This window comes from Gemmobacter denitrificans (assembly GCF_036964905.1).
Taxonomy (GTDB): Bacteria; Pseudomonadota; Alphaproteobacteria; order Rhodobacterales; family Rhodobacteraceae; genus Gemmobacter; species Gemmobacter denitrificans.
The window spans coordinates 1-222586 of the sequence record NZ_JBALHR010000005.1 but is presented as its reverse complement, the minus strand read 5'-3'; the positions used below and the strand labels follow the sequence as shown (position 1 = coordinate 222586).

Genomic DNA, 222586 nt, shown 5'->3' with positions numbered 1-222586 from the left:
GCCCTTTGGGGACACCCCGAGGCGTTGTGCTTCCGCGACGACTGCAGTGATCGCGGCTTCCATGGCTTTCTGCGCATCCCCCCCTTCGGTGGAGATCCGAATTTCCCCTCGCCATTGGTGGCTGCATGACTGTTCGATCAGCACACGGCTGCCCAGTTTTGAATCGAAGAAGTGCACACCGTTGCGCCAATAGCGGCCATGGGCTCCAGCCTCATTCCCTACGCGCGAGATCAGATTGCGCATCAAGAGCGGTGGCAGGCTGTCAAACTGAAGACACCGCGTCGCGCTGCGGTCGATGGTGACTGTGGGTTGATCGACATCATCCGCCGGAAGAAAGTCTGGGGCGATGTAGAGCATGCCACTGGCAGCACGGATGGCGAAGCAAATGCCGGATGAGACCATGAATTCCAGGAACAGCTTCTGATCGGCCGGGGAGTAGCCAGCAGGACCCCAGACCACTGCATCAAGCAGGGCGGCGCCGAAGCGCCCAGCAGCCTGCGTCAGGATGGTGACGCAATTTTCTCGGTTGAAGATTGTATAGACCGCTTCGAGCACCCAGGCCTGATCGAGGATGATCTGGTTGTCGAAGCATCCCTCGCGCCAGAAGACCTCGCCCGCATTGCGTAGGAATTGCAGAAACAGGCGCGGGTCGCTGATATTGCCGATCCGGGCGCATTCAGCCTCAAAACGGGCTAGCGGCATCAGTCGATTCTGACGCTCGGTTGGAGGTCCTGTTGCAGCGGTGGCAGTCTGCGAAACGGTCCTTCCAACCGTCTCCGAGTCAAGTGTATTGTTCAAGCAGGCTTAGCGATAGGAACGTATGCCATGTTAAGAGGAAACCCAATTTGCCAGCGCCACTTAGGCGAAACATACGATTTGGCAATGGACGTGCGCGGGTCCGCCTATTTTTCCGACTGTGGTAATTTTCGACCTTATCTGAGCCGAGCATGGGCCCAGGGCCCGATCATCATGTGGCTTTGCATGAACCCATCGTCAGCGACCAACACGAGCGACGACGCCACCTCACGAAAATTGACGGCTCATTCCCGACGTCTGGGCTTTGGTAAACTCATGCTGCTGAATGTAATGGACTACCGAGCAACTGACCCAGGCCAGCTGCCGAACGGCGAAGAGCGCTCGCCGCACAACATCTGTCACATAGCAAGATGCGCGCGTCATGCTAATCGTGTTGTCTTTGCCTACGGTGGGTTGCGGAATAATCCGGCGTGGAGAAACTATGCTAACGAAGCCGTCGCAGCTTGCCAGCCTGCTGCCGTTTTCCGTGTCCAAATCAACAAAGATGGATCGCCAAGACACCCTCGTCGGTTTCCAGCCAACTTTGAGTTGGAGCAGCTTTAAAATCTTGATGACAGCAAAATGACGGCCCATAGCTGCCGTTCAACCTCAATTTTTATGTCGCAGTCGCGGCCCGTTTCCCGGACACTCGCCGTGACTGCGACATACTTGTTGGGCTGAACTCACAGAACCCGAATTGTGAAGCGCTACCGATCGACAGAACAGATACAAGCGGTAGACGCGATGCTTATAGTCATTGCGATCTCAAGACTCCGACTGTCCTTGGAAAGTCGCTACCAATCACCTCAGTAAATTTTACTTTGAGTCGGCTACTCCCCAAAAGACAAGACTCCTTCTAAAATATCAAACACCTCACCGAACCTCTGGAAATCATCTTGGTTTCCGTGTTTACAGAGCCAGTCACAAAGATTACGTTTCTCATCCTTGTTGATTTTCCACGTTTCTGGTACCATAGTACGCACTCCTCGCTCCAAGGCTTCATGCTCACCAATGATGTCTATGAATGCTGCCTTGTGAGCTATTGCTCGCTTAATCGTTGCTTCTGTGAACAGGTTCTCGATGCCCGAAGTGATCCTGCTCTCTTGTTTTGGGATGGTTCGGCGAAACAATTTCCCATTGTTGTCCGCAGGTTTGTCCGCGTCGCAATCATATAAAAGGACCCACTTCTGACGGAGTGTGGTACCCAGATGTGAACTATAGGTTTTCCAAATCATATTCAGGTGGGGCACACCAACTGCGTCAACCAATTCAAACCGATTTATTATTGCGTGCCTGCCCAACAGCTCAGCTGCTTTGTTCAAATAATCTATGTCAGTCATGCCTTCCACATACAGCATCGGTTTCTGGCTGGCCTCCACCTTGCTGCGAACCTCTTCTTCAAAGCGCGCGCTCTCTCTCATGCGCTCGTATGCGACTTCAAACTCAGAGAAACGTTCAACCTCAATCTCTTTACCACTTGGCAATTCAATGATTTGAAACCCATCAACCGCAAATGCTTTCTCCATGCCAATCAAAAACAACGGAGAATGTGTTGTGAGGATAAACTGCACTCTTGGAAATAGACCGATCAGATTTGGCAAGATATCGTGTTGAATGTCTGTATGTAGGTGAAGATCGATTTCATCGATTACCACTATACCCTCAATATCACTCAGCTGGTTCAGCGGCGCATGGCTTAGATCGAAATCCCTGATAATCGTCAAAAACAAATCCAGCAAGACTGCTTGCCCAGTTGAGAGCTGAAACAAATTTTGAGTGACCAATTGGTTATCAATTAAAATTCCAATTTGGCGATTATTTCTTGCGCCTACGCTCCAAGTCACAGTGCCTTGCTTCCCAAGTAGAGCAGTCAAGAAATGCGAGATGGAGTCTAGAATCCGAGAAGCACGCCCTTCTCGTGTCTCAATAACTTTTGGTACCCATGTATATCCGAAAGCTGCAGGCGGCTGCGATATACGGCTCTTTCTTTCAATCGCATAGCTATCGTATATGAGATCTAGTAGCCAACTCTGCAGATTGCGCATTGGTGCATAATTTACGACCGGTCGGTTCGAAAAGGTATCGAAATTCTTGAGAGACCCATAACTCACTTTATTGCGGAGATTGAGATCATTAAGCCAAGCCGGTTCCTCAAACCTGTTTGGAGGAAAGAACAAATGCGTAGCATTATTTAAGGCCTCTTTCAGCATTGCGGGACGCTGACGAAAGTTAGACGTATAATGCGACATCGAGCTGGGATCGACCTCGTCCCACTTTCCGTAGTTTGGAAAAGGTTCCGCATAGTCTTTTTTAGACTTTAAGAACTGAGCCTCCGAAACAAAATAATCATCGGAGAAGTATACTTCTCCGAGAGAAAACTCCGCACCATTTCGTACGTAAAAAGGGCTTCTAAGTTTGTATACTTTGCCAGCCTCAACATCGGAATCCTCAAACACTGCTCCATGCGCTGCAATCAATGCGCTAACAACGTGTGCGGTTGCAATGCTCTTTCCGGAACCATTCCGCCCCACAAAGACAATTGGCTTTGGAGTGCCATCATCATTGAAGCGGCATTCGACACTCGCTTCCTCGATGGGACCTGTATTCCTTAATTCGAGACGTTGTAGGTACATCCAAATCTCCCAGCAAGAAGGCACATTGCAGTAGATATCGCGCCGTGGTTTGCGATGGAAGAAGGGAGTTGGTTTCGGAGCCTACTGCTGTCTTCGTGGCCAAGGTCTGCTCTTTAGAGGTCTGGATCTCGTTCTTGCCGTTGCAGAGACGGTCCATTTGCCTCCCTTTCAGGACCGACAGGGCGAGGTAGCGCCCACTCACGCTGCCGGTCGAGCCAGACCATAAATTGAGAGTGCCAGAATGGCGCGAGGCGGGGTGGCCCCAGGTCTGCCCAAGCATGTTGCGAAGAACAGCCGAGGTGGTGCACAGAAGCAGTTCCTAAGCTGCCTTCTGCAAAACCGTTCTGCTGCAAGTTCTTGTGTCAAACTCTGCAAGTTTGCGTGTCACGCTACAAACAACAGCAATTGCAACTTATGCACAGAAGATTTCACCACATACCGCTTTACAGGCTTCCGAAGTCGTATCAACATCTAGTAAACGGATGGTATTGGTCCACTGTGTTTGGGCTGTACCCCCGCTGCTTGTGGATGTCAGGCCACTTTCGGCCAGATCAAGAGGCACTGTCATGGCGATCGCGCAAGAGTTCTGGATCGGCGACGACCATCACCCGATCGATCTGGTAGAGTCTCTCGCATCGGATCACCAGTGGGAATTCGATCGTGTCACGGATGACCAAATCGCCATGGCAGTCGAGGGGTTGTGGCGCAGTTATGCGATTACCCTGTCCTGGTCGCCACAGGATGAGACCCTGCGACTGATCTGTACATTTGAGATGGAGCCGCCGGAAATGCGGCAAGCGGCACTTTGCGATTTGCTGAACCGGGTAAACGATCAGGTCTGGTCAGGGGCGTTCAGCTTCTGGTCAGAACAAAAGCTGATGGTTTGGCGCTATGGCCTCATTCTGGCCGGGGGCGCGGTGGCCGGGGCAGGGCAGTTGAACCGCATGATTTCGGATGCGATCACCTGCTGTGAACGGTTCTATCCTGCCTTTCAATTGGTTGCATGGGCGGATCGCGATCCTGCCGAGGCGATGAAGGTCGCCATGTCCGAGGCTTGGGGTAGGGCGTAGACAGCCCCGCCCTTCTGGGACCCACTGCAGCGGTTGCTACATTTCGGGTTCCAGGAAGGTTGCCATGTGCCAAGGAGGGGCGGTTAGCAGGCTTGGGGTGAGGGTTGCCCCATGGCCGTGGCTTGGGCGCGGCGGGCCAGAACGGCGGCGCGGGCAAAGGTGCCGCGCTGCGCCCTCCAGAGCAGCCAGAGCACGCCAAGCGACAAAGCCACATTCGACACGGGCATTGCCAGCCAGACACCGTTGACCCCCAGAAACTGCGGCAGGAAAAACAGGAAGGGCAGTTGAATGCCCATATTGGCGAGGGTGATGCCAGTTGCCGTGCGCGCCTGACCCACCGATTGAAACCAGGTGGCTGCCAGAATGATGAAACCGTCCAGGACCATCGCCCAAAGCTGCAGTCGCAAACCCCAGGCAGTTTCGGCCACAAGTGCGCTATCGCCCGCGGCAAAGGCCCGGGCCACGGTGGTTGGGAAGGCCACAACCAGCGCCGTCATGGCCGCACCACCGCCCACGCCCGTCAGCAATGCCAATTTCAGCACCCGTGTCACAGTCACCCGGTCGCGCGCACCGTGAAAATAGCTGGCCAAGGGTTGCATCCCGCCTGCGACGCCCTCGGCGAAATAGTAAAAGAACGCCATGACATAGCCGGAAATCGCATAGGCCGCCAAAGTGACAGGCCCGCCATGTTTCAGGAACAGAACATTGTGCAGCACGAAGACAAAGCTGACATAGAGCGCCATGATCATGGATGAGGTGCCGGTTGCGCAGATGGCGCGCACCCGGGCCAGACCTTCGCGCAGGGTCGGCCTGATCAGCAAGCGTAATGCACCCAAGCGGGCCATCATGCCAAGACAGATCGCGATCACGACGGTTTCGGCCATCACAGTGGACAGGGCTGCCCCGGCGAGCCCGAGATCGAGGCGGATCACCAGAATCCAGTTGAACAGCCCGTTCAGCACTGCACCGGCCAGCATTGCCGCCGTCGCCATGCCCGGCGCGCCGAGATTGCGCAGGATCAGCGGCAGGGCCATGCCCGCGACAAGAACCGGGGCGAACCACCCCTGCACGGCCAGATAATCAAGCCCATGATCCAGCAGTGGCTGCCCTGTGCCCTGCGCGGTCAGGAAAGACGCGCTGCCAAGCAGGATCAGTGCCCCGCTGCCCGCACCAAGCCCAAGCATCAGCAGCAGGGTCATCGTCAGGGTGACAGCCTGCCGCGTTGTATCTTGTGCCCCCCGCGCCATCGACAATTCGGCGCCGCCGCCCATGCCGACCAGCATCGCCACGGCCCAAAGCGTACCGGCCAGCGGCCATGACAGGTTCAGCGCCGCCAGCCCGTCAGAGCCCATCGCATGGCCAATGAACATCCCGTCCACCACCGCATAAAGGCCGCTGACCATCAGCGCCGCGATCGAAGGAATTGTATAGGACCAGAAGGTCCGGGTCAGGGACTGCGTATTCATGTCGATCTCCACCCGTCAGGCGGAGTCGAGCCCCCGACAGGCTTTGCCCAGTAAGAGTTCAAACTGCCTGCGTTCCTCGTCGCTCAGCGCGGCGGCGAGGCTGGCGGCAGCCCTTGCGTGCACGGCGTTTTCCTCGGTCTCCAGTGCGATGGTCTTTGGCGTTGCACGCAAAAGACTGGCGCGGCGATCTTCCAGTGCCGGACCCCGTTCCAGGTATCCGCGCGCTTCAAGCTTCGCCGCCATCGCACTGGCAGAGGCCTTGCTGACCTTCATGCGTTCTGCCAGATCGGTCAGCCGCAATCCCTCGGGGTGCCGCGCCACGACATCGAGGTAATCATGTTCGACCGAGGTCAGTTCCATGCTGCCGCTTTTCTGGGCCTCAAGGCGCCAGAGATGCCACATATGCCATTGCAGGCGTCTGAGGCTGTCTTGCAGCGTGGAAACATCCGTTTGTTTGTTAGGCATGACTAACTTATTTCCGATACCCGGTCAAGCCCGCTGCAAAGCTGCGCGCAGGGCGGCTTTTGTCCTGTGTCGTCCTTGACGCAGATCGTTATGCGGCCCCGGCGCAGATTAAACAAGCAAACCATCCGGCCCGAGTCAGCGACAAGGGCGGATCCGGGCGGGCGCAAGGGTCTTTGCAGAGGGCCTAAGCTGAATCAGAAATGGCGAGGAAACAGACCGCGCACCCCGAGCATCATGATTTCCAGCGCATCTGGCACCGAATGTGCACCTTCGACCGACATCAGATCCAGCCAGATTCCGTCGGCCAGAACGCGGATCAACCGGGCGGCCTGTTCCGGGCTATGCGTATAGCCATAGGCCGCGTTCATCTGGGTGCAAAGCGCGACCAGCGTGTCATGAAACAACGCATCATTGGCGGCGCAGCGGGATTGATAGAGCGGGCGGCTCTGGATTTCCCCCCAATAGGCGCACCACGCCGCCAGCCGTTCCGGGGTGCAGAGCTTGTCGGTGAAATCGGCGCGAACCATGGCCAGAAGCCGGGCTTCGGGGGCATCGCCTGCGCTTTCCAGCGCCTCTTGCCAGTTGGACCGGTATTCCTCGGCCAGGAAATCCAGCGTTTCGGCCAGCAGATTTTCCTTGGACTGGAAGTGAAACAGCACAAGCCCGTGGCTGATGCCCGCACGCTTGGCCACATCCGTCAGGGTAAAGCGCGAAAAGCCGCGCTCGGCCAGAGCCTGAATCGTGGCTTCGATCACCTGGGTTCGCCGCGTATCGCGGCTGAGCGTGCGCGGGGTGGGGGATGCGACAGGCTCGGGGCTGTTCACCGGGTTCTCCATGGCTGGGGCCAGAACTTCATACCGCTTCCACCGCAGCCTACAATGAAAGAAATCTGATTGACAACTCAGTCAGTGGCGTGCCAGCCTTGGGCATCACAACAGTAGAGTTGATCCCATGACTGCCTTGCCCAAGCGCAATCTCGACAAATCCAACGCCCAGTTTCAGCGCGCTTTGAAGCGCCTGCCTTTGGGCGTGTCATCCACCTTCCGCTATTGGGGCGATGATCGGACCATCTATGTCCACCATGGCAAGGGCGGCCGGACATGGGATATCGACGGGAACAACTATGTCGATTACCGGTTGGGCTACGGTCCGGCGATCCTTGGGTATGCCGATGACCGGGTGGATGCCGCAGCCAGCAAAGGCATGGAGGTGGGCGGGGTTTTCGCGCTGTCCACTGAACGCGAACTGATCGTGGCCGACCGCATTTCAAGAATGGTTCCGGCAGCCGAACTGGTTCGGTTTTCCAATTCCGGCACCGAAGCTGTGATGGCGGCGCTGCGGCTGGCACGCGCCTATACCGGGCGTGAGCAGTACCTGCTGGTCGAAGGCGGCTATCACGGGCTGTTCGATGCGGCCATGTGGATGTCGAACATGGATGAATGGGATCTGGGCTCGAACCAGGACCCTGAGCTGGTGCCCTATGGCAAGGGCATCCCGCCGACGGTGAAGCAGTTGGCGCATATCACGCCGATGAACAATTACGAACGTCTGGAAGACATGTTCAAGAAACATGGCGACAAGCTGGCCGCCATGCTGATCGAACCGATTCAGGGCAATTGCTGTTCGATCATGGCCGAGGTCGAATATGTGCGTCTGGCGCGCGAGCTTTGCACCAAATATGGCGTGATGTTGATCATCGACGAGGTGAAATCCGGCTTCCGGGTTGGCAAATCCGGCATCCAGGGCCTCATGGGGGTGACGCCCGACATCACCACATTCGCCAAGGCGGTGGCCAATGGCTATCCGATATCGGTTGTGGCCGGGCGCGAAGAGGTGATGCGCCACTTCCGCTATGGCGGCGCTTCGCATGGCGGCACCTATACGGCGCATTCCGTCTCGCTCGCCGCTGCCGAAGAAACCCTGCGCATTCTGGATGAAACCGATGCGCTGGAGACGATCGCGAATTACGGCGAAAGCCTGAAGGCGGGGATTTCGAAGATCTTGGATGCCCGCAACATCGTGCATTCCTATACCGGCCATCCGTCGATGTTTGGCCTGTTCTTTGCCGAAACCCCGCCGAACAATTACCGCGCGTGGAAAACGTCGGATTACAGTTTCTACGACACGATGGCGCATTACCTGCATGATCTGAACATCATCGTGGAACCCGACAGCCGCGAACCCTGGTTCATTTGCGAAGCGCATGGCAAGGATCCGTCCTGCCTGACAGATACGCTCAATGCGGTGGAGCGTGCCGTCGATCTGGTGCTGGAACATGGGGTCATGACCGAATGACCCATGACGCGCTGATCATCGGCGCGGGGCATAACGGGCTGGTGACAGCCTGTTATCTGGCCCGGGCTGGGTTGAAGGTTCTGGTTGTCGAAAAGAACGACTGGATAGGCGGCGCTGCCGTTTCCCGCGAACTTTTCCCGGGGTTCACCTATTCCAACTGCTCATATGTCAGTAGCCTGTTCCGCCCCGAGATCATGCGCGATCTGGAACTGCCAAAACATGGCTTGCAGATCCTGCCCTATGAAGGGGGCGCGCTGTTCACTGAAACTGGCGGCTATCTGGGCATGTTCCGCGACCATGAGGCCAACCGGCGCGAATTTGCCCGCCATTCGCGCCGCGATGCCGAAGCCTATGACCGCTACACCCGTGACATCCTGCGCAACTGCCGTCTGATCCGCCCCATGCTGATGCGCACGCCGCCGGATCTGGCGTCGTTCCGGCCGCGCGACCTGATGGAACTGGCCTGGCTGGGCAAGCAGATCACCGGCCAGTCCGAGGCGCAGATCTATGACATGCTGCGCTTCTGGACCATGTCGATCGCGGATTTTCTGGACGAGTACTTCGAAAATCCCGCGATGAAGGCCTATCAGGCAGTCGGTTCCATCATCGGCACCGCGCTGGGGCCGATGTCGCCCGGCACCGCATATGTTTTGCTCCATCACGCCATGGGTGATGTGGATGGCAATGTCGGGTCATGGGGCTATTCGCGCGGGGGCATGGGTGGCATCACCAAGGCGCTGACCGCTTCCTTGCAGGCAGCCGGGGGCGAGATCATTACCGGATCGGGGGTTGAACAGGTGCTGGTCAGGAATGGCCGCGCGGTGGGCGTCGTGCTGGAGAACGGCCGCGAATATCGCGCTGCCCGGGTCGTGTCGAACATGGATGTCCGGCGGACCTTCCTGAAACACGTCGATCAGAAAGAGCTTCCGGGCGAGTTCCTGAAGCGGGTGCAGACCTTCAAGACCCGCGGGTCATCAGGCAAGCTGAACATCGCTCTGGATGGGCTGCCGGAATTCACCGCGCTGCCCAAGGGGGCGCCAAACATCAAGGGTGACCTGCACTTCACCGATACCATCGAGAAGATGGAGGCCGCCTATGACGACTGGAAGGCCGGTCATTACAGCCGCAATCCGTTTCAGGATGTGATGATCCCCACGCTGATCGACCCGACGATGACGCCGCCGGGCAAGCATTTCATGTCCTGCTTCGTGCAATATGCCCCGCCAAAGATCGAAGGGCGCGACTGGACCGATGCCGATCGCGATGGGTTCCGCGACGCCTGTCTGGACCAGATCGAAGCCTATGCGCCGGGGTTCAAATCGAAAGTCCTGCATGTGGAGGTGCGCACCCCGCGCGAACTGGAAGCCGAGGTCGGCTTGTCCGAGGGCAATATCTTTCAGGGTGAACTGACCTTCGATCAGATGTTCTTCAACCGCCCCGTGCCGGGATACGCCAATTACCGCAGCCCGATCCGCGATCTGTGGATCTGTGGCTCGTCCACCCATCCGGGGGGCGGGGTCATGGGGGCACCGGGCCGCAACGCGGCGGCAGAGATCCTGCGCGACATGAAACATCCCGCCAAAGACATGAGCGATGCCTATGCCATCATTTGACACAATCGTCATCGGGGCCGGGCCCAACGGGCTGGCGGCGGCACATCGGCTGGCGTCGCGCGGCGTTTCGGTGTTGCTTCTGGAGGCAGGCGATGCCCCGGGGGGCGGGGCAGGGCTGGCCCATCTGTCCTATAACCTTGATCCCCGTGTGGAAAAGGCGATGGACCTGGCCCGCCATGGCCTGACATGGGCCAGCCGCGATCTGGCGACCACGGTTGTGTCGCCGGACGGCCGACACCTGCGGCTGCAGGGGGATCGGGTGACCGGTGACCTGCCCGAGACGGATCGGGCCGCATGGACCGCCCTTCGCGCCCGGCTGTTGCGCTTTGCCGCTGTTCTGGCCCCGCTGAACCACATGGCTCCGCCACGTCTGGCCCGCAATGTCGGCAACCCGATGGTCAAGCTGGCCATGATCGGGCTGAAGGCCCGGATGATGGGGGGCGCCGAGTTTCGCGAACTTGGCCGCATCCTTTTGACCAATGTCCATGATGTTCTGGATGATGAACTGACCGATCCACGCCTGAAAGGTGCGCTGGCCTTTGAGGCGACCCTGGGGGGCTGGCTGGGGCCGCGATCGCCCAATTCGCTGCTGCCTTGGCTTGTGCGCCTGTCGGGGGAAACGGCGGGAGTGCAAGCTGCACACGGCCTGCCCAAGGGCGGCATGGGTGCCATCACCGAGGCCATGGTCAGGGCCGTGACGGCGGCTGGTGTGACGCTGCGCTGCAAGGCGCGGGTGGCGCGCATCCTTGTGGAAGGCGAAAAGGTGGTGGGCGTCGTCTTGCAAGGGGGCGAGGAACTCCGCGCTGCGCGGGTCGTGTCATCCCTTGCGCCCAGGACCACCCTGCTTTCGCTGATCGGTGCCCGCCATCTGGATGCGGGTCTGGTCACCCGGATGCGGCATCAAAAGGCGCGGGGAGGGGCTGCGAGGCTTCACCTGACCCTGCGCGGCATCCCCGATTTCATGGGGGCCAACCTGCAGGATCGACTGGTGATCGCCGGTTCGGAACATGATGTCGAACGCTCCTTCAACCCGGTGAAGTATGGCAAGGTTCCCTCCCATCCGGGGCTGGAAATCGTCATTCCCACCGCGCATGAACCGCGTGCCGATGGCAGGCACCACCTGTCGGTCATCGCCCAATTCGCCCCCCATGCCCCGGCAGATCGTGATGCCGCCCGCGCTGAAATGCTGGCTGCCTGCCTGGCGCAACTGGACCGTCATGCCCCGGGCCTGGCCGGGCTGGTGGAACGCGCCGACCTGCTGATGCCCTATGATATCGAAGACCGGTATGGCCTGCCGGGCGGGCAATGGCATGCAGGGGAACTTTCGGTCGAACAGATGCTGTTCCTGCGGCCCTTGCCGGGGATCGCGCAATACCGGGGGCCGCTGCCCGGTCTCTGGCTGGCCTCTGCCGGGTGCCATCCTGGCGGGGGTATTTCCGGCACCCCGGGATGGAACGCCGCCCTTGCGATGGAGGCCGCAGAATGACCCTGCACAGCACCTTGCGGCATTTCGAACAGCCGCTGATGAAGACCCCCTTCCACCCGCGGACCGAGGCGGCGAACAAGCTTTGGTCCTGGGGCAACTGGGGGGGGTACACGACAGTCCTGACCTATGACGACCTGTCGATGGAACATTCGGCCATCCGGAATACGGCGACGGTCTATGATCTTTGCCCGATGATCAAATACCGGATCGAGGGGCCGGACGCGACCGCATACCTGCAGCGGCTGACGCTGCGCAATGTGGCGAAACTGTCGGTCGGGTCTGTGCAATATACCGCATGGGTGAATGACGCGGGCCATCTTCTGGATGATGGCACCCTGTTCCGGCTGGCCCCGGACCGCTATCGCCTGTGCTGTCAGGAACGGCATCTGAACTGGCTGGAAGACAGCGCCTTCGGATTTGACGTGACCGTGACCGAAGAAACCGAACAGATCGCCGCCCTGTCGTTGCAAGGGCCGACTTCGGTCGAGGTGCTGCGTCTGGCCGGGTTCGATGTCAGTGCGTTGAAACCTTTCCGCATGGCCGAATACGGCTTTGGCGAAGGCCGTCTGATGGTGTCGCGCACCGGATTTACCGGCGATCTGGGCTATGAACTCTGGACAATCCCCGATCAGGCGCTTCGTCTGTGGGATATTCTGTTCGATGCGGGGCAGCTGCATGGCATCCGCCCTATCGGATCGGAAGCGCTGAACATGGCGCGGATCGAGGCGGGGTTGATCATCACCGGGCTGGATTTTGTGCCCGCCGATGCCTGCCTTCGTGAAGACCGCCTGCGCAGCCCGCTGGAAATGGGGCTGGGCTGGATGATCGACTGGGACAAGGGGCATTTCACCGGCAAGACGGCATTGATGGGCCAGCGGGATCAGGGCCCGAAATGGAGCTTTGTAGGGCTGGAGATCGACGGCAATATCTCGGCCGAAGGGGCGATCCTGTATCATGACCGGAAAACCGAGGTCGGCGTCATCACCGCCGCGATCTGGTCGCCCGCACTGAAGAAGAACATCGCCATGGCCCAGATCCTGACCCGCCATGTCACGGGCGGGAATATCTGGGCAGAAATCTATGCCTTGCGTGAACTGCACTATGAAAAACTGATGATGCAGGCCCGGGTGGTGGAACGCCCCTTCTTCAACCACCCCCGCCGCCGTGCCACACCACCGGGGAGGTTCTGACATGGGACATCAGGATTACCATCCGCTGTCGCCGCGATTGCCGCATTGCCCCGAAGGCCTGCCGCGCGCCGCCTATATGGACAAGGCCTGGTATGATCGTGAAATGGCAACGATCTTTGCGCGCCAATGGGTGATGGTGGGGCGTGCCGCAGATTTTGCGGCCGGAAAGATGCGCCGCGTCACATTGGGCGAGGCGCAGGTGATCGTGGTGCGCGACACTGCGGGTGCGCTGGCGGCCTGGCACAATTCCTGCCCGCATCGTGGATCGGAACTGTGCCGCCAGCCCGAAGAAGAGGTGGGCAAGCTGATCCGCTGCCCCTATCACGCCTTTGCCTTTGCCGCATCTGACGGGCGGCTGGTTTCCACCGCCCATGCCGTACCGACCGAGGACTTCGACAGATCGGCCCATGGCTTGCGGCCCGTGGCCACGCGGATCTGGAATGGCTTCCTGTTCCTGAACCTGTCGGCGGAACCGGGCGAAATCTGGTCCGATGTCGGGCTGAACACCATGGATTCATGGCCGATGGACAGCCTGATCACTGGCCATCATTGGGAACACGACATCGACTGCAATTGGAAGACCTTCTGGGAAAACTATTCGGAATGTCTGCATTGCCCCGGTATTCACCCTGAACTGTGCGATCTGGTGCCGCTGTATGGAAAGGGCGTCATGTCGCCCCCGGTACTGGCCGGCTGGAGCCCGGACGGACCCGAAGTGCCGCTGTTGAAGGAAGGGGCGACGACCTGGACAAAGGACGGAAAACCCTGCGGGCCGATTTTTTCCACACTGACGGAAGCGGATCGCAAGGTGGGTTACGCCTTTGCTTCGCTCTGGCCATCCGCCTATGTCGTGGCACATATCGATTATGTCCGTTCGGTGCGGATCGTGCCCCTCGGCCCGGAAAAGACCCGGCTGATCGCAGAATGGTATTTCGCGCCCGAAACGCTTGCCCAGCCGGATTTTGATCCCGCTGATGTGGCAGGGTTTGCCAAGATCGTCATGCGGCAGGATGGCGAGGCGTCAGAGATGAACCAGCGCGGCATGCGGTCGCCGGCCTTCAAGGCGGCGCGGCTGATGCCCGAGGAATATGACATCTTCCGGTTTCAGGAATGGATACGCGCCGAAATGGGGGGGACACCATGACCCGATTGCCCTATCCGACAGTTTCTGTGCCGAAAGACTGGGACCGGCGTGGCCTGCCCGGGTGGACCTATCATTCGCCTGCGCTGTTTGCGCTTGAACGCGACAAGGTCTTTCTGACCCATTGGCAGATTGTCGGCCATGACTGCGACATCCCCAACCCCGGCGATTGGCTGAGCTTTGATCTGCTGGGCGAACGCGCGGTGGTGATGCGCGGGCAGGATGGCGTCGTGCGGGCATTTCACAACCTGTGCCGTCATCGCGGTGCGCGGGTGGTGGCCGGATCGCAGGGGCATTGCCGGGGGTCCGTCGTCTGTCCTTTTCATGGCTGGGTCTACAACCTTGATGGCAGCCTGCGTGGTCCGTCGCAGCCCCGGTCCTTCGGGGATCTGAACCGCGAGGATTTCGGGCTGAAGCCGATCGAGATGGAGATGTTCCACGGCTTCATCTTCCTGCGCTTTGCACCGGGTCCGCAGCCGGGAATTGCCGAGCTTCTGGCCCCGTTGGACGCGGATTTTGCGGCCTATGATCTGAAATCCATCGTTCCGGTGACGATCCCCGACTGGTCGGTCGATCTGCCGGTCAACTGGAAATCCGTGCGCGATGTGGACAATGAAGGCTATCATGTTCCGCTGGCGCATCCCGGGCTGCAGGATCTTTACGGCCGCAGCTATGTCGATTGCTACATGGATGACGGGTTGTCGATGTCGGTCGGCTGGTTCGGCGATGTCCCCGGTCGGGGCTGGTCGGTCCGGCATTACACGAAGCTCTCTCCGCCGCGCCCGGACCTGCCGCAGCATTTGCAGCGCGCCTGGACCTATTACGGCATCTTTCCCGCGCAGGTCTTTGCGATCACACCCGATGGGCTGCAATTCTATCATGACATCCCGATATCCGAAGGTGTCACGCGGCTGACCGGCCGGGTGTACCGCTGGCCGAATGAAACCCGCGAAAGGCGGCTGGCCCGGTATCTGGCCTATCGGATAGACCGCGCCACCTCGGCCGAGGATCAACAACTGGCGATCTGGTCGAATGAATCGATGAAGTCGGATGCCTTCGAAGGGTTTCACCTGTCGGATCTCGAATATGGTGTCCGGCGGCACCATGACCGGTTGCGCGACCTGCTTCCCGTGATGCGTCTGGATACAGCGCCCGCCGAGGATCGCATCGCGCAGATCAACGCAGAAATGTCTTGTCTGACATAGGGTCAGGCGTAAGCTGACTGACAATCCAATCATAACAAACCGGGGAGACTGCCATGAGATTGAACCGTCGTCAGGCCCTGATCGGGGCAACTGCCACGCTGGCCACGCCATGGGTGCGCCCATCCTGGGCACAGGCCGGTCGGGTGAACGTCTACAACTGGGCCGATTACATCGGCGAGACGACGCTTGAGGATTTCACCTCTGAAACCGGGATCGAGGTGGTCTATGATCTCTATGCCAGCGCCGAGGAAATGCAGGCCAAGATGCTGGCCGGCTCCACGGGCTATGATCTGGTGCTGCATGCGGGGCAAAGCCTGTCGCGATCAGTGCAGGCGGGTGTGGTGCAGAAACTGGACCGCAGCAAACTGACAGGCTGGGCCAATCTTGATCCGGCCTTGTTGAAGATCGGCGAAATGTATGATCCCGGCTTTCAGCATGGTGTGCCCTATATGTGGGGCTCGGTCGGGGTGACCTACAATATCGACATGGTGAAGGAACGCATTCCCGATGCTGATTTTGAATCCCTCGATCTGTTGCTGAAACCCGAAAACGCGGCGCTGCTGGCCGATTGCGGGATATCGCTGCTGGATAGCCCGAGCGATATCGGATTCATGATCCTCAGCTATCTGGGCATCGATCCGAACACTGCAGGCCCCGCAGAATGGGCCAGGATGGTGGAGGCCGTCCGGCCGGTGCGCGACTATGTTTCGACCTTCGACAATTCCAATTATCTGACCACACTGCCGAATGGCGAGGCTTGTGCCGTCAACAACTGGTCGGGCGATTATGGCGTGGCCAAGGCGCGCGCCGCCGAAGGCGGGATCGACATGAATCTTGGCTATTTCATCCCCCGGACCGGGGCACCGCTGTGGTTCGACATGTGGGTGATGCCCGCCGATGCCGCCAATGTGGAGAATGGGCACAAGTTCCTGGATTACCTGCTGCGCCCCGAGGTGATCGCCGCCTGCACCAATTTTACAGGCTATGCCAATCTGAACAAGGCGGCGCTGCCCTTTGTCGATCCGGCCATCGCCGCCGACCCTGCAGTCTATCCGGATGAGGCAGCCAAAGCCCGGCTTTATGCGCCGCTGCCCCAGACCATTGAGCAGGAATCCGACATGACGCGGGCCTGGACCGAAATCAAGACGGGCGGCTGACGGATGGCGGTGGAAGAAACCGGTCCGTTTCTGCGGATCGAGGGGGTTTCGAAAAGATTTGGCACCTTTCAGGCCGTCAAGGATGTGAACCTGACTGTCGAAAAGGGAGAAATCTTTTCGCTGCTCGGCGGGTCCGGCTGTGGCAAGACCACGCTTTTGCGCATGCTGGCAGGATTCGAGGAACCCAGCGAGGGTCGCATCTTTCTGGATGGGCGCGATATGGCGGGGGTGCCGCCTTGGGAGCGCCCGGTCCATATGATGTTCCAGTCTTATGCCATCTTTCCGCATATGACAGTCGCGGCCAATGTGGGCTATGGGCTGAAGCATGAAAAGGGTCTGTCAAAAGCCGACCGCGCGGCCCGGGTGGCCGAAATGCTGGATCTGGTGCAGCTGACCCAATTTGCGCATCGCAAGCCGCACCAGATTTCCGGCGGTCAGCGGCAGCGTGTTGCGCTGGCCCGGGCGCTGGCGCGGCAGCCCAAGCTGCTGCTGCTGGATGAACCTCTGGCCGCGCTGGACAAGAAGCTGCGCGAACATACCCAGTTCGAGCTGATGTCGATCCAGCAGCGCACCGGGGTCACCTTCATCGTGGTCACCCATGACCAGGAAGAAGCCATGACCCTGTCAGATCGCATCGCGGTGATGGACAAGGGGCAGGTCAAACAGGTGGGCACCCCGACCGAGGTTTATGAATTCCCGGCATCAAGGTTTGTGGCGGGGTTCATCGGATCGGTGAACAGCTTTGAAGCAACCGTGGTCGCGCGCGAAGCTCCCTGGCTTCGGTTGCATGTTCCGGCCCTGGGGGGCGATGTTCTGGCCCGCGATTCTGCGGCAGCGACGCCCGGGCAACCCGTTTCGCTGGCCATCCGGCCAGAGAAGATGCGCATCGCCAAGGACAGGCCGGAAGGCCCGAATGCGGTGGCCGGGCATGTGAAGGATCTGGCCTATTTCGGCAAGGACAGCCTGTATCGCATCGCCTTGCCTCAGGCGCTGGTTCAGGCCCATGCGGTCAACGCGCGCCGCGGCGATGAGGGTGCCCGGGTGGCCGATTGGGATGACGAGGTCTGGGTTTCCTTCGACCCGTCTGCCGCCATTGTGCTGGTGGCCTGAGATGGACCCTGACATGAACACGGGCCGTTTTCAGCGCTGGTTCGATCTGAAGGGCTGGACGGCCCTTCTGATCGGCGCCCCCTATGGCTGGCTGGTGATCTGGTTCCTTCTGCCGTTTCTCATTGTCGTGGCGATGAGCGTGGCCACCAACACGCCGACCGCCCCGCCGTTTTCCTTTGGTGGGGATCACGCCTGGATCAACTGGAGCTCGTATCACCGGGTTCTGACGGACAGCCTTTATCTGCGCGCCTTTCTGACCTCGGTGGTCAATGCGGCCTTCGCGGCCTTCCTGTGTCTGCTGATCGGTTATCCGATGGCCCTTGGCCTGACCCGGGTGTCGAAAAGCTGGCGCAATATCCTGCTGATGCTGGTGATCCTGCCATTCTGGACCTCGTTCCTGCTGCGCGTCTATGCGTGGATGGGGCTGATGGGCAAGAACAGTTGGTTCAACGGGCTGTTGACCGACGCCTGGAACTTTCTGGTGCCGGTGGATTGGGCCATCCGTTTCGTGCCGATGATGAACACCAATTTCGCGGTGGTTCTGGTCATGGTCTATACCTATCTGCCCTTCATGATCCTGCCGCTCTATGCCAGTCTGGAACGGCTGGACCCGACGCTGGATGAGGCGGCGATGGATCTGGGCTCGCGCCCCTATCAGGTATTTCTCGATGTGACACTGCCACAATCGGTGCCCGGCATCGTTGCGGGGGGGATGCTGGTCTTCATTCCGGCAGCGGGTGAACTGGTGATCCCGTCGCTGGTGGGCAATGCGTCACAGCCGATGATCGGCAAGATCATCGCCGATGAATTCGGTCAGGCGCGCGATTGGCCGATGGCATCGGCCGTGGCGGTGGCTTTGCTGATCCTGATGGTGCTGCCAACCATGATCTACAGCCATTATCAGGCCCGGGCCGAGGGGACGAAATGAAGCGGCGCTCCACCTTCCTGATGACGATGCTTTGCTTCGGCTTTGCCTTCTTCTACATTCCGATCCTGTCGATGATCGTCTATTCCTTCAACAACTCGCGGCTGGCGACGGTCTGGGGCGGCTTTTCGACCAAGTGGTATGTGTCGCTTCTGTCGAATGACAAGGTGATCGACGCCCTGCTGCTGTCGCTGAAGATCGCGCTGATTTCCGCCACCTTCGCCACCATTCTGGGCACAATGGCGGGGATCACACTGGCAAGGTTTACCAAGTTCCGGGGGCGGACGCTGTTTTCGGGGCTGGTCACCGCGCCCCTCATCATGCCCGAGGTGATCACGGGTATTTCGATGCTGGTGTTCTTCATCCTGATGGCCGACTGGATCGGCTGGCCCGGGCAGCGCGGCTTTACCACCATCACACTGGCCCATATCACCTTTTCGATGGTTTTCGTGACAACGGTGGTGCAGGCCCGTGTGGTGCAGGCCGACCGCGCGATCGAAGAGGCGGCGATGGATCTGGGCAGCCGCCCATGGCAAGTGATGTTCGACATCACTCTGCCGGTGATTTCGCCCGCCATCCTGTCGGGCTGGCTGTTGGCCTTTACGATCAGTCTGGATGACGTGGTGATTTCGTCATTCGTCACGGGACCGGGCTATACCACCCTGCCGCTGCTGGTCTGGTCAAAGGTCAAGCTGGGTGTGACACCCGATATCAACGCATTGGCGACGCTGATGGTTCTGGTGGTGGGGATCGGGGTGATCGCTGCCGGGATCATCATGAACCGGGCCGAAAAACGGCGGCTGGCCGAAGAACGCCTGGCCTTTCAACGCAATGAATGATCCGGCGCAATATATCAACGCGCCGCTTGGCCAGCCCGGATCGGGCCGCGTGCGCTATGGCGCGGCGATGGCGCTGTATCGGGCGGGCCGGATGACTGCCGACATGCTGGAGGTGTACCGCGTCGCCTCGGCCCATGACGCGCGCGATCCGCTGGCGGTGTTGCGCGAACGCGGCTTGCCCTTGCCGGAGATATCCATGACCCAAAGCCCGGTGGCCCGGCTTTATGCTTCGGCCCGTGATTATCTGCTGACACTAGACCATCCCGGCTCGGCCGAAGTGCGGGCGGGCCTGTCGCCCGATCCCGGGGCCGAGCGGGCCATGCCAAGCCGACAGAACGCGGTGGTGGCCCATTGGCTGCAGCCCGCGCTTGCGCTGGTGGCAAAGGATCAGCCCGAACTGGCCGCCGCGCTGGGTGGCGCATCAGGGCATCTGGAATGGATCACCTATGACGCCTATCCGCGCGATCAGATCGGTGAGGCTTTCGCGATGGGCCATGCCTATGCGGCGATCCGGGGTGGCGATGCCCCCTTTGCGGCGACGGAATTCGAACTGGGCGTGTTTCTGATCGCGCCGGGGGTGCTGTATCGCGATCACCGGCATGCAGCGCCGGAACTCTATGCCCCGCTGACTGGACCCCATGGCTGGCGGTTTGGCGTGGATCGGCCGCTGATCGTGAAGCCCGCGCATCAGCCGGTCTGGAACCCGCCGCATCAGCCGCATCTGACCAAGGTAGGCTCGGTGCCGTTCCTGTGCCTGTTCGTCTGGACCAAGGATGTCAACGAAGAGGCGGTCGTCATCCCTGCAGCCGACTGGGCCGCGCTGGAGGCCATTACCCTTGCCTGACACACTGATCCACAATGCCCGCATCCGCACAATGGATCCGCCAGCGCCTTGGGCCGACTGGGTTCTGATCCGGGCGGGACGCATTGCCGCACTGGGGCAAGGCACCACGCCGGAGGCGGATCACAGGATCGATGCGGGCGGGCGACTGGTGCTGCCGGGGTTTCAGGATGCGCATGTTCACCTTCTGTCGGGCGGGATCGACATGGCCACGGCGGCCCATCTGTTCGATCTGGACAGCGAAGCCGCCTTGATCGCCACCTTGCGCGCCCATGCGGCGGCAAGACCTGACCTGCCGCTCGTCCTTGGGACGGGCTGGCAGCCAGGGGTATTTGGCGACCATAATCTGACGGCTGCCGTCATCGACCGGGCTGTCAGCGACCGTCCGGTGATGATCTATGACAGTTCCTTCCACAATGCCTGCCTGAACACGCGGGCCATCGAAATGGCCGGGGTTCAGACGATAGCTGATCCGCCCAATGGCCATATCCTGCGCGATGCGCAGGGCCGGGCGACGGGGATGCTTCATGAAGAGGTGATCCCTGTGGTCGCGGCGCGCTTGCCGGGCCTGACCGACGATCACCGGATGGCCGGACTGCGGGCCGGGCAGGCCCATGTCAATCAGCACGGGATCACGGGCGTCCTTGATGCCGCAATCCGTGACATGGAGGCCCGCATCTATGCCCGCGCGGCAGCCGAAGGGACGCTGACCCTGCGCGTTGCAGGCACGGCACAGGTGACCGAGGCCGATACAGCCGCAACTGCGCTTGAACGGCTTGTCGCGTTGCGCCGGGCGCATCCCGGCCCGGATTTCCACGTCCATTCCGCCAAGTTCTTCATGGATGGTGTGTTCGAAAACCGCACCGCCGCCAATCTTGCCCCCTATGCCGATGCGACGGGCGGCAATGCGCCCTGCATGTTCAGCCTGGAACAGACGATCGAGTTGATGACCGCGCTGGATGCAGCGCGTTTTGCCATTCATGTTCATGTCATCGGCGATGCCGCCGCCCGCCGCGCCATCGAAGGGCTGGAGGCGGCCCGCACTGCCAATGGCCCCTGGCCCGCGCAGCATCAGTTGGCGCATTTGCAACTGGTGGACCCGGCCGATCATGCCCGGCTGCAGGGTCTGGCCACGGCGAATATCCAACCGCTCTGGGCCCGGTTGGAGCCGCCCTATTCCGATCCATCGCTGTCGATGATCGGGCAAGCGCGTTGGGGCGATGTCTATGCCTTCCGCAAGATGCTGCAGGCGGGGGCGGATTGGTGCCTGTCATCGGACTGGCCGGTTTCAACCCTGAACCCCTTTGAAATCATCGAAACCGCGATCACCCGAACCAAGCGGCGGGATGACAACCCGCTGGACCCGTTCTGCCCCGATCAGGCCCTGACGCTGGAGGAATGTGTTCTGGGCTACACGGTCAACGCCGCCCGGGCCTGCTGGCGCGATCATCATACCGGCATGTTGCGGACCGGGTTTTCCGCTGATCTGATCGTGCTGGATCGGGATATCTTCGCCATCCCGCCGCAAGAGATTTCGCAAACCCGCGTGCTGGCCACCCTGTTCAAAGGGACCGAGGTCTGGCGCGCCCCTGACTGGTAACCGCCATGCTGCTTTATACCACCATCGGAACAGACAATATCGACCGCGCAACCGCCTTCTGGGGGCCAATCATGGCCAGTCTGGGCCATGACCCCATGACCGATCTGGGCGCAGGCTGGGCCGGTTGGGGCAAGGATTATGACGGAGGCTTCGGCTTTTACCTGTGTCCGCCCTTTGATGGCCAGCCCGCCAGTGCCGGAAATGGGGGCACCTTTGCTTTTCCCGCGCGCGATGCGGCCCATGTCCGTGAACTTTACGCGCTCGCATTGGCCAATGGCGGCAGGGATGAAGGCGCCCCCGGTACGCGCGACTACTATTCGCCCGACTTCTATGTCGCCTATGCGCGTTCGCCCGATGGGCACAAGCTGGCCTTCGTCTTTCATCACTATGATCCGGGTCAGGATCATGGCTGATGCACGGCCCGGCATCATGGATATCTGCCTGGGCTGCGATGATCTGGCGCGCAGTATCCGCTTTTATGATGCCGTCATGCCGGTGGTTGGCTTGTCGCGCCTGCCGGATGCGCCGAAGGGCTGGGCAGGATGGGGCCCTGCCAAAGGCACCGGGCTGTGGCTTTGCCCGCCCTTCAACGGCCAGCCCGCCAGCGCCGGCAATGGCACCATGGTCACGTTTCGCGCCGAAAGTGCCGCACAGGTGCGCGGGTTTCACGCCGCGGCTCTGGCCCATGCGGGCGCGGATGAAGGCGCCCCCGGCACAAGGCCCGGCTATGATCCCGCCTTTTATGTGGCCTATGTCCGCGACCCGAATGGCCACAAGCTTGCCTGCGCCTTTACCGCCTATGACGCGACGGAGGATCGATCATGAGCGAAGACCATTATCCCCCCAGGTTGATTGCCATGCTGGAGGCGATATGGGGCGAGGGCTTTCTGTCGCCCGGTGGCCCGGATGAAGTGGCGCGGGTTATCGGCGACCATGATCTGACCGGCGCATCGGTGCTGGATATCGGGTGTGGGGCGGGGGGCATCGATATCACGCTCGTTCGCAACCATGGTGCGGGCTATGTGACGGGCATCGATGTGGAAGATCCGGTCCTGACCCGCGCGCGCGCATTGGTGGCGCAGGAAGGGCTGGATGATCGGATCGGGCTGGTAAAGGTCGCCCCCGGTCCCTTGCCCTTTCCGCCCGGCAGCTTTGATGTGGTGTTTTCAAAGGACAGCATCGTTCACATCCCCGACAAACAGGCCCTGATGGCCGAGGTGTTCCGGGTCCTGAAGCCGGGGGGATGGTTTCTGGCGTCAGATTGGCTGATCGGCACCGAAGACATCAGCCCGCTGATGGCCGACTATATTGCCGCAGAAGGGCTGGATTTCGGCATGGCCACGCCCGCGCGCTACCTGCAGGCCATGGCGGCGGCGGGTTTCAGTGATGGCAGAACCACATCGCGCAACGGCTGGTATCGCCTGCGCGCCCGCGAAGAGCTGGAACGGCTGAAGGGCGCAGCCGGGGCCGAGGCGGCGCGGATCGTGGGGCAGGATTTCGTCGATCAGAATATCGGCATCTGGTCGCGGATGATCCCGGTGCTGGATACGGGCGAACATTGCCCAACCCATCTTGCTGCCCGCAAACCGGGCTGACGGGGGGCTGTTCAACGCCCGGTCAGCCAGTTGCCGAACCGCGCCAGCCGCGATGGAGGGATGCCCAGCCGCTCTTCTCGGCGGTCGGCCAGACGCAGCAGGGTATACATGGTATGCACGCCCAGCCAGCGCAGCGGCTCGGGTTCCCACTTGCGGGGCTGGCGGTTCACCCAGGGCAGCGCGGTCAGCGCCGTGTCGCGGCCAAGCGCCAGATCGGCCAGCGTGCGCCCGGCCAGGTTCGATGTGGAAACCCCGACCCCCACATAACCGCCTGCCCAGCCGATCCCCGTGGTTCGGTCCAGCCCCACCGTGGCGCACCAGTCGCGCGGCACGCCCAGCACCCCGCACCAGGCATGATCGATCCCGAAGGGGGCGGCATCGGGGAAATGGCGCTGCAGGATGGCCGTCAGCCGGGCGATGGTTTCCCGGTCGGGCGCGCCATCCTGATCGATCCGCGATCCGAAACGATAGGGTACGCCCCGCCCGCCCACGGCGATCCGCCCATCTGCCGTGCGCTGGCAATAACAATAGGCATTGTTGAAATCGCCCAGAATCTCGGCCCCCTGCCAGCCGATCCGATCCCAGACCTCGGGCGGCAGGGGCGGTGTCACGATCTGCGCCGAATTGAGCGGCAGCCATTCGCGCACAAGACCCGGCAGGGTGGCGGTATAGCCTTCGGTGGCACGCAGGACGATCGGCGCGCGCAGACAGCCTAGTGCGGTGGTCACGCTGCCGGGGGCCAAGGCCAGGGCAGCGCTGTCTTCATGGATCGTGACCCCGGCCCGTTCGACCGCCTCGGCCAGTCCGCGCACTAGTTTGGCAGGCTGTATGCGTGCCACGCCCTTGACCACCATGGCCCCCAAAGCGCCGGGAATGTTGATCCGCGCCCGCGTTTCGTCCTGCGTCAGTTCAAAGACCCGATCCTCTTCGCCCCAGGCGCGGCGATGGGCAACTTCATCCCGCATCCGCTGCATCTGGGCGCGGTTGGTGGCGACCATCACCTCTTCGGTCGGGTGGATATCGGCCTCGATCCCTTCGGCGCGGGCGACGCGGATCACTTCTGCCACCGTGTCATTCATGGCGGCGACCATGTTCAGCACGGCGTCACGCCCGCGATCGCGGGCATAGCGGTCATGGTGCCAGGCAAAGCCGCCGGTCAGCCAGCCGCCATTGCGCCCCGATGCGCCATAGCCTGCGAATTCCTTTTCAAGGATCACGACCTTCAGGTCGGGCCGCGCCTGTTTCAGATACCACGCGGTCCAGAGCCCGGTGAACCCCGCGCCGATGATGGCCACATCGGCCTGCACTTCGCCCCGCAAGGCCGGGCGGCGCGTTTGTGGCAGGCCGGTCGCAGCATACCAGAAGGAAACTTCTCCGATCCGGGTCATGGCCGTGTCCTTTCCCTTTGCCCTCTTTCGCCTTGCGGGGCCGCCTATCCGGGCAGGGAAGCAGGCGGCTTGAAGCTTGTAAAGCCGCACCCTAGGATTTCGGCATCGCGAGCCTATGTTTGCGCGACCCGAGGCCCGGTTTTCTGAACGATTGATCGCATGACCATGACCCGCCGCAACGCCCTTGCTACCCTGATGGCCAGCCTGTCCGGCCTGCTGGCCCGTCCCATCGCCGCAGGCACGGAAGGGCGGAAGATCATCGTTGTCGGGGCGGGGCTGGCCGGGCTGACTGCAGCGCGGGAGTTGGCCTCACGCGGCGCAGATGTGACCGTGATCGAGGCACGCGACCACATCGGTGGCCGGATCTGGACATCGCGCCTGTGGCCCGGCCTGCCGATGGACATGGGGGCGAGCTGGATTCACGGGCTTGACGGCAATCCGATGACACGCCTGGCCCGCGAGGCAGGCGCCACCCATGTCGAGACGAGCTTTGATCTGGCGCTGGCTCTGGATGAAAAGGGTGCCGAGATCGACATTTCAGAGGCCGAAGACCTGGCCGAAAAGGTGCTGCGCGCCGCCTCACGCGCCGCCGAGAAGGGCGACAGGGATATCCCGCTGAAGGCGGCTGTCGAGGCGACGAAGGGCTGGAAATCTGCGGATGCGCGGCAGCGTCGGCTGATCATGCACATGATCCATGCGCAGATCAGCAATGAACTGGGCAGTTCCTGGGCCGAAACCTCCACTTGGTATCATGATGGCGGCGAGGCTTATGATGGTGAGGATGCGATCTTCCCCGATGGGTACGACCAGATCATCGCCCATCTGGCGCGTGGGCTGACCATTCGTCAGTCCGCGCCGGTCCGAGCTGTTGCGCCCAAGGGGGCGGGGGTGGTGGTCACTCTGGCGGCTGGGGAACGTCTCACAGCCGATCATGTCGTGATCACCGTCCCGCTGGGGGTGCTGAAGGCCGGTCATATCGAATTTGCCGAACGCCTGTCGCGCAAGCGTCAGGCGGCGATTGACACGATCGGCATGGGCCTGCTGCACAAGACATGGCTTTTGTTCGACAAGGTGGCATGGCCCGATGATGTGGACTGGATCGAATGGGTCGGGCCGCGTCCCGGGTTCTGGTCGCAATGGGTCAGTCTGGCGCGGGTGAAACGGGCACCGGTGCTTCTGGCCTTTCATGGCGGTGATGAAGCGCGCATCATGGAGGCTCTGCCCGATGCGGCCATCATGGCAGAGGCCCATGCGGCCCTCAGGGCGATGTTCGGAAACCACTTTCCTGCCCCGAAATCGGCCCAGATCAGCCGGTGGGGCCAAGACCGCTTTGCGCTTGGGGCTTATTCCTTCGCAACACCCGGCACCACACCCAAAACCCGTGTCGCACTTGGTGGCGCCGATTGGGACGGAAGGCTGGTTTTCGCGGGTGAAGCCTGCGATCCGGATTATGCCGGTTCAGCCCATGCCGCCGTTCGGTCGGGATTGGCGGCTGCAAAGCGGTTGAAAGTCTGAAGTCCCGACTGGCGTCGGATGACTGACCTGCGTTTCCCTGCGCCTTCAAAGAGGGCGCGACCAGGCTTTCTTTCATTTCGGTGTGCGCTGCAAACTGGTTCTGAATTTCATGCCGCGCCGTCTTGCCATGATCTCAGGCATTGCCATGTGTCACATGGACAAGGCCCGGCCCGGTCGAATGTCAGGCTGCCGAAAGCTTGCCGAGGCCCGCCAGAAAAGCCGATTTCGACGCATGGTAAAGCCGGATCACCCCCGCCACATCAACAGTGGCTGCCGCCCCCGCGCCGCACGCGCGTTCCCCGTCCTGGCAGGTTTGCGCCATGTCCCGGAACCCCAGATTGAGCGAACTGCCTTTCAGAAAATGCAGATCGCGCCCAAGCTGTGCAGGATTGCTGGCCGCCAGTCTGGCGATCACCTCATCTGTTTCTTCCAGAAACAGCTCGATCACTTCGGAAAACCCGTCTTCGCCCACTTCGGCGCGCAGGTCTGCCACCCGATCCCAATCAATCATTCCGATACCACCCTTTCGGCTCCACACGGGACAACCTTTGCGTCTGCATATTTAACATCGGGTTAGGCCGATCAAATGGTTCGTCTGCAATTTTAGGCTTCACGCTCTCTTAAGGCGCGCCACGCCATTGTCTTGCGAAACCGGTCTACGGAGCGTGAACGTGTTGCAGTCCAACCCTGTCGAGACATCGGTCTCACCCCCCGCAGATCAGCCGCGGCGGGTGCTTGTCGTCGATGACAGCCGGGCGCAGCGCCGGATTTTGTGCCTGTCCTTGCAGCGCTGGGGGTATCATGTCACCGAAGCCGCCTCGGGCGAGGAGGCGTTGGAAAAATGCCAGGCCGAACAGTTTGACGTGGTGATTTCCGACTGGGTGATGCCCGGCATGACCGGGCTGGATTTCTGCAAGGCTTTCAGGGCGATGCCGCATGAAAGCTATGTCTATTTCATCCTTGTGACATCGAAATCCGAAAAGGGCGAGGTGGCTGACGGGCTGGATGGCGGGGCCGATGATTTCCTGACCAAGCCGGTCAGCGCGGATGAACTTCACGCCCGCTTGCGCGCAGGCGAACGCATCCTCGGCATGCAGCGCGAACTGGTGGAAAAGAACCGGCTGATCGGGTCCACCCTGGGCGAATTGCAGAAACTGTATGATTCGCTCGACCGAGACCTGATCGAAGCGCGCAAGCTGCAGCAGACGCTGGTGCGCGAACGCTATCGTGATTTCGGGCGCGGGTCTGCTTCGATCCTGCTCAAACCCTCGGGCCATGTCGGGGGCGATCTGGTCGGCTTCTTTGAAATCAACGCCAGACGGATCGCGATCTTTTCTGTCGATGTATCAGGGCACGGCGTGGCTTCGGCCATGATGACGGCGCGGCTGGCGGGGCTTTTGTCCGGCGGGTCGCCGGAGCAGAACATTGCCATGACCGTCGGGGCCTATGGCCAGCGCGACGCCTGGCCACCGGAAATGGTGGCGGTTCGCCTGAACCGGATGATGCTGGATGACATGCAGGTGGACCAGTATTTCACCATGGCCTATGCCGAGATCGATCTGGAAACCGGGCGGGTGCAACTGGTGCAGGCGGGGCATCCGCATCCGTTGGTGATGCGGCGCGACGGCAGCATCGAGATGATCGGCGAAGGCGGCATGCCGATCGGCCTGTTGCCTGATATCCGGTTCGACCGGATCGAGACACGCCTGTTCCCGGGTGATCGCCTGTTTCTTGTGTCAGATGGCGTGACCGAATGCCCGACGCCCGATCATCAGGAGCTTGGTGTCGATGGTCTGATCGCAATTCTGAAGGAAAACGATCATTTGGACAGTCAGGCCCTGCTGGAATCGCTGGTCTGGAACCTGAACGCCCATGCGGGTGGCGGCGACTTTCCGGATGATGTTTCGGGCGTGTTGTTCGATTATCGGGGCTGATGCAGGGCCCGCGCCAGAAAGGCCCGGTCGCCTTCGTTACCCAGCAGATCCAGCGCCTCGATCACCGGAAGCCAGACCGCGCTGTGGCCGGGTTCGGTCGGCCGGCAAATGGGGCGCACCGGATGGGCCAGATAGATGCTGCACACCTTTTCGGCCCAGAATTCATATTCCGGCATATAGCAGAACCGTCTGAAGGCCCCCAACCTGCGGGCGATGCGGATGTGCCAGCCGGTTTCCTCCATCACTTCGCGGTGCAGGGCAGCGATGGGATGTTCGCCCCGGTCGATTCCGCCACCTGGAAGCTGGAATTCAGGCTTCGGGCTTTCCTGAAACGTGGTCAGCACCTGATTGCCCTGCAACAGCACGGCATAGACCCCGGGGCGGCGGCGATAGTGCTGCCCCGACCGAACCGCTTCACCATATCGTCTGATCATCCCTTGGGTCCTGAACTTGCCGCGCCTATATGATCGCGGTATGCCAAGACCGGCACCTTCAGGAAACCCCCTTATGACCATCGGTTCGCAAATCGCCTGGGACGATACCGTCCTGCCGTTCCAACTTGACGCGTCGGATATCCGCGGGCGGATCGCCCGTCTGGATGGCGTGCTGGATCAGATGTTGAAACAGCATGCCTATCCGCCTCAGATCGAGGCCCTTGTCTGCGAGGCGGCCCTGCTGACTGCGCTGATCGGCCAGACGATCAAGCTGCGCTGGCGGCTGTCGCTGCAGATCCGGGGCACCGGGCCGGTGAAGATGGTGGCGACAGATTACTATGGCCCGACCGAGGATGGCCAACCCGCCCGCATCCGCGCCTATGCCCATTTCGAGGAAGATCAGCTGCATCAGGCCGAAAAGCCGTTTGATCTGCTGGGGCAGGGCTATTTCGTCATCGTCATCGATCAGGGGGCCGGCATGGTGCCCTATCAGGGCATCACGCCACTGACGGGGGGCTCGCTTGCTGCCTGCGCGCAGGTCTATTTTGCGCAATCGGAACAATTGCCCACCAACTTTGCGCTGTCCTATGGGCGGTCGCAGATGCCGGGCGGGCAGCCGCATTGGCGGGCAGGGGGCGTGATGATCCAGCATATGCCCAAAGCCTCGCCCTTTGCCGAAAGCGGTGGAACCGGCGAAGGCGGTCTGCTGGTCGCGTCGGATATCGTGCAGGGCGAAGATGGTGAAAACTGGAATCGCGTGAACATGCTGCTGGAAACGGTGGAGGAGATGGAGCTGATCGGCCCCAGCCTTGCGCCGACCGATCTGCTGGTGCGGCTGTTCCATGAGGAAGGGCCGCGGGTCTTTGATGCGCAGCCGGTGCGCTTTGGCTGTTCCTGTTCCGCCGAAAAGGTGCGGTCGTCGATGTCGATCTATTCGCAGAAAGACCTGCGCCACATGACGACCGAGGCCGGGATCGTGACGGCGGACTGCCAGTTCTGCGGCGCGCATTACGAATTTGATCCGCTGACATTGGGCTTTGATGCCCCGAAACCCCATGACGGGGCCTGATCTGCTGCGGCGCGCGCTGCTGCGCGACACGCCGCAATCGTCAGATTACGATCTGAACCCGGAGGTGGTTCTGCCGCCGGGGCGCGTCCTGCGCCCCGCTTCCGTTCTGGTGGCGGTCTGCGAAGGGAAAGGGGGGCCCTCGGTGTTGCTGACCAAACGCGCATCGGGGCTGAAACACCATCCGGGCCAGATCGCCTTTCCGGGCGGCAAGATCGACGCGGGCGACGGGTCGCCCGAAGCGGCTGCCCTGCGCGAGGCGCAGGAGGAAGTCGGGCTGAACCCGGCGCTGGTAACGCTGATCGGGCGGCTGCCCGCGCATGAAACCGTAACGGGCTATACTGTTACGCCTGTGCTGGGCCATATTGAAACCTGCTTTGATACCCGGGCCGAGGCTGGCGAGGTGGAAGAGGTGTTTCGCGTGCCGCTGGCCCATCTGGCGCAGCCGGTCAATTTCCGGGTGGAACGGCGCATGTGGCGTGGCCAGTGGCGGCGGTACTATGCCGTGCCCTATGGCCCCTATTACATCTGGGGTGCGACTGCGCGGATGTTGCGCGCGCTGGCAGAGCGGCTGGCATGAAGGTCGCGGGCAACTGGCTGACCGCCGAACCGACCCAGGCGCTGTGTGCGGCCTTGGAAGGCGCGGGCTTTCAGGCGCTGTTCGTAGGGGGCTGCGTGCGCAATGCGGCTTTGGGCTTGTCTGTCGGCGATATCGACCTTGCGACCGACGCCCGCCCCGAAACCGTGACGACGCTGGCCGAAGGCGCCGGGTTCAAGGTGGTGCCGACCGGAATCGACCATGGCACGGTTACGGTGGTGGCGGGCGGCATCCCGCATGAAGTGACAACCTTCCGCCGCGATGTGGAAACCGATGGCCGACGCGCTGTGGTCGCCTATTCCACCCGGATCGAAGAGGATGCGGCGCGGCGCGATTTCACCATGAACGCGCTTTATGCCCAACCTGATGGCTCGGTGATCGATCCGCTGGGCGGCTGGCCCGATTTGCAGGCCCGTCATCTGCGCTTTGTCGGCGAACCCGAGGCGCGCATCCGCGAAGATTACCTGCGTATTCTGCGGTTCTTCCGCTTTCACGCGATCTATGCAGATCCCGCGGCAGGCATGGATGCCGAAGGGTTGGCGGCTTGCGCGGCGCTGGCCGATGGAATTGACACCCTTTCGGCCGAACGGATCGGGGCCGAGATGCGCAAGCTGCTGGCCGCTGCCGACCCGGCCCCTGCCGTGGCTGCGATGGCGCGATCGGGTGTGCTGGCGCATGTGCTGCCGGGGGCGGATACACGCGCCCTGGCGCCGCTGATCCATCTGGAGAATGCCCGCGCGCCGCGCTGGCTGCGCCGTCTGGCGGTGCTGGGTGGTCAGGGCGTGGCCGAACGCTGGCGCCTGTCGCGGGCCGAGCAACGCGATCTGGCCCATTTGCAGGCGGCGCTGGCCACTTTGGAAAGCCCCGCTGTTCTGGGCTGGCGGATTGGGGAAACGCTGGCTGAGGATGCGCTGTTGGCGCGCGCGGCACTGCTGGAAACCCCCTTGCTGTCAGGTTGGCAGGCCGAGCTGGCGCGGGGCGTGCAATCGCGCTTTCCGGTGCGGCCCGCCGATCTGATGCCCGCCCTGCAAGGGGCCGAACTTGGCGCGCGGCTGAAGGCGCTGGAAGGGCAATGGCTGCAGTCAGACTTGCGCATGACCCGGGCAGAATTGCTGGGCTGAGGTTTCCCTTGGCCCGAAAATGGCCTATATGCGGACGGTTGACCCCGACCAAGGCAGTTTTCAGATGTTCCGGTTTTTCGAGGGTTTGGTTGACCCCTATCAGCCCTATGCCCGCAGTGATGCGCCACCGCGAAAGCTCTGGCCGTTTCTGGCCGGATATGTGCGGCCATTTCGCAGGGTCTTTGCCGCGACGGCCATCCTGTCGATCATCGCCGCATCGCTGGATGTTGCGCTGATCTGGTATGTCGGGCGGATGGTCGATCTGCTGGCACAGGGCGGGCCTGCACAGGTCTGGGCGGATTATGGGCTGGAGATTACGCTGGTCGGGCTTGGGGTGCTTTTGCTGCGCCCGCTGTTGCTGGTCAGCAATGTGGCCTTGCTGCACAACACGATCCTGCCGAATTTCGGCACGATGATCCGTTTTCGCGCCCATGATCATGTGATGCGCCAGCCGGTCGGCTGGTTTGAAAGCGATTTCGCCGGGCGTATTGCCAACCGGGTGATGCAGACGCCGCCCGCTGCGGGTGATGCGGTGTTCCAGACATTTGACGCCGTGGCCTTTGCCAGTGTCACCTTCATCGGGGCGGGCGTGATGCTGGCGGGGGCGGATGGGCGGCTTCTGGTGCCGCTTCTGGTCTGGTTTGCGCTTTATGCGGCACTGGTGCGCTGGACGCTGGGCCGGGCGGGGCCCGCGGCCAAGGCCAGTTCGGATGCGCGTTCTGCCGTTACCGGGCGGGTGGTGGATGCCTATAGCAACATCCACTCGGTGAAGCTGTTCGCCCATCACGACATGGAAATGCGCCATGCCCGCGACGCGATCGAACATGCCCGCACGACCTTTCAGCAGGAAATGCGGATCATCACCAAGATGGATCTGGCGCTGACCGGGCTGAATGGCGCGCTGATCGTTTCTGTCACCGGCTGGGCCTTGTTGCTGTGGTATCAGGGGCAGGCCAGCGTGGGAACAGTGGCGGCTGCGGCGACACTGGTCTTGCGCCTGAACAACATGACCTACTGGATCATGTGGGCGACCACTTCGCTGGTGCAGGCCCTTGGCGTGGTGCAAGAGGGGATGGAAACCATCACCCAACCCATCGGCCTGACCGATGCCCTGGGCGCACAGCAACTGCGGCTGACCAAGGGCGAGATCCGGCTGGAAGGCGTATCGCATCACTATGGGCGCGGATCGGGCGGGCTGCGCGATGTCAGCCTGACCATCCGTCCCGGTGAACGGATCGGGGTGGTTGGCAGGTCTGGTGCCGGCAAATCGACGCTGGTCAAGCTGATCCTGCGCTTCTACGACGCCGAGGCGGGCCGCGTGCTGATCGACGGGCAAGACATTGCCAAGGTGACGCAAGACAGCCTGCGCCGGGAAATCGGCATGGTGCAGCAGGATTCCAGCCTTTTGCACCGCAGTGTGCGCGAAAACATCCTGTATGGCCGCCCAGACGCAAGCGAGGCCGAAATGATCGCCGCGGCGCGCCGGGCCGAAGCGCATGATTTCATCCTGACGCTGGAAGACCCGGAAGGCCGCAAAGGCTATGACGCCCATGTCGGCGAACGCGGGGTGAAACTGTCGGGCGGTCAGCGCCAGCGGGTCGGGCTGGCGCGGGTGATCCTGAAGGATGCGCCCATCCTCATTCTGGATGAGGCGACCAGTGCGCTGGACAGCGAGGTCGAGGCCGCCATTCAGGATGCGCTTTATGGAGTGATGGAAGGCAAGACAGTGATCGCCATTGCGCACCGCCTGTCCACCATCGCGGCGATGGACCGGATCGTGGTGCTGGAGGATGGCGCGGTGGCCGAGACCGGCAGCCATGCCGAATTGCTGGCGCAGGGTGGGCTTTATGCCCGTTTCTGGGCGCGGCAATCGGGTGGCTTCATCGGGACAGAGGAGACGGAATGACCCCGCTGCGCCGCCTTGGCAATCTGATCGACGCATTCCGCCCTGCCGAGGGCGACCCGCCGCAAACGTTGGGGGCGTTTATCGGCTGGGCCTTGGCAGGGGCATGGCGGCCGCTGTCGATGGCGGCGGTGATCGGGGCGCTGGCGGGCACGATGGAAGTGGTGTCGGCGCTGCTTCTGGGCTGGCTGATCGATGCCGCGCTGGTGGCAGGGCCAGCCGGACTTTGGGCCGGGCACTGGATCCTGATCCTTGGCAGCGCGGCGTTCTTCCTGATGCTGCGGCCCCTGGCCTTTGGCATCTTCTCGGCTTCGAACTCCATCCTCGTCGGGCCGAATGTGCTGCCCCTGGTGCTCAGCCGCCTGCACCGCTGGACCATGGGCCAGCCGGTTACGTTTTTCGACAATGATTTCGCCGGGCGCATCGCGCAAAAGCAGATGCAGACCGCCCGCGCGATGACCGATGTGGCGACGGAAACGATCAATACGGTGTGTTTTTCGCTGGCCTCGGTGATCGGATCGGCGCTGTTCCTGCTGACAGTGGATTGGGGCATCGCGACCGCGTTGCTGTTGTGGATGGTGGCCTATCTAGCCACGATCCGGTTCTTCCTGCCGCGCATCAAGCGCAATTCATCTGCCCGGGCGGCGGCGCGGGCGATGGTCACCGGGCAGGTGGTGGACACGATCACCAATATCAAGACGGTGAAGCTGTTCGCCCATGCTGCGCATGAAGACCGCGTGGCGCTTGAAAGCATGGAGGGCTATCGCGCGGCAAGCCTGGATTTCGGGGTGATTTCCACCACCTTCCGGCTTGTGCTGACCGCATTGGCGGGGGTTTTGCCGGTGGTGTTGATCGGTGGCACGCTCTGGCTCTGGTCAAAGGGGGCTGCCAGCACGGGGGACATTGCCACTTCGGGCGCGGTGGCCATGCGGATCACGCAAATGACCGGCTGGGTCAGTTTCGCGCTGATGTCGCTCTATTCCAACGTGGGTGAAATCGAGGATGGCATGCGCACGCTGGCGCGGCCGCATGATCTGGCCGATGCGCCGGATGCGGTGGACCTGCCGCCCGCACAGGGCGCGGTGGTGTTCGAAGAGGCGGGCTTTGCCTATGGCCGTCGCAAGGGCGGGGTAGAGGGGGTCAGCCTGACCATCCGCCCGGGCGAGAAGATCGGCATCGTCGGTGCGTCCGGTGCGGGTAAATCGACGCTGGTTGCCCTGCTGCTGCGGCTTTACGATTGCGAGAAGGGCCGCGTGCTGGTCGATGGGCAGGATGTGCGGAGTGTGACGCAGGAATCCCTGCGCCGACAGATCGGAATGGTCACGCAGGAAACCGCAATGTTCAACCGTTCTGCGCGCGAGAACATCGCCTACGGCAGCCCTGATGCGTCTGAAGCGCAGATTATTGCGGCTGCACGCGCGGCAGAAGCGCATGACTTCATCCTCGGAATGGAAGATCACAAGGGCCGCAAGGGCTATGACGCGCATCTGGGCGAACGCGGGGTGAAACTGTCTGGCGGACAAAGGCAGCGCATCGCGTTGGCACGGGCCTTCCTGAAAGACGCGCCGATCCTTGTGCTGGATGAGGCAACCAGCGCACTGGACAGCGAGGTAGAGGCGCAGATCCAGCAGGCGCTGGATCGCGCCATGGCAGGCAAGACGGTGCTGGCGATTGCGCATCGCCTGTCCACCATCGCCGCCATGGACCGGATCATTGTGCTGGATCAGGGCCGGATTGCCGAACAGGGCAGTCATGCCGAACTTCTGGCGCGGGGGGGGCTTTACGCGCGCTACTGGAACAGGCAATCGGGGGGCTTCATCGTCACCGAAGAGGCAGCGGAATGAAACTGACCATCGCGCGGCTGGGCCATCATGGCGACGGCATTGCCGAAGGGCCGGATGGCCCCGTCTATGTGCCGGCAACCCTTCCGGGCGAAGAGGTCGAGGGTGATCTGACGCGCGATGTTCTGGGCGGGGTAAAGATCATCACGCCGTCGCCCGACCGGGTAAAACCGCCCTGTTCCCACGCCCGCAGTTGCGGGGGATGCCTGATGCAGCATGCGCGCGACGGGCTGGTGGCCGACTGGAAGCAGGGCATTGTGCGCGGCGCGCTGGCCGGGCAGGGGCTGGAGGCCCCTGTGCGCGGCATCGATACCTCGCCCCCACGATCGCGCCGCCGCGCCACGTTGTCGGGGCGCAAGACCAAGGGCGGCGCGCTGATCGGCTTTCATGCCCGGGGATCGGAAACCCTGATCGCTGTGCCGAATTGCCAGTTGCTGCATCCCGATCTGATGGCGGCGCTGCCGGGGCTGGAGGCGTTGGTCATCGCGGGCGGATCACGCACCACGGAACTGGCGCTGACCATCACCCGCACGCTGGCCGGGCCCGAAGTCGTCGTGCAGGGTGGCAAGCAACTGGATGGTGAGTTGCGGCTGACGCTGGCTCGGATCGCCGAGACGCATGGCCTGTCGCGCCTGACATGGGGCGATGAAGTGGCCGCGCTGCGCGCAAGCCCGATGCAGCAGATGGGGCGCGCCCGGGTGGCCCCACCGCCCGGAGCCTTTCTGCAGGCAACAGCGGAAGGCGAGGCGGCGCTTCTGGCTGCGGTGCGCGAGGCGGTGGGCAAGGCGGACCGGATCGTCGATCTGTTCGCAGGCTGCGGCACATTTACCTTGCCGCTGGCTGAACAGGCCGATGTTCTGGCGGTGGAGGGCGACGCCGCGATGATGGCTGCGCTGGACAAGGGCTGGCGACAGGCCGAAGGGCTGCACCGCGTGACCTGCCAGACCCGCGATCTGTTCCGCCGCCCGCTGGAACCCGATGAATTCAAAGGCATTACGGCGGTGGTCATCGATCCGCCCCGCGCAGGCGCCGAGGCGCAGGTGGCCACATTGGCGCGCAGTGCAGTGCCGGTGGTGGCGATGGTGTCCTGCAACCCGGTGACCTTTGCCCGCGACGCCAAGGTGCTGATCGCCGGGGGCTACCGGCTGGACTGGGTTCAGGTGATCGATCAGTTCCGCTGGTCGGCCCATGTCGAACTGGCGGCGCGGTTCTCGCGCTGATGCACAAGCGCCTGTGCGCAGGTCGAATGAATCCCACGCAAACGTCACTTTGCAGGTCGGCGGATTTTCGCTAAGGGGAAGAAAAACAGAGCAGGCTTTCTTCATGTTTCCGATCCGCATCCTTCTGATGCTTGTGGTTGCCTTTGGTCTTGCGGCCTGTGGCGGTGGCAGCAAGTTTCGCAAATACAACGGGCCGGAAGTGACCTCGATCCAGGTCCACAAGGGTGCGCGGAAGATGTATCTGCTGCATCACTCCAAGGTGCTTGAGGAGTATGACATCTCGCTCGGCTTTCAGCCGGTCGGGCACAAGCAGTTCGAAGGCGATGGCAAGACGCCGGAAGGCACCTATTTCATCAGCCATCACAATCCGAAAAGCCGGTATCACCTGTCGGTCGGCATTTCCTACCCCAATGCGGCAGATCAGGCCTATGCAGCAGCGATGGGCAAATCGCCGGGCGGGGATATCATGATCCATGGCCGGACCCGATATAAGGGCACCAATGAAGGTGACTGGACAGCGGGCTGCATTGCGGTGACGGATCGCGAGATGGAAGAGATCTATTCCATGCTGCGCCGCAATACCCCGATCCATATTCTGCCGTGACACAACAAAAAGGGGCCTTGCGGCCCCTTTTCCGGTCAGCAACGCGGCTGGGTCACTGGCCGACTATATTGTCCATTTCCGAGGTCACGGTACGGCCAAGGGCGATGACCGGCACGTTCGACAGCGGCGCGCGGCTGCGGTCGCCGGTGATCATGGTCCACCAGATCTTGCCGTTCTGTTCCTGATACCAGGCAAAGCCCATTTCATTGGCGGTGGGGTCCAGCAAGACGCCGCGCGTGGCGGTATCCTTGGCCCAGGCGCCGATGGTTTCGATTTCGGATTCGTAAGTTTCCGACACCAGCTCGCCCTGAACCCGGCCCGGATACCCGGCGCGTTGCGCCCGCAGCAGCGGCGATGACCCGTCAGAGCCGAAATGCCAAGGCCGCGCCTGTGCAGCCATATCCTGCGAATGCGCTGCAGCGGCTGCATTCAGCGCAGCATTGAACTGCATGGGTACCAGGCCTTTGGCTGCACGCAGCGCATTCACCGAATCCTGCACCCGGAATGGGATCTGGGAAGAAGCCTTGCCGTCGATCCGATAGACCACGGGCAGCAGACGGCCATCCGCGCCAACCTGTGGCACCCCTGGTCCCGAAGTCGAGCATCCCGCAAGGGCAGCCATCATGCACAGCGTCAGAATCGTGGCTTTTGCCATAGTTTCACACCAGATGTTCAATCGAACCGTCTTTATCCAATCCCGGCTGCGGGGGCAAACCCAACTCTGCGTGAAACCGCCGATTGACGACTGTTTGATTTGCGGGCAGCGTCCGATGTGGCTAGAAACCGCCCAGTCATTCGTCAATGGAGTTCAGCCGATGTCTGCTGACACACCCTTCAAGCCAACCCGCCGCGCCCTGCTCGGGGGGGCCGCAGTGGCATTCGGTGCTGCAGCCTTGCCCGCCTTGGCCGAAGAACCTGTGCGCAACAACGTGTCCAGTTTTCGCATGCTGGATTGGCAGCCCTATTTCACCACGCTCAACAAGGGGGCCATCCTCGTTGATACCCAGTCGCGCGTGCTGCATTTCTGGTCGGCTGACCAGTCGATCTACCGGCTGTACCCGACGTCGATTCCACTGTCGGAGGAACTGACGCGGCGCGGGCGGACCGAGATCATCAAGAAAGTGGTCGGGCCGGACTGGCGGCCCACCGCTTCGATGAAACAGCGCAATCCCGATTGGCCGGATTACATCCCGCCCGGGCCGGACAATCCGCTGGGCACCCGCGCCATGTGGCTGGGCTGGCCCGCCTACCGGATTCATGGCACACACGATACGCGAAAGATCGGCCGTAAATCATCAAATGGTTGTGTTGGCATGTATAACGAGCATGTCGAAGAGCTTTTCGAATTCGTTCAGATTGGTACGCAAGTGTTGCTAATTTGACGATATCGCCGCGGGCCGAAAGGCCCGCCATCTGCCCTGCATTGCGCAGGCCTTGTTTCGTGGGTACACAGCGCAATACGAGGTACAGTCTTGGGTGCACGGTCGCGCCTCTGCAAAAATCGCCGCCGTGCAATATCTGGAGGTTAACATGAAGAAACTCGCTCTCGCCGCCGTTCTGTCGGTTGCTGCTACCACTGCTTTCGCCGGCGGCGTCGCCGAGCCGGTCATGGAGCCGGAAGTTGTTGAAGCCGCGACCTCGTCGTCGGCTGGCGGCATCGTTGTTCCGCTGCTGCTCCTGCTGGTCGTGGCTGCTGCTGCTGCCAACTGATCGACACTGGCTGTCAAGGAAAGGGCGTCAGGGCAACCTGGCGCCTTTTTCTTTTAGGCTGGTGTTGTTGTCGCGATCCAGTGCCGGGGGCGCATATGCCCCCTGCCTGAACAATCAGACCCAACCGGCGAGGTTCTCGCGGATCACCGCGGTAAGCGCGGCAATATGGGCGGGTTCGGCATTCAGGCAGGGGATATAGGTAAAGACCTCGCCCCCGGCATGTTCAAAACTCTCGCGAATCTCGCCGTTGATTTCTTCCAGCGTTTCGATGCAATCGGCGCTGAAGGCGGGCGCGATGACGGCGATGCGCTTCTTGCCCTGTTTGGCCAGTTCGGCCACATGCTCCACCGTATAGGGGCGCAGCCATTCCTCGCGGCCAAAGACCGACTGGAAGGTGGTGATGATCTCGCCCTTTTCCCAACCCAGCCGTTCGCGCAGCAGGCGTGAGGTCTTCTGGCATTGGCAGTGGTAGGGGTCGCCTTCCATCAGATAGCGTTTCGGCATGCCGTGGTAGCTGGCCACCAGCACATCGGGCCGGTGATCCAGCGCGGCATAGGCCCGTTCCACCGATTGCGCCAAGGCCTCGATATAGGCGGGATGATCGAAATATTCCGGCAGGGTGCGGCTGGCGGGCTGGCGGCCCTGTTTCATCATGGCGCGGAAAAACTGGTCATTCGCCGTTGCGGTGGTGGCCCCTGCATATTGCGGATACAGCGGGCAGAACAGGATCTTCTCGCAGCCTGCCTCTACCATGGCCTGCACCTTGGACAGCGTGGAGGGATTGCCATAGCGCATGCAGAAATCGACCATGACCCGGTCGCCGTATTCAGCCGTCAACTCTGCCGCCACCGCCTGTGTCTGGTCGCGCGTGATGGTCATCAGCGGGCTTTCGTTCCGCTCCTTGTCCCAGATCAGCTTGTAATTGGCACCGCTGGTGAAGGGGCGTTTGGTCAGGATGATCAACTGCAACAGCGGCTGCCATTTCCAGGCCGGATAGTCGATCACCCGGCGATCTGACAGGAATTCATTCAGATAGCGCCGCATGGACCAGTAATCGGTCGCATCCGGTGTGCCCAGATTGGCCAGAAGGATGCCGATTCTGGCGGCCTTTACCGGCGGATGATCGGCGGGGGCATGGGCCAGCCTGCCGGTTCCGGGGCCGATCAGGCCGGTCACCGCATCGCGCAGCGCATCGAGCATGGGTCTCTCCTTTTGTCTTGCCGCCCAGATAGACCGGGAATGGGCAGGGTCAACTGCCGTGTTTCGTCGCAGCCTTCAGGGCATCTTCCAGCCGGGCCACGGCCGATCCGGGGCGCAAGGGCTTCTGCTGGCTGTCATGCGGGGCCCAGCCGGTCAGGCAGATCATTTCGAACGTGGCGGGGATGCGGCCATCGGGCAAACCGAAATGGGTGCCATATTCCATGGCTGCCATGGCGAACAGGGCCTTGGGGGCAAAGCGGCGTGGCCGGTCGTTCAGGGCACTGACTTCGCCCATCCCGCGCAGATCGGACACGAGATGGGGCAGATCGCGATAGCTGGCCTGCCGGGTAAAGGCATCGGCCACCGGCAGGTTCAGACCGGCGCGTTGCAACAGGCCACCCAGATCGCGGATTTCGGCCATCGGCAGGACCCGGGGTGACAGGCCGCCTGTCACCAGTGCCTCGGCCTGCGCGAGTGCGGAGCGCAATTCGTGCAGGGTCTGGCCGCCCAGCGCGAAGGCCAGCAACAGCCCGTCAGGGCGCAGAGCGCGGCGGCACTGCACCAATTGGCCAACCGGATCATTGGCCCAATGCAACGCCATGGCGTGAATCACCAGATCATGCGCTTCGGGGGCCAGATCCAGCACATCATCATCGGGCAGAAGCCGTGCCCCCGGCAGCACATCTGCCCAGATTTCCGGGAAAGGCGTGATGATCGCCGGGTTTGTAAACCGCCTGTTAACTGCGCTCAGTCTCTCCTGCACTTCGAAGACGCATTCGTCATGAAGAAACAGCGCGTCGCGGCGGGCGCGGCGGCGGTTGCGGATCAGGGCGGTGCGATCTGTCAGCGGCGGGGGGCTCATGCCGGTCTCCTTTGTGCCGAGACCATAGGAGGGTCGGATGAGAATGCAAGCCGCGCTGCAATTGGTTTATCCGCCGCAATGCCTGTCTTGCGATGCCTTCGTGACCACCGATTTCGGTCTCTGTTCCCGTTGCTGGCGTGAGACCCCGTTCATCACCGGTCTTGTCTGCGATTGCTGTGGCACCCCGCTGCCGGGCGATGAAGCCGCAGGGCCTGTGCAATGTGATGACTGTCTGACCATTGCCCGACCCTGGAGCCGGGGGCGGGCGGCAATGCTGTACAAGGATAATGCCCGCCGCATGGTAATGGCGCTGAAACATGGGGATCGGCTGGATCTGGCCAAACCGGCCGCAGGCTGGTTGAAGCGGGCCGCCGATCCCTTGCTGGCACCCGATACGCTGGTGGCACCGGTGCCCTTGCACTGGATGCGGCTGCTGAAACGCCGATACAATCAATCGGCGCTCCTGGCAGGGGCTTTGGCGCGGCTGGCTGGCCTGCCGCATTGCCCCGATCTTCTGATCCGCCGCCGCAATACCCGCAGTCAGGAAGGCCGCGACCGCGAGGGCCGTTTTGCCAATATCGACGGGGCGATCCGCATGAATGATCGGCGGCTGTGGCAGATCGAGGGGCGACCCGTGCTTCTGGTGGATGATGTCATGACTTCGGGGGCCACGTTGGCCGCCTGTGCCGAGGCCTGTCTGGCCGCAGGCGCGGCGCGGGTTGACGTGGTGGTCATGTGCCGCGTTGCGAAGGACAGCTAAATCCCTATAGTGCGCTGCAAAAGCAAAGGGGATGCCATGACCACCGTCGAAATCTACACCACGCCGACCTGCCCCTATTGTCTGGCCGCCAAGCGACTGCTGACCCGCAAGGGCGCGGCATTCACCGAAATCGACGTCAGCCGTGATCCGGCGCTGCGCGAGGCGATGACCCGCCGCGCCAATGGCCGCCGTACCGTGCCGCAGATTTTCATTGGCGGGCAGCATGTGGGCGGCAGTGACGATATTCACGCGCTGGACGAAGAGGGTCGGCTGGACCGCCTTCTGGCGGGCTGATCCATGTCCGGCACCTTGCGCTGCGCTCTTGTTCAATTGACCGTCGGCGATGATCCGGTCGCCAATCTGGCGGAAACGCAGGCCCATATCCGCGCTGCCGTGGCGGGTGGGGCGCAGTTTGTGTTGACACCCGAATGCACGAACGTGCTGACCTCCAGCCGTGAACATTTGCGCCAGACCCTGAGGTCTGAGGACGATGATCCCACGTTGGCTGCCTTGAAGGCCGAAGCGGCGGCGCAGGGCATCTGGCTGTTGATCGGATCGCTGGGGCTGCTGACGCAGGACGCGGACGGGCGCTTTGCCAACCGGTCCTTCCTGATCGGTCCGGATGGCGGCATTGCCGCGCGCTATGACAAGATTCACATGTTCGACGTGAATGTGTCGGAAACCGAAATCTACCGCGAAAGCGCGGCCTATCGCCCGGGCGCGCGTGCTGTGCTGGCGGATGCTCCCTTTGGCAAGATCGGCATGGCTGTCTGCTATGATCTGCGCTTTCCCCATCTGTTTCGTCGGCTGGCACAGGCGGGGGCGGATATCCTGACTGTGCCCGCCGCCTTCAACCACCTGACGGGACAAGCGCATTGGGAAACCCTGTTGCGGGCGCGGGCGATTGAAACCGGTTGCTTCGTGCTGGCCCCGGCACAGACCGGGTTTCACCCGGAACGGCAGGGCAAAGGCCGCCGCACCCACGGGCACAGCATTGCCGTTGCGCCCTGGGGCGAGGTGCTGGCCGATGCAGGGACCGAACCGGGTGTGACCTTGGTCGATCTGGATCTGGCCGAGGTGGCGCAGGCACGGGCGCGGGTGCCGTCGCTGTCACATGACCGCGCGTTTGAAGGCCCATGATGGCCGAAAAGACCGATGATCTGGCGATTGCCCTGTTTGGCGAGCTGTTCATGGCGGATCAGCTGGCCCGCAATCGCATCAGCAAGGTGCTGCCCAAGGGCATGGAAATTTCGCATTTCGGGGTCTTGAACCATCTGGCCCGACTGAACGAGGAACGCACTCCGGCGCAACTGGCGCGCAGCTTCCATGTGACGCGCGGGGCCATGACCAATACATTGACCAAGCTGGAATGGGCCGGGCATGTGCATATCCGCCCCGATTGGGATGATGCGCGGCGCAAGTTCGTGGCGATCAGCCCGGCTGGCCGATCAGCCCGCGATGCGGCCGTGCAGGCCATCGCGCCCCTGATTGGCGAGGTCGTGCAATCGCTGGGCGCGGATCGGGTGCGCGCGGTGTTGCCCGTGCTGCGCGAGATGCGCACCAAGCTGGAAGGCGAGGACTGACGCCCCCGCCTACAGCGGTGTTATTCAACGATCTGTGTCGTGCGCCGTGCCAGACCCAGCGACTGGCCAATGATCCCCAGAACCGTATCGGTCTTGTTGATCGAGCTTTCGGTCACCAGGACCAGATCGCGGTCTTCGATGCGGAATTCCCCCGCACTGAACAGGCCGTCGGCAGTTGTCAGATCGATGGCAAAGATGGTGCGTTCCTTGGTCGGCCCGGTGCCGTCGGCGCGCAGATGGCGGCTGTCGTAATCGCGCAAGACCAGCACGCCCTTGGGGTTGGCCCGGGCATCATTCAGCCCGCCTGCCAGAGAGGCCGCATCCAGTGCATTCAGGTTGTCTTGGGGAAAGCGGATCTGCGCTTCGGTCTTGGCAGCACCAAGGGCAAGGAAATAGCGATCATCTTCAGCCACGAACACCTTGTCGCCGCCGCGCAGGGTTGTGTCGAATTGTGGCGACGCCAGCAGCTTTTCTGCCGAAATCCCGTAGAGCTTGCCGCCCCGCATCAGCCGGACCTGCGGGTTCTTCAGCCCATCAGAGATGCCGCCCCCCAAAGCCAGCAATGCCAGCACCGTCATATCGCGGTCGGGCATCGGATAGTTGCCCGGCTTGGCCACACCGCTGACCAGATCGACCGAGCTTTGCCGCCCCGGCGTATGGCTCAGCTGGACCTGCGCAGTCGGGATGATGTCTGCAAATTCCTGCTGAATCGCATCTCGTGCGGCATCCGGCGTCATCTTGGCGATATGGACGCGGTCCACATAGGGCAGGAAGACCTCACCCGCAGAATTGACCCGGATCGCCTTGAGATCGACAACCTTCTGCCCGGACTGGGTGAGCAGCGAGCTTTCGCCATTGTCCCAGATGGCCAGATCCAGCGTATCGCCCGGCTCGACCAATTGTGAGGCGGGCCCACGTTCACGCGAAATCCAGCCCGCCACCGCCGGGCCGCCTTTGCGCGGCCATTGCTTCAGCCGTTGCAAGCTGTCGCGGGTGACAAATTCCACCGCGAAGCTGGCATTCTCTTCGTCGGCCCCTTTCAGAACCTGCGCTGCACTGGGCCCGCCGCCGGGAAGATCGCCGCAGGCGGACAACAGGGACAGGCCAGCTGTCAGCAGCAACAGCTTTCCGGTATTGAAAGGCATGAAATTACTCCGAAGGCGCACCACCTGGCAGGGTGGACGAAAGCAGTCGGGTCACGATACTTGGGGCGGAGTGCAGGTTCAACTGCCGAGTTGGGAATGAATGGGGCGCAAACCATGATCGGCGATCACTTGCCCGCCTGCGGGATCCTGGTCATGGGGGCCACCGGTCGGCTGGGGCGTCTGTTGCAGGCCGAGTGGGCAGGCATGGACGGGCGGGTTATCTGGCAGGGGCGGGCGGGTGCCCTGAGGGACGGCTGGATCAACTGGGCTCCGCTGGAAGGCCCGCTGTCCGCTGATCTGCCCGAACTGGTGGGTGGCACGGTGCTGTGCCTGTCTGGCGTGATCGCGGGGGATAGCACGGCACTGGCCGCCAATACGGCTTTGGCAGAGGCTGCCTGCGAAACCGCCGAACGTCTTGGCGCGCGGCGTGTGCTGCTGGCATCATCGGCGGCGGTTTACGGGCGTGGCCATGCTGACGGCAGCCCGCTGGACGAAGCGGCACCGCCGACCCCGGTATCGCCCTATGGCGAGGCCAAGGCGGACATGGAGCGCGCGCTTCTGGGTCGCCAAGGGGTAACGTCGCTGCGTATCGGCAATATTCTGGGGGCGGATGCGCTGGTCGGGGCGGCATTGCAGCGGGGGGGCACGGTGACGCTGGACCCTGTGGCGGGCCAGACCGGTGGGCCGGAGCGGTCTTACATCGGGCCGGGCGCGCTGGCGCGGGTTCTGGCTGCGCTTTGCACCTATCAGGGGAATTTGCCGCAGGTGCTGAACATTGCAGCCCCCGGAGCGGTGTCGATGGCAGAACTGCTGGATGCCGTGGGCCTGCCGTGGCGGTTCGGCGCTGCAAATCCCGCCGCTCTGCCCAGGGTGGAGCTTGCGACTGCCCGGCTTGAGGCCCTATTCCCCCGGCTTGCAGGCAGTGGCGATGTGGCTGAGATGGTCGCGGATTGGCGCTGTGCCGGAAAGGTTTGGCGATGACGCCGCAGAAACGTCTGTTCGATATTGCGCTGGCACTGCTGCTGATGGCCGTGCTGGCGCTGCCCTTTGCGCTGTTGCTTCTGGTTCTGCTGGTGAAGGACGGCAGGCCGCTGTTCTATGTGTCGGAACGGATGCGGGCGCCGGGTCGGCCCTTTGCGCTGTGGAAATTGCGCACGATGACGGTGGTTGTCTCTGACAGTGGTGTTTCGGGGGGGGACAAGGCAAGCCGGGTGACCCCGACAGGGCGGATGTTGCGTCGCGCAAGGCTGGACGAAATTCCGCAATTGTGGAACGTGCTGCGCGGCGACATGAGCTTTGTCGGTCCACGCCCTCCGCTGAGGATTTATGTCGAACGCTTTCCCGACCTTTATGCCCGCGTGCTGCAAAGCCGTCCCGGGATTACCGGACTGGCCTCGCTTCACTATCACCGGCACGAGGCGTGGATATTAGCGCAATGCCGGACAGCCGCAGAAACTGACGCTGCCTATAGTCGCCGCTGTGTGCCGGCCAAGGCCAAGCTGGACCTGATCTATCAGCAGAACCAGAGCCTGTGTCTGGACCTGAAGCTGATCGCCCAGACAGGTTTCGGTGTCTTGCTGCGCCCGTTTTTCAGAAAACGGGCGGAATGACGCCCTTCCCTGGGCGACTCAATTGCCGGGCCTTGTTGCACATGCGGGGATCGGATAGGTTTCGTGCTGTAGGATAGTTGGCTACAGCATGATTGCGTAAATTTGGCACAAACAAGGACGATTTTCCGATGAAAGCGGTTCGGCAAAGGTTGCATCGCGTTTTGTCTCGCTTGTCCCGTCGCGACAAGCAATTTGTCCTCCTCGGTATCGACGCGATACTGCCCCCCTTCGTGCTAAGCCTTGCGATTGCCGTAACGCATGGCAGTTTTGCCGTGTTCTTGCGCCAGCCCGAGGTGTTTTATGTGCTGGCGGTTGTGTCGGTATTGGGCGCATCGGTTTCGGCCTGGCTGGGCCTGCCGCGTATCCAGCTGAAATCCTATGATACTTCGGCCATTCTGCGCACCGCCAACTATGCCTCGATCGTGACATTGATCGCGGCATTGCTGATCCATTTCGTATTGCCGCGTTTTGGTGTCGCCGGGGTGCTGATCTATGGTCTGCTGCTGTTCTTCACGGCGGCAGGTCTGCGCATCGCCATGTTCCATGCCCTGCTTTGGGTGCTGCGTCAGGGGGCGCCGAAACACCGCGTGTTGATCTATGGCGCTGGTACGACCGGGGTGCAGTTGGCTGCGGCGCTGCGATCGCATGAGCGAATCACTCCGGTTGCCTTCATCGATGACAATGCTGCGCTGCAATCCACCATGGTGTCGGGGCTGCATGTTCTGCCGCCTTCCGACCTGCAGCATCTGGTGGCACAGCGCGATATCGACCGAATCATTCTGGCGATGCCCTCGGTTTCGGCCCCCAAGCTGGCCCAGCTGTCGCGCAAACTGACGGCCCTTGGTCTGAAGGTGCAGACCCTGCCCAGTTTTTCGCAATTGGTGGGGGAAGAGGAGCTGATTGACACCCTGACCCAGGTGCCAGCGGGGCAATTCCTTCAGCGCGATCATCTGCGTGATGCCCTGTCGCATGGGGAAGATGCCTATCGCGGCAAGACAGTGCTGGTTTCCGGTGCGGGGGGCTCTGTCGGTTCGGAATTGTGCCGTCAGCTGCTGGAAAGTGCCCCCGCCAAACTGGTGTTGTACGAGGTCAGCGAAGTTGCGCTTTACAATATCGAGCGGGAATTGCGTGACCTGAAGGCGGCGCAATGTGTCACCATCGTTCCGGTTCTGGGGTCGGTCACCGACTCGCGGCTGACCCGCAGCGTGATTGCCGATCACGGGGTCGAGGTGATCTTCCACGCCGCCGCCTACAAACATGTGCCGCTGGTCGAGATGAACCCGATTGCCGGGCTTGCCAACAATGTTCTGGGCACGCGCACGCTGGCCGATGCGGCCAATGATCTGGGTGTGCAGCGCTTTATCCTGATTTCAACCGACAAGGCCGTGCGTCCCACCAACGTGATGGGGGCATCGAAGCGGCTGGCTGAACTGGTTGTGCAGGACATGGCCAAGCGGTCGCGCGGCACGGTGTTCTCGATGGTGCGATTTGGCAATGTGCTGGGGTCATCGGGGTCGGTCATCCCGCTGTTCAAGGAACAGATAGCCCGGGGTGGGCCGGTGACGCTGACGCATGAAGATGTTACCCGCTATTTCATGACGATCTCTGAGGCCGCTAGTCTGGTCTTGCTGACCGGGTCTTTCCTTGATGCCGATCATGGGCAAGGTGGCGATGTTTTCGTGCTGGATATGGGCAAGCCGGTCCGTATCCGCGATGTCGCAGTGAAGATGATTCAGGCCGCCGGTTATTCTGTCTGTGACGAGACGAACCCCGATGGCGACATTGAAATCGTCGTCACGGGCCTGCGTCCGGGCGAAAAGCTGCATGAGGAATTGCTGATCGGCGCGGGTCTGCTGACCACGCCGCATCCGAAAATCCTGCGCGCGCGCGAAGAGGGCCTGACCGAACTGGAGATGGCCTCTGCCCTGCGTGCCCTGCGTTCGGCCGTTGCCGTGGGCGATCAGGATGCCGCACGCGCCGTGATCTCGACATGGGTGCATGGCTATCAACCGCCCCAACACGCGTTGCCGCCCTCGCGTCGCAACCCGAAGGCGACCGCCTGATTCACAGCGTGGACTGTTCAACGTGATTGTTGTGCGGGGCGCTTTCGCCTAGACTTGTGCCCGAAGAATAAATCGGATTGACCATGGCATGCCTTCCTGCGCCTCGAAGCGCCCTCTTGCTGACCACCACGGCGCTTGCGATGCTGTTGCCAGCTTCTGCGCATTCTGAAGATCGGGTCCCATCCCTTAACTTTTATGGCGCTCCCGGTCTGCTTGATATGCCTTCGGGCGAGGCCATGCCGGATGGCTATCTCAGCACATCCTCAGCGCATTTCGGACCGATCAGCCGCACAACACTCAGTTTTCAGATCACGCCACGCCTGTCTGGCAGTTTCCGGTTCTTGGGGATCCGCGATTGGAATGCGCAAAGCGCCTGTCAGCCTGATTGTGGCAATGGTACAGGGGTCAATCAATTTCCGACCTACTATGACAGGTCTTTCGATCTGCGCTACAAGCTTTTGGACGAAGGCCGCTATGTGCCTGATGTGACAGTGGGCTTTCAAGATTTTGTCGGTACAGGCATCCTGTCGGCAGAATATATAGCCGCGACCAAACACCTGACGCCTGATGTCAAGGTGACACTGGGCCTCGGCTGGGGGCGCCTTGGTTCCTATGGTAGCATCGGCTCGCCGCTTGGTGAGCGGGACCCGGTCGACGTCGGTGAGGGGGGTAAGTTCAACTTTGGTCAATGGTTCCGCGGTCCGATGGCCCCGTTTGGCGGCATTGAATGGCAGGTGAACGACAAGCTCAGCTTCAAGGCGGAGTATTCATCAGATGCCTATGATATCGAAGCCGCCGAGCGCGGTACATTTGACCGGCGAAGCCCTGTCAGCTTTGGGGTCGAATATCGGCCGAATGATTGGATGCGTGTTGGCGGATACTATGCCTATGGCAGCGAGGTGGGCTTTGCCGCGCATTTCCTGCTTGACCCTGACAAACGGCCGATTGGGTCCATTCAGGACAGCGCACCGCGCACAATCCAGGCCCGCCCGTCGCGCAGCTCCGGACCTGAGGCATGGTCTGGTGAGTGGGCCGGGGCAGAGAATGTGAATACCACTCTCATCGGCAACCTGAACCGGGTGTTGAAAGATGACGGCATCACGGTTGAAGCCCTTGGTCACACTGCAGGCACAGTTCAGGTGAGGATCAACAACCGCCGGAACGATGCTGAAGCGCAGGCCATTGGTCGGGTTGCTCGGGCTTTGGCCAATGCGTTGCCTGCTTCGGTGGAACGATTTGAAATCGTGCCGTTAGTGAATGGCAGTCCGGCTTCGAAAGTCACTATGCTTCGGACGGACTTGGAGCGATTGGAGCATAGCCCGGATGCGGCTCGTGCCATGCAAGCCGCGACGACGATCACACAGCCCGGCCCGGCCATGCCAGGGCTCAGCTATGAGCCCGAGCTGTACCCGAGTTTTTCCTGGGCCGTGACCCCCTATCAGCGTTTGCGCCTGTTCGATCAGCGCGAACCGCTCAAAGGCGATCTGGGGCTCAGGGTTTCGTTGCGCTATGATATTGCGCCGGGCTGGGTTTTGGCCGGTTCGGCGACCAAGAAGATTGTTGGCAATCTGGATGACCCACCGCCTGATGTTGCCACCGGGTTGCAGCCAGTGCGGTCGGATATCGACCTTTATGATGCCAATGGGGATCCGGCGCTCGAATCGCTCTATCTGGCCAAATACGCCTATCTCGGCGGAGACTTCCATGGTCGCGCCACGCTTGGTTATCTGGAGCGTATGTATGCCGGTGTTTCGACTGAAGTACTGTACCTGCCACAGGGCCGGAACTGGGCCATCGGCGCCGAACTGAACTACGTTGCGCAGCGCGACACTGATGGAAAGTTCGGATTTAGCGAATATGATTATCGTGTGCTGACGGGCCACGTCTCGGGATACTATAAGTTTGCGGACAAGTATCACGCCCAGATTGATGTCGGCCGGTATCTTGCCGGGGATATTGGCGCCACAATTTCACTGGATCGTGAATTTGCAAATGGATGGCGGGTCGGGGCATTCGCGACCAAGACAAATGTGTCTGAAGAAGATTTCGGATCAGGGTCGTTTGACAAGGGTATCCGTCTGGAAATCCCCTTCGCCTGGGGGCTTGGGCGGCCGACTCGAAAATCGGCCGAAGCTGTAATTCGCCCCTTTGGACGTGATGGTGGTCAGCGAATCGAAGTCGAGGGTCGGCTTTACGAAACGCTGCGCGACTATCGCGACAGCGGCATCAACGAACAATGGGGTAGGTTCTGGAAATGAAACCGGTTCTTTTGACCCTGGCCTGCGCCGCTGGGCTTGTGCTGTCTGCCTGTGGCAATGATCCGGAGGCTTTGGGCGGGTTGCGCTCGGCCCAAGCCTTTGGAAAGGCGCTTTGGCCAGGCAAAGCGGCGGGCGTCGCGCCTGCGCCCAGCCGGGCCGATCTGGAAGCGTTCAAGGCGCCGATTATCTTGGTTGAACAGGCTGGCACGGACGCGCGGCTTTACCTTGTTCCTGTGTCGAACGCCGGCGGGGTTGAGGTCTGGTCAACGTCGGACCAGCGCACCATGACCTTCCGCAATGGGGTTCTGGCTGAAACGCGCGGGATGGGGGCAGATCTGATGCAGTCCGCCACGCCCAACCTTGCGCAGCTGCGTGCCGGTGCCGGAAATCACGTCAGGACTTATGATATTCTGGACGGTGGCGATCAGATGGTTCGCAGCCGGTATGACTGCGCGCTGACGGTCGCTGGCGTCGAAACGATCACTGTGGTTGGACGGCAACATGCGACCCGTCATGTGATCGAGACATGCAGGGCAGAAAGCCATGAATTCACCAACGAATACTGGTTCGAAAGCTCAGGAAAACTCAGAAAATCCAAAGAGTTGGCAGGGCCGAGGGTCGGAGCGGTAACAGTTTCGCGCGTGATTGACAACTGAGGAAGATTAGGCGTTACTTTCCCGCAGTTGTATGCTATCCCGCATTCAATCAAGTTCCAAAGCCATGGAGATCATTATGAAAAAGTTCGCCGTTATCGCCGCTTTCGCCGCGATGTCGACCGCTGCCTTCGCTGGTGGCCCGACTGTCGTTGACACCACCGAGCCGACCACCCCGGTCGTTCTGGCCCCGGCTTCGTCGGGTTCGCTGGGCGGTGCTGGCGCTGTTGTTGCTGGTGTTGCTGCTGTTGCAGTTGTCGCTGCTGTTGCTGGCTCGTCGTCGGGCAGCCACTGATTTCAATCCGCTGCCCAAGGCAGCGGTTGAATGATAGAAGGGGTCTGCGTTGCAGGCCCCTTTTCTATTGGACTGTTTGCCATGTTTTCTTTGGTAGTGATACGCATGCGCCGCATACTGGCCCGGGCGTCGCGTGCCAATATCGGCATGATCGCGGCGGGCGTTGCGTTCTTCGGCTTTCTGTCGATCTTTCCCGCCCTTGGTTTTGTCATTTCGGTCTGGGGGTTCATGGCGGATCCGGGAATCATCCGGCAGGAAATGGCGCTACTGGCCGACTTTCTGCCGCGTGATGCATTTTCGATCCTGAACGGGCAGGTCGAATCTCTGCTGCAATCCGGAAAACGCGATCTGGGCTGGACGGCGCTGATCCCGCTGGCCTTTGCTTTCTGGTCGGCGCGGGCCGGGGTGGCGGGCATGATCTCGGGCCTTAACGCGATTCATCACCAACCCGAACACGGCGGGCTGCAGGGCGTGTTGCTGTCGCTGGTGCTGACCTTCCTGATGGTGGTGATCGCGCTGGCAGCCCTGCTGGCGGCTGTCGTGGTGCCTGTGCTGCTTGCGCTTTTGCCTTTGGGCGGGTTGACCGCATTGACGCTGGAACTGGCCAATACGTTGCTGTCGGTTGCGCTACTGGTGTTAGGGCTGGCGCTGACTTATCGTTTCGGGCCCAATCGTCCCGATCACCATCGCCCTGCACTGTTCACCCTCGGGCTTGTCGTGGCCCTCGTCCTGTGGTTTGCGGCCTCGCGCGGCTTTGTGATTTATCTGGCGAATTTCAACAACTACAATCAGGTTTACGGATCCTTGGGCGCCGTGGTGATCCTGCTGATGTGGCTGTACCTGTCGGCCTATGCCGTGCTTCTGGGCGCGGCAGTGGATGCAGAGCGGGCGGCTATCCCCGAAGAAGGACTGCCGCCCGAGCCGCCTAGTAATCCTTCTCTTTGAAGATGCCGATGCTGGTGCCACCATCATCTCCGACCGCGCCGCGCAAGGTCACGTCGTCGGTCACGTCCAGGTTCAGGCTGATCTTGGCCTTGCCGTTCTGATCCACCTCGACCTCGGTGTAAGTATTGGCCGAGATGTATTTGCCCGCTTTCAGCGATGCTTCGCCGTCTTCGTTGGTCGAGATGTCCAGATCGTCAAGGCCAAACCCCTTGCGCAGCTTGCTCATCACCCCTTCGCCGCCCTTGCCGGCCAGTGTGGCGACCGCGCCCGCCAGTTGGGCTGCCTGAAAGGCGGAAAGCGAGGTCAGGTCACGCCCGAACAGCAAGCGGGCCAGAACCTCTTCCTCGGGCAGTTCTGGTTGTGACACAAAGCTGACTTTTGGTTCGCTGACATTGCCTTCAATCAGCACCGAACTGGTGATGCCATCACTTTCATTCGAGGCGAGAACGCGCAGGAAGGGATCGAAATCTCCTTCCAGCTGCAACCGCGCATCGCTGATGACCAGCCGTTTTCCCAGAATGTCCAGCCGGCCACGCACCAGTTGGAACGCGCCCGAAGGAATGACATTGGCCGTGGTGCCCTGCACACGCAGATCACCGCCCAGTTCCATATCCAGCCCGCGCCCACGCACAAAGATGCGTTGCGGGGCGCTGATGGTCAGGTCAAGTGCGAAGGGGCGGGTGGATGTGCTGCCACCCTCACCCGTCGCGGTATCGATCAGCCCGGCCCGCAGTCGTGTGGCGCGAACATCGGCGGGTTCGGCACGATGGCGCAAATCATCAAGCCCCGACGCAGCCCCGAAGCTGGTGGAGGGCACCTGCAGTTCGGTCTCGTTCAACAGGATACTGCCGCTGATCCTGGCCCCTCCGGTCAACGGCCCGGCGATGCGAAGATCACCGTTCAGGCGCGTTTGATACAGGTCTGGATCGCGCAGCACGATCTGGCTCAGGCGGGCAAGAATATCGCCGGTGAAGGGCGGGGCCAGACCAAGCCCGCCGGTCACCGCCAAGGTGCCACCCGTTGAGATATTGCCAGTCAAATCCAGATTGGCCCGGCCTTTGGCCAGCGCGATTCCGCCCGCCAGGTTCTGCAGCACATAGGGCAGATCAGGGTCGCTGATGCGCAGCCCGTCCAGCGTGACCCGTCCGCCCAGCGAAGCCGGTGCCAGGGGGCCCCGCAAGGCCAGATCGAAGCGCAGCCCGCCGGTCACGGCGCGCGGGCTGATGAAGGCATTGGCCAGCGCGGCCTGCGCCCCGCCCTTGATTGCCAGATCGGCGCTGCCAAAGTTGGTCGCCAGCCGCCCTGCCACAGTGGCGGAGATGCCACCCGGACCATTGCCCGACAGGTTCAGCGCATAGCCGCGCCCGTCGTCCACCGCTGTGCCCTTGATGCTGAGCCTGCCCGGAAATTCGGGGATCAGCAGTGCAAGATTGGCCAGATCGGCGGTCAAATCCACCTTGCGATTGCTGCCCTCGATACTGCCCGAGGCCTTGGCCGAAAGCTGCGGATTGGCCAGCGTGGCACGGTTGATCCGGATCAGGCCACCCTTCAGCGCCAGATCGGCCTCCAGTTTCGTTGACCCCGCCAGAAGGCGGTCTGCCTCGGCACTTCCGATGGCAAGGCCGGTGCCAGTCGCCGTTGCTGTCAGACTGCCATTTTCCGGCGTGCCCCTGAACGCGGCCTGTGCCTGCAAGGCCCCGCGATAGCCGCCCCCAAGGGCGCGCAGATCGCGGAAAGCCAGATCGGCGGTCAGGTCATGGCCCTTGGGGTCGATCTTGCCGCGTGCTGTGACATCGAGGCTGGCGGCATTCACGATCAACTGGCGCAGATCGACCACGTCGCCGGCGATCCCCGCTTCGGCCTTGATGGCAGAGGCGCCCTTCAGCAACTGGTCGAGTTCTGCCACACCCATGGCAAGGCTGTTGCCCTGCATGTCCAGTGTCACCTGTCCGGCTGCAGGTGTGCCTGTCAGGTGCAGCGCCCCGTTCAATGCGCCCCGATACTGCGGGCCAAGCACCGACAGATCGGCAAAATCCACATTGGCGCGCAGATCGCTGCCGGTGCTGGCCAAAGTGCCCTTGGCCTGCGCCGCCAGACTTGCGGCCTGCAGGTCCAGCCGACGCAAGGTGGTGCCGGTCTCATCGCGCCGCAATCCGATATCTATGGTGGAGGCCCCCGCCAGCAGGTTGTCCAATTCCGGAATGCCGATCCGCAGGCCAGTGCCTGCAACCTGTCCTGCCAGATCGAATGATCCGGCCAGCAACGCCGCATCGCCTGCCAGATCGGCGGTCAGCCGACCGGCCAGAGGTTGGCCCGCGAGTTCGGCAAAGCGCGAAAGATCATCGGCCCGCGCACGGCCCTTGCCTGCCACGGTAATGGCTTTTTCAAGGCCCGAGATGGTCACGCCGCCGTCAAACCCGTAATCCGCGCCAGACAGGGTAAGGCGCGGCAGCGACAGAGCATCCGCCCCTTCCTGCCAGAAAAACTCCAGACTGCCGGACAGGGCATCGCCCAAGGCACGGGCCAGTGCCGCATCGCTGGGGGCTAGGGATTCGGTGATGAAATCCAGCTTGCCCTGCGCCTGAGGTTTTCCGCCGTTGCGGTGGATGGTGCCCCCACCTGTCAGCCGTGCGCTGCGCAGTGTCAGATCGGCACGCTCCAGCCCCGTGAGGGACACATCGGCCGTCCAGACTTCGCCTTGCGTGGCATCGAAGGCCAGGGCCAGATCGGCATGGCCAACAAGGGTGCGCTGGTCAGTGGTCAGTGGCAGCAGTACGGGTTTGCCATCCAGCCCAAGCTGGCCTTTCAGATCAAACCGTTCGGGCAGGCCATCGGGCGCCAATGCCAAAGACCCGGCAAGGGTAAGCGCGCGGGTGGACAGATCAAACCGGTCCAGCATCAGGCGGCCATCGGGGGCACTGCGCCCATCGGCCAGCAGTTTCACGGCGGGGCCGAAGAATTCGGCGTAATCGGGCAGGAACAAGGGGGCCAGATCGCCGCCCAGATCGGCGGCAAAACGGGTGCCCTGATTGTCTTCGCCCAGCGTCACCTGACCGGCCAGCCGTTCGCTGCCATCAGAGGCAAGCCGCAGGTCGGCAGTGTAATCCGAAAGCGGGCCTGCGCCCTTGACCGTCAGATCAACCGCAGGTGCCCCGGGCAGACCCATCAACGTGGCGGCGATGCCTTGCGCAGCTTCGCGCGCAGAAAGATCCAGTTCCAGAACGCGCGTGCTGTTGGAATATACGGCAGTCAGGGAAACCCGCCCGTCGGGGCCGCTATCTGTACGCTCCAGCTGCAGATCGGCCTTGCCTTCACCGCCCTCCAGCGCAACCGCGGCCTGCAGCCTTGCCTCGACCTGCTGGCCCAGGACGGTTTCGCCCAGCACGATCCGTTCCGCAGCGACCTGACCGATATTCACCGATACCGGCAATTCCGGCAGGGCAAAGCCCGAGGCCTCGGGCGCGGGCAGGCTGGTATCTTCGGGCGTGACCGGCAGGCGATCCAGCACGATTTCCGATGCCGACAGCGTATTCACCGAAACCCGACCAGCCAGAAGCGCACTGCGGTTCCAGTCCAGCACCACTTCGCGAAGGGTCAGCCAGATACCGGTATCGTCGGCGATGGTCAGTTCGGCAATGCGGGCCTGGGACGACAGAGCACCTTCAAAGCCCGTGATAGTGATCTTGCGCCCGGCACCTGACAGGTTGTCTTCCAGCAGGGCTGTCAGATACCCCCGATCATCCGCCTGCGCGGAAGGAGGCAATACAGTCAGGGGCAGGGCGCAAAGTGTGACGGCAAGAAAGCGGTTCATCATCAGAAAGCCTGTCCGATCCCGACATAAATCTGTACTCCGTCACCGGTGTCGACGCTGCCCTCGATCGGGGTCGCCACGTCAAGCCGGATGGGGCCAAAGCCTGTGTCATATCGCAGGCCCAGCCCGGCCCCGGCATGCCAGTCGCCGGTCCCGAAATCGGTAACGCCGACAAAGCCCGCATCGGCAAAGCCTACAACCCCGATCTTGGGGGTGATCCGGGCGCGCAATTCGGCAGAAAGCGCAGCAAAGGTCATGCCGCCAATTTCTTCGCTATAGACCGCACGGGTCAGCGGCACGCCAAGTGCCTGATAGGGTTGACCCCGGACTGTGCCGCCACCACCGGAATAGAACAGATAATCGCGCGGCGTGCCCAGAACCGACCCGCCCATGATCGCACCCAGTTGCGCGCGCCCGGCCAGCGTGACGGGGCGGGCCTCACCGAAGGTCTTGTAGATCCGGCCATCGGCCTTGATCCGCAGGCCGCTGTCTGTGGTCCCGAACCCCAGATAGGGCCGCGCTTCAGCATCGATGTAGAACCCTTTGCGCGCATCAAGCGCGGTGTCGCGCTTGTCCCATGTCACGCCCAACGGCAGGGCCAGATGCTTGTAGGTATAGGTGTCAAAGGCATCCTCGACCTCGGCATGGTTGTATTCCAGACCGGCCCGCGCTGTCAGTTCGTCCGAGATATACTGGCTGAATCCGATGCCGAACGAGTACAGGTCGGCGGTGAAATCCTCTTCATCCAGATGGGCAAAGCCGGTTTTCAGCGTCATGGTCGTGTCGGCGGTCAGGGTTGCGGGGCGCTCGACGCTGACACCCAGCATGTAATCCATGCCGCTGTTCTGCGCTCCGATATTGGCTACTTCGCCTTCGACCTTCAGCCGTTCACCGCCCCCCAGAAGGTTGCGGTGCAGCCAATAACCGGTCAGGTCCAGCCCTTCGAAACTGGCGACCTCGGCACCGATCGAATAGCGGCGGGTCTTTTCCTCGACCACGGTCGCGGTGATCCCCAGCAGATCGGGACGGGTGACAGTCTCATCTTCGACCATCGACACAGAGCGGAATACCCCGCTGCGCCGCAGACGCTCGGCGCTGCGTTTCAGTTCTTCGGGCGAATAAACCTCACCTTCCGGCAGGCCCGCGATCTTCAGGATGCGGCGTTCCTGCATGCGCTGATGGCCTTCGACCCGCAGCTTGCCAAAGCGCAGCTTCGGGCCCGGGTTCAGCGTCACATCGGCCGAAAGGGTGTGTGTCACGTGATCGGCAACCACGTCCTGGCCTGAAACGGCGGCCTTGGCGTGGCCCGCATCGCGCCAACCCGTCACGCCAGCCTGGACCGCCGCCCGCACCAGGCCGCTTTCTGCGGGTTCGCCGGGGGCAAAACCTTCGGGCAGTTTGGTGCCCGGTGCGACGGGGCGCAGGCGGGTTTGCGAAAAGGCAAAGACCGGCCCGGGATCGACATTGACCACAATGCGCCCGATCTGCGCGGGCGCGTCAAGGGGGGCGATGGAGGCAGCTTCGCGTCCGTCCACGCTGATGCGGATCACCGGCGCGTAATGCCCCTTGGCATAGAGCGTATTGACCAAGCGGCCATATTCGGCGCGGGCGGCGGCAAACACCTCCTCGGGTTCGGACTTGCCTTCGCTTTCGCCCGCCAGAAGCACGGAAGCGCCGCGCAGGTCTTTGGCTAGCGCAGCATTGTCGCCCGCCACGATGAATTCTACCGGCTCCAGCGCACCTGCAGGTTGCGCGATAAAGGTCGTTCCACAGAAAATGAGTGCGAGCCCAAGGCCCGCCGGTTGCCGAATGACTGACACGCAATTTCCCCCGAAGCAGCGTGACCGGAGTATTGCAGCTTGGGGGGGCAATCTCAATCCGCGACCGAATCGTCGCCGATCACTTATTGCCTCAATCGTATCAGCGGGCGGATTATTGCGCGGCGATTTCGCGCGTCGCGTTGGCCAGTAACCCTTCGCTGACCTGCGACAGCGCCAATGCTGCCGCGCCATGGGCCCAGAGCAGATCGCCCCAGGCGTGAATCTTCACCGGCGGCTTGGGCCGCCCGGTCGAAATGGCCAGTTGTTCCATCTCTGCCAGCGTTTCGGCAGCATAGAGATAGTCATAGCGCATCCGTTCGCCGGACAGGATGATGAGCGAGGGGTCGAACAGGTTCACCACATTGGAAAGGCCAACAGCCAGATACCGTCCGGCGCGCTTGAAGATCGACCGCGCGGCAGAATTGCCGGCCTTGGCGTGATCATACAGGCTTTCCAGCAATACATTGATCGACTGGCCTTCCTTGTGGGCCCAGTTCAGCGCGGTGGTGGCCTCGCGTGCCAACGCGTAATCGGCGACATAGGCTTCCAGACAGCCGCGCTGGCCGCAACGGCACAGGGCACCATCCAGCTGCACCTTGGTATGGCCCAGTTCCATCCCCAGCCCCTTGGCGCCACGATAGATGCGGTGATTGATGACGCAGCCCATGCCGACGCCATGTTCAATGGTGACGACGGCAAAATCGGCCAGCCCGCGCCCGGCGCCGAACCACAATTCGGCCAGCGTCACCAGATTGGCATCATTGTCGATATGCACCGGCACACCGAGCCGCGCTGCCGCCGCCGCCGCCAGTGGCACGCCACGTTCGGCCAGGACCGAAGACCATTGCACCATGCCGCGTTCGCAATCGACAAAGCCCGGCACGCCAAGACCGACCGCCGATAGCTGCGCCGGTTCGACCCCGGCTTTTGCACAAACCCGGGCTAGCAGCGTTTCCATGGAGACCAGCAGTTCCGGCAGCGCCATTGCGCCGGGGCGGCGGGGGATCACATCGCCTGCGATCAGCTTGCCCGCGAAATCAACGATCACGGCGGTATGTTCGCGATCCGACAGCTTCATCCCTGCAACCAGATGGGCACCTGCCCGCACCCGCAGCAAGACGGCAGGCCTGCCCCGGCCCTGATCGCCGTCGCGCGGAGCGGCCAGTTCCTCGATCAGCCCGGCCTCGATCAACTCTTGCGTGATGGTCGTGACCGAAGCTGGCGATACGGCCAGCTCCTTGGCCACCTGCACGCGCGGAATCAGCCCGGCGGCGCGTACCCGTTCAAAGACCTGCTGGCGCAGCGGGCGCGTCTGTTCCGACAGCGGTGCGATCAGCGGGCCACAGCCCAGCCTGTCCTCGCTGCCCAGATCCATCGGTGCCTGCCGGCTCATTTCTTTTGTCTCCGAATTAAAGTTGACGGGTTCCAGCCCGATCCTGCCCGGAAATTGCTGCGCAGCAGCGAAACCTTGCGAGATTTTTCAACTCGCATAGGTTCTACCATTACTTTTATTTTGACAACTGAAATTATTCACGCCATTTTCCTTGCGTGCCGACGAATCCGTCGGACCGGCCATTCGCTGGCCGCATCCATAGGGAGGATACACATGCGTAATGCTCTGATCGCTGCGGTCATCGCGGCTGCCGGTTTCAATTCGGCGGCGCTGGCTGAAGGCCTGACCATCGGCGTCAGCTGGTCGAACTTTCAGGAAGAGCGCTGGAAGACCGACGAAGCCGCCATCAAGGGCGCGCTGGAAGCGGCTGGCAACACCTATATCTCGGCCGACGCTCAGGCGTCGGAGGCCAAGCAGCTGACCGATATCGAAGCGCTGATCGCCCAGGGTGCCAATGCCCTGATCGTGCTGGCCTATAACAAGGACGCCATCGGCCCTGCCATCGAAAAAGCCGCTGCCGAAGGTATCCCGGTCGTGGCCTATGACCGTCTGATCGAAGACCCGCGCGCCTTCTACCTGACCTTCGACAACAAGGGCGTTGGCAAGATCATCGCCGAGTCGGTCGTGGCGGCTGCGCCGAAAGGCAACTTCGCCATCATCAAGGGCGATCCGGGCGACGCCAATGCCGGCTTCCTGCGTGAAGGCATGGAAGAAGTGCTGGCCCCGAAAGTTGCTGCCGGCGAAATCACCATCGTCGGTGAACAGTTCACCTCGGGCTGGAAGCCGGAAGGTGCGCAAGAGAACATGGAGCAGATCCTGACCGCCAGCAACAACGCGGTGGATGCGGTTCTGGCGCAGAATGACGGCATGGCCGGTGGTGCGATTGCCGCGCTGCAGGCCCAGGGCCTGGCGATCCCGGTTGGCGGTCAGGACGGCGACCTTGCCGCGCTGAACCGCGTGGCGCGTGGCACCCAGACCGTTTCGGTCTGGAAAGACAGCCGCCAACTGGGTGCAAAGGCCGCCGAAATCGCTTCGGCTCTGGCCGGTGGCACCGCTCTGGACGCGATCGAAGGTGCGACCAAGTTCTCGGGTGGCGAGAAGGGCGTTGAAATGAACGCGATCTTCCTGTCGCCGACCCCGATCACCAAGGAAACCCTGAACCTGGTGATCGACGCTGGCCACATCTCCAAAGAGCAGGCTTGCGAAGGCGCTGCCGACGACGTGGCTGCCTGCAAATAAGGCGCTGCGCCCGGCGATGGCCTGACCGCCATCGCCGGGTTTTTCATTCCATATGCACTGGCCCGGCGAGGATGGCCCCTTCGCCTGCCCGTCTGCACCTTTCACCCTGTAGTGCCGGACGCCCCCATGACCACATCGCAGAATTCCCATCAGGGCGCTGACCCATCGCTCAGCCCCTTTGCCCGTTTCATCAAAGCCACCGAGATCGACACCCGCCTGCTGGGCATGGTTGGCGCCATGCTTGTAATCTGGCTGGGCTTTCACCTGGTTGGTGCCTATGTCAATGGTCAGGGCGCGTTTCTGACGCCGCGCAACCTGTGGAACCTTTCGGTTCAGACAGCCTCGATCGGGATCATGGCCTGCGGGATGGTGCTGATCATCGTCACCCGCCATATCGACCTGTCGGTCGGGTCTGTTCTGGGCTTTACCGCCATGGTGATGGGCATCGCGCAGGCGCGCATTCTGCCTGACATCTTTGGTCTGGGCAGCCCGCTGATCTGGATTGTGACCTGTCTGATCGGTCTGGCGGTTGGAACGCTGATCGGGGCCTTCCATGGCTGGCTGGTCGCCTATCGCGGTATTCCGGCCTTCATCGTGACGCTGGGCGGCCTGCTGGTCTGGCGCGGCGGGTCCTTCCTGCTGGCCCGGGGCGAGACGATTTCTCCGCTGGATCCGACGTTCAACCTGATCGGCGGCGGCCCTTATGGATCTGTCGGTGCCACGGGAAGCTGGATTGTCGGTCTGCTGGCCTGCGCTTTCATCTTGTGGAAGATCGTGGCGGGTCGCAAGAACCGCGAACATCATGGTTTTGCGCAGCGCCCGGTCTGGGCCGAAGCCTTCCTGGCCGTGCTGGGGTGCGGTCTGGTGATCGGGGCCACACTGCTGGTGAATGCCTATCCCTGGCCCAAGGGCATCGTGGCGCAATATGCGACCGCGAATAACATCACAGTGCCGGAAACCGGTCTGTTCATCAGCCATGGCTGGGCCATTCCGGTGCTGATCCTGATTGCGGTCGGTATCGTGATGACGGTGGTTTCCACCCGCACCCGCTTTGGCCGCTATGTCTTTGCCATGGGGGGCAACCCTGATGCGGCCGAACTGTCGGGCATCAATACCAAGGTGATGACGGTCAAGATCTTTGCCCTGATGGGCTTCCTGACCGGCCTGTCGGCCATCGTCGCCTCGGCCCGTCTGAACAGCGCGACCAATGCCCTTGGCACGTTGGACGAACTTTACGTCATCGCGGCTGCGGTGATCGGCGGCACCTCGCTCGCCGGGGGCGTGGGTACGATCTATGGCGCCATCATCGGGGCCGTGGTCATGCAATCGCTGCAGACCGGCATGGTGCTGATCGGCTTTGATGCCGCGCTGCAGAACATCGTCGTGGGGTCGGTTCTCGTCTTCGCGGTCTGGGTTGACATCATCTATCGCAAGCGCGCGAAGTAAGGGGAGCGTGACCATGACCAAGAACCCCAATAGCGGCACCCCCCTGGTGGAGATGCGCGACATCTCGATTTCATTCGGCGGGATCAAGGCGGTCGATCATGTGTCGGTCGATCTGTATCCCGGCGAAGTGGTCGGCCTGCTGGGCCATAACGGCGCGGGCAAATCGACGCTGATCAAGTGCCTGTCAGGCGCCTATCAGATGGATGCGGGCGAAATCTTCATCAATGGATCGAAGGCCGAAATCCGCAGCCCCCGCGACGCGCGCAGCTATAACATCGAAACGATCTATCAGACGCTGGCGCTGGCAGACAATCTGGATGCGGCATCGAACCTGTTTCTGGGCCGTGAACTGGTGGGCCCCGGCGGTTTCCTGAACGACATCGCGATGGAGGCCGAAACCCGCAAGATCATGGGCCGCCTGAACCCCAACTTCCGCAAGTTCAACGTGCCGGTATCGGCGCTTTCGGGCGGGCAGCGGCAATCGGTGGCCATTGCGCGGGCGGTTTACTTCAACGCCAAGATCCTGATCATGGACGAACCGACCGCAGCACTTGGCCCGCATGAAACGCAGATGGTGGCCGAGCTGATCCAGGAGCTGAAAAAGCAGGGTCTGGGCATCTTCCTGATCGAGCATGACATCCATGCCGTGATGGACCTTTGCGATCGGGCGGTGGTGATGAAGAACGGCCAGCGTGTCGGGACGGTCAATGTGGGCGAGGTGACCGACGATGACATCCTGGGGATGATCATCATGGGCAAGAAACCCGCACAGGCCTATTGAGATGTATATCGGGCTGGATCTTGGGACATCCGGGCTTAAGGGTGTTCTGATTGACGAGTGTCAGGAGGTGGTGGCGGAAGCCACCGCCTCTTTGACCGTTTCGCGCCCGGCGGAAGGCCATAGCGAACAGGCCCCCGCCGATTGGATCGCGGCGGCAGAAACCGTGATGGACGGGCTGGCCCGCAAGGCCAGCCTTTCGGGGGTGGTGGGCATCGGTCTGTCGGGGCAGATGCACGGGGCCACCCTGCTGAATGCCGCGGATGAGGTGCTGCGCCCTTGCATCCTGTGGAACGATACCCGCGCCCATGCCGAAGCAGCGGTGTTGGACGGGGATCCTATGTTCCGCAGGATCAGCGGCAATATCGTCTTTCCCGGCTTCACCGCGCCCAAGCTGGATTGGGTCCGCGCGCATGAACCACGCATCTGGGAGCAGGTTGCCAGGGTTCTGTTGCCGAAGGACTATTTGCGCCTGTGGCTGACCGGCGACCATGTGGCCGAAATGTCCGACGCGGCGGGCACAAGCTGGCTCGATACCGGGCGGCGCGACTGGTCGGATGATCTGCTGGCCGCAACCGGGCTGAGCCGGGATCAGATGCCGCGACTTGTTGAAGGGGCTGAAGTTTCGGGCAAGCTGCGCGATGAACTTGCGGCCCGCTGGGGCCTGCCCAAAGCTGTGATCGTTGCGGGCGGCGGGGGCGACAACGCGGCCTCCGGTGTCGGGGTCGGCGTGGTAAGGGCGGGGGATGCCTTTGTCAGTCTTGGCACATCGGGCGTGCTATTCGCGGCCAATGACGGCTATCAGCCGACACCGGAAACTGCGGTTCACACATTCTGCCACGCCTTGCCGGGAACATGGCACCAGATGGGGGTCATTCTGGCGGCAACTGACGCGCTCAACTGGTATGGCCGGTTTGTCGGGCACGAGGCGGCCACCCTGACGGCCGAGCTGGGGGGGCTGCAATCGCCCGGCAAGGCGGTTTTCCTGCCCTATCTGGGCGGAGAGCGGACACCGCTGAACGATGCCGCCTTGCGTGGCGCGTTCACCGGGCTGGACCATGTGACCGATCGCGCCGCCGGAACGCGGGCCGTGCTGGAGGGCGTGACCTTTGCCTTCCGCGATTGCCGTGATGCGCTGGCCGCGACCGGTACGCGGCTGGACCGATTGATCGCCGTCGGCGGCGGGTCGCGGTCGGATTATTGGCTGGCCGCGATTGCTACGGCGCTGAACGTGCCTGTGATGCTGCCCAAGTCTGGCGATTTTGGCGGGGCCTTTGGCGCCGCGCGTCTGGCTATCATGGCAGCTACCGGGGCAGGGGCAGAGATTGCCAGCTTGCCGCCGATTTCCCGTGTGATCGAGCCTGTTACGGCTCTTGTCGATGCGTTTGACGCGGGCCATGCCCGGTTCCGCGCCGCCCAATCTGCTATCCGAGGACTGAAATGACCGAATTCTTCAAGGGTATCCCCCAGATCCGCCATGAGGGGCCCAGTAGCACCAACGAATTTGCCTTCCGCCATTACAACCCCGACGAGGTGGTCATGGGCAAGCGGATGGAGGATCACCTCCGCTTCGCCATTGCCTATTGGCACAGCTTTGCCTGGCCGGGCGGCGACCCCTTCGGCGGCCAGACCTTTGATCGCCCGTGGTTTGGCGACAGCATGGCTCTGGCCAAGCTGAAGGCCGATGTGGCGTTTGAGATGTTCGATATCCTTGGTGCGCCCTTCTACTGCTTCCACGATGCCGATGCGCGGCCCGAAGGCGCCACCTTCGCGGAAACCCTGCGCAACCTTGAGGAAATCGTCGATTACCTCGGTGAAAAACAGGCCGCCCACAAAACCCAGCTGCTCTGGGGCACCGCCAATATGTTCAGCCACAAGCGCTGGATGTCGGGCGCCGCCACCAACCCCGACCCGGACGTTTACGCCTATGCGGCGGCGAACGTGAAGGCGAACATGGATGCCACGCTGAAACTGGGCGGGCAGAACTATGTCCTCTGGGGCGGGCGCGAGGGCTATGAGACCCTTCTGAACACCGATCTGAAGGCCGAACGCGCCCATGCCGGCCGCTTCCTGCAACAGGTGGTCGAATACAAGCACAAGATCGGCTTCAAGGGCGCCATCCTGATCGAACCGAAGCCGCAAGAGCCCTCCAAGCACCAATATGATTACGATGTGGCCACGGTTTACGGCTTCCTCGTGCAATATGGTCTGGAAAAAGAGGTGCAGGTGAATATCGAACAAGGCCACGCCATCCTTGCGGGCCATTCCTTCGAGCATGAAATCGCCCTGGCTGCGAGCCTGGGTATCTTTGGTTCCATCGACATGAACCGCAACGATTACCAGTCCGGTTGGGATACTGACCAGTTCCCGAACAATCATGCGGAAAAGGCGCTGGCCTTCTATGAAATCCTGCGCGCGGGCGGTTACACCACCGGCGGCACCAACTTTGATGCCAAGGTGCGCCGTCAAAGTCTGGATCCCGAAGATCTGATCCTTGCCCATGTCGGCGGCATGGATACCTGCGCCCGCGCGCTGAAATGCGCCGCAGCCCTGCTGGAAAGCGGCGAGCTGGAGGCCGCGCGCGATGCGCGCTATGCGGGCTGGAATACCCCCGCCGCGCAGGCGATGCTTGCAGGCGGGCTTGAAGCCGCCGCTGCACGCGTGACTGCCGAAGGTCTCGAGCCGGAGCCGAAGTCAGGGCGGCAGGAGCGGCTGGAAAACCTGTGGAATCGCTTCCTTTGACAGGAAAAATGGGGCCGGATTCATCCGGCCCCCCTTGCCTTGGCGCGCAATTGGACGGAAACACTGCCGATAACAGATGATGCGCCACAGGTCATGGAGCACCCCCCCTATGGAATTGCGCAATACCGTCCATATCGCTGCCCAACCCGATCGGGTTTGGGATGCGCTGCAAGACCCGGCGCAGTTGCGCGCGGCGCTGCCCATGATCAAGATGCTGCATCAGCGCCCTGATGGACAGATCGACATGCAGGTTCTGGTCGAGCTTGGCTATCTGCGCCGCATCCTTGGCGCACATTTGTGGATCAGGAAGATAGAGCCGGGCCGTGTCCTGCAGATGGATGCCACCCTGACGCATCGCGCCAATGGCAAATGTGTCGTGACGCTTGATCCCGCAGATGGGGGAACGCAGCTCACCTATGACATTGAATCCAAAGTCAATCTGGCTGGCATGACCCTGGGCAGCTTTTTGGTCAACCGCAGTGCCCGCAAGATGGCCGAAGGTTTCTTTGACCGGCTTGGCAAGAACCTGACGGCACAAGGGTAAACCCGCCAGGCGCTTACCTTCTGGAAAGATTCGGACCGTAGTCTGACCGCAGTCACGAATGACCTGCTGTCGGAGAATCCGAACCCATGATCCGGGCTTGCTTTGCGCTTTTCCTGCTCGTTTGTTTGCCTGTCCCTGTTTTGGCTGCACGCTCGTCTCAACTCTGTGACCAGGCGGCAGCCCGTGCTGCCCGCGCCACCGGGGTACCGGCCCATGTGATGCAGGCTCTGACCCGAACCGAAACCGGCAGGGAGGACGGGGGCGTATTGAAGCCATGGCCTTGGGCTGTAAATCAGGCCGGACAGGGATACTGGTTCGATACGGCGGATGAGGCGGTTCAGTTTGTCGAAGCGCAGCTGGAATTCGGGTACAGCAATATTGATATCGGCTGCTTTCAGTTGAACCACCGCTGGCACGCGGACAGTTTCCCCTCGGTCACCGAGATGTTCGACCCAGAGGCAAACGCCCGCTATGCTGCGGCTTATCTGATGTCGAAGTATCAGGAAACGGGCGACTGGATCACCGCGGCCGCCGCTTATCATTCCGGAACGCCGGAATATGCGGAAAAATATGCCACCCGCTTTGCCGACATTTTGGGAAGCATGGAGGGAGCTCCACCACCAGATCAGGGCCTTTGGGCGGATGACAACAGCCAGCCAGCCGCGCGCGAAAACCGGTTCCCGCTGTTGGTCGCCGGGGCTGGTCGGGCCTCGTCAGGGTCGTTGATGCCCCTTGTTTCGGGTGGTGCATCGTTGTTCGGGCCGATGCCATGATGCCCCAAATGTCTGTCGCAGCCTTGTTCCGCCCGACCGTCCTTCTGGCCATGGCGCTGATGGCGGTCATCGCCATGATGATTCTGCCGGTGCCCAGCTGGCTGCTGGATGTCGGGCTTGCGGCCTCGTTCGCGCTGGCCATCCTGATGTTTACGGTCACGCTGTTTGTGGAGCGGCCGCTGGATTTTTCGGCCTTTCCGACGATCTTGCTGGCCTCGCTCATGCTGCGGCTGTCGCTGAACGTATCGTCCACCAAGCTCATCATTGGGCAGGGTCATACTGGCACCGATGCCGCAGGCCATGTGATCGAAGGATTTGCCAGCTTCATCATGGGCGGCAACCTTTTGCTGGGTCTGGTGATCTTTCTTGTGCTGCTGATCGTGAACTTCATGGTCATCACCAAGGGCGCGGGCCGTATGGCCGAGGTTGGCGCCCGGTTCGCGCTGGACGGCATGCCGGGCCGTCAGCTTGCCATTGACGCCGATATGGCTGCTGGCGCGATCGACCACACTGAGGCCAAGATGCGGCGCGAACGCGAATTGGCTGAAACCAACTTTTTCGGCTCGCTCGACGGGGCGTCGAAGTTCGTCAAGGGTGATGCGGTGGCGGGGTTGCTTATCACCTTGCTGAACATCGTCATGGGCCTGATCATGGGGATCGTTGTCCAGGGGATGCCCGCAGGTCTTGCCTTCGAGACCTACGCCATTCTGACGGTAGGCGATGGTCTTGTCAGCCAGATCCCGGCCGTGATCATTTCGGTGGCCGCAGCGATCCTGCTGGCGCGGGGCGGGGCCAAGGGCGCCGTTGACGTATCGTTCTTTCGGCAGTTGGGCCAATACCCGGCTGCGCTTGGGACGGTTGCGCTTTTGCTCGGGCTTTTCGCGCTGGTGCCGGGTCTGCCTTTTATTCCTTTTATGGTGACTGCGGGCCTGTTGGGATGGGCGGCATGGCATCAGGCCAAAGCCCCGTCGGGTAGCGAAGCACAAGCCGAACAGCCGCAGGAAGAACCCGCAAAGCCGAAATCCATGGGCGATGTGCTGGACTTTGATGACATCCACATCGAATTCGCGCCAAATCTGGTGGCCATGGTGCTTGATCCTGCCACCGGTCTGGATGCGCGTATCCAGAACATGCGCACCTATATTGCAACCAGCTATGGTCTGATCCTGCCAGAGATCCGCCTGACTGACGATGCCAGCCTGCCATCTGGAAGCTATCGCATCCGATTGCAGGGGGTTGAACGGGTGCGTGATCGCCTGATGCCCGACCGGGTTCTGGTGCTGCTGACAGAAGGGATTCCGGCACCGGCTGGGGTGGATGTGCGCGAGCCGGTCTATGGTGCCCCAGCGCGCTGGATTTCGCAGGATGATCAGGAAGATGCGGCGATCGCGGGCCTGACCGTCGTTTCACCGCCCGAGGTTCTGGCGACCCATCTTCTGGAAATCCTCAAGGCCAATCTGGCGCGGTTGCTGACGCTCAAGGGGCTGCGCCGGTTGCTGGATGAATTCACCAATGTTTCGGACAGAACCCGGGCCGAAGCCAACAAACGCCTGATCGATGAACTGATCCCTGATCGCGTGCCGGTCGATCTGTTGCTGAATGTGATGCGCCTCTTGCTGGAGGAACGGGTCTCGATCCGCAATCTGCCCTTGATCCTGGAAGCCATTTCAGAAGCCCGAGGTATGGGTACGCCCGAAGCTGTCTGCGAACATGTCCGTCAACGCCTTGGCTTCCAGCTTGTCGCTGAACTGAAGCGCGAGGACGGCACGATCCCGCTGATCCAGCTGGCGCCGGAATGGGAAAAGACATTCACCACCTACCAGATGGATTCCGATCGCGGCGTGCGGGATGTCGCGCTGCCCCCGGAACAGTTCAGCCGCCTGGCCAATGCTCTGGCCGAGCGGTTCAACAAGGCCGCCGAGCAGGGCAGCTATCCGGCGCTCGTAACCTCCACGGCGCGTCGGCGTTTCCTGCGGACGGTGTTGGGGGCCAAGGGCCTGCCCGCGCCGGTTCTGTCTTACGAGGAAATCGGCATGGAGGCTCGCCCCGCCATGATTGGCGTCGTACCGGCATGACCGAACTGATCGCCATTCTGGCCGATCTTGCCGGTGTGGCCGAGCCGATGGTGTTGGGCTGGTTTCTTATCTTTGTCCGGGTTGGTGCTGCGGTGGCCCTGTTGCCCGCATTCGGCGACCAGATGGTGCCGCAACGGGTAAAGCTGGGCGTCGCTCTGGCATTCTCGGTTGTCGTGGCCCCACCGGTGATTGACCGTATTCCGAATGAAAGCCTTGGGGCGCTGACGCCTTTGCTGTCTGAGGCGGCGGTAGGGCTCATGCTGGGTATAGGTCTCCGTTTCTTCATTTTTGCACTGCAGATCGCGGGCATGGTCATTGCCCAGGCGACGTCTCTGGCGCAGTTGTTTGGCATTGCGGGCGAGCCGCAACCTGTCATCGCGAATATCCTGACACTGGCGGCATTGGCCGTGGCCGTTGCTGCCGGGCTGCATGTGCGGGCGGCGGAAATGATGATCCTGTCCTACGATCTGTTTCCGCCCGGCAGCGTCTTGCCTGCACCTGATTTGCTGCAATGGGGGCTGCATCAGGCTGGTCGGGCCACCGGGCTGGCCTTGTCGCTAGCGGCACCGTTTGTCATTGGATCGCTGCTGTACAATGTGGCTCTTGGGGTCATCAACCGGGCCATGCCGCAGTTGATGGTGGCCTTTGTCGGCGCACCTGCCCTGACGCTGGGTGGAATTGCGCTGTTTGCCCTGGCTGCGCCCCTGATGCTCACGGTCTGGATGCAGGCGCTTGATGCCTATCTGGCCGATCCGACCGGGGTCGCCCAATGAGCGAGGAAGACGACAGCGACGACAAGTCATTTGAACCCAGCCAGAAACGGCTGGACGATCTGCGTGAAAAGGGACGCATTCCCCGTTCGCCGGATCTTCTGGTCGCCGCCGCCTTCGGGGGCGTGCTGCTGGCAATTGCTGGCCCGGGCAGTTGGTCGATGATCGTGATCGGGCAGACCCTTGCCGGGCTGATCGACCATGCAGACAGCCTGTCACTGCAACTCTCGCGCGGTGCGCGCGCCGTGGTGCCGGGGATCGGGTTTCCCTTGCTTTTCGGCCTTGCGCCGATGTTCCTGCTGCCGGCTGTCGCTGTGCTGGCGGTTTTGACCGTCAAGCGGGCCTTCCTGTTCACACCCGACAACCTGATGCCGAAACTGTCGCGCATATCGCCAATTGCGAATGCCGGGCAGAAATTCGGGCGACGCGGTCTTTTCGAATTCGGCAAGAGTTTTGTGAAGCTTTGTCTGGTGTCGGCTGTGCTGGGGTGGTTCCTGCTGGGGAACCTCGATCAGATGCTCGGATCGCTTTACCTGTCGCCGGCTGGTGGGGCACAGCTGTTGTTCGATCTGTTGCTGCGGTTCCTGTTCATCGTTTTCCTGATTGCCGTGGTGCTGGGCGGCACCGACTACATCTGGCAAGTCGCTGAACATCACCGATCCAACCGCATGTCGCGCAAGGACATGATGGATGAACACAAGGAAAGCGAAGGCGATCCCCAGGCCAGACAAGAGCGGCGCAGCCGTGGTCAGGAACTGGCGCTGAATCAGATGCTGGCTGATGTTCCCAAGGCTGATGTCGTCATCGTGAACCCGACCCACTATGCTGTGGCGCTCAAGTGGGATCGCAGATCAGGGCGGGCTCCGGTCTGTGTGGCGAAGGGGGTTGATGCAGTCGCGGCGCGCATCCGCGAAAAGGCGGTCGAGGCAAAGGTGCCCATTCACTCCGACCCGCCGACGGCCCGCGCGCTTTATGCAACGGTCGAGATCGGAGACGAGATCCAGCGCGATCACTACCGTTCTGTTGCCGCGGCGATCCGCTTCGCAGAAGCCATGCGCAAGCGCGCGAAAGGAGGTGCCGGATGAAGGGTGATCCGCGTTTGAAGGTTCTGGCCGATCTGGCAGCCATGCTGAAAGAGCGCAGCCTGGAAGAACTTCGCGCCGCCGCAGCCCGGCGCGAAGCGACCCGTGAGAGAATCGCGGGGCTGAATGTCCCCCCGGCCGAGGATTTGCCTTTGGTTGCTGCCGCACAGGCCAATCTGACCTATCAGCGCTGGGCGGATCAGCGTCGGCGTGAACTGAACATGCAGCTGGCGCGTGAGACTGTGGAGTGGATGGGCTGCCAGGAAGATGCCCGTCTGGCCTTTGGCAAATCAGAGGTGCTGCGCAAGTTGCGTGACACGCGCAAATGACGTCGGGGGGCCTTAGGCCCCCTTGTTCTTGCCGCTGCTATCTGTCGGATCAGTTTCAGGAATCCTGCCGGCCGATATCGGTGATCAGCACATCTGTGATGGTGTCGGGCATGATCTTGTTTGCCATTTCCAACATGGCCTTGCGCAGGAGCAGCAGGTTTGATCCTTCGGTAAAGGCCCCGTTGAACCCGCCCGCATTCGCATGGTCGAACAGGATCTGCAGGAATGCATCCCGCAGTTTCGGTTCCTTCGCAAAGACGGCGTCAGTTGTGCCCTGCTTGATTTCAAGGCTGAGCGACATGACCACCAGTGAAATCACCCGTCCTTTTTCGACCACCGGGATGATGAACTGGTTGCTCATCTTGGCATATTCAGGCTGCAGCTCCGGGGGCAGAGGCTCGGGTTCCTTGTGCTCGTCCTCGGCGCCGTGATCTTCGGCCGGAGGAGGGCGCAGGAACAGGCCCGCGCCGATACCGCCGCCAGCTCCGATCAGGATCAGGATGATAGGGAGAAGCAGGCGTTTCATGGCAATCCTCAGAACGGCAGAATGATGTCGGCGATCTGCTGGCCATAGCGGGGCTGTTGCACATCGGTGATCTGGCCGCGCCCGCCATAGCTGATCCGGGCGCCGGCAATCTTGTCATAGGTGATTTCGTTCTGGCGCGAGATATCGGTGGGGCGCACATAGCCTGTCACGATCAGTTCGCGCAGTTCGTAATTGACCCGAACCTCTTGCTGGCCTTCGATGCGCAACACACCATTCGCCAGCTCTTCGACAACAGTTGCTGCAACCCGCAGTGTCAATTTTTCCTTGCGGGATACCGAACCGTTGCCCTTGTAATTGCTGGCCGAACTTGTGCCGACGGCCTCGGCCATGCTGGCGCCTTCGGGCAGTTTTTCGTTCAGGCGTTCGGGTATGCCGAAGAAGCCATCGACCCCCATCGTATCGCTACTGCTGCGGCCTCGTCCGGTTGTGTTCGAGATCTCGGCCTTGTCATCGATTTCGATGACCACAGTCAGGATATCACCCCGCTGCTGCGCGCGCCGTTCCCCAAACAAGGACGACCGGTTCGCCGTCCAAAGCGACGAAGCATCGGTCGGGCCCTGTGGCGGAATATCCTCGGGAAACGGTGTCGAATACATCGCATGGTGCTGATAGCTGCCCTCGATCGGCGAAAAATCGGGGGCTTTGCCCACGGCCTCCATTCGGGAACAGGCGGCAAGGCAGAGGGTGCAGAGGATCAGGCGGCGCATGGTCATCCTTTACGGGGTATTGCCGACATAGACGGTGCCATCATCGCCAATGATGCCTGTCACCGTGCTGCGCGAACTCAGGTTCATCACGCGGACGGCATCGCCCACGCCGCCGCGCGCCAGTGCGCGGCCTTCAGTCAGGATCTGCAGGCCCCCCGCATGATAGGCGAGCGGCACAATCTGGTTGCGATCCACCACGGCGGGGGGGCCGATCTGATCAAAACCGATGGGGCGTTTGGCATAGAGTGTGACCCGGGCTTCCTGGCCCAGTACATCTTCCGGGTTTTCAAAACTGCCTTCTACGGTGCCTGCCATGACAGTCACATCCCCTGCCGCGATGGTCTGCCCTGCCCGGATCGTGCGCGTTGGCACGACGGTCTCGGCCATCAGTGCTGTCGGCAAAAGGGCGAGCAGCAGGACCCTCAGCATCAGCGCACCTGTGCGGTGGCAGACAGCATCTGGTCGGCGGCCGTGATGACCTTGGCGTTCAGCTCATACCCGCGCTGCGCCTTGATGAGCTCGGTCACCTCGCGAACGGCATCAACGCTGCTTTCTTCCAGATATCCCTGGCGGAGAGTACCCAGCCCGTCCTGGCCGGGTGTTCCGACAATGGGCGGGCCGGAGGCCCCGCTTTCAAGGAACAGGTTGCCACCGATCGCTTCCAGCCCCTTTTCATTGGTGAAGCCGACCAGGTTCAGCTGCCCCAGAAGCTGCGGTTGCACCTGATCGATGAAATGGGCGTATACTTCGCCATCGGCATTGACGGTCAGGCTGCGTGCATCGGCGGGAATGGTAATCCCCGGCGCAACCTGATGGCCATCCGAGTTGACGATCAGACCTTCGGCTGTGCGCTTGAGCCCGCCGTCACGCGTATAGGCCGAAACGCCGGAAGGCAGCGTGACCTCCAGGTAGCCGCGTCCTTCGATAGCCACATCCAGATCGCCCCCGGTCTGGGTCAGTGGCCCCTGCGCCAGAACGATCGACACGGCGGCAGGCCGCACACCCATGCCCATCTGTACGCCGGTTGGCAACATCGTGCCATCCTCGGCTGAAACAGTGCCAGGTCGGGCAATCTGCTGATAATGAAGATCGGCAAATTCTGCCCTTCGGGCATTATAGCCGGTCGTGGACATGTTCGCGAGGTTGTTCGACACGACATCGACCCGCATTTGCTGGGCAGTCATGCCGCTCGCGGCGATCTGAAGCGCCTTCATCGGATTTCCTATCGGCTGAGGGTCTGGATCACATTGCGCAACCGGCTGTCCTCGCGGTCGAGAAAGGTCTGACCAATCTCATAGGCACGCTGGACTTCGATCATGCGGGATATTTCCGTAAAGCTGTTCACATTGCTGGATTCTACATGGCCTTGCAGGATCGTACCGCCTTCGAGCGGCTCTTCGCCCTGCAGGGACAGGAAGAGTGTTCCTCCTTCGTGGCGCAGGCCGGTTGGGTCGGTCGGGCCCCAAAGTCCAACCCGACCCAAAGGTTGACCGTTCGCTGACAGCGTACCGTCCTGTGCCAGTGCAACGGGGCCAGCATCCGGGGGAACGAAAATCGGTGCCCCGCCCTGATCAAGCAGGCGGTAGCCATCCGGGTTCACCAATTCGCCCTCGGCCGATGGTGTAAAGCTGCCGGCACGAGTCAGGCGATTGCCGTTCGGCGTTTCGACCAGAAAGAAGCCCTCGCCTTCGATGGCAAAATCAAAGGCACCTCCGGTGGCCTGGGCCTCGCCTTGCGTCAGATCCACATTGCGGGCCGAAGCCCGAGCCATCGACAGCGAAGGATCATGCTGCATCCGGCTGACATATTCCGAAAACACAACGCCTTCACGGCGAAAGCCGGTTGTCGAGGTGTTGGCGATATTGTTGGCGATCACCTGCATCTCGCGCATCAGGCCGGATTGCCGGGTCAACGTGGTGTAACCTGTTGCGTCCATCTCAGCCCCCTGCAATCTGCGGAATGATCTGTTCCGTGAAGAACCCGACGAGCGTCGCGGTCATGAAACTCATCGAGACCCAGAAAACGATCATCATCGCTCCGACCTTTGGAACGAAGGTCAGCGTCATCTCCTGAATTGACGTGAGGGCCTGCAACAGGCCGATGGCGATCCCCGCAACCAGCGCCACGGTCAGAAGCGGGATCGAGATTTTCACGGCGATCCAAAGGCCCTGGCGCAGGAAATCGAAGATCAGATCATCGGTCATACCGGCATCCTCAGAATTTCCTGATAGGCTTCGACCACCTTGTCGCGAACCGTGACAACAGTGTTCACCGCCGATTCGGTGGAGGCCAAAGCCTGAACCAGAGCGTGAGGGTCGGCCCGGCCGGTCATCGCGGCCCGGGCCGTTTCGTCACCTGCCGCCAGTATGCCCGCGAATTCCTCCGCGGCCGCCAAAAGCCCCTTACCGGTTTCACCGGTTCCTGGCTGCGGTGCGGCTGCCGTTTTGGCAGTTGCATAGGTCTGGGCGGCAATGGTCGTGCGCATATCCATTCTGGATCTCCCTTATCTGCGCAGAAGATCGAACAGGCTTTGGGTCATCTGCCTTGCCTGATCGAACATCTTGAGGTTGGCTTCATAGCTGCGCTGCGCTTCCCGCGCGTCGGCGATTTCGATCACCAGATCGACGTTTGATCCATCATAGTGACCCGTTTCGTCGGCCAGCGGATTTCCGGGGTCATAAATTCGCTGCAATTCGGTTTGATCGAGCCGGATTTTCCCCGGCTCCACCCCTCCGCTTTCCACAGCCTCCCGAAAACTGATCAATTTGCGCCGATAGCCGGGCGTATCGGCATTGGCGATGTTCTCCGAAACATGGCGTAGGCGGGCAGATTGGGCTTCCATCCCGGAGGCTGCGGTCCGCAGTGATGAGAAAAGGTCAGCCATGATTATGCCCGCCGCCCAAGACTGGTACGAATAACGTCAGATGCGGTGCGGTAAATTGCCAAAGCCATGTCGTGGCTTTGCTTTGTTTCCACTGCACGAACCATTTCCGCTTCGAGCGAGACGCTGTTGCCATCCGGCGATTCGGCGCCTTTGACAAAGCGGAGCTGAGGTTCAGCCTGACCGGGAGGGAGCGCGTCAATGTGCCCTGCCCGAGTTGAGCGCATGTGACGTAGTTCTTGGTAGGTTTCAGCAAAGTCTGCGATATCCCGCGCCTTGTAGCCGGGGGTATCCGCATTCGCGATATTGGTCGAGATGACAGCCTGACGTTTCCCCGCGTGGGATGCCATAGCCTGCGCCATTCTGACGATTTCAAGTTTCTCAAACATCGGGGCTTCTCCCTCGATTACCTTCACCAAGACTTAAGGGTGATTCCTTTAGAAACAGTAATCAGAGACCGAAGGGAGAATCCCATGACCAGCATTTTTGATCCGTTGCGCGCAGAAATTGGCGCGGTGCGAGTTTCTGCCCGGGTCGGCCGGGTGCGCGAATTGGGCCGAGGCACTGTTAAGGTTGCGGGGTTTCCAGAGGATACAGCCCTGGGCGACAGGGTTGCGATTTGTACCCGACAAGGCCTGATCGGCGGTGAGGTGGTGCGGTTGGCGCAAGGCAGCCAGACGATTCTGCCCGACAGTCCGCCCGACGGTGCGCGGATTGGTGACGCGGTCGAGCTGGAAGGCCATGCCATGATCGCACCGGATGATGGCTGGATCGGGCGTGTGATCGATCCTTATGGTCGCCCCCTGGACGGGCGGCCGCTGTTTCGTGGGCTATTCCCGCGCGATCTGCGGACGCCGCCTCCCGCGGCTGCTTCACGTCGGCGTCTTGGGGCGCGACTTGCAACCGGATCAGCCGCTTTCGACACCGTGTTGCCTCTTGTCCGAGGGCAGCGGCTGGGCCTGTTTGCCGGGTCAGGGGTGGGCAAAAGCTCCTTGCTTGCGCGGTTCGCAAGGGGCGTTGAGGCTGATGTGGTGGTCATTGCCCTTATTGGCGAACGCGGGCGTGAGCTTCGCGAGTTTACCGACAGGGTCCTTGGCCCCAGGGGGATGGAGCGCGCCGTTGTGATTGCTGCGACTTCGGACCAGTCACCGCTCAGCCGACGTCGTTGCGCCTGGACCGCTATGGCCGTGGCAGAGCATTTCCGGGATCAAGGGCGGCATGTTCTGTTCCTCGCCGATTCGATTACCCGCTTTGCCGAGGCTCACCGTGAGATCGCCTTGGCTACGGGCGAAGAGGGTAATCTGCGGGGCTATCCGCCTTCGACCAGCCATACGATCATGGCTTTGGCAGAGAGGGCTGGCCCGGGTCCGGAAGGGGCAGGGGACATCACGGCGATCTTTTCGGTCTTGGTGGCTGGCTCAGACATGGACGAACCGGTTGCCGATATCTTGCGCGGCGTGTTGGATGGCCATGTGGTGCTGGACCGCCGAATTGCGGAACGCGGACGTTACCCCGCCGTAGATTTGCTGCGCTCAGTGTCCCGCAGTCTGCCCGAGGCGGCAAGCCCAGAGGAGAATGGGATGATCGGCGATGCTCGGCGTTTGCTTGGCGCCTATGACAGGGCGGAAATGATGATTCAGGCGGGACTATATGCCAAGGGTTCTGACCCGATCGTTGATCAGGCGATCAGGGTTTGGCCTGCTCTGGATGCATTTCTGGCAGAAGAATCACCGGGACCGGCTTACAGCTTTCGCCGTTTGGAAGAATGTCTTCGCCTGTGAGATTATCGTAGCAGCGTCAGGATATTGGAAGCGCTGCTTTGCCGAGATTGCAGCAAAGCCAGCGCACCAGCCCCTTTTGTCAATCCGGAGATATTGCCAGAAGCCAGATCTGACCTGATCAGAAACTGTCGAATCAGCTTTTCCTGGACTTCAGGTTTGACAAAATCAGCTACATTGCCTGATCCGAAAAGCTTGGCGCTACGTTCTTTGAAGACAGTCAACTGCTGATCAAGATCAATTGACCCAAAGCTGGCAGGCAGTCCCATCGCAGTTTCAAAAACGGATCGCAATGGTGGAGATCCCATGATCGTGAACCATTTGGTATCATTGCTGCTATTGCGCGCGGCTATCGCAGGCAATTCGCGCTCGGTGTAAAGCGCTAGACGCATGTCATTGCTGACATTTCCCACGGCTTCTTCAAACTGTTGCTGGCGGTAACGTGCAAGAATCTTGTCAGGAAAATCTGACAAGACAGTGTTGGGTGTTGGAAAATCACCAAAGCCGAAATCAGCTGACATTTTGGAATATTGTTTGTTTGCAAGCTTGTTTGCCAGAGACTCTGAATTAAATGTCCCGTCCTCCAGGATCTTCCGAATGAAGAAGGTATTGTTCACATCATTGGACAGTCCATAGGCACCAAGGGCAACCCGGAGAAGGCGCTTGTCTGACACAAGCGCTTCTGCGGTTTTGACACTGCCGATCTTGGCGCGAAAATAGTCTTCTTCGCGCTTCAGAGTAGTCGTCGACTCAAAAGTCTTTTGCTGGGTGGCGAGGGTGCGCTTCAGAAAAGCCCACCCTCCATATCCCCCTGTCGGGATGACTGGCGTGAAACTCATGCCCTTCCCGCGGCGAACAGCCGCTCCTCCCTGGGCAGCAGTGCACGCAGCGCCTTGAGCACCTGATAGGGCTGTTCATCCATCACTGCGCGCGTGGCGATTGACAACTGTGTACGGCTGTCAGGGTCCGTCAGCACTTGGCTCAGTTGTTCGATCCCGCGCAACAGCTGCATTCTTGCCTCGGCCGGATCGGCATCGCCGGACAGAACCAACTGTGCCACATAGCAGACCCGGCGCACTGGCGTGTTCACTTCTTCCGGATGGATCGCATCTCGCAGGCGTAGAATATGGGCATTGGGCGTCATGATGGCCAAACGTGATCGCTTGTCGCCGTTTTCGATGACAGCACCATTGATGAGGACCCGTTCGTAAGGTCCAAGCTTCAGGACCAGCCCGCTCATGGGGTATCTCCTTCACCGCGCAGTCCGCGCATGACGGCGGTGTTGATGTCAATCAGAACCTCGGCGCTGGCGTCGTCTTTCAGCACCTTGCGTGTGTGTTCGCTGGTGAATTCATAAAGGTAGAACAGCTGCGCGCGCAGTTGCTGGGGAAGACCGTTTTCCTTGTCGGCGACATCAATCGCCAAGGTGCGCCACATGACCAAGTTCTCGTTCAGGGCCTTCACAAAGCCTGGAAAGTCGCGCTTGCGATTCCGTTCGGACTGGCCCAATTCCTTGGTGACGCGGGCAAAGAGATCATATTCGATCTGCCGATAAGAACGGGCAGGGGTGGAAGGGCGGCCGTAAGCGGCGCGCGCTAGGTGCATAGAGTTCACAGGAAATCCTTCCGGTGCGGTGCGGGATCAGAAGGGGACCGCGGCGCGAGTTGACGCGCCGCGGCGGCTTTCCATTAACGGAACAGGGACAGAATGCTCTGCGGCGACTGGTTGGCAATCGAAAGCGCCTGGACGCCAAGCTGCTGCTGCACCTGCAGCGCCTGAAGCCGTGCCGAGGTTTCTTCCATGTTGGCATCGACCAGCGTACCGATCCCTGCCTTCAGCGAACCGGTCAGCGAGTCGACAAACTTCTGCTGCGTGTCGATCCGGCCCTGGACCGAACCGAAAGAGGCCGCCGACTTGATCGAGGTCTGGATCAGGCCTTCGATGCCGGCCAAAGCCGCATTCGCACCAGCGCTGGTGGTCACGTCGAACTTTTGCAGCAGGTTCAGACCGCCGCCGGCCGTACCACCCGTGGTGCGGTCAATATCGGTCGCCAAGATGCCGGTCACAGCGGTCGTCGTGCTGGTATTGGTGATGTCGATTTGGGTTGCATCGGTTGCGTTCACAGCGAAGCTGACGGTGCGGCCTTCCCGCTGTGCCACAAAGTTCAGCCGGTTCACCATTTCAGCTGCGACCGAGGCAGCTGTATCACCGTTACGGGTAACATAGCTTACCTGATTGGCGGCAGCTACGGCAGTGCCTGCCATGGATTCGATGTTGTAGGTCGTGCCATAGGCCACGTTCGCGGGCAAGACGGTCATGAAGGTGGTCGTCGCGCCCGCTGCCAGGGTTGCGATAGCAGTGTTTGCACCGCCGCCGGCAGTGGCACCGTCAACCGCATTCTTGATGCCGATGTCGTTCTTGGCAACCGTGATTTCGCTGACGGCAACGCCCGAACCGCTGCGGTCCAACGAGGACAGGATGTCCACAGTTTGCGATCCGGCGGTGGAGGACTGGTTCGACAGCAGGTTGAGCCCGTTGAACTGGGCGGCACCGACAACAGCACCGATCTGGTCACGCAGTGCAACGATGTCGGTCTGGATCTTGGCGCGATCGACGTTCGATTCTTGCGACGCGACAATCTTGCCCTTCATCTGGGTCAGCAGGTCAGTCACGGTTTCCGAGGCCGAACGTGCCACCGAAACGGTCGAAGACCCCAGTGCAAGGCTGTCCGAAATGCCCTTGAAACCCTGAACGTCGGATTCCATGACCTTCGAGATCGCCCAGACCGCAGCGTTGTCGCGCGCATTCGCAACGGATTTGCCGGTCGAGATTTCAGACTGGGTCTTTTCCAGGTTCTGGGTGATGCCCTTCAGGGTCTGCAGGGCCACCATTGCGCTGGTATTGGTCAGAATGGACGACATGTCCGTTTTCCTTTCTTGAGGCCGACGCTTTGCGTCAGGCATGGGCGCCGTCGTGCGGCAGATACGGCGTTCTCGCCCCTGCGGTGGCTTTCGCTTCCGCGCCACCCCGTCTTGGGATGCCCCTTGATTGATGCGTTCGAGAGGCTAACAACTTGCTAAAGTCGCACTGGCTGGCAGCGTCCAATTGCCCTGAATTTGACTCACATCAGAAGCGTCGGTTCAACGCATTCAGACCATGGCCGTGCGGCTGCAATTTTCCCTGCCCGTCATAGGTGGCAAAACCGTCGCGGGCGCGGCTGATTTCGGTCAACCGGCGTTGCGCCATGCGCAGGCCCCGCCCACAAGCCCGCATCAGGCGCGCATTTTCGCGAGTCTTGTGGTGGAGCCGTGCCAAATCCTCATCGGGAATCGGCTCGACCGCAGCTTCATCAAGCGCGGCTTCGATCCCTTCAAAGGCAGCGAAATCTCCGGCAAGGATTGCTGCGCGCAATTGATCCAGAAGCTCTTCAAGCCTTGTCATCGGTCACGCCTCCGGTGAACTGGCTTCCCTCGATCAGACCTTCGCGTTGTGCGAGCACATGAAACAGCGCTTCGCTGAGACCGATTCCGCCTTGTTGCACCATGGCCTTAGCCTGTTCCTGGCGCAGGAAAGAACTGAACTGTTGCTCGCCAATGCCGCCCCCGAAGGCCGAGGTCTGGGTGCCGAGACCGGCATGGGCCAGCATCTCTGACAGAAAGACCGCCTCCAGCTCCTGTGCTTTGGCGCGCAACTGATCAAGGCGCCCGGAATCGGGTGTGACATGGGAAGACAAGGCGGGGATCATGGCCGGCTCCGGGTTCGATGGCATTTTCACGATCATCGATCAGCGCCGGTAAACATCCGGTAACCAGTTGGGCAGATAAATTTGGGAAACGGCAGAAGTCGAGAACCCAATGTCAAACATTCCCAGCCTGCACAGCTTGATTCAGAGCCCGGTCCCAACGGTTGGGGGCAGCGTGCAGGGCATCTCCGGGGATGGCACATTTGCATCTGTTCTTGCCGGTCTTGCGCCTGCAGCAGGGCAAGAGGGGAAGGGTGCGTCTACTTTGGCACCGACTGGGCCAAATGACGCGACGCGAGGCATCGATCTGCAAAGCGAGGTTACCGAGGTCGAGGAAGAAAACCTGCCTTCTGAGGTGTGGGATCCAATCCTTATGGCGTTTCATTCCAAACAAGGCTGGTCGGAAGTAGCATCCGGCTTGACCGGAGCTCGGCGCGAGTTTTCAGAAGATGTGCCGTCGCCGGATATCGGAGAGATGTCCGCGCAGGCGTCAGGTGGAAAGCCCGTCACCGATCTGCAATCAAAGTCAGTCCTGCCGTCGGTTGGGAGCGAAATCGCCCCGTCTGCAGACTGGGTTGAAAATTTGCCAGAGGGTATGCGCGTCACTGAACCGGCGCATCTGGCGAAGAGCAGTCTGCAATTGGCCGTCAGGTCGGACTTCGAATTGCTCGCCGGGCAAATGGGTACTTCGTCGTCTCCGCCCAACGGTGCGGACCAAGGGCAGGGGGTGCAGAAGCAACAATGGCGGGGCAACGGAGAAACTGCCGCGTTGCCAGTCGGGCTGGGCCAAGTTGAGGGAGATCGGCCGGAAACAGCTAAGTCCGCACTTCAGGCGGTGGCGCCGATCAGCAAGTCATTCCCGGAGCAGGGACCGGCCGCAGTGCCGGGACAAATGCCGGGTTCGGGCGCGGAAAAGCCCTCGGCAGCGATGTCGTCGCTGATGTGGCCGCAAGCCGCGCTGCCCCAAGAGACAATCGCCAAGTCTGCGCCAGCAGGACCGATACAGCAAAGCCTGACGACATCGCAGGAAGCCTCATCCTTGCATCCAGCCGGGGCTGACCAGCATAACGAAGCATGGCAGCAAAAAACGGCGGATGGGCTACAGGTGCAGGGCGGTGCCAACACGAGCGGTGTCTCGGTTCGCGGGCCGGAAACTGCCATCTTGGCACAGGTGGGTGGTGAAGTACCGATCATCCATCCCCAACAACAGACGGTTCCAAAAGGCCAGCGCGTACCCTTGGCACCCGTGGATTCGGGCCACAGCCATACGCGTTCTGAACCCGACTTCGCGGGACAAATGCCTGTGTCGCGTGATGTCGCACCGAAGGACATCTCGGGTGGTGCAAGCGCAGGTCTTATCTCTGCACCGAATGTAGCGGCGACTGGACAGAGTTCTTCCATGCGTCCCGCGACTGCGATTGCTGTCCCTGGGACAGAGCAAGCCGATCAGCCCACCCCGCAAAGCGTTGATCGTTCGGCTCAGGCCAACGCCACGGTACAAGTGACAAATGTCCGTAGCAGCGGAAGGCTTTCGGTTCCGGTGCCTGCAGCCCCTGCGGAAAACTCGACTGAAGTTACCCAGCCGACGCGGACACATCGGATCGAGCAGATTGATGCGGTACGGCATCCTTTGCTGCCCATAGATGGCGAACAGGTCGGGAGATTCGTGTCAGGACATCCGGATCATGCGGCATCGCCGCAGGTACCGCAACTGGCAGCGACCGGCATGGTACAGCCGTCTGATATGCCTTTCCTGGCCGCTTCTGCTCAGCGGCCGTCACTTGCGCAGACTGTGCCGCAAGATGCCGAAGGGCTTCTGTCACAGCGATCGGATGGTGCAGGTCAGCGCCTGTACATTCAGACCACAACGGTTGAAGTGCAGCCAGTCGAAGGTCGTCATACATCTGATCAACTGTCGGCCCCCCCGCGCTTGGAGGGCCCGGTCAGTAGTCCGATAACTGAAGCCCCTGAAATATCCCAACCGCTGCGGCAGTCGGATCAACTTGGGGCCATCGCGGCGTCGGCTATGGCGTCCCAGCCTCAACAAACGGCCATGCCAACACCATCGGCCCTCATGGCCAGCAAGACTGCTTCGCAACCAATTGCAAATAACCTGCGTTCAGGTGCCGACCTGCCTGCGGAACAGGATCAGCCGTCCCCATCAATCGCACAGGAAGAAGCTGCAGCGCCGCAGCACCGCCAAGGGAGCACCGCTGATATGGTGAATGCGGAGGTTCGACATATTGATCCGCTGCCGTCACTGGCCGCGCGGCTCTGGTTTATGGGCAGCACCGATTCGGCAACGACCATGATGGCAGCAGAGGCGATGCCCGGTGCCGTGCCCGATTTGTCATCCGCGCAGGGAATGGCCCAGACATCCATTCTGTCTGATCCGGCGAACCCCACCGCCCTGGCGCAGCATGCGCCGCGCGCGATACAGCAAGCGTTTAAAGGGTTGGCAACCGTGGTCGAAGCACAACCTGTCAGCGATGCGACGGGTCAAGGCCTCGATCTTGTTCTTGCGCCCGAGGAATTGGGACGCGTTCGCCTGACAATGATCGCCGAGGGCGATGTCATGCGGGTGCATCTGGTTGCAGATCGCCCCGAAACGCTGGATCTGATGCGCCGCCATGCCGATCAGTTGGCCAATGAATTCCGCTCTGCCGGATACCGCGATGCCGAGATGACTTTTGGTCAAGGCAGCTTTGCAGAGGACCATCGCCCCCGCAACACCCCATTGTCATCTTCGGGTGGCGGTACGGCGCTGACCAACATCACCCCCCAGGCCAGTGCCGGAAACATCTCCGGTTCCGGGCTTGATCTGCGCTTGTGAAAGGATTTCCCAAATGGAACTCGGCGCTTCCAGCACCGTTCTCGGATCACGGTCTGTCAACCCGGCGGATCGTAACCCGAATGCCGGCTCGAACGACTATCAGACATTTCTGAAAATGATGACCACACAAATGCAGAATCAGGACCCGCTGAACCCGATGGACAGCGCCGAATTTGCAGTGCAGTTGGCAACGTTTTCAAGCGTGGAACAGCAGACCCGGACGAATGAATTGCTGGCGACCATGCAGTCCCAGTTCGGCATGATGGGAATGGCGCAGATGGCCGGTTGGGTGGGATCAGAGGCAAGGGCAGAAATGCCTGCCCGCGTCACAGCCGGGGCAACGCTTGATCTTGCGCCCAATCCGCTGATCCAGGCGGATCGGGTTGTCATGGTGGTGAAAGATGAGGATGGAACGGTCGTAAACCGTGTCGATCTGCCCGCTGACACCACCCAGCTTGACTGGACGCCGGTTGATGTGACCGGCGCGCCGCTGCCGGATGGGATCTACAGCTTCCTTCTTGAAAACTATGAAGGGGAAACAAAGCTGACGGATTCGCCAGTAGAAACCTGGAGCAGGATCAAAGAGGTCCGTGGCGGGGCCAACGGCATGACCCTCGTACTGGAGAATGAGGCCGAGGTCTCTGTCGCTTCGGTAACTGCGCTGCGCGAGTAGCTTGCGCTCAGGCACGCGAGGCCCTAGCGTCGCGCGCCATGACGCGGCCCTTTACCCCTTCCAAAGCGCCGCCAGAGGCGCTGTTGCACGCGGTGCGTGACGCATTGCCCGAGGTGGCGACGAACTGGCACGCCCTTGATGGTGGTCGCACCAATCGTGTCTGGCAAGCGGGTGCCATAGTGGTGAAGCTGTTCACACCGGATGCCGAAAGCCCGCTCTTTCCAAATGATCCGCAGGCCGAAGCCCTGGCTTTGATCGCACTTGCCAACACCGGTCTTGCCCCCCGGCTGCGCGCCTCAGGCCGACTGAGTGGGGGCGATTGGCTCGCCTATGATTATTTGCCTGGCCAGATCTTTGCGGGCGACCCGGCGGATGTCGCCCGCACGTTGGGCCGATTGCACCGTTTGTCGCCTCCGCCGGGGCTGCGCCTTGCACCCGATTGGACTGACCAAGCCGAGGCGATCGCAGAGGCCTGCTCTGGCGCTCTGCCCGCGCATCCGCCCAGGGTTCCGGCCAGGAAAATCGCGTGTTTCCTGCATGGAGATGCGGTGCCCGGCAATATCATTGGTACAGGCCGCGCTCCGATGCTGATTGATTGGCAATGCCCGGCACAGGGGGATCCTGCAGAGGATCTGGCGGCCTACTTGTCGCCTGCGATGCAGTGGCTTTACCGCGGAAAGCCCCTGACGGCGGATGAATGTCATCGGTTCCTGGCTGCCTATCCCGATCCGGACACTGTCGCGCATTATCGGGCGGCAGCAGCGTTGCTGCATTGGCGGATCGCGGCCCATTGCCTTTGGAAAGCCGAAAGGGGCGCCGATGATTACCGCACCGCGCTGCATCTGGAACTTTCGGCCCTTTAGATCAACGCACCAAGAATGACCCCGGTCCAGACCAATCCAGCCCCTGCCAGAACCCACCATAACGGGTGCAGCGGGGCCTTCGCAGAGTCTTTTTCGCCACTTTGCGCAATCAGGCGTGCCTCAACCATCCCGGGGAGTTTGGGGCCAAATCGGCCCAGAACACGGGCCGTTTGCACCAGATCGCGCAGCAAGGCCCGTGGGCCTACATTTGTGGCGATGTAGCCTTCCACCACCGGGCGGGCGACCTGCCAGATGTTGATATGGGGATCCAGTGACCGTGCCACACCTTCAACCACCACCATGGTGCGCTGCAGCAGGATCAGCTCGGTCCGGGTCTGCATGCCGAAGCGTTCAGTGACTTCAAAGAGATAGGACAGCAGCCGCGCCATCGAGATGCGGCTGGCATCCATGCCGAAAATGGGTTCCCCCACCACGCGCAAAGCGCGGGCAAATTCGTCGATATCGCGGTCTGGCGGCACATAGCCTGCCTCGAAATGCACTTCTGCGACCCGGCGATAATCCTTGCGGATAAAGCCGATCAGAATTTCAGCATAGACCCGGCGAGTATATTCATCCAACCGCCCCATGATGCCGAAATCATAGGCGATCAGATCGCCATTCGCCGCCACTTTCAGGTTGCCCTGATGCATGTCGGCATGGAAGAACCCGTCGCGCAATGCGTGTTTCAGGAACAGTTGCAACACCCTGGCGCCCAGTTGTACCCTGTCATGCCCGGCAGCATCGATGGCAGCATTGTCCGCCAGCGCCACGCCTTCGGCCCAACCCATGGTCATCACGGTGCGACCCGAGAAGGCCCAGACCGGTTCGGGCACCTGGAATCCCTCATCCTCGGCGGTATTTGCCGCGAATTCGGCGGCGGCCGCCGATTCCAGCCGCAGGTCCAGTTCCCCCTGAACCACACCGTCGAAATGCGTGATCACATCCATGGGGCGTAAGCGGCGCGAAGCGGGTGAGATGATCTCGATCACGCGCGCTGCAAAATAAAACGCATCCACATCCCGGCGAAAGGCACGCTCGATTCCCGGCCGCAGCACTTTGACCGCAACTTCGCGACCGGTTTCTGCCAGCCTTGCGCGGTGGACCTGCGCGATGGAGGCTGCGGCGACAGGTTCGGAAAACTCCGAAAACATGGCGGCCATGGGTTGGCCCAATTCGGCCTCGATCATCTGACGGGCTTGATCCAGCGGAAACGGCGGCAGCTTGTCTTGCAGGTATTTCAGCTGTTCTGCCAGTTCGTTACCCACGATATCGGGTCGGGTCGAAAGCACCTGACCGAACTTGATGTAGGCCGGGCCAAGTGCCGTCAGGGCGCGGGTGGCCGGTGGCAGTGCCGGATCGCCTTTCAGACCCAACCATTTGAACGGCCAGCCCAAAACCCTCGCAACGGCCCGCAGGCGCGGGGGGGCATCCATCGCCTCCAGCACCACACCGATGGCACCGGTCCGCTCCATCGTGGCCAGCGTCCGCACCAGACGAACGATGTTGTGGGGTCCGCGCATCGATCAGATCTTCCAGCCAGAATGCAGGGCCGCGATGCCCATGGTCAGGTTGCGGTATTTCACCTGTTCAAAACCGGCTTTGCGGATCATGGCGGCAAAGCTGTCCTGGTCTGGGAATTTTCGGATACTTTCAACCAGATACTGATAGCTGTCCCGATCCCCCGCAATCATCTGACCCATCACCGGGATCACATTGAAGCTGTAAAGATCATAGGCCTTCTGCATCAGATCATTGGGAATCTGGCTGAATTCCAGCACCATCAACCGCCCGCCGGGGCGCAGCACCCGATAGGCCTCGTTCAGGGCATCCTGCACCCGTGTCACGTTCCGGATGCCGAAACTGATCGTATAGACATCAAAGCTGTTGGCGGCGAAGGGCAGGGCCATCGCGTCTCCGACGACCCAGTTCAACCGCTCGGCCATGCTGTCGGCCTCGGCGCGTTGCCGACCTTCAATCAGCATGGATTCGGTCATGTCGAGAACAGTGGCATGCGCCCCCGGCGCACGTTTCAGATAGCGGAAGGACACATCCCCCGTGCCGCCCGCCACATCCAGCAATTTCGTACCGGGGCGCGGAGCCAGCCAGTCCATCATCGCATCTTTCCAGATGCGGTGGATGCCGAGGCTCATGGCATCATTCATCACATCATACTTGCTGGCGACCCGGGTAAAGACGCCATGCACCATGCCGGCCTTTTCTGCCTCCGGCACAGTCTGAAAGCCGAAATGCGTGCTGCGGGTGTCTTCGGTCATGGCTGTCTCGCAAGGGCTTGCCCAAACCGGGCCTGGCCTTCCTTATAGGCCGCAAATGCCGCGCTGCAATGCGCCAACCTGTCCGAAAGGAATGCGATGCCCGAATTGCCCGAGGTCGAGACTGTGCGCCGTGGCCTGCTGCCGGTGATGGAAGGCGCCGTGATTGCCGCTGCGGCGGTCAACCGGCCTGATCTGCGCTGGCCCTTCCCGCCCGGCATTGCAAGACGGCTGACCGGGGCACGGGTCACAGGGCTGCGGCGGCGGTCGAAATACATTCTGGCCGATCTGTCCACATCCGAAACCCTGCTGATTCATCTGGGCATGTCGGGGCGAATGCTGATTTCCGGGGCGCAGTTGGGCAGCTTTCATCACGCGCATCCGGCACCCGCCAAACATGACCATGTGGTGCTGGACATGGATAATGGTGCCCGCGTCACCTTCAATGATGCCCGCCGCTTTGGCGCGATGGACCTGATGCCAACCGCCTCCGCCGAAGCACATCCCCTGTTGTCGGTCCTTGGTCCCGAGCCGCTGGGAAATGACTTCCACGAAGGCCATCTGGCTGCCCGATTGAAAGGCCGTGCCACACCGATCAAGTCTGCGCTGCTCGATCAGCATCTGGTGGCTGGACTTGGCAATATCTATGTGTGCGAGGTGCTGTTCCGGGCTGGCATTCATCCGGCGCGGATGGCTCGTGACGTAACGTCACTCGAGGTGTCCCGGCTGGTGCCGATCATTCGTGAGGTGCTGTCCGAAGCGATCGAGGCAGGCGGATCATCCCTGAAGGATTATCGGCAGGCCGATGGCGAGTTGGGCTATTTCCAGCACAGTTTCAAGGTTTACGATCGCGCGGGTGATGCCTGCACTTCTCCCGGTTGCGGGGGGCAGGTGACACGCATTGTGCAATTGGGCCGGTCTTCCTTCTTCTGCCCCCTCTGTCAGCGGTAACCCCAACGCCGCACCCTTGCGCCCCCGCTTTTTGCTGTTAGGAGTCGTCGCGGACCAATGAGGAGCCTCTCGCATGGCCTATGAAACGCTGATCGTCGAGATCGAGGATTACGTCGCGCTCATCCGCCTGAACCGGCCCGACGCGCTGAATGCCCTGAACAGCAAGCTGCTGGGCGAACTGTCGGTGGCGCTGAAGGCCGCCGATGCCGATGATGCCGTGCGCTGCATCATCATCACCGGTTCGGAGAAGGCTTTCGCCGCCGGGGCCGACATCAAGGAAATGTCGGAAAAGACCTTTGTGCAGATGTTCGGTGAAGATTTCTTTGCTGCAGAATCCGAGGCGATCGTCCGCACCCGCAAGCCGGTGATTGCTGCAGTCTCGGGCTATGCCTTGGGCGGTGGCTGCGAGCTGGCCATGGCCTGCGATTTCATCATCGCATCGGATACTGCCAAGTTCGGACAGCCCGAGATCAATCTGGGCGTGGTCGCTGGCATCGGCGGCACCCAACGGCTGACCCGCTTCGTGGGCAAGTCGAAATCCATGGACATGCACCTGACAGGCCGCTTCATGGATGCTGCCGAAGCAGAGCGCTGCGGTCTTGTATCGCGGGTTGTCCCGGCAAAGGACCTGCTGGCCGAGGCAAAAAAGGCGGCTGCGAAGATCGCTGAAAAATCGCTGCTGACGGCGATGGTGGTCAAGGAATGTGTGAATCGCAGCTATGAGACGACGTTGCGCGAAGGCATCCTGTTCGAACGCCGCGTCTTCCACGCCCTGTTTGCGACAGAGGATCAGAAAGAGGGCATGGCCGCCTTTCTGGAGAAGCGAACACCGCAATTCCGCGACAAGTAACCCCTTTCCTTTGCCCCGGCTTTGCTTTAATGGCCGGGGCCACATGCGCGTGGGCCCGCTTAGGCAAGAATCATGACCTCCCTCCGGGGTGGGTCGCCTTGGGTCTTTTGCTGCAATCGAAACAAAGACCCGAAGGATAAAGCCCATGGCAAATACGCCCCAGTCCAAGAAACGTGCCCGTCAGTCCGAAGCCCGCTATGCGGTGAACAAGGCACGCCGTTCGCGCATCCGCACCTTCCTGCGCAAGGTCGAAGAAGCCATCGCTTCGGGCGATCAGGCTGCCGCGACCGCAGCCCTCAAGGCCGCCCAGCCGGAACTGGATCGTGGCGTGACCAAAGGCGTGCTGCATGGCAACACCGTGGCGCGCAAGATGTCGCGCCTGTCGTCGCGCGTCAAAGCTCTGGGCGCACAAGCCTGATCTGAACCGATTCTGTTGAATTCCCTGAAAAGCGCGCCCTCGACAGGCGCGCTTTTTGACGTTTTATTGGTGTTTTCCCTATCAAATTCGAACCTGCGTGGCCTTTTTGCACAGGCCTTGGGATTCGCTTCGGCAAATCTCTGTCAACAGAGAAGTTCGGTTGCAGGCCCTGCGGCGGGCTTGCTAGCTTGCCCCTGCGATTCACGCTGTCCTGGGGGACATGACAGGATCGAAGCCAGACATACCCGGCTGCCACAGGATGCACTGCCGCATCTTTTTCGGGAAATTGGCTTGCGATCAAAAGGTTAAGGGTCTGCGCCCTGAAGTCTTGCAGATCCAGTACAAGAACTGACGCCGCTGGTTAGCCCGGCAGCGACGGTCTTGTATTTGCCTGATTGTCCTCCCGCGCGGTCTGAACCGTGGTGCTCCTCCTCCTCGGGTGCCAGTGGTGTGAAGAACAGGGCGATGTACGCCCCAATGAGCCGAGAACGGCGCGGGACGGGTAAGAACAGAGAATGACAAACGAAACTTGGGGCGAGATTCGTGAGCAACTTCAAAAACGGCTTGGCAAGAACAACTATTCTACTTGGATCGAACCTCTGGTCTTCGCCGAACTGACGGATGGTGTGGCACAATTCGAAGTGCCGACCTCCTTCTTCGGCGACTGGGTCCGCCGCAATTATGGGGATCATATCCGCAAGCTGCTGATTTCGTCCGGTCTGGGTGTGGAGCGGGTTGATTTCACCGTGAATACAGCCCCGCGCACTGCTACCAAACCCGCCGTTGCAGAACCCGCACCTGCCGCCAAAGCGCCGACCCGTGCCAAAGCGATGCGTTCGCGCGCGGCGGATGAAGATCTGCCCGGTGCCCCGCTGGATGCGCGCTTTACCTTTGACACCTTTGTTGTCGGAAAACCCAACGAGCTTGCCCATGCCGCTGCCCGTCGCGTGGCCGAAGGCGGGCCTGTCAGCTTCAACCCCTTGTTCCTGTATGGCGGCGTGGGCCTTGGCAAGACGCACCTGATGCATGCCATTGCCCATGATCTTCAGTCCCGCCGCCCTGATCTGCGGGTGCTGTATCTGTCGGCCGAGCAGTTCATGTATCGTTTCGTGCAGGCGCTGCGCGACCGGTCGGTGATGGATTTCAAGGAACTGTTCCGTTCGGTTGATGTTCTGATGGTCGATGACGTGCAGTTCATCGCGGGCAAGGACAGCACGCAGGAAGAATTCTTCCACACGTTCAACGCGCTGGTGGATCAGAACAAGCAGATCGTCATTTCAGCCGATCGCGCGCCCGGCGAGATCAAGGATCTGGAAGAGCGCATCAAGAGCCGCCTGCAATGCGGCCTGGTCGTCGATCTGCATCCGACGGATTACGAATTGCGGCTGGGCATTCTGCAACAGAAGGCCGACCAATATCGTGATCAGTATCGCGGGTTGGTGATTGCACCGGGCGTGCTGGAATTCCTTGCCCATCGCATCACGACCAATGTCCGTGTGCTGGAAGGCGCATTGACCCGGCTTTTCGCCTTCGCATCGCTGGTGGGGCGTGAAATCACGCTGGATCTGACGCAGGACTGTCTTGCCGATATTCTGCGCGCTTCGGACCGCAAGGTCACCATCGAGGAAATCCAGCGCAAGGTCGCAGAGCATTACAATATCCGCCTGTCGGACATGATCGGGCCCAAACGGCTCCGCACCATCGCCCGTCCGCGTCAGGTAGCGATGTATCTGTCCAAACAACTGACCCCGCGCAGCCTGCCTGAAATCGGCCGCCGCTTTGGGGGGCGCGACCACACCACGATCATGCATGGTGTGCGCAAGATCGAAGAGTTGATGGCAACTGACAGCCAGTTGTCGGACGATCTGCAGTTGCTCAAGCGCCTGCTGCAGGCCTGAGCGTGTAACGGGGCCTGTTCAGGCCCCGGTTTCGCGGCGAAAGACCGGGCCTTTCCTGCAACGGCGGCAGATACTTGGCAGCCAACCGACAACAGCGCCGCTTGACGCCCCCGCCAATCTGCCGGAATGTCGCCAAAACGGCTTGAGAACCGGCAGGAACCGGGTAATTTCGTGTTCCCGCCAGCAAAGGGTGACAGGGATGAAGATCAGCATCGAACGCGGCACGCTTCTGAAGGCCGTGGGGCAAGCGCAATCTGTTGTGGAACGCCGCAACACGATCCCGATTCTGGCGAATGTGTTGATCGAGGCTGAGGGCAATACTGTCAGCTTCCGCGCGACCGATCTGGATATCGAAGTGGTGGATAAAGCCCCGGCAATGGTGGAACGCGCGGGTGCCACCACCGTGTCGGCGGTGATGCTGCATGAAATCGTGCGCAAGCTGCCCGATGGCGCATTGGTCACCCTGGCCGAAGACGCCGCCGCAGGGCGTCTGACCGTGACGGCGGGTCGTTCGACCTTCAACCTTGCGACCCTGCCGCGCGAAGATTTTCCGGTCATGGCCAGTTCGGAATATACCACGAACTTTGCCGCACCGGCCCCTGTGCTGCGGCGCTTGTTCGACAAGGCGAAATTCGCGATTTCGACCGAAGAAACCCGGTACTATCTGAACGGCGTCTATATGCATGTTTCCACTGGCGATATGGGGCCGGTGCTGCGCTGTGTGGCGACCGATGGCCACCGGTTGGCGCGCATCGACGCGGCGCTGCCGGAAGGGGCGACCGGAATGCCGGGTGTGATCGTGCCGCGCAAGACTGTGAATGAACTGCGCAAACTGCTGGACGATGACGAGGCGCAGATCGCGGTGTCGGTTTCAGAAACCAAGGTGCGTTTTGCCACGCCTTCGATCACGCTGACCTCCAAGGTGATCGACGGGACGTTCCCCGATTATACCCGGGTGATTCCGCTGAACAATTCCCGGCGGCTGGAAGTGGATGCAACCGATTTCGCCAAGGCGGTGGACCGGGTGGCAACCGTATCTTCCGAACGGTCGCGCGCCGTGAAACTCAGCCTTGATGAAGACCGGCTGATCCTTTCGGTCAATGCCCCCGACAGTGGTGCAGCCGAAGAGGAACTGGCCGTGGCCTATGGCGACGAACGGCTGGAAATCGGATTCAACGCCAAATACCTGCTGGAAATCGCAAGCCAGGTGGATCGGGAAAACGCCGTGTTCCTGTTCAATTCCTCGGGTGATCCGACGCTGATGCGCGAAGGCAATGACACCAGCGCCGTCTATGTCGTGATGCCGATGCGCGTCTGATCTCCCCTCGGGGATTTGCTCCCGGACCCCCGCAACGTGTCTTGCATATGAAGCAAAGGAAGCCGGGTGTGGCCGGGCTGGCAATCCTGTCCCTACGTTTGTCGCATTTTCGCAGCCATCGGGCGGCGGAGCTTGTGTTCGATGGCCGCCCTGTGGCCCTGTTCGGGGCAAATGGCGCGGGCAAGACCAATATCCTTGAGGCGGTGTCGCTGCTGTCGCCCGGGCGTGGGTTGCGTCGGGCCGCTGCAGAAGATCTTGCGCGCCGCCCCGAGGCATTTGGCTGGAAAGTCGCGGCCCGTGTGGCTGGCCTTTCGGCGGCGCATGATGTGGAAACCTTTTCAGATCCGGGGGCTGCGCGGCAGGTCCGTATTGATGGCAAGGCCGCGCCGCAACTGGCGCTGGCACGCATCCTGCGCATGGTCTGGTTGGTGCCCAGCATGGACCGGCTGTGGATCGAGGCGGCAGAGGGGCGGCGTCGATTTCTGGACCGGATGGTGCTGAGCTTTGTTCCCGAACATGCCGAGGCTGTGCTGACCTACGAAAAGGCGATGCGCGACCGCAATCGGCTGCTGAAAGATCAGGTGTCCGATCCGCATTGGTATGCCGCGCTGGAGGCGCAGATGGCGCAATCTGGCGCGGTTATCGAGGCGAACCGGGCCGCGACAGTGGCGCGCTTGCTGGCGGTGCAGGAGGGCGCGGACACGGCTTTTCCCAAGGCGGCGCTGGAGGTGGTGAACCCCGAGGGCGCGGCAGCCGATCTGGCGCAGGCACTGGCCGAGGGGCGGCGTCGCGAGATGGCGGCGGGGCGCACACTCACCGGCCCGCATCGCGCCGATCTGGCGGCGGTGTTTACGGCCAAGGGCGTGGCGGCGGATCAATGTTCCACCGGTGAACAGAAAGCGCTGCTGATCAGTCTGATCCTGGCAAATGCCCGGGCACTCGCGGCGGATCTGGGACGCCCGCCGATCCTGTTGCTGGATGAGGTGGCGGCGCATCTGGATGCCGGGCGTCGCGCCGCGCTGTATGATGAATTGTGCGCCACCGGGGCGCAGGCGATCATGACCGGCACCGAGCCGGGCCTGTTTGACAGCCTCGGTGCGCGGGGGCAAACCTTTGAAATCTCGGATGCCGAGGGGCAATCCATCATCACCGAGGTGCCAGCATGACTCCGCCCAGCATGACTCCGCAACGCGTGACCTTGATTACTCTTGGCGTGGCTGATCTGGCTGTGGCCAAGGCGTTTTACGCCCGGTTGGGCTGGCAGGAGCATAGCGCGCAAGAGGGGGTGGCGTTTTACCAGATGAACGGTCTGGCGCTGGCGCTGTTTGGCCTCGCCGATCTGGCCACCGATCAGGGGCGCGCCGGTGCCGCGCTTGGCACGGGAGCCGTGACCTTTGCGCAGAACTTCGCCACTGAGGCTGCGGTAGATGCCGCATTTGAGGCAGCCCTCGCCGCCGGCGCGACAGCGCTGAAACGCCCGGAAGAGGTATTCTGGGGTGGCTATTCCGGCTATTGGGCTGACCTGGATGGCCATGTGTGGGAGGTTACGATGAATCCGTTCTGGCCATTGGATGCCGATGGCAGCCTGAGGTTGCCCAAATGACCGTCACGTTCTGGCAACTTCTGACCTATGCGGGTGCGATGCTGGGTCTGTGGCTGGTGCCGGGCCCGGTCTGGGTGGCACTGCTGGCGCGGGCGCTTTCGGGCGGGTTCCGTGCGGCCTGGCCGCTGGCCGTGGGCGTTGCCATTGGCGATCTGATGTGGCCGCTGGCTGCCATTCTGGGCCTGTCCTGGATCGCGACCCAATATGGTGACGTGCTCAGCCTGTTGCGATGGGTGGCTGCGGCGGTGTTTCTGGTGATGGGCGTGATGCTGTTGCGCAGCCCCGCCAAAGCCCCGGGCAGCGATAGCCGCCTCACCCGGCCGGGCCTATGGGCCGGGTTCACGGTCGGGCTTGCGGCAGTGATCGGCAATCCCAAGGCGATCCTGTTCTATATGGGTGCCTTGCCGGGGTTTTTCGATCTGTCGCGTCTGACATGGCCCGACATTCTGGCGATCATTGCAATTTCGGGTTTTTTGCCCATGGTTTGCAATCTGGCCTTGGCCAAGTTTCTGGATGGCGCACGCGCGCTGCTGTCCAGCCCGGAAAACCTGCGTCGGCTGAATGTGACGGCAGGGCTCTTGCTCATTGCGGTGGCGGCGGTGATCCCCTTCCTCTGACCCCAAATCTTGTGGGGCAGGGGTGACATTCCCGGCCCCAGCCGCTATAAATTGCAGGCAATTCAAGGGGTGCGTGGCACATGGCCGAAGAAGCCAAGAAACCCGCCGAGTATGGCGCGGATTCCATCAAGGTTCTCAAGGGGTTGGAGGCTGTTCGCAAGCGCCCCGGCATGTATATCGGTGACACCGATGACGGCTCGGGCCTGCATCATATGGTCTATGAGGTTGTCGATAACGGCATCGACGAGGCGCTGGCAGGTCATGCCGATTATGTGCATGTGAAAATCCATGCCGATGACAGCGTTTCCGTGCGCGATAACGGGCGCGGTATCCCGGTGGATATCCATCAGGAAGAGGGCGTTTCCGCAGCCGAAGTCATCATGACCCAGCTGCATGCCGGCGGCAAATTCAACAACACCGACGAAAGCGGCAATGCCTACAAAGTGTCGGGCGGCCTGCACGGCGTCGGGGTTTCGGTGGTCAATGCGCTGTCGGAATGGCTGGAACTGACGGTCTGGCGGAATGATCGCGAATATCGCGCGCGGTTCGAATTCGGCGAATGTGTGGTGCATGTGCATGACGTGGGGCCAGCCCCCGGCCAGCGAGGCACCGAGGTGCGTTTTCTGGCCAGCGCCAAGACCAACCGCGAAGATGGCACGTTCTCCAACCTCGACTACAGCTTCAAGGTGCTGGAGACGCGGCTGCGCGAACTCGCCTTCCTCAATTCCGGTGTGCGCATCATCATCGAGGATGACCGCCATGCCGAGCCGGTGAAGACCGAGCTGTTCTACGAGGGCGGGGTTCGGGAGTTTGTGAAATACCTGGATCGGTCAAAGACTTCGGTCATGGCCGAGCCGATCTATATGGTGGGCGAACGTGGCGGCATCGGGGTCGAGGTCGCGATGTGGTGGAATGACAGCTACCATGAATCGGTGCTGCCCTTCACCAATAACATCCCGCAGCGCGATGGCGGCACCCATCTGGCGGGCCTGCGCGCGGCCCTGACCCGGACGATCACCAAATACGCGCAGGACAGTGGCATCGCCAAACGCGAAAAGGTCGATTTCACAGGCGATGATGCGCGCGAAGGGTTGACCTGTGTGCTGTCGGTCAAGGTGCCTGATCCGAAATTCTCCAGCCAGACCAAGGACAAGCTGGTCTCGTCCGAGGTGCGCCCGGCCGTCGAAAACCTGGTGAACGAAAAGCTGGGCGAGTGGTTCGAAGAAAACCCGGCGCAGGCCAAGATCATCGTCGGCAAGATCATCGAAGCGGCGCTGGCCCGTGAAGCCGCCCGCAAGGCGCGCGAATTGACGCGGCGCAAGACCGCGATGGATGTGGCCTCGCTGCCCGGCAAGCTGGCCGATTGTCAGGAAAAAGACCCGGCCCTTTCGGAACTTTTCATCGTCGAGGGTGACAGCGCCGGTGGGTCGGCCAAACAGGGGCGATCGCGCAAGCAACAGGCCGTGCTGCCGCTGCGCGGCAAGATCCTGAATGTGGAACGCGCGCGGTTCGACCGGATGCTGTCGTCAGAGACGGTGGGCACGCTGATCACCGCTCTGGGCACCGGGATCGGCCGCGATGAATTCGATATCAAGAAGCTGCGATACCACAAGATCATCATCATGACCGATGCTGACGTGGATGGCGCGCATATCCGCACGCTGCTGCTGACCTTCTTCTACCGGCAAATGCCCGAAATCATTGATGGCGGCTATCTTTATATCGCGCAGCCGCCGCTGTACAAAGTGGCCCGCGGCAAGTCGGAGGTCTATCTCAAGGATCAGGCGGCGTTTGAAGATTACCTGATTCAACAAGGGGTCGAAGGGGCCGTGCTGCGCCTTGGCACCGGCGAAGAGGTGGCAGGCGCCGATCTGCTGCGCATCGTCGAAGGTGCCCGCGCCTTCCGCCGGGTGCTGGAGGCATTTCCGACGCATTACCCGCGCAACATTCTGGAGCAGGCGGCGCTGGCCGGGGCCTTCGATCAGGGTCGTGCCGATGCCGACCTGCAACTGGTGGCCGATATGGTGGCGCGGCGGTTGGACGGGGTCGCTGTGGAATATGAACGTGGTTGGCAAGGCCGCATCACGCAGGACCACGGCATCCGCCTGTCGCGCATCCTGCGGGGCGTGGAAGAGTTGCGCACACTGGATGGTGCGGTGCTACGGTCGGGCGAGGCACGCAAGCTTTCGCAAATGTCTGCGCAAAGCCGCGATGTCTTTGCCTCCGGGGCCCGTTTGGTGCGCAAGGATCGGGATCAACCGATCCATGGCCCGACCGAATTGTTGAAGGCCATTCTGGCCGAGGGCGAAAAGGGCCTGTCGCTGCAGCGGTACAAGGGGCTGGGGGAGATGAACCCCGAGCAGCTTTGGGAAACCACGCTGGACCCGGACGCCCGCACACTGCTGCAGGTGCGTGTCGATGACGTGGCAGAGGCGGATGATCTGTTCACCAAACTGATGGGTGATGTGGTGGAACCGCGCCGCGAATTCATCCAGCAGAATGCGCTGAACGTGGAAAACCTGGACTTCTGATTGCTGCCGCACCCCGGCCAATGGCCGGGGTGCCCGGCGCGTTAACCACTGGTTTACCCTTCTGCCGCACCCTGCGCGGCATGAGCCCGAAATCCAGCGCCTTTGCCGAAGCTTCATTGCCCCTTTTTGCCCCGCCGGGTGATGAGGATGATGTGGTACTGGCTGCGCCTGTGGAAGGGCGCCTGCCTTCCTACATCGCTGATCACCGCAAACGGCTGCGCCAGCGATTTCTGGAAGGCGGCGCAGCTGCGATGCCGGATTACGAATTGCTGGAACTTGTGCTGTTCCGGGCGATCCCGCGGCAGGATGTGAAACCGCTGGCCCGGCAGCTGCTGGATACCTTCGGCGATCTGAACCGGGTGATTGCCGCACCGCTGCCGCGCCTGCTGCAGGTCAAGGGTGTCGGGGATGCGGTGGTGCTGGAACTGAAACTGCTGGAGGCGGTGGCACAGCGCATGGCCCGGTCGCGGGTGATGCAGCGGCCGGTCCTGTCAGGCTGGGCGGCACTGCTCGATTATTGCCACACCGCCATGGCGCATCGCGAGACGGAACAGTTCCGGGTGTTGTTTCTGGACCGGAAAAACGTCCTGATTGCTGACGAGGAACAGGCGCGTGGCACGGTGGATCATGTTCCCGTCTATCCGCGCGAAGTGGTGAAACGGGCGTTGGAGTTGAATGCCTGTGCCCTGATTCTGGTGCACAATCACCCCTCTGGCGATCCCACCCCGTCCGATGCCGATATCGCAATGACAGCGCAGATCCGCGATGCGGCCGAGGTTCTGGGCATCGTGCTGCATGATCACATCATCATCGGCAAGGAACGCGAGTTGAGCTTCAGGGCGCAGCAATACCTTTAGGGCGCACCCAGACCTCGACCCGCCGATTGGCCCGCCGTCCGGCGGCTGTGGTGTCGCAGGCCATTGGCAGGGCCTCGCCAAAGGCCATCACATCGGGAAAGGCCTGACCCTCGGGCAAATCTGGGCTCATCTCTGCCAATGCGGTGGCAATGCCCATGGCCCGGCTTTCCGACAGCTGCAGATTGGCAGCCCCGTCGCCGGACCCATCAGAGAAGCCGGCCAGCACCACCTGCTGATCGTTGAACGCCCCCACTGACAGCAGGTCAGCCAGCAATCGAAGATTGTCGCGCGACCGCGCGTCCAATGTGGTGGACCCATCCTCAAAGCGGAAGGTCAACGAAGACCGGCTGGCCCCGGCCATGGTTTCGGCCAGCCGCTGCAATTCGGGCAATGGTACATCCGGCCCGGCGCCCTTGATCGCGTTCAGCAGGCGCAGGCCATCGCCGGTCAGCGGGGTCAGTTCCGGTGCCCGGTCCACATAGCCCGCCGCGGAAATCGCGCCCTGCGCCGCAGGGTGATCCAGGAATTCCAGAAACTCACGGGCAAAGAGTGGCAAGCGCCTGCGTGGCGTCAACAGGTTCACGGGCAGCGCCAGCGGATAGTCCTCGGCCTTGACCGAGGCCCGCTCGGGCTGCAGGGCAAAGCCACAACTGTCGGTCAAGGGCAGCAGGCGGGCCCTGCCACGGGCAGATTGGCCCGTGATGGCCAGCGCCCAGGGGTCGCGCGCCACGGCTTCGGCCAGGGCTTCGGGCGTGTCATGTTCCACGACAGCCGCCACCTGTCGGCCCAAACGGGCTGCGAGTGCCTCTTGCAGCGACGTATCGGCCCGCAGCGCATGCAGCACAAGCGGCATGTCTGGCCCGCCCAATGCCTGCCAATTGCGGATTTCGCCCGACAGGGCACGGGCCAGATCGGGGGTCGAAACATGCGCCAGCCGATTGTCAGGGGCAACGATGGCCACCAGCGCATCCAGCGCCATCGCCCGGCTGCCAAAGCCTTTGTCGGCGGTCTGTGCCACGATCAGATCGGCCTTGCCCGCAAGCAACGCTGCCCGTGCCACTTCAGGCGGGCTGGGTTGAAAGGTGATCCGGGCCAGATCCTGCCCGCTGGTCTGATCGGTCAGGATGGCGCGAAAGCCATCGCCTTCGGGCAACACAGCCACGGCAAGCCCGCGCGTCTCGGCATAGGCTGCAAGCAGGGCAGGCAACAACGCATTGCCCGGAGCGCCAGCACCGGTCACGGTCAGCACCGCCAGCGGTGCCGTCAGGTCCGGGCAGCCGGGGCCTTCGCAAATCACGCCTTCGCCATCGACCGTCAGAAGGCCATAGCGGGTATCCACCCGGTAGAACTCGCCATCAAAGCCTTGCAACGTGCCTTCGATCGACAGCGAACTGTCGCGGGCGGTCAGCGTCACATCCTGCGCCATCGCGCCCGGTGCAAAAGAAAGAAGCGCGGCGAAAACTGCCGCGCAGCATGGCACATGCCGCATCAGAAACCCGCCGTTATCTGGCGGCGAGTTTCATCTCGGGCACCAGATTTTTCAACACCAGAATGTCTCCGGCGGCATCGCATTCCGGCATGACCAATGTCAATTCATTCACGCTGACCTTGCCGCCGACCGAACCGATTGTTTCACCCAGCAATTCGCGCCCGCAGGTGTCGGCGGTCACAGCAGATTCGATCAGCACTTCGGGTGTGCCATCCTTGGGAAAGGTGTACACTTCGGCCAGCATAGGCAGATCGGTCGTGGCATCGCCCAGCAGGGTCAGAAATCCGCCCTGCGCGATCTCTCCTGGCGCGGGACGCTGCGGGGCTGCAGCCGATACATGGCCCGGTTTGCCATAATCGGCCCCGTTTTCAAAAGCATGCAGCTGGAACGCATCCCGGTCGAGCCATTGCACCGCAAAACGCTGCATCTGGGCCACTTCTGGCATGGGGATGGTGGAGGCGATCTTCTCTCCATCCGGGAAGCTGATGTCGATCCGGGCCTGCGTCTCCATCGCCGGAATGTCGAGGAACAGCGATCCGGTGGTGCTGGTCTGTGCCGTAATCGCCAGTCCGCCATGCTTGATGACCAGACGCTGCCCGGGGCGGCAGGGCGCCAGCAGGGTGATCCCCACCATGGCATTGTCCTGCTGCATCAACTCCAGCTCAACCGGGCAGGCATCAGCCACCGGGGCTAGGGCAGTTTCGGGCTTTGCTGCCGGTTCCAGCGCGGGCGCAGCAGGCAGTGCCGGCTTGACGGGTTCCGGCAGGGCGGGTTCGATGGTCGCAGCCAGTGGCACGACGCTTTGTGGCTTCACCTCAGGCGCAAGCGCCGCCTGTTGGGCCGGTTTGGCGCGGCTTTGCACGAAATGCCCGGCCCCAAGGCCCACGGCCAACAGGGCGGAAGCAAGGGCGATACGGCGTTTCATGTCCATGACACGGGCTCCAGTTCAGGTCTGCCTACGGGTGTAGCGTGCAAACTGGGCCAATCCGTGGCGATTCCGGGGAATGTTTCCAGCCTTGCAAAGGCAGGGCCGCCCGCGTCACTGGACGGGGCGGCCCGGAAACAGACAGTGTTTCGGTTCAATACGCGTCTGGCGATCAGGCCAGACGCCCGTGGCAGTGCTTGAACTTTTCGCCCGATCCGCAGGGGCAGGGGTCATTGCGTGACGGATTGCCCCATGTTGCCGGATCAGCCTCGTCAAACCCCGGCAACGCGGCCGCGCCAGCGGCGATAGGTGCCGCAGCGGCGGCGGCAGGGGCAGCCTGGGCCCGGGCCTGCGCCAGATATTGCGCCATCATCGCCTGCTGTTCCTCGGGCGTGATCGGTCGCACCATGGCCAGCTTTTGCGTCACATCAATACGAAGCCCGTCCAGCATGTTTTCGAACAGGGTAAAGCCTTCGTTCTTGTATTCCGACAGCGGGTCGCGCTGCGCATAACCGCGGAAGGACACAACTGACCGCAGATGTTCCAGCCGCAGCAGATGTTCGCGCCATTTGGCATCGATCGTCTGCAGCAACAGCTGCTTTTCGATGTTGCGCATGGTTTCCGGGCCAAAGGCTGCCAGTTTCTCGGCCATCATCTCATCGCTTGCGGCCTCGATCCGTTCGCGGATGCCATTCTGATCGACGCCTTCTTCGCGCGCCCATTCGATGATCTTCAGATCAAGGCCCAGCTTCTCGATCACGGCGGCGTAAAGGCCGGGTGCGTTCCACTGTTCGGGATAGGTGCCCGAGGGCATGAAATCCTCGACCAGATCGTCGATCACCTGATGTCGCATGTCCTGCACGATTTCCGAAAGGTCTTCGGCCTGCATGATCTCCATGCGCTGCCCGAAGATGGCTTTGCGCTGATCATTCATCACATCATCGAACTTCAGCAACTGCTTGCGGATGTCGAAGTTGCGACCTTCCACCTTGGCCTGCGCGCGTTCCAGCGACTTGTTCACCCAGGGGTGAACGATCGCTTCGCCTTCCTTCATGCCCAGCTTGGAAAGCACCGAATCCAGCCGTTCCGAGCCGAAGATACGCATCAGATCATCTTCCAGCGACAGGAAGAAGGCCGAACGGCCCGGGTCGCCCTGACGACCGGAGCGGCCGCGCAGCTGGTTGTCGATGCGGCGGCTTTCGTGTCGTTCGGTGCCCAGCACGAACAGACCACCGGCAGCCAGAACCTTTGCCTTTTCCTCGGCATGTTCGGCTTCGATCCGGGCGCGCACCTCATCAGGGTGCAAATGCGGATCGGCGGCGATGGCTTCCATCACCTTCATTTCCACATTACCGCCCAACTGAATGTCCGTGCCACGGCCCGCCATGTTGGTGGCAATGGTCACTGCGCCAAAACGGCCCGCATCGGCCACGATCTTGGCTTCCTGTTCGTGCTGGCGGGCATTGAGCACGTTATGCGGCACGCCCGCCGATTGCAGCAGGCCCGACAGCATTTCAGATTTTTCGATGCTTGTGGTGCCGACAAGGATCGGCTGGCCCTTTTCATGCGCTTCCTTGATGGTGCGCACGACGCCTTCGTATTTTTCGCGCGCGGTGCGATAGACCTGATCGTGGTCATCCTTGCGCGCCACCGGGCGGTTGGTCGGCACTTCGACCACGCCCAGCTTGTAGATTTCCATGAATTCTTCGGCTTCGGTCTGGGCCGTGCCGGTCATGCCCGCCAGCTTGCCATACAGGCGGAAGTAATTCTGGAACGTCACGCTGGCCAGCGTCACGTTTTCGGGCTGGATCGCCACGCCTTCCTTTGCTTCGATGGCCTGATGCAGGCCTTCGGACAGGCGGCGCCCGCGCATCATGCGGCCGGTGAATTCGTCGATCAGCATCACCTCGCCGTCGCGGACGATATAGTTCTGGTCCTTGAAGAACAGCTTATGCGCCCGCAAGGCCAGATTGATGTGATGCACCAGCGAAGTGCTTTCCGGGTCATACAGCGTCTGTTCGCCCGGCAGCAGGCCCATCTGGCGCATGCGCTGTTCAACGAATTCGTTGCCTTCTTCGGTCAGCGTCGCGTTGCGCGTCTTTTCATCGACCTTGTAATGCTCGGCTGTCAGTTCGGGAACGATGGCATCGACCTTGGTGTAAAGGTCGCTGCGGTCCTGGCTGGGGCCTGAAATGATAAGGGGCGTGCGCGCCTCGTCGATCAGGATGCTGTCTACCTCGTCAACGATGGCGTAGAAATGCCCACGCTGCATCATCTCTTCGAGGCTGCCCTTCATATTGTCGCGAAGATAATCGAAGCCCAGCTCGTTATTGGTGGCATAGGTGATGTCGGCCTGATAGGCGGCGCGCTTTTCCTCTTCGGGCTGATAGGGATAGACCACCCCACAGGTCAGCCCCAGCTGGCGATAGACCTTGCCCATCCATTCGGAATCGCGCCGCGCGAGATAGTCGTTTACTGTGACGACATGCACGCCCTTGCCGGCCAGCGCGTTCAAATAGGCCGGGAAGGTGGCCATCAGGGTCTTGCCTTCCCCGGTCTTCATTTCGGCGATATTGCCCTGATGCAGGAAGATGCCAGCCTTGAGCTGGACGTCAAATGCCCGCAGGCCAAGTGCCCGGCGCGCGCCTTCACGGCAATTGGCGAAAGCTTCGGGCAGGATGCTGTCTAGGCTTTCGCCCTTGACCTGCACCCGTTCCTGCAGGGCGCGGGTGCGTTCAATCAGCCCTTCATCCGACAGCGCCTGAAATTCCGGCTCCAGCGCATTGATCTTCGCGACCAGCGGGCGAACCGATTTCACCTTGCGGTCATTGGGCGAGCCAAAGACCTTCCGCGCGAGCGTTCCGAGGCCAAGCATGTTTTCTCCGCTGTCCCTTGTCTGACAAGAACGTGCGAGGCAGGGGCCTTGCCCGCCTTGCCCAGCTTTCATAGAAGAACCCGGAAAGGCGCGAAGGTGCCCCGTCTCGCGCGACCTTCGCGATGTAAGGGGCTGCTGCGCGCAAGTCAACGCGGCGCGATGCAGCTGCCCGATCAGGAGACGGTGATGATGGCGAAAATGACGAAAATCCTGGGCGCCGTGGCGCTGATGGCGGTGATTTCTGCCCCGCTGCGGGCCGAAGACCTGTCAGCCGATACGGTTGTCGCCACGGTGAACGGTACGGCCATCACGCTGGGCGACATGATCGTCACCCGTGCGGGCCTGCCGCCGCAATACCAGCAACTGCCCGATGATGTGCTGTTCAAGGGAATCCTCGATCAACTGGTGCAACAGACCGCGCTGCAGCAGAAGGTCGAACCCGGCCTGACCAAGCGCCAGCAGCTTGAAGTGGCGAATACCCACCGCAGCGCGCTGTCGGCCATCGCTATCGAAGGGATTGTGCAGGCAGCGGTCACCGATGCGGCTCTGCAGGCCGCCTATGAAGAGCGTTTCAAGGATGCGACGCCCGGCACCGAATACCGCGCCTCGCATATTCTGGTGGACAGCGAAGAAAAGGCCAATGCAATCAAGGCCGAGATCGAAGGCGGTGTTCTGTTTGCCGATGCAGCCAAGAAACACGGTACCGATGGCACTGCTGCGAGCGGCGGTGATTTGGGCTGGTTCAGCGCGGGCATGATGGTGAAACCCTTCGAGGACGCCGTGATGTCGATGAAGGCAGGCGAATTGAAGGGCCCGGTGCAAACCGATTTCGGCTGGCACCTGATTCAGCTGGTTGAAACCCGTCAGGCGGCCATTCCGTCGCTGGATGACGTGCGTGAGGAACTGGCCAGCGAGATCGAACAAAAGGCGGTGTCGCAGGCCGTTGCCGACCTGACCGCTGCCGCAAAGGTCGAGAAACCCGGCGAGGGGATTGACCCGGCGGTGCTGAAGGACGAAACCCTTCTGGACAAGTAATCCCGCAGCATTGGGGGCAGACATGGCCAAGACCGACTGGAAAGCCGAAGCAAAAGCGCTGAAGAAGAAGCTCAGGAAGAAGGTCGACAAGCTGACTGCCCAATTGGCCGATCTGCGTGGCGATATGGAAAATGGGGCAGAGGCCGTCGCGACAAAGGCGGCCAAGCCTGTTTCGCCTCTGGCCCCCGCGCGTTTTCCGGATCTTCCGGTGATCCGGGGCGCGCGCTTTGCGGCGATCGGGGCCGGCATCAAGTATCAGAACCGCAAGGACGTGATGCTGGTGCATCTTGCCCCGGGAACAGTGATGGCCGGGGTCTTTACCCGGTCTTCCACCCGGTCGGGCTGTGTGCGCGACTGTCAGGCCAAGCTGGCGATGAAGGCCCCGGCAGATGCAGGGGCGGCCATCGTGGTGAATTCGGGCAACTCCAACGCCTTTACGGGTGCCGTGGGGGACAAGGCCGTGGCAGAAGTGACTGGCGCTGCCGCTGCGGCCCTTGCCGTGCCTGCAAGCCGGGTGTTTTCGTCATCCACCGGGGTGATCGGCGAGCCGCTGCCCTATGAAAAGATCACGGCTGTCCTGCCTGCGCTGGTGGATGATCTGGCTGAAGAATCGATTCAGATGGCCGCCGAAGCGATCATGACCACCGATACGTTCCCGAAGGGCGCAGCGGCGGTGGTGCAGGGCGATGGGGGTCTGATCCACATTTCGGGTATCGCCAAGGGATCGGGCATGATCGCGCCCGATATGGCGACGATGCTGGTCTATATCTTCACTGATGCGAAGATCAGCGCTGCCAATCTGCAGAAGATGCTGTCACGCAATGTCGATGACACCTTCAACTCCATCACAGTGGACAGTGACACTTCCACCTCGGACACGCTGCTGGTGGCCGCCACCGGCCAAAGCGAAGCTGCCGAAGTGAAGGGTCCCGTGGCCAAGGCGTTCGAAGCGGCGTTGCGCGGCGTGATGATGGATCTTGCGCATCAGGTGATCCGTGACGGCGAAGGCGCCACGAAATTTGTCGAGATCAAGGTCACCGGCGCGGCCAGCCCTGAAGATGCTTACCGGATTGGCAAAGCCATCGCCGATTCGCCGTTGGTGAAAACCGCGCTGGCCGGGCAAGATCCGAACTGGGGCCGAATCGTGGCCGCAATCGGCAAGTCGGGGGCCGAAGCGGATCGTGACCGGCTTCGCATCACCTTTGGCGATCTGGTGGTGGCTCGCAACGGTTGGCGGAACCCGGATTACCGCGAAGAGGATGGCGCGGCCTATTTCCGCCAGTCCGAACTTGTGATCGGTGTTGATCTGGGGCTGGGCAAGGCCACGCGCCGCATCTGGACCTGCGATCTGACCAACCGCTATGTGGAAATCAACGCGGATTATCGGTCGTGAAGATCGTCCTTGTTGCGGCGGTCGCGCTGATTGATGCCGATGGCAGGGTGCTGCTTGCGCAGCGCCCCGAAGGCAAGTCCTTGGCCGGACTGTGGGAATTTCCGGGCGGCAAGGTAGAATCAGGCGAAACGCCCGAAGCCGCCCTGATCCGCGAATTGCAGGAAGAACTGGGGATCGACACCTGGAAAAGCTGTCTGGCACCGCTGACCTTTGCCAGCCACAGCTATGACGACTTCCACCTCTTGATGCCGCTCTTTGCATGCCGCCGCTGGCAGGGCACCGTGACGCCGCGCGAAGGGCAGGGTCTTGCCTGGGTGCGTGCAGACCGGTTGAAGGACTATCCGATGCCCCCGGCTGACGTCCCGCTGATTCCGATGTTGCGCGACTGGCTTTGATCTATTCGAAAGATTTCGCCAACTGCCGCATTCCCGAGCAGATTGTTATTTCTCTGTTTACCATTTTGTCGCAATCTGGACAGGTGAAGTAGCTCGCTGCGAGGGGGAGACAGTATGTTGCGCACGATCACACTGGGAAGCTGCGTTTCGGTACAGGGGCTTGTTGTTGGCAACACGCCTGATGGAAAGCTCATGGTACGGGTCGATGACAAGACCTTTGTCGGCTATCCGGTCACTGTCGGGCGGGCGTGACACGTCCCTTTGGAAATTCCACTGAAGGCAAACAGAAAGGCCGGGCATTTCGCCCGGCCTTGTCTTTTCCGCAGTTTGACCTGCTGGCTGCAGATCAGGCCAGCGTGCGCTGAACTTCCTCGCGCTCGAAGATCTCGATCACGTCGCCCTGACGGATATCTTCGTAGCGTTCGAAGGCCATACCGCATTCCTGACCCGAGATGACTTCCTTCACCTCGTCCTTGAAGCGTTTCAGCGTCTTCAGCGTGCCCTCGTGGATCACCACGTTTTCGCGCAGCAGGCGTACGCCTGCCGAACGGCGTGCCACGCCCTCGGTCACCAGGCAGCCCGCCACCATGCCGACGCCGGTCACCTTGAAGACTTCCTTGATCTGCGCATAACCGATGAAGGTTTCGCGCACTTCCGCCTTCAGCAGGCCCGAAGCGGCGGCCTTGATGTCATCGATCAGGTCATAGATGATCGAATAGTAGCGGATATCCACGCCCTTTTGCTGGGCTGAGCTGCGGGCCGTGGCATTGGCGCGGACGTTGAAGGCGATGATCGGGCAGTTGCTGGCTTCGGCCAGGTTCACATCCGAATCGGTAATCGCGCCAACGCCGTAATGCAGGACACGCACACGCACTTCGGCATTGCCGATCTTTTCCAGCGCCTGAACAATGGCTTCGGCAGAACCCTGAACATCAGCCTTCACCACCACCGGCAGTTCCGCCACGCTCAGATCGGCCTTGGCCTTCGCCATCAGCTGTTCCAGTGTGGTGGCTGCGCCAGCAGCCGCGCGCTTGTCCTTGGCGGCCTTCTCGCGGTAATCCGCGATTTCGCGCGCCTGAGCCTCGGTTTCGACCACGTTCAGCACGTCGCCCGCCTGCGGGGCACCGTTCAGGCCCAGCACTTCGACCGGAACCGACGGGCCAGCTTCGTCCACGCGCTCGCCCTTGTCGTTGATGAGCGCGCGCACCTTGCCCCACTGTTCGCCCACGACAAAGATGTCGCCGCGCTTCAGCGTGCCGTTCTGCACCAGAACCGTCGCCACCGGACCACGGCCCACGTCGAGCTTGGCCTCGATCACCGCCCCGGCCGCAGCGCGGTTCGGGTTGGCTTTCAGTTCCAGAATCTCGGCCTGCAGCGCGATGGCTTCCAGCAGATTCTCAAGCCCCATGCCCGTCTTGGCCGAAACCTCGACATCCTGCACTTCACCCGACATGGCCTCGACGACCACTTCATGTTGCAGCAGGTCGGTGCGCACCTTTTGCGGGTTCGCGCCGGGCTTGTCGCATTTGTTGATCGCGATGATCATCGGCACCTTGGCGGCCTTGGCGTGGTTGATCGCCTCAACCGTCTGCGGCATCACAGCGTCATCCGCAGCCACCACCAGCACCACGATATCCGTCACCTGCGCGCCACGGGCACGCATGCTGGTAAAGGCCGCGTGGCCGGGCGTGTCGAGGAAGCTGATCAGCGCGCCGTTCGGCGTCTTCACCTGATAGGCCCCGATATGCTGGGTAATCCCGCCAGCTTCGCCGGTCACCACATTGGTCTTGCGGATCGCATCCAGAAGCGAGGTCTTGCCGTGGTCCACATGGCCCATGATCGTGACGATCGGCGGGCGCGGCTGCAGGTCTTCTTCCTTGTCCTGAACCGTATCGATGACCTGTTCCACATCCGAGTCGGACACGCGGACGGCACGATGGCCGAATTCCTCGATGATGATCTCGGCGGTATCGGCGTCGATGGCCTGGTTCATGTTGACCAGCATGCCCATCTTCATCAGTGCCTTGACCACATCGGCGGCACGTTCTGCCATCCGGTTGGCCAGTTCCGACACCACGATGGTTTCGGGCAGTTGCACGTCGCGGGCCTGCTTTTCCGGCTTCTGGCCGAAGCCAAGCGCCTTGTTGCGGGCCTTTTCCTGCTTGCGCTTCATGGAGGCGAGCGAACGGGTCCGGCCACCTTCGCCATCCAGCGCGGCGGTCAGGGTCAGCTTGCCTGAACGGCGGCCATCCTCGCCCTTGCCCTTGGCAGTGCGTTCGCGTTCGCGTTCCTCGCGTTCACGGTCGATCTTGCGCGGGCTGGGGCCGCTGGTCGAAGGCGCACCGCCAGCGGCCGGCTTGGGCGCACTGCGGGCTTCTTCGGCAGGTGCCGCTTCCTTGGCCTTGGCAGCCGGCTTGGCCGCTTCGGCAGCTGCGCGGGCCTCTTCCTGCTCGCGCTGAATCTGGGCCCGCGATTTGGTGCCAAGGATATCGGCCTTGCGCTGTGCAGCCGCGGCAACCTTTGCCTCGGCTTCGGCGCGGGCCAGACGTTCCTCTTCCTCGGCCTTGGCCTTCAGCGCAGCCTGACGGGCGCGCTCTTCGGCTTCCTTGGCCTCGATTTCCTCGCGGCGGCGCTGGCGCTCTTCTTCGCGCTGGCGCTCTTCTTCCGCACGGCGTGCGGTGTCTTCGGCCTCACGGGCCTTGGCAGCTTTCAGGGCGGCCAGACGCCGCTCCATTTCGGCATCCGAAATGCCGGCCGGGCGCTTGGACGGGTCGCCCAGATGCGGGGCCGATCCGCCTGCGCCGGCAGCCGTGCCGGGCGCGCCGGGTTTGGGAACCACCACGCGCTTGCGTTTGGTTTCCACCACGACGCTCTTGGTGCGGCCATGGGAGAAGCTCTGCTTCACCTGACCCGGACGCTGACCCGCGCCGCCACCAAGCCCCAGGGGTTTTTTGCCGTCTGTATCGCTCATGCCGTCTTCGTATCCTCTCCGGCGGTCTCGCCGCCGTCCTGCTGGCCAGCTCCACCCCGGAGCCCCGCCAGCCTTGCCGCTTCCTCTACAACACGGTTGCTGAGTCCACCAGCCGCAAGCGCGCCGTGTATGGCACTTTCGCGACCAAAAGCCAAACCGATTTCCTGTGCCGTCAGGCAGCCGATGAATAGCCCGGTCCGCTGGGGCGGGCGCAGCTTTGCCTTGCCGCGTTCCGACCCGTCACTGGCCTGGATCAGCACGGTCGCCGTGCCGTTCACCAGCCAGTCCTTCACCTTCTCGTATCCGGTCACCGCCAGTCCGGCCTTGCGGGCCAGACTGACCAGATCAACCACCCGTCGCGCCAGCAGACCTTCGATCAGGTCGGCCAATTCGGCAGGTGCCGTGACCTTGGCCCGCGCCGCGCGCGAGAACAGGCCTTTTGCCGCCGCCCGGTCCAGGGCTTCGCGGGTGCAGGTCACCCAGAAGCCTCGGCCCGGCAGGCGTTGCAGCACATCCGGCACAACCTCGCCATCCGGCCCCGCGACAAAGCGGATCAGCCCGGCCTTTGGCCCGACCTCGCCCGAAACGATGCATTTCCGTTCCGGGCCATCCTGTTCGTCCTTGCGGCCGCCGCGGGTCATGCCTGAACTTACGCCTCTTCTTCTTCGTCGTCAGTGCCCTCGGCCTGGTCTTCGTCCGACGCCAGTTCCGACGGATCGACCCAGCCCAGCATGACGCGCGCGGTCATGATCATGGTCTGCGCCTCGTCCAGGCTCAGTTCGAACTTTTCAAGGATGCCTTCATCCTTCTTGCGCTGGCCGTTCTCGGTCGTCCAGCCACCGGCCAGTTCCCAATCGGCGCAGGTCGCAAAGTCTTCCAGCGTCTTGATCCCGTCACGGGCCAGCGCCTCGATCATCTGCGGGGTCAGGCCTTCAAAGTTGAACAGGCTGTCATCGACGCCCAGAGCGCGCGCCGCTTCGATGGCCTTGCGGTTCTGTTCTTCGATATAATCGCGGGCACGGGCCTGCAGCTCTTCGGCGGTGCCTTCGTCGAACCCGTCGATCGACAGCAGTTCGTCCTGTTCGACATAGGCCACTTCTTCCAGATTGGTGAAGCCTTCGGCGACCAGCAGTTGTGCCATCATCTCATCAATGTCGAGCGTATCCATGAACAGCTTGGTGCGCTCGGCGAACTCGGCCTGACGGCGGGCCGATTCTTCGGCCTCGGTCATGATGTCGATGTCCAGACCGGTCAGCTGGCTGGCCAGACGGACGTTCTGGCCACGGCGGCCAATTGCCAGTGACAGCTGTTCATCCGGCACCACGACTTCGATCTTGCCGGCCTCTTCGTCGAACACGACTTTCGACACTTCGGCGGGTTGCAGCGCGTTCACCAGGAAGGTGGCGGTATCGGCATTCCACGGAATGATGTCGATCTTTTCGCCCTGCAGTTCGTTCACCACAGCCTGCACGCGCGAGCCGCGCATACCGACGCAGGCGCCGACCGGGTCGATCGAATTGTCAAAGCTGATGACGGCGATCTTGGCGCGCGACCCGGGATCGCGGGCCACGGCCTTGATCTCGATGATGCCATCATAGATTTCCGGCACTTCCATCTTGAACAGTTCGGCCATGAACTGCGGGTCGGTGCGCGACAGGAAGACCTGCGGGCCACGGGTTTCGCGGCGCACATCCTTGATGTAGCAGCGGATGCGATCATTCGGGCGATAGGATTCGCGGCCGATCTTTTCGTTGCGGCGCAGGATGCCTTCGCCCCGGCCGATATCGACGATCAGGTTGCCATATTCCTCGCGCTTCACCACGCCATTGATGATGGTGCCCTTGCGATCCTTGAATTCGTCGAACTGGCGGTCGCGCTCGGCCTCGCGCACCTTCTGCAGGATCACCTGCTTGGCGCTTTGCGCGGCGATACGGCCCAGATCCACCGGCGGCACTTCGTCGATCACCTCGTCGCCGATCTGCGGATCTTTCAGGTAGGATTTGGCCTGCTTGACGGTCAGCTGGGCGTGGTGGTTCTCGAATTCCTCGTCGGTGACCACGGTGCGGATGCGCGCAAAGGTGGCGCGGCCGGTCTTGCGGTCGATCTTCACGCGGATATCAAGCTCCGAGCCGTAACGCGACTTGGCGGCACGGGCGAGGCTTTCTTCCATGGCCTGGATCACCAGGTCGGGGTCGATCATCTTCTCGCGCGCGACCGCTTCGGCGGTTTGCAGCAGTTCCAGCTGGTTCGCAGACGTAATCGCCATGATGTCCTCTTGGCCTGTCAGTGTTTGGTCTGGGGGGTGTCGGGCTCTTCGTCCTCATCCCCTTCGGTTTCTTCGATCTCGTCGAATTTCGATTCGTCGATGACGCCCGATTCCTTGCGTTGGCGCAGAACCTCGGCGATCAGTTCATCGGTCAGCAGCAGCTTGGCATCCGACAGCCAGTCAAAGCGCAGGCCGATGGTCAGGCTTTCGCCGCCCTCCTCGATCTCGATCAGCACCTCGTCGCCCTCGGTGCCCTGCAGCACGCCCTTGAACCGGCGGCGGCCATCGATCAGCTCGGTGGTTTCCAGCCGGGCCTCGTAATCGACCCACATGTCGAAATCCTTCAGGCGGGTCAGCGGACGGTCGATCCCGGGCGAGGAGACTTCGAGGATATAGTTATCCTCGATCGGGTCTTCCACATCCAGCACGGCAGAAATTGCAGTCGAACAGGTGGCACATTCGTCCACTTCGATGCCGCCATCCGGGCGATCGACCATGATCTGCAGCGTGCGCGTCCTTCCGCCCATCAGGCGGATGCGCACCAGTTCAAACCCCAGCCCCTCGATGACGGGGCCGACGATATCGGCGAGTCGCCGGTCGATGGCGGTCTTGGCGATGAGATCGGTCATGCCTTGCTTCCAAAAACAAAAAACGGGCTTACAGGGCCCGTTTGCATCATTCGGTGGGCTTCCGGTTTGGACCCGCAAGCGCCTCTGTTACGTGTCATATAGGCGTGGACCGCCAGAAATGCAAGCGCCTTGGCCGCAGCGGTCAGGCGCCGCGATTGTCGCGCCAGACGCGCCAGTTGAGCGGGGCCGCCAGCGACAGCCAGCCTGCATAGGGCAGGATCAGCACAAAGGCCCAGCCATCAAGGGTCCAGAAGGTCCAGAGCATCCCCAGCACGGCAAAGCACAATGCGGCCATGACCCCCACCGCCAGACCCATGCGCCGCGCGCCAAAGAAGGTCGGGGTCCAAAGCGTGTTCAGCGCGATCTGCAGGGCCCAGAATCCCATCGCATGGCTGTTGCCGGGCAGCACGGCCACCCGCGCGGCTGCAAGGCTTGACAGAATGTAGATCCCTGTCCAGGCGACCGGAAACATCCAGTTCTTCGGGCGCCAATCGGGTTTGACCAGACCTTCATACCAGTCGCCCGGCTTGAACATCCAGCCGGTCAGCCCGGCGGCCAGACTGGCGCCAAGAAACAGCCCCGCAAGGCCCCAGTCGATTGCCATGTCAACGATCCTTCAAAAGCGGGCGCAGCCCGTCCATCACATGCACCAGCTCGGCCGAGATTCCGGGTTCTGACAGGGCATGGCCCGCCATGCCCACCATGCGCAGATCGCAGCGCCGCCAGCCGCGCGCCAATTCCCATGCGGCCAGTGGCGGACAGATCATGTCAAACCGGCCCTGCACGACGCTGGCCCCCAGATGTTCGATGCGGGCCCGTTCGCGCAGGATCCAGCGATCACATTCCAGAAAGACGCTGTTCTGGAAATAGTGGTTCTCCAGCCGGGCAAAGGCGCGGGCATAGTCGGGTGGGCTGTCGTAACTGGTGCCGTCAGAACTGACCGAGGCCAGCGCATTTTCCCATTGCGCCCAAAGCCGGGCAAAGCGCATCTCTTCCACCATGTTGCCGGAAAACAGCCGCCGATGGTAGGCCGCGACCAGATCGTCGCGTTCGCCTGCGGGAATCGGGTCGATGAAGCGTTGCCAGAGTTCGGGGAAAAACGCCCCCGCGCCGCCGCCATAGAACCAGTCCAGCTCGGCCCGGCTGCCCAGGAACACGCCGCGCAGCACCAGATGGCGCACGCGTTCGGGATGGGTGATCGCATAGATCAGCGCCAGCGTGGCCCCCCAGCTGCCGCCGAACAGCACGAAACGGTCAATCCCCAGCAGATCGCGGATCACCTCGATATCTGCCACCAGATGCCATGTCGTATTCTCGATGACGCTGGCATTGGGGCGCGACCGGCCACAGCCGCGCTGATCAAACAGAATGACGCGATAGGTTTCCGGGTCGAAATAACGACGCATCGCCGGGCTGCAGCCGCCGCCCGGACCGCCATGTACCACCAGCACTGGAATGCCATCCGGCCTGCCACACTGTTCGACATAGACCCGGTGGCCATCGCCCATATCGATCATACGCTGGTCAAATGGCTCGACCGGCGGGTAAAGATATTCGACTGCGCGCTTTTGGCCTGATCTGTGATCCATGGCCATATTATATAACGTAGGAATGACATGCTGCCAGCGAAACCGGAGATGCCCATGACCACAACCATTGATGCCGCCGAGGTCGCCAAGTTCGAAGCCATGGCCGCCGAATGGTGGGATCCGAAGGGCAAGTTCAAACCGCTGCATGAAATGAACCCCTGTCGGCTGCATTACATCACCACCCAGATCGCCGCCGAGTTTGACCGCAATCTGACGCAATCCGGTGTTTTCAAGGGGTTGCGTATCCTTGATATCGGCTGTGGCGGGGGCCTTTTGTCTGAACCGATGGCCCGGCTGGGGGCCGATGTCGTCGGGGCCGATGCGGCGGCGCGCAACATTCCGGTGGCGAAACTGCATGCCGAGCAATCTGGTCTGACCATCGATTACCGGCATACCACTGCGGAAGATCTGGCAGCAGCGGGTGAACGTTTCGACGTCGTCCTGAACATGGAGGTGGTCGAGCATGTGGCCGATCCGCTGGCCTATCTGACCGCCTGCCAGACGCTGCTGAAACCCGGCGGGCTGATGATCTGTTCTACTCTGAACCGCAATGCGAAAAGCTTTGCCATGGCGATTGTCGGCGCAGAATGGGTGATGCGCTGGCTGCCCAAGGGCACGCATGACTGGAAGAAATTCATCACCCCTGACGAGCTGTACGACCTGATCCGTCGTGCCGGGCTGGAGCCGGTGGATCGCAAGGGCATGGTGTTCAACCCGGTCAGCTGGAGTTGGAGCCTTTCGCCCCGTGATCTGTCAGTGAATTATGTCACCGCGAGCGTGAAGCGGTGATCTTCTGGTCAACCTGGGTTCTGGTGGCGGGGCTGGGCGGCACGGCGCTGCAGGTGCAGTTTCCGCGTGCGCCGCTGGTCACCGTCGGATTTGCCATGGTTCTGTTGGCAGTCGCGGCGGTGCGGGTCTGGACTGGCGCGGGCTGGCCTGCGCTTGGCGCAGTGATCCTTGCGCTTTTGGTGTGGTATCTGCCCCTGACCCCGCGCGCGGATCGTGACTGGGCCCCCGATGTGGCAAAGATCGTGCGCGGGGAAATGGTAGGCGATCAGGTGACATTGCACAATGTCCGCGCCTTCCGCTGGCACTCGGCCACCGAGGCCGAGGAGATCTGGCAAACCCGGCGCTATGACCTGTCACAACTGACCGGGGCCGATATGCTGACTTCGGTCTGGGGCAATCCGAAAATCGCGCATCTTGTGGTCAGTTTCGGCTTCGTCGATGGGCAGCGCGTGGTGTTTTCCGTTGAAATCCGCCGCGAACGGGACGAGGCGTTCAGTTCCATCGGCGGGTTCTTTCGGCAGTTCGAACTGGCGCTGATCGCGGCCGACGAATCCGACATCATCCGCCTGCGCACCAATCACCGGGCCGAGGATGTGCGGCTTTATCCGCTGCGCCTGACACCGGATCAACTGCGCGCGGTGTTCCTGCGCTATGTCGAGCTGGGCAATGATCTGAACGCGCAGCCACGCTGGTACAACACCGTGACCGCAAATTGCACCAGCGTCGTCTGGGGGCTGGTGCGGGTGCTGGACCCCGATCTGCCATTGAACCGCGCGCTGTTGCTGTCGGGGCTGTTGCCCGATTGGCTTTATCGTTTGGGTGTGCTGGCCGATACCGGCGATCTGGCCGCGATCAAGGCGCGTGCCGCAATTTCGGCCCGCGCCCTTGCATTGCCCGATGCGGCCGATTTCTCGGCCGCGATCCGGGCACCGGCGTCAGACCCCCTCAGATGACCGCGCCCAAAGATTGATGTCTTCTTCGGCTGCGATGCGGTCGATTTCGGCCAGTTCGGCGGTGGTGAATTCAAGATTTCCCACCGCCCCCGCGCAATCCACCACCTGTTCGGGCCGCGATGCGCCGATCAACGCACTGGTGATCCCGCCGCCGCGCAGCACCCAGGCAATCGCCATCTGGGCCAATGTCTGGCCGCGTGCCTGCGCGATGGCATCCAACGCGCGCACGCTTTCGATCGCCCGGGGGGTGATGGTGTCAGGCGCCAGGCTTTTGCCCTGCGCGGCCCGGCTGCCTTGTGGAATGCCACCCAGATATTTCCGGGTCAGGATCCCTTGTGCCAGCGGGGTAAAGGCAATCGACCCGACGCCAAGTTCGGCCAGCGTCTCTTTCAGCCCGTCGCGTTCAACCCAGCGGTTCAGCAGGTTATAGCTGGGCTGATGGATCAAGAGCGGGGTGCCCATCTGCCGCAGAATGGCCACCGCTTCGCGGGTGCGGGCGGTACTATAGCTGGAAATCCCGATATAGAGCGCCCGGCCTGACCGCACGATGTGATCCAGCGCGCCCATGGTTTCTTCCAGCGGCGTTTCGGGGTCAAAGCGGTGCGAATAGAAGATGTCAACGTAATCCAGCCCCATCCGCTTCAGGCTCTGGTCACAAGAGGCGATCACGTATTTGCGGCTTCCCCATTCGCCGTAGGGGCCGGGCCACATGTCATACCCGGCCTTGGAACTGATGATGAGCTCGTCTCGCAGGCCCGCGAAATCCTGCTTCAGGATCTGGCCAAAGGCCTCTTCGGCGCTGCCGAAGGGGGGGCCGTAATTGTTGGCCAGATCGAAATGCGTGATGCCATGGTCAAAGGCGGCCTGACAGATCGCGCGTTTGGTGGCATGGGGCGTATCTTCACCGAAATTGTGCCACAGGCCAAGGCTGACCGCAGGCAGTTTCAGCCCCGACCGACCGCAGGGACGATAGACCATCCGTTCGTAACGGTCGTCAGCAGGAACATAGCGTTTGGGAAAATTGGGCATGGCAGTCTCCTCTTGCCGCTTGTGATAGCGCAAACAAGACAGATGGCAAAGCCCTGCGCCTTGCCCTCTTTTCCCCGCAGCAAAACCCGCTACCCTGCGCGCATCATGCTGCGCATCACCGACACCATCACCATTGCCGATTGGGAGCTGACCGAAAGCTTCTCGCGCTCGTCCGGGCCGGGGGGACAGAATGTGAACAAGGTGGAAACCGCCGTTGAGTTGCGGTTCGAGGCGGAACGGTCCCCCCATCTGTCCCCGGCGGTCAAGGCCCGGTTGAAGCGGCTGGCTGGGCGGCGCTGGACGCTGGAAGGGGCAATTGTCATCCGGGCCGAGGAAACCCGAAGTCAGGCCCGCAATCGCGCGTTGGCCGAAGAACGGCTGACGGAACTGATCCGTCAGGCACTGGTCGCCCCCAAAAGGCGGATCGCGACGAAACCCACATGGGGTAGCCAGCAGCGCCGGCTGGAAGGCAAGGCGCAGCGCGGCGAAGTCAAGGCCCTGCGCGGACGCGTCGATGAGGATTGACCCGCGGCGCCGCACCCGCGCAAGCGGTGCTGGTCAGACCTGCACCTCTTGCGCCTGCTGATCACCCACGCCGAAAACCCGCTTGTAGCGTGCCACCTGATCAGCCGGGCCCATCGCCTTGTTCGGATTGTCCGACAGCTTGACCGTCGGGCGGCCATTGGCGCGGATGGCCTTGCAGACTAGGCTGAAGGGTGCCAGCCGGTCACCGGCCAGCCCCCGGAAATCATTGGTCAGCATTGTGCCCCAACCGAATGACACCTTTACCCGCCCGGCGAATTGCTGGTGCAACTCCTCGATCTTGTCCACGTCCAGCCCGTCCGAGAAGATGACCAGCTTGTCGCGCGGGTCTTCGCCGTGATCGCGCCACCAGCGGATCGCGGTTTCCGCCCCCTGCGCGGGATCGCCACTGTCGATGCGGATACCGGTCCAGGTGGACAGCCAGTCGGGCGCGTTGCGCAAGAAACCTTCCGTGCCATAGGTATCGGGCAGGATGATGCGCAGATTGCCGTCATGTTCCTCGTGCCAGTCAGCCAGCACCTTGTAGGGGGCCTGCGCCAGTTCGGCATCGCTGTCGGCCAGCGCGGCATAGACCATGGGCAGCTCATGGGCATTGGTGCCGATGGCCTCGATATCGCGGCGCATGGCGATACGGCAGTTCGATGTACCGATGAAGGCCTGGCCCAGCCCTGCCTGCAGCGCCTGCACGCACCAGTCCTGCCACAGAAATCCGTGGCGGCGTCTTGTGCCGAAATCGGCGATCTTCAACCCGTCGATCCGGCGCAGCCGTTCGATCTTTTCCCAGACCCGCGTCATCGCCCGGGCGTAAAGCACCTGCAGTTCAAACTTGCCCATGCCCTTCAGCACGGCGCGTGACCGCAATTCCATCAGGATGGTCAGGGCCGGAATTTCCCACAGCATGACCTCGGGCCACTGGCCTTCGAAGGTCAGCTCATACTGGCCGTCATGCTTTTCCAGATGATAGGCGGGCAGGCGCAGGCCTTCGAACCATTCCATGAAATCGCTGCGGAACATCTGGCGTTTGCCATAAAAGGTGTTGCCGCGCAGCCATGTGCTTTCGCCGCGCGACAGGCTGAGTCCGCGGGCGTGATCCAGATGTTCGCGCAGTTCGCCTTCGTCGATCAGATCGGCCAGACGAACCCGCGTGCTGCGGTTGATCAGGCTGAAGGTGACTGTCGTTTCCGGCTTGTTGCGGAAAATTGACTGACACATCAATAGTTTGTAAAAATCGGTATCAATCAGCGAGCGGACGATCGGGTCGATCTTCCAGTTGTGGTTGTGTACCCTTGTGGCGATGTCGACCATCCCGTCCCTCCCTGTTGCCTATTCTCTAGGACAGAAGGGGGGGAAAGGTCAAAAGCCGTCGCAACTTCGGCAAGGCTTTCGGCCTGGGCCGCGATCAGATCGTACAGTTCGGCGCGGATGATCGGCTTGGTCAGAACACCATCCATTCCGGCCTGCCGGAAGGCCTCCAGATGCTCGTCTGACGAATAGGCTGTCAGGGCGTAGATCGGGCAATGCCGCAAACCTTGTGTGGCTTCATGGGCGCGGATTGCGCGTGTGGCCTCCATCCCGTCCATTTCCGGCATCGACACATCCATCAGCACAAGATCGGGCGGATCGGCACGATAGCGTTCAACGGCAATCGCCCCGTTTTCGGCAGGCACGATGCTGGCAACCGCAGGTTCCAGCAAACGGGTTGCGATCATCATGTTGGTGCGGTTGTCCTCGGCCAGCAGCAGGCGCAGCGTGGTTTTCGGGCAGGGCGCCCGGGCAGTGGCCGATTGTGCCAAAGCCCTGCTGCGGGGCAGGCGCAGGGTCACGGTGAAAACGGAACCCTGTCCTTCCACGCTGTTCAGCGTAATGTCCCCCCCCATGTGGCGGGCAATCAGGCGCGAAATGGTCAGGCCCAGCCCGGTGCCACCAAACCGGCGCGAAATGCTGCTGTCAGCCTGCGAGAAACTGTCGAACACACGATCCAGCCGGTCGGGGGCAACACCGATTCCGGTATCCGCAATGTCCAATGTGACCTGATCGGCATCGGGTTCGGTGCTGCGGGTCAATCTGACCGTGATCGCCCCCTGTTCGGTGAACTTGATCGCATTGCCGACAAGGTTCAGCACAATCTGACGCAATCGACCGGCATCCCCAAGATGCATCGGCCAATCGCGCGGCAAATCGGCGATCAGGTTCAGCCCCTTCTTGTTGATCGCGGGGCGCATCAGATCCAGCACGCTGTCAATACAGTCTGCGATGGCGAAGGGGTCGCGCAGCAGATCGGCATGCCCGGCCTGAAGCTTTGACAGATCCAGCACATCATTGATGATCGTGGTCAGCGCCTGACCGGAGTCGATGATGGTGCGCACCAGGCCGCGTTGCTCGCCATCCAGTGTTGTATCCGACAGCAATTCCGCCACACCAATCACCCCATTCAGCGGGGTGCGGATTTCGTGGCTCATGGTGGCAAGGAAATCCGATTTCGCCTTGGCCGCCGCCTCGGCTTCGCGCCGCGCTTGGGCCAGTTCGGCGGCATGGCGTTTGGCTTCCGTGATGTCACGCTCCACCGCGATGAACACATCGGCTGTGCCATCGGGCCGCAGCACGGGTGTCATCGAAATATCCATCCACAGCAGGCTGCCATCCTTGCGCCGGTTTTCCAGTTCCAGCCGCAAAGGCTCGCATCGCTGTTGTGCTTCGGTCAGCAAGGCCACACCTTTGGCAGATGTGGCAGGGCTGTTGAGAAGTTCGCTTGCCTGTCTGCCGACGGCCTCATCGAAACTGTAACCGGTGATGGTGGTGAAGGCTTCGTTCACCCATTCGATACGTCCGTCCGGGCTTTTGAAGATCACACTGTCGCGCGCATGCCGGGCCACAAGCGCCAGCCGTTCGGAGCGTCGCGCCGTTTCGGCCAGCGCGGTCTGGGAGGCGCGCAGCGCCGCGCGTTCTTCCAGCAGGGCGGCCTCGAACCGGGTGCGTTCACGATTGCCCTTTTCCACCGCCTGAATGAAGGTCACCGATGTATAGGCAAGGATCAGCAGCGCCAGCAGCAGGAACAGACCGTTCATGCCCAGAGCGGCCGGGTTCAGGATCATCTCGCCCAGCATCCACGAGGACCCGATACCGAAAATCATCAGCCTGAGGCGACCGCCCTCGGGAAAGTGCCGCCGCACCAGACCGGCATTCACCACAGCAGACATCATGAATACCGCTGCAAAGACCCTGGCTTCGGTGATCGGGATGAAATGCCAGCACAGCCAGACACAGCCGGTGATTGTCAGCGATTGGAACCCTGCGGTCAGTGTGGCGATCCGGCGGAGCCGCTGCGGCACCTCGTCGTCGCGGCGGGCCTGGATGGCGCGCAGGCAAAGGCAATCCACCGCTTCGCCGGCCAATGCCAAGGCCAATGCGGCCCAACCCATCCAGGCCTCGCCCAACAGGCCGATGACGAGCGATCCGACCAGTGTCATTCCCTGACGCAGGGCAAAACTGGCCACGCGCGCCCGCGCATAGCGCAGGAAAAGCCCGGAAGGACCGTTGCGCCGAATGAAATCAGCCTCTGTCGTGCCGCTGATGACCATCATCCCTGCCAGTCTGTTCAGGCCCAGACTATGAGGCAAGGGTTAATGCTTGGTTCAGATCAACGTGATCCCGGCCGCGCGCATTTGATCAAGTGCCGCTTGCAGCGATCCGTTCAGATCGATTGCCCGGCAGGCATTCAGGCGCACGGTTACTGCAAAGCCCAGCCGTGCCGCATCCAATGCCGAATAGGCGACACAAAAATCCGTCGCCAGCCCGACCAGAACCAGATCGGTCACCTCGCGTGTGCGCAGGTAACCCTCCAGCCCGGTTGGCGTGCTGCGGTCATTCTCGAAAAACGCGGAATAGCTGTCGATCGCGGGGCGGAACCCCTTGCGGATCACCAGATCGGCGGCGTCGCAGTCAAGCCCCGGATGAAAGGCCGCGCCTTGGCTGCCCTGCACGCAATGCACCGGCCACAGAACCTGCGGACCATAGGGCATGTGTGTCACCGAAAATGGCGCGGCATCACCGTGATTGGCGGCAAAGCTGGCATGATCGGCGGGGTGCCAGTCTTGTGTCAGCACCCGGACCGGATAGTGCCGCAGCAGGGCATTGACCTCGGGCAGGATCGCATCGCCATCGGCCACGGCCAGCGCCCCCCCGGGGCAGAAATCGTTCTGCACATCAATCACGATCAGCGCTTCGGTCATGGGCAGCCTCCTTGCTTGGCCCTATCAGAGCCCGGTCTGAGGCGTTGCGTCAATGCTGCGCTTGCATTTCTGGTCTGTCCGCGCCAAATGCCCCCCATGATCACCATCGCCGCGCTTTATCACTTCACCCGTTTTTCCGATCCCGCCGCCCTGCGCCCGGGCCTTCAGACGCTGGCCGAGACCGAAGGGGTCAAAGGCTCGCTCCTGCTGGCGCAGGAAGGGATCAATGGCACGATCGCCGGGTCGCGCAGTGGCATAGATGCAATGCTGGCGGCAATCCGTGCCCTGCCGGGATGTGCCGATCTGATCCACAAGGAAAGCCATGCAGCCGCGATGCCCTTCGGCAGAATGAAGGTAAAGCTGAAGCGCGAAATCGTGACCATGGGGCAGCCGGATATCGACCCGCTGGCCCGTGTCGGCCACTATGTCGAACCTGCCGACTGGAACGCGCTGATCAGCGCGCCGGATGTGGCGGTGATCGATACCCGCAATGATTACGAGGTGGGAATTGGCACCTTTCAGGGGGCCATCGACCCTGGCACCCGCAGCTTCCGCGATTTTCCTGCTTGGTGGGAAGCCAATCGTGACCGGTTTCACAACAAGCGCATTGCCATGTTCTGCACTGGCGGCATCCGCTGTGAAAAATCGACAAACTATCTGCTGGGGCAGGGTGTGGACGCGGTGTACCACCTGCAGGGGGGCATCCTGAAATACCTGGAAGAGGTGCCTGAAACCGAAAGCCTGTGGCAAGGCCAGTGCTATGTCTTTGACCAGCGGGTCAGCGTCGGGCACGGTTTGGTGCCTGGCGATTACGACAGCTGCCATGCCTGCCGTCGCCCGGTTTCTGCCGAAGACAAGCGCCACCCCGCCTGGGAGGAAGGCGTGCAATGCCCGCATTGCGTGGACGAATATTCGGCAGAGGATCGCGCTCGTTTCCGGGAACGGATGCGGCAGATGGCCTTGGCCGAGCAGCGGGGCACCCGCCATCTGGGCGGCTAGGGGGCCGCGCCCAGACTGATTTCCACAGCGCGGGCATAGGTCATCGCAGGATCGAACCGGCCTTCGCGCAGGAACAGGATGGTCTGGGCGATGACCTCGGGGTTCAGCATCATGAAGGTATGGGTCACCGGCAGCGTGATGTGGGCCTTCATGCCAGCCACCTTGGTGGACAGGACAGATACCTTGCCATCATCCGGGCCTTCGATGATCGCCGAATAGACCGGGTTCAGCGACCGGTTGCCCGCGATCACCCCCAATTCGAATTCTGGCAGCGGCAGCGCCCGCGGCACCGATTCCGGGGCTGTGCCCAGTTGCACGCCGGCGGGGCCATTCAGCCATTCAAAGGCACCGATCTGCCCGAAGGTATCCACCAGTTCCGACCCCCGGTTCGGCGGGGCCAGCATCACCACCCGGCCTTGTTGGTCCAGCCGGTTTTCCGACAGCCAGACCCGAACCAGAATTCCGCCCATCGAATGGGTCACGAAATGCACCTTGCCCGACTCGCATTGCGCCACAGCCCGGCCCACCTGCGGTGCAAGGCTGCGGATCGGTGCCTTGGTCGATGGATAGCCTTCGTTCACCACCTGATAGCCCTGTGCCTGCAAGGCGGCTTCCATGGCCAGAAGTGACGTCTCGCTGCGCGCAAGGCCATGCAGCAAAACCACGCAATCCGCCGCTGCGGGGGTGGCCATCAGGATCAGCAATGCAAGCAGGCGCAACATGCCGCCATCCTTGCATGGCACAAGGCGGTGGACAATCGCGACCTGTCAGGGCAGCCTTGTCGAATGAAGATCCCGTGCCCCCGTCTTGCCGCCCGTGCGCTTATCTTGCACGAAAATCGACTATTGCTGGTCAATGCCTATGGCGGCGGGCGGTCCGATCTGTGGTGCGCGCCCGGGGGCGGTGTGGAACGCGGCAGTTCCTTGCCCGACAATCTGATCCGCGAGGTGCATGAGGAAACCGGCCTGACCGTCACTGTCGGTGCGCCGGTTCTCGTGAACGAATTTCACGATCCGAGGGGCAGCTTTCATCAGGTGGATATCTATTTCCGCTGTGCCATCATTGCGGGACGCCTCGACCCAGAGTGGCGCGATCCCGAAGGCATCGTGACCGAACGGCGCTTTTTCACCCGGGCCGAGATGGCAACGATCCGGTTCAAGCCCGACAGCCTGCCAGAGGCCGCCTGGGGCAATGGCATGCTTTACGATGCGCTGGAGCCGATCGTGAGATGAGCCGCGCTTTCGTCAAGGAAGATACACCCGATCTGGCCCCGCTGCCCGATCTGCCGGTGTCACCCCATCCAAATCTGGTCACGCCGCGCGGGCTGCAGGCCTTGCGCGACCGACTGGCCGCAGCACAGGCCCGGCTGGCGGACCTGCGCGCGCGGTCAGACCGGTTGGACAAATTGCCCGAGGCTGCGGCCGAACGGGATATCCGCTATCTGGAGGCAAGGCTGAAATCCGCGATCCTTGTCGATCCGCGTGCCCATTCCGGCAATGTGGTAGCGTTTGGCCATCGCGTGACTGTAGAAGATGATCAGGGCCGCCGGACGGTTTGGGAGATCACAGGAGAGGATGAGGCCGATGCCCATCTGCACCGGATCGCGCCGCAATCGCCGCTGGCCCGGGCGTTGACGGGTGCCGAACTGGGCGATCTGGTGACATGGCAACGGCCCGCAGGCGCGACCGAGTTGGAAATTCTGGCAATCGAGGTCCCTGATGATACGTGACCTGACCCGCGCCGATCTTGGTTCCGTGGCCGCGCTCTTTGCGGCGGCTGCCGACTACACCCGGCTGGAGCGTGGTGAAATCACCGATCCCGTGGCTCTGGCCGAAGAGTTTTTTGCCGATGCCCCGCCCGGTATCGACCCGGCCAGCAGCCTGCGGTTGGGCGTCTTTGCCGGGGCGCGGCTGGTGGGCAAGGCCGATGTGGCCTTTGGCTATCCCGGCGCGCAGGACGCCTATATCGGGCTCATGATCTTTGATCCGCTTGCGCGCGGGGCTGGTCTTGGGGCTGGCCTGCTGCGCGAGATCGAATCCCGCGCCCGGGTCCGGGGGGCGACCCGGCTGCTGATTGCCGCGCTGGAGGCCAATGAAAAGGGCCGGGCGTTCTGGCAGCGCGAAGGGTTCCTGCCCGAACAGGTCTTTCCAGACCGAGAGTACGGCGCGGCCCGCCATACCGTGCATCGCATGGTAAAGTCACTGATCTAGATACGCGCATCCTTTGGGAGATTTGTGTACCTGTCTCGCACTGCTTCCACTTAAGTGCGAGACAGACGCGCAGATCAGAGAAAAGATGCGGTCGATTCGCATCTGGTCCATGCCCAGCCACAGGGGGCCAAGGCCAGTCTGTCGCCCTTGAATACGGCCCCGGCCTGCGGGCCGTCCAGGGCGGTCACGCCGTCCACCCGCGCCTGTGCCACCTTGTCCGACAGGTTGAACAGACACAGCACCGATCCGGTGGCATCGTCGCGCCGGAAGCCCAACAAGGGTTCCGGCAGATCGAAGAATGTGCTGCGACCTGAAACCAGAGCCGTGCCTTTGCGCCAGCCCAGCAATTTGCGATAGCAGGCCAGCACCGATCCCGGGGCTTCTTGCGCGGCCACATTGCTGGCCAGTTGCGGCGGCTTCACCGGAAGCCAGGGTGTGCCGCTGGTAAATCCGCCTTGTGGCGATCCGTCCCAGACCATCGGCGTGCGGCATCCGTCGCGACCCTTGTAATCGGGCCAGAACTTGAAGCCGGGCGGATCGGTCAGTTCGTGATATTCGATATCGGTTTCGGTCTGCCCCAGTTCTTCGCCCTGATACAGGCAGATCGATCCTTCCAGCGCCAGCAACAGCGCCGCCGACAGTTTCGCCACATCATCCTGAGCGCCGAATTTTTCCCAGCGGGTGACATGGCGGATCACATCATGGTTGGAAAAGGCCCACATCGGCCAGCCCTGCGGTGCGGCCTTGAAAAACCCCTCGACCCGGCTGCGGAAATGGCCCGCCGTGAATTTGGGCCCCAGCATGTCAAAGCTGTAGGCCATGTGCAGGCGGCGACCGCTGGTATATTCCTCCATGATCCGCAGCGCGCGGCGCGGGCCTTCGCCCACCTCGCCGACCATGGTACGGGCATCAAATTCATCCAGCAGCTCCCGCATCCGCTCCAGAAAGGGCAGGTTTTCGGGCCGGCATTTGGAATATTCGTGATCCTGCATGTCATAGGGGTTCACGGCGGGGGTATTGTCTTCGCGCGGTTCCGGCCCGTTGTCGCGCAGCAGCGCATCGTGGAAATAGTAGTTGACGGTGTCGAGCCGGAACCCGTCCACGCCACGTTCCAGCCAGAAGCGCATGGTGCCCAGCAGGTAATCCTGCACCTCTGGGTTGTGGAAATTGAAGTCGGGCTGGCTGGTCAGGAAATTGTGCAGGTAATATTGCCGCCGCCGGGTATCCCATTCCCATGCGCTGCCGCCAAAGACCGAAATCCAGTTCGAGGGCGGCGATCCGTCGGGTTTCGGGTCGGCCCAGACATACCAGTCGGCCTTGGGGTTGGTGCGGTTGGCGCGGCTTTGGACAAAGGCCGGATGACGGTCGGATGAATGGCTGATCACCTGATCAATGATGACCTTAAGCCCCAGATCATGTGCCCGCGCCACCAGCGCATCGAAATCGGCCAGCGTGCCGAACAGCGGATCAATGTCGCAATAATCGCTGACATCATAACCCATGTCGGCCATCGGGCTGGTGAAGACCGGCGAAAGCCAGATCGCATCCACGCCCAGACCCGCCACATGATCCAGACGGGCGGTGATGCCCTTCAGATCGCCGATGCCGTCGCCATCACTGTCCTGAAACGACCGGGGATAGATCTGATAGACCACCGCGCCACGCCACCATTCCGTCATGCCATCCTCCCGACCGTTTGGCGCAGCCTGCCATGACTTGCGGCAGGTGCAAGCGGAATTTGAAAGCGCTTTGGATTTTGCCCATCGGTGCAGCTTTCGTCACCGGACGTGATTGTTTCCCACACAAAATGCTGATTGACCCTGCCGGGCCATAGGCGCACCTTCGCCCCCAAAGCCGGAGCGCGCCATGTCCAGATCGCTGTTTACCCCCATCTTGATCGCAGGCTGTTTCATCCTGCTGATCAACTTTGCCCTGCGCGCCAGTTTCGGGATGTTCCAGATCCCCATCGCCACCGAATTCGGCTGGCCGCGTGCCGAGTTTTCGCTGGCCATTGCCATCCAGAACCTTGCCTGGGGGATCGGACAGCCGCTGTTTGGCGCCGTTGCGGAACGCTTTGGCGACCGGCGTGCGATCATTCTGGGGGCCATCCTGTATGCGCTGGGGCTGGTGCTGTCGTCGATGGCCGTGACACCGGTGCAGATGCAGCTTTACGAAGTTCTGGTGGGCTTTGGCATTGCCGGCACCGGTTTTGGCGTGGTGCTGGCCGTGGTGGGGCGGGCCGCCTCGGCGGAAAACCGGTCCATCGCGCTGGGCATTGCCACGGCTGCCGGTTCGGCGGGGCAGGTGGTCGGGGCACCACTGGCCGAAGGTTTGATGCAGGTCTTTCCCTGGCAGACCGTCTTTCTGATCTTTGCCGCCATCATCCTGTCCAGCCTGCTGGCCTTGCCTTTCCTGCGTTCGCCGCAGGTGGCAACGCGGCAGGAACTGGAGGAAAGCCTGGGCCATGTGCTGAAGCGGGCCTTCACCGATCCGTCCTACATCATGATCTTTCTGGGCTTCTTCAGCTGCGGCTATCAGTTGGCCTTCATCACGGCGCATTTCCCGGCTTTCGTGACGGAAATGTGCGGCCCGATCGATCCCAATGGTCCGCTGGCGGCAATCGGGATTGAAACGACCTCGGCGCTTGGGGCGGCGGCCATTGCGGTCATCGGGCTCGCCAATATCGCGGGCACGATCTATGCGGGGGTTCTGGGCAAGCGCTATACCAAGAAATACCTGCTGGCGGGCATCTACACGGCGCGCACCATCGTTGCGGCCCTGTTCATCCTGCTGCCGATGACCCCGACGACCGTGCTGCTGTTTTCGCTGGCCATGGGGTCGCTATGGCTTGCCACCGTGCCGCTGACCTCGGGGCTGGTCGCGCATATCTACGGGCTGCGCTATATGGGTACGCTCTATGGCTTTGTCTTCCTGTCGCACCAGATCGGCGGCTTCCTGGGCGTCTGGCTGGGTGGCAAGATGTATGACATTACAGGCGATTACACGCTGGTCTGGTGGATCGGTGTCGGTGTCGGGGCCTTTTCGGCGCTGGTGCATCTGCCGATCCGCGAGGCACCCTGGGCGGCCAAGGCGGCCTGACATGAAAACCGGAATTGCCTGCCTGTTCGCAGGCTATGTGCTGAGCCAGTTCTATCGCGCCTTTCTGGCGGTGCTGAGCCCGGTCCTGGCCAGTGATCTGGGCACGACAGCCGAAGATCTGGCCGATGCCTCGGGCCTGTGGTTCATCGTCTTTGCGGCCATGCAGGTGCCGGTTGGTGCGGCGCTGGACCGGATCGGCCCGCGCCGCACGGCGGCAGCCTTGTTGCTGGTCGGGGCGGTGGGGGCAGCGGTCTTTGCCACCGCGACTGCGCCGTTGCAAATCAAGATCGCCATGGCGCTGATCGGGGTGGGCTGCTCGCCGGTGCTGATGTCGGGCTATTACATCTTTGCCCGCAGCTATTCGCCCGCCGTCTTTGGCACCTTGGCCGGGGCCATGGTCGGCGTGGGCAATCTGGGCAATATTGGATCGTCGCTGCCCCTGTCGCTGGCGGTCGAGGTCTTTGGCTGGCGCGGCACGGTCTGGGGGCTGGCTGTGCTGACCGCTGCAATCGCGGGGCTGGTCGTGGCCTTCCTGCGCGATCCGCCCCGGGTTCAGGTGCAGGCTGACGGGTCGTTGTTCGATCTGCTGGCGATGCGCAGCCTGTGGCCGGTCTTTGTGATGATGGCCCTGTGCTATGCGCCGGTGGCCGCCCTGCGCGGGCTGTGGGTCGGGCCCTATTACACCGATGTCTTTGGCGCGACGGCCGATGAAATCGGGCAAGTGACCCTGATGATGGGGATGGCCATGGTGTTGGGCAGTTTCGCCTATGGCCCGCTGGAGCGCCTGCTGGGCACCCGCAAATGGCTTGTGCTGGGCGGGAACCTGATTGCCCTGGCGGCGCTGATCGGCCTTTGGCTTTGGCCATTGGCGGGGGGCTGGGTGACCCTGGGCCTGTTGATCCTGTTCGGTTTCGCGGGCACCTCCTTTCCGATGGTCATTGCCCATGGCCGCGCCTTCCTGCCTGCGCATCTGACGGGGCGGGGCGTCACTCTGCTCAATCTTTTCGGGATCGGGTCTGTGGGGCTGGCGCAATTCGCCACCGGGCGTTTGTCGGGCCGTATTGCCCAGCCCCCCGCCGAGGCGCCCTATCTGGCGATCTTTCTGTTCTTCATCATCGCGCTGGCCATCGGACTGGCGATCTATGCGCTGTCCGAAGACCGCACCGATTGAAAGGGCTTTCGCCTGTCCGCCGATCGACTTAGGGTCGCGGCTGGCTGAAACCCTGCCGGACCGCTGCCGATGATCGTCTTTCCCGCCGAATACAATGCCCGCAAAGAGGCGGTCTTTGCCGCACTGGCCGGGGTAGAAGGCGCTGCGCGGCGTCTGGCGTTCATTCCCGTGTCGTTTCGGGATTGGCCGGAAACGGCAGCGCGGGTTGATAAGGCCTTGGCCCGGGCCAAGCGGCAGCCGAAGGGCCCGCTGACCCGCTGGGCCAAACGGATGCTGATCCGGGGGCAATATAACTGGGCGCGGGCGCATTTCAGCCGCAACCCGGACCATCTGGCACTGTGCTGGAACGGGCTGACCGGATCGCGCATGGCCTTCATGGCCGGGGCTCGCGATGCGGGTGCGGCCACGCTTCATGCCGAACTGGCACCGCTGCCGGGGCGCATCACGCTGGACCCTGCCGGGGTGAATGCCGAAGGATCAGTGCCACCGGACCCGGAATTCTATCGCCGCTGGGCGCAGGGGCGCGATCTGACGGGGTGGCGTGACATTGGGGCCGGGCTGGTGGCGCGCGCGTCGCGCCGGGCCGATGTGGGGCAGGGGGGCGGTGCCTTGCCTGACAGCCCGTTCCTGTTCTGCCCGCTGCAAGTGCCCGATGACAGTCAGGTCACGCTGTTTTCCGGCTGGTGCGGCGATATGGCGGGCTTTCTGGCGGCGTTGCAGGAGGCCGCACGACACCTGCCCCAAGGCTGGCACCTGCGGTTGAAAGAGCACCCTTCTGCCAAGCAAACGCTGGCCCCGCTGATCCAGCCACTTCTGGCCGAAGGGCGGGTGGTGCTGGATAACGCCACTGACAGTTTTGCGCAGGTGGCGGCCAGCCGGGGGATTGTCACGCTCAATTCCTCCATGGGGGTGCAGGCGTTCTTTCACGACAAACCGGTGATCACATTGGGCCGCGCCTTCTTCAATCTGGCAGGCCTGCTGAACCACGCCGAAAGCCGCAACGATTTGAACATGCTTTTCGCAAGGCCCGAAACGCTGACCTATGACGCCTCTTTGCGCGCGGCATTCCTGACCTGGCTCGACCGCGAATACTATGTCCGATTTGACGAAAAGGGCGGCACGACCGACACCGAGGCCTTGCGGGCACGGCTGGCCGTTGCAAGGAGGTGCCGATGAACCGCCTGCAATATCTGTTCGCCAAATGGCGCGGAGATGAGACGGCATTTGCTGCCGCATCGATCACGGAAGCCGAGTTGCTGCACTATGTTGCATGCAAGCAGGTGGCGTTGGTTGGCAATTCCCGCGCGCTGGCGGAGCAGGACTATGGGGCCGAGATCGATAGCGCCGATGTGGTCATCCGCATCAATGGCGCGCCGATGCCTTCGGCCTGATCGCATGGAACCAGAACCGACTGGCTTGCGCTTGCCGTCAGGCTTTCGCCTGCCGAGTTCGACCGGCTGGGGCAACCGCGTCTTCTCTGACTGTCGCCCAAGTTCAAGCGGATCAGCTGGAACATCCTGCGGGTGCCCGGCTTTTTCCGCTATCCGCCTGCGCGTTACCAACGCCTGCGCGACGAACTGGGCACCGGCCCCACGACCGGGATCATGATGATCGACCTTCTGGCGACCTCGCGGATGGCCGAGCTTCGGTTTTATGGCTTTGATTTCTTCGCGTCACTGTCGCTGTCCGGTCCCCGGACAAAGGCGGATGTCGGTCATAACTTCGATGGTGAGGCGACATTCGTGGCCGAACTGTCAGCCAACGACCCGCGTATTGTTCACCGACGTTGATCGTGCTTTTACTTGTCGCCTGATTACGTTAAGGGCCGAGCGTCTCTGAAGAGAAGGAGGTCCTCGATGGGCTACAGAGTCGCCGTCGTCGGCGCCACGGGCAACGTGGGCAAGGAAATGCTGAACATCCTCGCCGAGCGCGAGTTTCCGGTGGACGAGATCGTCGCGCTTGCGTCGCGCAACTCGCTGGGCACTGAAGTCAGCTTTGGCGACAAGACTTTGAAGACCAAGGATCTGGCGGATTTCGATTTCACCGGCTGGGACATCGCGTTTTTCGCCATCGGGTCGGATGCGACCAAGATCTATGCGCCCAAGGCGGCAAGCCAGGGCTGCGTGGTGATCGATAACTCCTCGCTTTACCGCTATGACCACGATGTGCCGCTGGTGGTGCCGGAGGTGAATGCCGAGGCCGTGGACGGCTACAAGGCGCGCAATATCATCGCCAACCCCAACTGTTCGACCGCGCAGATGGTTGTGGCGCTGAAGCCCCTGCATGACCGCGCGAAGATCAAGCGCGTGGTTGTGGCCACCTATCAATCCGTGTCGGGCACCGGCAAAGAGGCGATGGACGAGCTGTGGAACCAGACCAAGGGCATGTTCGTGCCGGGTCAGGAAGTGGCGCCGAAGGTGTACCCCAAGCAGATCGCCTTCAACGTGATCCCGCATATCGACGTGTTCCTGGACGATGGTTCGACCAAGGAAGAATGGAAGATGGTCGCCGAGACCAAGAAGATTCTCGACAAGTCGATCAAGGTCACCGCAACCTGCGTGCGCGTGCCGGTGTTTGTCGGCCATTCCGAAGCGATCAACATCGAATTCGAAGACCCGCTGGATTGGCAAGAAGCGCAGGACATCCTGCGCGAAGCCCCCGGCGTCATGGTCGTGGACAAGCGCGAGGCCGGTGGCTACGTCACCCCCGTGGAATGTGTGGGCGATTATGCCACCTATGTCAGCCGCATCCGGCAGGATTCGACCATCGAGAACGGGTTGAACCTGTGGTGCGTCAGCGACAACCTGCGCAAGGGCGCGGCGCTGAACGCGGTGCAGATCGCCGAAGTGCTGGGCAAGCGCTGCCTGAAAAAGGGCTGATCTGCCCGATGTGACGGATCAAACAGGTTGGGGGCGCGGTGCGGTGGCACGGCGCCCTTTTCCTTTGGCCGCGGGGTCAGAACGGGCAGGGCGCTGAAAAGGTCAGCGTGGTGCCGGTTTCCGGGTGGCGCAGGCGCAGGCTTTCGGCATGCAGCATCATCCGCGGATAATCGGCATCGGCCCCGGTGGCATAGATCGGATCGCCCAGGATCGGATGGCCGAGTTCCAGCATATGCACCCGCAACTGATGGCTGCGCCCGGTCTGCGGCATCAGGCGGACCCGGGTTGTATTGCCGTCATGCCGGACAACGCGCCAATCGGTGATGGCGGGTTTGCCGATATCATGGTTCACATGCTGGCGCGGGCGGTTCGGCCAATCCACGCAAAGCGGCAGGTCCACCCGGCCTTCTGCCGGTTCCAACCGCCCGGCCAGCCGCGCGACATAGACCTTCTTGGTCTGGCGGTTTTCGAATTGCTGGCCCAGATGGCCCTGTGCCGCACGGGTCAGCCCGAACACCATCACCCCCGACGTATCGCAATCCAGCCGATGCACCAGCAGCACCTCGGGGAAGGGGATACGCAGGCGTTCGATCAGGCAATCTTCCTTGCCCGGGTCCTTGCCGGGCACTGACAACAGACCGGCAGGCTTGTTCACCACCAGAATCGCATCATCACGGTGCAGGATGTCCAGCGGAAGATCCGGTGGGTTATAGCTGTAGGGTGGCATTAGACGATGTCATGCCCGGCGGCGCGCAGGCGGCGGGCCAGTTCGGCGATATGGGCCGGGCCCACCTCGCAGCAGCCTCCGACAATGGTTGCACCCTGATCCACCCAGCCCATCGCAAAATCGGCATATTTCGCGGGTGTCAGGTCGTGACGATGGGTCAGGGCCGCGACGGTCGGGGAATCTTCCAGAAAGCCGTCGGAAATATGGGTGAAGCCATTGGCATAGGCCCCGAAGGGGCGGCCAAAGGTTTTCAGGACGGCCAGTGCATCGCCCATCGCTTCGGGCACGGAACAATTGGCCAGAACGGCGGCTGGGGCGTAGGTATCGATAAGCCGGGCCAATTCGGTCAGGCTTTCGCCCGACCGCAGTTGATCGCCCTTGCGGTCATGCACGGAAACCGACAGCCAGACCGGCTTGCCCGCCGTGAACGCGCCTTTCAGCGCGCCTTCGACCTGGGCCACGGTGGACAGGGTTTCCAGCAGGATCATGTCCACCTGCGGGGCGAGCAGGGCGGCAATCTCGGCGATCTTCGGCGCGGCCTCGTCCACCGGCAGCACCACATCGTCGCGATAGGTGGCGACCAGCGGCCCGATCGACCCTGCGATCCGCCCCGATCCATGTGCCATGCGGGCGTCAACCGCCGCCTTCACTGCGGCCAGATGCAAGGCGGCGAATTGGTCATCCAGATCAAACCGCACCAGCCGGTCATGGTGGATGGCATAGGTATTGGTGGTGGCGATGGTCGCGCCTGCGGCAAAGTAATCGTCATGGATCTGGCGCACCAGATGCGGATGGTCCAGCATGACCCGCGTGGCCCAAAGCGGCGTCGGCGCATCGCCCGACCGAGCCACCAGTTCCTGCCCCATGCCCCCGTCCAGAAGGGTGATCTGCGCCATGCCTACTCCAGCACCAGTTTTGCCGCCAACCCGCCGAACAGCAAGGCTGCGATCTTGTTGAGAAATCCGAGCCGGCGCCCAAGGCTTTGCCGGGCAATGCCCGCCAATGCGCCATAGCCTGCGGTGATGATCGTGCCGGTCAGGCTGAACAACAGACCCAGCACCACGATCTGCTGCCAGACCGGGCCCAACCCGGGCAGGGTGAACTGCGGCAGGAAGGCCAGCACAAACAGCGCGACCTTGGGGTTCAGCGCATTGGTCAGAAAGCCACGCCACAGCGCCCGCCCGGGTGAGGCAACGCCGCGCGCCTGATCGGTCGGATCGACCGCGCGCCAGCTTTTCCATGCCAGATAGGCCAGATAGGCCGCCCCAGCCCATTTCAGCGCAATCAGCGCGCCGGGATGCGCGACCAGCAGGGCCGAAACCCCGGCCGCAGCCAGACCGACATGCCACAGCCCGCCCAGCCCGACGCCGAGGCCTGCCACAGCCCCGGCTTTTGGCCCGCCCGCCATGCCGCTGGCTGTCGCAAAGATCACATCCGCCCCCGGCGTCAGATTCAGCGCAATGCCCGCCGCCAGAAAGGCGGCCAGATGTCCGGGCGGGAAGGAAAGCAGCAGGTCCAGCATGGCGGCACATTCCTCCTTGTCATGGCAAAGATCAAGACAGGTCATTTGACAGAGGCCAAAGGGTCAGCCAGTCTGACCTTGATGCCAGCGGAGGCCCAGATGGATTACGACACCGTACCTGCCCGCGATTTCGGTCATGCCCTGCAGGGGTTGGGGATCAACCTTCTGTGCCGCGATGTGCTGCGCGAGGTCGCGTTCCTGACGGAGGTGCTGGGCATGAAGGCGCATCGCAGCAGCCGCGATTTCGCGATTATCGTCTATGCGGGACGCCCGTTTCAATTGCACGCCGATGGCACCTATGCCCGCCATCCGCTGGCCGATCTGGTGCCGGAAAACCCACCGCGCGGCGGCGGCGTGGAACTGCGGGCCTTTGAAACCGACCCGGATGAGGCCGCAGCCCGCGCAGCCCTGCATCCGGATACGGTGATCCTGCAGGCCCCGACCGACAAGCCGGGTCATGGTCTGCGCGAATGCGTGATCCTGTCGCCCGAAGGCTATGCCTGGGTGGCCAGCCGCCGGATTCAGCCCGCCTGACCCGCGATATGCACGGCGGTGCCCCATTCGGCGCAGCGCTTCATCAGCGGTTCAGGCAAGGGCGCATCGGTGAAGATGGCGTCGATATCGGCCAGCGATCCCATCCGCACCGGGGCCGAGCGGCCCAGCTTTGACGCATCGGTGACCAGAAACACCTTGCGCGATTGCCGGATGATGGCGCGCGACACCCGCACTTCGTTCAGGTCATAATCCAGCAGGTCGCCATCGGGGTCCAGCGCCGAAATGCCGATGATGCCGTAATCCACCTTGAACTGTTCCATGAACTGGCTGGTCAGATCGCCCACCAACCCACCATCCGACCGGCGCAGCGCGCCCCCCGCCACCATGATTTCACAGGACGGGTTGGTGACCAGAATATTCGCCACATTCATGTTGTTGGTCACGGCGGTGATCTGGCGGTGATGCAGCAATTCGCGGGCCACGGCCTCGGTCGTGGTGCCAAGGTTCAGGATCATCGAACAATTGTCGGGAATGGCCTGCGCGCAGGCTCGGCCGATCGCCGCCTTCGCCGCATCGTTCAGGCTGCGCCGCTCTTCATAGCCGATATTGCTGACCCCTGTGCGGATCACCGCGCCGCCATGTACCCGGTCCAGATGCCCGGCATCGGCCAGTTCGGTCAGATCGCGCCGGATGGTCTGCAGCGTGACGCCAAAGCGTTCGGCCAGACTTTCAACCACCACGCGGCCTTCGCTGCGGGCAATGGACAGGATTTCGGTCTGACGAAAGCTGAGCGCCATGGTCCCCCCTGGGTCTTTGCCCGATTTTTGGTTCACCAGAACAAGCGTGCAACTGGGGGTAGGTCAAGCCCCGTCATGGCAAAATTGCTGTTGTCTTTCACGCCGCCCCGGCAAAGACCGAGGCCAGGATCGCAGTCAGGCCCGCCGCATCGGTTTCGTCAAAGGCTGCCGGGGTATTGCTGTCCAGATCCAGCACGCCCAGCAGATCGCCCCGTGCATTCCAGACCGGCAGCACCAGTTCCGACCGGGTGGTGGAGGAACAGGCAATATGGTCGGGAAAGGCATCGACATCCGGCACGATCTGCACCTGACCGCTGCGCGCCGCTGCGCCGCACACGCCCCGCGAAAACGGGATGACCAGACAGCCATGGCCGCCCTGATAGGGGCCGATCTTCAACATTTGGGGGCCTGTCACCCGATAGAATCCGGTCCAGTCTGACAGCGGGTGGCCGTGATGCAGTTCACAGACCACAGTGGCCATCAGCGCCACGGTATCGGTTTCCCCATGGCACAGCGCCTCGATGCGGCGGGCCAGATCGGCATAATCAACGGTCATTCGGTTGTCCTTTCGTTGCCTGATCCTAGCCCGGCCCGAATTGCGGCGAAAGCGGTCCGCGCTTACCAAATGCTAACGAACGCGGAATAGCCTGCATCAGCCGAGCGATGTGGGAGTTGGCGATGAATCTTGTAACACGGGAAATGCCCGATCTGCTGGCGGTCGAGGTGCTGGAAGACCGGATCGATGCGGCCTGCGCCATCCAGTTCAAGGATCGCATGCGCGAAGTCATGGCCAGTGCATCCGGCAGGGTTCTTCTCAACATGTCGCGGGTGCAGTTTCTGGACAGTTCCGGCCTTGGCGCGGTGGTTGCCGTGATGAAGCTGCTGGGGCCGGATCGCAAACTGGAACTGGCAGGGCTGACCCCCACCGTTGAAAAGGTGTTCCGCCTGACGCGAATGGATTCGGTCTTCCGGATCCATGCGGATTTGCCCGAAGAGCTGCGGGATGCCTGCTGAATCAAGATCCATTCTGGAGGGAGACGGGTCGGTGATCCATGCGCAGATCGGAAGTGATCCCTTTGCCGTCAGGGATTGGCTGACCGGCATATTTGCGGATGCCCGGTTGGAGCACTTGCCCGAGGATTTGAAGGGGTCGGCCGAAATCGTGCTGGCCGAAGCGCTGAACAATGTCGTGGAACATGCCTATGCGGGAACCAACGGCACGATCCTGATCGAACTTGCGGCAGGGGCGGGCGCACTCGCCTGCGTCGTGCGCGATTCGGGCCATCCGATGCCGGGGTTGAACATCCCCGAAGGGCGGTTGCCGGCCATGGCGGATGATCTGCCGGAAGGGGGCTTTGGCTGGCACCTGATCCGGACCCTGTCGCGCGATCTGACCTATTGTCGGCAGGGTGGCCAGAATGTCCTGTCGTTTCGGGTGGTCTGCGACGATTGACCGGCCAGGCGGGGCGGGTCAGGCCCCTTCTGCACGTTTGCGGATGGATTGAGGACTTGCGGTTGAGGCCCTTGCAGGCCCAGAAATGGGAACCCCGGCACCCCTGACCGGCGGGAGCAGGGAGCCTTCCACCATGCTTGCGCACCAACTCAGCGATCTTGTGCTGCGGCTGATGGCCAGCGCCATGGAGTCTTCGGTCACCGAACATCAGGGGCGGATGGTTGAATTTCTGCGTGATGCCATCCCCTTCGATGCGGCATGGTGGGGCTGGTCGAACCTGTCGGGCGGTCGGCTGACCATCGTGCGTTCCACCACCCATGCCTTGCCCCGCAGTTTTGAATCGGCGGTGCGGGCGGTCATGCATATTGATCCCTTCGTCCGACACGGGCGCAGCCTGCCAGTTTTTTCGATGACACAGGATCTTGCGACTGCCGTTGTCGATCCGGCCTATCGCAGCTTTGCCGAGGCCTTTCGTCTGCAGGCGATCCTGAACGGCCATTGCCGCCTGGGTGCCGGGTCAAGCTTCAACTTCTTCATGTCGCTCTATCGCCATCAGGGCGCGGTCTTTTCACAGGCCGAGGCGGCGGATTTCCGGATCATCCTGCGCCATCTGGAACAGAGCCTGTCCCTGTCGCTGCGCGCCGAAATCCGCGCCCGCGCCCCGCAGGGTGGTGAGGCTGCGGTGGTGGATCATGAAGGCCAGCTGGTGCGCGCCTCACGCGGGTTTCTGCCCGCGCTGGCGGCAGAAGGGCTGGCCCCCCGCAGCCGCGCAGCCGTCCTGCGGCGGTTGGGGGTTGGCCAGGGCCAGTGGCAGGGGCAGGGCGTGGTGCTGAAATCAGAACCCTATGCCGAAGACCTGACGGTGATCCGCATGGAACGGCCCGGCCTGTGGGACTTGCTGGCCCCGCAGGAGCGGCGCGTGGCCGAACTGGTGCTGTCAGGTCTTACCATGCGCGAGATTGCCGCCAGCCATCGCGTTTCGCCCCATACCGTGCGCAATCAGCTTGCCACGATCTATCGCAAGACGGGTGCCGCCGGCAAAATGGATCTGGCCCGGCGACTCGGCCCATCTGAATAGTAGCTTTATACTATATCGCGGCCCATCGGGCTGCCGCAGTCTGGGGAAAACAAAAAACCCAGGGAGCGCAGACATGACCAGATTGATCCTTCCCCGCCGGTCCTTCCTTGCCGGTTCCGCGGCTGCGGCAGGCCTGCTGGCGGCACCGCATGTGGTGCGGGCGGAAAACCGGGTGGTCCGCATCGGCTATATCACCGCGCTGTCGGGGCCCCGGGCGGAGTTCGGGGCATCCGACCCGTGGATGCTAGAGCAGGTGAACACGCTGCTGTCGAACGGGCTGCAGATCGGCGGCCAGCAATATCAGGTCGAGATCATGATGCGTGACAATGAAAGCAACGTGAACCGATCCGCCAGCGTTGGCAATGAACTGATCCAGCGCGAAGACGTCGATCTGCTGCTGGTGCAGGATCTGGATGCCTCGGTCGCGACAGGCGAGATGTCGGACATCGCGGGGATTCCGTCCATTTCCACCATGGGGCCATGGCAGGCTTGGATGTTCGGGCGCGGTTCCAACCCGGAGCAGGGGTTCCCCTACAGCTTTACCTTCTTCTGGGGGGCTGATGATGCGATGGCCACCTTTACCCGGATCTGGGATCAGGTGGCCACGAACCGCATCGTGGGTGATTTCTACTTTGACAATCCAGCCGGACAGGCATTTGCCGATCCGCAGCTTGGCCTGCCCGCTTTCATGGCACAGGCTGGCTATAGCCGGGTCGAAGGCGGCATGTTCCAGATCGACACTTCGGATTTTGCGGCGCAGGTATCGCGGTTCCGCGATGGGGGCGCGCAGATCGTGACGGGCTTCGGCTTTCCGCCGCATTGGTCCACCTTCTGGGCGCAGGCCGGGCAGGCGGGCTTTGCTCCCGAGGCCGCAACCTTCGCCGCCGCCTTCCTGTTCCCCAGTGCGATCGAGGCTCTGGGCGATCGCGGCGACGGCATGTCAACCGAGGTCTGGTGGACGCCGAAAGTGCCCTTCACCAGTTCGCTGACGGGTCAGACTGCTGCCGAACTGGCCGCTGCCTATGAGGCCGCCTCAGGCCGCCAATGGGTGCAGACGCTGGGGTACAGCCATGCGCTGTTCGAAACCGGGATTGCCGCGCTCAAGGCCTCGGGTGCGCCGAAGGATCGTGATCTGGTCCGCGATGCCATTGCCGGATTGCGGCTGAATACGATGGTCGGGCCAGTGTCCTGGGCCGATACCCCGATCCGCAACGTTGCCCGGACCGAGATTGCAGGCGGACAATGGCGCAAGACGGGCGGCAAACATGCCTATGATCTGCTGATTACCGAAAACACGCTTGCGCCTTCGATGACGGTCGAGGCGCAGACCGTTGCATTGCCAAAGCTCTGATGCTGCAGGTTCATGGGCTGGCCAAGGCCTTTGGTCCGCTGCAGGTGGTGCGCGACCTGGGCACCACCGTGCAGGGCGGCGAATGTCTGGGCGTGATGGGGCCGAACGGGGCCGGGAAAAGCACCTTCTTCGATCTGCTTGCGGGCGTGACGCGGGCGGATGCGGGCCGGGTTCTGGTGAATGGCGTCGATGTGGCGGCGCTGCCGCCCGAGGCGCGGGTGCGTGCCGGGCTGGCCCGGGCGTTTCAGGTGCCCAAACCTTTTGCCACGCTGACGGTGGGTGAACACCTGCTGTTGGCTGCCGATGCTGGGGGCGGTTTGCGGGGCCGTGCTGCCGCCGCAAGGGTCGATGAGGTGCTGGCTCTGACGGGCCTATCGCGCCTGCGCAATGCGCCCGGGGGCAGCCTGCGCCTGCTTGATCGCAAGCGGCTGGAACTGGCGAAGGCACTGGCGACCGGGCCGAAGGTGCTGCTGCTGGACGAAATTTCCGGCGGGCTGACCGAGCCCGAGGTTCAGGCGCTTGTCGTATTGATCCGCGGGCTGAAACGTCCGGGTCTGGCGATCCTGTGGATCGAGCATATCGCCCATGCGCTGCAAGCGACCTGCGACCGTATCCTGATGCTGCATCTGGGCGCAAAGGTGATTGAAGACAGGCCCGATGTGGTGACTGCCGATCCGCGCGTCCGCGCGCTGTATCTGGGAGCGGCGGCCCATGCTTGACATCGAAGGTATGAACGCTTTTCACGGCGATTTTCAGGCGCTGTTCGGGATCGATCTGCACCTGGAGCCGGGCGAGACGCTGGCGCTGATCGGGGCAAATGGCGCGGGCAAGACATCCTTCCTGCGCGCGCTTTGTGGCCTGACACGGGCGCAGGCCGGGCGCTTTGCGCTCAACGGGCAGGCGATGCTGCCGCTTGAGGCCCCGGCCCGGGCGCGGGCCGGGATCGCGCTTTGCCCCGAAGGGCGGCGGATGTTCTCCTCGCTCAGCGTGGCGGAAAATCTGATGTTGGGCGGACGGATTGGCCGACAGGGCCCGTGGAATATGGACAGCGTCTGCAGCCTGTTCCCCATCTTGCGCGAATTCGCGCAGCGCCCGGCGGCGCTTTTGTCGGGCGGGCAACAGCAGATGGTGGCGATCGGGCGGGCGCTGATGGCCAACCCTGCACTGCTGTTGCTGGACGAGGTCAGCCTTGGCCTTGCCCCGGTGGTGGTGGACGAGTTGCATGACGCACTTGTCCGGATCCGGGGCGAGGGCATGGCCATTATCTTTGTGGAGCAGGACATCGCCCGCGCCTTGCGGCAGGCTGACCGGTTCCTGTGCCTGCTGGAGGGCCGCGCGCAATTGGCCGGGCCTGCGCGGGGGGCCGATCTGGCCGCCATAGGCCGCGCCTATTTCGGAGAGACGGCATGAATGTCTGGATCGAAACCCTGATGAACGGGCTGATGCTGGGGGGACTATATGCGCTGTTCGGTCTGGGCCTGTCGCTGATCTTTGGCGTGATGCGGATTGCCAATATTGCCCATGGGGAACTGGTGATCGGTGGAGCGTTCATGGCATTTTCCATTGCCGGGGCCGTGCCGCTGCCGCCAATCATGCTGGTGGCGCTGGTCACTGCGCTGATGTTTGCTCTGGGATGGGCAGTGCAATCGGCGCTGGTGAACCGGGTTCTGGGCTCTGATCCGTTGCGGCCCTTGTTGCTGACCTTCGGCTTGTCGGTGCTGACGCAGAACCTGTTGGTGGAACTGTTCGGCGCTGACAGCCGGTCGCTGGACATTGGCAGTTTCAAGACGGCCGCGCTGACATTGGGCACGCTGTCGGTGGGGTTGCTGCCGCTCGTCACCTTTGGCCTGACGCTGCTGCTTTTTGCCCTGCTGCATTGGGGGCTGCACCATTCCGCTGTGGGCCGGGTCGTGCGGGCCACGGCAGATGATCCTGAAATCGTTGCCTTGATGGGGGTCAACCGCAAACAGGTCTTTGCCGGAGTGATGGCACTTTCGGCGGCGCTTGCGGCACTGGCCGGGATGCTGCTTGCGATGCGTTCGACCGTGACACCGTTTTCCGGGGCGGAACGCCTGCTGATCGCCTTTGAAGTGGTGGTGATCGGCGGTCTGGGCTCGATCTGGGCCAGCCTTGCAGGTGGGTTGGCATTGGGGTTGGTTCATGCGGTCAGCTTTCGCGCCGATCCGGCTTCGGGGTTGCTTTACGGCCATATCCTGCTGCTCGCGATCTTGCTGATCCGCCCCGAGGGGTTGGCGGGCAAAAGGAGAACGCGGTGATGCGGCACTTGATCCTTTGGGCAATTGCCGGGGCGGCCCTGGCGTTGATGCCCTTCGTGGCCGGGCGTGGCCTCTTGGTGCTGGGCGTGGAAATGCTGGTGCTGATCGCGCTGGCGCAGGCCTGGAACCTGCTCGCCGGCTATGGTGGGTTGCTCTCGCTCGGCCATCATGCGCTGTTCGGGGTAGGCGGCTATGCGCTTTACGCGATCAGCCGCGATCTGGGGCTGAACCCCTATACAGCGATCCCGTTTGCGGGGCTTTCTGCGGCGGCGCTGGCATTGGTTCTGGCGCCGATCCTGTTCCGGCTGCGCGATGTCTATTTTGCGGTGGGCATGTGGGTTGCGGCGGAAATCCTGCGCATTGCCGTCAGCCGCAGCGATTGGCTGGGCGGCGCATCTGGCTTGCCGCTGGCGGGCGCGCGATCCATCAGCCGCGACTGGATGGGCAGCTTCACCTTCTGGTCGGCCCTGGCCCTGGCCCTTGGGATGACGGCGTTTGTGGGCTGGCTGATGGCGGGGCGCTTTGGCCTGCGGCTGCGGGCGCTGCGCGATGACGAAGTGGCGGCGCGGTCGATTGGCGTCGGACCGCAGCGCATCCGGCTGATTGTCTTTCTGATCTCGGCAGCCGGGGCGGGCATGGCAGGGGCGATCAGCTTTCTGTCCGCGCTGTTCATCACCCCGATGGCGGCCTTTGACATGACATGGATGGTGACCACGGTCTTCGTCTGCATCATCGGCGGCATTGGCCGTCTGTCCGGGCCGATCCTTGGCACGGCCCTGTATTTTACCCTGCGCGAGACACTGTCCTTTTCGCCCGGGGCGACGCTGATGGCCGTGGGGGCTGCCGCAATCGCGGTGATGCTGTTCGCGCCCGGCGGTCTGGCCGGGCTGATCGACCGTCTGGCCCAATTGATCCGACAGGAGAAAACCGCATGAAAACCGCCTTCTACCATGATGAACGCTGCCTGTGGCACAGCACGGGGGAACATGCGCTGATCCTGCCGGTGGGTGGCTGGGTCCAGCCCCCCGCAGGTGCGGGCCATGCTGAAAGCCCGGAAAGCAAACGCCGGTTCCGCAATCTGCTGGACGTGTCTGGGCTGGCGGCACAGCTGGACATGCGCGGCGGCGCCCCCGCCAGCCGTGAAGACATGCTGCGCGTTCATCCGTCGGGCTATCTGGACCGCTTCAAGGCGCTGTCGGATGCCGGGGGGGGCAATGCGGGCATCTATTCGCCCTTCGGGGCGGGCAGTTTTGAAATCGCCGCGCTGTCGGCAGGGCTGGCCAAGCAGGCGGTGGCCGATGTCTGGGCGCGGCGGGTGGCCAATGCCTATGTGCTGTCACGCCCGCCGGGGCACCATTGCCTGCCCGAACAATCCATGGGGTTCTGTCTGTTGGCCAATATCCCGATCGCGCTGGAGGCGCTGCGGGCAGAACATGGCCCCCTGCGGGTCGCGGTATTGGATTGGGACGTGCATCATGGCAATGGCACACAGGCCGTTTATTATGACCGGGCTGACACCCTGACCATCTCGATCCATCAGGAAAGCTGTTTTCCTCCGGGTCAGGGCCTTGCCAGTGAACACGGGGCAGGAGCCGGGCTTGGGGCCAACCTGAATGTGCCCTTGCTGCCGGGTGGCGGGCATCAGGCCTATATGGATGCGATGGAATTGCTGGTGTTGCCCGCGCTGCGGGCTTTTGCGCCGGACATGATTGTTGTGGCCAGCGGGCTGGATGCCAATGGGTTTGACCCGCTGGCGCGGATGCAGGCCCATTCGGAGACGTTCCGGGCAATGACCGAACAGGTCAAGTCGCTGGCCGATACGATCTGCGACGGGCGTCTGCTGTGCGTGCATGAGGGCGGCTATGCCGAGGTCATCGTGCCGTTCTGCGGTCTTGCCGTGCTGGAGGCGCTGTCGGGGATCAGAACCGCCGTGGTCGATCCGGTGCTGGGCCTGCTGCAGGCGCAGCAGCCAGCCCCCGATTTCGTGACCTTTCAGCGCGACAGGCTACAGCAACAGGCTGACCGGCTGGCCCTGCCTGCCGGGGTAGCGTGACGCGGAAAGCGCGACCGGGGGAAGGCCCCCCGGCCTTGCCGGGATCAACCTTCGTAGCGTTCCAGAAACTCTTCGGCCTTCAGGCGGCGGAAATCGGTCAGGGCGCTGCGCAACCGGGCGTGATCCCAATCCCACCAGGCCAGCGCCAGCAGCCGGTCGATCACCGGCTGGGCAAAGCGCGCCCGCAGCGGGGTGGCTGGGCATCCTGCCACGATCATGAAGGGCCCCACATCGCGGGTGACCACGGCGCCGCTGGCCACGATGGCGCCGATACCCACTGTCACTTCGGGCTTGATGATCGCGCCATGGCCGATCCAGCAATCGGCACCCAAGCTGGTGCGCCGGGCTGCGCGGGCGGCGAAGAATTCGGCGTCATCTTCCACATCGTCCCAGTAATAGCTGGAGCGGTAAAGGAAATGGTGCTGTGCTGCATTCTGGAACGGGTGATCGGTCGGTCCGATCCGCGTCATCGCCGCGATATTGGCAAACCGCCCGACGGCGGTATTGGCGATATCGGCCAGACGGTCGCAATAGGCGTAATCGCCAAATTCCGAATTCACCACGATCGACCCGGCCCCGATCTCGCACCAGCCACCGAAGGTGGAATTCACGATCTTGGCCCCCTCGTGGATCATGGGGGCAGTGGCAGACAATTTGGGCATCACCAATCTCGCTCGGTTCCGTCAGATTTCAGAAAACGGCCGTTCTGGCCGGGGGTCAATCGGTCGGCCAGCGCGATGATCTCGGCACCGGCGGCGGCCGGATCCCGGTCGGCCTCTGCCCCGCCCATATCCGTGCGCACCCAGCCCGGATCAATGGCCACTGCGATCATCCCCCGGGGCGCAAGATCGGTTGCCATGGCCTGCACACCCTTGTTCAGCGCAACCTTTGACATCCGATAGGCGATGGAATCCGATTTGGCATAGCCCATCCAGGCCATTTGCGATGAAATCGCCAGAACCCGGCCACCAGCCTGCATCTGCGGCAACAGGGCCCGGGTGATGGCCAGCGGGGCAAAGGCGTTGACCTGCATGACACGGGCGAAATCATCGGGGTTCAGATCCCCCAAAGGTCCAGCCTTCGGGCCGATGATCCCGGCATTGTGGATCAGGATGTCGATGGGGCCGATATCCGCTGCCAGATCGGCCAGCCCGGCCAGCCCGACCATCTCCAGCCGGTAGCCCGTCACACGGGGCGGGGGTTCGCCTTGCCGTAGGGTGCAGGACACCTGCCACCCCCGCGCCAGTGCTGCCTCGCAGAGCGCACGCCCGATTCCACGCGCCCCGCCCGTGATCAGCACATGGACCACATCATTGCCCCTTGATGAGCTTGCGGCGCAGCCAGCCCGACAGGCTGTCCATCAGCATGACCATCAGCACGATCAGCACCATGTAATAGGCCACTTCTTCCCAATCCTTCTGGGTGATGATGGCCTGTGTCAGCAAAAGCCCGATGCCGCCCCCGACAATCGCGCCGATGACGGTGGCGCTGCGGGTATTGGATTCCAGATAGTACAGCACCTGTGACAGCAGAACCGGCGTGATCTGCGGGATCACCCCGAACCGCGCCCGCTGCAACCCGTTCGCCCCGGTGGAGCGGATGCCCTCCACCTGCTTCTCGTCGATGTTTTCCAGCGCCTCGGAGAACATCTTGCCAAAGGACCCGACATCAGTGATCGCAATCGCGATAGCCCCTGTCATCGGCCCCGGCCCAAAGGCGCGCGACAGGATCACGGTCCAGATCAGCCCATCCACGCCCCGGATGAAATCGAACAACCGGCGCGCGGCAAAGCGCAGCGGCCCCAGCGGCATGAAGTTGCGCGCGGCCAGAAAGCCCATCGGCAGGGCGATGATCGCCGCCGTCATGGTGCCCAGAAAGGCCATCAGGATCGTTTCGAAAATCGCCCAGGCCACATCGCCATGGCGCCACATCTTGTTGGTCCAGAAATCCGACAGCATGTGGCCGATGTTCGACCGTGCCGGATCGACCCGATCCCCCCACAGTGCCAGCGCAGCCAGTTCGCCGATCCCCTTGCCGTAGAAAGGGCTGTCCAGCGTGAAGAACCACAGTTCCCACCCCGCCTGATAGCGGAAGGTTTCCACCTTGCTGCGGGTATAGTTGAAGCGGCCTGCTTCGGTAGTGACCGACACCTTGTTCGGGGCGACCGAAATCCAGTCGGGGATCGGCTCGGGCGCAGTCAGAACCGGCCTGCCGCCTTCGGGGCGGATGTCGATGGTGCCATAGCCCGGAACGATCATGCGCGCGCCGGCATCGTCATAGGTGACGCTGTGGCCGGTCCCAAGATCGATGGTGGTGGTGGTTCCGTTCATCGTCACCCAATCGGGCAAAAGGCCGGGCGGATAGGTGCCCTTGCTTTCGCCTTCGATCGCGACCTCTACCTTGCCGGTGCGATTGTCACGGGTGACATGGGTCTTGTGCGACCAGAAGTCGGACAGCAGGATCGCGGCATTGTCGAACCGCGCCCTTTGCCATAGCCCTGCCACATCGAAACTGATGGCGGTATATACCAGATAGGCCAGGATCAGCGCCGGGATGAACAGCGCCATGCGGCGCTTGCGGGCAAAGCTGCGGGTGACGGTTTCGGCCAGCGAGGGCGTCAGCGAGGTGGCAGCGGCGGCGGTCATGGTCATGGCTTACTGCCCCTTCACCAGCTTGTGGCGGAAATGGTCGGAAACGCGGTCGATGATGACGATGGCCAGAAACAGCAGAAGGAAGATCGCCACCACCTTGTCATAGCGGCCCTGACCCCATTGCATCGCCAGTTTCAGGTCATGGCCGATGCCGCCTTCGCCGACAAAGCCCAGAATGGCGCTGGCGCGGACGTTGATTTCAAAGCGCAGCAGCGCATAGGACAGCCAGTTTGGCGCGACCTGCGGAATGACCCCCAGCCACATCCGCTGCCCCCATGTCGCCCCGACCGATTGCAACCCTTCGATGGGTTTGAGATCGGCATTCTCGGCCACTTCGGAAAACAGCTTGCCAAGCGCCCCGCCGGTATGCAGCGCAATCGCGATCACCGCGGGCACCGGACCGCCGCCCAGGACATAGATCAGAACCAGCGCGATGACGATTTCGGGAATGGCGCGCAGGGCATCCATGCTGCGGCGGAACAGCGGGATCAGACGCGGCCAGCGTGCCAGACCACGCGTTGCCAGCAGCGACAGACCCATGGCCATCAACGCACCGATCAGCGTGGCCACACCGGCAATGTTGATGGTTTCGATCAGGGCCGGGATATGTTCGATGAAAAGGCCGGGCAGGTTGGCGGCCTTGGACCAGGCTTCTGACAGAACTTCGGACGGAAATTCAAAAACCTGCGGCAGGCCATCCCAGAAGCCGCCGGCATTGCGTTCATCCGCCAGCCACCAGCCCGAAGCCATGAAAGCCACGAACAGCACAAGCAGGATGCCGCCATACATGCGTTTGCGGCGGGCCATGTCCAGATAGACCTGAGTTGCCGAGCTGTTCTGCGGGCGTGGGCCGGGTTCCGGGCCGAAAGCGACGTCAACCATTTGGGATGTCCAGAATGAAAAAGCCGGACCCCCGGAAGGGGGTCCAGCGACGCGTCATGAAAACTTATTGGGCTTCTTGCAGTTTGCGCGCGGCGAGGATGCCCAGATAGTCTTCGTGCTTGACCGGCACGAAATCCTTGGCTTCGCCGGCAGCGACGGCATAGGCGCAGGTCGGATCGGTTTCCCACATGGTATCCAGCAGGGCGTACATCTTGTCCTTCACATCCTGCGGAGCGGATTTGCGGACAACCATCGGGCCTTCCGGGATGAGCTTGGAGCGCCAGATTTCGGTCAGGGTGCTCATGTCAACCAGACCCGAGTCGGCGGCCTTGCGGAACGCGCCCGAGTTGAACCCGTCTTCCCAGTTGCCAAGACCATCTGCCCAAGCCACGGCAGCGTCGAAATCGCCATTGGCCACGCCGACGATCGACTGTTCGTGGCCGCCCGACATTTTGACTTCGCTGAAGAATTCTTCCAGCTTGCCATGGGCTTCCTGCAGTTCGGCGCCCGGCACCAGATAGCCCGAGGTGGAGTTCGGGTCTGCGAAGGCAAAGACCTTGTCCTTGGCATCTTCGATCGACTTGATGCCGCTGTCGGCCTTGGCGAAGCCGATGGAATAGTAACCGGTGGTGCCATCCACGTTCTGCTTGGTCAGCATCACGTCAACGGCTTCGGGGTTGGTCAGGTAGGTTTTCGCATAGGCGCTGGCACCCAGCCATGCGAAATCCAGCGTGCCGCCCAGCAGGCCCTGGATCACGCCATCATAATCGGCGGGGGTGAACAGCTTGGTGGGGACGCCAAGCTCGGCCTCGACCTTGGCGCGGAAGCATTCCAGGTTGGTCATACGGTCCTGGGCATTTTCGCCGCCAAGGATACCGATGTTGAATTCCTTGATGGTTTCGGCGGCAGCAGCGCCGGTCAGGGCAGTGGTCGCCGCAAGGGCAAGGATCAGCGTCTTCATGGTCATCTCCGGGTTCTGGCCCAAGGGGCTGGGGGAAAGAGAAGGGAAAGCGGTCAGGCCAGCATCGCGCCGGCATAGGCCTCGTCAGGACGGCGATCGGCAGGGATCGCGGTCGAGGTGGCGGACTCGTTAAAGCTTTCGTCGGCGCCATAGATGTCGCGGGCCACACCGGTCGAAAGTTGGTCGGGCGTGCCGTCAAAGACGATGCGCCCGTCCCGCATGCCGATCACCCGGTCGCAATAGCGCCGCGCGGTATCGAGCGTGTGCAGATTGGCGATGACCATGCGGCCATCTTCCACGTTGATGCGCTTGAGCGTGTCCATCACGACCTGCGCGTTCATCGGATCAAGGCTTGCGATGGGTTCATCGGCCAGAATGATCTTGGGGTCCTGCATCAGCGCGCGGGCAATCGCCACCCGCTGCTGCTGGCCACCTGACAGGGCTTCGGCCCGTTTCGGTGCCTGTTCGGCGATACCAAGACGGCCAAGGATTTCCAGCGCCTTCAGGATATCGGCCTCGGACCACAGGTTGAACATGGTCTGCAGGGTGGACCGGCGGTTCAGGATGCCATGCAGCACGTTCGAAGCCACATCCATGCGCGGCACCAGATTGAACTGCTGGAAGATCATCGCACATTGCGATTGCCAGGCCCGTGCCTCGGCCCCTTTCAGCGCGAGAACGTCGCGGCCTTCCACCAGAATGCTGCCGGAAGACGCATCGGTCAGCCGGTTCATCATCCGCAGAAAGGTGGATTTGCCTGCGCCCGACCGACCGATGATGCCAACAAAGGCGGGGCCATCGATGGCGAATGAGATGTTGTCCACGGCGGCCTTCTGGCCAAACATCCGTGTGACATTCTTGACTTCCAGCATCGCACCACCCCTGGTCCCATTGGCGGCGGTGGTAGCCCTGCAATGTGAAAGATGCTCAAAGCTTCGGTGAAGCTTGGATGACAGGCCGGGGATGGTCTCGTGCGCGGTAGGGTTCGATTTGAGTGCACGGGATTACACATCTTCGCGCGCGAGTTGATGGGGGAGATGAAGAATGACCTGTGCTTTGGTGCCCGAACTTGCCGTCTCTGACTGGCAGCGGTCACGGCGGTTCTATTGCGAAGTGCTGGGATTTTCCTGCGCCTATGACCGTGCCGATGAAGGGTTCAGCTATCTTTGCCTTGGCGCAGCCGAGTTGATGATTGACCAGATCGGGCTGGGGCGCGATTTCGACGATGGGCATCTGCCGGACGGCTATCCCTTTGGCAGGGGGCTGAATCTGCAGATCGAAGTGCCGGATATCGGCCCGCTGCTCGCCGGGCTGGACCGGGTGGGCCACCCGCTGTTCCTGCCGGTCGAAGACAAATGGTATCGCACAGGCAGCATGGAATCAGGCAATCGCCAGTTCGTCGTGGCCGACCCGGACGGCTATCTGCTGCGCTTCTTTCAGGATCTGGGAACCCGTCCTGCATGCATGACTCCCACGGGGCGTTCCTTTGCGCCATAATGCGAAAACAGGGGCAGGGCGAAGGGGGCGGGTTGGTCAAGCGGACAGTCAAGGGTTGCATTGATGCGAACAATATGTGAACATTTGAGAGTAGCGTTTGCCCTACGAGGATCCCATGTCCGCCGCAACAGTGATTTCCAACGATTTCGATTTCGAATTTGGTCAGTGGCGGGTGCGTCATCGCCGATTGAAGCAGCGGCTGGTCGGCTGCACGGAATGGGACGAGTTTTCCGGCCAGTCTGAAACCAGGCCGGTTCTGGGCGGTAACGGCAATATCGAAGACAACCTGCTCTTGTTTCCGGGCTGCAACTACCGCGCCATCGCCATCAGATCCTACAGCGTGGAACAGCGCAGTTGGGCGATCTGGTGGCTGTCGGCCAATGATCCGCATCGGCTGGATGTGCCGGTGATCGGCAGGTTTGAGGCCGGTGTCGGCACATTTCTGGCGCAAGACAGCGTGGACGGGCGGCCGGTCACGGTCAGGTTCCTGTGGTTGGATACCGACACGGCCAGCCCCAGATGGGAACAGGCCATGTCGGTTGATGGCGGTGCCACATGGGAAACCAACTGGACGATGGCGTTTAAGCGCGCCTGACTGACGGGTTTGGCCGGCTGATGGGCCGGGCGTTACAGCGCCGCAGCCAGCCGCGTGCCCTGATCGATGGCGCGTTTGGCATCCAGCTCTGCCGCGACATCGGCCCCGCCGATCAGATGCACGGTGACGCCCCGCGCCTCTAGCCCGGCCTGCAGGCTGCGATCCGGGTCTTGACCGGCGCAGATCACCACGGAATCTACGCGCAAGACCTGCGGCTCGCCATTCACCGTAACGGCCAGCCCCTCGGGCGTGACTGCCTGATAGGCCACGCCGCCCAGCATTTTCACGCCCTTCATCTGCAATGCGGCACGATGAATCCAGCCCGTCGTCTTGCCCAGCTTGCGCCCCGGTTTTTCGGGCTTGCGCTGCAACAGCCAGACCTGCCGGGCCGGGGCTTCGGGGCGCGGCCCTTCGGGGGCAAGCCCCCCCGCCACCTGTGCCGGATCGCCCACCCCCCACTCGCGCCGCCACAGCGCAGGGTCCAGCGTCGGGCTGGTGCCATGATGCACCAGATATTCGGCCACATCAAAGCCAATGCCGCCTGCGCCCACCACGGCCACCCGCGCCCCCACCGGTGCCCCGCGCAATACATCACGGTAAGACAGAACCCGGGGATTGTCTTCGCCTGGGATACCCGCGCTGCGCGGGGTGATGCCGGTGGCCAGAATGACATCATCGAACCCGGCCAACATCTCGGGCGTGGCTTCCACACCCAGACGGGCGGTGACCGAGCTTGCGGCCAGCCGGGTCTGGAACCAATCGATCAAGCCGCGAAACTCTTCCTTGCCCGGCACGGCGGCGGCCAGATGCAATTGCCCGCCTGCAACTGGACTGCGGTCGAACAGCGTCACGTGATGGCCGCGCTCAGACGCGGTCAGCGCCGCCGAAAGGCCGGCAGGCCCCGCCCCGACCACCGCAATGCGCCGCGGTGTGGCGGCGGGGGCGATCACCAGCTCGGTTTCGTGGCAGGCGCGCGGGTTCACCAGACAAGAGGTAAGCTTGCCGCTGAACGTATGGTCCAGACAGGCCTGGTTGCAGGCGATGCAAGGCGCGATTTCGGCCCCCCGGCTCGCCGCCGCCTTGGCAACGAAATCGGGATCGGCCAGAAAGGGTCGCGCCATCGACACCATATCGGCCTGTCCGCCTGCCAGCAGCGCCTCGGCCACTTCGGGCGTGTTGATCCGGTTCGAGGTGATGACCGGAATGCCCACTTCGGGCCGCAACCGCGCGGTCAGATGCGCAAAGGCCGCCCGTGGCACCGATGTGGCAATGGTGGGCACCCGCGCTTCATGCCAGCCGATCCCGGTATTCAGGACCGAGGCCCCTGCCGTCTCGATCGCCTTGGCAAGAAGCACCACCTCGTCCCAGGTGGAGCCGTCTGGGATCAGATCGATCAGCGAAATGCGATAGATCAGGATGGCATCGCTAATCGCTGCACGCACCCGCCGCACCACTTCGACCGGCAGGCGCATCCGGTTTTCATAGCTGCCGCCCCAGTGATCGTTGCGGCGGTTGACATGGGTCACGAGGAACTGGTTCAGGAAGTATCCCTCGGACCCCATCACCTCGACCCCGTCATAGCCCGCGGCGATGGCGCGGCTGGCGGCGGTGGCGATGTCGCTGATCTGCTTTTCAATCCCCTCTTCATCCAGTTCCTTGGGCACAAAGGGCGAGATCGGCGATTTCACCGCGCTGGCCGACACGCAATCCGGCCCATAGGCATAGCGGCCCGCATGCAGGATCTGCATGGCAATGCGCCCGCCTGCGGCATGAACCCGGTCGGTGACGATGCGGTGATTGGCAATGTCGCGGTCGGAAAACAGCCCCGCTGCCCCCGGGAACACCCCGCCTTCGCGGTTGGGGGCCATGCCACCGGTGACCATCAGGCCAACACCGCCGCGCGCCCGCGCCGCGTAGAATTCGGCCACCCGGTTCCAGTCTCCGGTTTCCTCCAGCCCGGTATGCATCGACCCCATCAGCACACGGTTCTTCAGCGTGATGCTGCCCATCGTGATCGGGGCAAGCAGATGCGGATAGCTGGTGGTCATGGCGGTCCTCCTCGGGCTTGGCGGCCAGAGTTGCAAATGGGCGCGGCGCTGTCACCGTCAACGCTGCGTCACGGTTGTGCGGGGGGCTGTCTGCCCGCTGCGCACGCCGAGGATATTTGGGCCAAGATAAAGGCGGTTGGCGTTTGTGGGGATCAGGTCAGGCCAAGAAGTGCGGGCAGTTCGGCCATGGAGGTGAAGATCTGCGCCCCTTCGGCCTGCAATGATGCCCCGTCGCCATGGGGGGCATAACCCATGCAGCGCATCCCGGCCCGTTGGGCGGCACGGGCACCGGTCGCGCTGTCTTCGATGACCACGCAGGCAGCAGGCGCTACCCCAAGGTTTTGCGCGGCGTGAAGATAAAGATCGGGCGCGGGTTTCAGCATCCCCAGATCAATTCCGGAAAACAACCTGCCGGTCAGCCGCTGCAGCAGCGCCGGATGCTGGCCCAGGGTCACGGCCATTTTGCGCATCGTGCCGTTTGATCCGATGGCATAGGGAATACCCGCCGCATCGAGCGCATCGAAGACCTGCGCCACACCAGCCACCAGCGCAGTGCCCTGTGCCAGCCGGTCATAAAGCCGTTCGTAAATCTCTGCGGTCCAACCTGCGGGAATATCGGCCCCGAGTTCGGCAGCGATCCGTCCGCAGCGTTCGATGGTGCCGCCCAGAAAACGCTGTTCCATTTCGGCCCGGCTCAGGTCAAGGCCGCGCGCGGCGAGGTCTTCGGCCAGAAGGTCGAAGGTGGCGGGTTCGCTGTCCACCACCACGCCATCACAATCGAACAGAACGGCGGCGGGGGTCATGGCGCGCGCAGCAGGGTGATGATCGTGTCACCATAGCTGCGCTGGTCGATTTCCTCGAACCCGTCCGGGGGAAGGGGGGCAGTGTTTTCTTCCCAGACGATCAGCGCTCGTGGTGCCAGCCAGCCGCCACCGATGCAGGAGGCCAGCGCCTTTTCGCCCAGGCCCTGACCATAGGGCGGATCAAGAAACACCAGATCATAGCCCGCGCCGCGATTGGGGCCCATGTTGGTGGCATCGCGCCGCCAGACATCGGTGGTGCCCATGGCCCGCATCAGTTCGATATTGCGCCGAAGCAGCGCCCTTGCTGCCGTGCCGTCATCGACAAAGGCCACTCGCGCTGCGCCTCGCGACAGCGCCTCCAGCCCAAGCGCGCCAGTCCCGGCAAACAGATCGAGCACGCGGGCACCGGCAACCGGATCGCCCGACTTCGCCACCCTTCCATTGATCAGAAGGTTGAAGATCGCCTCGCGCACGCGGTCGGTCGTCGGGCGCAGATGGGCCTGCGGGTCACCCGCCCCCACATCGGCGAGTTTCAGGCCCCGCGATGCGCCGCCGACGATCCTCACTTCAGCAGGCCCTTCAGATCGGCAGTGGTATCGGCAACCAGCGCCGGGTCGGGGCTGCGGCCCATTTCGATCAGCCGCTTGCCCACCATATAGGCGCGCGGATCGTTCATCGCATCCACGGCCAGCAGCGTGGTGCCCCGGAAATACCAGAAGCTGACTGCTGCACCGGTCGGGCCGCGGGTCACGATGCGATCATAGCCGGTGTTCAGCCCGGCGATCTGCAGTTTGCAATCATATTGATCCGACCAGAACCACGGTTTGGCCAGATAGGGCTGGTTTGCCCCCAGCATGTTGGCGGCCACCGCCTCGGCCTGATCGATGGCGTTGCCCACCGATTCCAGCCGCAACCGGCCCTCGCCATGCGGAAAGCTGGCGCAATCACCAGCAGACCAGATATGCGGCACAGAGGTTCGCCCGAATTCATCGGTGCGGATGCCATTATCCAGCGCGCAGCCTGCCAGTTCGGCCAGCGCGGTGGCAGGCAGGATGCCCACGCCTGCGATCACGAAATCGGCTTGCAAGTCGCGCCCGTCGGTCAGTCGGGCTGCCGATACGCGGCCTTCGCCAAGCAGGCGATCCAGGCCGACGCCTTCCAGAATATCCACGCCATGCGCGCGATGCAGCGCCCGGAAGTGATCCGAGGTTTCGGGCGCGGCCACCCGCTGCAGGATGCGGGGGGCCATTTCCACCACGCTGACCTTCAGGCCCAGCTTGGCAGCCACGGCGGCAGCCTCCAGCCCGATATAGCCGCCCCCGATGATGACAACATGGCGGCCTGGCTGAAACTGCGCCCGCATCGCATCGACATCGGCCAGGGTGCGCACGGTATAGACCCCGTCCAGATCGCCGCCGATGGTAGCGGGCAGGCGGCGCGGCACCGACCCGGTGGTCAGCGCAAGTTCGTCATACTGGAGGGTTTCGCTGCCCAGCGTCACATGGCGTGCGACCGGATCAATGCCGGTCACCGGCTGGCCCAGCCGCAGGGTGATGCGGTTCTCGGCATAGAAATCGGCCCCGCGCAACCACAGCCGTTCTTCCTCCATCTCGCCCAGAAGATAGGCTTTTGACAGCGGCGGGCGCTGATAGGGGGGGCTGGGTTCTTCGCCGATCAGGGTGATGTCGCCGTCAAATCCCGCACTGCGCAGCTTGGCCGCCAGCGCCGCCCCCGCCTGCCCGGCCCCCACGATCACGAAATGCGCCATCTTCCGCTCCCCTTTGCCCTCTGGCCTTCCTCGCCCCGGACCCTATAACTGTGGGCGACGGAAACGCAACGCGCGAGGACTGGCAAATGACGATTTCTGAGGGCAGCAAACTTCCGGGCGCAAGCCTGTTGCGGATGGGGGATGCGGGCCCCGAAGCGGTGGATCTGGCCGCGAAACTGGCAGGCCGCAAAGTGGTGATCTTTGGTCTGCCGGGCGCCTATACCGGCGTCTGCACCACGGCGCATGTGCCCAGCTTCATCCGCACCAAGGACAAATTTGCCGCCAAGGGCGTGGATGAAATCATCTGTGTCTCGGTCAATGATCCCTTCGTGATGAAGGCCTGGGGCGAAGCCACCGGTGCAGATGCCGCGGGCATCACCATGCTGGGCGATGCGCAGGCTGAATTCACCAAGGCCATCGGGCTGGAGTTCTCGGCCCCGCCAGCGGGGCTGATTGATCGGTCCAAGCGCTATGCGCTTTATGCCGAAGATGGCGTGGTCAAGGTGCTGCAGGTCGAAGACAGCCCCGGACAGTGCAGCATTTCGGGCGGCGAGGCGCTGCTGGACGCGATCTGATCGCACAGGGGGCCGGTGTGACCGGCCCCTTTTCATTCTGGGGCAAAGCACTGGCAGTGGCCTGCGCGGATCATGGGCGCGGGCAGATCGGTGCAGATCGCGGCGCCCGCCAGCGCAGAGAGATTGGTCTGGCCGATCCTCTTTGGAACATAGGGGAACCGCCGTCATTCTTCCGTACGAACCGGGATAGACCGTTTCTGAAAGCCGGTTTTTGTCTGTTCGAACCCGGCCTTGCGATAGAATTCAAGCGTGCCCCGCTCCGTCGAGCCGGTCAACAGCATGACCTTGTAGCAGCCGGATGCCCATGCTGCCTCTGATGCGGCATTCAGGATCATCCGTCCGTATCCCCGGTTTCGATGATCCCGATGGGTCACGACGTTCTCTATCAGACCATAGGGCCTTGCTCTGCGCGTAAGGTTCGGAATGACGACCAGAGCGCAGGACGCAACAAGCACGCCGCCAATCTCGCCAAGGAAAATTGCGCTACCGGTATAGCTGAGAAAGCGCGCAAACGCGTCATTGGCACGCAAATCATCCGGACGCTCGTCATCGGGGACAAGGTGCTGATAGAGGTCCAGCAAACGTGGGATGTCGCTTTGGGTTGCGTGCCGTATGCTCAGTTCAGGTTCATCCATGACCCCAGATTTCTCCACTTTGCAAAGGATCGCAACGGGTTCGGTGCTAATCCTTGATTGTGACAGAAACCGGCATATCTGATGTGATCCTCAAAAACCGGACAATTGCGAAAGCCATGATCTTTGGTCTGCTGCCGCCCAAACATGGCGCGATCAGACTATGCTGCGATACGGTAACCACGAGCCGATGCTCGGCCAGCGATGAGCTGCCGCCATAGAGGGTCACAGCTTGCCAGCGCGGAGCTAAAAGAATTGTCGTGATCGACCGGGCTGTCTGCGGGCGGGAGGGTTTTTCCAGATCTCATGCACGACCTTCACCTATGCCCGCCACATGGACCGCGCCGGAGCCAGAGGGACGCGGTGATTTATTCAGACAGGCGCTTCGGACTGAAGGGCGGGCAGGTGCTCCCCCGTATCCGTTCAGGCCGTCAGGAATGATCGTTCAGGAAAATCTTCACGACAAAGCTGACGCGCGGCAACAGTGCCACACCTCGGGCCGATAAAGTAGAAGGTGATGATTGCGCGGCAACTGCGTATGCACGTCCGCCATAATCTGCCATCGCCCGGTATGGGATCATAATGCAGATATATCAAAGTGGTGGAGTGGCGGACCCGGAGCGATTCGAACGCCCGACCCTCAGATTCGTAGTCTGATGCTCTATCCAGCTGAGCTACGGGTCCACTGTGAGGGGGATTTAGCGGCAGCGCGGGGGGGACGCAAGGGACAAAATGCACAAACCTGCAAAAGCCTTGCCGATTTTGTCATCGGCCTGAAATCATCGCATGACATGACAAAGCCCCGCCATTTCTGACGGGGCCGGGTTACAGGATGCCCAAGGGGCGATCAGACTGGGATATTGTCGATCAGGCGAACGCCGCCGATCCAGGCCGCCGCCAGAAGCCGCGCCGGGCCATCCAGCCGTGTGATCGGGTCCAGGGTCGAGGTTGCGCGCAGATCGATATATTCGACCTTTTCAAACCCGGCCTGCAGCAGATCGGTCCGGGCTTGCGCCAATGTCGTGTCCAGATCACCACCATCGCGCAGGGCCGTGGCAGCGCGGCCCATCACCCGGTACAGCGCCGGGGCCTGTGCCCGTGACAAAGCATCCAGCCGCACATTGCGGGACGACAGCGCCAGCCCATCTGCCTCGCGCACGGTTTCGCAGCCGACGATTTCCACCGGGATGTTCAGATCCGCCACAAACCGCTTGACCACCTGCAACTGTTGCCAATCTTTCTGGCCGAAATAGGCGCGATCGGCCTGCGTCATGCCGAACAGCTTGGCCACCACAGTGGCCACACCATCGAAATGACCGGGGCGCATCGCCCCCTCCAGCGCATCGCTGACACCTGACACCGTGACCCGTGTATTGAAACCTGCGGGGTAAACTTCATCCACCGAAGGGGCGAACAACACATCCACGCCTTCGCGGGCCAGAAGGGCCGCATCGACATCTTCGGTCCGGGGATATTTCTCCAGATCTTCCGGGCTGTTGAACTGGGTCGGGTTGACGAAGATCGTCACGATCACCCGGTCGCAGCCGCGCTTTGCGCTCCGCACAAGGCTCAGATGTCCTTCGTGCAGCGCGCCCATCGTGGGCACAAGCCCCACCTGTTTGCCATCGGATTTCCAGCCGCGCACACGGGTACGCAATTCGGCGACAGTCCTGAGAATTTGCATCAGCTTTTCGGCCCTTTGGGCGGCAGCACATCCGGGAAGGCATGTTCGGGCTGCGGGAAGGCGCGCGCGCGGACCTCGGCGGCGTAGTTCGCGATCGCCTCGTCGGCAGTGCGACCCAGATCGGCATAGCGCTTGACGAATTTGGGGCGGAATTCGGTAAACATGCCCAGCATGTCATCGACCACAAGGATCTGCCCGTCACAGCGCAGCCCGGCACCAATGCCGATGGTCGGGATGCGCAGGCGCTGCGTGACCCGGGCCGACAGCCCCTCGGGCACCTTTTCCAGCACGACCGCAAAGGCCCCCGATGCCTCCACCGCTTCGGCATCGACCATGACCTTGCCGGCTTCGGCCTCGCGGCCCACAACCTTGTAGCCACCCAGCACATTCACCGATTGCGGGGTCAGCCCGATATGGGCCATGACCGGCACGCCGCGCCGGGTCAGGAAGGCGATGGTTTCGGCCATATGCTTGCCGCCCTCCAGCTTTACCGCAGGGGCGCCGGTTTCGGCCATCAGCCGGCTGGCGTTGCGAAAGGCTTGTTGCGGGCTTTCCTCATAGCTGCCCCATGGCATGTCGATTACCGGCATTGCCTTTTGGCAGCCTTTTACCACGGCGCGGCCATGCAGGATCATCATGTCCATGGTCACGCCCAGCGTGCTGGGCATGCCGTGCAGCACCATGCCGACCGAATCGCCCACCAGCGCCACATCGCAATGCGCATCGACCAGCCGGGCCATCGGGGTCGTGTAGGCGGTAAGGCAGACGATGGGCGTTCCGCCCTTGCGGTGCATGATATCGACCGGCATCACGGGACGGACGGGGGCGGATGCGCTCATGTTTCTCCTGCTCTCCCTCAAGAGGAACCGGAGCCCTGTATAACGGTGCCCCGGGTGCCGCACCAGCGAAACTTGCCCGCCGCGCCGCAGCGGCACCGGGTCGCAGGCTTGACGACGCAGGGGCCCCGCCAGCATGGTTCGGCAAGCATCGCATCAGGAGACAGCCATGACCCCCTTGCAACGTATCGACCGCAGCGCCGTTGCCCCCGAAGTGACGCGCCCCGATCCGGACAAGGTTCTGGCGGGCGATCCCGTCCATACCAGCTGGAACATCGAAGAGCGCGGCGGGCTTTACAGCGGGATGTGGCAATCCACCCCGGGCAAATGGCGCGTGTCCTACGCGGAATGGGAATATGTCCATATCCATGAAGGTGTGTCGATCCTGACGGATGCCGCGGGCAATGCCACGACACTGCGGGCTGGGGATAGCTGGATCATCCGCCCGGGATTTGAAGGCACATGGGAATGTGTCGAAACCACGTTGAAGGATTATGTGATCCTGACCTGACCCTGCCGCCTTGCGGGGCGCGGCGGCACCATGCCCCCGCTTGACGCCATGTGCCACTGGGGGCAGGCTGCCGCCACATCAGTTTGCGACTTGTTATTATCCCTGTGCCGGAGTTGGCCATGTCTGCCCATGAATTTCCCGCGATCCTCGCTTTGTCGCTTTGCCTTCTGGCCACCCCGTCCTGGGCACAAGCGACGGGGTCTGCCGTGAACCCCAATCCGAAAGTGCCGACAGGCAGCGGGCAATTGCTGCAGGCCAGCGATCCCGACGGATTGGCCGATGCCATGCGCGACCATGGCTACCGCGCCGAATTGACGACAGATGGTCAAGGCGATCCGCGGATCAAATCCGCGACGGCGGGTATCAATTTTTCGGTCTACTTTTACGGCTGCACCGATGGGCAAGAGTGCGATGCCATCCAGTTTTCAGCGGGGTTCGATCTGGAAACCGGGTCGGATGCCCCCGCGATGAACGACTGGAACAAGCGCAAGCGGTTCGGCAAGGCCTATATCGACGACGAAAACGACCCCTATCTTGAAATGGACCTGAATTTTGAAGGGGGCATGACGCGCGACAATTTTCGCGACAATCTGGTGCTTTGGGACAGTCTGGTCGGCGATTTCAAGACCCATATCAACTGGTAGGCCCGTAGGTCAGCGCAAAGCAAAAGGCCCCGGCTTTCACCGGGGCCTTTGTGTTCAGGGGCGCAGGCATCAGCCCTGTTGCGCTGCGGCATCCGTGCCCGCCGTCGCCGTCTGTTCCGCTGCCGCTGCTGCGGCTTCCTCGGCGGCCTTTTGCGCCTCGAGCTCGGCCTTCTTCTGCTTGATCTCTTCGATCCGGGATTCGTCATAGGGGATCAGAAGGCCATATTCGTCTTCCATCCACTTGCCCTCGAGCCGTTCCGATTCCTCCAGCGAGCGGACACGGACGCGGGTGCCGTTGGGCACGCGGTTGTATAGATCGATGATATCCTGATTGAACAGCCGGATGCAGCCTGCCGAGGTAGCCCGCCCGATGGAACGGACATCCACCGTTCCATGGATGCGGAAATAGGTGTCGCGTTTGCCACGATACAGGTAAAGCGCCCGTGCCCCCAGCGGATTTTCCAGCCCGCCCGGCAAACCACCCGCATATTCGGCATAGAATTCGGGGAAGGTGCGGATCATGTTGGCGGTCGGCTGCCAGTTCGGCCATTCCGCCTTGCGCCCGACGACGGCCGAGCCCCGGAAGCCCAGCCCCGACCGGCCCACGGCAATGGAATAGCGCATGGCCCGCCCACCTTCCATCACCCAGTAAAGCTTGCGGAAATGAGGGTCCACCACGATGGTGCCAGGCTTGTCATCCCCGGTGAAGTCCACCTCTTGCCGTGGCATGTTGCCCGACAGGTAGCGGGCATCGACAGCCTGAATCACAAAGCCGCCGTCTTCGACAGATTCATATCCCGGGACGGCGGGCGGTGGTTCTGCGGCCTTGGGTCCACCGGCGCAAGCCGCCAGAACAAGAAGGGAAAGCAGGGCGGCAAGGCGCGAAATCAGATTTGGCACGTTCAGACTCGGGGCTCTGTTGATTTGCGCCCACAAAGGCGCGGACGGACCCTGCCGGTCAACAGCTTTGTGACAGGGTAAATGCAAAATCCCCCGGCCATGGCAGCCGGGGGACACATTGGCAGTGATCAGCAGATCAGTTCAGCGCGCCAAGGCCGAAGAACAGGGTTTCGCCCGAGCTGTCATTGGTGCCGTCATTGTCGGTCACCACGAAGGCCTGACCGGCAGCGTCGATCGCGAAACCTTCCACCTTCTCAGCGGTATAGCCGTTCCAGCGGTTCAGATCGGGGATCAGGTCGCGAACCAGTTCCTTCTTCACCACCGGCAGGGTGCCACCCAGTTCGGCTGGCTTCAGATCGGCCAGCGCGACGCGGGTCAGGTGCTTGACGGCGGCATCCGATCCGGTGCCGTTGTCGCGTTCGATGATATAGGCCCAGTCGCCCACGATGGTGATTTCCGACAGGCCCATCCAGCGGCCCTCTGCCGGGGCTTCCAGCGGGTAATGCACGGCACCCCAGGTTTCGGCGTCGGTGTCATAGGCCACCAGCTTCACCATGCCCTTGGGATCATCGCCCCATTCACGCTGCATGGCGATCCACAGGGTCTTGCCCTGCACGGCGATGCCTTCGGCACCAAACCGCTTTTCATGGGCCAGCAGTTCCGGCGGCAAGGCGATTTCCTTCACGATCGCGCCTTCGGCATCGACATGATAGATCGCATGCGGGAACAGCTTGTCGCTGCGGCCTTCCGAGGCCAGCCAGAACCCGCCCTCGCCATCCGCGGCGATGCCTTCCAGATCCAGCTTTTGTGCCGGGTGGCCACCGCGGGTGACCACAAGCTTGCCGGTGATGCGCGCCGGGGTCTGTGTGGCGTCGATGGTATAGATGGTCGGCGCCCCGGCGTGCACGCTGTCCGACACGCCATACATCAGGCCCGGGGTTGCCGGATCGGTGGCCAGACCCGAAAGGGCAGCCCAACCAAGCGCGGCTTCATCGGCCACCAGCGTCGGATAATTCGCAACGCCTTCGGCCAGTTCATAGATCATGACATGGGCGCGCACGCCGCCATCTTCCACCAGATCCAGTTCGTTGGCCGTGACCAGCAGATTGCGCGACGGGATTGCCACCACGCCTTCGGGGCTGATGCCCGAGGGGATCAGTTGCGCCAGCTTCGGTGCTGCCGGATCGGTCATGTCATAAGCGGCCACGATCGAGGCACGTTCCGCCGCGACAAAGGCCATCGGGGTTTCGCCGAAGGTTCCGGTTTCCAGACCTTCGGGCTCCACGCCCTTCTTGTTGCGGTGATCGGGGTAATGGCCGATGGCGGCAATTGCGCGCTCCATCTCGGCCCCGTTTTCATAGGCCACGCTGCCATCACGGTTGAACACGGTAAATCCGCGCGCGCCGCCTTCCCAATCGCCTTCATTGGCGACGATCAGCCGGTCATTGCCCAGCCATTTCACCGCGTCAGGCTCGCGCAGGGCGCCATCCTTCTTGCCAGTGAAATCCGGCACGCCATCCTTCTTGGTGTCGATCCCGACCAGATCGACACTGCCTGCGTTGAAATGGCCCGCAACCGCGCCATCGGCACCGATGATCACGATATGGTTGTTTTCCTGCAGCGTGACTGCAATCTCGCCCGCGTCGTTCACCGCGACGAATTCCGGTTCCGGGTCATCGCCCGCCACATCGGCCAGACCGGTGACCTCGATCTTCTGCAGGCCCGCGCAATCGACCGCGCCATCCTTGACCGGCAGTTTCACCACGAAACCGGCCGGCATCTGCGGCAGCGCGCCGTCATTCACATCTTCATCCCGCTCGTTTTCGATGGCGACGGCCAGGAAGCTGCCATCCTTTGCGCGGGCGACCGAATCCGGCTGTCCGCCCAGATCACATTCCGCCACCACCGATTTGCCTGCCAGATCGACCGTGACCAGCTTGCCCGAAGGCGCAGTATAACTTTCCGAGGTGTTCACGCCGACGAAAACCTGCCCGCCGATCACCTGTGCGGTGGTGGGCTCGCCCCCCACATCGACATTGCCCAGCGGCTTGGGTGCGCGCGGGTCAGTGATGTCGATCAGGCCGATCACACCCAAAGGGCTGTCGGAATAGATCAGGGTCATGCCATCATCGCTGGCGGTGATGATCTCGGCGCTGGTTTCGCGCGCGCGGTCTTCACCTTCGGCCATGTTCATCGGCGTGGCGAAGCTGGCGATCCGGGTAAAGACCGGGTCGGCCATCGCCGGGGCAGAGCAAAGCGCCAAGACGGAAGTCAGGGTCAGGAAACGCATGGGCCATCCTATGATTTTGCGGGTTTTGGGCAGGGATGACGGTGCGCGGTAACAGGGCCGTGAAGCGGATGTGACGGTTTCGCGAAAGCTCCGGCTGCACGCCGGGCTTGTGAGTGCGGCTCGCGGGATCGTGTGTCGGGGTGATCGGCGGCGCGGTGGACGGCACAGCCCTGGTTTGCTAGCCCAAGGGCATGCGCCCGTTCCGATGCCTGTTCCTGCTGTTGCTGTTGGTCACCCTGTTGCCTTGGGGCAGTTGGAACCTGGGCCGTTTCTCAGTGCCCGCGCAGGCCGAGGCTACCGCCCTTGCAGAACCCAACGAGGCACAGTCCCGCCCGCATCGCTGCCGCTTGGCCGTGCTTCCGGGCGGGCCGTGCGGAACCGATCTGCTGCCCGGTGGGGCAGGGGGGCTTGCCCCGCAGGGGCCTTTCCAGCGGGCCTGGGGTCAGCCAGAGGGCGCGCCCGTTGCGGCCGATTGGCAAGAGGCCCCGCCTCGTCGCCCGCCCCGCGCTGTCTGACAGGCCGTCGCCGCGCGATCCGCGCACAAGTCAGACCATCCAAGGGGGCAGAGATGTTGACCCGTCGTTCTTTCATGGCCGCGACTGCGGCCTCTGGCCTTGCCGCGTGCATGCGCCCCGAACCAAGCCCGCCGTTGGCTTTGCCTGCTGGCCCCGCATGGCCACCATTGCCCGCGTTCTACGGGGCCATCACGACCGAACCGCATCCGGTTCCCGCCGTGCCCGAAGGGATCATCCATCCCGATCTGTGGCGGCAAGAAGTGGCCAATCCCTATCCCGACGATCCGCCGGGCAGCATTGTCATCAGCCCGGGCACGGGGTTTCTGTATCTGCTGCAAAGTCGCGACAGGGCGCTGCGCTATGGCGCGGGCAGCGGTGCGGCGGCCTTTTCCTGGTCAGGCAGTGCAAGGGTGCAGTTCCGCCGCAAATGGCCGGTCTGGAAGGCGCCGGACAGCATGATCGCCCGCCGCCCCGAATTCGCGCCCTATTCGGTCGCCAATGGCGGCATGCCGGGCGGGCCGGGCAATCCGCTGGGCGCGCGGGCGCTTTACCTGTTCCAGAACGGGCAGGACACGCTGTATCGCATCCATGGCGCCTGCGAGCCGAAATATCTGGGCAAGGCAGTATCATCGGGCTGTGTGAGGTTGCTCGATCAGGATGTGATCGACCTGCATGACCGGGTGCGCGACGGCATCACGGTCCGGGTCCTGCCTGCCGATCCGCCGCCGGGGTTTGTGGGCGTCTATTGATCCCGCCCGCCGTGCCGCCGCCCCGAAGGGCGGCGGCCTTGGTCTGGGTCAGCCCACCACGTTGAAAGCGGGGCCATAGGGGTATTTGGTGATGTTTTCATTGCCATCCTCGGTGATGATCAGGATGTCATGTTCCCTGTATCCGCCCGCGCCGGGCTGCCCGTCGGCAATGGTCAGCATCGGTTCCATGCTGATCACCATGCCCGGTTCCAGCACCGTGTCGATATCTTCGCGCAGTTCCAGCCCGGCTTCACGGCCATAGTAATGCGACAGAACCCCGAAACTGTGGCCGTAACCGAAGGTGCGGTATTGCAGCAGCTGGCGTTCCTCGAAGAAGGCGTTGATCTTCGCCGTCACATCGGCGCAAGTCGCTCCGGGTTTCAGCAGGCTTATGCCATATTCATGGGCGGCGACATTGGCCTCCCAGATTTTCAGGCTGGCCGGATCGACCTCGCCCACGAACATCGTGCGCTCCAGGGCGGTGTAATAGCCAGAGATCATCGGGAAGGTGTTCAGGCTGAGGATATCGCCGCGCTGCAATTGCCGCGCAGTCACCGGGTTATGCGCGCCGTCGGTGTTGATGCCCGACTGGAACCAGACCCAGGTGTCACGGTATTCGGCATCGGGAAAGCGTTTTGCGATTTCCAGTTCCATGGCATCGCGGCCTGCCATGGCAATGTCGATTTCGCGTGCGCCGACCTTGACCGCATCGCGGATGGCAAAGCCGCCCACATCGGCCACATTGGCGCCGTGGCGGATGATCTCCAGTTCCGCCGAGGATTTCCGCATCCGTTGCCGCATCGTGGCGGGAGCAATGTCCACCGTGCTGGATGGCGACAGGAAACCGCGCAGCTTGTCCGATTGCAACAGCGTGAGGTGATCGCCTTCGATCCCGATCACCCGCCCCGGCCCGGTGACCGACAGGATCGCGCGCCAGTAATTGTCGCGCTGCCAGTCGGTATAGGTGATGTTGTCGCCATGGCAGCGCCGCCAAGGCTGACCGGCATCGATGCCTGCGCTGATCGTCACGCTTTCGGCTGCAGTGACCACGAGCCCATAGGGCCGCCCGAATGAACAATAGAGAAAGCCAGAATAGTAGGCGATGTTGTGCATGGAGGTGAAGACGCAGGCATCGACCCCCTGATCCGCCATGATCCGGCGCAGCCCCGCCAGCCGCGCGTCATATTCCGACGCGGCAAAGGGCAGCACCCGGTCGCCCTGGTGGAAGCGGTACATTTGTGGACGTTCCGTCATATCAAGACCCTCTGTATGGGGGTCCGGCCTGTTGGCGACACGAGACCCCGAAAGGTCCCGGCGTACAGGACTTGGGCAGGCAAGCGCCTGCAAGCGGCGGGGCAATCCGGCCCCTGGAGCGACGCCATCGCTCCGGCTCTGCCCACAGATTAGCGACTGAGGGCTGGCTTGTCCATCGCCATGCCGGCCCGGTCAGCCGTCCTTGCGTGGCAGATGCCGATGCAGCGAACGGCAGGCCCCCATGATGTGATCCTGCACCAGCAAGGCCGCCCCGTCGGCATCGCCATCACGGCAGGCCGCAAGGATCAGCGCATGTTCGCGTGACGCGGTTTCATGCCCGCCCGACAGGGTCAGTTGCACCCGCAGATAGCGTTCAACCCGGTCATTCACCGTGCGGATCATCTGCAGCAGATAGGGGCGACCCGCAGCCAGATAGAGGCTGGAATGAAAGGCCCAGTTCAGATCCGCCCATCTGGACACATCGGTTTCGCGGTCAAAGTCCGTCGCATGGGCCGCGGCCAGCGCGATATCGGCCCCGGTCATCAGCGGCACCGAAAGCCGGATCGCATTGGCCTCTAGCATGGCGCGAACTTCGAAGATCTGCGCGATTTCCGGTTCCGACAGGCGCGCGACCACCGCGCCGCGATTGCGCTGAAAGCTGACGAACCCTTCGGCTTCCAGTTGCTTCAACGCCTCGCGCACCGGGATCTTGCTGACATTGAACAGGGCGGCCACCTCATCCTGGCGGATCGGCGCGCCTTCATCCAACACCCCGGTCACGATCGCAGTGCGCAGGTGTTTCAGAACGATCTCTGATGCTGTGGGCACCGACCCGAGATCCGGCACTCCGGCTAGGGAAAGAGACATGGCGCGGCTCCTGGCCGTTGTGGTTGGTCTCGCCTTAGCGCAGGCGCGCTGTCAGCGCAAATTCCCGGTCTGCCTTCCAAAGGGATGGATAAGGGGTGCAATTATCATATACGATATTCCAAATCACGCAATCCGGCAGGTGTTGCCGCGATCATTCTCAAGAGGCCCCGATGCGCAGTTCCAAGATTATCCATGTCGTATCCTGCCATGCCGAAGGCGAGGTGGGGGATGTGATCGTGGGCGGGGTGACCCCGCCGCCGGGGGCGAGCCTTTGGGATCAGCGGTCGTGGATCGCGCAGGATCAGACCCTGCGGAATTTCATGCTGAATGAACCGCGTGGCGGGGTGTTTCGGCATGTCAATCTGCTGGTGCCGCCCCGCCATCCGCAGGCGCAAGCCGCGTGGATCATCATGGAACCCGAAGATACCCCGCCGATGTCGGGATCAAATTCGATCTGCGTGGCGACGGTTCTGCTGGATACCGGCATCCTGCCCATGCAGGAGCCGCGCACCGAACTGGTGCTGGAGGCGCCGGGCGGGCTGGTCCGCGTGGTCGCTGACTGTCGCAATGGCAAGGCCGAGCGGATCACGGTGGAAAACCTGCCCTCATTCGCCGGACAAATCGGTATTCCGCTGGAGGTCGAAGGGCTGGGCACGCTGCAGGTTGATACGGCCTTTGGCGGTGACAGTTTCGTCGTGGTCGATGCTGCCGCGCTCGGTCTTGGGCTTCAGGTGGATGAAGCCCGCGATCTGGCCATGCTGGGGGTGAAGATCACAGATGCGGCCAACCGGCAGATCGGATTTCACCATCCGCAGCGGCCGGATTGGACGCATCATTCCTTTTGCCTGTTCGCTGGGGCCTTGCAGCGTGACGCAGCGGGGCTGCGGGCCAAATCGGTGGTGTCGATCCAGCCGGGCAAGCTGGACCGTTCGCCCACCGGCACGGCGGTTTCGGCCCGTATGGCACTGCTGCATGCCAAGGGTGAAATGGCGGTGGGGGACAGTCTGACCGGGGTGTCGATCATCGGATCGGAATTCCATGGCAAGATCCTTGGCACCACGCAGGTGGGTTCCTTGCCGGCGATCCGGCCCCAGATCAGCGGTCGGGCCTGGGTCACGGGCACGCATCAGCACATGCTGGACCCTGACGATCCATGGCCCGAAGGCTACAGGATCGCCGATACCTGGCCCATGAAGGCGAAGGCCCGGTGACAGGACCAACAATCAGGTGTCAGGCTTGAGCGGCCAAGGCTGGCCTGCGGGCCGTTTCCGTGATGCCGGGGGAAAGATGCAGCACTATCCACAGTCCGATCTGATCGCGCTGGCCGAACGGGCCTGTCTGGCTTGCGGGGCGGGCGCGGACATGGCGCAGTCGCTGGCCCGCGCCAGCGTGTCGGCTTGCCGCGCCGGACGGCAGGAAGTGGGGCTGGCCCATCTGATCGACCATTTGCACAGCCTGCGTGAAGGCCGCATCCGGGGGGCGGCGCAGCCCCGGATCGACAGCCCTGCCCCGGCCCTGATGCGCATCGACGCCGATGGAGGGGTAGCGCAGCACGGCTTCGATCTGGCTTTTGCCGAACTGGCGCAAAGGGCACAGGATTTCGGGCTTGCCTTGCTGGTACAGCGGAATTGCTATCCTGCGGGCGAACTGGGGTATTTCGTCCGCCGTCTGGCCGAGAGCGGGCTGATCGGCCTTGCGGCGGGCAATGCCCATGCGCTGATGGCGGTGGCGGCGGGCGGTGGAAAGGCCTTTTCCACCAACCCGCTGGCCTTTGCGGCCCCTTTGCCCGCAGACCGCCCCCCGCTTGTGATCGATCAGGCGAGCAGTGCTACCGCCTTCGTCAACATCCTGCGCGCCGCCGCGGCGGGGCAAAACCTGCCCGAAGGCTGGGCTCAGGATGTCCACCGTCGCCCGACCACCGATCCCACGGCGGCGATCACCGGCGCCCTTTTGCCCTTTGGTGGCTACAAGGGGGCCAATATCGCGCTGATGGTCGAGGTGCTGGCTGCGGGCCTGACAGGCGGGCGCTGGTCGCTTGACACGGGCCATTTCCTGACGGGCCATGAGCCGCCCGGTAGTGGCATGGTGGTTCTGGCCCTATCGCCCGGCCTGTGTGCGCCGGATTTTCCGGGCCGTCTGTCCGCGCAACTGGACAGGCTGGCGGCGCTTGGCCTGCATGTGCCCGGCCAGCGTCAGGCCAGACCCGAAGCCGTGCCTGTCGATCCCAAGGTGATCGACGAGCTCACGCGCCTTGCCGGGGGCTGATCGGGCGTCCGGCGCGGCAGGGGTGTCAGGGGCGTTCAGCCAAGCGCGCGTTCGACCGCAGACCCCAGCCGCAACAGCCGTTCTTCCTGCCCCGGGGGGGCCATGAGGCTGATCCCGCAGGACGGCTGGGCCGTAGGCAGGGTCAGCACACATAGCCCCATCAGGTTGCCGATGCGCGTGTTGCGCAGGGCCAGCAGGTTTTCGGCGGCGAAATAAGCCGGGTCTTCCAGCAGGCGCCGGGCATCTGGGGGCAGGATGGCCGAAGTGGGCACCGCAACCGCATCAAAGCCCGCCGTTGCAGCGGCCCAGATGCGGCGCAGTACTTCCAGCCGCCGCCAGGCCGCGACATAGGTCGCCGCTGACACGGCTGCACCAGACCGGAAGCGTTCCAGCACCGGCGGGAACATCTTCTGCGGCGCGTTTTCGATGGTGTCCGACCAGATGCCCCAGGCCTCGGGCGTGAAGACCTGCCCGGCCATCGCCATCGCCTCGGCCACTTCGGGGCGGGCGGCATGGGTCAGACGGGCCCCGGCAGTGACGATCCGGGCCAGCGCATCTTCGAACCCTTTGGCCGGGGCATCGCGCAGATCTTCCAGCGCCACGGTTTCCAGCACCATCAGATGGGCACCCGCCAGGGTGACGCCCGACAGATCGGCGGGCTTGCTGCCTTCAAGTGCCGCCAGCAGCAGCGCGCAATCTTCCACCGTATGGGCCAGCGGGCCAACTGTGTCGAACTTTTCGCACAGCGGCACAACGCCCCGGGCAGACAAGCGCCCCGAGCTGGTTTTCAGCCCGACCAGATCGTTCCAGGCGGCCGGAATACGCACCGATCCCCCCGTATCGCTGCCAATGGCGGCGGGTGCCAGCCCGAAGGCAACCGAGGCCGCCGCTCCGGAGGATGACCCGCCCGGCACCGCTTCGGCAAAGTTGATGCAGGGCGGAGTGGCCGTGATCGGGTTCAGCCCAAGGCCTGAAAAGGCCAATTCCGTCATATGTGTCTTGCCAAGGCAGACAAGACCCTGCGCCGTGGCGGTGTGCAGCACCTCGGCATCCTCTGTCGGGACGCGGCCCTTCAGCAGCGCCGACCCCGCCTCACACAGCGCACCGGCGGCATCGAAATTGTCTTTCCAGCTGATCGGCACGCCATCCAGCAAACCGATCCTTGTGCCGGATTTCGCGCGCCCTGCCGCCGCCATCGCCATGGATCGCGCGCGGCGTGGTGTGGTGCGGGCATAGATACGGGTGCCATCGGGGTGGTTAGCGATGGCCGCTAGAAAGGATTCCACCAGATCGACAGGGTGCAGTTTGCCCGCCTCGATCGCACGGCCCAGATCTGCCGCCGTTCGTCCCAGCCATTTCGCCATACCGCATCCCCCTGCTACATCCCAAGATTTCGCCCCACGCTAGCGACGCAAGCGCGCATGGACAATCCCGCTGAACGGGCCATATTGCAGGGCATGACAATGGATTGTGACATTCTGATCGCGGGTGGCGGGCTTAATGGCCCTGCCTTGGCACTGGCATTGGCGCAGGGCGGGATGCGGGTGACCGTGGTCGATGCGCGCCCCGCGCCGCAACGGGCCGAGGCGGGCTTCGATGGCCGGGCCTATGCGTTGGCGCTGGCGTCAAAGCGGCTTCTGTCGGTGACCGGCGTCTGGCCGCGCATTGCTGCGCATCAGCCGATTCTGAAGATCAAGGCCAGCGACGGGGTGGCAGGGCTTGGCCCATCGCCGCTCTGGCTGGGCTTTGATTCGGCGGAACTCGAAGAAGGCCCGATGGGTTTCATGGTCGAAGACCGCCACCTCTATGCAGCCTTTCTCGAGGCGATGCGGGACAGCCCGGCGATCACGCTGATATCGGGCGAAACGGTGGTGGCGCAGGTTGCTGACGCACAGGGAATTTCGGTGTCGCTCGCGTCAGGCGCCACTCTGCGCGCGGGCCTGCTGCTGGGCTGCGATGGGCGGCAATCTGGCGTGGCGGCGCGGGCAGGCATCCGGCGCACGGGCTGGGGCTACGGCCAGACGGCGCTGGTCACGGCGATCCGGCATGAAAAGGACCATCAGGGTACAGCGCATCAGTTTTTCATGCCTGCCGGACCTTTGGCCATTCTGCCGCTGGCGGGCGGGCATCATTCCAGCATCGTGTGGAGCGAAAGCGACAGCCGCGCCGCAGCCATTCAGGCGCTGGATGATGCGGGCTATCTGGCGACGCTCAGGCCCTGTTTCGGGGATTTTCTGGGCGAGATCGCCCTGGCAGGTGCCCGCTTCACCTATCCGCTGAACCTGACGCTGGCGAACCGCTTCATCGGAGACCGGCTGGCGCTGGTGGGCGATGCGGCTCATGGCGTGCATCCGATTGCAGGGCAGGGGCTGAACCTTGGGCTGCGCGACGTGGCAGCCCTTGCGCAGGTGGTGATCGAGGCCGCGCGGCGCGGCGATGATATTGGCAGCCCCGTTACGCTGGACCAGTATCAACGCTGGCGGCGGTTTGACAGCACGGCGCTTGCCCTGGGCATGGATACGGTCAACCGGCTGTTTTCCAACAACAACTCGCTGTTGCGGCTGGGGCGTGATCTGGGTCTGGGGGCGGTGAATGCGCTGCCGGGTCTGCGGCGCGGTTTCATGCGGCAGGCCGCAGGGCTGACGGGCGATCTGCCAAAACTGCTGGCCGGGCAGTCGATCTGACCTGATCTGCCAGCCCCGATGCGGGGGCTGGCAAGGTATCAAGGCACGGTTACTGCAACTCGCGCGCGCGGTCGGCGTCAACAGCCGCCTGCGCCGTGGCGACCGAGGCTTCGAATGCGGCCAGAACCTCTGGCCCGCCTTTCACATTGGTCTTGAACCAATCCATCACCGGGGCAACGGCAGCCTTGAAGGCGGCCTTTTCTTCGGCAGTGGGCACATATACCTCGCCACCGGCGGCCTTGAAATCGGCATAGGCCTGAATTTCCTTGCGCTTCGGGCTGGCGAACGTGGCCTGCTGCAGGGCTGCGAACCCATCCACCACGATCTGCTTTTGCGCATCGGTCAGGGATGCAAAGCGATCCTGACCCATCCACCAGAAGGCCCCCATGTAGGAATGGCCGTCCAGCGTCATGTATTTCACGCCGGCATCGGTGAATTTCATCGACATGATGTCGGTAACGCCATTGGCGGTGCCTTCGACCACACCCGTCTGCAACGAAGTGAACAGTTCCGGCCACGGAATCGGCGTCGGTGAAGCCCCCAGGGTGGTGGCCAGGAATTGCGGCAGATCGGCGGGCACGGTGCGCATCTTCAGACCCGCCAGATCGGCCGGCGTCGCAACGCGCTGCTTGGTATTGGCATAGTTGCGCCAGCCGCCGGTATTGCCGATGGTCATCAGCCGGATCTTGTTGCCCGAATCCGCCAGAGCCATGTCCCGCAGGGTTTTGGTGAAATCGGTTTCGGTCAGCACTGTTTCTGCCACCCGGTCATCCGACATCAGATAGGGCAGATCCAGCACCTGAATATAGGGAAACAGCCCCGCCGCCCCGCCAGAGGTGGAGATGTAGATGTCGATCGACCCGTCGGCGACACCGGCCAGACATTCATCGCCCTTGGCGCAAAGCTGGGTGCCGATGAACAGCTCGACCTTGATGGCACCGTTCGAGGCATTTTCGACATAATTCTTGAAGACGACCAGCCCGTCGTAATCTTCGTCCGCCTCATTGGAATTCGCCGTGGCGCGCAGGGTCAGCTCTTGTGCCAATGCGCCCCCCGCCGTCCCGGCCAGCAGCGCGGCCATGACCGCGGATTTCAGTGATTTCATCAACATCGTCTTCTCCCTTTTGGTTTTTGATTCAGGTGTTACTGGACAAAGCCGAACAGTCGCGGAACCGTCAGGCTGATGGCGGGGATGTAGGTGATCAGGAAAATCACCAGCACTTCGACGGCAAGGAAGGGCAGCGTTGCCCGGGCGATGGTTTCCACCCGCAGGCCCGACACGGAAGAGGTGACGAACAGCACCAGCCCCATCGGGGGTGTCAGCAGGCCCACGGTCAGGTTCACGGCCATGATGATGGCAAAATGCACCGAATCCACACCCAGCGATACAAAGATCGGCCCCAGAATCGGGCCAAGGATGATGATGGCCGGGCCTGCATCCAGAAACATGCCCACGATGAACAAAAGGACGTTGATCAGGAACAGCAGGATCAGCGGATTGTCCGACAGGCCGAGGATGATGGATGCCAGCAGTTCCGGCGTATGGCTCAGGCTGGCCACTGTCTTGAACGCCATCGCGGCACCAACCAGCAACAGCACGACGGCAGAGGTCATGCCCGCCCGCGTCAGCACATCGGGAATGTCGGCCCATTTCAGGCTGCGCAGCACGAAAAAGCCGATGAAGGTGGAATAGCCTACGGCCACGGCGGCGGCTTCGGTTGGGGTAAACCCGCCACTCAGGATTCCGCCCAGGATGATGACCGGCGTCAAGAGCGGCCAGACGGCGCGCAAACTGGCATGACCCCGCTCGCCCCAGGTGGCGCGGCGGGTGCGGGCCGGCAGGTCGTAATGATCGGCCATCAGATGGATGACCAGCATCAACCCGCCCCCGATCAGGATACCCGGCACGATGCCCGCCAGAAACAGCGCGGCCACGCTTTCACCCATCACATAGGCATAGATGATCATGATCCCGGAAGGCGGGATGATTGGCCCGATGATCGAACTGGCGGCCGTGATGGCTGCCGCAAAGCGGCGGGTATAGCCCTGCTTTTCCATCGCCGGGATCAGCATGGACCCCAGGGCCGACACATCCGCCACGGCCGATCCGGACAGGCCCGCAAATAGCATCGACGACAGCACGTTCACATGCGCCAGCCCGCCGCGCAGATGGCCCATCAGCGCCTGGCTGAATTCAACCAGCCGCAGCGTGATGTTGGACCGGTTCATCACCTCGCCCGCCAGCATGAAGAACGGGATCGCCATCAGCGGAAAGCTGTCCATCCCGTTATAGACATTGCGGTACAGCAGAACGATGTCGCGTTCCTGCCCGTTCAGCCACAACAACAGCGCAGGGGCCGCGAGCAGACCGAAGAAGACCGGCAGGCCCAGCAGCAGGAACACCAGAAACAGCGGCAGGAAGAAGGATAGCATCACTCGGTCCCCCCGACGGCGGTTTCGGGGATCAGGTGAAGGCCAGCGCCCGCCCCCGCCAGTGTGGCCATGGCGCGCAGCATCAACTCGACGCAGACAAGGATCATCAGGGTCAGCCCGACCACCAGCGAAGCCATCATCCAGGACTTCGGCACCTTGAACCAGCCGCTGAAATCCAGCGCGGGGAGCCAGAGGCTGTCTGTGCTGAACCGCCCGCCCAGACCGGTGACTTCAGACCAGCCGATCTGCAGCCCTGAAATCAGGATCGTCAGCGAAAGACCCAGCAGCACCAGCGACAACAGCGCCGCCGCCCGTTCGGGCAGCAGCCGGACCAGCATTTCAATCGACACGAACCCGCCCCGACGCAGGGCGGTCGGGGCCATCAGCCCAGTCATCCACAGCATCAGGAACCGGGTGGCTTCTTCTGTCCAAGCCGGGGCGTTGTCAAAAAACCTGAGCCCTACCTGCAGCAGGATAAAGACAACCATCAGGGCTACGCAGATCGCCCCCAACCAGCGACCAAGCGCCAGAAGCGCGGCATTCACCGCGCCCAAGCCATTGGTCAGTCCCAAGAACATTCCCAAACGCCGTCCTCCCCCCGTTTCACCCCGACGAAACGCCGGGATGCCGTCAGCCAGCGGGCCTAATGGCTGGCAAAGCGACCCATCCTGCCCTGGGCAAAGACCAATGGCCTGCCGCCCGGGCACAGCGCCCGCATCACCCGACCCACGACGATCAGATGATCGCCTCCCTCGTGGGTCGTGTGCAGTTCACATTCAAACCGCGCCAATGCACCGGGGATCAGCGGAACCCCATGCGCGCCGCGCTGATGGTCAAGGCCCGAAAACCCCGGGCCTTCGCGGCCAAACCGCGCGATCAGCCCGTCTTGATCCGCTGCCAGCACATGAATGGCAAAGTGCCGGGCCGTGGCGAATACCGGAAAGCGCCGGGCCGATCGGGCGACCGACCACAAAACCAGTGGCGGGTCGATCGACAAGCTGGAAAAGCTGTTGGCGGTAAAGCCGGTCGGACCCGACGGTCCTTCGGTCGTGACAAGGGTCACGCCGGTGGCAAACTGGCCAAGCGCATCGCGAAAGGCGCGGGCGCTGTCTGCGGTCGGCACGAAGCCTTCGTCTGTCAGGGAGCCGCCATCCGCCATCAGGCGACCTCGCGCCCGAGGGCAAGGCTGTAAAGTTCAAACCAGGTGACCCGGTCCATCGGCACTTTCAGCGCATCGCTGATCCCGGCGATGCGCGTCAGGCTGTTGGTGCCCAGAACCGGCAGGATGCGGGCAGGATGGCGCAGCAGCCAGGCGACGGCCACGGCAGACCAGTCGGTGCCATGCGCGGTCCCGATCTCGGCCAGACGGATGCGCAGGCTGGCATCCGCCTCGGCCAGCAGGCGCCCACCTGCAAGCGGCGACCAGGCCATGATCGGCGTGCCCTGTTCCTGATGAAAGGCCACATCGCCGTTGGTGAACCCGTCATGGGCCGCAAGGCTCAGTTCGATCTGGTTGGTGGCCAGCCGCGTGTGCATGGCCGATTGCAGCAACCGCACATCCCAGGGCCGGAAATTCGACACGCCGACGGCGCGCACCTTGCCCGAGGCGACCAGCGCATCCAGTGCCGCGCCGGTTTCATGATGATCCATCAGCGGATCGGGACGATGGATCAGCAGCAGGTCGATCACATCAATCGCCATGTCACGCAGCGACGCCTCGACCGAGGCCGTGATATGCGCCGCAGAGCTGTCGTAATATTTGACCCGCGCGGCGGCGTGGCGCCCGACCGGGGCGACGATGTCGCATTTCGTCACAATTTCCATCTGGTCGCGCAGGGCAGGGGCCGCGCGCAGGGCTGCGCCGAGGATCGCCTCGGCGGTATAGCCGCCATAGATATCGGCCTGATCGAAGGTGGTGATGCCCTGGTTCAGGCAGGCCTCGATCTTGGCCTGCACATGGGCCGGGCTGGTATCGGCGTCATCCCCAAGCCGCCACATGCCATAGACCAGGCGCGACAGGTTGATCGGTCCAAGCGATACTCGTTCCATCAGCGGCGCACTCCGTTGCCCAAGGGCGTTGCAGGGGTATCGGTTGGCACGCGGCCATAGGCATGCGGCAACGAACAGCTCTTCAGCTGCGGCAACACCTTTGTGCCGAAGTGATCGGCTTCATCCAGATGCGGATAGCCCGAAAAGATGAAGGCCCGGATACCCATCTTCTGATAGGCCTCGATCTCCGACAGGATCTGGTCGGTCGATCCGACCAGCGCCGCGCCACAGCCAGAGCGCGCCCGCCCGATGCCTGTCCACATATGCGGTTCGATATAGCCGAACTGATCGGCCAGTTCGCGCGCCCGCGCCTGATGCGCCACGCCAAGGCTGATGCTGTCATGCGCGCGGTCGCGGATCAGCTTGCCATATTCATCATCCAGCTTGCTGGAGATGTATTCGGCATAGTCCTTCGCCTCGGCCTCGGTGTCGCGCACGATCATGTGCACACGCAATCCGTAATCCAGCGTGCGGTTATGGGCCGCGGCATGGGCGTGAACGGCGCGCATCCGTTCGGCCAGTGTTTCGCGCTTTTCCGGCCACATCAGATAGACGTCACATTGCGCCCCGCAGAGTTCGAGCGCATCGGGGGAATAGCCGCCGAAATACAGCAAGGGCCCGCCATTCTGCTGATAGGGTTTGGCCGGATCGGCGGTCAGTTTCGAAATCTTGTAAATCTCGCCGTCATATTCGATGTGATCGCGCGTCCAGGCCTGCCGCAGGATTTCCACCACTTCATGGCTGCGCTTGTAGCGATAGGCACTGTCAGCCACCTCACCCGGGAAATCCGATGAAATGACATTCAGCGTCAGCCGCCCCCTCAGCATGTGATCCAGCGTGGCCACCGTGCGCGCCAGCATCACCGGCTGCATTTCACCGCAGCGGATCGCGGCGAGGAAGTTGATCGACTGCGTGATCGGCGCGCAGCCTGCCACGAAAGACAAAGTATCCTGCCCGACCTGATAGGATGACGGGCACAGGATATTGCGAAACCCGTGGCTTTCGGCGCGCTGCACGATGCTGCTGCAATGCGCCCATGATGACCGCAGCGCCCCGTCAGGCTGACCCAGAAACTGATAATCATCCGAACAAAGGGCTGCGAACCAGCTCACCTCGGCTGCGTCCAGATCGGCGGAGGTGACGGGCACGATGGTCATCGATTCTCTCACTCTGGGATACATCTTTGCACTTGCGTAGCATCGCGAATGATGTAGATCAATACTGTATCAATTTTTCGGGGTCGGGCCAGGATGGCAACGCCGGGGTCATTGCCGCTTTACATGCAGATCAGCGAATTGCTGATCCGCGACATCGCAGCAGGGCGCTTGATCGACGGGGAAAAACTGCCGCCCGAACGGGATATGGCGGCGCAGTTGGGCATTGCCGTGGGCACGCTGCGGCAGGCGCTGAAAGACCTGACCGCCAAGGGCATGCTGGATCGGGTGCAGGGGTCGGGCAATTACATCCGCGCCAAGGCCGATCCGGCTTCGGTCTATGCCCTGTTGCGCATCGAACTGGCCACGGGCGGCGGGCTGCCGACGGCGCAGGTGCTGTCGGTGGACCTTCTGCCCAAAGACCCGCGCCTGCCAAAGTTCGGGTCATCGGACATGGGCCATCGAATCCGGCGCCTGCGCTTTTTGTCCGGGCAGGTCGCGGCGGTCGAGGAAATCTGGCTGGATGCCAGCCATGCCGCGCAGATCGCCATAGGGGATCTGTCGGAATCGCTTTATCTGTTCTACCGGCAGCGGCTGGGCCTGTGGATCGCCCGGGCCGAAGACAGCATCGGCATGGGCCCGCTGCCCGATTGGGCCCCGGAGAAATTTCCCCATCCGCCGGGCAAGGATCTGCCCCTGATCACCCGCATCAGCCAGGACCAGAATGGCCGGTCGGCCGAAGCCTCCTGGACCTGGTATGACCCCGTAACCGTGCGCTATGTGGCGCGCTTGAAATAGGCATGACAATGAAACCGGTACGTTACGGCATCATCGGATGTGGCATGATGGGGCAGGAACACCTGCGTAACATTGCATTGCTGCCCGATGCCGAGGTGGTGGCGATCTTTGAACCCGATGCAGAGATGCAGGCCCGCGCCGCGGCCTTGGCCCCGCAGGCCCGGCTGGTTGACTCGCTGGCCGAGGTGCTGGCGATCGAGACGGTGAACTGCCTGCTCATCGCCTCGCCCAATCATCGGCATCTGGAGCAGTTGGAACAGATCGCCGCCATCCGCCCGCTGCCGGTTCTGGTGGAAAAGCCGCTGTTCACCGACGAGGCCGATGTGGCCCGGCTGGCAGCACTGCGCGCGACCTATCCCGCGCCGATCTGGGTGGCGATGGAATATCGCTACATGCCTCCCGTGGCGCATCTGATCCGCGAGGCCGGGGCCGCGACCGGCGGGATCAAGATGCTGACCATCCGCGAACACCGGTTTCCCTTTCTGGAAAAGGTCGGCGACTGGAACCGGTTCAACCGCAATACCGGTGGCACGCTGGTGGAAAAATGCTGCCACTTCTTTGATCTGATGCGCCTGATCGCCGGGTGCAATCCGGTTCGGATCATGGCGTCGGGCGGGCAGGCGGTGAACCATCTGGACGAGGTCTATGATGGCCAGAAATCCGACATCTGGGACAATGCCTATGTGATTGTCGATTTCGAAAACGGGCTGCGCGCCCTGCTGGAACTGTGCATGTTTGCCGAAGGCGCGCGCTATCAGGAAGAAATCTCGGCGGTGGGGCCGGTGGGCAAGATCGAATGTCTGGTACCCGGCCCGGGCCGGTTCTGGCCCGCGCATCTGGGGCCTGCCCCCGTGCCGCAGGTGGTGGTCAGCCCGCGCAACCCGGCAGGGCCACGGGTGCTGGACGTGCCGGTCGATCCCGCATTGCTGGCGGCAGGCGATCACAATGGATCGACCTTCTACCAGCACCGTTATTTTGCCGATGTGGTGGCCGGGGGCGGTCAGCCGCAGGTCAGTCTCGATGATGGCTGGTGGGCGGTGGCAATGGGCAAGGCGGCGCAGATTTCGGCCAGCACCGGGCAGGCCGTGGCAGGTGACGCCCTGTCGGCGCTTGTGCCCCGGCACTAGCCGTCTGGTCGGCGTCACTCTCCGGCGCCGACATTTTCCTGTGCCACGGACACGGCTTTCAGGATCGCAAAGACCGGCTTGCCGGGTTCCAGCACCAATGCGTTTGCCGAACGGCGGGTGATACGGGCGAGCAGCACCTCGCCCCCCGCTTCCAGCCGCACCATCGCGCCGGGGCCATCGCCGATGCGGATATCGCGCAGGATCGCGGGCAGGATGTTAAGCGCCGAAATCCCGGCGGGACGTTCGGTCGCCAGCATCACATCCTGCGCCAGAACGCGGATGCGCAGGCGTGCCCCGGGGGCTGCGGCCACGCGGGGCAGCCAGAGCGGGCCTGCGGCACTGTCCAGCAAGGTCAGCCCGTCTGCCGAATGTTCCACCACCCGCGCTGTCAGGATCGCGCCCGCCTCGCGCAGGCCAAGACCGGGCGCAATCGCCGGATCGGACAGGATTTCGGCAGCAGGCCCGGCAGCGGTTACCCGGCCCGCAGCCATCAACACCACGGTATCGGCCAGTCGGGCAACTTCGGTCATCGCGTGGCTGACATAAAGCATGGGCAGGCCAAGGTCATCGCGCAGCCGTTCCAGATAGGGCAGAATTTCGGCCTTGCGGGGATCGTCCAGCGCGGCCAGCGGCTCATCCAGCGCCAGAAGGCGGGGGTTGGACAGGATGGCCCGGCCGATCGCCACCCGCTGCCTTTCGCCACCTGACAATGCGCCGGGGCGGCGGGCCAGCAAAGGGCCGATGCCCAGCATCTCCACGATACGGTCAAGACCGGGCCCGCTGCCCTTCGGGGCGAACCAGCGGCCATAAAGCAGGTTCTGCCGCACGGTCAGATGCGGGAACAGCCGGGCATCCTGAAACACATAGCCGATGCGGCGGCGATGTGGTGGCAGGGCATGGCCAGCCGCAGTATCCAGAACTGCCACACCGCCGACGCTGATCCGGCCCTGATCGGGGCGGATCAGGCCCGCGACCGCATGGATCACCGTGGTCTTGCCTGACCCCGAAGGGCCAAACAGTGCCGTAACGCCCGCAGGGGCGCGAAAGGCGACATCCAGCGCGAAATCGCCAAATCGGTGCTTCAGGGTGATGTCCAGCGTCATTGGCCCGAAACCCTGCGCGCAACACCCCGCGCCACCCATTCCGAGACCAGCAGCGCGGCCATGGCGATCAGGATCGCCACCCAGACCAGCCGGGATGCCGGGCCTTCGCCCCCCGGCACCTGCAGCAGCGCATAGATGGCCGAGGGCAGGGTCTCGGTCTGGCCGGGGATGTTGGAGACAAAGGTGATGGTCGCGCCGAATTCGCCCATCGCCTTGGCAAAGGCCAGGATGGTGCCCGCGATGATGCCGGGCAGGATCAAGGGCAGGGTGACGGTCAGAAAGACCATGGGCCGCGATGCGCCCAAAGTCGAGGCCGCCTGTTCCAGCCGGGGGTCCACCGCCTCGATCGCAAGGCGCATGGCGCGCACCATCAGCGGAAAGGCCATGACCGCCGCCGCCAGCGCCGCCCCTGTCCAGCGAAAGGCCAGCACGATGCCGAACCAGTGATCCAGCACTTGCCCGACCGCACCCCGCCTGCCAAAGGTGACGAGCAGCAGATAGCCGGTCACCACCGGTGGCAGGATCAGCGGCAGATGCACCAGACCATTGAGCAACTGTTTGCCCCAGAAATTCCACCGCGCCAGCGCATAGGCGACCAGCAGGCCCAAGGGCAGGCTGGCCAATGTCGCCCAGAACGAGACGCGCAGCGACAAGGCCACGGCACGCCATTCATCCGGGGTCAGCCAGTCGGTCATTCTGCCTCTGTCAGGTGGTGCAATGGCATCAGTTCAGGATCACAAAGCCCTGTTCGCTGAACCTTGCATCTGCCGCGTCACCCGACAAGGCCCTGAAAAAGGCCCTGTCGGCCTCATCGGTGGCACCGGTCAGCAGGGCGGCAGGATAGATGATCGCTGGATGGCTGTCCGGGGGGAAGGTGCCGACGACCGTGACATTATCCCCGGCTGCCGCATCGGTGGCATAGACGATGCCATAGGGGGCCTCGCCCGCCGCGACCAGGTTCAGCGCCGCGCGCACGTTTTCTGACTGGGCGACGGAAGCCTCTACCTTTGGCCAGACGCCAAGATGTTCCAGCGCCGCCTTGCCATATTGCCCGGCGGGCACCGCATCGACCATGGCCATCGACAGGATGCCATCGCCCAGCAGACCTGCCAGATCGAAACCCGGCCCGATCTGAACCGGGGCCGCCCCCGTGCCATGGGCCACCAGCACCAGCCTGTTGCCCAGAAGATCGCGGCGCTGATTCACCAGCCCGGCCTTCTCGACCTCATCCATCCAGTTCACCGCGGCCGAGATGAAGATATCTGCAGGGGCACCGGCGATGATCTGCTTGGCCAGCGCGTTCGATCCGGCATAGCTGATGGTGACGCTATGGCCCGTGGCCGCCTCAAAATCGGCCGCCACCGCATCGAGCGCGGTTTTCATCGAAGCGGCTGCAAACACCACCACTTCGTCGGCTAAGCTTGGGCTGGCAAGAGTCACGGCAGCAGCGCATGCAAGGGTCAGGCGGCGATACATGATTTCTCCCGGCAATATGTTCCTGAAAACATATCAATCAAGTCGCCACATTCCTGCAAGCGTTATTTTCCGTCAGAAATATCCATCTCGCCCGAAGGTCGTAGCAAAGCTTCCAGAGCAGAAAGTTCGGCCGCCGCTGCAGTCTGAGCGGTGCTGATGACCGCATGATACAGCGTCAGAACTCTGGTGCCGGTTTCAGTCACCATCGCCCCGCCTCCACCGGGCCCGCCCCGCGTGCTGATCACAAGCGGGTTGGCGAAAGCTCTGTTCATCTCTTCGACAAGCATCCAGGCGCGCTTGTAGCTCATGTCCATCTGTCGGCCTGCCGCCGCGATAGAGCCTGTATCGCGGATGCGGGACAGAAGTTCGGCCTTGCCCGGCCCGATCATGGCGCCATCGAACAGGATACGCAGGCGAAGGGTTGTCATCAGTCGGCCTTTCGAATGGATGGCTGCCAAGATTTGGCAGTGGACCGAATGAAAATGTCGGGTCCAGCACAAACCCGCAAGCCTGACCGGTGCCTGCGCGCCGTAATGGTCCCTGAGCCAGAAACCCCTGTTATCCGGGGCGGTTTGACCTTAGACATCTGGCCATGACACAGGACAACCTTCCCCAATCCGGTTGGCGCGGCTCGCGCGAAGTCTGGCTGGAGGCGGCCCATGCGCTGCTGGTCAGTTCCGGCGTGGACAGCCTGTCGATTCAGGCCCTGTCCAAACGGCTCAAGATTGCCCGGACCAGCTTCTATTGGCATTTCGAAGATCGTCAGGCCCTGCTGACTGCGCTGGCAGATCGCTGGGCTGCCCGCACCAGCCATGGGCTGATCGCCGCCTGCAAGGCCTTTGCCGAGTCGGAAACCGAGGCGATGCTGAATGTGATCGGCTGCTTTCTGGGCGACAAGGCGTTTGACAGCGGGCTGGAATTCGCCATCCGGTCCTGGGCGCAAAGCGATCCGCAGATCATGGAACGGCTGCATCATGAAGATGTGGTGCGGCTGGACGCCCTAACGCAGATGTTCGGGCGGTGGGGGCATGAAGGGGTCGATGCCGAAACGCGGGCGCGCACGGTCTATCTGACCCAGATCGGCTATATCTCCATGCAAGTGTCCGAATCTTTGGCGCTGCGCATGGCGCGTATCCCATCATATGTGCAGATCTATACCGGCGTTGCCCCCGCACCGCGTGAGATCGCCCGCTTTCACGCCCAGCACGATTTCGTGCCCGCAGCGCCGGATCAGGTCTGACAGGCAGCGAAATCGCCCCATCTGGACAAGGATCGGCGAAAGCGCCACCGTGCCAACATCTGCCGGCTGCAGCCTGCGCCGGCCGCTTTTGGGGAAGGCAGCATGACCGCCACCGTTCGCCACCCGCGCCTGATGCAGCCGTTGCAATTGCGCGGACATACATTGCGCAATCGCATTGTCTTTGGGGCCCATACCAACAACATGTCCGACCTGGGCCTGCCCGGCCCGCGCACCCATGGCTACCTGTTGGAACGGGCCTTGGGCGGGGCGGCGATGATCGTCTGCGAACCGGTGCCGGTGCATCGGACCGGGGTGCTGACGCGGGGCAATTTCCGCCATGAAAGCGATGCGATCATCCAGCCCTTCCAGCGCATCACCGAAGATGTGAAGGCGGCGGGCAGCGTGATTGTCCAGCAACTGTACCATGTGGGCGCGCATGGCGACAGTGACCTGAGCTTTCAGCCGCATTGGTCGCCTTCGGGTGCGGCCAGCTATCATGACAGCGATGGCTCGCACCGCATGACACAGGCGGAAATCGAAGAGCTGATTGCCGCCCATATCGCCGCCGCTGTCCGTGCCCGAAGGGCCGGCTTTCAGGGGGTTGAAGTCTGGGCCGCCTATCATTCGCTGCTGGATCAGTTCTGGACGCCCTGGTCCAACACGCGCGACGATCAATGGGGTGGCAGCCTGGAAAACCGTACCCGGTTTTCCCGCACCATCATCGAAGGCATCCGCCGCGCGTGCGGCGATGATTTCATCATCGGGCTGGCGGTGTCTGTCTCAGACGCCCATTCCGTCACGCTGTCGGTCGAGGCTTTGGGCGAGATCATTGCCCTGCATGATGCCACAGGGCATGTGGATTATGTGACGGTGGGCCATGGCGGCTATCTGGATTTCGAGCGCCTGATGCCGACCTTCCTTTTTGCCGAAAAGCTCACAGCCCCGGCGACGGAGATCTTCAAGGGCCTGGTCAAACACGCGGTCATCACCTCCGAGGCGCATATCCGCACGCCCGACAATGCCGAAAGCGTCATCGCCAGCGGACAGGCCGATCTGGTCTCCATCGTGCGGGGGCAGATTGCCGATCCGCATCTGGCGAACAAGACGGCCGCAGGCCGGGCCGATGACGTGCGCGGCTGCATCAGCTGCAACCAGATGTGCTGGGGGCGGCGGTCGCGCGACTACTGGATTTCCTGCCTGATCAATCCCAGTGCCGGGCGCGAGTTCGAATGGGGCGGCGACCGGTTCAGTCCGGCGGCGGAGCCGCAGGATGTTCTGGTGGTCGGGGCAGGCCCGGCAGGGCTGGAGGCGGCCCGCGCCGCCGCAGAACGCGGCCACCGGGTTGAAATCGCCGAGGCCATGCCACAGATCGGGGGCCAGTTCCGGCTGGCCGGGCTGCAACCGCGTCGGGCGCAGATCCTTGATCTGCTGGACTGGTACGAACGCCAGTTCACCCGGCTGGGCGTGAACCTGCGGCTGAACAGCTTTCTGGAAGAGGATGATCTGGCCGCCCATCCTGCCCGCCAGATCATTCTGGCCACCGGCTCGCTGCCCGATCCCGATGGCCGTCAGCGGTGGTTGCCAGCCGAACCGCGCCTGCCGGGGATCGACCTTGGCAATGTCTGGTCTGCCGAAGAGGTCATGCGGCGCGAGGCGCGGTTGGGTGATACGGTCATTGTCTATGATGAAGGCGGCAACTGGCGCGGGGGCGGCACGGCGATGGCGCTGGCCGAACAGGGACGCAAGGTCATTCTGGTTACCCCCGACCCCTATGTCGGGCGGGAAATCACCCGCACCTCGGCCGATGGCCCGTTGCGGGCGCGGCTGGCCCGGGCGGGTGCGGTTTTTCATACCGAACACGTGATCGCCCGCTGGCACGGCAATGGCGCCACGATCCGAAGCCTGCTGACCGGGGAGGAGACCACTCTTGCCGCATCTGCCCTGGTGATGGCGACCACGAACATGGCTTTCGATCCCTTTCCCGAGACGCTGCCCGGCAAGGTTTTGCACCGGATCGGCGATTGTGCCGCGCCACGTCTGGCCGCCTATGCCTTTCACGAAGGGCGGCGGATTGCGCTTGACCTGTAGAAGGGGGGAAAAGTGGCAGGATTTTCCCCCCTTGCACGCGCGCAAGAGGGAATCCGCTGCGCACAAGGGAGGAAAGTGCCACTGCCGGGCTGGGTGCCCGGCGGTGTAGGCCGAAACAGGTACGGCACCCCCAGAGGCGCCACCATCATCCCGCGCCCGGCCTGCGCGGCATGCACATACAAACAAAGGTCCGGGGGGCTTGGACCTCTGATCGGGCAGGTCTTGTGACAGGGCCCGTTCTTCAACGCCCGGTCTTGCACGGGGTTCAGCCTGACCGGACATTGCCGACCGAGCCGAACCCCATGCCTTCGGGGCAGACAACCGGATACTCGTGACACTTCACCCGAAGGGCAGGGCGCATCTGAGGCTTGCACCCACGGCACGCCCTGCCAGACGCGCCAACAGCGCCGCACTGGTATCAGGCGCCCAAACGCCTGTCTTCACACCCACCAAAACACACGCACCACTTACACCTGTCAGTCGCGCCATCCCAGCAGGGGGTTCAAAGAATTCTTCACAATTTTTCAGAACCATCGGCCACAGGTGGCGCCCCGCTATCCGGACATGCTATGGCAAGGTTGGGTCTGCTCTTCCTGTGGCAGACCGGTTTGTTGGAGGGTCGCGCTTTGGGTTTGCGGCAGGACATCATCGCGACGGCCCTTGCGGGGCTTGTGTTGCTGGTGCCGGGCCTGCTTGCCGCGCAGACCCGGGTAGAGCCTGATGGCCCTGACGGCCCCCTGCGGCTGCGGCTTGATGCGTTCTTGCCCACCACAAGGATCAGGGCCGAAATCGACGGTCAGACGTCGGATGTCGGGCTGGTCTGGGTCGGGCGCGATCTGGTGGTTACGTTGCCGGACGGGGTTCCGGGGGGCGAGCATGTGCTGGTGCTGTATCGCCGCGCGGCGGAAGGGGACACCGAATTGGGACGCTGGCGCTTTGCCACGGCCTCTGGCGGTGCCGATGTCAGCCTGACTGGCAGCCTTGAAGCCGGATGGGCGACAGGCCCGGCGGGCGATGAAACCCGGCTGAACGGATCGGGTCGTCTGGGATTTACCGCCGGAGGCGGGCGCTGGCAGGGCAGTCTGGGCTTTCTGCAAAGCCGCGATCCCGAGACGCGCGCCAGTTCCACAGAGGTGACAGACTGGTATCTGGAACATCATGGGCGGCTGGCCGGGCGCGATCTGATCCTGCGGTTGGGCACGCAGGAATTGCCGGCAGAGACCTTGCTGAACGATCAGGGCCAGCGCCGGGGCCTGTCTTTCCGGCTTGCGGGCGTTGAGGGGCGCGATGACGTGATGGTGTTTGCCGTGCAGCCCGACACCGGATCGGGGCAGGCCAACCTTGCCGGGCTGTCCGATCAGGATGATCTGGTGCGCGGCGTTGCGGGGCATGTCTTTCCCTTTGCTGGCAGCAGCCAACGGCTGGACATCACCGCCTTTTCGGGGCGGGCGGACCTTGGCAGCCTGCGGCTGCGCCCGGGCGATGTGCAGGGCTGGGGGCTGCGTCTGTCGGGGCCGCTGGCCATTGGCCCGTCGGATTACGAGATCGGCTATGCCGAAACCTCCACCCGCCGCGATGGTGCAGCCTTGCGGCAAGGGACGGCCCTTTCGGCCGAGATGACCTTTGGCCTATTGCCCGAAGGGGACGACACCAGCCTGAGCCTGACATTCGAAGGCGCGCGGGTGGATCGCGCGTTTCAAAGCCCGCTGAACCCCGGTCTTCTGTCGGATGTGCAGGGCGGCGGCGCGGTGCTGCGCTACACGTCGTCGGTCTGGCAATGGCAGCTGAGTGGCCACCGGTTGCGCGACAATCTCGATGACCGTCCGCGCATCCCGACCGAGGAATATCGCGATCTTGGCTTTGACCTGTTCTATCAACCCGATGATTTTACGGGCGGCTGGCAGAATGGCATGACGTTTTATGCCAGTCTGACGCAGGATGAGCAGGTCCGCCGCCACACCCCCGACGGTGCAGCTTCGGCGCAGGATTTCCGGCTGCACAGCCTGTCCTTCGGGGCGGACAAGGTGCAGCCCGATTACGGCTGGTCGCTGGCCTATACCCAGGACCGGCTGGATGATCTGACCGGGCGCCCCGATGAAACCCGGCATCGGCTGGAGGGGCTGTTCGCCTATACGCCCGATGACAGCACCACCCTGACGCTGGCGGCCGAACTGGGGCAGGTGAAGACCCCGCAGAACCGCTATCACAGCCAGCGGGTCGAAATGGCCTATGGTTTTGATCTGGTGCCTGATCTGTGGTCGATGCTGGTGGAAGCGGGTGCCCTGCGGCATGAAGACCCGGAACAGGAGGATGGTGCCTATTTCGGGCTGGAACTGGGCCGCAAGCTGACGCCTGACACCAGTCTGCTGCTGCGCGCCGATTGGGGGCGCGGGGCCGAGGCGCTGGAGCTGGCCCCCGGCAAGGGCTGGGTCTTTGCATTGACGCTGCGCCGCGATTTTGCCATCGGTGGGCCATGACCGACGCGACGCGCCTGGAAGACCTGCTGATCCGCGTGGCCGGGGGTGACCGGGCGGCGATCGCACAGCTATACCGCCTGATGGAGCAACCACTTTACCGCTTTGTCCACTCAAGATTGAACGATCCGCACCAAAGCGCCGACATAGTTCATGACGTGTTTCTGGATGTATGGCGCAATGCCCACCGGTTCGAAGGTCGATCTGCGGCCCGGACATGGATTTTCGGCATTGCCTGGCGAAAGGTGATGGATGTGTACAGGGCAGCGCGCAGGGTCGATGTGACCGACGATCTTACCGAGACGGAAGATGACAGCCCCGATGCGCTGACCTGCATCGCGGCGGCAGAAGATCAGGCACGCGTGCGGCACTGTCTGTCCACTCTGAAACCCGATCACCGCAGCGCGCTGCAATTGGCCTTCTACGAAGATCTGGGCTACCGCGAGATTGCCGAGGTGATGGCGGTGCCGGAAGGCACCGTGAAAACCCGCGTCTTTCATGCCAAGAAGCTGATGCTGCATTGTCTGTCGCAACTGGGGCGGAGGCCGGGCCAATGACCCAGGACATGACCCGTGACGAGATTGCGGCCCTGCTGCCCTTTCTTGCCAATGGAACCCTGACCGGGGCCGAGCTTCGGGCGGTGCAGGATTGGCTGGCCCGTGATCCGGCATTGGCCGATGAGGCGCGGGCGCTCGCTGCGCTGCGCGATGCGATGCAGGCTGAACCGGTCCCGCAGACTGCGGTGGAACTGGGCCTTGCCCGGCTGATGCGCGATATTGGCCGGATCGATACGCCTGCCCCGCGCAGCATGCGCTGGCAGATTGCGGCCAGCCTTGTACTTGCAGCGGGGCTGGGCGCGACAGGAGGCTATCTGGCGCAGCCGGGGGCCGAAGAGGTGGTTTACGAACAGGCCTCGGGCGAGGCGGGGCTGCCGCAGTTGACGGTGGCCTTCGTGCCGGGTGCGACCATGGCGCAGATCACCGAACTGTTGCGCGCGAATGGGGTGACGCTGGTGGATGGGCCTTCGGCCATCGGGTTGTATCGGCTGGCAGTGCCCGAAGGGGTGGATGGCTTTGCATTGGCTGAAAGCTTGCGCATGGCGGTTGATCTGGTCGAAAGCGTGGACGATCCGGAATGAATGCTGCACGCCGCATCATTCTGGCGCTGCTGCTTGCCCTGACTGCCGGGCTTGCGCAGGCCGCCGATTGCGTGCGACCGGGCGATATCATCGACGTGCCCTCGCGCGGCTTTCCGGCGGGCGAAGGGCCGCAGATCACGCTGGATCATGGCGGCGTTTCCATCAGGCTGGAACCCTTGGCGGTGACTGCCAGCCGCGTCAGGCTGCGGTTGCCTTTGGTGGGCCTGCCCTGGGGAACCGAAATCCGCATTCGCCAACATGGCCGCAATGGCAAGCCCAAGACTTTGGCCGTGCGGGTGATCTGCCAGAATGACGGCAAGCCCGGCGCCGGGGCAGATGCGCTGGCGCGCAAGCGCCGGGTGCCGCTGGAACGCGCAACGGCCAATGATGTGGCTGCACCCTCGGGGGCACCGGAATATCTGCTGGCAGGCTCTGCCGATCAGGCGGGCAAGGCCGAGGCCTTGTTGCAGGCCGAAGGGGCCACCATCCTGCGCCGCAAAAGCCTGCCGGGCCTGCGCCTGTCGATGCTGGCGGTCGATCTGAACGGGCAGATGACGCTGGGCCAGCTGCGGTCAGCCCTTGGTCGGCGGGACATCAAAGTGTCCAGCGGGCGGCACGCTGTGTACCGGGCCGCAGCCGGCCCGACGGCATGGGCGCCGCAGATGGTGGGGCAGAACCCGGTTGCGCCCTGCCGTCTGGGATCGAGCATCCGCATCGGGTTGATCGACGGACCGGTCGATCCGGGGCAACCGGCGCTGGCCGGGGTGCCGATCCGTTCGACTTCGGTGCTGCAGACCGAGGAACGGCAGGGGTCGCCCGATCACGCCACAGGGATTGCCGCATTGATTGCAGCCCCCGGCGGCGGTGATCTGCCGCCCGGCATCGCGCCCGGCGCGCAGCTTTATTCGGTGGTGGCCTTTGCGCGGGCAGGCGGGCGCGAGGTGGCGCGGCTGGAAAACATCGCCTCGGCGCTGGATTGGTTGATCCAGTCACGGGTGCGGATCATCAACATGTCGATTGCCGGGCCCGAAAATGATACGCTGGCCGAAATCATCCGCATTGCCGATGCTGCCGGGATCGTGATGCTGGCCGCGGCGGGGAATGGCGGCAAGCCGGGTGTGGCCTATCCGGCGTCTGATCCAAGGGTCATCGGAGTGACGGCGGTGGACGCTGACCGCAAACTGTATCGCAAGGCCAATACCGGCCCCGAAGTCGCCTTTGCGGCGCCCGGGGTTGATTTGCTGGTGCCAAAGGGGCAGGGCACGGCCTATCGCAGCGGCACGTCCTATGCCACGGCCATCGCGACGGCAATTGCCGCGCAAGCCATGGCGCGTGGGGCTTCGGGGCGGGATGGCGTGATTGCGGCCCTGCGCGCCGGTGCCGAGGACCTTGGCCCCGCCGGTCAGGACAGCCAGTTCGGCTGGGGTCTGATCCGGTTGCCGGGGGGCTGCTGATCTATATTGCGGATGGCGGAGCGAACGGGAACTGACGCCCGGATATTGCTCGGGTCATCCCTTCTTCAGGTCTCTCAGGTGCTGATGTCACGCAAGCCTGTGCCATGGAAATGCTGATCTCCTCGCGCTGCTGTGCGGCTGAAGCTGCCGCTGCTTTGGCTGCGCCGAGTGCTGAAAGCGATGTAAGCCGCGAAACGTTGCAACGCGATCTGCAGGGGCGTTCCGAAGCAGCCATGGAGGCCGTGCCTGGCGGGCTGGCCGGACCGAGACCTGCCAGGCGAAGGTGCTTCTTGCTATAGCGCGACGGCCACCCGGCCCTTGAGCCGACCTTCCAGCAGATCAAGCCCGATCTGTGGCAGATCGCCGAAGGATCGGGTCACGCTCAGCGCGGCAAGCAGGGCAGGGTCAAGATCGCGGGCCAGTGTTTCCCATGCCGTTTCGCGTCGGGCCATCGGCACATTGACCGAATCCACCCCGCGCAAGGTGACGCCGCGCAGGATGAAGGGGTACACGGTGCTTTGCAGCCCACCGCCGCCCGCCATGCCGCAGGCGGCAATGATCCCGTCATAACGGCATTGCGCGATGGCATCAGCCAACACCTGCCCGCCCACGACATCGACCACCCCGGCCCAGCGTTCCTTGGCCATCGGGCGCCCCCCGGCGGATATCGCGTCCCGCCCCAGCACCTCGGCCGCGCCAAGGTCGCGCAGGAACCCTTCCTGTTCGGCCCGACCCGACAGGGCGATGACGTGGAACCCTGCCCGTGCCAGAAGGCTCACAGCAACCGACCCAACCCCGCCTGACGCACCGGTGACCAGCACGGCATCACGGCCCGGCTGCAGCCCGTGCCCGGTCAGCGCCATGACGCAGAGCATGGCGGTATAGCCCGCCGTGCCGATTTGCGCCGCCTGTTCGCCAGTCAAACCGACAGGCAGCGGCTGCACGATGGATGCGGGCATGCGCACCAGTTCGGAATAGGCCCCCCACCGGGTTTCGGACAGGCCCCAGCCATTCACGATGACCTTGTCACCGGTCTTGAACCGCCCCGCAGCTTCGACAACTTCGCCCGCCAGATCGATGCCCAGCACAATGGGGAAGCTGCGGATGATCGGGGCGCGACCGGTCATGGCCAGACCGTCCTTGTAGTTCACCCCGCTATGGCTGACCCGGATGGTCACATCGCCCTCGGGCCAGTCTGCGGTGTCTATGGTTTCGAACGCTACCCCATAGGATTTCGCATCACCCCGTGCGATCAGTGCCTTGGTCTTCATGCCTGCTCTCCCCTTACGGCTGCCGCCAGATCGGGCGGCAGGTCAAATTCGGCCAGCGCCCGCATCCGCGCCGCGTCTGACATCTTGCGCGCGGTCTTGGCCACGATCTGCAGAATCTCATCGGCGCTGTGCTTGGCGGCAAAGGCGGCGAAGTAGTTCTGCAGAAAGACAAAGCAGATCACATCTTCCAGCGCCTGCACCTCGGCGTCGCGCTTGATGCCTTCCTTGCGCAGCATCACGCCAACCCGATCCTGTGCCGCCGCATCATAGCCAGCATCAGCCATGATCCCGGCCACGCGGGCCGCATGGCGGCGGCCCTGTTCGCGGCGCCAGTCCAGATAGCCGGCCTTGCCTTCGGGATAGGCGCTGCGCGGCAGCAGCCAGCGTTCGACATGCTGACCCCGCGCTGCAATCTGCAGCAGGTCTGATGCGGCGGGGTGCTGGCGGGCCAGTTCGGCAGTCATCCGCAGGCCGTAGAGCAGTGCAGCGGGCTGGCCGTCTTCCTGCGTGGGGTCTGCCGCATTGGCGGCGTCGATGGCGGCCAGTGCCGCAGCCAGATTGCCCATGTCATCCTCCGTCGTTGCGGCGATCCTGCGCCGCGAAGGGCGCGGATGCAAGGCGATGCGCATGGGCCGCCAATGCAAAACGCCGCCCCGGAGGGCGGCGTTTGCACTGTCACTCGGCGACGATCAGCTTGGGCTTGATGTCTGAGCCGGGTGGCGGACGTCGTTCGAGCTGGCTCACGCGGGCCTCCAGATCGGTCAACCCTTCGGTCAGCGCCTCGGGCGGCAGGATTTCGGTTTCGTGTTCCTTCTGGCCAACCAGACCGCGCGTCAGTCGCCCTATCAGCGACGACAGGTCATCCATGATGAGATAGAAGGCCGGAACCACGATAAGGCTGAGCACGGTGGACACGATGATCCCGCCGATCACCGCCGTGGCCATCGGTGCGCGGAAGGCCCCACCTTCGCCCACGCCAAGCGCCGAAGGCAACATGCCCGCCGACATGGCAATGGAGGTCATGACGATAGGCTGTGCCCGTTTGTGCCCGGCCTCGATCACCGCGGCGAAACGGTCCATCCCGCGGGCCTGCATCTCGATCGCGAAATCGACCAGCAGGATGGCGTTCTTGGTCACGATCCCCATCAGCATCAGAATGCCGATCATCACCGGCATCGACAGCGCCGATTGCGTAAGGATCAGCGCAGCCGCCACCCCGCCGATGGCCAGCGGCAACGAGAACAGGATGGTGAAGGGCTGGATGACCGACCGGAACAGCAGGATCAGCACCGACAGAACCAGCATCAGGCCCATCAGCATGGCATTGCCAAAGCTCTGGTTCATCTCGGCCTGAATCTCGGCATCGCCCGATTTGGTGATGCGCACGCTGGGCGGCAGGTTCAGGCTGTCGATGGCCTGCTGGAAGGCGGCGTCCGCCGTATCCAGCGCCACACCCACGGGCAGGTTGGCCCCTATGGTTGCCTTCCGTTCGCGGTTCAGGCGTTCGACCATCGAAGGCCCCTGCGAGATGATGATCTCGGCCACCGCATTCAGCGGCACGGTTCCCCCCGACAAGGTGGGCACCTTCAGAGCCGCGATGCGCGCAATGTCGTTGCGGGTGGCGTCATTCAGCCGGACCCGCACCGGGATCTGGCGGTTGTCGATGGTCAGTTTGGCCAGCGCCGCGTCATAATCGCCGATGGTCGCCACGCGCACCACATCGGCAATCGCCGCCGTGGTCACGCCCAGCCGTGCCGCCTCTTGCAGGCGGGGTTCGACATGCAGTTCCGGACGCGGCAGCGCCCCCGAGGATGCCACATTGGCCAGCAATGGATTGCCCGACAGCGCGGCTTCCAGGCGGGCAACCGTCCGGTTCAGCTCCGCCTCATCCGATGACAGCACCGAATAGGTCAGATCGCGTTCACCGCGGTCATTCAATTTGGTCACCCGGACATCAGGCACCGCATGCAGGCGTTCGAAGATTTCGGCTTCGATCACATTCTGCGGCCGTTCGCGCCCGTTGGAGGGTGTTTCAGGGACATATTCCCCGACCACAGGAATGGACCGCGCGATCTTGCCCAGCTTGTGCAGCAGCGAATGATCCAGCTTTTCAAGGATCACCGCGATGGAAGCTCGGCGCAGGTCCAGATCGCCGGTGGGCGAGGTGCCGCCCACGACCAGAATCCGTTCCACACCTTCCACATCCTTGATCAGATCATACATCTGGTCGGTCGTGCGCTCGGTTTCCTGCAGGGTTGCGCCGGGCGGCAGTTCCACCGAAACCGAAATGCGGCTGACATCTTCGGGCGGAAGGAAGCTGCCCGGAACTTGCAGCATGAAATAGACCGAGACGACCAGCGCGCCAATGGCACCGGCAAGTGTCAGGTAACGCGCCGGGATGAACCACAGATGCCCCGCCGTCGTGCGCCGCACCACCGCCATGTAACGCGACATTGTCCAGCCATCCTTGGCATGGTCTTCATGGCCGTTGGCATCGGACGTGCGCATCAGATAGGCGGCCATCAGCGGTGTGATGAGACGCGCCACCAGCAGCGAAAACGCCACGGCAATCGCCACCGTCAACCCGAACTGCCGGAAATACTGGCCGGGAATCCCGGGCATGAAGCTGACTGGCACAAAGACGGCGATGATGGTGAAGGTGGTCGCAATCACCGCCAGCCCGATTTCATCCGCCGCGTCGATCGAAGCGCGATAGGGCGATTTGCCCATGCGGATATGCCGGGCGATGTTCTCGATCTCCACAATCGCGTCATCGACCAGAATCCCTGTCGCCAGCGTGATCGCAAGGAAGGACACAAGGTTCAGCGAGAAGCCCAGCAGATCCATGATGTAGAAGGTCGGCACCGCCGACAGCGGCAGGGCCACGGCGGTGATCAGCGTCGCACGCCAGTTGCGCAGGAAGGCCAGCACCACCAGCACGGCCAGCAGCGCCCCTTCCAGCAGTGTATGGATGGCACTTTCATAGTTGCCATAGGTGTAGAACACCGTGTCATCGACCAGGTCGATGCCCACGTTGGGATGATCGGCGCGCAACGTATCCAGTGCCGCGTTCACCGTTTCGGCCACCGAGACTTCGGATGCGCCCTTGGCGCGGAACACGGCAAAGGTCACGACCGGTACGCCATCAAAGCGCACGAAGCTGCGCAGTTCTTCGTAGGTGTCGGTGACCGTGCCCAGATCGCTGAGCCGGACATGGCGACCACCGCCGACCGAAATCATGGTGTTGGACAGGGATTCCACAGTCTGGGCATTGCCCAATGTGCGGATGGACTGTTCGTTGATACCCAGTTCCGCCCGGCCCGACCCGATATTGGCATTGGTCGCGCGCAATTGCGCCGAAACCGCCTGTGCGGTGACGCCCCATGATCCCAGCTTGACCGGATCAAGTTCGATGCGCACTTCCCGGTCGGCACCGCCGTAGCGGTCCACCCGGCCCACGCCGGGGCGCCCCTGCAGCGAACGGGTGATCGTGTCATCCACGAACCAGCTCAGTTCCTCCATCGTCATGTCTGGGGCCGACACGGCGAAAGTCATGATCGCCTGACCTTCGACATCGATCCGGGTCACGATGGGGGCTTCGATCCCGCCGGGCAGATCGCCACGGATCTGGTCGATGGCGTCTTTCACATCCTGCACGGCCTTGTCGGTCGGGATTTCCATGCGGAATTCGACAAGGGTCTGGCTAACGCCATCCGAAATCTTGGTGGTGACATTCTTCACCCCGGCGATGCCCGCCACGGCGTCTTCGACCTCTTTGGCGACCTGGGTTTCCAGTTCGGCCGGGGCCGCGCCTGACTGGGCGACGGAAACGGCAACCAGCGGCACGTCGATATTGGGGAAGCGGGTGATCGGCAGGGCGTTGAAGCTCTGCCATCCAAGCACCATCAGCAGGAAAAAGGCCAGAAGCGGCGCAACCGGATTGCGGATTGACCAGGCTGAAAAGTTCATGGGCTGCCCCTGTTCACTGTGTTGCCATGACGGGGTTCACCAGATCCCCGTCACGCACGAAGGCACCCGCCTTGGTGACGATCAGATCGCCCGCCGACAGCCCTTCGACCACTTCAACCATGGCACCGTCACGGATGCCGGTGACAACCGGCACTTCACTGACCTTGCCATTCACGACCCGGCGCACGATGGCCCCTTCGGCATTGCCACCGACCGCCGAAACCGGCACGGCCAGCGCCTCGCGTTCTGCCACAAGAATTTCGGCATCGGCATACATGCCTGACCGCACGATCCGGGCATTTTCGATCTCGATCCGGGCAATTCCCAGTCGGGTAGAGGTGTTCACCCCGGGTTCGACAAGCCGCACGCTGCCGGTCATCGGTTCGCTGCGTCCGACTGTGCGGATCAGGGCGGCCATGCCGGGCTGCAGGCGCACCAGATCGGCCTCGGCGATTTCGGCCTTCACCTCAAGCGCGCCATCCTTCATCAGGGTAAACATCGGCTGGCCTGCGGCACTGGCCACTGCACCCACCTGGGCGTTGCGCGCCAGAACCTCGCCCGCCACCGGCGCGACGACACGGGTGCGCGTCAGGTTCAGTTCGATATTGGCAAGCTGTGCCTCGGCGCTTTCGACCTGCGCCATGGCCGATTCCAGCGTTTGCTGTGCTGCCTCGGCCCGCGCGGCAGCGGCTGTCGCTGCTGCCTCTGCCTGATCCAGCGCGGCCTGGCTGGCATTGCCGGATTTCTTCAGCGCCCGGCTGCGTTCGGCTACACGCGCCGCCTCATCCGCCGAAGCGCGGGCTTCCAGCACGCCCGCCTCGGCCTGCGCGACCGCAGCCCGCGCTGCGGCCAGAGCGGCCTTCAACTGGCTGCGCTGCAATTCGAGCGTCGAAGGTGACAGGGTTGCCAGAACCTGCCCTGCCTCGACATAATCACCGACTTCGGCCTCCAGCGTTTCAATGGGCTGGCCTTCGACCAGCGGCTGCACCAACACCTCTTCCACCGCGCCGACCAGACCGCCCGCGATGATGCGATCCGCCAGCCGCATTTTGGTGACCTGCGATACCGAAATGGCCGGCAGTGCCGTTGCTGCGGCTGGCGCATCGGGGGCCGCTGCGGTTTCTGCAAGGCCCGTCAACGGCGTTGCGGCACCAAGCGCCAGGATCATCGTAAATGTCGTTGCACGCATAGCCATCAGCCCTTTGCCTTCACCGCAGAGACTTCATCCAGGATCATGTCGATCATACGCAGCACCAAATCGGTCAGTTCACTATTCACCACCCCGCCAAGCGCCTGCGCCTGCATGCCTGAGGATTTGACCAGCATCACCGCTGCTGCGGCATGGGCACCGAAGCGCCGTTCCGCTTCGGGTTCGGGCAGGCCGCTGATCAGCGCGAAGGCCCGGCTGAGATAGCCGCAGATTTCACGTTCCATCCGCTGCATCACGGCACCGATTTCTGGTTTGCGCAGGGCCGCTGCCGAGATTTCCGCCCAAAGCGGGGCATCGTCGCAGCAGGTCACCTCCAGCCGGATGCGTTCATGCAGCCCGGCCCTGAGTGCCGCCGCCGGATCGGGGGCTGCCGCCACATCGGCAAATTTCTGTTCAACCTCGGCCAGATCGCGGGTGACGATTGCCTCGACCATCGCGGCCTTTGACGGGAAATAGCGGTAGAAATTGCCCACGCTCATTCCGGCCGCGCGGGCCAGTTCCTGCATCGACGCGCCGTCGAACCCCTTTTCGGCAAAGGTGCGGCGGATACTGTCAAGGATTTCCACCTCACGGGCACGCGGGGGGATATCTGTCTGGCGGGCAAGGCTCTGGGTCACGGATGTGTTCCGTCGCTGCGAGTGAATGTTCATTCACAGAGGAGATGAGGCAAGTTGCCCCTTAGGTCAAGATACATATGCGTGAAAGTTGTGCCAGTGACACATCTTACAGGTCGCCAGGCCTAAACCAAGGGTCTAGCCGCGCAGGGCAGCCCGGCCCCAGGCCTCTTTTGACCATGCAAGCCCCAGCATGAGGGCAATTCCGCCCGCGATCACGGCGGTATCCAGCAGGAAGGATGGCGGGTTCACCATCTTGATGCCATTGGCTACGTAGCACAGCACCGCACCCAGCCCGAACACCGGCAGGGCCTGACGCCCCATCAGCGCAAAGGGGGCGGCGGCGCGGCTGGCGCAAAGCCCGCGCAGGCCTGGCCAGCAGCTGAGCGCATAGGCAAGTGCCAGAACATGCAGCAGACGCGGGCCGGTCAGATAGGTCTTGTCAAAGCCCACCGCGAACCAGGGCAATGACAGGTATTCGCGAAGATACCACATGCCGCGCCCGAAATAATCCTGTATGGTCTTGTCGCCCAAGGGCGGGTTCAGCGCCACGACAGCGGAGACCGCCATGAAAACCAACGCGGCGATCAGCAGCCCGCGTCGAACCGGCACCAGCCGTTCGCCGCGTTTCATATGCAGGCCGGTCAGCAGCCCAATGATGAACAGGAACTGCCAGCACAGCGGATTGAAGAACCAGCCGCCTTCGTTGGGGAAGCTGGGCATGTTGATCCAGAATTGCGCGGCCAGCCCATAGACCAGCAGCGACACCGCCAGCAAGGCGCGGGGATGACGTTGTGCCAGCCAGATCAGCAGCGGCCCGGCAAACAGCAGCGCGGCATAAAGCGGCAGGATATTGGCATAACCAAGCTGGTGGGCCAGCAGCGGAATGCCCACCATGGTCTGCAGCGGATACTTGTGAGTGGCGGTCAGGGCGTTGCGCTGCATCGTCTCGAACGCGCCGAACCAGAGCGCGAAGGCCGCAGAAATGCCGATGGCGATGACCGTGGTTACGATATGCACCTGATACAGCGTCCAGACCCGACGCCACATCTTGCCCACGCCCGACCAATAGGGGCCGGGGCCAGCAAAGAACTTGCCATAGGCCAGCCCCGCCGCAATGCCTGACATCAGCACGAAGCCTTCTGCCGCATCGGAAAATCCGAAATTGCGGCTGGTGAAATGTTCATAGATCGTGCCGGGTGTATGGTTGATGTAGATCATCACCAGACAAATGCCGCGCAGGACATCAAGCCGCAGGTCGCGCTGCATCTCAGACAGTCACGGATTGCCGCGGGGCGGTGGTGGCATCTGGCTTGGGCGCGGTCACTTCGGTCTCCCATTCTGCGAGGATCTCGCGCTGGCGGCGCATCACCGGGCTTTCGGCCAGATCGGTGGGTGTGCGGAACAGCCCCGAGGATGCCGGCCGCGAGGACCAGCTGATGATGAAGGGGGCAAGCAGCATTGGCAGCAGAACAGGCAGCATCCAGACCACCAGCCCCGGAGCCAGCGCCCAAGTGCCCACAAGGCCCAGAATGCCGGTCGAGACAACCCAATGGCTGGTCGCCCATGCGTCGCGGATCGACAGGCGGGCATCGCCCCGGTTGTTGGTGGGCCAGCCGCCATCGCGGCCCAACAGCACCTGAAACACGCTGCGCGTCTGATAGGCCAGCAGCACCGGCGCCGAGAGTGACGAGAACAGAAGTTCCGCCAACATAGAGGCGAAGGCCCGCGCCGCGCCTCCAAAGCTGCGGGCGCGTCCGCTCATGGCGGCATGCAGGGCCACGGCGAATTTCGGCAGGATCAGCAGACCGAAGACCCCGATGGCCAGACCGATCGCCTTGGCGGTTTCGGCCTGCGGAAAGACCGGAAAGGGCCAATAGGGTTCGGGGAAGTAATCGGGCGGCGGCGCGAAATAGGGTGCCGCAATCGAAGCCAGCATGAAGCCGATCCAGAACAGCGGCGAGATATAGGCCATGATGCCTTGAAAGAACACGAACCGGCTCCAGGGTTTCAATCCGGGGGCGGGCAGCAGGCGCACATGCTGCAGATTGCCCTGGCACCAACGCCTGTCGCGCTTGGCGTGATCGACCAGATTTTCCGGGCCTTCCTCGAAACTGCCGCCCAGATCATCATCCAGCCGCACGCGCCAACCCGCACGGGCCAGCAGAGCCGCCTCGACATAATCATGGCTCATGATATGTCCGCCGAAGGGGGGCTTGCCCTTCAGTTCCGGCAAACCGCAGCTTTCGGCAAAGGCGCGCACCCTGACCATGGCGTTATGGCCCCAGAACGGGCCGGTGCGCCCCTGCATCATGGCCAATCCGCGGGCAAAGACCGGCGAATGGAAGGCCGCCGAAAACTGCATGGCGCGGCCAAAGCGAGTGGTCGCGCGTGTCACCACGGGCAAGGTTTGCAACAGACCAAGGTCGGGTTCGGCCTGCATCCGGCGCGCCATCTCGACAATGGTTGCGCCCTCCATCAGGCTGTCGGCATCCAGGATCAGGGCCAGATCATAGGCCGCGCCGGATTTCTGGATGAAATCCTCGATATTCCCGGCCTTCTTGCCAGTATTGGTTTCGCGCCGGCGATAGAACATGCGCCCTTGGGCACCGCGATCCTGCACCAGCCGCAGGAAGCAGAGCCTTTCGCGTGCCGCAATCGTTTCATTCCGGCTGTCGGACAGGATGGCGATATGGAACAGATCGCCAAAGCCCGTGGCCTGCAGGCTTTCATCCATCGCGGCGACCCGCGAGAAGGTGGTGACCGGGTCTTCGTTATAGACCGGAACCAGCACCACGCAGCGCGCCATCAGCGGGTCATGAAGTTGGGTGGCGGGCGGCTCGGCACGGGTGGTCAGGCCCATCAGGCCCTGAACTGCACCCCAGGCCAGCCACCAGGTGGAAATCAGTATCAGCAGGGCGCGGACAACATCGATGATATCGACGCCATCCGACCAGCCGAACTGCAAGAACAGCATGAACGCCCCCGCTGCCGCCAGCAGCGAAAGCACAATGGCCACCCCGCGTGGCAGGGCGGCCCGGTCAATTGCGTAATCACGCGCAACAGCGGCGCGCGGAGGCAACATGGATCAGAGTTCCTGCCGGGGCGCCATCAGCAAGACCAGACGGGCCAGAAGCCCGCGCGGCGACAGGCCAAGCTCGGCCTCGAGCACCTGTTTCGGCATGGCAAGCGGTGCCGCGACAGGGGTGCCCAGATCCTGCACAAGCCGCGCGACATCGGCGGCAGAGAGGCTTTCAAGGGTCTGCATCACGCGTTTATCCACTGATAGAGCCAGGTTTCCGAAAGTTTGCGGCCGTAACCCGCGATATGCGCCACCAGTTCCACGGTTGCGCCTTCATCGGCCTTCACATCGATGACCAGCCGCCAGACATCGCTGCCCCAGACGCGCTGGAAGCTTTGCGACACGATCTCGCCACCCTGCACCGATACCACCGGTTCGATATCCGAATCCGCAGGCAGCGGGTTCAACGGGCCGCCGGTGAAATCGACCACGAACTTGCGGGTATTATCGGCGCTTTCCACGCCCGACACGCCGCCCAGACCCGACCGGGTTTCCAGCACATGGGCCACATCGGTGATGGTCTCCACCGGCAGGTTGCCCCACCGCAGGCGATAGCTGTATTCGCGCGCGTCGCCAGCCTTGACCGGGGTTTCCGGTGACCAGCAGGCGACAATATTGTCGTTCACTTCAAGATCCGACGGGATCTCGAACAGGCGCACGATACCCTTGCCCCAATCGCCGATCGGTTCCACCTCCAGCGAAGGGCGGCGTTCATAATGCGCTTCGCTGTCCTGGTAATGTTCCCAGACCCGATCCCGCTGATGCAGGCCGAACGACCGCAGGCTTTGTTCGACGAAATACGATCCAGCCAGGCGCGGCGGGTTGTTCAGCGGCCGCCACAGCAGATCGCCATCGGTGCGGGTGATGCGCAGGCCATCGCTGTCATGGACCTGCGGGCGGTAATCGTCGAACTTGTGACGGTTGCGCTCGGAATACAGATACATCGAGGTCAGCGGCGCAATGCCAAGCTGTGCCACATCGGCCCGGAAGAACAGCCGGGCGGTGACCTCCATCAAGGTTTCTTCGCCCGGGCGGATGACAAAGCGATAGGCGCCTGTCACGCTGGGTGACTCAAGCGCGGCATGAACCACGGCTTCTGTTGCGCCGGGCGCTGGTTTTTCGAGCCAGAACGCGGAAAAGCGCGGAAACTCTTCGGCCACATCGGTCGCGGTGTTGATCGCCAGCCCACGCGCCGACAGGCCATAGCCCGAAGCCCGGCCAAGCGCGCGGAAATAGGACGCGCCAAGGAAGGCCACGACCTCATCCATCACATCGGGCCGGTTCAGCGGGTAATGGAACCGGAAGCCCGCAACGCCGGGCATCTTCTCGCCTGCCGGAACCTTGGCCGCCAGTTCGTTCAGAAACCGGAAGTCATCGGTGGTGAAACCCATTTCCGAGGCGAGGCCGTTTTCGACCTGATACATCATGACCGGTTCGGCAAACAGCCAGCCCATCGGGAAGGCATGCACCTGGAACCGGCCATTTGCATCGTCACGCCAGCGCGCCCGTTCCGGGTTGTAGCTGACCAGACGGTAATCATCGTATTTCAGCCCGGCAAAAAAGCCGCCGATCTTTTCTGGCGCGACATAGGGCTGTGCAGCCTTGTCCTTCATCTGCTGGGTCAGCAGATCGAACGAGAATTGCTGCGGCGCAGCATTGGCCGGCGCGGCGGCGTCCTGCGCTTGCGCGGCGAGGGGAAGGCCGACAGTCGCTGCCAGCGCGAAGCTGGAGGTGGCCGCACGAATCAGAGCGCGACGGGTAGGCTGTGACACGGCATCAGGGCCGAAGGACATGGCAGAAATTCCAGCATTCTTGGGGTGGCAGCGGGCCAGCCCGATCTGGGCTGCTATATGCGTGACACAGGCGAATTTGCAAGATCGCCTCAATGGATCGTGTTTTCCTGTGCAGCTTTCCGCGCGGCTGTGGCGGGCTTGCCAATGGCTTCGGCGGAACCTTGCGCAATTTGCACCTGCAGCACAATTTTATTGCAGTTCGCGCACCGTCCAACACCTTGTCGGGGCGAAGTGATTCCCCGGTCTGCCTACCAATGCGGCGGTTTCTGATCGGCCAGGGGAATCGCCCCGGCCAGCGACTCGCGCTCGGCCTCCCGCTCCATCAGCAGCCCGACGCGGCGCTTCAACTGGTCGATCTCGCGCCCCTGGCGGGTGACCATGTCGGACAGGTCTTCGACCATGCGCGACAGATGCGCCATCTGTTCTTCGATTCCGGTCATGCGGTCCATTGCCGTCTCCGTGCTTCGGGGCGCGCCGCCCTTGTTCTGACAGATGCCATCCGCTAAGGCAGACCCGATTGCAAGCGAGGCCGCCCGATGTCGAAAGATAAACCCGCCCGCCGCCCCAAGGCCGAACCGCCCAAGGGCTTCCGCGATTATTTCGGGGCGGAGGTCACCGAACGCAAGGCGATGCTGGACCAGATCGCCGGGGTTTACCATGCCTATGGATTTGATCCGCTGGAAACTTCGGCGGTGGAAACCGTGGAGGCGCTTGGCAAGTTCCTGCCCGATGTGGATCGCCCCAATGAGGGTGTCTTTGGTTGGCAGGACGAGGACGAGCAATGGCTCGCCCTGCGCTATGACCTGACGGCGCCTCTGGCCCGCGTGGCCGCGCAGTTCCGCAACGATCTGCCCTCGCCCTATCGCCGCTATGCCATGGGGCCGGTCTGGCGCAATGAAAAGCCGGGGCCGGGGCGTTTTCGTCAATTCTATCAATGCGATGCCGATACTGTCGGTTCGCCCACCGTCGCGGCGGATGCCGAGATTTGCGCCATGCTGTCGGATGCGCTGGAGGTGGTTGGCATTCCGCGCGGCGATTACATCGTGCGGGTGAACAACCGCAAAGTGCTGAATGGCGTGATGGAAGTGGCCGGTGTTCTGGACCCGAGCGACCCGGCCCGCTTTGAGGCCGAGCGCGGCATCGTGCTGCGCGCCATCGACAAGATCGACCGTCTGGGCGATGCGGGTGTGCGGGCGCTTCTGGGCGCGGGCCGCAAGGATGAGTCGGGTGATTTCACCAAGGGCGCGGGCCTGTCGGACGAGCAAGCCGAGGTCGTGATGGCTTTCATGGCCGCCAAGCGCGACACGGGTGCGGCCACCGCCGCGCGGCTGCGCGAGTTGGTGGGTGGCTCGGTCGCCGGGCTTGAAGGCGTGCAAGAGCTTGAAACCATGGCCGAATTGCTGGATGCGCAGGGCTATGGTGCGGATCGCATCGTGGTGGATCCCGGCGTGGTGCGCGGCCTTGGCTATTATACCGGCCCGGTCTTCGAGGCCGAGCTGACCTTTGAAATCCTTGACGAAAAAGGCCGCAAGCGGCAGTTCGGCTCGGTTTCGGGCGGCGGGCGCTATGATGATCTGGTGAAGCGCTTCACCGGGCAGGCAGTGCCCGCCACCGGCGTGTCCATCGGGGTGGATCGCCTGCTGGCGGCGTTGCGCGCCAAGGGGCGCGTGGGTGCAGCGGCGCCCGGCCCGGTGATTGTGACCGTGATGGATCGGGACCGGATGGCCGATTACATGGGCATGGTGGGCGAGCTGCGCCGCGCGGGTATCCGCGCCGAGGCCTATCTGGGCAACCCGAAGAACTTCGGTAACCAGTTGAAATATGCAGATAAACGCGAAAGCCCTGTGGCGGTGATCCAGGGCGGCGACGAGGCGGCCAAGGGCACCGTGGTGCTGAAAGACCTGGTCCTGGGCGCCAGGATCGCGGCTTCGGCCACGCTGGAGGAATGGAAAGACCGCCCGGCGCAGGTTGAGGTGGCGCGCAGCGACCTGGTCGCGGCCGTGAAACGGATGCTGGCGCAATGACCATCACGCCGGAAACCCGCGCCGAGGCCGAGCGGCTGTTTGCGGCCTTGCGCGCGGCGGGCGCGGTTCCGGTTGAGGCCGATGTGCTGCAACCGGCGGAAACGCTGCTGGATCTGTATGGCGAAGACATTCGCGCCCGCGCCTATGTGACCCAAGACCCGCTGCGCGGTGAAATGGTGCTACGGCCCGATTTCACCGTGCCGGTGGTGCAGGCCCATATGCAGGGCGGGGCGGAACCGGCGCGCTATTGCTATATGGGCGAGGTTTTCCGCAAGCAGGATCATCTGGGGCCGCGCGCCAATGAATATCTGCAGGTCGGATTCGAGGTGTTCGACCGCGATGCCATTGCCGCCGATGCCGAGGTGTTCGCGCTGTTTTCGCGGCTTTTGCAAGGGCTTGGCCTGCGCCCGCTGACCGGCGACATTGGTATTCTGCTGGCCGCCATCGAGGGGCTGACCACCAACCCCCGGCGCAAGGCGGCGCTGCGGCGGCATGTCTGGCGGCCACGGCGCTTTCGGGCGCTGCTGGATCGGTTTGCGGGCCGGGCCGCCATGCCCCCCGAACGCGCGGCGCTGCTGGAGCGGCTGAAATCCAACGATATTGCTGGATTGCTGGAAGAAGCCGGGCCGCCAATCGGCCTGCGCAGCGCGGACGAAGTGGCCGAACGCGCGCAGGCCTTGCTGGAAGATGCGGACACACCGCCCATTGCCGCGCCTGAGGCGGCCCTACTCTATGACCTGATCGGTCTGGCCGCCCCGGCAGAGGCGGCTTTGCTGCACATGCGCGGGATTCAGCCCTTGATGCCAGCGATTGCCGGGGCTGTTGACAGGTTTGCCGCCCGGTTGGAGGCGCTGCGCCGCCATGGAATCGACACGGCCACCTTGCCTTTCGAGGCCAGCCATGGCCGAACCACGCTGGAATATTATGACGGTTTCGTCTTTTCGTTCCATGGCATGGCCGAAGACGCGCCGCCGGTAGCTTCGGGCGGGCGCTATGATGCCCTGACTGCAATCCTTGGGGCGGGCCGGTCGATCCCGGCTGTGGGCGGCATCATCCGCCCCGCGCGGGTTGCCGCGCTGAAAGGAGCCGAGGCATGAGCCTGAAAATCGGCGTGCCGTCCAAGGGGCGGCTGATGGAAAAGACCTTCGAATGGTTCGGCGCGCGTGGGGTGACCATGGCCCGTACCGGGGCAGAACGCGAATATTCCGGAGAAATTCAAGGTGTTGATGGCGCTGAACTGGTGCTGCTTTCGGCGGGGGAAATTCCGCGTGAACTGGCGGCGGGGCGAATTCACCTTGGGGTGACCGGTTCGGATCTGGTGCGCGACAAGCTGGCCGATTGGGAAACACAGGTGGCCGAACTGAGCTTGCTGGGCTTTGGCCATGCCGATCTGATCATCGCTGTTCCTGCCGCATGGATCGACGTGGACAGCCTGGATGATCTGGATGCTGTGGCCGCAGCCTTTCGGGCACGGCACGGCTTCCGGCTGCGCATTGCCACAAAATACCACCGGTTGGTGCGTGACTATCTGACAGCCAACGGCGTTGCGGATTATCAGTTGGTGGATAGCCAGGGTGCGACCGAAGGCACGGTGAAGAACCTGACCGCCGAGGCAATTGCCGACATCACTTCGACCGGCGAAACCCTGCGTGCCAATCACCTGAAAATTCTGACCGGTTCGGTCGTGCATCGCAGCCAGGCGACGCTGTTCCTGTCACGCCGGGCGGAATGGGGCGCGGCCACACAGGGCGTGCTGCAAGCACTGGCCGCGCGGCTGGGTATCGACGCACCAGTCATGTAATGCGGATCGGGCCGGGTTCAGACCGGCAAGCCCGAATCCGCCTTCAACTGGTTCATCACGATCTGGCTTTGCACGCGTGCCACTGCCGGATGCGGCAGCAGGCGGCCATGGATCAGATCGTTCAGCGCGGGCAGGTCTTCGCACCAGACGCGCAGCATGTAATCGGCCTCGCCCGTCAGGGTCCAGGCGGCGACCACTTCGGGCAAGGTGCTGACAAGGCTGGCAAAGCTGCGGGCGTTGTCGGCGTTATGTGCTGCCATCTGCACCTGCACGAAGGCCTGCACCGCAAGACCAAGCGCCTCTGGGTCAAGCCGGGCGACGTAGCCGGTGACAAAGCCCTCGGCCTCCAGCCGCTGACGGCGGCGTGCAATCTGGCTGGGTGACAGGTTCAGCACGTCGCTGAGTTCCTGCGCGGTCAGCGTGGCATTTTGCTGCAGGGCGTCCAGCAGACGGGAATCAATGTCATCCATGACGGGAATCGCTTCGCATGAAAGTGGGATTTCATGCGTGATATTCGCAGAAAATGGCCGGATTGTCACGAAGAATGCGCGCAGTGCGCATGATCGGTGAGCTATTCTTGTCAGGCGAACAGACCTGAAAGGAAACGCCATGGGCCCCTTCCCGCATCATGCGCCGCGTGCTGTCATCTCTGCCGAAAATCCCGCCGGGACTGACGGGTTTGAATTTGTCGAATTCGCCCACCCCCAGCCCGATGAATTGCGGGCGCTATTTGCACGAATGGGCTACGCCCTGACCGCCCGTCACAAGACCAAGGCGATCGAACTGTGGCAGCAGGGCGACATCACCTATGTGCTGAATGACGAGCCCGGCAGCCATGCCCGCAATTTTGTCGATGAACATGGCCCCTGCGCACCGTCGATGTGCTGGCGGGTGACCGATGCGCAGCATGCGTTCGCTCATGCGGTGAAAAACGGCGCAACCGCCTATGAAGGCCCGGGCAAGGCGCTGGACCTGCCTGCAATTGTGGGCATCGGCGGGTCGCTGATCTATTTCACTGACGCCTATGGCGAGGCGAATCCCTATACCGCCGAATTCGATTTCATCGCCGCGCCCAAGCCCAAGGGTGTGGGGTTCTACTATCTCGACCACCTCACTCATAACGTCTTCAAAGGCAATATGGACAAGTGGTTCGATTTCTATGGCAAGCTGTTCAACTTCCGCCAGATTCGCTTTTTCGACATTGAAGGCAAGTTCACCGGGCTGTTCAGCCGGGCGCTCACCTCGCCCTGCGGGCGGATCCGCATTCCGATCAATGAAGATCGCGGTGAAACCGGCCAGATCGTCGAATACCTGAAGCGCTATAACGGTGAAGGTATCCAGCATATCGCCGTGGGCAGCGATGATATCTACAGCGCCACAGACGCGATTGCGGACAAGGGCCTGAAATTCATGCCAAAACCGCCGATGTCCTATTACGAATTGTCGAAAACCCGGGTTGTCGGGCATGATGAACCCATCGAACGGATGGCCCAGCATGGCATCTTGATTGATGGCGAAGGTGTCGTGGATGGCGGCGAAACCCGTATCTTGCTGCAGATCTTCTCGAAAACCGTGATCGGGCCGATCTTCTTCGAATTCATCCAGCGCAAGGGCGATGACGGGTTCGGCGAGGGCAACTTCCGCGCGCTGTTTGAAAGCATCGAACAGGACCAGATCGAACGCGGCGTGCTGAAGGCTAGCTGAAAACAGGGCGGGGGGCCTTGAGCCCCCCGCCGAACGTTCTGGAACCCTGATCCAGGCGGATCGTTCAGGCCGGATGGCGCGCCTTTTCAAACGCTTCGGCCAGAACTGCATCATCACCGATATGGTTCATCAGAATCAGGATCAGCCGGGCATTCAATGCGTGGCTTTCCGCCTCGGTCAGGCCTTCATGCGTGGCGATCAGCCGGGCATAGCTTTCGTCAGGCCGGGTCAGATTGGGTGAGGTGACAAGCATCAGTGGTCCTTTCCGATCGCGCGTCCCAGGGCGGCAATGACGGCGCTTTCATCAAAGCGTTCCCAGCGGGCAACAACATGTTGGTCCGGGCGGATCAGGTACACCGCCGTGGCCGCTTCGCCCAGATAGCGCGCCCGCAATTCGGGTGTTTCGGGCAGGGCAAGTTGCGGCACTGTCATGCCATGGGCGACGATCTCTGTCGGGGCAGTTGCCCCGATGGTCAGAAGGGTAAAGCCGGTGCCGAGCCGGTTAAGAAGCCAGCCATCGGTTGTGGGGGCATCGGCGCAGGGGCTGCCCGGGCGGCTTCGTGCTGGCATCAGGGGATGATCCGGCCCGTTCAGCGCCGATCCATCATAGGTGCAGGGCAATGACAGGCGACCCGAATTCACCACGCTGCGCGCAAAGGGCAAATGTTCGGCCAGGGTCAGCACCGCATTGCGGAACAGCTTGGACACCGGCGTCTTGGGGGTGATGAAATCGGTCGCGCGGGTGGAGTTCAGGATATTTTCATCCGCACCATGCACTCGCTCGGCATCATAGCTGTCGAGCAGGCTTTCGGGCGCGATTCCTTGCAACACCAGCGCCAGTTTCCAACCCAGATTGTCGGCGTCCTGAATGCCGGAATTGGCCCCGCGCGCCCCGAAGGGCGAAACCTGATGCGCGGCATCGCCCGCAAACAGCACCCGGCCATGGCGGAAACGCTCCATCCGGCGGCACTGGAAGGTGTAGATCGAACACCAGTCAAGTTCATAGTCCACATCCGGGCCCAGCATGGCGTCAACACGGGCGCGGATATTGGCAGGTTCCAGCTCTTTCGCACGGTCGATGTTCCAGCCCAATTGGAAATCGATGCGCCAGATGTCATCGGGTTGTTTGTGCAGCAGCGCCGAATCCCCCGATTTGAAATGCGGCTCGAACCAGAACCAGCGTTCCGTCGGGAAATCGGCCTTCATCTTTACATCGGCGATCAGGAAGTTGTCCTCGAACACCCGACCGTCAAAGCCAAGGCCCAGCATCCCCCGCACCGGGCTGCGTGCGCCATCGCAGGCGATCAGCCAGTCGGCCGTGATCTGGTAGGGGCCATCCGGCGTGGCAATGTCGATCACCACATGGTCGCCAGAAGGGCGCACCGCATCCACCCTGTTGCGGCCACGCAATTCGATCGGGGCGCCCTCGGACTGTGCGGCGACGATCGCATCATGCAGGAACTTTTCAAACCAGGGTTGCTGAAGGTTGATGAAGGCGGGGAAGGCATGCCCGCCTTCCGGCAGCAGGTTGAATTCATACAGCAACCGGTCATCATGGAAGACCTTGCCAAGGTTCCATTGCACACCCTTGTCCAGCATGGGTCTGGCCGCGCCAAGCCGGTCGCAGATTTCCAGCGTGCGCTTGGCAAAGCACAGCGCCCGGCTGCCAAGCCCCGCGCCTTCATGGTCATCCAGCAGAACGACGGGCACGCCACGGCGGCCCAGATCAAGTGCAGTGGCAAGCCCGATGGGGCCACCGCCCACGATCACCACGGGATGCCGCACGGGTGTTGCTGCGGTCTGATCGGGCGATGGGGCATAGGGATACAGGCGGAACGCCAGTGCATAGCGTTCCGGAACGAGATCTTTCATGGTGTCCTCCCTGACCTGCGCTCAGCCCTGCAATGCGGCCCACATCTCCAGATCGCGTGCGGCGGTCCAGATGCGCGGATGGGCAATGCCGCGCGCTTCGTCATAGGCCCGGGCCACATTGAAGGGCAGGCAATGTTCGTAGATTGCGTAGTCCTTGAACTTGGGGTCGCATTCGGCGCGCACCGCATCCCAGGCCTCTTTCAGGTTGCCGCCCCGTGCCACAATGCGGGCCACCGGCCTGTAGGTGCTTTCGACAAAGTCCTTCGTCCGGTCCAGTGCGGCATTCACCGCCGCGCGCCCCACGACCGCATCGCCCCGGCCCGGTGCAATGGCGTCCAGGTCATAGGCGCGGATCGCCTCCAGCGTCGTGCCCCAATCGGCAAAATGGCCATCGCCGCAATAGCAGGCCGAATGCGCCTCCACGATATCGCCGGTAAACATGACATTGGCATCCGGCACATGGATCACGGCATCGCCCGCCGTATGGGCGCGGCCCAGCTGCAGAATATCCACGCGGCGCTTGCCCAGAAAGACGCTCATCCTGCCATTGAAGGTTGTGGTGGGCCAGGTCAGGCCGGGAATGCTTTCATGGCCCTGAAACAGGCGCGGAAAGCGCTGGAATTCGCTGTCCCAATCTTCCTGCCCGCGCTCTGCCACCATATTGCGCGCGGCTTCCGACATGATGATCTGGCCCGCCCCAAAGGCCGAGGCCCCCAGCACGCGGACCGCATGGTAATGGGTCAGCACAACGTGGCTGATCGGCTTGTCGGTGACACTGCGGATACAGTCGATCACCTTCTGTGCCAGCCGGGGCGTGGCCTGCGCCTCTACCACCATCACGCTGTCATCACCGATGATGACGCCCGAATTCGGATCGCCTTCTGCGGTAAATGCGTAAAGCCCATCACCGATTTCGGTAAAGCTGATCTTCTTTTCTGACAGGTCACCCTGCGAGGCAAAGGCCTTGGCCATGGTCAGTTCCTTTCATAGGGGTTGGCAAGCGCGGGCAGCACCTGCCCGACACATGCGCCAAATCCGATCCGGTATCCGTCACCCTTGCAGCTGCCGCGCAGGGTCAGTGTGTCATGGTCCGCGATGAAGCTGCGGCTGCCGCCATCGACGGGGAAGGGCTCCTTGCCGCCCCAGCTCAGTTCCAGCAGGCTGCCCCGGCTGTCCCTGGTCGGGCCGGAAATCGTGCCAGACCCCAGCAGATCACCGGTATTCATCGCGCAGCCGCTTGTGGTGTGATGCGCCAGTTGCTGGGCAGCGGAATAGTACATTTCGGCGTAGCTGGTGCGGCTGATCACCGTCTCGGCGCCGCCTTCGGGCGTCAAGGCGACCTCCAGCGCGATGTCATACAACATCGGACCCGGTTCCTGCAGATGCGGCAAGAGCGGCACCTCGCGAGGCGGGGTCGCAACGCGGAACGGCTCCAGCGCGGCTTTCATCACGATCCATGGGCTGATCGATGTCGCCGTCGCCTTGGATTGGAACGGGCCGAGCGGCTGGTACTCCCAGGCCTGAATGTCCCGTGCCGACCAGTCGTTCAGCAACACATAGCCAAAGATCATCGCATCGGCCTCGGCCACGGTGACCGGCTGGCCATGTTCTGACGGCACGCCGACCACGGCACCGATCTCCAGCTCGATGTCAAACCGGGCCGAAGGCGCAAAGCGCGGTGTGGCATCGTCCGGCCGCTTGATCTGCCCCCAGGGACGCCGCACAGCGGTGCCCGACACCACAACCGAAGAAGCCCGCCCGTTATAGCCGATGGGAATATGCAGCCAGTTCGGCGGCAGCGCATTTTCAGGCCCCCGGAACATGGTGCCGACATTGAAGGCATGGTGTCGGCCTGCATAGAAATCGGTGTATTCCGCCACAAGAAACGGCATGTGCAACTCGACCTCGGACAGGGGCAGCAAATGCGGCTCGACCTGCGCCCGGAAGCGCGATCCTTCCGCCAGCGCCAGCGTGACCTGTTCGCGCAGGGCCGCCCAGACTTCGGGGCCTGCCGCCATCACCTCGTTCCAGAACGGCACATCCAGCAGCGGCCCGCCGTCCAGCCCCAGAAGCCCGGCTTCTTCCAGCCCGGTCACATCCAGCACCCGGTCGCCAATGGCCATGCCGCAGCGCGGTTCGCCCTCGCCATGGGTAAACACACCACAAGGCAGGTTGTTCAGCGGAAAGGGGCACTCCGCCGCATTCGCGCTTTCAACCCAGCTCCGCATCAAGCCCATCGGCTTCTCCTTTATCTTGGTCCAAATATCCCGGGGGGTGCGGGGGGCTGGCCCCCGCCTTCGGGTCACTTCAGGCCCGGTGTGCCGTCGAACTTCTTTTCCAGGCTGCCCCAGCAATCAATGTAATCTTCTTGCAGGTGGCCCGCCTGGGCCGCGAACGGGGTCAGATGCTGCGGGAAACGGGTTTCGAACATGAAGCTCATCGTATCGGCCTGGAAAACCGGCACCATTTCTTCGTGCGACGCGTGTTCAAACGCATTGCGGTCCGGGCCATGGGGCAACATGCAGTTATGCAGGCTCATCCCGCCCGGGACAAAGCCCTTTGGCTTGGCATCATAGATGCCATAGATGTTGCCCATCAGTTCCGACATGACATTCTTGTGGTACCATGGCGGGCGGAAGGTGTTTTCTGCCACCATCCAGCGTTCGCGGAACAGCACGAAATCGATGTTCGCCGTGCCCTCGATGCCCGACGGTGCTGTCAGCACGGTAAAGATGCTGGGATCGGGGTGGTCGAACAGCACCGCGCCGACCGGGCAATAGGTGCGCAGGTCGTATTTGCAGGGCGCATAGTTTCCGTGCCAGGCCACCACATCAAGCGGCGAATGGCCGATCTTCGTTTCGTGGAACTGGCCGCACCATTTGACAGTGACGGTCGAGGGCACTTCGCGGTCTTCAAACGCCGCGACCGGTGTCTTGAAGTCGCGCGGGTTGGCCATGCAATTGGCCCCGATCGGCCCCCGCCCAGGCAGGGTGAACTTCTGGCCATAGTTTTCGCAGACAAAACCGCGCGCCGGGCCTTCCAACACCTCGACCCGATAGACCAACCCACGCGGCAGGATGGCGATTTCCTTCGGCTCCAGATCAATGACCCCAAGCTCGGTGCAGAAGCGCAGCCGGCCTTCTTGCGGAACAACCAGCAATTCCCCATCGGCCGAGAAGAAATAGGCATCCTTCATCGATTCCGTCACCAGATAGACATGGCTTGCCATGCCGGTCTGGGTGTTCACGTCGCCTGCGGTCACCATGGTGCGCATGCCGGTGATCCAGGTCAGCGGTTCTGCCGGCACCGGCAGCGGGTCCCAGCGATATTGGCCAAGGCTGATGATGTCGGGATCAATGCAGGGCGCCGATTTCCACAGCGGCACCTCGATCTTGCGGAAGCGATGGGTGTGCTTGACGCTGGGGCGGATGCGGTAGCACCAGGTTCTTTCGTTCTGGTGGCTGGGCGCGGTGAAGGCGGTGCCGGACAGTTGTTCGCCATAAAGCCCGTAATTGCAGCGCTGCGGGCTGTTCATCCCCTGCGGCAATGCGCCGGGCAGGGCTTCGGTTTCGAAATCATTGCCGAAGCCGGGCATATAGCCCTCGTGCGGGCCGAGGTTGGTCACTGCGCGGACCATTCCGGCAGGCAGGGCATGGCTGGTCATCGGATCCTCCTTGCGACGCGCCGAGGGGCGGGCATGTTCGAGTCGTATTAATAGTTGCACATGCAACCATGTCAAGCTAAAAGCTGAATGTCAGATGCGGCGATGGGGGCGGCGATGAATGTGGTTTTGCATGACTACTGGCGGTCGTCGGCGGCTTATCGGTTGCGTATCGCATTCAACCTGCTGGGCCTGCCCTATGTCAGCCGCCCCGTCGATTTGCTGGCGGGCGACCAGCGCGGGGCGGACAATCTGGCCCGCAATCCGCAGGGACTGGTGCCCACGGTCGAGATGGACGGGCTGACCCTGACCCAATCGCTGGCCGTGCTGGAATATCTGAATGAAACCCGTGAGGCGGGGTTCCTGCCGGCCGATGTGGCGGGCCGGGCGCGGGTCAGGGCATTGGCCTATGCGGTGGCGATGGACATTCATCCGGTCTGCAATCTGCGGGTTGCCCGCCATGCTGTCGGGCTTGGCGGCGCTGCAACCATGGAGGGCTGGATGCAGCATTTCATCGGGCTTGGGCTGGAAGGGCTTGAGGGGATGCTGATGCAGGATATGCCCGGGCAGGTCTGTCATGGCGACCGGATCGGGCTGGCCGATATCTGCCTGATGCCGCAGCTGTACAACGCTGACCGTTGGGGCGTGGCGTTGGACCGCTTTCCGCGCATCGCCGCCATCGGAGCGCATCTGGCCACAATCCCGGCCTTTGCCGCCGCCCATCCCGACCTGTGCAAACCCGTGGCGTGACAGCGCCCTGTCCCTGTGGCACTTTGCGAAAAACGAACCACAGGACAAAAGATGACCCTGCCGGCCGACAGCGATTCATTCGATCTGGAACGCTTCCTGCCCTATCTGCTCAATCAGGCGGCCGAGGCGACCTCACATTCCTTCCATGCCACCTATCGGCAGGATTACGGCATGACCCGGACGCAATGGCGGGTCATGGCCAATCTGGGCAAGTTCGGCGCGATGACCGCCCGCGATATCTGTGCCATCAGCCATATCGAAAAGACCAAGGTCAGCCGCGCCGTGGCCGCGCTGGAGGTTGAAGGCTGGTTGAGCCGCGCCACCAGCCAGCAGGATCGCCGTGCGGAAATCCTGTCGCTGACCGATGCCGGACGTGACGTGTTCCGGCGGTTGGGCCAGCGCGCCATCGCCTATGATGCCGATCTGCGCAGCCAGTTGGGAGCCGAGGCGGCGACCCGGCTGGAGACCGTTCTGCGCAGCCTGATCGCGCAAGCCGGACAGGGTGAAACAGCAGAGGATTGACCATGACGACGCGCATTGCCCGGCTGGAAACCTTTGCCACGGAATTCGTCTGTTTCGTGCGTCTGACCGCCGACAGTGGCGAGGTGGGGTGGGGCCAGACCTCGACCTACAATGCTGACATTGCGGCGCAGGTCTTTCACCGGCAGATCGCGCCCTGGGCGCTTGGCGCTTCGACCGGCGATATTGCCGGGCTGATCCATCTGATCGAACGGCGGGAACACAAGTTTCCCGGCAGCTATCGGGCCCGGGCTCTGGCCGGGCTGGATACCGCCCTGTGGGACCTGCGCGGCAAGCAGGAAGGCAAGGCGGTGGTTGAATTGCTGGGCGGCAAACCCGGTCCGTTGCGCGCCTATGCCAGTTCGATGCGCCGCGACATTACCCCCGAGGCGGAGGGGGAACGGCTGCTCCGGCTCTGTGCCGAGCAGGGGTTCACCGCCGCCAAGTTCCGCATCGGGGCGGAATGCGGGCAGGATGTTGATGAATGGCCGGGCCGGACCGAGGCGATCATTCCCCATATGGCAGGGATACTGGGTGATGGGATCGACAAGCTGGTTGATGCCAATTCCGGGTTTTCCGTCGCCCGCGCGGTTCAGGTGGGCCGCTTGCTGGAAGATCACGGCATCTGCCATTACGAAGAACCTGTGCCCTATTGGGATCTGGATGCCACGCGCGCCGTGACGGATGCCCTCAACATCGACGTGACAGGGGGCGAACAGGATTGGGATATGGCGACCTGGCGCCGCATGATCCTGATGGGCGCCGTTGATGTGGTGCAGCCCGATGTGATGTATATGGGCGGGATTGCCCGCACGCTGGAAGTGGCGGCCCTGGCCGCGCATCATGGTCTGCCCTGTACGCCCCATGCCGCCAATCTGTCGCTGGTCACCATGTGTACCATGCATCTGTTGGGCGCGATCCCCAATGCAGGCAAGTATCTGGAACTGTCGATCGAGGGGGATGACTATTACCCGTGGCAGCGCGATCTGTTTCTGGGCACCCCTTTTGCGGTGCAGGCAGGCCATGTGACCATTCCCGACAGCCCCGGCTGGGGAGTCGAAGTCAATCCGGCATGGCTGGAAAAGGCGAACTATGCCGAAAGCGCGCTCGGCAGTTTCCGGCCCAGTGCCTATGGCGCGCTTTATCATAAACTATAGGGGGGCCCCGCCCCGCATGACGGGGCAGAGCGATCTGACGGCGATGGTTATTCGGCCTCGTCTGCGGGCTTGGCGTTCAGCAGGCCGTATTTTTCTTCGCCCAGCTTGTCGAACAGGCCGATCTGGGTTTCGAGGAAATCGATGTGCCCTTCTTCATCCGCAATCAGTTCGTCGAACAATGCGCGGCTGACATAATCGCCCACGGCATCGCAATGGCGGCGCGCTTCGATGTAGAGTGTCCGGGCATCATGTTCGCCCGCCAGATCACAGTCCAGCGTTTCGCGGATGGTCTGCCCGATACGCAGGGGATCAAGCTTTTGCAGGTTCGGATGGCCTTCCAGAAAGATGATCCGCGCAATCAGCCTATCGGCATGGCGCATTTCCTCGATGCTTTCGGCGCGGGATTTGGCGGCCAGTCGGCCAAAGCCCCAGTCTTCCTGCAGGCGATAATGCAGCCAGTATTGGCTGACGGCGGTCAGTTCTGACCGCAGGGCTGCGTTGAGATAGTCGATGACCTTTGCGTCGCCCTTCATGACGGGTTCCCTTCGTGCTGGATGCTGCGTTGAGACCTGGCTGAGGCGGTGAGCCGTGGCTTGGTGCATCGCGGAAAGGTAGAACCGACCATGGCCCCTGTCCATGGGGTTGGCAGGAAATACGAATATTTCCAATTTCTTACAGAATAAATCGGTTATCCGGCAGCCAGTTGCACCGGCCGCAGAAGGGGCGGGCGGGCCGGGCTGTCGGGCACCTGAAACCCGTCGCTGCGCCGCATCGTGTTCAGAAACAGCGTCATGCAGCCTCCGCAATCGGCGCGTTTGCCAAGGGCATGATAAATCTTGCCCGGTGTCACGATGGTTTCCGGGTCGGCGGCGCGCATCCAGCCCACAGCGGCGCGGATGTCATGGTCGGTGATGTTCATGCAATGGCAGACGATCATGCGCGGAAATCCTGCGAAAGATCCCGGGCAGCCGAACGGGAGGGGCTGCCCGGGAGGCGCGACGGGTTACTGGAACACCGCCGACGGGTTGTCGAGACTGTCGGAGCCTTCGAAAGCCACACCTGCAAGCCCCAGAACTGTGACGGCGCGTTCGATGCTGGCGGTCTGGGTGACAAGGGCATTCACCGCATCCAGGATGAGCTTTTCACCGGTGGTATTCCCTGCCTCCAGCATCTGATCATAGGCGAGGCCTTCGTCTGCCGCCGCCTTCAGCGCCGCCAATGCGGCAACAGAGGCATCAAGTTCGGCCTTGAGCCGGGTATCCACTGCACCGTCCTTGGCCGCGACCAGTTCCGACAGCGACGGCCCCGAAACCGTGCTGCCATCCGGGCGGGTGTAGCTGCCCAGATAGACATTGCGGATGCCGAGCCCGTCATAATAGTGGCTGTTATGGGTGTTGTCGGAGAAGCAGTCATGCTCTTCCTCCGGGTCGTTCAGCATCAGCCCAAGCTTCATCCGTTCGCCCGCCTGTTCGCCGTAGGACAGGCTGCCCATGCCGGTCAGCATGGCCTGTACGCCCGCCGCCGGATCGGCCATCACGGCCTGACGCGCGGCACCGTTTTCGGCCCAATTGGCAACCATTTCCTCCAGATCGGCCACCAGAAGATCGGTCGAAGCTTGCAGATAGGCGGCACGGCGGTCGCAATTGCCGCCGCTGCAGCCATCGCCCTGAACGAAATCGCTTGCCGGGCGGTTGCCTGCGCCGGGTCCGGTGCCGTTCAGGTCCTGCCCCCAGAGCAGGAATTCAATGGCGTGGTAGCCCGAGGCGACATTGGCTTCGATCCCGTCCGCTTCATGCAGAGTGCCCTTGATCAGCGCGGGCGTGATGTGGGTCGCGTCGATTTCGGTGCCTGACAGGGTGAATTTCGGTGTCGCGATGACGTTCAGCACTGCAAGCGGGTTCTCTTCCGATTGGCCATAGCTTGCATCGACATAGTCGATCAGGCCTTCATCCAGCGGCCAGGCGTTCACGCGGCCTTCCCAATCATCCACGATCGGGTTGCCGAACCGGAAGACCTCGGTTTGCTGATAAGGCACCCGCGCGGCAAGCCAGGCCGCGCGCGCCGCATTCAGCGTGTCATCCGATGGTGCGGCGATCAACGCCTGAACGGCGCCCTGCAGCGCCTGCGCCGTGGTCAGGCTGTCGGTGTAACCCGCCAGCGCGATATCGGCATAGGTCTGCAGCACCTCGGCCTCGGTCACCGCGAAGGCGGGCAGGGCGGAACTGGCAAGCAGGGCGGCAAGGCAAAGGCGTTTCATCTGGTCTTCCGTTATTTGGTGAGGATGAGTTTCCCGGCGCGGGTGATGCGCAGCGAATAGACCTGATCGTTCAGGACGATCCGGGCCAGATTGCCGCCCTCAGTCAGGCGGATCGCGTCATGGCAGGGGGTGGTGTCGGCGGCCAGCAGCGTGGCGGTGTTCACTTGCATGTTCATTTCTGCATCTCCATCCGGTCGAGAAGGGCCGAGAGGTCCGGTGTCACGGGCATCAGCCCCTCCAGCGTCTGGCGCAGCAGTTCGTGCACGGGCAGGGCATGTGCCGGCTTCGCAAAAGGGCCGGGCGGGTTCGCTTTCATGATCGGTCCTCGGGTGTGGTTCGGGCGGTCCGGGCTGACCCGAGGCGGGTTGGCTTGGCTTTCGGCAAAGGTGACAAAAATACTTGGCATTGTAAAGTCTGATTCTTTTGCTTGGTTATTTTCGAGCGACCGAACGCAGCCCCTGCCGCCGATGCGCCATAGATTTGCCATCTGACAGGGGCAGGGGTGTTGCGAAGCGGCACTATCGCCGCACCGGCCGGTCGGGTATTGTCTTGTCACGCCGGGGGGCCAGAAGGGTTGGAAGAATGAAGACAGGCGCGCTCGCGGCGGCGATCACAGTGATGGCCATTGCCTTGGCATTGGTGCCCGGACAGGGGGCTGCCGAAGGGCGGGTCAATCTTGGATTTGCGCGGCTTTTCACGAATGATGCGCTTGGTGACACCCGGGACCGTTGGCGCACAGGGGCCTATATGGTCAGCCAGTTTCGCGCGCCCGCCTGGCACGGCGCGGCACCTGCGCAGTTCGGCGAGTTGCTGGAATACCGGCTGCGGGCGGAAATCATCGCGCCCGCAAGCCTGACCGATCCGACGCCAGACCGTCGCTATGCCGGGGTGATCGCGCCGGGCATCGCCACCCATTTCAGTCTGGGGAAGGCCGAGATGCGGGTTGGTGCGGAACTTGTGTTCACCGGGCCACAAACCAAGGTCGGTTCCTTCCAGCGCGAAGTGCACGAGCTTTTGGGGTTGGATAGCCCGACTGTGCTGGACAGCCAGATCCCCAATGGTGTGCATCCGACGCTGCAGGCGGAAATCGGTCGCGACTACCAGTTGGGCGACCGGACCCGGCTTCGACCCTTTGTCGAAGCGCAGGCTGGTGCCGAAGATTTTCTGCGGGCCGGGGCGGATATGGTGATCGGGCGTTTCGGTGCCGAAGGCCTGTTCACCCGTGACACGGTGACGGGGCAACGGGTTCTGGGGATCGTCTATGACGAGGTGCCGGGATACAGCCTGACCCTGGGCGGAGATGTGACGCGGATGTTCGACAGCATCTATCTTCCGGCCGGAGGCAGCGCCGAGATGTCCGAGACCCGCACCCGGCTGCGGGCCGGGGTGCATTGGCAGGGCGAGAAGTCCGAAGCCTTTTATGGCCTGACCTGGCTCGGCGAGGAATACGAGGCGCAACCCGAAGGGCAACTGGTCGGTTCGCTGCGCCTGCGGCTAAGGTTCTGACCCCCTATCCTTACGATAGTTGCTGCTGCGGACGCATTTGTCACATGTGGGACAGATTGTTGCGCGCAGGGCATAGTCAAAGCCGAATCCTGCTGTTAATCTGTCGTTAATAAAAAAACAAACGAGCAGGCAGTCAGGCATGAAAACGGGCTTTAAGGGCACGTTTGTCATTTCCTGGTCGCAGACAGAAACAGATGGAGTGCGTGCGGCGACGCTCGATGTCCTGTCAGTCGGGGCATCCTGGCGCTGGACGGGTGTGCCGGTCCGGGTGGACGGGCCGCAATCTGTGCTGATTCTGGATGGGGCCGAGGGGGCAGCGGAAATTCGCAGGCGCGCGGCGCGCATGGTGCGCCGGCTTGTCGGGGCATCTTTGGGGCGGTCGGCCCTGACCGGGGCTGGCCCGACCGAGCCCGATCTTCCGGACGAACCCGAACAGGGGTTCATCGTGACGGATGGCTTGCAGAGCTATGCGGTCACGCTGATCGATGTGCCCGATACTGGGGCGCGGCTGGTGATGTTCGTGGGCGAAGCGCCCCCGCCGGATCGTGATCTGTGGGTGGTGCGGGTGGCGATTGACCGCACGCATAGTGGTGCCGGTGCGCGTCAGGCGGGCGGTGTGATCTGCTTTACCCCCGATACCCGCATCGCAACCCCTGATGGGCCGCGTCTGATTCAGCACCTGAGGCCCGGCGATCGCATCCTGACCAAGGATAACGGCCCGCAAGAGATACTGTGGACCGGGCATCGCCGCATGTCGGGGGCGCGGCTATATGCCATGCCGCATTTGCGCCCGATCCGGTTCCGGGCTGGCGCGCTCGGGTCAGGTCGCCCGGATGGCGATCTGCTGGTTTCGCCACAGCATCGTATGGTGTTGCGTGGCCCTGCGGCCCAGACGCTGTTCAACAGCCCCGAAGTTCTGGTGGCGGCCGAAGACCTGCTGAATGATGGCAGTATCACGGTGGATCATGCGCTGCGCGAGGTGACCTACATTCATATCCTGCTGGATCGTCACAACATCGTCTTTGCCAATGGCATGGAAAGCGAAAGCTTTCACCCTGCGAACACGGCGCTTGATACGATCGAGGAAAGCCAGCGCAAGGTTCTGCTGTCGCTGTTGCCAGGGATCGAAGCCACCCCCGACCGCTATGGTGATTATGCGCGGCGCAACCTGTCTGCCTCGGAGGCGGCGATCCTGCGGCATGACATGGCCGCGTAACAGCACCGTCACATCGCCTTCAGACAGGGCGTTGACTCCGCGCGCCCTCTCTGTATAAGCCCGCCACAGTCCCGGAAGCAATTCCGGGGCTTTTCATTGGTGTTGGTGGCCCCCGCAAGGGGATGACCTGTCGCCCCGACCGCCGCAAGGCGCAGGGGAAAGGACAACGCCCTTCGTAACGCCCCGAGGCCCGGAATGCGCATGCCGCATGACGGAACCGCCAAAGTGGCAAACCTGCAGAAGGAGATCAGCGATGACCAAACGCACCGCTGCCAAGTACAAGATCGACCGCCGCATGGGCGAAAACATCTGGGGCCGCGCCAAGTCCCCGGTGAACAAGCGTGAATACGGCCCGGGCCAGCATGGCCAGCGCCGCAAGAACAAACTGTCGGATTTCGGCACCCAGCTGCGCGCCAAGCAGAAGCTGAAAGGCTACTATGGCGACCTGACCGAAAAGCAGTTCCGCAAGATCTATGCCGAAGCCGAGCGCGTGCGCGGCGATACCGGCGAGATGCTGGTGGGTCTGCTGGAGCGCCGTCTGGACGCGGTGGTCTATCGCGCCAAGTTTGTTCCGACCATCTTCGCTGCCCGCCAGTTCGTCAACCACGGCCATGTGACCGTGAACGGCGCCCGCGTGAACATCGCGTCCTACCGCGTCAAGGAAGGCGACATCATCGCCGTCCGTGACCGTTCGAAGCAACTGGCCATCGTGCTGGAAGCCGTGGCGCTGACCGAACGCGACGTGCCGGATTATCTGGAAGTGGATCATTCGAAGATGACCGCCAAATTCGTCCGTACACCGGGCCTGGGCGATGTGCCCTATCCGGTCGTCATGGAACCGAACCTCGTCGTCGAATACTACGCGAAGAACTGATCCTTCGCGGAACTTGTACTTCGGGAAAGGGGCTCATGCGGTGCATGGGCCCCTTTTTCATGGTCGAAGCCCGCTGTTCAGCCTTGATTCATTGACTTCCGCTCACGCGACTGTTATCGGCGACGGCAACCGCCGTGCCTTGTGTCCAGGTGGTATCACCTGGTGACCGGGCCCCTCTGGCAGATGTTTCGGCGCGTCTGCGATGTCGGCACCACAGGTTCAAAACGCCGATGGATCGCCTTCCAATGCCCAATCCGACCCCGCGTCCCGCGCGTGCCTGCCCCCTTGTCCGGGAGGCCCGGCAATGACCATGGCCATGGCCCCGCAGAAATCCATGCTTGCCTATCTGAAATGGGCCATCATCTCGACCGTCATCGGCCTTGCGCTTGGTGCGGCCCTTGGCTGGCAGACCGAACATACGGTGGCCGGCATGCTGAAGGTCTTCTTCATCTGTGCCGTTCTTGCGGTTCTGGAGATTTCGCTTTCCTTCGACAATGCCATCGTGAATGCCAACAAGCTGAAGGACATGACCCCGGTCTGGCAGCAGCGCTTTCTGACCTGGGGTATCCTGATTGCCGTGTTCGGTATGCGGATCATCTTCCCGCTGCTGATCGTGGTGATCGCGGCCAATGTCGGCCCCTGGACTGCCATGGTGATGGCGGCCAGCCAGCCCGAGGAATATGCCCGCATCATGCATGATGCGCATCTGCCCATCGCGGCCTTTGGCGGCACATTCCTGATGATGGTGGCCCTTGGCTACTTCGTGGACGAGGAGAAGGACATCCACTGGATCCACTGGCTGGAAAGCCGCATTTCGCGCTATGCCAGCGTGAAGGGAATTGAGATCGCCTTCGTCCTGACCGTGGCGCTGCTGTTCTCGCGCCTGCTGGAGGGAGCAGACCGTGACCTGTTCGTCTATTCTGCCATCTATGGCCTGCTGACCTTCCTGCTGGTCGAGGTTCTGGGCGGATTTCTGGACAAGTCACAGGAAACCGCATCGGCCGCCGCCAAGGGTGGATTGGGGGCCTTCCTCTATCTTGAGGTGCTCGATGCCAGCTTTTCATTCGATGGGGTGATCGGAGCCTTCGCGCTCAGCCAGAATCTGTTCGTCATTGCGATCGGGCTGGGGATTGGCGCGATGTATGTGCGATCGATGACGATCATGCTTGTCGAGAAGGGCACCCTTGCCGAATACCGGTTCCTGGAACACGGGGCCTTCTACGCCATCCTGATCCTGTCGGTGATCATGTATTTCCAGACGCTGGTTCATATTCCCGAAGTCATCACCGGATTGGGGGGTGCGGGTCTGATCGGGATCGCGCTGTGGTCCTCGATCCGGTGGAATCGGCGCGAGGCGGGTACGATCTGAGGAGACAAAGGCCGGGCGATAGCCCGGCCTTTGTGTTTTGAAGCCGGTCAGACTAGGGCAAACCGGCCCAAGACGGGCCGCGGGGCCGAGTCGGTGCGGGCAAACCGTCACTGAGTCGGCGCCAGGATCGTCTGAACTGGGCCAACGGCCCCGATGCCGGTTCCAAAGCGGTAAACTATCTGTAGCAATATCAGTTAGTTACAAGAAAAGTTCATCATCCTGTCATTTTTGGTCTTGCGGGTATTTGTTGATGGGCCTAGATACCGGCTCACCGAAACGGCGGGGACGCTGGAGAGGGG

General features: G+C 62.5%; 220 protein-coding genes and 1 tRNA gene. 119 read left to right on the top strand and 102 right to left on the bottom strand.

Translation table 11 applies throughout. The features are described from left to right. On the bottom strand, nt 1–798 hold a 798-nt coding region (locus V6590_RS11225), incomplete at its 3' end, for a COR domain-containing protein (protein ID WP_335422930.1). 27 nt (nt 799–825) lie between these two features. Between V6590_RS11225 and V6590_RS20885 the strand changes: the two genes are divergently transcribed. Beyond that, complete coding sequence (locus V6590_RS20885; protein WP_350339895.1) at nt 826–1359, top strand: DUF1643 domain-containing protein; 534 nt, start codon at nt 826–828, stop codon at nt 1357–1359. Between the two features lie 266 nt (nt 1360–1625). On the opposite strand, the gene V6590_RS11220 is transcribed toward V6590_RS20885, so the two are convergent. Next, nucleotides 1626–3428 carry an AAA family ATPase gene (locus V6590_RS11220; RefSeq protein WP_335422927.1) on the bottom strand — a complete coding sequence of 601 codons (1803 nt, stop codon included), beginning with the start codon at nt 3426–3428 and terminating at the stop codon, nt 1626–1628. A gap of 566 nt (nt 3429–3994) precedes the next feature. Between V6590_RS11220 and V6590_RS11215 the strand changes: the two genes are divergently transcribed. After that, the gene (locus V6590_RS11215; protein WP_335422925.1) at nt 3995–4498 is read left to right on the top strand and encodes a type III secretion system chaperone family protein; all 504 of its coding nucleotides are present in this window, start codon (nt 3995–3997) and stop codon (nt 4496–4498) included. Between the two features lie 83 nt (nt 4499–4581). Here V6590_RS11215 and V6590_RS11210 read toward each other — a convergent pair whose 3' ends face one another. From V6590_RS11210 to V6590_RS11200, 3 genes are all read right to left on the bottom strand, one after another. Then, nucleotides 4582–5964 (bottom strand): MATE family efflux transporter, encoded by a 1383-nt coding sequence (locus V6590_RS11210; protein WP_335422924.1) that lies wholly within the window; start codon nt 5962–5964, stop codon nt 4582–4584. Nucleotides 5965–5979: 15 nt separating this feature from the next. Beyond that, nucleotides 5980–6324, bottom strand: a complete 345-nt coding sequence (locus tag V6590_RS11205; protein WP_335422923.1) for a MarR family transcriptional regulator — start codon at nt 6322–6324, stop codon at nt 5980–5982. A 299-nt stretch (nt 6325–6623) separates the two neighbouring features. Then, on the bottom strand, nt 6624–7253 hold the full coding sequence (locus V6590_RS11200) for a TetR family transcriptional regulator (protein WP_335422920.1): 630 nt from the start codon (nt 7251–7253) through the stop codon (nt 6624–6626). Between the two features lie 127 nt (nt 7254–7380). On the opposite strand from V6590_RS11200, the gene V6590_RS11195 reads away from it, so the two are divergent. From V6590_RS11195 to V6590_RS11125, 15 genes are read left to right on the top strand one after another with little or no spacing between them, the layout of a single operon-like run. Beyond that, on the top strand, nt 7381–8724 hold the full coding sequence (locus V6590_RS11195) for an aspartate aminotransferase family protein (RefSeq protein ID WP_335422918.1): 1344 nt from the start codon (nt 7381–7383) through the stop codon (nt 8722–8724). Next, the gene (locus V6590_RS11190; protein ID WP_335422916.1) at nt 8721–10337 is read left to right on the top strand and encodes a phytoene desaturase family protein; all 1617 of its coding nucleotides are present in this window, start codon (nt 8721–8723) and stop codon (nt 10335–10337) included. Before V6590_RS11195 ends, V6590_RS11190 begins: the two co-directional genes overlap by 4 nt. Beyond that, entirely contained in the window at nt 10318–11823 is a 1506-nt protein-coding gene (locus tag V6590_RS11185) for a phytoene desaturase family protein (protein WP_335422914.1), read from the top strand. Before V6590_RS11190 ends, V6590_RS11185 begins: the two co-directional genes overlap by 20 nt. Further along, a complete protein-coding gene (locus tag V6590_RS11180) occupies nt 11820–13013 on the top strand; it encodes an aminomethyl transferase family protein (protein WP_335422912.1) in 1194 nt (397 codons plus the stop codon). The genes V6590_RS11185 and V6590_RS11180 overlap by 4 nt, the downstream gene beginning before the upstream one ends. A gap of 1 nt (nt 13014) precedes the next feature. Continuing rightward, nucleotides 13015–14157: an aromatic ring-hydroxylating oxygenase subunit alpha gene (locus V6590_RS11175; protein ID WP_335422909.1), complete on the top strand. Its 1143-nt coding sequence runs from the start codon at nt 13015–13017 to the stop codon at nt 14155–14157. Further along, a complete protein-coding gene (locus V6590_RS11170) occupies nt 14154–15359 on the top strand; it encodes an aromatic ring-hydroxylating oxygenase subunit alpha (protein ID WP_335422907.1) in 1206 nt (401 codons plus the stop codon). Before V6590_RS11175 ends, V6590_RS11170 begins: the two co-directional genes overlap by 4 nt. Nucleotides 15360–15412: 53 nt before the next feature. Next, nucleotides 15413–16516, top strand: a complete 1104-nt coding sequence (locus tag V6590_RS11165) for a polyamine ABC transporter substrate-binding protein (RefSeq protein WP_335422905.1) — start codon at nt 15413–15415, stop codon at nt 16514–16516. Nucleotides 16517–16519: 3 nt separating this feature from the next. Next, nucleotides 16520–17626 carry an ABC transporter ATP-binding protein gene (locus V6590_RS11160; protein ID WP_335422903.1) on the top strand — a complete coding sequence of 369 codons (1107 nt, stop codon included), beginning with the start codon at nt 16520–16522 and terminating at the stop codon, nt 17624–17626. 13 nt (nt 17627–17639) lie between these two features. Beyond that, nucleotides 17640–18554, top strand: a complete 915-nt coding sequence (locus tag V6590_RS11155) for an ABC transporter permease (protein ID WP_335422901.1) — start codon at nt 17640–17642, stop codon at nt 18552–18554. Next, on the top strand, nt 18551–19390 hold the full coding sequence (locus V6590_RS11150; protein ID WP_335422900.1) for an ABC transporter permease subunit: 840 nt from the start codon (nt 18551–18553) through the stop codon (nt 19388–19390). The genes V6590_RS11155 and V6590_RS11150 overlap by 4 nt, the downstream gene beginning before the upstream one ends. Continuing rightward, nucleotides 19383–20234 carry a dimethylsulfonioproprionate lyase family protein gene (locus tag V6590_RS11145; protein ID WP_335422898.1) on the top strand — a complete coding sequence of 284 codons (852 nt, stop codon included), beginning with the start codon at nt 19383–19385 and terminating at the stop codon, nt 20232–20234. Before V6590_RS11150 ends, V6590_RS11145 begins: the two co-directional genes overlap by 8 nt. Continuing rightward, complete coding sequence (locus V6590_RS11140; protein WP_335422896.1) at nt 20227–21831, top strand: amidohydrolase; 1605 nt, start codon at nt 20227–20229, stop codon at nt 21829–21831. The genes V6590_RS11145 and V6590_RS11140 overlap by 8 nt, the downstream gene beginning before the upstream one ends. A gap of 5 nt (nt 21832–21836) precedes the next feature. After that, nucleotides 21837–22244, top strand: coding sequence for a VOC family protein (locus V6590_RS11135; RefSeq protein ID WP_335422894.1), 408 nt, complete (start codon nt 21837–21839; stop codon nt 22242–22244). Continuing rightward, on the top strand, nt 22237–22656 hold the full coding sequence (locus tag V6590_RS11130; protein WP_335422892.1) for a VOC family protein: 420 nt from the start codon (nt 22237–22239) through the stop codon (nt 22654–22656). Before V6590_RS11135 ends, V6590_RS11130 begins: the two co-directional genes overlap by 8 nt. After that, on the top strand, nt 22653–23426 hold the full coding sequence (locus V6590_RS11125; RefSeq protein WP_335422890.1) for a class I SAM-dependent methyltransferase: 774 nt from the start codon (nt 22653–22655) through the stop codon (nt 23424–23426). Before V6590_RS11130 ends, V6590_RS11125 begins: the two co-directional genes overlap by 4 nt. Nucleotides 23427–23437: 11 nt before the next feature. On the opposite strand, the gene V6590_RS11120 is transcribed toward V6590_RS11125, so the two are convergent. Next, on the bottom strand, nt 23438–24814 hold the full coding sequence (locus tag V6590_RS11120; RefSeq protein WP_335422888.1) for an NAD(P)/FAD-dependent oxidoreductase: 1377 nt from the start codon (nt 24812–24814) through the stop codon (nt 23438–23440). A 159-nt stretch (nt 24815–24973) separates the two neighbouring features. Here V6590_RS11120 and V6590_RS11115 point away from each other — a divergent pair, with 159 nt between their 5' ends. Continuing rightward, nucleotides 24974–26329, top strand: coding sequence for a flavin monoamine oxidase family protein (locus V6590_RS11115; RefSeq protein WP_335422886.1), 1356 nt, complete (start codon nt 24974–24976; stop codon nt 26327–26329). 181 nt (nt 26330–26510) lie between these two features. Here the strand turns inward: V6590_RS11115 and V6590_RS11110 are convergent, their stop codons facing one another. Beyond that, the gene (locus tag V6590_RS11110) at nt 26511–26840 is read right to left on the bottom strand and encodes an Hpt domain-containing protein (RefSeq protein ID WP_335422884.1); all 330 of its coding nucleotides are present in this window, start codon (nt 26838–26840) and stop codon (nt 26511–26513) included. Nucleotides 26841–27000: 160 nt separating this feature from the next. Here V6590_RS11110 and V6590_RS11105 point away from each other — a divergent pair, with 160 nt between their 5' ends. Further along, nucleotides 27001–28263 (top strand): PP2C family protein-serine/threonine phosphatase, encoded by a 1263-nt coding sequence (locus V6590_RS11105; RefSeq protein WP_335422967.1) that lies wholly within the window; start codon nt 27001–27003, stop codon nt 28261–28263. On the opposite strand, the gene V6590_RS11100 is transcribed toward V6590_RS11105, so the two are convergent. Continuing rightward, nucleotides 28251–28697, bottom strand: coding sequence for an NUDIX hydrolase (locus V6590_RS11100; protein WP_335422882.1), 447 nt, complete (start codon nt 28695–28697; stop codon nt 28251–28253). The two genes, V6590_RS11105 and V6590_RS11100, sit on opposite strands and share 13 nt — an antisense overlap. A gap of 73 nt (nt 28698–28770) precedes the next feature. On the opposite strand from V6590_RS11100, the gene hslO reads away from it, so the two are divergent. From hslO to V6590_RS11065, 7 genes are all read left to right on the top strand, one after another. Continuing rightward, a complete protein-coding gene (gene hslO, locus V6590_RS11095; protein ID WP_335422880.1) occupies nt 28771–29766 on the top strand; it encodes an Hsp33 family molecular chaperone HslO in 996 nt (331 codons plus the stop codon). Next, complete coding sequence (locus tag V6590_RS11090; RefSeq protein ID WP_335422878.1) at nt 29753–30343, top strand: CoA pyrophosphatase; 591 nt, start codon at nt 29753–29755, stop codon at nt 30341–30343. Before hslO ends, V6590_RS11090 begins: the two co-directional genes overlap by 14 nt. Continuing rightward, a complete protein-coding gene (locus tag V6590_RS11085) occupies nt 30340–31482 on the top strand; it encodes a CCA tRNA nucleotidyltransferase (RefSeq protein WP_335422876.1) in 1143 nt (380 codons plus the stop codon). The genes V6590_RS11090 and V6590_RS11085 overlap by 4 nt, the downstream gene beginning before the upstream one ends. Before the next feature lie 64 nt (nt 31483–31546). Then, on the top strand, nt 31547–33388 hold the full coding sequence (locus V6590_RS11080) for an ABC transporter ATP-binding protein (RefSeq protein WP_335422874.1): 1842 nt from the start codon (nt 31547–31549) through the stop codon (nt 33386–33388). Continuing rightward, nucleotides 33385–35229: an ABC transporter ATP-binding protein gene (locus tag V6590_RS11075; RefSeq protein WP_335422872.1), complete on the top strand. Its 1845-nt coding sequence runs from the start codon at nt 33385–33387 to the stop codon at nt 35227–35229. Before V6590_RS11080 ends, V6590_RS11075 begins: the two co-directional genes overlap by 4 nt. After that, on the top strand, nt 35226–36446 hold the full coding sequence (locus V6590_RS11070; protein ID WP_335422870.1) for a class I SAM-dependent RNA methyltransferase: 1221 nt from the start codon (nt 35226–35228) through the stop codon (nt 36444–36446). The genes V6590_RS11075 and V6590_RS11070 overlap by 4 nt, the downstream gene beginning before the upstream one ends. A 103-nt stretch (nt 36447–36549) precedes the next feature. Continuing rightward, nucleotides 36550–37050, top strand: a complete 501-nt coding sequence (locus V6590_RS11065; protein ID WP_335422868.1) for a L,D-transpeptidase family protein — start codon at nt 36550–36552, stop codon at nt 37048–37050. 52 nt (nt 37051–37102) lie between these two features. On the opposite strand, the gene dalA is transcribed toward V6590_RS11065, so the two are convergent. Next, the gene (dalA, locus tag V6590_RS11060; protein WP_434063251.1) at nt 37103–37705 is read right to left on the bottom strand and encodes a divisome-associated lipoprotein DalA; all 603 of its coding nucleotides are present in this window, start codon (nt 37703–37705) and stop codon (nt 37103–37105) included. Between the two features lie 160 nt (nt 37706–37865). Here dalA and V6590_RS11055 point away from each other — a divergent pair, with 160 nt between their 5' ends. Both V6590_RS11055 and V6590_RS11050 read left to right on the top strand, forming a co-directional pair. Next, nucleotides 37866–38432 carry a L,D-transpeptidase gene (locus V6590_RS11055; RefSeq protein ID WP_335422965.1) on the top strand — a complete coding sequence of 189 codons (567 nt, stop codon included), beginning with the start codon at nt 37866–37868 and terminating at the stop codon, nt 38430–38432. A gap of 148 nt (nt 38433–38580) precedes the next feature. Further along, entirely contained in the window at nt 38581–38760 is a 180-nt protein-coding gene (locus tag V6590_RS11050; RefSeq protein ID WP_335422865.1) for a hypothetical protein, read from the top strand. Nucleotides 38761–38874: 114 nt separating this feature from the next. Here V6590_RS11050 and hemH read toward each other — a convergent pair whose 3' ends face one another. Continuing rightward, nucleotides 38875–39960, bottom strand: coding sequence for a ferrochelatase (gene hemH / locus V6590_RS11045; RefSeq protein ID WP_335422863.1), 1086 nt, complete (start codon nt 39958–39960; stop codon nt 38875–38877). Nucleotides 39961–40009: 49 nt separating this feature from the next. After that, nucleotides 40010–40822 carry a methyltransferase domain-containing protein gene (locus tag V6590_RS11040; protein WP_335422859.1) on the bottom strand — a complete coding sequence of 271 codons (813 nt, stop codon included), beginning with the start codon at nt 40820–40822 and terminating at the stop codon, nt 40010–40012. 37 nt (nt 40823–40859) lie between these two features. On the opposite strand from V6590_RS11040, the gene V6590_RS11035 reads away from it, so the two are divergent. From V6590_RS11035 to V6590_RS11020, 4 genes are read left to right on the top strand one after another with little or no spacing between them, the layout of a single operon-like run. Continuing rightward, nucleotides 40860–41582, top strand: coding sequence for a double zinc ribbon domain-containing protein (locus tag V6590_RS11035; RefSeq protein ID WP_335422857.1), 723 nt, complete (start codon nt 40860–40862; stop codon nt 41580–41582). 36 nt (nt 41583–41618) lie between these two features. Further along, nucleotides 41619–41876 carry a glutaredoxin 3 gene (gene grxC / locus V6590_RS11030; RefSeq protein WP_335422855.1) on the top strand — a complete coding sequence of 86 codons (258 nt, stop codon included), beginning with the start codon at nt 41619–41621 and terminating at the stop codon, nt 41874–41876. Nucleotides 41877–41891: 15 nt separating this feature from the next. Continuing rightward, nucleotides 41892–42722 (top strand): carbon-nitrogen hydrolase family protein, encoded by an 831-nt coding sequence (locus V6590_RS11025; protein ID WP_335422963.1) that lies wholly within the window; start codon nt 41892–41894, stop codon nt 42720–42722. Beyond that, complete coding sequence (locus tag V6590_RS11020) at nt 42722–43165, top strand: MarR family winged helix-turn-helix transcriptional regulator (RefSeq protein WP_335422853.1); 444 nt, start codon at nt 42722–42724, stop codon at nt 43163–43165. The genes V6590_RS11025 and V6590_RS11020 overlap by 1 nt, the downstream gene beginning before the upstream one ends. Before the next feature lie 20 nt (nt 43166–43185). Here V6590_RS11020 and V6590_RS11015 read toward each other — a convergent pair whose 3' ends face one another. Next, nucleotides 43186–44310, bottom strand: coding sequence for a polysaccharide biosynthesis/export family protein (locus V6590_RS11015; RefSeq protein WP_335422851.1), 1125 nt, complete (start codon nt 44308–44310; stop codon nt 43186–43188). 114 nt (nt 44311–44424) lie between these two features. Here V6590_RS11015 and V6590_RS11010 point away from each other — a divergent pair, with 114 nt between their 5' ends. From V6590_RS11010 to V6590_RS10980, 7 genes are all read left to right on the top strand, one after another. Next, a complete protein-coding gene (locus V6590_RS11010; protein WP_335422849.1) occupies nt 44425–45291 on the top strand; it encodes an NAD-dependent epimerase/dehydratase family protein in 867 nt (288 codons plus the stop codon). Then, nucleotides 45288–45920, top strand: coding sequence for a sugar transferase (locus V6590_RS11005; RefSeq protein WP_335422846.1), 633 nt, complete (start codon nt 45288–45290; stop codon nt 45918–45920). The genes V6590_RS11010 and V6590_RS11005 overlap by 4 nt, the downstream gene beginning before the upstream one ends. Before the next feature lie 128 nt (nt 45921–46048). Next, on the top strand, nt 46049–47983 hold the full coding sequence (locus V6590_RS11000; protein WP_335422844.1) for a polysaccharide biosynthesis protein: 1935 nt from the start codon (nt 46049–46051) through the stop codon (nt 47981–47983). Between the two features lie 116 nt (nt 47984–48099). Then, a complete protein-coding gene (locus tag V6590_RS10995) occupies nt 48100–50241 on the top strand; it encodes a YjbH domain-containing protein (protein WP_335422842.1) in 2142 nt (713 codons plus the stop codon). A 71-nt stretch (nt 50242–50312) separates the two neighbouring features. After that, entirely contained in the window at nt 50313–50897 is a 585-nt protein-coding gene (locus V6590_RS10990; protein WP_335422840.1) for a YjbF family lipoprotein, read from the top strand. Between the two features lie 76 nt (nt 50898–50973). Next, nucleotides 50974–51189 carry a hypothetical protein gene (locus V6590_RS10985; RefSeq protein ID WP_335422838.1) on the top strand — a complete coding sequence of 72 codons (216 nt, stop codon included), beginning with the start codon at nt 50974–50976 and terminating at the stop codon, nt 51187–51189. An 81-nt stretch (nt 51190–51270) separates the two neighbouring features. Then, complete coding sequence (locus tag V6590_RS10980) at nt 51271–52134, top strand: YihY/virulence factor BrkB family protein (protein ID WP_335422835.1); 864 nt, start codon at nt 51271–51273, stop codon at nt 52132–52134. Here the strand turns inward: V6590_RS10980 and V6590_RS10975 are convergent. The 3 genes from V6590_RS10975 to V6590_RS10965 all read right to left on the bottom strand — a co-directional run bounded on the left by V6590_RS10975 (nt 52115) and on the right by V6590_RS10965 (nt 59158). Beyond that, entirely contained in the window at nt 52115–55945 is a 3831-nt protein-coding gene (locus tag V6590_RS10975) for a translocation/assembly module TamB domain-containing protein (protein WP_335422833.1), read from the bottom strand. The genes V6590_RS10980 and V6590_RS10975 overlap by 20 nt on opposite strands. Nucleotides 55946–55947: 2 nt before the next feature. Further along, a complete protein-coding gene (locus tag V6590_RS10970; RefSeq protein ID WP_335422832.1) occupies nt 55948–57765 on the bottom strand; it encodes an autotransporter assembly complex protein TamA in 1818 nt (605 codons plus the stop codon). 112 nt (nt 57766–57877) lie between these two features. Further along, nucleotides 57878–59158, bottom strand: coding sequence for an ROK family transcriptional regulator (locus V6590_RS10965; protein ID WP_335422830.1), 1281 nt, complete (start codon nt 59156–59158; stop codon nt 57878–57880). Between the two features lie 213 nt (nt 59159–59371). Between V6590_RS10965 and V6590_RS10960 the strand changes: the two genes are divergently transcribed. From V6590_RS10960 to V6590_RS10910, 11 genes are all read left to right on the top strand, one after another. Next, nucleotides 59372–60397, top strand: a complete 1026-nt coding sequence (locus V6590_RS10960) for a substrate-binding domain-containing protein (protein ID WP_335422829.1) — start codon at nt 59372–59374, stop codon at nt 60395–60397. Nucleotides 60398–60523: 126 nt separating this feature from the next. Further along, nucleotides 60524–61843, top strand: coding sequence for a sugar ABC transporter permease (locus V6590_RS10955; RefSeq protein WP_335422827.1), 1320 nt, complete (start codon nt 60524–60526; stop codon nt 61841–61843). Nucleotides 61844–61856: 13 nt separating this feature from the next. After that, nucleotides 61857–62624, top strand: a complete 768-nt coding sequence (locus V6590_RS10950; protein WP_335422826.1) for an ATP-binding cassette domain-containing protein — start codon at nt 61857–61859, stop codon at nt 62622–62624. Nucleotide 62625: 1 nt separating this feature from the next. Further along, nucleotides 62626–64065 (top strand): xylulokinase, encoded by a 1440-nt coding sequence (xylB, locus tag V6590_RS10945; protein WP_335422824.1) that lies wholly within the window; start codon nt 62626–62628, stop codon nt 64063–64065. Next, a complete protein-coding gene (xylA, locus tag V6590_RS10940; protein ID WP_335422822.1) occupies nt 64062–65363 on the top strand; it encodes a xylose isomerase in 1302 nt (433 codons plus the stop codon). The genes xylB and xylA overlap by 4 nt, the downstream gene beginning before the upstream one ends. A gap of 109 nt (nt 65364–65472) precedes the next feature. After that, nucleotides 65473–65907, top strand: coding sequence for an SRPBCC family protein (locus V6590_RS10935; RefSeq protein WP_335422820.1), 435 nt, complete (start codon nt 65473–65475; stop codon nt 65905–65907). Nucleotides 65908–66125: 218 nt separating this feature from the next. Next, complete coding sequence (locus tag V6590_RS10930) at nt 66126–66680, top strand: transglycosylase SLT domain-containing protein (protein WP_335422819.1); 555 nt, start codon at nt 66126–66128, stop codon at nt 66678–66680. Continuing rightward, nucleotides 66680–68755: a flagellar biosynthesis protein FlhA gene (flhA, locus tag V6590_RS10925; RefSeq protein WP_335422817.1), complete on the top strand. Its 2076-nt coding sequence runs from the start codon at nt 66680–66682 to the stop codon at nt 68753–68755. Before V6590_RS10930 ends, flhA begins: the two co-directional genes overlap by 1 nt. After that, nucleotides 68752–69528 (top strand): flagellar biosynthetic protein FliR, encoded by a 777-nt coding sequence (locus V6590_RS10920; RefSeq protein WP_335422815.1) that lies wholly within the window; start codon nt 68752–68754, stop codon nt 69526–69528. The genes flhA and V6590_RS10920 overlap by 4 nt, the downstream gene beginning before the upstream one ends. After that, nucleotides 69525–70610 (top strand): EscU/YscU/HrcU family type III secretion system export apparatus switch protein, encoded by a 1086-nt coding sequence (locus V6590_RS10915; protein WP_335422813.1) that lies wholly within the window; start codon nt 69525–69527, stop codon nt 70608–70610. The genes V6590_RS10920 and V6590_RS10915 overlap by 4 nt, the downstream gene beginning before the upstream one ends. Further along, the gene (locus tag V6590_RS10910; protein ID WP_335422811.1) at nt 70607–70936 is read left to right on the top strand and encodes a hypothetical protein; all 330 of its coding nucleotides are present in this window, start codon (nt 70607–70609) and stop codon (nt 70934–70936) included. Before V6590_RS10915 ends, V6590_RS10910 begins: the two co-directional genes overlap by 4 nt. A 55-nt stretch (nt 70937–70991) precedes the next feature. Here V6590_RS10910 and V6590_RS10905 read toward each other — a convergent pair whose 3' ends face one another. From V6590_RS10905 to V6590_RS10865, 9 genes are read right to left on the bottom strand one after another with little or no spacing between them, the layout of a single operon-like run. After that, nucleotides 70992–71462 carry a flagellar basal body-associated FliL family protein gene (locus V6590_RS10905; RefSeq protein WP_335422809.1) on the bottom strand — a complete coding sequence of 157 codons (471 nt, stop codon included), beginning with the start codon at nt 71460–71462 and terminating at the stop codon, nt 70992–70994. 8 nt (nt 71463–71470) lie between these two features. Further along, nucleotides 71471–72190, bottom strand: a complete 720-nt coding sequence (flgH, locus tag V6590_RS10900) for a flagellar basal body L-ring protein FlgH (RefSeq protein WP_335422959.1) — start codon at nt 72188–72190, stop codon at nt 71471–71473. 9 nt (nt 72191–72199) lie between these two features. Further along, entirely contained in the window at nt 72200–72577 is a 378-nt protein-coding gene (flgA, locus tag V6590_RS10895; RefSeq protein WP_335422806.1) for a flagellar basal body P-ring formation chaperone FlgA, read from the bottom strand. Nucleotides 72578–72618: 41 nt separating this feature from the next. Beyond that, nucleotides 72619–73404, bottom strand: coding sequence for a flagellar basal-body rod protein FlgG (gene flgG / locus V6590_RS10890; protein WP_335422803.1), 786 nt, complete (start codon nt 73402–73404; stop codon nt 72619–72621). Between the two features lie 8 nt (nt 73405–73412). Next, nucleotides 73413–74126, bottom strand: coding sequence for a flagellar hook-basal body complex protein (locus V6590_RS10885; protein ID WP_335422801.1), 714 nt, complete (start codon nt 74124–74126; stop codon nt 73413–73415). A 1-nt stretch (nt 74127) separates the two neighbouring features. Further along, nucleotides 74128–74394, bottom strand: coding sequence for a flagellar biosynthetic protein FliQ (locus V6590_RS10880; protein WP_335422799.1), 267 nt, complete (start codon nt 74392–74394; stop codon nt 74128–74130). Beyond that, nucleotides 74391–74681, bottom strand: coding sequence for a flagellar hook-basal body complex protein FliE (fliE, locus tag V6590_RS10875; RefSeq protein WP_335422797.1), 291 nt, complete (start codon nt 74679–74681; stop codon nt 74391–74393). The genes V6590_RS10880 and fliE overlap by 4 nt, the downstream gene beginning before the upstream one ends. Before the next feature lie 12 nt (nt 74682–74693). After that, entirely contained in the window at nt 74694–75074 is a 381-nt protein-coding gene (gene flgC, locus V6590_RS10870; RefSeq protein WP_335422795.1) for a flagellar basal body rod protein FlgC, read from the bottom strand. Between the two features lie 2 nt (nt 75075–75076). After that, nucleotides 75077–75460 carry a FlgB family protein gene (locus V6590_RS10865; RefSeq protein WP_335422793.1) on the bottom strand — a complete coding sequence of 128 codons (384 nt, stop codon included), beginning with the start codon at nt 75458–75460 and terminating at the stop codon, nt 75077–75079. A gap of 84 nt (nt 75461–75544) precedes the next feature. On the opposite strand from V6590_RS10865, the gene V6590_RS10860 reads away from it, so the two are divergent. Further along, the gene (locus V6590_RS10860) at nt 75545–76852 is read left to right on the top strand and encodes a FliI/YscN family ATPase (RefSeq protein ID WP_335422957.1); all 1308 of its coding nucleotides are present in this window, start codon (nt 75545–75547) and stop codon (nt 76850–76852) included. A gap of 2 nt (nt 76853–76854) precedes the next feature. Here the strand turns inward: V6590_RS10860 and V6590_RS10855 are convergent, their stop codons facing one another. The 6 genes from V6590_RS10855 to V6590_RS10830 all read right to left on the bottom strand — a co-directional run bounded on the left by V6590_RS10855 (nt 76855) and on the right by V6590_RS10830 (nt 80594). After that, a complete protein-coding gene (locus V6590_RS10855) occupies nt 76855–77688 on the bottom strand; it encodes a DUF1217 domain-containing protein (RefSeq protein ID WP_335422791.1) in 834 nt (277 codons plus the stop codon). Next, complete coding sequence (gene flbT / locus V6590_RS10850; protein ID WP_335422789.1) at nt 77685–78089, bottom strand: flagellar biosynthesis repressor FlbT; 405 nt, start codon at nt 78087–78089, stop codon at nt 77685–77687. Before flbT ends, V6590_RS10855 begins: the two co-directional genes overlap by 4 nt. Beyond that, on the bottom strand, nt 78086–78454 hold the full coding sequence (gene flaF, locus V6590_RS10845; RefSeq protein WP_335422955.1) for a flagellar biosynthesis regulator FlaF: 369 nt from the start codon (nt 78452–78454) through the stop codon (nt 78086–78088). The genes flbT and flaF overlap by 4 nt, the downstream gene beginning before the upstream one ends. 83 nt (nt 78455–78537) lie before the next feature. Further along, the gene (locus V6590_RS10840) at nt 78538–79770 is read right to left on the bottom strand and encodes a flagellin N-terminal helical domain-containing protein (RefSeq protein WP_335422787.1); all 1233 of its coding nucleotides are present in this window, start codon (nt 79768–79770) and stop codon (nt 78538–78540) included. A 205-nt stretch (nt 79771–79975) separates the two neighbouring features. Then, nucleotides 79976–80290 (bottom strand): hypothetical protein, encoded by a 315-nt coding sequence (locus V6590_RS10835; protein WP_335422785.1) that lies wholly within the window; start codon nt 80288–80290, stop codon nt 79976–79978. Continuing rightward, on the bottom strand, nt 80277–80594 hold the full coding sequence (locus V6590_RS10830) for a rod-binding protein (protein ID WP_335422783.1): 318 nt from the start codon (nt 80592–80594) through the stop codon (nt 80277–80279). The genes V6590_RS10835 and V6590_RS10830 overlap by 14 nt, the downstream gene beginning before the upstream one ends. 109 nt (nt 80595–80703) lie before the next feature. Between V6590_RS10830 and fliK the strand changes: the two genes are divergently transcribed. From fliK to V6590_RS10815, 3 genes are read left to right on the top strand one after another with little or no spacing between them, the layout of a single operon-like run. Further along, nucleotides 80704–83424 (top strand): flagellar hook-length control protein FliK, encoded by a 2721-nt coding sequence (gene fliK / locus V6590_RS10825; protein ID WP_335422781.1) that lies wholly within the window; start codon nt 80704–80706, stop codon nt 83422–83424. A 13-nt stretch (nt 83425–83437) separates the two neighbouring features. Continuing rightward, nucleotides 83438–84097 carry a flagellar hook capping FlgD N-terminal domain-containing protein gene (locus tag V6590_RS10820; protein ID WP_335422779.1) on the top strand — a complete coding sequence of 220 codons (660 nt, stop codon included), beginning with the start codon at nt 83438–83440 and terminating at the stop codon, nt 84095–84097. Between the two features lie 38 nt (nt 84098–84135). Further along, entirely contained in the window at nt 84136–84960 is an 825-nt protein-coding gene (locus tag V6590_RS10815; RefSeq protein WP_335422777.1) for a phosphotransferase family protein, read from the top strand. Here V6590_RS10815 and ubiB read toward each other — a convergent pair. Further along, a complete protein-coding gene (gene ubiB, locus V6590_RS10810; RefSeq protein ID WP_335422775.1) occupies nt 84957–86480 on the bottom strand; it encodes a 2-polyprenylphenol 6-hydroxylase in 1524 nt (507 codons plus the stop codon). The two genes, V6590_RS10815 and ubiB, sit on opposite strands and share 4 nt — an antisense overlap. A gap of 3 nt (nt 86481–86483) precedes the next feature. Then, nucleotides 86484–87233, bottom strand: a complete 750-nt coding sequence (gene ubiE, locus V6590_RS10805; RefSeq protein ID WP_335422773.1) for a bifunctional demethylmenaquinone methyltransferase/2-methoxy-6-polyprenyl-1,4-benzoquinol methylase UbiE — start codon at nt 87231–87233, stop codon at nt 86484–86486. 96 nt (nt 87234–87329) lie between these two features. Here ubiE and mutM point away from each other — a divergent pair, with 96 nt between their 5' ends. The 10 genes from mutM (at nt 87330) to radC (ending at nt 98273) form a co-directional block, all read left to right on the top strand. Further along, nucleotides 87330–88181, top strand: a complete 852-nt coding sequence (gene mutM / locus V6590_RS10800; protein ID WP_335422771.1) for a bifunctional DNA-formamidopyrimidine glycosylase/DNA-(apurinic or apyrimidinic site) lyase — start codon at nt 87330–87332, stop codon at nt 88179–88181. A 73-nt stretch (nt 88182–88254) separates the two neighbouring features. After that, the gene (locus tag V6590_RS10795; protein ID WP_335422769.1) at nt 88255–89031 is read left to right on the top strand and encodes an enoyl-CoA hydratase; all 777 of its coding nucleotides are present in this window, start codon (nt 88255–88257) and stop codon (nt 89029–89031) included. Nucleotides 89032–89176: 145 nt separating this feature from the next. Further along, complete coding sequence (gene rpsT / locus V6590_RS10790; protein ID WP_335422767.1) at nt 89177–89449, top strand: 30S ribosomal protein S20; 273 nt, start codon at nt 89177–89179, stop codon at nt 89447–89449. Nucleotides 89450–89964: 515 nt separating this feature from the next. Then, entirely contained in the window at nt 89965–91347 is a 1383-nt protein-coding gene (dnaA, locus tag V6590_RS10785) for a chromosomal replication initiator protein DnaA (RefSeq protein WP_335422765.1), read from the top strand. Nucleotides 91348–91546: 199 nt separating this feature from the next. Beyond that, entirely contained in the window at nt 91547–92665 is a 1119-nt protein-coding gene (gene dnaN / locus V6590_RS10780; protein WP_335422763.1) for a DNA polymerase III subunit beta, read from the top strand. Nucleotides 92666–92733: 68 nt separating this feature from the next. Next, nucleotides 92734–93831 (top strand): DNA replication/repair protein RecF, encoded by a 1098-nt coding sequence (recF, locus tag V6590_RS10775; protein ID WP_335422953.1) that lies wholly within the window; start codon nt 92734–92736, stop codon nt 93829–93831. Nucleotides 93832–93842: 11 nt separating this feature from the next. Next, a complete protein-coding gene (locus tag V6590_RS10770) occupies nt 93843–94268 on the top strand; it encodes a VOC family protein (protein WP_335422762.1) in 426 nt (141 codons plus the stop codon). Then, complete coding sequence (locus V6590_RS10765; protein WP_335422760.1) at nt 94265–94885, top strand: LysE family translocator; 621 nt, start codon at nt 94265–94267, stop codon at nt 94883–94885. The genes V6590_RS10770 and V6590_RS10765 overlap by 4 nt, the downstream gene beginning before the upstream one ends. An 80-nt stretch (nt 94886–94965) precedes the next feature. Beyond that, a complete protein-coding gene (gyrB, locus tag V6590_RS10760) occupies nt 94966–97416 on the top strand; it encodes a DNA topoisomerase (ATP-hydrolyzing) subunit B (protein ID WP_335422759.1) in 2451 nt (816 codons plus the stop codon). Nucleotides 97417–97496: 80 nt separating this feature from the next. Then, the gene (gene radC / locus V6590_RS10755) at nt 97497–98273 is read left to right on the top strand and encodes a RadC family protein (RefSeq protein WP_335422757.1); all 777 of its coding nucleotides are present in this window, start codon (nt 97497–97499) and stop codon (nt 98271–98273) included. Here the strand turns inward: radC and V6590_RS10750 are convergent. The 3 genes from V6590_RS10750 to secA form a co-directional block, all read right to left on the bottom strand. Next, entirely contained in the window at nt 98251–99699 is a 1449-nt protein-coding gene (locus V6590_RS10750) for an OmpA family protein (RefSeq protein ID WP_335422755.1), read from the bottom strand. The two genes, radC and V6590_RS10750, sit on opposite strands and share 23 nt — an antisense overlap. 76 nt (nt 99700–99775) lie before the next feature. Further along, the gene (locus V6590_RS10745; RefSeq protein ID WP_335422753.1) at nt 99776–100693 is read right to left on the bottom strand and encodes a hypothetical protein; all 918 of its coding nucleotides are present in this window, start codon (nt 100691–100693) and stop codon (nt 99776–99778) included. A gap of 166 nt (nt 100694–100859) precedes the next feature. Beyond that, nucleotides 100860–103562, bottom strand: a complete 2703-nt coding sequence (gene secA / locus V6590_RS10740; protein WP_335422750.1) for a preprotein translocase subunit SecA — start codon at nt 103560–103562, stop codon at nt 100860–100862. Nucleotides 103563–103751: 189 nt separating this feature from the next. On the opposite strand from secA, the gene V6590_RS10735 reads away from it, so the two are divergent. The 4 genes from V6590_RS10735 (at nt 103752) to V6590_RS10720 (ending at nt 106637) form a co-directional block, all read left to right on the top strand. Continuing rightward, nucleotides 103752–104597, top strand: a complete 846-nt coding sequence (locus V6590_RS10735) for a foldase protein PrsA (protein ID WP_335422748.1) — start codon at nt 103752–103754, stop codon at nt 104595–104597. Nucleotides 104598–104721: 124 nt separating this feature from the next. After that, nucleotides 104722–105990 (top strand): bifunctional glutamate N-acetyltransferase/amino-acid acetyltransferase ArgJ, encoded by a 1269-nt coding sequence (gene argJ / locus V6590_RS10730; protein WP_434063253.1) that lies wholly within the window; start codon nt 104722–104724, stop codon nt 105988–105990. Further along, nucleotides 105987–106385, top strand: a complete 399-nt coding sequence (gene mutT / locus V6590_RS10725) for an 8-oxo-dGTP diphosphatase MutT (protein ID WP_335422745.1) — start codon at nt 105987–105989, stop codon at nt 106383–106385. The genes argJ and mutT overlap by 4 nt, the downstream gene beginning before the upstream one ends. Before the next feature lie 114 nt (nt 106386–106499). Beyond that, a complete protein-coding gene (locus tag V6590_RS10720) occupies nt 106500–106637 on the top strand; it encodes a hypothetical protein (protein WP_335422743.1) in 138 nt (45 codons plus the stop codon). A 94-nt stretch (nt 106638–106731) separates the two neighbouring features. On the opposite strand, the gene infB is transcribed toward V6590_RS10720, so the two are convergent. From infB to pip, 6 genes are all read right to left on the bottom strand, one after another. Next, nucleotides 106732–109356, bottom strand: coding sequence for a translation initiation factor IF-2 (gene infB, locus V6590_RS10715; protein WP_335422741.1), 2625 nt, complete (start codon nt 109354–109356; stop codon nt 106732–106734). After that, the gene (locus V6590_RS10710) at nt 109353–109997 is read right to left on the bottom strand and encodes an RNA-binding protein (protein ID WP_335422739.1); all 645 of its coding nucleotides are present in this window, start codon (nt 109995–109997) and stop codon (nt 109353–109355) included. Before V6590_RS10710 ends, infB begins: the two co-directional genes overlap by 4 nt. A gap of 8 nt (nt 109998–110005) precedes the next feature. Further along, nucleotides 110006–111622 carry a transcription termination factor NusA gene (gene nusA / locus V6590_RS10705; RefSeq protein WP_335422738.1) on the bottom strand — a complete coding sequence of 539 codons (1617 nt, stop codon included), beginning with the start codon at nt 111620–111622 and terminating at the stop codon, nt 110006–110008. Between the two features lie 17 nt (nt 111623–111639). Further along, nucleotides 111640–112251: a ribosome maturation factor RimP gene (gene rimP, locus V6590_RS10700; protein ID WP_335422736.1), complete on the bottom strand. Its 612-nt coding sequence runs from the start codon at nt 112249–112251 to the stop codon at nt 111640–111642. A 142-nt stretch (nt 112252–112393) separates the two neighbouring features. Continuing rightward, nucleotides 112394–112855 carry a TspO/MBR family protein gene (locus V6590_RS10695; RefSeq protein ID WP_335422733.1) on the bottom strand — a complete coding sequence of 154 codons (462 nt, stop codon included), beginning with the start codon at nt 112853–112855 and terminating at the stop codon, nt 112394–112396. A gap of 1 nt (nt 112856) precedes the next feature. Beyond that, complete coding sequence (gene pip, locus V6590_RS10690) at nt 112857–113840, bottom strand: prolyl aminopeptidase (RefSeq protein WP_335422731.1); 984 nt, start codon at nt 113838–113840, stop codon at nt 112857–112859. A gap of 48 nt (nt 113841–113888) precedes the next feature. Here pip and ubiG point away from each other — a divergent pair, with 48 nt between their 5' ends. Together ubiG and V6590_RS10680 are read left to right on the top strand one after the other, a co-directional pair. Beyond that, nucleotides 113889–114629 carry a bifunctional 2-polyprenyl-6-hydroxyphenol methylase/3-demethylubiquinol 3-O-methyltransferase UbiG gene (gene ubiG / locus V6590_RS10685; protein WP_335422729.1) on the top strand — a complete coding sequence of 247 codons (741 nt, stop codon included), beginning with the start codon at nt 113889–113891 and terminating at the stop codon, nt 114627–114629. Then, nucleotides 114626–115582, top strand: a complete 957-nt coding sequence (locus V6590_RS10680; RefSeq protein ID WP_335422728.1) for an Lnb N-terminal periplasmic domain-containing protein — start codon at nt 114626–114628, stop codon at nt 115580–115582. Before ubiG ends, V6590_RS10680 begins: the two co-directional genes overlap by 4 nt. On the opposite strand, the gene mgrA is transcribed toward V6590_RS10680, so the two are convergent. Next, nucleotides 115565–116611 carry an L-glyceraldehyde 3-phosphate reductase gene (gene mgrA / locus V6590_RS10675; protein ID WP_335422725.1) on the bottom strand — a complete coding sequence of 349 codons (1047 nt, stop codon included), beginning with the start codon at nt 116609–116611 and terminating at the stop codon, nt 115565–115567. The two genes, V6590_RS10680 and mgrA, sit on opposite strands and share 18 nt — an antisense overlap. Before the next feature lie 105 nt (nt 116612–116716). On the opposite strand from mgrA, the gene arfB reads away from it, so the two are divergent. Beyond that, nucleotides 116717–117136, top strand: coding sequence for an alternative ribosome rescue aminoacyl-tRNA hydrolase ArfB (arfB, locus tag V6590_RS10670; protein WP_335422723.1), 420 nt, complete (start codon nt 116717–116719; stop codon nt 117134–117136). Between the two features lie 33 nt (nt 117137–117169). On the opposite strand, the gene pncB is transcribed toward arfB, so the two are convergent. The 3 genes from pncB to pncA are packed head-to-tail and all read right to left on the bottom strand — an operon-like array spanning nt 117170 to nt 121383. Beyond that, entirely contained in the window at nt 117170–118459 is a 1290-nt protein-coding gene (gene pncB, locus V6590_RS10665; protein WP_335422721.1) for a nicotinate phosphoribosyltransferase, read from the bottom strand. Further along, on the bottom strand, nt 118393–120735 hold the full coding sequence (locus V6590_RS10660) for a hybrid sensor histidine kinase/response regulator (protein WP_335422720.1): 2343 nt from the start codon (nt 120733–120735) through the stop codon (nt 118393–118395). Before V6590_RS10660 ends, pncB begins: the two co-directional genes overlap by 67 nt. Nucleotides 120736–120786: 51 nt before the next feature. Continuing rightward, entirely contained in the window at nt 120787–121383 is a 597-nt protein-coding gene (gene pncA, locus V6590_RS10655) for a bifunctional nicotinamidase/pyrazinamidase (RefSeq protein WP_335422718.1), read from the bottom strand. Between the two features lie 96 nt (nt 121384–121479). Between pncA and trhO the strand changes: the two genes are divergently transcribed. Beyond that, complete coding sequence (gene trhO / locus V6590_RS10650) at nt 121480–122382, top strand: oxygen-dependent tRNA uridine(34) hydroxylase TrhO (protein ID WP_335422951.1); 903 nt, start codon at nt 121480–121482, stop codon at nt 122380–122382. On the opposite strand, the gene V6590_RS10645 is transcribed toward trhO, so the two are convergent. Then, nucleotides 122379–123104, bottom strand: a complete 726-nt coding sequence (locus tag V6590_RS10645; protein ID WP_335422716.1) for an esterase/lipase family protein — start codon at nt 123102–123104, stop codon at nt 122379–122381. The two genes, trhO and V6590_RS10645, sit on opposite strands and share 4 nt — an antisense overlap. A gap of 63 nt (nt 123105–123167) precedes the next feature. Here V6590_RS10645 and V6590_RS10640 point away from each other — a divergent pair, with 63 nt between their 5' ends. Genes V6590_RS10640 through V6590_RS10630 form a run of 3 tightly spaced genes read left to right on the top strand, consistent with a single transcriptional unit; the run spans nt 123168 to nt 124592 of the window. After that, nucleotides 123168–123614 (top strand): NUDIX domain-containing protein, encoded by a 447-nt coding sequence (locus V6590_RS10640; protein ID WP_335422715.1) that lies wholly within the window; start codon nt 123168–123170, stop codon nt 123612–123614. Further along, nucleotides 123611–124111 (top strand): GreA/GreB family elongation factor, encoded by a 501-nt coding sequence (locus V6590_RS10635; protein WP_335422712.1) that lies wholly within the window; start codon nt 123611–123613, stop codon nt 124109–124111. Before V6590_RS10640 ends, V6590_RS10635 begins: the two co-directional genes overlap by 4 nt. Continuing rightward, nucleotides 124101–124592 carry a GNAT family N-acetyltransferase gene (locus V6590_RS10630; RefSeq protein WP_335422710.1) on the top strand — a complete coding sequence of 164 codons (492 nt, stop codon included), beginning with the start codon at nt 124101–124103 and terminating at the stop codon, nt 124590–124592. Before V6590_RS10635 ends, V6590_RS10630 begins: the two co-directional genes overlap by 11 nt. Before the next feature lie 74 nt (nt 124593–124666). Here V6590_RS10630 and V6590_RS10625 read toward each other — a convergent pair whose 3' ends face one another. Further along, nucleotides 124667–126271, bottom strand: a complete 1605-nt coding sequence (locus tag V6590_RS10625) for an alpha-amylase family glycosyl hydrolase (protein WP_335422708.1) — start codon at nt 126269–126271, stop codon at nt 124667–124669. Nucleotides 126272–126458: 187 nt separating this feature from the next. On the opposite strand from V6590_RS10625, the gene V6590_RS10620 reads away from it, so the two are divergent. The 6 genes from V6590_RS10620 (at nt 126459) to V6590_RS10595 (ending at nt 131741) form a co-directional block, all read left to right on the top strand. Beyond that, nucleotides 126459–127691 (top strand): MFS transporter, encoded by a 1233-nt coding sequence (locus V6590_RS10620; RefSeq protein WP_335422706.1) that lies wholly within the window; start codon nt 126459–126461, stop codon nt 127689–127691. Nucleotide 127692: 1 nt separating this feature from the next. Then, on the top strand, nt 127693–128862 hold the full coding sequence (locus V6590_RS10615) for an MFS transporter (protein WP_335422704.1): 1170 nt from the start codon (nt 127693–127695) through the stop codon (nt 128860–128862). Between the two features lie 69 nt (nt 128863–128931). Further along, on the top strand, nt 128932–130038 hold the full coding sequence (locus tag V6590_RS10610; RefSeq protein ID WP_335422702.1) for a capsular polysaccharide export protein, LipB/KpsS family: 1107 nt from the start codon (nt 128932–128934) through the stop codon (nt 130036–130038). After that, nucleotides 130035–130253 (top strand): glycosyltransferase family 29 protein, encoded by a 219-nt coding sequence (locus V6590_RS10605; protein WP_335422701.1) that lies wholly within the window; start codon nt 130035–130037, stop codon nt 130251–130253. Before V6590_RS10610 ends, V6590_RS10605 begins: the two co-directional genes overlap by 4 nt. 132 nt (nt 130254–130385) lie before the next feature. Further along, nucleotides 130386–130652 (top strand): hypothetical protein, encoded by a 267-nt coding sequence (locus V6590_RS10600; protein ID WP_335422699.1) that lies wholly within the window; start codon nt 130386–130388, stop codon nt 130650–130652. A gap of 66 nt (nt 130653–130718) precedes the next feature. Continuing rightward, on the top strand, nt 130719–131741 hold the full coding sequence (locus tag V6590_RS10595; protein WP_335422698.1) for an aspartate-semialdehyde dehydrogenase: 1023 nt from the start codon (nt 130719–130721) through the stop codon (nt 131739–131741). 76 nt (nt 131742–131817) lie between these two features. On the opposite strand, the gene V6590_RS10590 is transcribed toward V6590_RS10595, so the two are convergent. From V6590_RS10590 to V6590_RS10580, 3 genes are read right to left on the bottom strand one after another with little or no spacing between them, the layout of a single operon-like run. Next, nucleotides 131818–132468, bottom strand: a complete 651-nt coding sequence (locus V6590_RS10590; protein WP_335422696.1) for an RluA family pseudouridine synthase — start codon at nt 132466–132468, stop codon at nt 131818–131820. Further along, complete coding sequence (locus tag V6590_RS10585) at nt 132468–133364, bottom strand: homocysteine S-methyltransferase family protein (RefSeq protein WP_335422695.1); 897 nt, start codon at nt 133362–133364, stop codon at nt 132468–132470. Before V6590_RS10585 ends, V6590_RS10590 begins: the two co-directional genes overlap by 1 nt. 2 nt (nt 133365–133366) lie before the next feature. Continuing rightward, entirely contained in the window at nt 133367–134035 is a 669-nt protein-coding gene (locus V6590_RS10580) for a LysE family translocator (RefSeq protein WP_335422693.1), read from the bottom strand. Between the two features lie 54 nt (nt 134036–134089). Between V6590_RS10580 and V6590_RS10575 the strand changes: the two genes are divergently transcribed. Further along, entirely contained in the window at nt 134090–134524 is a 435-nt protein-coding gene (locus tag V6590_RS10575) for a VOC family protein (RefSeq protein WP_335422691.1), read from the top strand. On the opposite strand, the gene V6590_RS10570 is transcribed toward V6590_RS10575, so the two are convergent. Both V6590_RS10570 and V6590_RS10565 read right to left on the bottom strand, forming a co-directional pair. Further along, entirely contained in the window at nt 134512–135282 is a 771-nt protein-coding gene (locus tag V6590_RS10570) for a DeoR/GlpR family DNA-binding transcription regulator (protein WP_335422689.1), read from the bottom strand. The two genes, V6590_RS10575 and V6590_RS10570, sit on opposite strands and share 13 nt — an antisense overlap. Before the next feature lie 97 nt (nt 135283–135379). Further along, a complete protein-coding gene (locus tag V6590_RS10565; RefSeq protein ID WP_335422686.1) occupies nt 135380–135838 on the bottom strand; it encodes a GAF domain-containing protein in 459 nt (152 codons plus the stop codon). Nucleotides 135839–135960: 122 nt separating this feature from the next. Here V6590_RS10565 and V6590_RS10560 point away from each other — a divergent pair, with 122 nt between their 5' ends. From V6590_RS10560 to V6590_RS10520, 9 genes are all read left to right on the top strand, one after another. Next, nucleotides 135961–136296, top strand: a complete 336-nt coding sequence (locus V6590_RS10560; protein WP_335422684.1) for an STAS domain-containing protein — start codon at nt 135961–135963, stop codon at nt 136294–136296. After that, the gene (locus tag V6590_RS10555; RefSeq protein ID WP_335422681.1) at nt 136286–136735 is read left to right on the top strand and encodes an ATP-binding protein; all 450 of its coding nucleotides are present in this window, start codon (nt 136286–136288) and stop codon (nt 136733–136735) included. The genes V6590_RS10560 and V6590_RS10555 overlap by 11 nt, the downstream gene beginning before the upstream one ends. 133 nt (nt 136736–136868) lie before the next feature. Then, nucleotides 136869–137813, top strand: coding sequence for a helix-turn-helix transcriptional regulator (locus tag V6590_RS10550; protein WP_335422677.1), 945 nt, complete (start codon nt 136869–136871; stop codon nt 137811–137813). Nucleotides 137814–137886: 73 nt separating this feature from the next. Further along, nucleotides 137887–139164, top strand: coding sequence for an ABC transporter substrate-binding protein (locus tag V6590_RS10545; RefSeq protein ID WP_335422676.1), 1278 nt, complete (start codon nt 137887–137889; stop codon nt 139162–139164). Then, nucleotides 139164–139883, top strand: a complete 720-nt coding sequence (locus V6590_RS10540; RefSeq protein ID WP_335422673.1) for an ABC transporter ATP-binding protein — start codon at nt 139164–139166, stop codon at nt 139881–139883. The genes V6590_RS10545 and V6590_RS10540 overlap by 1 nt, the downstream gene beginning before the upstream one ends. Then, nucleotides 139876–140574 carry an ABC transporter ATP-binding protein gene (locus V6590_RS10535; RefSeq protein WP_335422671.1) on the top strand — a complete coding sequence of 233 codons (699 nt, stop codon included), beginning with the start codon at nt 139876–139878 and terminating at the stop codon, nt 140572–140574. The genes V6590_RS10540 and V6590_RS10535 overlap by 8 nt, the downstream gene beginning before the upstream one ends. Beyond that, nucleotides 140571–141440: a branched-chain amino acid ABC transporter permease gene (locus tag V6590_RS10530; protein ID WP_335422669.1), complete on the top strand. Its 870-nt coding sequence runs from the start codon at nt 140571–140573 to the stop codon at nt 141438–141440. The genes V6590_RS10535 and V6590_RS10530 overlap by 4 nt, the downstream gene beginning before the upstream one ends. After that, the gene (locus tag V6590_RS10525; RefSeq protein WP_335422666.1) at nt 141440–142375 is read left to right on the top strand and encodes a branched-chain amino acid ABC transporter permease; all 936 of its coding nucleotides are present in this window, start codon (nt 141440–141442) and stop codon (nt 142373–142375) included. Before V6590_RS10530 ends, V6590_RS10525 begins: the two co-directional genes overlap by 1 nt. Further along, nucleotides 142372–143493 (top strand): class II histone deacetylase, encoded by a 1122-nt coding sequence (locus V6590_RS10520; RefSeq protein ID WP_335422664.1) that lies wholly within the window; start codon nt 142372–142374, stop codon nt 143491–143493. Before V6590_RS10525 ends, V6590_RS10520 begins: the two co-directional genes overlap by 4 nt. A 44-nt stretch (nt 143494–143537) precedes the next feature. Here the strand turns inward: V6590_RS10520 and V6590_RS10515 are convergent, their stop codons facing one another. From V6590_RS10515 to phnC, 6 genes are all read right to left on the bottom strand, one after another. After that, nucleotides 143538–144155, bottom strand: coding sequence for an LbetaH domain-containing protein (locus V6590_RS10515; protein ID WP_335422662.1), 618 nt, complete (start codon nt 144153–144155; stop codon nt 143538–143540). Next, entirely contained in the window at nt 144155–144802 is a 648-nt protein-coding gene (locus V6590_RS10510; RefSeq protein WP_335422660.1) for an SDR family NAD(P)-dependent oxidoreductase, read from the bottom strand. The genes V6590_RS10515 and V6590_RS10510 overlap by 1 nt, the downstream gene beginning before the upstream one ends. A 1-nt stretch (nt 144803) precedes the next feature. Further along, nucleotides 144804–146144, bottom strand: coding sequence for a phosphonate ABC transporter, permease protein PhnE (gene phnE, locus V6590_RS10505; protein ID WP_434063250.1), 1341 nt, complete (start codon nt 146142–146144; stop codon nt 144804–144806). A gap of 3 nt (nt 146145–146147) precedes the next feature. Continuing rightward, nucleotides 146148–147026, bottom strand: a complete 879-nt coding sequence (gene phnE / locus V6590_RS10500) for a phosphonate ABC transporter, permease protein PhnE (RefSeq protein ID WP_434063249.1) — start codon at nt 147024–147026, stop codon at nt 146148–146150. 64 nt (nt 147027–147090) lie between these two features. Next, a complete protein-coding gene (gene phnD / locus V6590_RS10495) occupies nt 147091–147987 on the bottom strand; it encodes a phosphonate ABC transporter substrate-binding protein (protein WP_335422946.1) in 897 nt (298 codons plus the stop codon). Nucleotides 147988–148040: 53 nt separating this feature from the next. After that, nucleotides 148041–148859, bottom strand: coding sequence for a phosphonate ABC transporter ATP-binding protein (gene phnC / locus V6590_RS10490; protein ID WP_335422658.1), 819 nt, complete (start codon nt 148857–148859; stop codon nt 148041–148043). A 172-nt stretch (nt 148860–149031) separates the two neighbouring features. Here phnC and V6590_RS10485 point away from each other — a divergent pair, with 172 nt between their 5' ends. Further along, on the top strand, nt 149032–149484 hold the full coding sequence (locus V6590_RS10485) for a bleomycin resistance protein (protein WP_335422656.1): 453 nt from the start codon (nt 149032–149034) through the stop codon (nt 149482–149484). Between the two features lie 115 nt (nt 149485–149599). Continuing rightward, on the top strand, nt 149600–150079 hold the full coding sequence (locus tag V6590_RS10480; protein WP_335422654.1) for a DUF1579 domain-containing protein: 480 nt from the start codon (nt 149600–149602) through the stop codon (nt 150077–150079). 32 nt (nt 150080–150111) lie between these two features. On the opposite strand, the gene V6590_RS10475 is transcribed toward V6590_RS10480, so the two are convergent. The 4 genes from V6590_RS10475 to V6590_RS10460 all read right to left on the bottom strand — a co-directional run bounded on the left by V6590_RS10475 (nt 150112) and on the right by V6590_RS10460 (nt 154698). Next, nucleotides 150112–152127: an FAD-dependent oxidoreductase gene (locus tag V6590_RS10475; RefSeq protein WP_335422653.1), complete on the bottom strand. Its 2016-nt coding sequence runs from the start codon at nt 152125–152127 to the stop codon at nt 150112–150114. A 152-nt stretch (nt 152128–152279) separates the two neighbouring features. Continuing rightward, entirely contained in the window at nt 152280–152930 is a 651-nt protein-coding gene (locus V6590_RS10470; RefSeq protein ID WP_335422651.1) for an HAD family hydrolase, read from the bottom strand. Next, nucleotides 152927–153496: a 16S rRNA (guanine(966)-N(2))-methyltransferase RsmD gene (gene rsmD / locus V6590_RS10465; protein WP_335422649.1), complete on the bottom strand. Its 570-nt coding sequence runs from the start codon at nt 153494–153496 to the stop codon at nt 152927–152929. The genes V6590_RS10470 and rsmD overlap by 4 nt, the downstream gene beginning before the upstream one ends. Continuing rightward, a complete protein-coding gene (locus V6590_RS10460) occupies nt 153493–154698 on the bottom strand; it encodes an NAD(P)/FAD-dependent oxidoreductase (RefSeq protein ID WP_335422647.1) in 1206 nt (401 codons plus the stop codon). The genes rsmD and V6590_RS10460 overlap by 4 nt, the downstream gene beginning before the upstream one ends. 86 nt (nt 154699–154784) lie before the next feature. On the opposite strand from V6590_RS10460, the gene V6590_RS10455 reads away from it, so the two are divergent. Then, entirely contained in the window at nt 154785–155273 is a 489-nt protein-coding gene (locus V6590_RS10455) for a peroxiredoxin (RefSeq protein ID WP_335422645.1), read from the top strand. A 164-nt stretch (nt 155274–155437) separates the two neighbouring features. On the opposite strand, the gene V6590_RS10450 is transcribed toward V6590_RS10455, so the two are convergent. From V6590_RS10450 to panB, 4 genes are all read right to left on the bottom strand, one after another. Continuing rightward, the gene (locus tag V6590_RS10450) at nt 155438–155908 is read right to left on the bottom strand and encodes a GNAT family N-acetyltransferase (RefSeq protein WP_335422643.1); all 471 of its coding nucleotides are present in this window, start codon (nt 155906–155908) and stop codon (nt 155438–155440) included. Between the two features lie 604 nt (nt 155909–156512). Beyond that, a tRNA-Arg gene (locus V6590_RS10445) sits at nt 156513–156589 on the bottom strand. 163 nt (nt 156590–156752) lie between these two features. Continuing rightward, nucleotides 156753–157592, bottom strand: a complete 840-nt coding sequence (gene panC, locus V6590_RS10440; protein WP_335422943.1) for a pantoate--beta-alanine ligase — start codon at nt 157590–157592, stop codon at nt 156753–156755. Beyond that, nucleotides 157589–158428, bottom strand: a complete 840-nt coding sequence (gene panB / locus V6590_RS10435) for a 3-methyl-2-oxobutanoate hydroxymethyltransferase (protein ID WP_335422641.1) — start codon at nt 158426–158428, stop codon at nt 157589–157591. Before panB ends, panC begins: the two co-directional genes overlap by 4 nt. A 166-nt stretch (nt 158429–158594) precedes the next feature. Here panB and V6590_RS10430 point away from each other — a divergent pair, with 166 nt between their 5' ends. Further along, complete coding sequence (locus V6590_RS10430) at nt 158595–158936, top strand: cupin domain-containing protein (RefSeq protein WP_335422639.1); 342 nt, start codon at nt 158595–158597, stop codon at nt 158934–158936. 119 nt (nt 158937–159055) lie between these two features. Further along, nucleotides 159056–159580 carry a YbjN domain-containing protein gene (locus tag V6590_RS10425; RefSeq protein ID WP_335422637.1) on the top strand — a complete coding sequence of 175 codons (525 nt, stop codon included), beginning with the start codon at nt 159056–159058 and terminating at the stop codon, nt 159578–159580. A gap of 69 nt (nt 159581–159649) precedes the next feature. Here V6590_RS10425 and V6590_RS10420 read toward each other — a convergent pair whose 3' ends face one another. Beyond that, nucleotides 159650–160471 carry a L,D-transpeptidase gene (locus V6590_RS10420; RefSeq protein ID WP_335422941.1) on the bottom strand — a complete coding sequence of 274 codons (822 nt, stop codon included), beginning with the start codon at nt 160469–160471 and terminating at the stop codon, nt 159650–159652. A gap of 145 nt (nt 160472–160616) precedes the next feature. After that, nucleotides 160617–162770, bottom strand: a complete 2154-nt coding sequence (locus V6590_RS10415; protein ID WP_335422636.1) for an esterase-like activity of phytase family protein — start codon at nt 162768–162770, stop codon at nt 160617–160619. Between the two features lie 568 nt (nt 162771–163338). Between V6590_RS10415 and V6590_RS10410 the strand changes: the two genes are divergently transcribed. Continuing rightward, on the top strand, nt 163339–164034 hold the full coding sequence (locus V6590_RS10410; protein ID WP_335422634.1) for a L,D-transpeptidase: 696 nt from the start codon (nt 163339–163341) through the stop codon (nt 164032–164034). A gap of 48 nt (nt 164035–164082) precedes the next feature. Here the strand turns inward: V6590_RS10410 and V6590_RS10405 are convergent, their stop codons facing one another. Then, entirely contained in the window at nt 164083–165288 is a 1206-nt protein-coding gene (locus tag V6590_RS10405) for an aminopeptidase P family protein (RefSeq protein ID WP_335422632.1), read from the bottom strand. 192 nt (nt 165289–165480) lie between these two features. Continuing rightward, complete coding sequence (locus V6590_RS10400; protein ID WP_335422630.1) at nt 165481–166155, bottom strand: GntR family transcriptional regulator; 675 nt, start codon at nt 166153–166155, stop codon at nt 165481–165483. A 170-nt stretch (nt 166156–166325) separates the two neighbouring features. On the opposite strand from V6590_RS10400, the gene V6590_RS10395 reads away from it, so the two are divergent. Together V6590_RS10395 and V6590_RS10390 are read left to right on the top strand one after the other, a co-directional pair. Further along, a complete protein-coding gene (locus V6590_RS10395) occupies nt 166326–167366 on the top strand; it encodes a trans-3-hydroxy-L-proline dehydratase (RefSeq protein ID WP_335422627.1) in 1041 nt (346 codons plus the stop codon). A gap of 76 nt (nt 167367–167442) precedes the next feature. Further along, on the top strand, nt 167443–168420 hold the full coding sequence (locus V6590_RS10390) for an Ldh family oxidoreductase (protein WP_335422625.1): 978 nt from the start codon (nt 167443–167445) through the stop codon (nt 168418–168420). 35 nt (nt 168421–168455) lie between these two features. Here V6590_RS10390 and V6590_RS10385 read toward each other — a convergent pair whose 3' ends face one another. Further along, entirely contained in the window at nt 168456–169784 is a 1329-nt protein-coding gene (locus V6590_RS10385; RefSeq protein ID WP_335422623.1) for an amidase, read from the bottom strand. Nucleotides 169785–169877: 93 nt separating this feature from the next. Here V6590_RS10385 and V6590_RS10380 point away from each other — a divergent pair, with 93 nt between their 5' ends. After that, nucleotides 169878–171104, top strand: a complete 1227-nt coding sequence (locus V6590_RS10380; RefSeq protein ID WP_335422938.1) for an FAD-dependent monooxygenase — start codon at nt 169878–169880, stop codon at nt 171102–171104. A 49-nt stretch (nt 171105–171153) separates the two neighbouring features. Here V6590_RS10380 and dctP read toward each other — a convergent pair whose 3' ends face one another. The 6 genes from dctP to V6590_RS10350 all read right to left on the bottom strand — a co-directional run bounded on the left by dctP (nt 171154) and on the right by V6590_RS10350 (nt 176743). Further along, a complete protein-coding gene (gene dctP, locus V6590_RS10375; protein ID WP_335422621.1) occupies nt 171154–172215 on the bottom strand; it encodes a TRAP transporter substrate-binding protein DctP in 1062 nt (353 codons plus the stop codon). A gap of 32 nt (nt 172216–172247) precedes the next feature. Next, on the bottom strand, nt 172248–173537 hold the full coding sequence (locus tag V6590_RS10370; protein WP_335422619.1) for a TRAP transporter large permease: 1290 nt from the start codon (nt 173535–173537) through the stop codon (nt 172248–172250). Continuing rightward, complete coding sequence (locus V6590_RS10365; RefSeq protein ID WP_335422617.1) at nt 173537–174115, bottom strand: TRAP transporter small permease; 579 nt, start codon at nt 174113–174115, stop codon at nt 173537–173539. Before V6590_RS10365 ends, V6590_RS10370 begins: the two co-directional genes overlap by 1 nt. A gap of 65 nt (nt 174116–174180) precedes the next feature. Beyond that, nucleotides 174181–174678 (bottom strand): flavin reductase family protein, encoded by a 498-nt coding sequence (locus V6590_RS10360; protein WP_335422936.1) that lies wholly within the window; start codon nt 174676–174678, stop codon nt 174181–174183. A gap of 17 nt (nt 174679–174695) precedes the next feature. Further along, nucleotides 174696–175586 (bottom strand): aldo/keto reductase, encoded by an 891-nt coding sequence (locus V6590_RS10355; protein WP_335422615.1) that lies wholly within the window; start codon nt 175584–175586, stop codon nt 174696–174698. Beyond that, nucleotides 175586–176743 (bottom strand): LLM class flavin-dependent oxidoreductase, encoded by a 1158-nt coding sequence (locus V6590_RS10350; protein WP_335422613.1) that lies wholly within the window; start codon nt 176741–176743, stop codon nt 175586–175588. The genes V6590_RS10355 and V6590_RS10350 overlap by 1 nt, the downstream gene beginning before the upstream one ends. 93 nt (nt 176744–176836) lie before the next feature. Here V6590_RS10350 and V6590_RS10345 point away from each other — a divergent pair, with 93 nt between their 5' ends. Both V6590_RS10345 and V6590_RS10340 read left to right on the top strand, forming a co-directional pair. Then, entirely contained in the window at nt 176837–177538 is a 702-nt protein-coding gene (locus tag V6590_RS10345) for a GntR family transcriptional regulator (protein ID WP_335422611.1), read from the top strand. Between the two features lie 8 nt (nt 177539–177546). Continuing rightward, nucleotides 177547–178665, top strand: coding sequence for a Gfo/Idh/MocA family protein (locus V6590_RS10340; protein WP_434063248.1), 1119 nt, complete (start codon nt 177547–177549; stop codon nt 178663–178665). A gap of 14 nt (nt 178666–178679) precedes the next feature. Here V6590_RS10340 and modC read toward each other — a convergent pair whose 3' ends face one another. The 4 genes from modC to V6590_RS10320 form a co-directional block, all read right to left on the bottom strand. Then, nucleotides 178680–179768, bottom strand: a complete 1089-nt coding sequence (modC, locus tag V6590_RS10335) for a molybdenum ABC transporter ATP-binding protein (RefSeq protein ID WP_335422606.1) — start codon at nt 179766–179768, stop codon at nt 178680–178682. Continuing rightward, a complete protein-coding gene (modB, locus tag V6590_RS10330) occupies nt 179765–180463 on the bottom strand; it encodes a molybdate ABC transporter permease subunit (protein ID WP_335422605.1) in 699 nt (232 codons plus the stop codon). Before modB ends, modC begins: the two co-directional genes overlap by 4 nt. Before the next feature lie 28 nt (nt 180464–180491). After that, nucleotides 180492–181244 carry a molybdate ABC transporter substrate-binding protein gene (gene modA, locus V6590_RS10325; protein ID WP_335422603.1) on the bottom strand — a complete coding sequence of 251 codons (753 nt, stop codon included), beginning with the start codon at nt 181242–181244 and terminating at the stop codon, nt 180492–180494. Nucleotides 181245–181306: 62 nt separating this feature from the next. After that, nucleotides 181307–181672: a winged helix-turn-helix domain-containing protein gene (locus V6590_RS10320; protein WP_335422601.1), complete on the bottom strand. Its 366-nt coding sequence runs from the start codon at nt 181670–181672 to the stop codon at nt 181307–181309. A 164-nt stretch (nt 181673–181836) separates the two neighbouring features. Here V6590_RS10320 and V6590_RS10315 point away from each other — a divergent pair, with 164 nt between their 5' ends. The 6 genes from V6590_RS10315 to V6590_RS10290 all read left to right on the top strand — a co-directional run bounded on the left by V6590_RS10315 (nt 181837) and on the right by V6590_RS10290 (nt 189638). After that, a complete protein-coding gene (locus tag V6590_RS10315) occupies nt 181837–182484 on the top strand; it encodes a TetR/AcrR family transcriptional regulator (protein ID WP_335422599.1) in 648 nt (215 codons plus the stop codon). A 102-nt stretch (nt 182485–182586) separates the two neighbouring features. Beyond that, nucleotides 182587–184572, top strand: coding sequence for an oxidoreductase (locus V6590_RS10310; RefSeq protein ID WP_335422597.1), 1986 nt, complete (start codon nt 182587–182589; stop codon nt 184570–184572). A 569-nt stretch (nt 184573–185141) separates the two neighbouring features. Beyond that, on the top strand, nt 185142–187049 hold the full coding sequence (locus tag V6590_RS10305; RefSeq protein WP_335422595.1) for a hypothetical protein: 1908 nt from the start codon (nt 185142–185144) through the stop codon (nt 187047–187049). Next, a complete protein-coding gene (locus tag V6590_RS10300; protein WP_335422594.1) occupies nt 187046–187603 on the top strand; it encodes an RNA polymerase sigma factor in 558 nt (185 codons plus the stop codon). The genes V6590_RS10305 and V6590_RS10300 overlap by 4 nt, the downstream gene beginning before the upstream one ends. Beyond that, nucleotides 187600–188184, top strand: a complete 585-nt coding sequence (locus V6590_RS10295) for an anti-sigma factor family protein (protein ID WP_335422592.1) — start codon at nt 187600–187602, stop codon at nt 188182–188184. The genes V6590_RS10300 and V6590_RS10295 overlap by 4 nt, the downstream gene beginning before the upstream one ends. Further along, nucleotides 188181–189638: a S8 family serine peptidase gene (locus tag V6590_RS10290; RefSeq protein WP_335422590.1), complete on the top strand. Its 1458-nt coding sequence runs from the start codon at nt 188181–188183 to the stop codon at nt 189636–189638. The genes V6590_RS10295 and V6590_RS10290 overlap by 4 nt, the downstream gene beginning before the upstream one ends. Nucleotides 189639–189931: 293 nt before the next feature. Here the strand turns inward: V6590_RS10290 and V6590_RS10285 are convergent, their stop codons facing one another. The 10 genes from V6590_RS10285 to V6590_RS10240 form a co-directional block, all read right to left on the bottom strand. Further along, nucleotides 189932–190909 (bottom strand): acrylyl-CoA reductase family protein, encoded by a 978-nt coding sequence (locus V6590_RS10285; protein WP_335422588.1) that lies wholly within the window; start codon nt 190907–190909, stop codon nt 189932–189934. After that, nucleotides 190906–191475: a DUF4202 domain-containing protein gene (locus V6590_RS10280; protein WP_335422586.1), complete on the bottom strand. Its 570-nt coding sequence runs from the start codon at nt 191473–191475 to the stop codon at nt 190906–190908. Before V6590_RS10280 ends, V6590_RS10285 begins: the two co-directional genes overlap by 4 nt. 109 nt (nt 191476–191584) lie before the next feature. Then, entirely contained in the window at nt 191585–194878 is a 3294-nt protein-coding gene (locus V6590_RS10275; protein WP_335422585.1) for an efflux RND transporter permease subunit, read from the bottom strand. A 13-nt stretch (nt 194879–194891) separates the two neighbouring features. Beyond that, nucleotides 194892–196073, bottom strand: coding sequence for an efflux RND transporter periplasmic adaptor subunit (locus V6590_RS10270; protein ID WP_335422583.1), 1182 nt, complete (start codon nt 196071–196073; stop codon nt 194892–194894). Next, the gene (locus tag V6590_RS10265) at nt 196073–196705 is read right to left on the bottom strand and encodes a TetR/AcrR family transcriptional regulator (RefSeq protein ID WP_335422581.1); all 633 of its coding nucleotides are present in this window, start codon (nt 196703–196705) and stop codon (nt 196073–196075) included. Before V6590_RS10265 ends, V6590_RS10270 begins: the two co-directional genes overlap by 1 nt. Nucleotides 196706–196840: 135 nt before the next feature. Further along, nucleotides 196841–197971, bottom strand: coding sequence for an OpgC family protein (locus V6590_RS10260; protein WP_335422579.1), 1131 nt, complete (start codon nt 197969–197971; stop codon nt 196841–196843). A gap of 1 nt (nt 197972) precedes the next feature. Continuing rightward, nucleotides 197973–199787: a glucans biosynthesis glucosyltransferase MdoH gene (gene mdoH / locus V6590_RS10255; RefSeq protein WP_335422578.1), complete on the bottom strand. Its 1815-nt coding sequence runs from the start codon at nt 199785–199787 to the stop codon at nt 197973–197975. A 3-nt stretch (nt 199788–199790) separates the two neighbouring features. Continuing rightward, on the bottom strand, nt 199791–199970 hold the full coding sequence (locus tag V6590_RS10250) for a hypothetical protein (protein ID WP_335422576.1): 180 nt from the start codon (nt 199968–199970) through the stop codon (nt 199791–199793). Continuing rightward, nucleotides 199970–201577 carry an OpgD/OpgG family glucan biosynthesis protein gene (locus tag V6590_RS10245; protein WP_335422574.1) on the bottom strand — a complete coding sequence of 536 codons (1608 nt, stop codon included), beginning with the start codon at nt 201575–201577 and terminating at the stop codon, nt 199970–199972. Before V6590_RS10245 ends, V6590_RS10250 begins: the two co-directional genes overlap by 1 nt. A 248-nt stretch (nt 201578–201825) precedes the next feature. Continuing rightward, nucleotides 201826–202017 (bottom strand): SlyX family protein, encoded by a 192-nt coding sequence (locus V6590_RS10240; protein ID WP_434063252.1) that lies wholly within the window; start codon nt 202015–202017, stop codon nt 201826–201828. Between the two features lie 96 nt (nt 202018–202113). On the opposite strand from V6590_RS10240, the gene hisS reads away from it, so the two are divergent. The 3 genes from hisS to hisG are packed head-to-tail and all read left to right on the top strand — an operon-like array spanning nt 202114 to nt 205402. Then, on the top strand, nt 202114–203601 hold the full coding sequence (gene hisS, locus V6590_RS10235; RefSeq protein ID WP_335422569.1) for a histidine--tRNA ligase: 1488 nt from the start codon (nt 202114–202116) through the stop codon (nt 203599–203601). Then, nucleotides 203598–204698: an ATP phosphoribosyltransferase regulatory subunit gene (locus V6590_RS10230; protein WP_335422567.1), complete on the top strand. Its 1101-nt coding sequence runs from the start codon at nt 203598–203600 to the stop codon at nt 204696–204698. Before hisS ends, V6590_RS10230 begins: the two co-directional genes overlap by 4 nt. Continuing rightward, nucleotides 204695–205402, top strand: coding sequence for an ATP phosphoribosyltransferase (gene hisG, locus V6590_RS10225; protein WP_335422565.1), 708 nt, complete (start codon nt 204695–204697; stop codon nt 205400–205402). Before V6590_RS10230 ends, hisG begins: the two co-directional genes overlap by 4 nt. A gap of 17 nt (nt 205403–205419) precedes the next feature. Here hisG and V6590_RS10220 read toward each other — a convergent pair whose 3' ends face one another. Continuing rightward, complete coding sequence (locus tag V6590_RS10220; RefSeq protein WP_335422562.1) at nt 205420–205872, bottom strand: Lrp/AsnC family transcriptional regulator; 453 nt, start codon at nt 205870–205872, stop codon at nt 205420–205422. 139 nt (nt 205873–206011) lie between these two features. On the opposite strand from V6590_RS10220, the gene hppD reads away from it, so the two are divergent. Next, nucleotides 206012–207106, top strand: a complete 1095-nt coding sequence (gene hppD / locus V6590_RS10215; RefSeq protein WP_335422561.1) for a 4-hydroxyphenylpyruvate dioxygenase — start codon at nt 206012–206014, stop codon at nt 207104–207106. Between the two features lie 64 nt (nt 207107–207170). On the opposite strand, the gene V6590_RS10210 is transcribed toward hppD, so the two are convergent. The 5 genes from V6590_RS10210 to hmgA form a co-directional block, all read right to left on the bottom strand. Next, nucleotides 207171–207359, bottom strand: a complete 189-nt coding sequence (locus V6590_RS10210; RefSeq protein ID WP_335422558.1) for a DUF2783 domain-containing protein — start codon at nt 207357–207359, stop codon at nt 207171–207173. Then, on the bottom strand, nt 207359–208978 hold the full coding sequence (locus V6590_RS10205; protein WP_335422556.1) for an FAD-dependent oxidoreductase: 1620 nt from the start codon (nt 208976–208978) through the stop codon (nt 207359–207361). The genes V6590_RS10210 and V6590_RS10205 overlap by 1 nt, the downstream gene beginning before the upstream one ends. A gap of 21 nt (nt 208979–208999) precedes the next feature. Then, nucleotides 209000–209950, bottom strand: a complete 951-nt coding sequence (locus V6590_RS10200; RefSeq protein WP_335422554.1) for an MBL fold metallo-hydrolase — start codon at nt 209948–209950, stop codon at nt 209000–209002. A 2-nt stretch (nt 209951–209952) separates the two neighbouring features. Further along, nucleotides 209953–211215: a fumarylacetoacetase gene (gene fahA, locus V6590_RS10195; protein WP_335422551.1), complete on the bottom strand. Its 1263-nt coding sequence runs from the start codon at nt 211213–211215 to the stop codon at nt 209953–209955. Nucleotides 211216–211280: 65 nt separating this feature from the next. Beyond that, nucleotides 211281–212642, bottom strand: coding sequence for a homogentisate 1,2-dioxygenase (gene hmgA, locus V6590_RS10190; RefSeq protein ID WP_335422550.1), 1362 nt, complete (start codon nt 212640–212642; stop codon nt 211281–211283). Between the two features lie 87 nt (nt 212643–212729). Here hmgA and maiA point away from each other — a divergent pair, with 87 nt between their 5' ends. Genes maiA through V6590_RS10175 form a run of 3 tightly spaced genes read left to right on the top strand, consistent with a single transcriptional unit; the run spans nt 212730 to nt 215065 of the window. Continuing rightward, nucleotides 212730–213389 carry a maleylacetoacetate isomerase gene (maiA, locus tag V6590_RS10185; RefSeq protein ID WP_335422548.1) on the top strand — a complete coding sequence of 220 codons (660 nt, stop codon included), beginning with the start codon at nt 212730–212732 and terminating at the stop codon, nt 213387–213389. Nucleotides 213390–213440: 51 nt separating this feature from the next. Beyond that, the gene (locus V6590_RS10180; protein WP_335422546.1) at nt 213441–213911 is read left to right on the top strand and encodes a MarR family winged helix-turn-helix transcriptional regulator; all 471 of its coding nucleotides are present in this window, start codon (nt 213441–213443) and stop codon (nt 213909–213911) included. Nucleotides 213912–213913: 2 nt separating this feature from the next. After that, nucleotides 213914–215065, top strand: a complete 1152-nt coding sequence (locus tag V6590_RS10175; protein WP_335422545.1) for a mandelate racemase/muconate lactonizing enzyme family protein — start codon at nt 213914–213916, stop codon at nt 215063–215065. A 47-nt stretch (nt 215066–215112) separates the two neighbouring features. Here the strand turns inward: V6590_RS10175 and bfr are convergent, their stop codons facing one another. The 5 genes from bfr to V6590_RS10150 form a co-directional block, all read right to left on the bottom strand. Continuing rightward, a complete protein-coding gene (gene bfr, locus V6590_RS10170; protein ID WP_335422543.1) occupies nt 215113–215598 on the bottom strand; it encodes a bacterioferritin in 486 nt (161 codons plus the stop codon). Between the two features lie 155 nt (nt 215599–215753). Further along, entirely contained in the window at nt 215754–216002 is a 249-nt protein-coding gene (locus tag V6590_RS10165) for a (2Fe-2S)-binding protein (protein ID WP_335422541.1), read from the bottom strand. Nucleotides 216003–216068: 66 nt separating this feature from the next. Further along, on the bottom strand, nt 216069–217322 hold the full coding sequence (locus tag V6590_RS10160) for an imelysin family protein (protein WP_335422538.1): 1254 nt from the start codon (nt 217320–217322) through the stop codon (nt 216069–216071). An 11-nt stretch (nt 217323–217333) separates the two neighbouring features. Then, on the bottom strand, nt 217334–217492 hold the full coding sequence (hemP, locus tag V6590_RS10155) for a hemin uptake protein HemP (protein ID WP_335422934.1): 159 nt from the start codon (nt 217490–217492) through the stop codon (nt 217334–217336). A 2-nt stretch (nt 217493–217494) separates the two neighbouring features. After that, nucleotides 217495–217809 (bottom strand): hypothetical protein, encoded by a 315-nt coding sequence (locus tag V6590_RS10150; protein ID WP_335422537.1) that lies wholly within the window; start codon nt 217807–217809, stop codon nt 217495–217497. Nucleotides 217810–217904: 95 nt separating this feature from the next. Here V6590_RS10150 and V6590_RS10145 point away from each other — a divergent pair, with 95 nt between their 5' ends. From V6590_RS10145 to V6590_RS10130, 4 genes are all read left to right on the top strand, one after another. Continuing rightward, a complete protein-coding gene (locus tag V6590_RS10145) occupies nt 217905–218828 on the top strand; it encodes a lipid A-modifier LpxR family protein (RefSeq protein WP_335422535.1) in 924 nt (307 codons plus the stop codon). Between the two features lie 139 nt (nt 218829–218967). Then, entirely contained in the window at nt 218968–220044 is a 1077-nt protein-coding gene (locus tag V6590_RS10140; RefSeq protein WP_335422533.1) for a Hint domain-containing protein, read from the top strand. A 253-nt stretch (nt 220045–220297) separates the two neighbouring features. After that, on the top strand, nt 220298–220918 hold the full coding sequence (rpsD, locus tag V6590_RS10135) for a 30S ribosomal protein S4 (RefSeq protein ID WP_335422531.1): 621 nt from the start codon (nt 220298–220300) through the stop codon (nt 220916–220918). A 310-nt stretch (nt 220919–221228) separates the two neighbouring features. Further along, a complete protein-coding gene (locus tag V6590_RS10130; RefSeq protein WP_335422932.1) occupies nt 221229–222287 on the top strand; it encodes a DUF475 domain-containing protein in 1059 nt (352 codons plus the stop codon). Nucleotides 222288–222586: the final 299 nt, after the last annotated feature.

Coding starts and splice junctions, on each gene's coding strand:
- V6590_RS20885 (WP_350339895.1), top strand. CDS start 826: ATGTTAAGAGGAAACCCAATTTGCCAGCGCCACTTAGGCGAAACATAC.
- V6590_RS11220 (WP_335422927.1), bottom strand. CDS start 3,428: ATGTACCTACAACGTCTCGAATTAAGGAATACAGGTCCCATCGAGGAA.
- V6590_RS11215 (WP_335422925.1), top strand. CDS start 3,995: ATGGCGATCGCGCAAGAGTTCTGGATCGGCGACGACCATCACCCGATC.
- V6590_RS11210 (WP_335422924.1), bottom strand. CDS start 5,964: ATGAATACGCAGTCCCTGACCCGGACCTTCTGGTCCTATACAATTCCT.
- V6590_RS11205 (WP_335422923.1), bottom strand. CDS start 6,324: ATGGAACTGACCTCGGTCGAACATGATTACCTCGATGTCGTGGCGCGG.
- V6590_RS11195 (WP_335422918.1), top strand. CDS start 7,381: ATGACTGCCTTGCCCAAGCGCAATCTCGACAAATCCAACGCCCAGTTT.
- V6590_RS11190 (WP_335422916.1), top strand. CDS start 8,721: ATGACCCATGACGCGCTGATCATCGGCGCGGGGCATAACGGGCTGGTG.
- V6590_RS11185 (WP_335422914.1), top strand. CDS start 10,318: ATGCCTATGCCATCATTTGACACAATCGTCATCGGGGCCGGGCCCAAC.
- V6590_RS11180 (WP_335422912.1), top strand. CDS start 11,820: ATGACCCTGCACAGCACCTTGCGGCATTTCGAACAGCCGCTGATGAAG.
- V6590_RS11175 (WP_335422909.1), top strand. CDS start 13,015: ATGGGACATCAGGATTACCATCCGCTGTCGCCGCGATTGCCGCATTGC.
- V6590_RS11170 (WP_335422907.1), top strand. CDS start 14,154: ATGACCCGATTGCCCTATCCGACAGTTTCTGTGCCGAAAGACTGGGAC.
- V6590_RS11165 (WP_335422905.1), top strand. CDS start 15,413: ATGAGATTGAACCGTCGTCAGGCCCTGATCGGGGCAACTGCCACGCTG.
- V6590_RS11160 (WP_335422903.1), top strand. CDS start 16,520: ATGGCGGTGGAAGAAACCGGTCCGTTTCTGCGGATCGAGGGGGTTTCG.
- V6590_RS11155 (WP_335422901.1), top strand. CDS start 17,640: ATGAACACGGGCCGTTTTCAGCGCTGGTTCGATCTGAAGGGCTGGACG.
- V6590_RS11150 (WP_335422900.1), top strand. CDS start 18,551: ATGAAGCGGCGCTCCACCTTCCTGATGACGATGCTTTGCTTCGGCTTT.
- V6590_RS11145 (WP_335422898.1), top strand. CDS start 19,383: ATGAATGATCCGGCGCAATATATCAACGCGCCGCTTGGCCAGCCCGGA.
- V6590_RS11135 (WP_335422894.1), top strand. CDS start 21,837: ATGCTGCTTTATACCACCATCGGAACAGACAATATCGACCGCGCAACC.
- V6590_RS11130 (WP_335422892.1), top strand. CDS start 22,237: ATGGCTGATGCACGGCCCGGCATCATGGATATCTGCCTGGGCTGCGAT.
- V6590_RS11125 (WP_335422890.1), top strand. CDS start 22,653: ATGAGCGAAGACCATTATCCCCCCAGGTTGATTGCCATGCTGGAGGCG.
- V6590_RS11120 (WP_335422888.1), bottom strand. CDS start 24,814: ATGACCCGGATCGGAGAAGTTTCCTTCTGGTATGCTGCGACCGGCCTG.
- V6590_RS11115 (WP_335422886.1), top strand. CDS start 24,974: ATGACCATGACCCGCCGCAACGCCCTTGCTACCCTGATGGCCAGCCTG.
- V6590_RS11110 (WP_335422884.1), bottom strand. CDS start 26,840: ATGATTGATTGGGATCGGGTGGCAGACCTGCGCGCCGAAGTGGGCGAA.
- V6590_RS11100 (WP_335422882.1), bottom strand. CDS start 28,697: ATGATCAGACGATATGGTGAAGCGGTTCGGTCGGGGCAGCACTATCGC.
- hslO (WP_335422880.1), top strand. CDS start 28,771: ATGACCATCGGTTCGCAAATCGCCTGGGACGATACCGTCCTGCCGTTC.
- V6590_RS11090 (WP_335422878.1), top strand. CDS start 29,753: ATGACGGGGCCTGATCTGCTGCGGCGCGCGCTGCTGCGCGACACGCCG.
- V6590_RS11085 (WP_335422876.1), top strand. CDS start 30,340: ATGAAGGTCGCGGGCAACTGGCTGACCGCCGAACCGACCCAGGCGCTG.
- V6590_RS11080 (WP_335422874.1), top strand. CDS start 31,547: ATGTTCCGGTTTTTCGAGGGTTTGGTTGACCCCTATCAGCCCTATGCC.
- V6590_RS11075 (WP_335422872.1), top strand. CDS start 33,385: ATGACCCCGCTGCGCCGCCTTGGCAATCTGATCGACGCATTCCGCCCT.
- V6590_RS11070 (WP_335422870.1), top strand. CDS start 35,226: ATGAAACTGACCATCGCGCGGCTGGGCCATCATGGCGACGGCATTGCC.
- V6590_RS11065 (WP_335422868.1), top strand. CDS start 36,550: ATGTTTCCGATCCGCATCCTTCTGATGCTTGTGGTTGCCTTTGGTCTT.
- dalA (WP_434063251.1), bottom strand. CDS start 37,705: ATGGCAAAAGCCACGATTCTGACGCTGTGCATGATGGCTGCCCTTGCG.
- V6590_RS11055 (WP_335422965.1), top strand. CDS start 37,866: ATGTCTGCTGACACACCCTTCAAGCCAACCCGCCGCGCCCTGCTCGGG.
- V6590_RS11050 (WP_335422865.1), top strand. CDS start 38,581: ATGAAGAAACTCGCTCTCGCCGCCGTTCTGTCGGTTGCTGCTACCACT.
- hemH (WP_335422863.1), bottom strand. CDS start 39,960: ATGCTCGATGCGCTGCGCGATGCGGTGACCGGCCTGATCGGCCCCGGA.
- V6590_RS11040 (WP_335422859.1), bottom strand. CDS start 40,822: ATGAGCCCCCCGCCGCTGACAGATCGCACCGCCCTGATCCGCAACCGC.
- V6590_RS11035 (WP_335422857.1), top strand. CDS start 40,860: ATGAGAATGCAAGCCGCGCTGCAATTGGTTTATCCGCCGCAATGCCTG.
- grxC (WP_335422855.1), top strand. CDS start 41,619: ATGACCACCGTCGAAATCTACACCACGCCGACCTGCCCCTATTGTCTG.
- V6590_RS11020 (WP_335422853.1), top strand. CDS start 42,722: ATGGCCGAAAAGACCGATGATCTGGCGATTGCCCTGTTTGGCGAGCTG.
- V6590_RS11015 (WP_335422851.1), bottom strand. CDS start 44,310: ATGCCTTTCAATACCGGAAAGCTGTTGCTGCTGACAGCTGGCCTGTCC.
- V6590_RS11010 (WP_335422849.1), top strand. CDS start 44,425: ATGATCGGCGATCACTTGCCCGCCTGCGGGATCCTGGTCATGGGGGCC.
- V6590_RS11005 (WP_335422846.1), top strand. CDS start 45,288: ATGACGCCGCAGAAACGTCTGTTCGATATTGCGCTGGCACTGCTGCTG.
- V6590_RS11000 (WP_335422844.1), top strand. CDS start 46,049: ATGAAAGCGGTTCGGCAAAGGTTGCATCGCGTTTTGTCTCGCTTGTCC.
- V6590_RS10985 (WP_335422838.1), top strand. CDS start 50,974: ATGAAAAAGTTCGCCGTTATCGCCGCTTTCGCCGCGATGTCGACCGCT.
- V6590_RS10980 (WP_335422835.1), top strand. CDS start 51,271: ATGTTTTCTTTGGTAGTGATACGCATGCGCCGCATACTGGCCCGGGCG.
- V6590_RS10975 (WP_335422833.1), bottom strand. CDS start 55,945: ATGAACCGCTTTCTTGCCGTCACACTTTGCGCCCTGCCCCTGACTGTA.
- V6590_RS10965 (WP_335422830.1), bottom strand. CDS start 59,158: ATGAGCCGGCAGGCACCGATGGATCTGGGCAGCGAGGACAGGCTGGGC.
- V6590_RS10960 (WP_335422829.1), top strand. CDS start 59,372: ATGCGTAATGCTCTGATCGCTGCGGTCATCGCGGCTGCCGGTTTCAAT.
- V6590_RS10955 (WP_335422827.1), top strand. CDS start 60,524: ATGACCACATCGCAGAATTCCCATCAGGGCGCTGACCCATCGCTCAGC.
- V6590_RS10950 (WP_335422826.1), top strand. CDS start 61,857: ATGACCAAGAACCCCAATAGCGGCACCCCCCTGGTGGAGATGCGCGAC.
- xylB (WP_335422824.1), top strand. CDS start 62,626: ATGTATATCGGGCTGGATCTTGGGACATCCGGGCTTAAGGGTGTTCTG.
- xylA (WP_335422822.1), top strand. CDS start 64,062: ATGACCGAATTCTTCAAGGGTATCCCCCAGATCCGCCATGAGGGGCCC.
- V6590_RS10935 (WP_335422820.1), top strand. CDS start 65,473: ATGGAATTGCGCAATACCGTCCATATCGCTGCCCAACCCGATCGGGTT.
- V6590_RS10930 (WP_335422819.1), top strand. CDS start 66,126: ATGCAGGCTCTGACCCGAACCGAAACCGGCAGGGAGGACGGGGGCGTA.
- flhA (WP_335422817.1), top strand. CDS start 66,680: ATGCCCCAAATGTCTGTCGCAGCCTTGTTCCGCCCGACCGTCCTTCTG.
- V6590_RS10920 (WP_335422815.1), top strand. CDS start 68,752: ATGACCGAACTGATCGCCATTCTGGCCGATCTTGCCGGTGTGGCCGAG.
- V6590_RS10915 (WP_335422813.1), top strand. CDS start 69,525: ATGAGCGAGGAAGACGACAGCGACGACAAGTCATTTGAACCCAGCCAG.
- V6590_RS10910 (WP_335422811.1), top strand. CDS start 70,607: ATGAAGGGTGATCCGCGTTTGAAGGTTCTGGCCGATCTGGCAGCCATG.
- V6590_RS10905 (WP_335422809.1), bottom strand. CDS start 71,462: ATGAAACGCCTGCTTCTCCCTATCATCCTGATCCTGATCGGAGCTGGC.
- flgH (WP_335422959.1), bottom strand. CDS start 72,190: ATGCGCCGCCTGATCCTCTGCACCCTCTGCCTTGCCGCCTGTTCCCGA.
- flgA (WP_335422806.1), bottom strand. CDS start 72,577: ATGGCCGAGACCGTCGTGCCAACGCGCACGATCCGGGCAGGGCAGACC.
- flgG (WP_335422803.1), bottom strand. CDS start 73,404: ATGAAGGCGCTTCAGATCGCCGCGAGCGGCATGACTGCCCAGCAAATG.
- V6590_RS10885 (WP_335422801.1), bottom strand. CDS start 74,126: ATGGACGCAACAGGTTACACCACGTTGACCCGGCAATCCGGCCTGATG.
- V6590_RS10880 (WP_335422799.1), bottom strand. CDS start 74,394: ATGACCGATGATCTGATCTTCGATTTCCTGCGCCAGGGCCTTTGGATC.
- fliE (WP_335422797.1), bottom strand. CDS start 74,681: ATGGATATGCGCACGACCATTGCCGCCCAGACCTATGCAACTGCCAAA.
- flgC (WP_335422795.1), bottom strand. CDS start 75,074: ATGGCTGACCTTTTCTCATCACTGCGGACCGCAGCCTCCGGGATGGAA.
- V6590_RS10865 (WP_335422793.1), bottom strand. CDS start 75,460: ATGTTTGAGAAACTTGAAATCGTCAGAATGGCGCAGGCTATGGCATCC.
- V6590_RS10860 (WP_335422957.1), top strand. CDS start 75,545: ATGACCAGCATTTTTGATCCGTTGCGCGCAGAAATTGGCGCGGTGCGA.
- V6590_RS10855 (WP_335422791.1), bottom strand. CDS start 77,688: ATGAGTTTCACGCCAGTCATCCCGACAGGGGGATATGGAGGGTGGGCT.
- flbT (WP_335422789.1), bottom strand. CDS start 78,089: ATGAGCGGGCTGGTCCTGAAGCTTGGACCTTACGAACGGGTCCTCATC.
- flaF (WP_335422955.1), bottom strand. CDS start 78,454: ATGCACCTAGCGCGCGCCGCTTACGGCCGCCCTTCCACCCCTGCCCGT.
- V6590_RS10840 (WP_335422787.1), bottom strand. CDS start 79,770: ATGTCGTCCATTCTGACCAATACCAGCGCAATGGTGGCCCTGCAGACC.
- V6590_RS10835 (WP_335422785.1), bottom strand. CDS start 80,290: ATGACAAGGCTTGAAGAGCTTCTGGATCAATTGCGCGCAGCAATCCTT.
- V6590_RS10830 (WP_335422783.1), bottom strand. CDS start 80,594: ATGATCCCCGCCTTGTCTTCCCATGTCACACCCGATTCCGGGCGCCTT.
- fliK (WP_335422781.1), top strand. CDS start 80,704: ATGTCAAACATTCCCAGCCTGCACAGCTTGATTCAGAGCCCGGTCCCA.
- V6590_RS10820 (WP_335422779.1), top strand. CDS start 83,438: ATGGAACTCGGCGCTTCCAGCACCGTTCTCGGATCACGGTCTGTCAAC.
- V6590_RS10815 (WP_335422777.1), top strand. CDS start 84,136: ATGACGCGGCCCTTTACCCCTTCCAAAGCGCCGCCAGAGGCGCTGTTG.
- ubiB (WP_335422775.1), bottom strand. CDS start 86,480: ATGCGCGGACCCCACAACATCGTTCGTCTGGTGCGGACGCTGGCCACG.
- ubiE (WP_335422773.1), bottom strand. CDS start 87,233: ATGACCGAAGACACCCGCAGCACGCATTTCGGCTTTCAGACTGTGCCG.
- mutM (WP_335422771.1), top strand. CDS start 87,330: ATGCCCGAATTGCCCGAGGTCGAGACTGTGCGCCGTGGCCTGCTGCCG.
- V6590_RS10795 (WP_335422769.1), top strand. CDS start 88,255: ATGGCCTATGAAACGCTGATCGTCGAGATCGAGGATTACGTCGCGCTC.
- rpsT (WP_335422767.1), top strand. CDS start 89,177: ATGGCAAATACGCCCCAGTCCAAGAAACGTGCCCGTCAGTCCGAAGCC.
- dnaA (WP_335422765.1), top strand. CDS start 89,965: ATGACAAACGAAACTTGGGGCGAGATTCGTGAGCAACTTCAAAAACGG.
- dnaN (WP_335422763.1), top strand. CDS start 91,547: ATGAAGATCAGCATCGAACGCGGCACGCTTCTGAAGGCCGTGGGGCAA.
- V6590_RS10770 (WP_335422762.1), top strand. CDS start 93,843: ATGACTCCGCAACGCGTGACCTTGATTACTCTTGGCGTGGCTGATCTG.
- V6590_RS10765 (WP_335422760.1), top strand. CDS start 94,265: ATGACCGTCACGTTCTGGCAACTTCTGACCTATGCGGGTGCGATGCTG.
- gyrB (WP_335422759.1), top strand. CDS start 94,966: ATGGCCGAAGAAGCCAAGAAACCCGCCGAGTATGGCGCGGATTCCATC.
- radC (WP_335422757.1), top strand. CDS start 97,497: ATGAGCCCGAAATCCAGCGCCTTTGCCGAAGCTTCATTGCCCCTTTTT.
- V6590_RS10750 (WP_335422755.1), bottom strand. CDS start 99,699: ATGGCGCAGGATGTGACGCTGACCGCCCGCGACAGTTCGCTGTCGATC.
- V6590_RS10745 (WP_335422753.1), bottom strand. CDS start 100,693: ATGGACATGAAACGCCGTATCGCCCTTGCTTCCGCCCTGTTGGCCGTG.
- secA (WP_335422750.1), bottom strand. CDS start 103,562: ATGCTTGGCCTCGGAACGCTCGCGCGGAAGGTCTTTGGCTCGCCCAAT.
- V6590_RS10735 (WP_335422748.1), top strand. CDS start 103,752: ATGGCGAAAATGACGAAAATCCTGGGCGCCGTGGCGCTGATGGCGGTG.
- argJ (WP_434063253.1), top strand. CDS start 104,722: ATGGAAAATGGGGCAGAGGCCGTCGCGACAAAGGCGGCCAAGCCTGTT.
- V6590_RS10720 (WP_335422743.1), top strand. CDS start 106,500: ATGTTGCGCACGATCACACTGGGAAGCTGCGTTTCGGTACAGGGGCTT.
- infB (WP_335422741.1), bottom strand. CDS start 109,356: ATGAGCGATACAGACGGCAAAAAACCCCTGGGGCTTGGTGGCGGCGCG.
- V6590_RS10710 (WP_335422739.1), bottom strand. CDS start 109,997: ATGACCCGCGGCGGCCGCAAGGACGAACAGGATGGCCCGGAACGGAAA.
- nusA (WP_335422738.1), bottom strand. CDS start 111,622: ATGGCGATTACGTCTGCGAACCAGCTGGAACTGCTGCAAACCGCCGAA.
- rimP (WP_335422736.1), bottom strand. CDS start 112,251: ATGACCGATCTCATCGCCAAGACCGCCATCGACCGGCGACTCGCCGAT.
- V6590_RS10695 (WP_335422733.1), bottom strand. CDS start 112,855: ATGGCAATCGACTGGGGCCTTGCGGGGCTGTTTCTTGGCGCCAGTCTG.
- pip (WP_335422731.1), bottom strand. CDS start 113,840: ATGGATCACAGATCAGGCCAAAAGCGCGCAGTCGAATATCTTTACCCG.
- ubiG (WP_335422729.1), top strand. CDS start 113,889: ATGCCCATGACCACAACCATTGATGCCGCCGAGGTCGCCAAGTTCGAA.
- mgrA (WP_335422725.1), bottom strand. CDS start 116,611: ATGCCCAATTTTCCCAAACGCTATGTTCCTGCTGACGACCGTTACGAA.
- arfB (WP_335422723.1), top strand. CDS start 116,717: ATGCTGCGCATCACCGACACCATCACCATTGCCGATTGGGAGCTGACC.
- pncB (WP_335422721.1), bottom strand. CDS start 118,459: ATGGTCGACATCGCCACAAGGGTACACAACCACAACTGGAAGATCGAC.
- V6590_RS10660 (WP_335422720.1), bottom strand. CDS start 120,735: ATGATGGTCATCAGCGGCACGACAGAGGCTGATTTCATTCGGCGCAAC.
- pncA (WP_335422718.1), bottom strand. CDS start 121,383: ATGACCGAAGCGCTGATCGTGATTGATGTGCAGAACGATTTCTGCCCC.
- trhO (WP_335422951.1), top strand. CDS start 121,480: ATGATCACCATCGCCGCGCTTTATCACTTCACCCGTTTTTCCGATCCC.
- V6590_RS10645 (WP_335422716.1), bottom strand. CDS start 123,104: ATGTTGCGCCTGCTTGCATTGCTGATCCTGATGGCCACCCCCGCAGCG.
- V6590_RS10640 (WP_335422715.1), top strand. CDS start 123,168: ATGAAGATCCCGTGCCCCCGTCTTGCCGCCCGTGCGCTTATCTTGCAC.
- V6590_RS10635 (WP_335422712.1), top strand. CDS start 123,611: ATGAGCCGCGCTTTCGTCAAGGAAGATACACCCGATCTGGCCCCGCTG.
- V6590_RS10630 (WP_335422710.1), top strand. CDS start 124,101: ATGATACGTGACCTGACCCGCGCCGATCTTGGTTCCGTGGCCGCGCTC.
- V6590_RS10625 (WP_335422708.1), bottom strand. CDS start 126,271: ATGACGGAATGGTGGCGTGGCGCGGTGGTCTATCAGATCTATCCCCGG.
- V6590_RS10620 (WP_335422706.1), top strand. CDS start 126,459: ATGTCCAGATCGCTGTTTACCCCCATCTTGATCGCAGGCTGTTTCATC.
- V6590_RS10615 (WP_335422704.1), top strand. CDS start 127,693: ATGAAAACCGGAATTGCCTGCCTGTTCGCAGGCTATGTGCTGAGCCAG.
- V6590_RS10610 (WP_335422702.1), top strand. CDS start 128,932: ATGATCGTCTTTCCCGCCGAATACAATGCCCGCAAAGAGGCGGTCTTT.
- V6590_RS10605 (WP_335422701.1), top strand. CDS start 130,035: ATGAACCGCCTGCAATATCTGTTCGCCAAATGGCGCGGAGATGAGACG.
- V6590_RS10595 (WP_335422698.1), top strand. CDS start 130,719: ATGGGCTACAGAGTCGCCGTCGTCGGCGCCACGGGCAACGTGGGCAAG.
- V6590_RS10590 (WP_335422696.1), bottom strand. CDS start 132,468: ATGCCACCCTACAGCTATAACCCACCGGATCTTCCGCTGGACATCCTG.
- V6590_RS10585 (WP_335422695.1), bottom strand. CDS start 133,364: ATGGCGCAGATCACCCTTCTGGACGGGGGCATGGGGCAGGAACTGGTG.
- V6590_RS10580 (WP_335422693.1), bottom strand. CDS start 134,035: ATGACCTGTCTTGATCTTTGCCATGACAAGGAGGAATGTGCCGCCATG.
- V6590_RS10575 (WP_335422691.1), top strand. CDS start 134,090: ATGGATTACGACACCGTACCTGCCCGCGATTTCGGTCATGCCCTGCAG.
- V6590_RS10570 (WP_335422689.1), bottom strand. CDS start 135,282: ATGGCGCTCAGCTTTCGTCAGACCGAAATCCTGTCCATTGCCCGCAGC.
- V6590_RS10565 (WP_335422686.1), bottom strand. CDS start 135,838: ATGACCGTTGATTATGCCGATCTGGCCCGCCGCATCGAGGCGCTGTGC.
- V6590_RS10560 (WP_335422684.1), top strand. CDS start 135,961: ATGAATCTTGTAACACGGGAAATGCCCGATCTGCTGGCGGTCGAGGTG.
- V6590_RS10555 (WP_335422681.1), top strand. CDS start 136,286: ATGCCTGCTGAATCAAGATCCATTCTGGAGGGAGACGGGTCGGTGATC.
- V6590_RS10550 (WP_335422677.1), top strand. CDS start 136,869: ATGCTTGCGCACCAACTCAGCGATCTTGTGCTGCGGCTGATGGCCAGC.
- V6590_RS10545 (WP_335422676.1), top strand. CDS start 137,887: ATGACCAGATTGATCCTTCCCCGCCGGTCCTTCCTTGCCGGTTCCGCG.
- V6590_RS10540 (WP_335422673.1), top strand. CDS start 139,164: ATGCTGCAGGTTCATGGGCTGGCCAAGGCCTTTGGTCCGCTGCAGGTG.
- V6590_RS10535 (WP_335422671.1), top strand. CDS start 139,876: ATGCTTGACATCGAAGGTATGAACGCTTTTCACGGCGATTTTCAGGCG.
- V6590_RS10530 (WP_335422669.1), top strand. CDS start 140,571: ATGAATGTCTGGATCGAAACCCTGATGAACGGGCTGATGCTGGGGGGA.
- V6590_RS10525 (WP_335422666.1), top strand. CDS start 141,440: ATGCGGCACTTGATCCTTTGGGCAATTGCCGGGGCGGCCCTGGCGTTG.
- V6590_RS10520 (WP_335422664.1), top strand. CDS start 142,372: ATGAAAACCGCCTTCTACCATGATGAACGCTGCCTGTGGCACAGCACG.
- V6590_RS10515 (WP_335422662.1), bottom strand. CDS start 144,155: ATGCCCAAATTGTCTGCCACTGCCCCCATGATCCACGAGGGGGCCAAG.
- phnE (WP_434063250.1), bottom strand. CDS start 146,144: ATGACCATGACCGCCGCCGCTGCCACCTCGCTGACGCCCTCGCTGGCC.
- phnE (WP_434063249.1), bottom strand. CDS start 147,026: ATGGTTGACGTCGCTTTCGGCCCGGAACCCGGCCCACGCCCGCAGAAC.
- phnD (WP_335422946.1), bottom strand. CDS start 147,987: ATGAAGACGCTGATCCTTGCCCTTGCGGCGACCACTGCCCTGACCGGC.
- phnC (WP_335422658.1), bottom strand. CDS start 148,859: ATGCTGGAAGTCAAGAATGTCACACGGATGTTTGGCCAGAAGGCCGCC.
- V6590_RS10485 (WP_335422656.1), top strand. CDS start 149,032: ATGACCTGTGCTTTGGTGCCCGAACTTGCCGTCTCTGACTGGCAGCGG.
- V6590_RS10480 (WP_335422654.1), top strand. CDS start 149,600: ATGTCCGCCGCAACAGTGATTTCCAACGATTTCGATTTCGAATTTGGT.
- V6590_RS10475 (WP_335422653.1), bottom strand. CDS start 152,127: ATGACCACCAGCTATCCGCATCTGCTTGCCCCGATCACGATGGGCAGC.
- V6590_RS10470 (WP_335422651.1), bottom strand. CDS start 152,930: ATGACCCCCGCCGCCGTTCTGTTCGATTGTGATGGCGTGGTGGTGGAC.
- V6590_RS10460 (WP_335422647.1), bottom strand. CDS start 154,698: ATGGCGCATTTCGTGATCGTGGGGGCCGGGCAGGCGGGGGCGGCGCTG.
- V6590_RS10455 (WP_335422645.1), top strand. CDS start 154,785: ATGACGATTTCTGAGGGCAGCAAACTTCCGGGCGCAAGCCTGTTGCGG.
- V6590_RS10450 (WP_335422643.1), bottom strand. CDS start 155,908: ATGGATGAACCTGAACTGAGCATACGGCACGCAACCCAAAGCGACATC.
- panB (WP_335422641.1), bottom strand. CDS start 158,428: ATGAGCGCATCCGCCCCCGTCCGTCCCGTGATGCCGGTCGATATCATG.
- V6590_RS10430 (WP_335422639.1), top strand. CDS start 158,595: ATGACCCCCTTGCAACGTATCGACCGCAGCGCCGTTGCCCCCGAAGTG.
- V6590_RS10425 (WP_335422637.1), top strand. CDS start 159,056: ATGTCTGCCCATGAATTTCCCGCGATCCTCGCTTTGTCGCTTTGCCTT.
- V6590_RS10415 (WP_335422636.1), bottom strand. CDS start 162,770: ATGCGTTTCCTGACCCTGACTTCCGTCTTGGCGCTTTGCTCTGCCCCG.
- V6590_RS10410 (WP_335422634.1), top strand. CDS start 163,339: ATGTTGACCCGTCGTTCTTTCATGGCCGCGACTGCGGCCTCTGGCCTT.
- V6590_RS10405 (WP_335422632.1), bottom strand. CDS start 165,288: ATGACGGAACGTCCACAAATGTACCGCTTCCACCAGGGCGACCGGGTG.
- V6590_RS10400 (WP_335422630.1), bottom strand. CDS start 166,155: ATGTCTCTTTCCCTAGCCGGAGTGCCGGATCTCGGGTCGGTGCCCACA.
- V6590_RS10395 (WP_335422627.1), top strand. CDS start 166,326: ATGCGCAGTTCCAAGATTATCCATGTCGTATCCTGCCATGCCGAAGGC.
- V6590_RS10390 (WP_335422625.1), top strand. CDS start 167,443: ATGCAGCACTATCCACAGTCCGATCTGATCGCGCTGGCCGAACGGGCC.
- V6590_RS10385 (WP_335422623.1), bottom strand. CDS start 169,784: ATGGCGAAATGGCTGGGACGAACGGCGGCAGATCTGGGCCGTGCGATC.
- V6590_RS10380 (WP_335422938.1), top strand. CDS start 169,878: ATGACAATGGATTGTGACATTCTGATCGCGGGTGGCGGGCTTAATGGC.
- dctP (WP_335422621.1), bottom strand. CDS start 172,215: ATGTTGATGAAATCACTGAAATCCGCGGTCATGGCCGCGCTGCTGGCC.
- V6590_RS10370 (WP_335422619.1), bottom strand. CDS start 173,537: ATGCTATCCTTCTTCCTGCCGCTGTTTCTGGTGTTCCTGCTGCTGGGC.
- V6590_RS10365 (WP_335422617.1), bottom strand. CDS start 174,115: ATGTTCTTGGGACTGACCAATGGCTTGGGCGCGGTGAATGCCGCGCTT.
- V6590_RS10355 (WP_335422615.1), bottom strand. CDS start 175,586: ATGGAACGAGTATCGCTTGGACCGATCAACCTGTCGCGCCTGGTCTAT.
- V6590_RS10350 (WP_335422613.1), bottom strand. CDS start 176,743: ATGACCATCGTGCCCGTCACCTCCGCCGATCTGGACGCAGCCGAGGTG.
- V6590_RS10345 (WP_335422611.1), top strand. CDS start 176,837: ATGGCAACGCCGGGGTCATTGCCGCTTTACATGCAGATCAGCGAATTG.
- V6590_RS10340 (WP_434063248.1), top strand. CDS start 177,547: ATGAAACCGGTACGTTACGGCATCATCGGATGTGGCATGATGGGGCAG.
- modC (WP_335422606.1), bottom strand. CDS start 179,768: ATGACGCTGGACATCACCCTGAAGCACCGATTTGGCGATTTCGCGCTG.
- modB (WP_335422605.1), bottom strand. CDS start 180,463: ATGACCGACTGGCTGACCCCGGATGAATGGCGTGCCGTGGCCTTGTCG.
- modA (WP_335422603.1), bottom strand. CDS start 181,244: ATGTATCGCCGCCTGACCCTTGCATGCGCTGCTGCCGTGACTCTTGCC.
- V6590_RS10320 (WP_335422601.1), bottom strand. CDS start 181,672: ATGACAACCCTTCGCCTGCGTATCCTGTTCGATGGCGCCATGATCGGG.
- V6590_RS10315 (WP_335422599.1), top strand. CDS start 181,837: ATGACACAGGACAACCTTCCCCAATCCGGTTGGCGCGGCTCGCGCGAA.
- V6590_RS10310 (WP_335422597.1), top strand. CDS start 182,587: ATGACCGCCACCGTTCGCCACCCGCGCCTGATGCAGCCGTTGCAATTG.
- V6590_RS10305 (WP_335422595.1), top strand. CDS start 185,142: ATGGCAAGGTTGGGTCTGCTCTTCCTGTGGCAGACCGGTTTGTTGGAG.
- V6590_RS10300 (WP_335422594.1), top strand. CDS start 187,046: ATGACCGACGCGACGCGCCTGGAAGACCTGCTGATCCGCGTGGCCGGG.
- V6590_RS10295 (WP_335422592.1), top strand. CDS start 187,600: ATGACCCAGGACATGACCCGTGACGAGATTGCGGCCCTGCTGCCCTTT.
- V6590_RS10290 (WP_335422590.1), top strand. CDS start 188,181: ATGAATGCTGCACGCCGCATCATTCTGGCGCTGCTGCTTGCCCTGACT.
- V6590_RS10285 (WP_335422588.1), bottom strand. CDS start 190,909: ATGAAGACCAAGGCACTGATCGCACGGGGTGATGCGAAATCCTATGGG.
- V6590_RS10280 (WP_335422586.1), bottom strand. CDS start 191,475: ATGGGCAATCTGGCTGCGGCACTGGCCGCCATCGACGCCGCCAATGCG.
- V6590_RS10275 (WP_335422585.1), bottom strand. CDS start 194,878: ATGAACTTTTCAGCCTGGTCAATCCGCAATCCGGTTGCGCCGCTTCTG.
- V6590_RS10270 (WP_335422583.1), bottom strand. CDS start 196,073: ATGGCTATGCGTGCAACGACATTTACGATGATCCTGGCGCTTGGTGCC.
- V6590_RS10260 (WP_335422579.1), bottom strand. CDS start 197,971: ATGCAGCGCGACCTGCGGCTTGATGTCCTGCGCGGCATTTGTCTGGTG.
- mdoH (WP_335422578.1), bottom strand. CDS start 199,787: ATGTTGCCTCCGCGCGCCGCTGTTGCGCGTGATTACGCAATTGACCGG.
- V6590_RS10250 (WP_335422576.1), bottom strand. CDS start 199,970: ATGCAGACCCTTGAAAGCCTCTCTGCCGCCGATGTCGCGCGGCTTGTG.
- V6590_RS10245 (WP_335422574.1), bottom strand. CDS start 201,577: ATGTCCTTCGGCCCTGATGCCGTGTCACAGCCTACCCGTCGCGCTCTG.
- V6590_RS10240 (WP_434063252.1), bottom strand. CDS start 202,017: ATGACCGGAATCGAAGAACAGATGGCGCATCTGTCGCGCATGGTCGAA.
- hisS (WP_335422569.1), top strand. CDS start 202,114: ATGTCGAAAGATAAACCCGCCCGCCGCCCCAAGGCCGAACCGCCCAAG.
- V6590_RS10230 (WP_335422567.1), top strand. CDS start 203,598: ATGACCATCACGCCGGAAACCCGCGCCGAGGCCGAGCGGCTGTTTGCG.
- hisG (WP_335422565.1), top strand. CDS start 204,695: ATGAGCCTGAAAATCGGCGTGCCGTCCAAGGGGCGGCTGATGGAAAAG.
- V6590_RS10220 (WP_335422562.1), bottom strand. CDS start 205,872: ATGGATGACATTGATTCCCGTCTGCTGGACGCCCTGCAGCAAAATGCC.
- hppD (WP_335422561.1), top strand. CDS start 206,012: ATGGGCCCCTTCCCGCATCATGCGCCGCGTGCTGTCATCTCTGCCGAA.
- V6590_RS10210 (WP_335422558.1), bottom strand. CDS start 207,359: ATGCTTGTCACCTCACCCAATCTGACCCGGCCTGACGAAAGCTATGCC.
- V6590_RS10205 (WP_335422556.1), bottom strand. CDS start 208,978: ATGAAAGATCTCGTTCCGGAACGCTATGCACTGGCGTTCCGCCTGTAT.
- V6590_RS10200 (WP_335422554.1), bottom strand. CDS start 209,950: ATGGCCAAGGCCTTTGCCTCGCAGGGTGACCTGTCAGAAAAGAAGATC.
- fahA (WP_335422551.1), bottom strand. CDS start 211,215: ATGGGCTTGATGCGGAGCTGGGTTGAAAGCGCGAATGCGGCGGAGTGC.
- hmgA (WP_335422550.1), bottom strand. CDS start 212,642: ATGACCAGCCATGCCCTGCCTGCCGGAATGGTCCGCGCAGTGACCAAC.
- maiA (WP_335422548.1), top strand. CDS start 212,730: ATGTCAGATGCGGCGATGGGGGCGGCGATGAATGTGGTTTTGCATGAC.
- V6590_RS10180 (WP_335422546.1), top strand. CDS start 213,441: ATGACCCTGCCGGCCGACAGCGATTCATTCGATCTGGAACGCTTCCTG.
- V6590_RS10175 (WP_335422545.1), top strand. CDS start 213,914: ATGACGACGCGCATTGCCCGGCTGGAAACCTTTGCCACGGAATTCGTC.
- bfr (WP_335422543.1), bottom strand. CDS start 215,598: ATGAAGGGCGACGCAAAGGTCATCGACTATCTCAACGCAGCCCTGCGG.
- V6590_RS10165 (WP_335422541.1), bottom strand. CDS start 216,002: ATGATCGTCTGCCATTGCATGAACATCACCGACCATGACATCCGCGCC.
- V6590_RS10160 (WP_335422538.1), bottom strand. CDS start 217,322: ATGAAACGCCTTTGCCTTGCCGCCCTGCTTGCCAGTTCCGCCCTGCCC.
- hemP (WP_335422934.1), bottom strand. CDS start 217,492: ATGCAAGTGAACACCGCCACGCTGCTGGCCGCCGACACCACCCCCTGC.
- V6590_RS10150 (WP_335422537.1), bottom strand. CDS start 217,809: ATGGCAAATCTATGGCGCATCGGCGGCAGGGGCTGCGTTCGGTCGCTC.
- V6590_RS10145 (WP_335422535.1), top strand. CDS start 217,905: ATGAAGACAGGCGCGCTCGCGGCGGCGATCACAGTGATGGCCATTGCC.
- V6590_RS10140 (WP_335422533.1), top strand. CDS start 218,968: ATGAAAACGGGCTTTAAGGGCACGTTTGTCATTTCCTGGTCGCAGACA.
- rpsD (WP_335422531.1), top strand. CDS start 220,298: ATGACCAAACGCACCGCTGCCAAGTACAAGATCGACCGCCGCATGGGC.
- V6590_RS10130 (WP_335422932.1), top strand. CDS start 221,229: ATGGCCATGGCCCCGCAGAAATCCATGCTTGCCTATCTGAAATGGGCC.